We start from the raw sequence: 230,686 nt of genomic DNA on the forward strand, positions 1-230,686 counted from the left end.
CTTCTTTAGATGTAACTCTAATGTTTTCATGCTCTTCCAAGTCATCGAATGTCGCAGCCAATAATTTATCAAGTTTCCCCACTTTGACAGCAGGTCTTGTATCGACGCTCTTGAAATGCTTACGACTGATTCTGTTTTCCGTATCAAAACTGAAAATATAGTTCGTTGCAATATGATAGATTATATCGCTGGGTGCAAGCCCATACAGTTGCTTCTATGTGCTTTAATCGCTCATCGTTATCAGGTATCTTCTCTTTCATTACCGGGTTGTTGAACAGGCGTTTTACCAATTCTGTAATGTAAAGTCCGGACTTCATGAATAAATCAATAAAGGTCTTGTCGGGATCTTCAAATACATGCGGGTCTTCATCTTCGAGTTTCTGCACCATCATTATCTTTACAACCTGTTTTGGCGTGAATATCTGGTTGGTCTCCTGCGGCGGTATATAATTGAAGACATCCTCCTCATGGGATTCATCAAAATAATCCGCGAGTCTCTCGCGTATATTTAGGAATTCCCGTATCGCCTCATCGAAAACTATTTTGTTGAACAATCCCCCGCTATAATATTTACAGTTTTTCTCCTAGTGATATGGGTTTTGGCATCGGAACGCGGCCTGCATATATAGAGCCGGGCTGGAGACATTGCTCAGCATCATTACAGCTGTCCATTCGGGTATAGTCACGCCGGTGGTAAGCTGCCCAACGCTGATTGTTAATTGTGTACTCATTTTCGGCAATGGCCTTCCGCACACACAACAACAATCATGCAGAAGATAGCACTCATGATAGGCGCACCAAAAGCAACAAACCGCGCCGGATAGCGCGGTTTGTTGTATTGTCTCAATTTGGGCGCATTCATATTTGCGAAATTTATCTTACATTATCTTAAACACATCGCTCTTTGAGTCTTCCAATCAATGTCCTCCCATATTAGTTTTTCTTGTCAAGAACATCTGAATATCTGCCCAGTTCCTACTATTGATGACTTGATATAGATTGTAATTGTTTGATGTGACAAGAACGTGTCATTATGTAAGGTAATACTGGAGGCAAATATTTGGTAGGGGGAGTAAGGACATGGCTCATGAAGTGGAATCGATGTTCTATGTAAGGGAGGTCCCCTGGCACGGATTAGGGATCAATGTGGAGGTAGCCCCAGATAGCGCTGCCGCATTGAAGCTTTCGGGATTAGATTGGAACGTGCTGCGGAAGCCGGTGCAAGTCAATGGTAAAGACGTTGAAGATTATTTTGCTAATGTCCGCGATTTTGACGATAAGGTTCTGGGCATTGTGGGCAAAGACTACCGTATTGTTCAGAACCGGGAGGCCTTCGCTTTTACCGATATGCTGCTGGGCCAGGAAGGTATCCGCTATGAATCAGCCGGAAGCTTAAAGGGCGGCAAAAGGATTTGGATGCTGGCCCGAATGGATAGCCGGGAAATCCTGGGCGATGAAGTCGTTCCGTACCTGCTCTTTACAAACGGCCATGATGGCCGCCACGCGGTTAGGGTAGCTGTCACTCCGATAAGGGTGGTCTGCCAGAATACCCTCAATCTTGCTCTGCGAAAAGCTGAACGGTCTTGGGCTACGATTCATATCGGGCGGCTGGAAGATAAGCTGCAGGAAGCGTCTCGTACTCTTCGGCTCACAACACGGTATGTTTCTGAACTCGGCCAGGCCGCCGAGATGCTGCTTAAAACCAGGGTGAATGATGAGCGACTTGAGGAGTTGATCGAGATGGTATTACCCCTGCCTAAAGACGGCCGGCGTCATAATAGGGTGTATGAGCTGCGGCAGGAATTGCTTACCCGTTATCATAATGCACCCGACCTGGAACGGTTTCGGGGAACCGGCTGGGGATTTGTAAGCGCGGTCAGCGACCTGGTAGGACACAGCAATCCAAAACGTGAAACGCCCACTTTCAAAGAGAATAGGTTTTCCAGGGTAACCGGAGGAAGTGCTGAACTAGATCGGGCGGTTAGACTTCTGGCGGGATAGATTTAGAATGCGCTCATCCCGAGCGCATTCTAAAATACTCTGGTTACATTTTCGCTGTCACCCTGCAGGGAAGGTTTTTTAGGTTGGGAGTGCCGAATTCCCGTCCTAATTTGGCTATAGAGGTCAGGTTGTTAAAGTTGGATTTCTGCCAATCATACTGTGTATCGGGGCTGCCTTCCGGGAACCACCATCCCACAGCGGCACAGACCACCCCGGGCTGGACCCGGTCGGTAACATCAGCATGCTGCACAATCTGACCGTAAGGAGTTGATATTATAACTTCATCTCCGGCAGTTATACCGTACGCTGCAGCCGTTTCCGGATTTATCTCGACCATTGGCAGCGGGCTTTTTTGGCGTAATTTCTCCACCCAGCGGTATGAGGAAAGGAGATTATGGGGGTCTTTGGCGCTTATCAACAACAGCGGATAAGCAGTACACTCATCCTCGGGCAGCCCGGTGTAATCCGGCAGGGCTTTGACTTTGAACTTATCTGCCCGACTAAGCTTTAACTCCACTTTCGTGGTTGGTGTTTTAAATCCTTTCTGCTCATGCAGTTTGAAGCGGTCCGGGCCTTTGAGGTAGCCAAGTTCGCAAAACTCAGCGAAACTCAAACCAGACGGTTTCAACACATCTTCCAGGAATTCTTCATAGTTTTCATGCCAGAGTTCAGGCGGTGAAACGCGTTTGCCCAGTTCATTGAGGATTTTCATGTCCGGCCAGCAACCTTCGGGAGGGTCCACCACCTTAGGACGGGCAAAGATCATACCGTGCCCGAGGCCGTAATGGCCGATGTCATTGATTTCATATTGGTGGGCTACGGGTAGCACAATATCTGCCATGGCAGCGGTGGGGGTCATAAACAGGTCGGCTATGGCAATAAACTCCAGCCGGTTAAGAGCTGCATAGGTGGTCTGGCTGTCCGCCCAGATAAGCAGGGGATTAGTGCACATGCCATAGTACCCCTTAACCGGATAAGGGTTCTCAGTTAATATCGCCTGTCGGAAGTAGGCCGGTGGAACCGTCATCATACGGGGGATGGTGCCATGATGGGCTCCGATCATCGTCTTGGCTTTGTCGGGAATTAGATCAGCGCGAACGAATTGACCTAGTCCCATGATTTTGGGGTCATGGGCATTTATATTGCCTCCCGGGACCTCCAGATTGCCGGTGATGGCCATAAGGCAGGCCAGAGCCCGGGCAGAATCAAATACATGAAGATCGTGTTCGATTGCATTGCCCCATTGCAGGGCGGCCGGCTTGCTGCCAGCATAGAGGCGAGCCCCCTCCTTGATGAAATCAGCCTTAATGCCAGTGATAGCTTCTACCACCTCAGGGGTAAAGCGCTGCACATGGCTGCACAGATCTTCAAAACCAAAGGTGTAATTTTCCACAAAATCACCATCGTAGAGCAACTCAGTGATAATCACATGAATGAACCCCAAGGCCAGAGCGGCGTCAGTCCCCGGCTTAAGCTGCAGGTGTAAATCAGCCCGATCAGCCAGTCTGGTGCGGCGCGGATCGACCACTATCAGTTTGGCGCCGTTCTTGAGTTGCTGCAAGGTCAAGTTGGAAATCTGGCCTTCTTCATTGGTTTCTAAGACATTGCTGCCCCAGGCCATTATCAGGTTGGTGGGGTTGTGCAGGTCGGCCACCGGATAGAAGCCGCAGGTGTGCATACCGCTCACTTCGCGGGGGGCATGGCATACGTCCTGAGAAGCGACCACATTGGGGGAGTCAAACAAGTTGGCCAGGCGGATCAGGACGAAATGCTCCAATCCTTTGGGCATGCCTACCCCAAAGCCCACCGCGCGGGCTCCCCAGCGCTCTTTAATATCCAGCAAATTACCGGCGATCTCCTCTAAAGCCTCATCCCAGGTGATCTGCTGCCATCGGCCCGCGCCGCGTTGTCCAGCCCTTTTTAAAGGGTGGCCTAACCGGTCGGGATGGTTGAGCCGGTCAGCTGAAACGCGGCCTTTGTAACAGGTATAGCCTTTATTAAGATAACCGTCCAAATCACCTTTAATCTGAACAATGCGGTTGTCTTTCACCCCCACCTGCAGGGTGCAACCACCATGGTCCATCCGCCCGCAGTGAGTCCTGATCCATTTTATATCTGCCATGAAACCAGCTCCTCTAAATCTTCAATTATTTAGCACAACGCAATTCTTTGTTTTTCCCCCGATAACCCTAAGATGTTTCGCTAACTTAAGTTTGGTGTACTAAGCAAAATGCTACCGCAAATCAACCCATCTTAAAAGGTAATAACTGGTATGTTTAGTTACTGTTCCATTCTACCCGCCTAACCGATAGGTGACAAATCACGCAAATGTAGCGTCTCACTGCCTATCCGGGCATTAAAGCGGGTATTTCCCCTCATCTATGGCAGTCTACTAAATGATGTCGGATAAGCATCTTTATTAGACGCTGCCATTTGATGGCAACGCCTATTTCCAATACTCTCTAATTAATGACCCAGCCATCATAATCCAAGGAATTTTCTTTAATATGGCATAAATCCGTGAAGTCCGCAGCTTGCTAAAACGGGGCTGGCTGGAATGTCCTTATAGGCCTGGGAAAAAACTTGCACATAAGGAGACTGATCACGAAGCGGGAAATATACAACCATTACCGGTCGTGCCAATAAATACAGCGGAAATCGCGGTTCCAGCAGAGTTCTGGTGGAGGGCTCATACTGGCGTTATCGAAATGCAAAGCCTTGACCTCAATGTGCTGAAGCTTAAAATATTCCATAGCCGCATCAATATGGCTAGTTGGTAAACCGCCTGCTGAGGCGCGACGAAATCTGCAGATTCGGTTAGGTCTGCGGTTCTTTTTGATCAATCGATATATTTGCTGTTAAATAAGTCGAGCAGCTTTTAGGCAGCATTGGGTATTATGTGGATATGGGAAGGAGGCCGGTCATTGTTAAAGGAATTAAATCAGGTCATGGATTATATTGAAGCTCATTTGACCGATGATCTATCTCTGGAAGTAATTGCTGAATATGCCGGGGTTTCTGATTATCATTTTAGAAAGATATTTTTCTATCTTTCCGGGTTTACGCTCAGTGAGTATATCAAAGGCAGAAAACTAGCGGAAGCCAATAAGGATCTATTGAATGGAGAAAAGGTAACCGAGGTCGCTTTCAAATATGGTTATCAGTCAATAGACGGCTTTACCAGGGCATTTAAAAAATGGAGCGGGTTTTTGCCCTCAGATGCAACCAAAAAAGGCCTGAGCAAATCGTTTCCCAGGCTATGGTTCGCAATAACCGTTAAAGGAGGAGTTTCCATGGAATTTAGAATTGAAGACAAACCAGCTTTTAATCTGGTGGGTGTGAGCAAACGAGTTCCTATGCAGTTTGAAGGTGTTAACCAGGAGATTGTAAAGCTTGCCGAAAGCATAACCGCTGAACAAAGAGCAGCGATGCATGCCCTGCAAAATATGGAGCCTTATGAAGTTGTCAATGCCTCTTATGATGCTGACGCCAATTTCTTAAAAGAAGAAGGGGGTCTAACCCACCTGATCGGTGTTTTGACCACTGAAAATCAGGTCAGCGAGCTATTGGAAAAAGTGCCGGTCAAAGCCTGTACTTGGGCCATATTCCCCAATGAAGGACCATTTCCTTCCACTTTACAAAATACCATGGCCAGAATATATGCGGAATGGCTTCCTGCTTCCGATTACGAAGTAATCAATCTCCCCACCTTTTCATTTACTAAAATGAATGAAGATAAGAATAATTACGCTTATAGCGAGGTTTGGATTCCGGTGCAGAAGAAATAAACCAAAAAACAGCAGGGGGTTATTTTCCCCCTGCCTCTCCGCTGGCTGGCACCTGAGTATGAGCTGTTCCCAATGACTTCTTTCCGTCAGGTCGTTTGATGCTGAGGTTAAATCCCAGGGCCACAATGGAGAACACCAACAGCATTATAAAGGTTGAGGTGAAAGAGCCGGTTTTAGTCACAAATGAACCCGCCAGAGTGGCCACAAAGGATGTCGGAATCAAAAAGGTGTTAACAATACTGAAATTCAGGGGGAAGTTCTTGCTTCCGTAGAAGGAACTGATAACCACCGATGCGGTGGTAGGCACACATCCATAAGAAAAGCCGCAGAGGCACAGTCCGACTATCACCAATGGCACACTGCTGTAGAGGACCGCGGCCAGGGTCACTGCCGGGGCAGCAATAGTGATACCATTGGCGATCAACATGGTAGTGCGCCGCCCTAAGGAATCGAATAATGCTCCTGCCATGATCCGGCCCAGGCCATTGCAGACCGCCAGTACCCCTACCAGAGTTGTTGCCAGAGCTGCCGCTGCCCCAACTGACATGGATATGTCCCTGGCAGCGCTGATGACGGTGGTGCCAATAGCCGCAGTAAGAATGGAATAGAAATAGAATCTCCAGAATGTGGCGCCACTGGTCATTTCTGCGGCGGTATAATCCTGGGGTTTAAGGTCTTGGCCTTTAATAGATTTGTTTGTTGCTGCCTTAGGCAGCGGCAGATCAGCGGGAGCGAATTTGATAATCATGCCAGCGGTCACGAGAATGGCACCGATGGCAACAGCCAGCACCACGTAGGTGTTTCTCCAGCCAATCGATTCTATCAGGCTGCTGGCTATAGTGCCTAATAGCAGGGTGCTGGCACCGAATCCCATCATGAGTGCTCCGGAGCAGGTACCGGCTTTATCTGGGAACCAGGACATGGTTCCTGAAATAATGGCATTATAGGCCATTCCAACCCCGCATCCGGTCAATACACCGTAGCTCAGATAAAGGTCTGTGGTGCTGGCACCGCTCATGCGTGAAGTGAGAAAAAAGCCAAGAAAAGTCAGAATTCCACCAATGATGACCGGCACCTTCACACTAAATCTTTTGGTTACAACACCCGTGAGAATACCGCCCACACAGAAAAAACACATCATGATGGTGAAATTTAGGGCCAGGGCAGCCGGGGTCCAGTGGAATTCGGCGGCCAGAGGAGCTTTCAATATCGACCAGGCGTAGATAATTCCGGCAAATAACATAGTGATCACACCGACCACTAAATAAATCCATCTATTTACTGTTTTTGTTGCATCCAATTTCTTTCCCCCCGATTTGCAATCCTTAGTGAAGAGTGCTGCTTATTAAAAAAACCCCGAACCTGATTTGTCTATGTTTATCTCCACCTCCGCTAACAGCCCAATTATTAGCTGACCGTTAAACTCAGGTCCCCTGTGCTACTGCCCTCAGCACCTATAATATATCGATCAAGCCTTATATCGAGGATTGATAAATAGACATATATTGGGCACTCGAAACCTATGATCACATCCGGCTAAACCTTAAAGGCTCTATGGTATTTGATGTATCTTCTTTATATCTCAACACAGTTTCTATCCTACCAGCCCATATCTGAGCTGACAAGATGTATAACCTCTTCGCATCACAGATTTGCAGGAATCCCACCAATATGGGACGGCGATCTTAAGGTGGCCTTAGCTGCAACCCTACTTATAAAGGGATGTTTGGGGAATACCGCTTTTCACCCGATCCGCCTTTATCAACAAGCCACAGTGATGCACCATGCTCGCAGCGGGAGCTTCTCCAGTATAATTTGTACTGCAAGAACTTAACATATAAGGTCAAAAAAGCATGTTCTGGATTCAGCAGCAATTCCAGAAGCATGCTTTCAAGTAATTGATTTAGTTAGTCTGGCTACACTCCAAGAAAGCGCACCGCATAGTGCTCAAGCCGGTGGCAAGTACCGCATGGAGGCGTGCAGATTTCAAGCATGATTCCTGTACCAGGGCTTGACTCCTGTTTATTGTATCAAGGCCAATTTTCTTTCTGCATCATCTATAGATCGATCATGGGCAAACCGCAGGCGGTGAAGTACTCTTTTGCCAGTGTGAGTCCGTTCATATTTCCCAAGTTCCAGGGAATGGCCATCGCCTCTGATAAAAGGGCCGGCCTGATTTTAAGCCGGCATGGAGGGAAAATATTGATATTAAAAAATCGGCCCGGCCCGGGGAGGGTGGGGGGATTATCCTGTCCCGGGCCCGTTGCCAATGAGAGATAGGGACTTAATATGCATTAATATTGCAATATGTGTACCAATTTTAGCGAATTGGGAGAATGTCCGTGTAAACTTGAGGTTGCATAGACGGAAAGAAGTAGGCTGGGACGGTTACTCAGGACATCCTTTGCCCAGGTATTTTGAAATTAATAACTATGGATTGGACCGGGCCATGACATTAAGATCTACCCTTTTGCCTTCCACCATGTATATCACCATTTCACCTACATTAGTAGCGTGGTCTGCTATCCTCTCCAGGTGCCCGGCAGTGAGCAGCAAGGCGGTTGCCTGAGGAATATGGCCTTGATCACGCATCATATATCCCAAGAGTTCAGTGAAAACTTCATTGTATAGATACTCCACTTGCTTTTCCATGTTCACCAGGCTCATAGCCAAGTCAGAGTTACCATCTATAAAGGCTTTCATAGCGGTCATTACCATGTCCTGGGCAATTCCCGCCATCCTGGGTATATCGATGAGCGGCTTCATATAGGGCTGCTCATAAAGCTGAATGGCGATCTTGGCGATATCCTCAGCATGATCCCCCATGCGTTCCAGGTCCACGATGATGCGCAAGGCGGTGCCGATAAAGCGCAGGTCCTTGGCCATGGGTTGTTTTAGAGCAATCAAGTAGAGGCATTTCTTTTCTATATCTAATTCCTTTTGATCTATAATGTCGTCCCTGGAAATGACTTCCTGGGCTAATTCCAGGTTCTTTTCGGTCAAGGCGCGGTTGGCTAAGAGGATCTGCTCTTGCAAGAGGAGCCCCATCTTCAATATGTCTTCCTTCAATGACTGCAACTGGTTTTCCAATGATTCAATGGCCAAACGAATTACCTCCTCCATATATCTAATATATAATCATCAACCGAATCTGCCGGTGATATAATCTTCTGTCTGTCGGTTGGCCGGGTTGACGAACAGCTCACTGGTGGTGTTGAATTCGATCAAGGCGCCGCTCAAAAAAAATCCGGTATAATCTGAAACCCGGGCGGCTTGCTGCATATTGTGGGTGACGATTACAATGGTGTAGTTCTTCTTGAGCTCGCTAATCAATTCCTCCAGTTTGGCAGTTGATATGGGATCTAAGGCCGACGCAGGTTCGTCCATGAGAATGACCTCGGGGTCGACCGCCAGCACCCGGGCTATTACCAGGCGCTGTTGCTGCCCTCCTGACATGCGATTGGCGGGTGAATTCAATCGGCTGCCCATTTCATCCCAAAGATTGGCGGCCTTGAGGCTCTTTTCCACAATCTCATCCAAATGGCTGCGGTTCTTAATACCGTGTATTCTCGGTCCATAAGCCACGTTGTCATATATTGACATAGGAAATACGGAAGGCTTTTGAAAAACCATCCCTACTCGTTTCCTCAATCCGACCACATCAACCTCTTTGTCATAGATGGGGACTTCATCGAGATACACCTGACCTTTGATGGTAGTCCCTTCCACCAGATCATTCATTCGGTTTAGGGTGCGCAAGAATGTGGATTTTCCGCAGCCACTGGGTCCGATCAAGGCGGTAACGCGGTTGGCCGCAATGTTCATATCTATACCGCGCAGAGCCTGGTATTGCTGATAGAAAACTGCCAGGCCTTCACTTCTCATTTTCATTTTTTTAGGCTCCATCATGCTCCTCCTTCAGCGCACCGCCTGTGAAAATCTCTTTAAGCTTAGATTGGCCAGGTAATTGATAATCACGATGAGAATAACCAACAACAATGCAGTTCCAAAAGCCCTCTCGGCGGAGATACCTTCCATGGCCATCAGGTATAGATGCACTGCCATGGTGCGGGCCGGATCACTGGGGGCTATAGGCATTCCCAGGGAACTGCCCGCAGTGAGAATGATGGCCGCTGTTTCTCCTACCGCTCTGCCGATGGATAAGATAATCCCGGTTACGATTCCCGGCAAGGCCGATGGCAAAATCACCCTGCTCACCGTCTGCCAGCGGCTGGCCCCCAGAGCCAGGCTGTTTTCCCGGTACTCATGGGCAACCGCCAGAATGGCTTCCTGGGCGGTGCGGGTGATTGTTGGCAAAATCATGATCGCCAAGGTCAGGCTCCCCGACAGGATCGACCATCCCAGGTCCAGGAAGACCACGAAAAATACAAAACCGAACAGGCCGAAAACTATTGAAGGTATCCCGGCTAGAGTTTCAGCGATCAGGTTGACCAGTCTGCCAAATCGGCTCTGGCTATGGGCATATTCCTGTAAATAAATGGCGCTGCCCACCCCTACCGGCACGGCTATCAACAAAGACATCAAGGTCAAATATACCGTGCTGACAATGGTGGTGGAAATACCCCCGGCCCGCCCCGCTCTGCTGGGCGGCTGTAAAATAAAATCCAGGCTGATAGCAGATATGCCCTTTACGGCAATATAAGCTATGATGCTGGCTAAGATTAGGACTATAAACAGACCTGCCGACCAGAAGGCCGCCGTTATCATACGATCATACCATTTATTTTTTGCCATTTATTCCACCTGCCTTAGCGACTCGATTGACTACCAGATTTAAAGCCACTATAAATACAAACAGTACCATGCCGGTAGAGAATAGGGCCCCTTGATGATCTCCACTGGCATACCCCATTTCCAAAACAATGTTGCTGGTCATGGTTCTGACCGGAGCCAGTATACTATTCGGGGCAACGGGCGCATTCCCTGTCACCATTACCACTGCCATAGTTTCCCCTATGGCCCGGCCCATCCCTAAGACTATAGCTGTAATAATCCCAGAACGGGCTGCCGGTATGATTACCCGGGCTATGGTCTGGTGATGGGAAGCACCCAGGGCCAGTGAGCCCTCAGCATATTCTTTTGGTACCGCCAGTATGGCATCACGGGAGATATTAATAACCGTCGGCAAAATCATAACCCCCAGAACTATGGCCCCGGCTAAAACGCTGAGTCCGTTCCCGCCCAGATGCTGGCGTATAAATGGAACCACTACCAGCAGACCCACGAAGCCATATACCACTGAGGGTATTCCCGCCAGCAACTCCACCAGACTGCCCAACATCCTGCCTATGTGGCCTGGGGCGATTTCCGCCATAAATACCGCAGTCGCTATTCCTAATGGCACTGCCCATACCATGGCCGACACGGTCACCGCTATTGAACCCAAGACCATGGCACCTATCCCAAAAATGCCTCTGGTAGGCCGCCAATCGGTATCGAAAATAAAATCCTGCCAGCCCACCTGCAGGAATACTGGCAGCCCTTTGCTGAAAATAAAAATGGTGATAACAGCAATTACCATAACGAATAGGCCAGCGCTGAAGGCCAGAGTCTTTTCGATAAAGCTTTCTTTATGGGACCGTCTTTTTTTTGCTGGACCCCTTTTCATGTTTTCTCCCTTACTCGCCCCGGTGCCAGCTCTGGCACCGGGGATGATCGCCATTCCACCTGATGTTGGGAATAAAATGCTTTCTCTCATCTTATTACTTCACGCTGACGGCACCCTCTTCGACTATCAGCTGTTGACCCTCAGGGCTTAATATGAAATCGATGAATGCTTTGCTGAGTCCAGTCGGTTCGCCTTTGGTAACATAGATGAAGGGCCGCTGCAGTTTATAACTGCCATTTTTGACGTTGGCCTCGGTAGCTTCAGTCCCATCTATGGGCAGTGCTTTAACCTCCTGGTTGAGGCTGGATAAGGATACATATCCTATGGCATTCTTGTCACCAGCCACGGTAGTTCTGACCGCACCGGTAGAGTTTTGCACAATAGCTGTCTTGATAGTATCCTTCTTATTCATGACTAAAGTGGTGAAGGCCTCTCTGGTGCCGGATCCATCTTCACGGGAGACCACGGTGATGGGGCCATCGGGTCCGCCCAACTGATTCCAGTTCTTGATGTTGCCCAGGTAGATATTCATCACATCCTCAGTTTTGACTGAGGCGATCGGGTTGCTGGGGTGAACTACTACTGCGATACCATCCAGGGCGATGGTGGTATCAACCACACCCTTACTCTTTTCTTCACTGCTTACAGTCCGTGAAACTGCCCCTATCTGGGCGGTTCCTGACACGGCAGCCTCGACCCCTACACTAGAACCTCCGCCTTGGACATTAATCTGCGTTCCCTTATGAGCGGCCATGAACTCCTCGGCTAAGACCTCACTGAAAGGCTGCACTGAGGTTGATCCCGCCACGGTCAGAGAACCGCTTAGAGCGGCACCATCCTTGGGGGCGGCACTGGGGTCTGTCTGGCCGCAGCCGGCCATCAGCAATACCGCTGAAAGTAACATTCCTACCATGAGAATACTACTGTGCTTTCTAACCGTGTATAAATCCATGCTTGCTTTCCTCCTTATCAATCACTGTTAAGTATTCATCACCTATAGAATAGGCGTTCAATGTAAAGGATAATCGCAAGCTGTTTTGCAATTGGGTAAATCCTATGTAAATTTTGTGTAAATGTGGGTTGGTATTATTGAGGCGGATCGGTTTGATTATTTGAAGAAGGTGACCGAAAAAGTAGAGCCGATACCCAAGGTACTGTCTGCACTCACCTGTGCCTTTAATACTTCCGCCAGGTGTTTGACAATGGCCAAGCCCAAGCCGGTGCCCCCGGTTTTGCGGGAGCGAGCCTTATCCACCCGATAAAAGCGTTCAAAAATCCGTGGTAATTCGGATACCGGTATACCTGGGCCATGATCTTTAACCCTGACAATGGCCCGGTCAGGTTGATCTTCCAGTTTAACTTCGATGCTGCTTCCCTGGTGGCTATATTTGATGGCATTGTCCAAAAGGTTGGTTATAATCTGCTCGATAGACTCAGCGTCACTACATATCTCAACAGCTCTTGGCAGTTCAGGATAGTGAATACTCACACCTTTTTGCCCCGCTAAAATAGCCATCCTGCTTACCGTTGTGGCTATAATATGATTGAGATCAATCTTCTGCAGATTGAGGTTTACCGTGTCTGCCTCCAACCTGGACAAGGTCAATAATTCATTTATTAAAGTGCTCAGACGCTGAGCTTCATCGTAAATTATGCGCGAGAATTCAGCCACATTGGCAGGATTCCGGCCTTCCTCATCCCATAGCGTTTCGGCAAATCCGCTGATGGTGGCTACCGGGGTTTTCAGTTCATGGGATACATTGGCCACGAAATCCCGGCGCACCTGTTCCAGGCGCTTCATTTCAGATATATCATTGAAGACCAGCAGGATATCTTGACTGGTCTCGCCCTCGTATATCACCGGTACCACATTGACTTCCACGGTACGATCTCCACGGGTGTGAAGGACGATGCTCTGCTTATTCTGCTTTCGACTCTGCCTAACCTCATCAACCATCTGCAGAATTTCAAAAGCAGTGAGGGTCTCAGTATAATTGCGGCCAATAGAATCAGCCTCTAACCCCAGAAGCAAGACTGCAGCAGGGTTGGCATATATTAAGCGACCCTCCCGCCCGATCAACAGGATACCGTTTACTGTGTTGCTGAGAATCGCCTCCAGGCGATCTTTGACCTCTGAGATCTGTTGCAGGTTCTGTTCTATATGCTGCCCCATGTCGTTAAAGCTAGCGGCTAGTATTCCCAGTTCATCTTCGCTATGCATAGAAATGCGCCGATTATAATTACCCCTTGCCATTTCCTGTACGGCCGAAGTTATCTCCCGGATAGGCCGGGAAAAATAAGGGATAAGCACGAAACTCAATAAGAATGCCAAGCAGCCACATCCTAAGGCCACCATCAAAATCCCCATAAGTGCGTGGTCATAGATGGTCTGCAAATCAGACAACGGCATTGCCATGCGTACCACGCCGCTACTCTCCTGGTTTGAGAAAGGCACCGCCACATAGAGCATATCCATCTTAAGGGTATCACTGTAGCGGATCTCCACCCCGGTTTTGCCTTGCAGGGCGGCGTAGACTTCGGGACGGGTGCTGTGGTTATCCAATTGTTGGGGAGATACCTCAGAATCGCCCCATACCATCCCTTGAGAGTTGATTATCGTCACTCGGGTGGAAGCGTCCCGGGCAGCGCTCACACATATATCCTGATAGCTGCGCACCAAGCCGTTATCCTGTGTGCGGTACCAGCACATGTCAGCCACCAGATAGGCTTCTTTGACCAATCTGGCTTCAAGGCTTTGCAGATAATAATTCTTGAACTGGTAATAACCCAGTGCTGTCAATAAGCCCAAAAAGATGAGAATGGTAAGCAGGAAAGCGGTAAATAATTTATAGTGATAACTCTTATTCATTCCCGTCTTCCTCAAACTTGTAGCCCACTCCGCGTACGGTTTTGATCAATGCGGGCTGACTGCTGTCGGCTTCAATCTTGTCGCGCAGTTTGCTGACGTGAACATCCAGAACCCGTGTGGAAACTCCTGCCGGTGAATCCCATAAAACTTGCAGCAGGTAGTCCCGCTTCATCACCTTGCCCCGGTTTCTGAGTAATAGTGAGAACAGTTCGTATTCCTTCAATGTCAGCTGCAAAAGCTGACCATGGCGGTAAATCTCGTATTGTTGAGGCCTGATTTCAAAGCTGCCGACCTTGACACAGTCTGATAGCGATTGAGCTTCCGCTTTTATGCCTTTGCGGCGCAAAACCGCCTTGACTCGGGCTGTCAATTCCCTCACGCTAAAGGGTTTGGTTACATAATCGTCAGCCCCAAGCTCCAATCCCAGAACCCGATCAATTTCTTCATCCCTGGCCGTAAGCATTATTATCGGTATTGGTAAGCCAGCAGCGCGCATTTCCCGACAGATCTCCAGCCCGTCTTTACCGGGCAGCATCAAATCAAGGATAATAAGGTCAGGCTGCTCGTGATAGATAAGTTGGCAGGCATGCAGTCCATCGTAAGCGTATACAGTTTCAAAGCCAGCTTTGTTCAAATTGTATGTAATTAGCCTGACCAGGCTGTCTTCATCATCAACCACTAAGATTTTACCTGACAAAGTTCTGCTCCAATTTGTTTAGTTTTCTACTCCTGTCCGCACTCTGAGGAGTCGCCCTTCAAGGTGTCCAATCCATGAGGCAAGACCGGCAGAACGGCTTCCAGGGATTCCCTCACCCCTTTGACACTTCCGGGCATATTGATTATCAAAGTCTTGCCCCTAATGCCAGCCACACCGCGGCTGAGCATGGCTTTGGGTGTCTTCTCCATGCCGATGGCGCGGATAGCTTCAGAAATGCCGGGAACTGGTTTCTCGATCACTTCCATAGTGGCTTCAGGAGTCACATCGCGGGGGGCAAACCCGGTTCCTCCAGAAGTCAAGACCAAATCCAGCCTCATCTCATCACACAACATTTGCAAACGCTCTCCAATAATAGTTTTTTCGTCGGGGATCATAGCATAATATTCCACTGAGAACTGATTTCCCAGCATGGTCTCGATCTGTTTGCCGCTTTTGTCTTCGCGTTCTCCCCGGCTGCCTTTGTCACTCATTATCAGAATGCCGGTCTTATAGATCATATCGATTCCACCTCGCCTTTATCAATAGCATACCGCTCTTACGCGTTTCTGACTATCTGTCCGCATCTTGCGCCGCTCTAATTCAGAAGCTTGCATCATAGAGGACCATCCAGTGGTCGATGGCCTTGCACTTATCGTAGTTATGAGGGCGGTGCTGACGTTCCTCCCAGCTTACATCTCCACTACGTTTTTACCGCTGTTCTTGGGTTACCCGGAATATTATAGTGCATTCCAGGCCTAAAAGTAATCCAGAGCCGCTCAGTAACCACCTCCGCTCTGATACCTCTTAGGCCGGTTGTCCTGGCCCACCTGCCATCATATGAAGCTTTTACGGTTTATCAAGATAACCTTTACAATGACTGCTTATTCTCAATCTCAGTGACACATTCGTTTTTGATTTTGCCGACCAGAAATTGCAAGGCCTCGATAACATGGGGCCTGATATCGCCACCAATCAGAACATACATTATGTCGTCGCCGACCTCAAGATGGCCTTCATTAAGCCATACCTTTACGAAGAAGATACCTTCCATGGCATAGGTTTCAGCAATCACCACCTCAACCTGGGCTGCATCGTAGGTAAATTCCATTCCCAATACAACGGAACCATCATCCATTCCTTGGCGCACCTGGGCTTTGGGCGTCTCCCGCACCACCCCGTTATGGACTAAAAACATTCCCGCCTGGGCTGCCTTGGGATGCGCTTTGGCTTCTTTCAACCATTCATCAACAGATGGTCTTGCCTTTTTGCTGTTTTGATTCACCATGCTTAACACTCCTCCCAGAAAAAAGCTCCCCGGAGAGTTCCGGGGAGCTTGCAGTAGTTCGGCTTACCAGCTATTTCTGCGCGGTGCCGGTTTGTAGCAGTCTCTGCAATAAACCGGTCTGTCTCCGCTGGGCTTGAACGGTAAGGTAGTGTCTTTGCCGCAGGTGGCGCATACTGCAGCGTACATCTGGCGGTCTGACTGACCATATCCGCCGCCACGGTTTCCACCCATCTGGGACTTGCGGGCAGCACGACATTCGGGACACCGGCCGGGCTCATTGGTGAACCCTTTCTGTGCGTAGAATTCCTGCTCGGAAGCAGTGAAGTCAAAATCACGACCACAATCCTTACAGTTCAGAGTTTTGTCAGAATACATTAAAAAAAACCTCCTTGATTTGTTGCCCTACCAAGGGAAGCGCCTATCATCTGTTACTCCCCTAAGTTGAAGCAATCGAGAAGGTTCGTTCATCCGCATGGGTATAGGGCTAAAATCAGTTTAACTGATTATTCCAAGATAATCAAATACTTGTCGTATATTATTTTTACAAATTATTTAATAATTATTCAAAAATCCTTATGACAGTTTTATACACCATGCTATCTCGGTAACAACTCGGTGTAATTATGAATACATTAACGGTAGAACTGGCAGATTCATGTTTTATTCCAAAAAAGTGTATACAAATCCAATCTTTAAGTTAGGAGGTAATATTAGTGGCTGAATTCAAAACGCCGCGTCATGCTATCCCCTGTTCCGCTGATCCTGAATACACCCAATCGGTTAAAGATCATGAAGATTTCTGCTGCCCTCCAGAACCGAGGCCTAATCCAAAGCCCCAGCGGCACCATAAAAATAAGATCAAGTTTGCTTGCGGGAATGGCTCCGGCCTGTCTCTGCCAGTGTTTGGCGGGGTATTATTATCTGCAACACCAGGTGCACCGTGCAGTTTCCCGTCCCTGATAGCAGGCAGCGTAAGTCTGGATACGTCTAAATTGGTTGATCCAACTGTAAAGATCGACTTTTCCAGTATTGTAAATTTTATCATCGACATTAGTGCTTACCAAGCAGGGGTTTTGATTTCCATCGATTTCCACCTTATCAAAATCTGCGATGGCAACAAAGTGCCACTCGGTACCTGGACTTATCATAAGTCGATCAACGCGGGCGGAGGTCTTCCAGGGGTGCAGTCGAACGGTGGCTTCGGGATTGAAGTCGATTTTAGGGAGCCTTTTAATTTCTCGTGGTGTGAATGTCAAGAATGCCCGGGCTGCTGCACTTATGTAGTCGAGATCAGCAATGTGAATTCATTTGGTATCGCCTCGGCCTCACTGACCAATGTCAGCATCAGCGCCCTGGCTGTAGGTTAAGCTCCCCGCCTATTTCCTAGAATTTAATTAATATTGGGAGGTAGATACAATTATGTCCAAATTTAAAGTCTCACATGAAAAAGACCATCATGATAAACACCCGGTCAAACAAGAAGTAGTACTCTCCTGTGGCACCGGCTCTGGAGTGGCCTTACCCTCCAATTCGGGTGTACCTGTATTGATTGGCGCCCCTCAGTCCGAACTGGTAGTGGGAATCGTTACCCTGGATACCAGGGATATGGAAAAACCATCCGTGAAAATTGACTTCTCCAGTGTGGTCAATTTTTTGGCTGAAGTCAACCTGGGCGGGGTCTTTATTTCTCTTCTGTTCACCCTCAAAAAGATTTGCGATGGCGATAAAATCCCGCTCGGCACCTGGACTTATCAAAAGGCAGTGTCTTTTGGATTCATACAAGGGGCTGTAGAGGATGGCGTACAAGTGAACACCCAGGTCAATGGCGGCGTTGAGATTGATTTCCGCGAAAGCTTTGGGTTCACCTGGTGCGAATGCCAGGACTGCCCGGACTGCTGCACCTATATTGTAGAGGTGGCCGATTTCCAAACCTATAACGTGCAATGTGCCTCCATTACCAATGTCAGCCTCAGTGCACTGGCGGTAAGTTGTTAAATTTTGCTTTTAAAGGAGGTAAAGAAATTGCCCAAAGTTAAGAAACCCTATTATGCAGAGCCTCTTCAGCCTGACCCGGACTATTCCCATATCAAACCAGATGATGATGCTGAGGACCACAAGAAAAAGATTAAGCTGGCCTGCGGCAATGCCTCCGGTCTGAGTTTGCCGGTCAGCGGAATTCCCATCTGGCAGGTTGCCGGCATCGGCCCGCCCAGACTGACAGCCGGAACTGTCACTTTGGACACCTCCAATATGGTTGACCCGGCCGTTAAAATAGATTTTTCTGGAATAATCAACTTTTTGATCAATCAACAGCAGTATGCCAACAGCGGCCTCTTATTGTCTGTCGACTTCCAATTGAGCAAAGTCTGCGCTGGTGACAGAATCCCCTTAGCTACCTGGAATTATCAGAAATCGGTCCACCTGGATAATTATGTCCCTGCTACGGCCCCCGCATTAGCTATCGGCTATGGTCTGCAGGTCGATTTCCGCGAATCGTTTAATTTTTCATGGTGTGAGCGCCAGACCTGCCCTGCTTGCTGCACTTATGTGGTGGAGATAGTCAATGTAAATTCCAACCAGATCGAGTCAGCGTCGATCACCAATACTAATATCACTGCAATGGCGGTAGGATGCTGATGTTTTCCATAATGTTACCGTAAGTAATAAAAGCCTCCTAAAAGGGGGCTTTTATAATGCCATTATGTCATCTGCGGGCGGAGCAGAGCCCCGCCCCTACTGCGGCGGGCGGAGCAGAGCCCCGCCCCTACTTTTTCACTACTGCATCCAAAAGATTTAAGGCCACCTGCAGGACAAACCACTTGGAGGCAGCATCATCGGGCTCATGTGGGGAGGTTACCAAACCGTTTTGGGCAGCTCTATCCATGATATTGAGTTTCCATTGCTCCACTACTGGATTCTCCACCGGTCTATCCACAAAATCGTTTAATCCATCAACTATCGACCGGGCCAGGCGAGCCTGACCTTCACTGCTCTTTAAAATAACCTCCTGTGCCGGGTTGCTGATGAAGCCGCATTCACAAAGAACAGCCGGCATCATGGTCTCCCGGGTCATGTGCAGGTTCTGTACCCTGACTCCACCGTCTGGCCACCCGGTGGTTTGAACCATCCGGGCTTGAACCTTTTCCGCTAACTGCTCAGCCTCTCCGCCCGAGGCCTGCACAAATGTACTTATATAATTGGGCCTGGGATTATTAGAAGAATTACAGTGTATACTTATGACATAATCGACTTTGGCACCATTGAGCAGGTTGGATCTGGTCATCAGGCTTTTTGAACTGTCATCAGTGCGGGTCATAACGGTCTCGATTCCCATCCGCTTGAGGAGAAATTCAACCCGCTGAGCTATGGCCAAGTTAACATCTTTCTCCCGGGTTCCGTACGCACCCATTGCACCTGGGTCTTCACCACCGTGACCGGGATCAATCCCTATTTTCATTATTATCCTCCCTCCTATGCTAGATTCCGTCACTACTAGCATATTCAGGAGCCCTCCTTGACGAACCCAGGCACTAAAATAAAGTTGCTGCAACGGCTGAGGTTTCAGCTGATAATAGGTTTCTACAATCCCCTCACAGCTTAAATATACCGAGAAAAAGCCAAGACAGCGGCTCAATCTCCAGATGAAGCTACAGCTCGAATTATCCGCCAATAAAGCCGGGGCCTGCAGCTATTTTTCCCTTCAGCCGCGATCCGTCCGGAAACCCGTATTTTAATGCCCCCGATGGGCAGCGATCGATAGCCTTGATTATCTTCTGCGGGGCATCACCGTCTATGTTGACCCAGGGGCGGCGAGCCGGGTTAAAGACGGTTCCCAGAGTATGGAAACAATTGGTATCATGGGTGCACATGGCCGGATCCCAGTAAATGACGATATCTTCATTCTGGTAGGTCCTGGGGTAATCTTCGGCTGCCTTATGAGAGCCGTAATGGGGATTGATTTGTATTTGGTAATGCAGGTCGGTCTGCGCCTGGCCCAATTCCCCCTGCAGGGCTGCGGCAAAACTCCGGCCCAGGGCGCGGGCGGCCTCCAATTGCTCCGGGGTAGGCTTAAGACGCACCCTTAACCCTGGCAGGAGGTGCATACGCAGCATACGCAAGCGGGATTCGACATGAGGAACCCCTTCCCCACTCCAGCCGTAGGAGCCAAAAGCAGCGGCGATCATCCCCCCGTGAGTCACCGGGGAAAGGTGGGCCAAAAGCTGCCAAACCGGTAGAACGGCATCCTTATTCAATGTGGGGGTGCCAATCAAAAGCCCCTGGGCACCCTCCAATTCAGCAACCACCTCTTCAGGGGCCTTTTCCACCAGGTCGAACCATTTAACGGTTAGGTCACCTTGCTCCAGTATTCCTGCTGCAATGCTCTCACCCAGCATTTTGGTGTACCCGTAGGCACTGGCATAAGCGATCACCACTTTTTTATGCAAAGCTGTAGGTGGAACCGCCCATTGGCGGTAAAGTTCGATATATTGACGAGGATTGAACCTCAATACAGGTCCGTGCCCGGGACAGATGATGTCAATGTCGACACGCTGCAAACGGTCCATGGCCCTTTCCACATAGCTGCGGAACGGCGCCATGATGCCCTGATAATAGTATTTAAAAGCTGGTAATAATAAGTCAGCCTTAATCTCGTCATTGAAGAGTTTATCAGCGGTGAAATGGCTGCCAAAGCAATCCCCGCTGAACAGTATCTTGTCCTCTCTCAGGTAGGTGAATATATTATCCGGCCAGTGCAAGAGCAGGGCGCTTAGGAAAGTCAGGGTTTTACCCCCCAGATCGATTCTAAAGCCCTTGTGAATGGCCTGGCAGTCGAAAGGCCGGGCACAGATTTCACTCAGAAACTCCAGAGCGGTGCCACTAGCTACCACAGTCAAATGGGGCATTACATCCAACAGTCTCTCCACGGCGCCGGAATGGTCAGGTTCGGTATGGTTGATAATCAGGTATTTAATCTGTTCAAGGTCAACGACTTCACGCAGCGAACTGAGGTATTCATCGAAAAATGGTTCTTTCACAGTATCAATTAAGGCGGCTGACTTGTCACCCTTGACCAGATAAGCGTTATATGTAGTACCTACATCGGTGGTCATAACTATATCGAAATGCCTCAGCTCCGGATCCTTTACCCCCAGCCAGAACACGCCTTCGGTGATCGGTATGGCCATATTTATCCCCCACTTTCCAGGTTGATGGTGCTGTATTAATTATACCGTAACTGGATTGTCGTCTAAGCACTCCCTATAAAAAATTAGAAGGCCTGCCAGCGCTATAACTGGAAGGCCTCCCTGCAGGTGATTACCCATTGATGTCAAAATGTACGACTGATTTTGCAGCTGGTTTAGTACGTCAGCATCCGTTCCGCTTACACAATTTTGTTGCTGCGGTGCCAGATGCCCATATCATTGGCCTGTTTGACCAAGTCATCCCTGAACTGCGGATGGGCGATATTGATGAGTGCTTCCGCCCGCTCATAGGTGGATTTGCCCTGCAGATTGACAATTCCGTATTCAGTGACCACATAGGTGACGATAGTGCGCGGCACGGTGACGATGGCCCCGGTGGGCAGAGTGGGAACCACTCGGGAGATGAGTTCGCCGTCTTTTCCAGTAACCGTGGAACTGAGGCAAATGAAGCCTTTGCCGCCTTTAGATTTGAAAGAGCCCATAATGAAGTCTAGCTGCCCTCCGGTCCCAGTTATATGCCTGATGCCGGAGGATTCGGAACAGACCTGCCCATACAGGTCAATCTCGATAGCGTTGTTGATAGCCATAACATTGTCGTTTTGACCGATGACCCAGGGGTTGTTGGTGTAGTCCACCGGATACATGGCGCATTCAGCGTTGTTATCCAAGAAGTCATACAGTTTGTTAGTTCCCATAGCAAAGGTGAAGACCATCTTTTCCCGGTCAATTTGTTTGCGCTTGCCGGTTATGCGTCCCGCCTGATGCATGTCGACATAGGAGTCAACCAGCATTTCAGTGTGCACTCCCAGATCCTTGATGTCCGATTCGGCTATCAATGAGCCGATAGCATTAGGCATGGCCCCAATGCCCAGCTGTATGCAGCCTCCGTCAGGGATCTCGTTAACAATGATCTCGGCCACTTTGTTATCCACATCAGTTACAGGAATGGTAGGAAGTTGTATCAAGGGCCGATGGTCACCTTCGACAATGTAATCCACTTTAGAGATGTGGATGGTTTCGTAATGGCCTCCAAAAGTGCGGGGAACCGCATTGCACACCTCTACAATGATTTTCTTAGCCACCCGGGTGGTTGCCGAAGTTATGGAATGGGAGGTGCCCAGACTGAAATAGCCGAATTTATCCATGGGGCCTACTTTGATCATGGCTACATCAACGTCAACATAGCCGCGTTTGTACCATTCCGGGGTGTAATGATAGGTCAGGGGGGTATAGTAGCACAATCCTTTATCGTGCAATTTGCGGCTGGCCCCGCTGAAATGCAGGTCGGTGAAGGTGAAGTGTTCCATTGTCGGGTCCACCTGTGCGATCTGCGCCGGGAATGGACATACCACGGTGCTCACCTTGACATCGAACAATTCGTCTTTACGCTTGGCCAGGGCGGCATCCAGCACATGAGAATTCATCATAAATTCTCCATACTGAACCTTGTCTCCAGATTTGACAACTTTAACAGCTTCATCTGCGCTAACCAGTTTCCGTTGATATTCCTCCGCAAAACTCATGTAAGTCTCCTCCTCCTCTTCTTTTTGTTGGGCTGATTAGAACGGGGCGGGTGTCTGGCACCTCAAATGCCCCGCTACAAACATTATCCTCTTAAGAGATCACCGGCAATAACCAGTCTCTGCACCTCGCCGGTACCTTCATAAATTTGGAATATCTTGGCGTCACGCATCAGTTTTTCCACCGGGTATTCACGAGTATAGCCATATCCGCCAAACACCTGCACAGCTTCTATGGCGTTCAGCATGGCGGCATCTCCGGCAAAAGCCTTGGCTAGAGAAGCCGCCTTACTGAAACGGGGCACATCCATATCCTGCAAAGAAGAGGCCTCGTAGTAAAGCAAACGTGAGGCTTGCACGCGCATAGCCATGTCAGCCAGCTTGAACTGAATGGCCTGGAAACTAGAAATAGGTTTGCCAAACTGAGTGCGCAGCTTTGAATAAGCCAGCGACTCGTCCAAGCAGCGCTGGGCCACCCCCGTAGCCATGGCGGCGATACTGGCCCGGGATATATCCAAGGTCTTCATAATAATATAGAAGCCCTGGCCTTCTTTACCGATTAGATTCTTGGCCGGTACTTTGACATCCTCAAAAATCACCTCCGTGGTGTTGGAGGTCCTGATGCCCAGTTTGTCTTCTACCTTGCCTACCGTGATGCCTGGGGTATTGCGATCCACCATGAAACAGCACATGCCTTTGGTACCCATTTTCTTGTCCAGTGTGGCCAGTACTGTGTACATCCCTGCGGTGCCACCGTTGCTGATGAATTGCTTGGAGCCGTTCAGTATGTACTCATCACCAACCTTGGTGCATCGGGTGGAGATTCCAGCCGCATCTGAACCTGCGCCAGGCTCGGTTAAACAGAAGGCCCCCAGTTCTCCGTCTACTATACGCCCAAACCACTCCTTCTTCTGTTCTTCATTGGCGGCCACATGAATGGGGTCGGTGGCCAATAGGGAGCTGGCTACCATGATGGTGCCAACACCGGCATCTCCCCAACAGATTTCTTCAGCTACTATATTCTGAGTAACATGGTCGAGTCCCGGGCCACCGTATTCAGCAGGTACGCCTATAGCCATAAACCCCAATTCCTGCATTTTGTCAAGACAATCTTGGGGATATATGTGGTTATGATCCCATTCACTGGCGAAAGGTGCGATCTCATTGGCTGAGAAATCGTGCGCCATGCGTTTCATCATCTCTTGCTCTTCAGTTAATCTAAAATCCACTTTTCTACCTCCTTAATGCTGCCGACCCGGTTTATGGGCACGGCCGACCGATTACAACTAGATCTCGCGGCTCCATAGTGAACACATGGCCGGGCCGCCTCCCACGCACAGAGAAGCTCCGCCCAGGGTAGCGCCCATCTTCTCCATCTGGTAATACAGGCTGACAACGATGCGCAGCGCAGTACACCCTACCGGATGTCCCAGGGCAATTCCGGAGCCGTTGAGGTTGCATTTATTCATATCCAGCTCTAAGCCGAAGTCTTCCTTGAGCATGCGTCCAACTCCCAAAAACTGTGCGGCGAAGGCCTCATTGATTTCCCAGTAGTCAATATCTTCGAATTTAAGACCAGCCTGTTGCAAGCAGCGGGGAATGGCCAGAGCCGGGCCCAATCCCATGACTTCCGGGGCCACACCGGCATGGCAGACATTGATCAGTTTCATCAACGGTTTAATCCCCAATTCCATGGCTCTGTCTTTGGACATGAGCACTACCGCGGCGGCGGCATCATTTATGCCCGAGGCATTAGCAGCGGTAACCACCCCGCCCTTTTTGAAGGCCGGCGGCAGCTTGGCCATCTTTTCCAGGCTGGCATCAGGTATCATATGCTCGTCAGTGGCGTAGAATGTGCTGCCTTTTTTGGTTTTAATCTCGAAGGGAACGATTTCTCGTTCAAAGGTACCGTCATCCCTGGCCCGAGTAGCCCGCTGATGGCTCATCAAGGCCAGTTGATCACACTCTTCGCGGGTGATGCCATATTTCTCAGCAACATTCTCGGCGCTAATACCCATGTGCCCGGGTATCATGCTGTCAAACAAACCGTCATGGATCATAACATCTTCTAATTTACCTGGACCCATGCGGTATCCCATACGCCCTTTCAACGCCATATAAGGGGCGTTGGTCATGCTCTCCGCCCCGATGACCAGGGCTGCATCATTGGACCCTACCTGTATGTTACGGGCCGCTACCTCCAGGGCGCGCATCCCCGAAGCACAGTTCTGGTTCACATTGACAGCAGTGCTGTCAAAGGGCAGACCAATGCCCATAGCCACCTGGCGTGCCGGCAATGAGCCCTGCCCGTGTGGATAGACCTGCCCCATGCATAATTCTTTGACCAGGGATATATCAATGCCAGACCTCTCAATAGCTGCTTTACCGGCGGCGATGGCCAGTTCTTTGGCCTGCACATCTTTCAAGCTGCCCATAAACGCACCTATAGCAGTCCTGCATGCACTTACCAATACGATTTCCTGCAAATTACAAACCTCCTCAATTATACATTCAGTAGGCCTTCCCCTCAATCATCTGTTCTTAAACTGTGGTTTGCGTTTTTCCACAAAAGCCCCCAGACCTTCGTTCTTATCCTCAGTTGCACAGCACATCCCGAACATGTCGGATTCGATACTCATGGCGGTATCAATATCCACCTGCATGCCTTTGCCGATGGCGAATTTAGCGTATCCTACTGCCAGTGGGGCTTTAGCAGCGATCCGGCTGGCCATCTTTTTGGCTTGATCCATCAATTCCTCGGCCGGATAGACATGGTTTACCAGCCCGATACGGTAGGCTTCATCTGCTTTAATGTTGTCAGCGGTATAAGTTAACTCTTTAGCCCGGCCTTCCCCGACCAGTCGGGGCAGCCGCTGCGTGCCGCCGAATCCTGGGATTATGCCCAACCCCACCTCAGGTTGCCCGAACAGAGCGTTTTCTGCAGCCAGACGAATATCGCAGGCCATGGCCAGCTCACACCCGCCTCCCAGGGCGAAGCCATTGATCGCTGCGATCACCGGCTTTTCCATGAGTTCCAGTTTGCGAAAAACCTTTTCCCCCATATCGGAAAAATATCTTCCTTCCGCAGGGGAAAGAGGCAGCATGAAATTGATGTCGGCACCTGCTACGAACGCTTTCTCGCCTGCACCAGTAATTATCAGCACCTTAGCTTCAGGGTCACGGCTGACCTCGTCCACCGCCTGGGAGATCTCTTCCAGTGTCTGAGCATTGAGGGCGTTCAGGTATTTGGGCCGGTTGATATACAAAATGGCGATGTCCTTCTCCCTCTCTAAGATCAGGTTTTCAAATGACACGATTATCCCCCCTTATCACTCACCCAAGCCGAGGCTATTTTTTGCTGTAATCATAGAAGCCTTTGCCGGTCTTCATCCCCAGCCAGCCAGCGCGCACCATTTGTTTCAGGGGCGCAGCGGGACGGTATTTCTGATCACCGGTCTCCGCGTGCAGTGTCTCCAACACCGCCAGGGCGATATCTGCACCTACCAGGTCGCTCAGGGTCAAAGGACCCATAGGCCAACCGGCGCCTAGTTTCATAGCGGTGTCAATATCCTCGGCGCTGGCCAGGCCTTCATTTAGGATGAAGGCTGCTTCATTTATGCTTGGCACCAGAATACGGTTGACCACAAATCCTGGCCCTTCCTTGACTAGAACCGGGGTCTTGCCTATAGCCTTGGATAATTCCATTACGATATCGATGGTTTCCTGGGAGGTCTGGGCGGCGGGAATCACTTCTATCAGTTTCATCACATTGGCAGGATTGAAAAAGTGCATACCGATAACCTTGGCGGAGCGTTTGGTTATCGCAGCGATTTCGGTAATGGAAAGTGATGAAGTATTGGTGGCTATAATGATGTCGGGCTTGAGGATGGCGTCCAGGCGAGTGTAGACATCCTTTTTGATCTCCATTTTTTCAAAAACGCATTCTATAATAAAATCTGCTTCAGCAAGCTTTTCAAATTCACCGCTGGGCTCGATCTTGGCAGTAATAGCTTCAGCAGTGCCGGCCGGCACCTTGCCCTTTTCTTCCTGTTTGGCCAGGCTCTTGCCGATGGCCTTGATAGCCCGATCACAGTATTCTGGATAAATGTCAAACAGTATCACTTCTTTCCCTGCAGCAGCCAGAGCCCAGGCAATGCCTTGTCCCATCGTGCCAGCACCCATTACCGCGATTTTGTTTAATTCCATTTATTTCTTCCTCCTTGCATAAATCGTTGTTAATCTTTCTACAGATTGCGTTTTGCGTTAAAGCCCTTTTATCACCTCCTAATAATGAACTGGGTCTGTATTGGGACCTATTCAATAATCGTGCCAGACACCGGGCAATCTGCCCAAAGGCCTATATTACGGGTTCCTTTAGTGTTACCGGTGGCTTCCCGCCTCGATATCAAGGGCGCCAGTAAGCCGTATCTCACCTATTCCGAATGGCCTTTTCAATATTTCTCGGGCAACACCTGGAAAGGTCAGCATTTGCAGGTTCATCCCAATTTGAGAGGATGTCTCTTAAAAGAGGAGACCGGATGCAAAAAGGGGATCTGAGCCAGCCCGAGCTACCCCGGACTGGCTCAAACTCGGTTAGGTGTAGGGAATATGGGCTGCCACTTTAATAATTAAAAGACTCACTGGGAATATCCACAACTGAAGTATCTTCACTGGCCAATAACTCAGCGATCAGCCATACATTGGGAACAACATTGAGCAGATAATACCGGGCCGCTTCCACTTTGCCTTGATAAAAGGCCCGATCATAATGATCAGCTGGCAATTCCCCGAGACGCTTTTGGGCCAGGCAAGCCTGGTCAAGAATAAGATAGGCCCCGTATAGCTGGGCAGTAGCTGTAAGAATTCGCCGGGCATACACTGCAACCAGATTCATTTGCTGATTGCTGGCAAGCTTCAGCAATATTTTCTGCATCTGTCGGTAAGCAGTTAATGCCTTTTCTAGATTGGCGAATTCCCGGGTAAATTGCCCCTCATTTCGCGGGGCGGAGCAGAATTCTGCAATATTTTCAATAAAGGCCGTAAAAACGCTGCCTTTCTTCATAGTCATCTTGCGCCCCACCAAGTCTAGAGCCTGAATGTAATTGGTTCCCTCCCAGATGGAATAGATCTTGATGTCGCGGGCGATCTGCGCCACCGGGTATTCCTCGCAATAGCCGTAGCCGCCATAGGCCTGTATGGCTTCTCCACACAGCCACCAGCCTTCATCACTGGGGTAGGCCTTGCATAATGGGGTGGTCACTTCAATCAGATCATTGGCCTTCTCACGCCGGGCAGGATCGGGGTCATGGGCGCGCACGTCAAAGGCGAAATAGGTCTTATAAAGCATGGCGCGCATCACCTCAACATGGGCTTTGCCCATCAACAAGGTACGTTTGATGTCTTCATGCTTCATAATGGGTACCCGGCCGGATTTGGGGTCGGTCAGTAAGCGCCCCTGAATACGCTCGCGGCAATAATCGCGGGCGTTATAAAAGGCGTTAGCGATGCAGGACAAGGCCAGGTGCCCGGTCTCCATGCGAGCCATATTCATCATCTGAAACATCATGGCCATGCCCTGCCCCTTGCCTTCGTTTTCCAGGGGATTGACTCCTAAGAGCCAGCCCCGGCATGCGTCATTCTCTCCGAAACTGAGGGCGGCGGTAACCGAACCGGCCTGTCCCAATTTGTGCTCCACCCCGGTAGTCTGTACGTCATTGCCAGAAAAACTGCCATCATCATTAACCCAGTACTTGGGTACGACAAACAAAGATATGCCTGCAGTTCCGGGTCGGGCGCCTTCTACTCGGGCCAGATAGAGATGAATAATATTCTCGGTGAAATCATTGTCCCCGCCGGTTATGAATATCTTCTGCCCTTTTATCTTGAAAATCTCCGGGGTTTCGGTGGGATAAGCCCGAGACAGGATATCGCCCACATCAGAGCCTGCGCTGGGTTCAGTTAAGCACATGGTTCCCGACCAGGTTCCGTCCATCAGTTTGGGTAAAAACATATCTTTTAACCGACGGCTGCCAAAACTCTGGATCAAGCCGGCCGCGCCGCTGGTGAGGATGATGTACGGCCCAAAGGTAGGATTTGCTGCATTAAACATTTCCCAAACCATGGCATGCAAGATATGGGGCATAACCATAGCATCTTCAGATTCGTCAATATTGCTGGTACCCCAGCCTTCTCCCTGCAGTTTGGCAAATAGAGGCCCGAAGCTGGGCGGGGTTTTGACCTGACCGTTTTCAAACCGCACCGGGTTTTTCTCGCCATCAGTATTTGTAGGTTCTATGACTTCTTTGCACATTTTCAGAATCGGTGCTAAAAAGGTCTTGACCTCATCTTTGGAATAATAGGCCGCAAATCTTGGATAATTGAATATCTGCTCGGTAGGCAGCCATTCCTGTAGAATGAATTCAAAGTCACGGGTATTTTGATAAGCAAAATTAGCTGACATTTTGAAATTCCCTCCGTTCCCAGGCTGCTATTCTCGATCAAGAACAGCAATCCAGTATAAAAAGCCGAGCCGGGTGGCGGCAGCTTGCACAACCGCCACCCGTATACCAAAAAAGAGGAGAGGTATATGGTTAAGGGTTAATTGGGTAATCTGGTAATCACAGGCCTTGCCATTTATATATCCCTGGTCCACAGCGAGGCCATGGCCGGGCCGCCACCCACGCACAGGGAAGCTCCCCCAACGGTGAGGCTCAATCTTTCCATTTCATAATAAAGGCTGACAATTATCCTGAGCGCGGTGCATCCCACCGGATGTCCCAGGGCGATTCCAGAGCCGTTGTGGTTGGTCTTTTCTAGATCGATCTTCAATCCAAAATCCTCCTGAATCATACGCTCAACCCCGATGAACTGTGCCGCGAAGGCTTCATTGATTTCCCAGTACTCCACGTCGTCATACGCCATTTCCGCCTGTTTAAGGCATTTGGGTATGGCTACCGCGGGACCCAGCCCCATGACCTTGGCTTCCACCCCTTCGGTGCAGACGTTGATCAACTTCATCAATGGTTTGATACCCAGCTCTTCAGCCTTCTGTTTGGTCATGAAAATAGCTGCCGCCGATCCGTCATTAATACCGGAGGCATTGGCTGCAGTCACCACCCCATCTTTTTTAAACGCCGGGGGCAGCTTGCTCATGGTCTCCAAACTGGCTCCGTTAATAGGATGCTCGTCATTTTCGAAGCTGATACTGCCTTTTTTGGTCTTGATATTTACAGGAACAATTTCCCTCTTAAAACGCCCTTCGGCTATGGCCTGCGCAGCCCGCTTGTGGCTTAAGACCGCCAGTTCATCACATTCAGCCCTGGTAATGCCGTATTTTTCGGCCACAATCTCTGCGGTCAGGCCCATATGGCCACCTGCTAAAGCGCATATCAAGCCATCTGATAACATGGCATCCTGGGCTTTGCTATCCCCCATGCGAAATCCGCTGCGCCCCTGTTGCAGAATATAGGGGATGTTGCTCATACTCTCTGTGCCTACTACCAGAGCGATTTCGGTCTTGCCCAGGGCCAGGCTGTATGCCGCCACCTCTACAGCCCTCATGCCTGAGGCGCAATTCTGACTGAGCATGGTCGATCCGGAACGAGGGTCCATACCTATAGCCATAGCCACCTGCCGGGGAGGCAGGGAACCATTGCCGTGATGCAGGCACATCCCCATTACTATTTCGTCGATCATTTTAGAGTCGAGGCCGGCCCGCCTGATGGCTTCAGTCGCAGTGATCACCGATAACTCGTTGGCTCTGACCGATTTTAGTGATCCCAGGAAGTCTCCAATGGGGGTGCGGCAGGCGCTGACCATTACAATTTCATTGATTGCTGACATGCATTTTCCTCCTCCTAATCCTTTTCAGATCAATAGAGCAATAAGCATGCCAAAGAAACCCGATAGGGGACAATTCCCGGAATAACGGGCTTTATAAGCTGAGAAAACATGTTTGGCCGCGACTTAAGAACCGCTATTTTATCCTATTCTGGGAAAGGGTAAAACATTGAGGCATTGATCGCTTAATGCGATATTCGGTGTTTTGGGGATTTGAGGGGCAAGGAGGTAGTCTTCCAAAACAGGAGAAACTTGGCGCACCATTTTATCTGGAATCATTTCTTCAGTAGGTCGCCTTACTTTTATATCGATGTGGTGATAGATCAGTCATCGGTTAAGTCCGTATTTATCAAGTTTGCGGTATAGGGCTGAGCTGTGAATGCCCAGGATCTTGGCGGTTTTGGATCGATTGCCGCCGGTTTTATTCAGGGTGCGGGCAATGATCTCTTTTTCTATCATTTCCACAGTTTGGGTAAGCCCCTGTTCCAATTGCTGCGGAATGACAAATGGAACAGCATCTCGCGGGGATAGAGAAGGAAAATGTGCAGGTTCTAAACGGTTGCAGGTCTCCATGCTGGCCAAATTTACGGCCCGCTCCAGCAAATTTTCCAATTCGCGTACATTTCCCGGCCAGGAATAACCCTGCAGGAGTTGCAATGCTTGAACAGAGATATCGGCAACATTAGTCTCCAAATTGCGGTTTATACGATTGAGCAGATCGTCTACCAGCATAGGCAGATCCCCGAGGCGCTTGCGCAAGGGAGGTATCCGCAGCCTTACCACATTCAAACGATAATAAAGGTCCTCACGAAACTCACGCCTGGCCACCAACTCCTCCAGATCACGATTGGTGGCCGCTATAATGCGGGCATTGATCGCAATCGGAGTGGTGCCGCCCACCCTTTCTACCACCCTTTCCTGCAAAACCGAAAGCAATTTGGTCTGCATGGTAAGGGGCATATCACCGATTTCGTCTAAAAACAGTGTGCCCCCTTTAGCCAACTCAAACTTTCCAGGCTTGCCGCCTTTCTTAGCCCCGGTGAAAGCACCTTCCTCATAACCAAAAAGTTCGGATTCCAAAAGGTTTTCTGGCAGAGCGGCGCAATTTATGCGAATAAACGGCCCAAAGGAACGGCTGCTGGCATCATGGATGGACTGGGCGAACATTTCCTTGCCGGTACCGCTTTCACCGGTGATCAATAGAGTGGATGAAGTAGCTGCGAATTGGCGGGCCATGTCTTTGGTCAATGAGAATTCGGCACTGTCACCGACCAGGTCGGCAAACTGCCAGCGGGTGCGGTACATCGACCAAACCTCGTTCTTATAAATGTTCAATTCCTTTTCGATCTGCTCCAGCTTGCGGCTCATGATCTTAGCCCCGGACATATCCAAAGCCACACTATGTCCTATAGCCCCGATTATCTCACCGTTTCTCACAATAGGCTGGCGGTTGACTACCATCTCACGGCCATTAACGGCCCAGTAGTCCGCCTGATAAACTTTGCCGGTTTTCAAGACTTCCGGTAGTTTAGACTGGGGAGTGATCTCCAGGATGTGCTTGCCTATTACGTCGGAGCGCTTTTTTCCCAGGGTATCGAGATAAGTTTGGTTCATGAAGGTTATCGTGGCGTTCTTATCAACGATCACATACGCCAGGTAGGGGCTCTCGATCAATCCGTTGATAACCGTCACAAATCGTTGTTCGCTTTCTTCCAACATATTCATCAATATCTGAGCACCGGACATGTCCAGAACGAAATAGTGAGCGATGGCGCCAGTTATTTCTCCATCCATTCTGATAGGCATGCGGGTAACCAGGGTTTCCTGGCCATTGATATGCCAGAGTTTGGCATTATCGATGCGCCCGGTGCGGAGCACCTCCGGCAGCTCTGAATTAGGGATGATATCCAGGATATAGTGGTTTAGAGCGGCTTCTTTGGGTAAATCGCCGAGCAATTTCAGGAAAGGGGAATTGATGCGGGTTATAAGGCCATCCTTATCCACCATCACGAACCCGATATGAGGGTTTTCAAAGAGTGTATCCAGGATTACAGAAAATTCATGTTCGGTCTGTTGGAGGCGTTTCATTATGGCCTGGGCCCCGGACATATCGAGGAACAGGCTGCGGGATAAGGCCCCTACCACCTCTCCCTTGTGTACAATGGGCAGAGCAGTAACAATAGTCTCCTGGCCGTTTATGGAACATATGTCGGCGCTTACCACCCGTCCGGTTTTTAAAACCCTCGGCAACTGACATTCAGGGATGACATCCAGAATATATCTTCCCAGTACATCTTCTTTACGTAGTTGCAGAACATCTAGCAAAGTCTGGTTGATGTTTCTGATAAAGCCCGCTTTATCCACGATCACATAGAACATGTACCAGCTTTCAATAAGCCCGTTCAATACCTCGGCAATCTCTTCAAAGTCTAAGGGCCATTCTGACAAGCCTAGATCACCTCCACGCAATACTTACCATAATATTGTGTCTTTCAACCTTAAGCCAGGCAGTATACCTGTTGCGAAATGTGTTATCCGATGCTTTAGAGGGCTTAATAGATGATTAGTCTAATTATAACTGAACGAGCCGGTAATTGATCGAAAACTCTTCGCTTGTGAAAATTATACTATAGTGGAAAATTGTTGTACCATGTTGTCTATAGCATGTGATTGCGGTACATTTCTTCCTGAAATATTGCAGCCGTATCCCACCAGCCGTAAGCGCGTTCCAAGGTTTTGAAGCCTTCGATCTCCAGGGTCCGGGTATATACTATGGCGCCTCCCAGACTCTGATAAAAGCGCTGGTAGGGATTATCATGCAAGGCCCACACCATCAAAGAGTGTATCCCCATTTCCATCAAACGATTTCGGGCTGCAGCCACCAGGCGGGTGCCGATGCCTTTGCGCTGGAAGGCTTTTAGAACATATATTACATACAGTTCCCCTTTGAAGGGCAGATTGCCTACCCGTTCCGGGCCGAAGGCCGAAAATCCAACTATCCTACCATTTTCGGTTTCGGCTACCACTATGCCCTTGTCAGGAGAACTGATAACTTCTCTAGCATAACGGACCCGGTCAGGAACCGTCACCAGAGCGAGCTGATGCGGAGGCAGGATCCCATGATAGGTGCTGTTCCAGGTATCCACATTGACTCGGGCAATTCCAGCCGCATCAGACAGTTTTGCTTCTCTGATTAACACAACAACCTCCTGCTGGCTTATTTACAATATAATATTATAACACCGGTGGTTTTAGGTAATTAAATGCCTGCCCCAAAACCGGAATACGCAAAACGATGGCGCCTTCCGGGCACAATTCCTGACAGCAGTAACAGCGAATGCAGCAGTCATAATTATAGACGGGCGGAACCTGGCGATCATTCTCGGAGTCCTCCTGCTGCCACTGCAGGGCTTTGGGGGACACCGGACAGACCTGCACACAAATCCCGCAACGAATGCAGGAGTTCTCTTGGATTTCGGGTCTTTCTACCACCGCATTACGCAGGCGGTGGTTAGCCATCTGCATGATTCTGCGGGCATGGGCCAGCTCGAAGTCGGCTGCCACCAATGGGGTCATAGCATCTCCCAGGAGGGTGATGCCCTGTTTATCCATGACTCCCAGACCCAACTTTTGGCCGGTGCGGATCATCTCCACAGTCTCCGGCACCACGCCCACCATCCTGGCCGCAGTAGCATCGATTGCGACCGGATCAGTGCTTAACAGTAACGCTCCGATCTTTCGTGGCTTGCCGTTACGGGGCCCATTGCCTTCCATGGCCATGATAGCATCCATTACAAACAGGCGTGGTGCTACCAACCGGGTCAGGTCCACCAGCATGGTTACGAATTGTGTCATTTCGGTGAGTTTGGCATGGTATTCCCCTTTGAGAAGACCGGGAATGCAGCCGAATTGGTTTTTTATGGCGCCGGTCAGGGTGGTGAGGGCATGCGCTTTCAGCTTAGGAAGGCTGATTATGCCCTGGCTGTGTGCAGCAGCCTGAGCGATGACAAAAGATTTGTGCTGAACTCCTGCCTCAAAGATGAGGCGCTCACCTACCTCAAAATTTCCAGTTTCGATGCCCATTTTATCAGCGACCATGGCCAATCCTGATTTTTTGGCGGCCCTGGCCATTTCGCCAATACCCGGAGAGTCTCCGTAGGTGAGCTGGGCTCCCTGCCTTTGGAAGGCCTGGGCAACTGCCGCGAACACCGCCGGATGAGTAGTGACACATCGTTCGGGAGGGTCAGCCGCCAGCAGATTGGGTTTCAAGAGGATTCTCTCCCCGGGGCGGGCAAATTGTTCCACCCCGCCCAACAAATCCAGGCCTCGGTTTACGGCAGCCTGCACCTTATCGCCCTGATAATCATCACAGCGTATTATCGCTACTGTCGACATATCTTCTCCTCTGTAGATCGGTCTTGGCACTATTACACCATTATAATTCTTTAAGTCTCCTTTGGGTACTCGATAATTTTTCGGCCAAAACCTGACTTTCAGGCTAACGAAATTCCGTTAGAAAGCCATCCGCATAAATTGCAGATGGCCTGGTTGGATTATTTTACCCGGTTGATAGCATAAAAGTATAACTTAGGCTGCTATAGCCTATTAAGACTCACCTCCAGAATTCTGCCCGGAACCTTGAGCGCCCTGTTGACCGGAGCCTTGCTGATCCTGCCCCGAACCCTGGCCGTTTCGCCCGCCGCTCTTCCCGCCGTTTTTCTGTGTGAGCTGCTTCCTTAAATCCTCCAGGTTCTGTATGGCAATTTCAGCTTTGATCATCACCAACTGTCTCTGTTGCAGCTCCACCGCACGCTTGACATCGTTAAGTGAGTATTCAGTCTTGGTAAAGGTTTCACGGTTCTGGCCTTCATCCTTCATCTTTAACATTTCCCAATGGGGGATTAAGGTATCGGCATGTTGTTTAGCCGCTTCCCATTGGGATGTGTTGGCCAGGGCAGCGATTGTCATGACCTCGTACTTCACCCGGTAATAAGGCGGAGGCAGTTTGGATTTAAGCGCAGAGGCCATATCCCCGTAGTGACGGTAAAGCTCAATAGCCTCCAGAAGGCTGCTTTGGGCCTTTTTATCACTTATGCTCATGGTCAAGTCTTCCATGGTTTTTTCGAATCGATCTCTTACTTCAGGGGCTAATCCGGCTTTAATAGCTTCCGGTTCCAGGCTGTTCCACTGTTGATTGATCTTGCGTATACTCTCTTGCTCTTGGGCCCACCCAGCAGTGCCTTGCTGCTGGCCTGGCAGCTGTTGGCCTTGCTGCTGCTGGCCCTGCTGCTGCTGCCCTTGCTGTTGTTGACTTTGCTGCTGCTGGCCTTGCTGTTGTTGACCTTGCTGCTGCTGGCCTTGCTGCTGTTGGCCTTGCTGCTGGCCCTGCTGTTGTTGACCTTGCTGCTGCTGGCCTTGCTGCTGGCCCTGCTGTTGCTGGCCCTGCTGTTGCTGGCCCTGCCGCTGTCCGGATTCAGATCCGCCCTGTTCCTGGGTCGGCATTTCAATAAAGTTGGTCTTGTTGCCTAATGCCATAATCAGAGCATCCGTTTCTTTTACTATATTGGTGAAACTTTCCGGTTCCTTAGACTCACTCTGTGTGTTCTGACCCTGGCCTTGAGGCTTTTGTTCCGGTTCATTTTTAGAGCATCCGCTCAATGTAGTGAGTAATACCAACAGCAGGAGCATAACTGTGTTTTTATGACAACGGTATGCCTTCATAAGTTCACCTCATCATAAAGGACTACATAATACATGTGGATACAGATTTAGATTATCCAGAACGTGCGCCTATCATTCCCGACCTCAATTGTTGGTCAGGCGCATGCCAAAAAAAAAGAGGAAAGTTTCCTCTCCTCTGCGGATCAGGCACGCTGATCCATATCCTTTCGTCAATCCACCGCTGTATTAACCTCATGGGTCAGGCTATTTCATAGCGGTGGACCAAGCTTTTTAAGAGACTACAGCCCAAGGCTGCTGCTGCAGGCCTTATGTAATACCTGCAACCTTAATTGGCTTGTGCCATCTGGTTCATGCTCTCTATCTTGCGACATATCTTTTTGATGGTGCGGGGATATATTACCAGATTCCCCGTTTTGTACTGTTTGATATAGTCTACCAGTTGATGGCGGCCAAGAATCGGGACTTCTAATTTTTTCTTCTGATTCTGCCGTAAGGTGATACGATCGCAGGATAGGACGATGATACCCTGGGTGGGTAGATTCTTAACTCCTACTACCTTCATAAGAAATCCGCGCAGTCGGTATTCATGTGAATCAACCTGGCCTATCGGATTGGTAATCATTTTTGAATATCCACTCTTCTTGTGAAGAATCCAGTTGTCTTTGCTGTCAATGTCGATAATTCCGCCCCGTTCACCGCCATAATTCTTGGTTTCAATGTGAAATATACCATTGGGGCCGACAACTACTGTGTCATATTCATTGGTGTGCTCCGGATCAGGACCCAGTCTGATATTATGATAAACCTTATATCTCGATTTTGGGCTTTCCAGGCTGCCCAAAACTGCGCGAACCTTGTGTTCGCCTCTGTCTCCGCTGGCCATGATCTGCTTCTTGATCTGGTTCTTCTTGTCGCGGTAGCGAACCGCATAAAAGAAGTAGATAGCAGCGATCAAGACCACCACGATCGGAGACAAAATTATAAAAATATTCACTTTTCTCTCCTTTCCTCATTTATTCCTGGAAACTATATCACTATTAATTATATACATATCCTGGCATAATGGCAAATGCTGCTCCCATTAATATCTTGACAATGCTCGATTATATTGTTCAAGGGCTGTAATTAGTTCGGTTGAAATATAGGCATAATCAAGGTATAATACTCAAGTACAATCTAATCGGCGGATGTGGCGGAATTGGCAGACGCACCAGACTTAGGATCTGGCGGGTAACACCGTGGGGGTTCGAGTCCCTTCATCCGCACCATGCAAGACAAAAAGGAGGAAACCCTCCTTTTCCTGCATTATTAGGGACAATGGCCGCAACCCCGGTTTTGTCCCACCCCTCTAATAATCTTCTTCTTAGATATGTGCAGGTGGTTATGAGAAGAAATTACACTTCAAAAATCATGCTATATTGCACTGTATACACTGTACATTGACGCTGAAATGCCGCTATGCTAAGATTAATTGAGTCAAAATCAATTGAATAATATCTTATCCAGAGCGGCCGAGGGACAGGCCCAATGACGCCCGGCAACCAGCCAAGATTTATGGCAATGGTGCTAACTCCTGCAGATTAAGTGTCTGGCAGATAAGCGTGAGAACAGCCATCTTACCTCTTTGCATTGGACAAAGAGGTCTTTGTTTGTTGAGGAGGATTCTTTTTGATCGAAATCAAGCACCTAACCAAGATATATCATACTGCTAACCAAGATATACTGGCTTTAGATGATGTCAGTTTATCTGTTAACCGGGGGGAAATTTTCGGTATTATCGGCCTCAGCGGAGCCGGCAAAAGCACCTTGATCAGGTGCATAAATATGCTGGAAAAACCCAGCCAGGGTTCCATCATAGTCGATGGTCAGGATGTCACCGCTTTAAAACAGCGGGAACTACGGGCAGCCCGGCAAAAGATTGGCATCATATTTCAGCAGTTTAATCTGCTCTCCTCCCGAACGGTATTCGACAACATCATGTTCCCCCTGGAGATAGCGGCTGTTCCCGGCAAAGAGGCTCGTGATAGGGTTAATCAACTCTTGGAGATGGTGGGCCTGACCGATAAGGCCCGGGTTTATCCGGAACAGCTCAGCGGTGGCCAGAAACAGCGGGTCGGCATTGCCCGGGCTCTGGCCAATGATCCCAAAGTCCTTTTATCCGATGAAGCTACCTCAGCTCTGGACCCGGAAACCACTCGCTCCATTTTGAAACTGCTCAAAGACATTAATAGGCAGCTCAATCTCACCATCCTGCTCATCACTCATGATATGAACGTCATTAAGCAGATTTGCGATCGGGTAGCCGTGATTAATAACTCCAAGATAGAAGAAGTAGGCGATGTATTATCGATTTTTACCAATCCGCAGACTCCAACCTCGCAGAGCTTTATCAAGGCCATTATAAACAAAGGCGACTCCGAAGAATATATGCAGGACTTATTGAAAGAGCACCGCGGCAAATTCTCCAAACTGATCAGGGTATCGTTCATCGGCGCTTCAGCAGGTGATCCCATTATCTCCTCGATGATAAAAAAGTTCGATGTGGACGCCAATATTCTGCACGGAAATATCGATCGGGTTAAGGATGTGCCTTTTGGCCACTTGACTTTGGAGTTGATCGGATCTCAACAAGGAATTATTGAATCCATGGAGTATCTCAAAAATAGTGGCTTGGATATTGAGGTGATATAAATGATTATATTAGCGAATACGGTATTGAACTCTTTTTGGGTAGAAAACTCCTGGATTATGGAAGAACTGCTCACCGCCACCTGGGAAACCCTATATATGGTATTTATTTCTACGGCCTTAAGCTACCTGTTCGGCCTGCCCCTGGGGGTTATTCTGGTGACCACAGAAGCGGGGCATGTGCTGGAGAATAAATGGGTCAACCGGGTCCTGGGCGTGATCGTCAATGCCACCCGTTCCATACCCTTTATCATTTTCTTGATCCTGGTAATTCCTCTTACCCGCTTGATAGTAGGAACTCCCATCGGCACGGTGGCATCGATGGTGCCTTTGACCTTAGCGGCCATACCTTTTGTAGCCCGGATGGTAGAGACTTCTCTGAAGGAGATTCATTGGGGATTGATAGAAGCAGCAGTATCCATGGGGGCCAATGCCTGGCAGGTCATCACCAAGGTGTTGCTCCCCGAAGCCACGCCCTCGATTATCCTGGGAGTGGCTATCACCACCATTAGCCTGGTAGGTTATTCGGCAATGGCTGGTATAGTGGGAGGAGGTGGATTGGGAACTCTGGCCTATTACCAAGGCTATCAGCGTTATGAGAGTTTAGTAATGTGGGCTACGGTTATAGTGCTTATTCTATTTGTTCAGTGTATTCAAATCCTGGGTGACAAAATGGCAGCCAAAACGATTAACAAGAGGAGGTAAACAGACCGTATGAAAAGAATACTTATACTGGCAGTCTGCCTTACATTGCTGCTTTCCAGCGTAGTGGGATGCAGCCAGCAGCCTGCGGCTGAAGGTGACAAAAACGCAGCTCCGCAAATGACCAAATTGGTGGTGGGGGCAACCGCCAAACCTCACGCTGAAATTTTGGAAGTGGTCAAACCCTTGCTGGCCAAAGAGAATGTTGACCTGGAAATTAAGGTGTTTACTGATTATGTATTGCTCAATCCGTCCCTTAAAGACGGACAAATCGATGCCAACTTCTTTCAGCATATCCCCTATTTAGATGATTACAATGCTAAAAACAAAGCTGATCTGGTCTGGACCGTTAAAGTACATAATGAACCCATGGGGGTATACTCCAAGAGGATTAAAAGCCTGGATGAACTGCCCGATGGCGCCAAGGTGGGTATCCCTAACGATGCTACCAATGGCGGCCGGGCCTTGATGGTCCTCGACCAGGCCAAAGTCATAAAGCTTAAAGAAGGGGTCGGGGTTACCGCAACTGAGAAGGACATAGTAGAAAATCCTAAAAATATCGAAATAACCCAGATGGATGCGGCTATGTTGCCCAGAACCCTGGAAGACGCCAGTATCTGCGTCATCAATAGCAACTATGCCCTGGAGGCCAAGCTGAATCCAACCACCGACGCCATTTTCTCCGAGCCTAAGGATTCACCTTTTGCCAATGTACTGGCGGTAAGACCAGCCGATAAGGATAAAGAAGCTATCGTTAAACTGGGTAAAGCCCTGCAGTCCCCGGAAGTGAAGAAGTTCCTGGAGGACAACTACGCAGGCAGTTGTGTACCTTCATTTTAGGCTTGATCGAAAAGCTCATAAATAACAAAACTGCCGGACTAATAAAAGCCGGCAGTATTTTTTATCTATGCAGCATAGGCCGCTGTGCCATTGTTGTATCATATGCGTGTCAAGCGGCTCATGTTGAGACAGCTATGATACACACCTTAAACCTCTCGCTTTTCTCCCCCAATATTATTCCTTTTAAAAGAATGCCGTTCTTTCGCACTATAGCATATGTGCTAACATTTTTTTCACAAGCAATACTGAAGTGGCACGCATATTGCTAATTTGATATGCAAGCAGGCCACACGACACGGAAGAAAACGCAGTTGCTACTATTGTTGGAACAAAGTGAACATCCAGTCAGGAAAGAGGTGTTGGTCGATGAAAGCAACGAGTACCCAGTCCGGGGCAGCAGTCCTTAAAACGTATCCTGACAAAGTCGGTACCGGCAGGGAGCCAGTCACCAATAAGAAGGCTTTCGGCACCTTAATCAAAATTGAACAATGTCCACGAAATGTCAGCCATGTTTATGCTCTAGGTGTGAGACTGCAGAACTACATTGTAGACCGCTATCTGGAATTGGCAGCCACGCAACAGTGCATGGGAGCGAGTTGTGAAGCTCTGGCGGGTCAGCGGCTCGAGAGCAAAAAGCAGATCGAATCCATGGCCAATCACCACCTCAATCAGTTGTTGACTTACTTTTACGATAACGGCGGACCAGTAATAGAGGACCCCGTATCAGAACAGGAAGCCCGTTTGATATTGCCCTTTTTCAGCCGTATAATGACCAATTTTGAAAAGCACCTTCATTCCATATTGATAAAAGCGGTAGCACAAAAGATTTCTTCCGACCAGTTACAAGCTTCTATTAACGGTATGTTGGTTTCAACTTACAGCGCTATCAGCGACCTTTATCAAAACCAGGATATGCAAAGCGCTTTTATGGATTTGTCAGAATTAAGCAGATAATCACACTAACAGTAATTGGAGCGGAGGTTTTTATCTCCCTACAGAGAAAGCGAGGGATTAGATATGTTAACCAAGAAAGAAGTAATCATGAGATATATTGCCTGCGTCATCTTGTTCTTCCTTTCCGGTAGTGAAATTGTCACTGGATGGGCAGGCACTATGTGCGGAGTGCTTGGTACCATTGAATTGGCTACGGCTTTGTTGCATTATTCGCCACTGATTGAAGCCTTTACCATGCTGCGTCCGGCTAAAACCAAGCAAATCACCTTTACCGCAGATCTGAGTGTACCAGTACATCGGGTACCATAACTATCACAACCCTCTCTATGCTATAGCATCCAAAACGGGCGGCTCCCCTCAGCCGTCCGTTTTGGCGCGGATATGCATCGGCCGTTCCCTTAGCTCCTTCAATAAAATCCTTCAATAAAATCATAGTTATTCCTACAGACGCTACAGTTTCGACTCCCTTATGCGGTATATGCAGCCCGGGCGAAATAGAAAGACCAGCAATTGCATTTGACTGCCTGCTGGCCTTCCTATTTTGTGTAGTTGTACAAGAGAGGTAATCCTCCTTTGTTTTGTCACCCTGGCCCCAGGCTTAGCATTGCCTGTCAACCAATGCGCCTGCTTCTGATTGCTAACAGTGCTCTTGACAGCAATGTCAGTCAAGCTTCCTGTTCACCTCTATGAGGTTTGCCCGATACTCCTGCACCTTTAAGGAATCTACCAGAATCAACCGGATGCACCTCGCCTACATTGCAGTCATCTATCGGCACTTGCCTTTCCACGAACTACATTGTAACCTTCGGTGAGGAGAACTCTCTGGGCCTAATTTCACAATGCTCTCAGAACCTCCAGGGCGTTCCCAGGCTACAACTTCCTGGTGCTTTTATAATAAAGCAGCCAACTACACCAAGTCAATAAAATCGGGCTGTTGTGAATGCTTTCTTTTTCTTAATCCACCGGCCGGGGTTTTTGCCATTCTATTAGTAACTCGGGTCTTTGACAGTTGAATAGTAGAAAAAGGTTAGAGAAGCCCGAAAAGGGCTAATTTTTTTGTCAATTGTTACACTTTTGTGTTGAGTACTTTTGAGTAATGTGTCATAATATAGGGGATGGGAGGTGTTTTCTATGCGGCTAAAAATTTCTAGGTCAAAAAATGCTGCTTCGCTTTATGTCATAAAGTCCACCTATGTCAATGGCGTTCATTCTTCCAAGATTGTTGAAAAGCTTGGTACATATGATGAACTTAAGAAAAAATTGGGCGGGCAAGACCCGATCGAGTGGGCCAAGGAGTATATTGCCAAACTTAACGAGGAGGAAAAGCTTAACAAACGCGATGTCCTAGTTAAGTATTCCCCGATCAAGACTATTGATAAAGGCCAGCAGCGCTTATTCAACGGCGGATACCTCTTTTTGCAGAAGATATATCACGAACTGAAGCTTGATAAAATGTGCAGAGCTATCTCTAAGAAGTACAAGTTTTCTTACGACCTGGACTCCATCCTATCCAGACTTATCTACGCCAGGATTATCTACCCTTCCTCTAAGCTTTCTACATTCCAACTTTCCTCAAGGTTCATAGAACAGCCATCGTTTGATCTCCACCAAATCTACCGTGCGTTGGAGATAATTGCCAAAGAGGCTGACTCTATCCAGGCGTCTCTTTATTCCAACAGCCTGGCTGTGTCAGAGCGGAACACGCGGGTGCTGTACTATGACTGCACCAATTACTTCTTCGAAATTGAGCAGGAGTCAGGCATCAAGCAATACGGCTACTCCAAAGAGCACCGCCCTAACCCCATTGTCCAGATGGGGCTTTTCATGGATGGGGATGGGGTGCCTTTAGCCGTATATATTGGCAAAGGCAATACTAACGAGCAACTGACGCTAAAACCGCTGGAGAAGAAAATACTGTCTGACTTTAACTGCTCCAAGTTCATCGTCTGCACCGATGCAGGGCTCGCTTCCAATAGTAACCGTCAATTCAACAACCAGGGCGAGCGAGCTTTCATCACTACGCAGTCGGTCAAGAAGCTGAAGAAACACCTAAGAGAATGGGCATTAAGCCCTGAGGGCTGGCGCCTCCCGGGCGATACCTCCGTATACAGTCTGGACAAGCTTGATGAAAACAAAGACATGGAAAAGACTTTTTACAAGGAGCGTTGGATTGTGGAGGATGGGCTGGAGCAGAAGCTTATTGTGTCTTTTTCGCTCAAGTACCAAGATTATCAACGCAAGGTCAGGAACGCCCAAATTGAGCGTGCTCGCAAAGTCCTTAACACGAATTTGGGGAAACTTACGAAGGTGAACCAAAACGACTACAAACGTTTTATCAAGAAAACCAGCATTACCCCTGAGGGTGAGGTTGCCAGCAAGGCGGTATATGAAATCGATAACTCTGTCATCCAGAAAGAGGAGGCTTTTGATGGTTTCTACGCGGTTTGCACTAACCTTGACGGCGACGCCGCTGCTATCCTTGCGGTAAATAGGAGGCGCTGGCAGATTGAGGAGTGCTTCAGGATCATGAAAAGCGAGTTTAAGGCTAGACCGGTATACCTTAGCCGCGATGACAGGATAATGGCGCATTTTATTATATGTTTTATCGCGCTGGTGATCTACCGACTCTTGAAGAAGACGTTAGGTGAGCAATACACCTGCAGTGAGATCGTTCAGGGGCTGCGTGACATGAATTTCTATGAGGTCAAAGGGGAGGGTTTCGTCCCCACCTATATGAGAACGGACTTCACGGATAATCTTCATGATGTGTTTGGCTTCCGTACTGGGTTGTGAACATCCTTCAGTGTAAATGGAATAATCATCCTAAAATTTGACCATAATATTATTGCAGCATAAATCGGGCAACGCTGAGGAGCGACCCAACGCTCGCTGTGGCTTATACGGTGAGACGGCGGGCAATGAGTCTGCCGTTTTCTGCTTCACCGGTAAGCCCTGAGCGGGTAAACCTCGGGAGTTTGAGGGCAGAGCCCTCAAGGCCTTATGCCACTAACCTGTCTGCAAAGAATATCATAATCTGGCTGTACGCCATTGCCCAGTCCCTTGATGGCTGCGTCCACTTCTTCGTGATTTCCTTAGTCGAAAGAAATACCACTTTCCGGATTGAGTCATCTGTGGGGAAGATGGATTTTGTCTTCGTAAATTTCCGCACCATCCTGTGGTACGCTTCCACTGCATTTGTCGTATAAATCAAATGCCGGATCTGTTCAGGATAATTGAAAAACGTGGTGAGTTCTGCCCAATTAGCATCCCAGGACCGCAAAATGGAGGGATACTTCCTATCCCATTTTTCCCGGAATTCTTCCTTGGCATACTCTGCGTCGTCTAAATTTACTGCACCGTAGATTTTTTTAAGGTCAGCGCAAATTGCTTTTCGATCCTTATACTGCACAAATTTAGTGGAATTGCGAATCTGATGGACTATGCAAAGCTGTTGCTTTGTCCTTGGGAAAACCGCATTTATGGCTTCGCCAAGTCCTCTCAGGTTATCATGACAGGCGATAAAAATGTCTTGCACGCCGCGCTTTTTCAGGTCGGAACAGATGGATGCGTAAAAGCTTGCGCTTTCATTCTCGCTGATCCAGATGCCCAGGATGTCTTTTTGGCCGCTCATATCAATGCCTAGCACTGAGTAGACGCATTTGTTGATGATCTGACTGTCCTTGCGGCTTTTGAATACGATCCCGTCAAAGTAGATGATCGGGTAAATCGACTCCAGCGGCCGATTCTGCCACTCGTTCACTTCCGGGAGGATTTTATCTGTTATCTTAGAAATCAAAGCCTGCGATATTTCTGCCCCGTAAATCTCCCGTAGATTATCTTCAATGTCGCGCTGGCTCATTCCTTTTGAATACATCGCCATGATTTTATGTTCGATTTCATCCGTCCGTGTCTGCCTCTTTTCGAGGATTTTAGGCTCAAATTCTCCGTTGCGGTCACGGGGCACGGCAATTTCACTCTCGCCGTAATCGCTGATGATGGTCTTTCGGTTATACCCATTGCGGGAATTACCAGTGTTGTTTCCTTCGGTGCTGTGCTTTTCGTATCCCAAATGATTTTCCATTTCGGCTTCCAGCATCTGCTCAATTGTTCCCGCAAAAAGGCGTTTTAGCTTCGACTGAATGTCACCCGTGCTTTGGCAGTCCTGCATTAATAGGCTCACTAATTCCATTTCCTTGTCCGTAAGAATGTTTTTTGACTGTCTCATTTTAATAACCTCCATTTTGTTTTATATGGAGATTATTGCCATTTACACAGGTTCTTAATCAGCCTCCCGTACTGACTACCAGATTCTCCCCATGCGACAGATGAAAAAAATTTTCAAAGCTACTAAGTCTTAGACAAATAGTACTCACTTTTTACTAACACGTGAAAAGCTCGCAACCCCCTTGTTTTAGGAGTTTACGAGCTTTTTTCTCTTCACTAAGTGTCAAAGACGGGATTAAAGCAGCCAACTACACCAAGTCAATAAAATCGGGCTGTTGTGAATGCTTTCTTTTTCTTAATCCACCGGCCGGGGTTTTTGCCATTCTATTAGTAACTCATCCTTCAACTGGCGCAAGGCCGCTTCAATGAGGCCTCTAATCTCAGCCTCGCTTATGGTGAAGCCATACCGGTTGATCTGTTCAGTTAGCCAGGTGGCTGCCTGCTTATATTTATCTTCTCCGTGCAAGTCCTTGTAGGCTTGTTCCACAAACCGCACTGCTATTAAAGCTAGTTCTTTTTTGCTGCTGATTGCCCGGTCGATCTGTTCCATTTTCTGCAAGCCCATATATCGCCTGATAACTTCCACCGCCATGACAGCTATAACCGGTATGACCAGGGCCAGGAAATTATAAGCCAGATCAATAAGCACTGTATCCATATGATTCACTCCTTCCGCTAGGATGCTTCAGCCACCCAACATGGTTCCTGTTTTATAAGCATTTTTCCCGCCGCGCATAGGCCACCAGTTCATCCAATTTGGTCTCCTGCCGGGTCAGTGTTACCTCTATCATAGTTTCCAGGCGATTCAGGGCGGCGGTATTATTCTCAATGACCTCTGTCACTGCGGCTACGGTTTTGATCATCTCTGCTTTATCGCCTTTTTTTGACCACATGCTGATCACCTGTGAGAACAGGTAAATCAGGCCTGCTACCGCGAAAAAGGCGATACCGTACTCTGCTATTGACTCACCCGGCATGTCTGCCACCACCTTTCTAATACCCAGCATCATGTTTCTTAGATAGGTTATTCCTGGTTTACCTTAAAGGTGCCAATAAAAACCAGCGCGATTAGTCAATAGCATCAGCAGCATTTCAGGCACTGTGACCATGGATACCGATCCCAGAGGAGGTGGCGGGAGATATACAGGATTCAATTTGATGCCGAAGAGACCCAGGTGGTCAAACAGGCCACCGCAGTTAATTGGTCTGCGGACCTATGCATATCGATGATGCGGCGTCCAGTTTCCACCTCATGGTCGGTGATGATGAAACCTACATTGTCCTGGCCAATCTTGTACTGCAACGTCTGAGGTGCCACCTTTCGGAAAGATACTGTATACCCCTGGAAAGCGCCCGGTTAACGGCAGCTGAAATGGCGGATAACAGTATTGAGCAGGTACGGAGTTTACCGCATATAAAAAACCCGGTCCGATATGGACCGGGCAATGCCATTTTTGATATATGAGACAGGCACTCAAACCAATTGGCTGAATTTAACGTCGCGATCTCAGCTCAGAGAATATATCCGGCAGTTCAATGCCCTGCTCCACCAGGAGGACCATCAGATGGTAGATGAGATCGGCACTTTCGTAAACCAGTTCAGGTTTTTCACGGTTCTTGGCGGCAATAATAACTTCGGCGCTTTCCTCGCCGACCTTTTTCAGTATTTTATCCAACCCCTGGTTGAACAGGTAACTGGTATAGGAGTTTTCTGGTCGAGTTTTCTGGCGTTCGCGAATCACATCCATCAGTTCAAACAACACACCGGGACCTTCCTTATCTGGTCGCAGCCATTCCTCCGGCTCGAAACGCATTGGTGCGACCTGCTGACCGTCCAGATCACGGTAGAAACAGCTATAATGGCCGGTATGACACGCAGCCCCGATCTGTCGTACCTTTATCAACAGACAATCCTGGTCACAGTCGAGGAGAATCTCTTCCACCTCCTGCACGTGCCCGGAAGTCTCGCCTTTCATCCACAAGCGTTGTCGGCTGCGGGAGAAAAACCAGGTTTTGCCGGTGTCTATGGTCTTCTGCAGGGCAGTCTCATTCATATAGGCCACCATTAAGACCTGACCGCTGCTGGCATCCTGTATTACAGCCGGCACCAGGCCGCCCTGTTTGGCGAAATCAATATTCTCAATCATTGCGTACTGCCACTCCTTTGTTTCTCAGGTATTGTTTGGCCTCACGGATGGTATATTCACGATAATGGAAAATAGAGGCACATAAGACGGCATCAGCATGGCCAATCTGCACTGCATCATATAAATGGTCAAGGTTTCCCGCTCCTCCCGAGGCTATCACCGGTATTCCAGCCTGATCGCTGATGGCGGCGGTCAATTCCAGGTCGTAACCGTCTTTGGTGCCATCTTTGTCCATACTGGTCAGAAGGATCTCTCCTGCGCCCAGCGATTCCACTTGACTGGCCCATTCCAGAGCGTCTATCCCGGTAGATACCTTGCCGCCGTTAATAAATACCTCCCAACCCTGTGCATCCTTACGGCGGCGCGCATCTATGGCCACCACTATGCACTGACTACCAAAATGGCGCGCCGCGTCGGTAATCAGGCCGGGGTCGCGTACCGCTGCAGAGTTCACCGAAACTTTATCCGCCCCTGCAGACAGCAAACTGCGGATATCGTCGATAGTGCCGATGCCCCCGCCCACGGCAAAGGGAATAAATACCTCCCGGGCGGTGTTGCGCACCACTTCAATCATGGTCTTGCGCTGTTCATGCGAAGCGCTGATATCCAGAAAGACCAATTCGTCGGCACCCTCCCGGTCATAATAAGCGGCTAATTCCACCGGGTCGCCAGCATCGCGCAAATCCACAAAATTAATGCCCTTTACCACTCGGCCTTGATGAACATCCAAGCAGGGAATAATCCTTTTTGCCAGCATTTTCGATCCCTCTCTATTCGTTAGCAGCAGCCAGGGCCTGAATAAGGTCCAGTTTGCCGTCATATAATGCCTTACCTACTATAGCCCCTGAAAGCCCTGAATTGCTCAAGGCTTTTAAGGCCCGGATATCCTCCAGGCTGGAAACCCCTCCCGAAGCTATGATGTTCAGTCCGGTCTGTTGCAGCATGGTAGAAATGGCCTTCAAGTTCGGTCCCTGCAGCCTGCCGTCGCGGCTGATATCAGTATATACCGCCGTGCGGATGCCCAATTCATACATCCGTTGCCCGAACTCTACTGCCTCCAGGTCAGATACCTCGACCCATCCCTGCACCGCAACCTTGCCATCACGGGCGTCGACACCCAGCACAATGCGCTCCGCACCGAAACGCTGCAGCAGTCTCTGCACAAATCCTGGACTATGCACCGCTTTGGTCCCAATGATCACCCGTGCTGCTCCCAGGTTCAAGGTATATTCCACATCCTCTTCGCTGCGCAATCCGCCCCCCACCTGAATAGGTATCTGAACCGCTGCAGCTATGGCCTTAATAGCCTGACGGTTTTTGGGGGTGCCGCCAAAAGCCCCGTCCAGATCCACTATGTGCAGAAATCGGGCTCCAGCAGCTTCAAAACCCTGCGCAATCAGTTGCGGATCACTGGAATAAACGGTTTTTTGATCGGCCCGCCCTTCAATCAGGCGCACACAACAGCCATCTTTCAGATCGATGGCCGGATAAAGCATCATAACTGTCTACCTCCCCGGTTTAATGGAAACAGGGCCCGGTGCCGCCTCCAGTTCTGTACGGCCATAATGCACAGATTTTACATGCAAGCGAAATTGTTCAAGACCTTTAAGCCCATATCCCCAGATTTCTCGGGATGGAACTGAGCAGCGAACAGGTTTTCCCGCTCGTATGCACACACGAAATCATAACCATAGTTGCATCTAGCTCCGACCCATTTCTCATCCTCGATATTGACATGATAGGAATGCACAAAATAAAAGTAGCTGGAATCTGGCACCCCCGAAAACAGCCGGCTCTTTTCCGCAGGATGGATTTCATTCCATCCCATGTGGGGAACTTTGAACTCCGGCGGTAACTGAAAACGGGTGACCCGGCCGGGAACCAGGCTTAAGCCCCGGTGTAGGCCGTTTTCTTCGCTCTCATCGCAAAGCAGCTGCATTCCCAGGCAGATGCCCAACAGCGGTATGCCCCGGAATACTGTTTCTTTGATCGCATCGTCCAGCCCTTTTTGGTAAAGATTTTTCATGGCCTCGGCAAAGCTGCCCACCCCAGGCAGTATTATTTTACAAGCCTGGCCCACCTTGTCAGGATCGCTGCTGATCTCACAGCTGTGTCCCAATTTATACAGGGCATTCTGAACACTGCCCAAATTGCCCATACCATAATCGATTATTAATATCAAATTCGCATCCCCTATGACATAAAGAAGTAGATCACAGTTTGCCTTTGGTCGACCAAACCCCCTCAATACGGGGCTCGCGGGCAATGGCAACCTTGAAAGCCCGGGCAAAGGCCTTGAAAACCGCCTCAATTATATGATGGCTGTTTTTTCCGCGCAGCTGGTCGATATGTATATTCATGCCAGCCTGATTGGCGATGGCCCGGAAGAATTCGGCCACGTTTTCCGTGGCGAAGTTCCCGATCTGATCACGTTCCAGGCTGACCTTGTAAACCAGGCAGGCCCGGCCGGACAGGTCCAGAACTACGCGCACCAGGGCTTCATCCATGGGAACGGTCGCTTCCCCGTAGCGGTTTATGCCCTGTTTGTCTCCTACTGCCTGATTGATGGCTTGGCCCAGACAGATACCTATATCCTCCACGGAGTGGTGATCATCCACTTCCAAATCTCCTCTGGCCGCGACTTTCAGGTTGCATAAGCTGTGCACCGCGAACAGGGTGAGCATATGGCTGAAGAAGGGTATCTCTGTATCTATCTGATGCTTGCCGGTGCCATCCAATTCCAATTGCAGCAAAATCTCAGTTTCATTGGTTTTCCTCAATACTTCAGCGTTTCGCATGGTGTCCATCTAGCCATCACTGCCTTTCCTGAGCCGCACCGAGTTGGCATGCGCGGTCAAACCCTCAACAGTAGCCAATTTGATTATGTGGTCGGCATCTTCCTCGATCCCCTGACGGGAATAGTAGATGATGCTGGATGTCTTGGTAAAGGTATCGACTGTGACCGGTGAGTAGAAGCGTGCCGTCCCCCCGGTGGGAAGTATATGATTCGGGCCGGCGAAATAATCGCCTACTGGTTCAGGGGTATATTGACCCATGAATATGGCCCCCGCATTATGAATTTTGCTTAAAAGATCGAAAGGGGCCTCCACCATCAGCTCCAGGTGTTCAGGGGCGATCAGGTTGGCTACTTTACAGGCTTCCTCGATATTGCTGGTTATGACAAAAGCTCCGTTCTTCTCTAATGCTGCAAGGATCATATGGTGGCGCGAAAGGCTTGCCACCTGCCGTCTCAGTTCCGCCTCGACGCGGTCCAGCAAGGTGGCGTCGGGGGTCACCAGTATACTCCTGGCGAGCACATCATGTTCCGCCTGCGACATCAGGTCTGCAGCTATATAAGCTGGATCAGCATTATGGTCAGCTATTATCAAAATCTCACTCGGCCCGGCTAGCATATCTATATTCACATCCCCATAGACCATCTTTTTGGCCAGGGTAACATAGATATTTCCGGGGCCGCTGATGAGGTCGACTTTTTTTATTCTGGCAGTCCCCCAGGCCAGGGCAAATACCGCCTGGGCCCCCCCCACTTTATAGACTTCCTCCAGGCCCAGTTCATACGCTGCCACCAAGGTGTAGGGATTCATCTTGCCCCGACGGTCGGGAGGGCTGACCATGGCGATCTGCGGCACTCCTGCCACCTGTGCGGGAATGGCATTCATTAGCACTGAAGAGGGATAAGCAGCCGTCCCGCCCGGCACATATATGCCCACACGTTCCAGGGGACGGTGCAGTTGTCCCAGAATAACGCCGCGTTCATCCGGTTCCATCCAAGAGTTTCTTAACTGGCGGTTGTGAAAAGCGGTGATATTTTCAATGGCATTACGAATAGCATAGATGTATTCGTCGTCTACCGCTTCGTAGGCTTCGTCAAATTCAGCCTCGGTCACCAGCAGGTTGGATTCATCTACGGGACCGTCAAACCTGCAGGTATACTCAAATACCGCCTCGTCACCACGGGCCTTGATCTGTTGGCCGATGGCCCGGACCTGTTCTTCATAGGTCTGCAGGTTCTCCGCGCCGGCAGCCGCCAGGCCTTGCAGAGCTTCATCCTCGGCTTTGATCCTCTTGATATTCATTTACTGTTACCGCCTTTCGCTAGAGATTGCAGCCTTTCTATAAGCGGCTGGATGCGTTCATGCTTGGTCCGGTAGCTGACCCGGTTGCAAATCAGACGAGTGGTGGAATCCATTATCTTGACCAATTCCACCAGATTGTTCTCACGCAGGGTACGCCCTGTGGAGACGATATCGACGATCATATCCGACAATCCCATCAATGGCGCTAATTCGATATTACCATGCAATTCTATGATTTCCACCTGCAGCCCCTGGTCGCGGAAAAAGCGCTCCGCTGTCACCGGGAATTTAGTTGCCACCCGTTTGTAATTCAGGTCGGCAAGTCTGAAGTTTTCCATTTCTTCCGGCACTGCCACCACAAAGCGGCAGTAGCCATACTGCAGGTCGACCATTTCAAAAATATCCTTACCCTGCTCCACTATCACGTCCTTGCCGACTATACCCAGGTCTGCCGCCCCCTGTTCCACATAGGTGGGCACATCGGTGGGACGGCACATGATATATTTTATCATGGGCTGTTCATAATCGAACACCATGCTGCGACTGTCCTCTGTAACACCCTCGCAAGGCAGCCCAGCCCTCTCAAAAAGCTCCATGGTGGGCTTTAATAAGGTTCCTTTGGATAAAGCTATAGTCAGGTATTGCTGTTCCATCTTGTTCCCCCTGTCGTCTGTGGAACGGTTCGCCACTTAGTCGTCGAGATATTCCAGGCTCCAGTTATCCCTGGACTCGACTACTGCCTGCAGTTCTTCGCGGCTGCGCCCCAGTACATCCATCTCCGCCACCAGACCAGCCTGTCGCAGTTCTTGGCAGTGTTTTAGCACCTCGTCCATATTGTTCCCCCCGACCAGGCAATGGTGGGGTTCAGCTTCACGGCATTTTAAAACCAGGGCCAGGCGATCGATGCCTACTGCAAAACCGGTGGCCGGGCAGGAGAAACCGAATTGTTCCATCAGTCGGTCATAGCGGCCGCCGCCTAGAAGTCCATAGCCCAGGTCAGGAGAGTAGCCCTCAAATACAAGGCCAGTATAATAATCCAGACGGCGCAACACGCCCAGGTCGATCATGATTTCATCCAAGACACCATATTGACCCAGAGCCGCGTAGGCCTGCAACAGTTCTTCCACTGCAGCAGATGCCGCCCGGTTCTTTTCTATATAGGGGATGCGTTTTATTACCTCCAGGCCGCCGTGAAGTATGGGCAGACTGGCGATGGTTTCTTTGAGGCCATCGTCTATGCGCATAGTACTGAGGACCCGGTTCAGTTCTACCAGGTCTTTGCTCTCCACCAGGGCACGGATTTGTTCCCGTTCTGGACCGGATAAGGCCTTGTCATCCAATAGCGCGTTGAATATACCGATTTGATTGATGCTGATTTTGAATTTGCTCAGTCCCAGCTCGCGCAACAGACGCACGGCTATGTTGATGATCTCGGCATCAGCCCAGGGCCCGGGAGCCCCCAACAATTCCAGCCCGGCCTGCCAGTACTCGCGGTACTGGGCTAGATGCGGCTGGACATGACGAAAAACGTTGCTAATGTAGAAGAGCCGCTGGGGCATCTCATCGCGCAAATGGGTTGAGGCCAGCCTGGCGATGGAAACCGTCACCTCGGGACGGAGTGAAAGTATGCCCCCTTCACGGTCCAAAAAGAGGAACAGTTCCCCGCGGATATTCTTACCGGCTCCGCTCTCGATAACCTCCAGGAACTCAAAAGTGGGGGTGATCACCTCTTGATAGCCATAACTGTTGAACAAGCGGGCCGCTTTACGTTCGATATTGCGTTTTACCTTGACCTCCTCAGGCAGCATATCCCGCAAGCCCTTGGGTACTTCTCTTTTCTTCATGGTCTTCTCCTTACCGCTTTACAATAACTTAGCATCATTTATCATCAGTTCAAATTGGCAGCCCAGGTACTCTGCAGCCCTTCTGCTCATCATCATCTTGGTGAGAAAGATTTCAAAATATTCCACCACCGAAGTGACTTCGATGTCAATAGTGATCTTCAGGCTAATCAGCCTTTTCTTTGCGTCCACCTCCAGATGTGAATCAGTAACCGCATAATTGACCCGGTCGCGGGGGGTGAAGGCGGCAAAATCCCTTTTTCTGACGCGAGTCCGTTTTACATCGGATTTATCCGCTAATATCAAGGCGGCCGCGACATTGTTGACGCTTTTCCCTTCGGCACGTTCTTCATGGTTGCCTATGGCACCCATTATGATGGCGATTTCTTCTGGGTCCATGCCCATATCCAAGAGGATGCGAAAAGACATCAAGGCCCCTGACATGCCGTGGCCGTAACGGTTGATCAGATTGCCAATATCATGCAGATACCCGGCTATGGCGGCTAATTCCGCCTCGCGCTCTGGAAAACCCAGTTTGCTCAGGATGTCCCGACTCAGCTGTGAGACCAGCTCAGCGTGGCTGATATTGTGCTCAATAGCGCCGATGGTGCCTATATAGTCGTTGCCGATCAGCATATAGGTCTGTACGGCTGGATTGTTTTGGATGTCTTGCAGAGTGATCAATTCTAAGCTAGCCTCCCCATTCTTTCTTGAGCTTCTCGGCTTGGACGGCAGCCCGGGTGCCAGGGGGGATACTGTTCAGCACTTCCAGGGCTTGTTGACTTTGGCCATCCTGGTTGAGCTGTTGGGCTTGCTGCAGCAATTGGGCCGCATAAGACTCCTTCTCCACCAGGGCAATACGCTCGTTCATATCCTGAGTTTTTCCTAATGCTTCCAGATCACGATAACGCTCAATGGCTTCCTGGTAACGCCCCTGGCCCAGTAACTCGCTGCCTTCCATAACAATGCGGCGCACCTCTATGCGCTGCGGCAGGGAGTACAAAAGGTACAGATAAGCAGCGCCGATCACCAGCAGCAGGGCCGCTGAAATCACATAGGGCACAGAATAACGGCGCTGTTTGACCAGATACCCTAAAACGAATATAAAAGGTACACCCAGCATGAAGGTGACCTTGAGGAATTCACGGGTAGGCAGAAAAAACAGCATAGCCACTACTATAAGCAATACCGCCCAACGCAGGGCGATCTGCTTTGACCAGTTCAATAATTAGTCCTCCCTTACGAGAGCTTTACGCCCGATATCCTTGCGGTAATGCATGTTTTCAAAACTGATTTTAGCGGCTTCCCTATACACCTTATCAATGGCTTCACGGATGGTGGCGCCGGTTTTGACCACATTCAAAACCCGCCCTCCATTGGTCACTATCTGGCCTGATTTTTTGGCGGTGCCCGCATGAAACACCAAGGTGTCATGATCCACCGCATCCAAACCTGTGATGGGAAAGCCCTTTTGATAGCTTTCCGGGTAGCCTCCCGAAGCCAGCACCAGGCACACACAGCTGCCTGGCTTAAGACCCATCTCAACGCCCTTGATATCTCCGCGGGCTGAAGCCTCTAGGACTGGCAGCAAATCTCCTTCCAACATAGGCATGATAGCCTGAGTTTCGGGGTCCCCAAAGCGGCAGTTGAATTCCAGCACTTTAGGTCCGTCAGCAGTGATCATCAACCCCGCGTATAAAACCCCCTGATAGGGACATCCCTCAGCCTGCATGGCATAAATGACCGGTTCAATTATCTTATTCAGAACCTCCTGGTGAAGCTCCGCAGTAAAAACCGGGGGATTCACATAAGCACCCATTCCGCCGGTATTGGGACCCTGGTCATTATCAAACACCTGTTTGTGGTCCTGAGCGGCAATCAGCGGCAAATAATTTTGCCCGTCGCTGATGGCAAAAAAGCTGACTTCTTCGCCCTCCAGGAATTCCTCTATTACCACCTGGTCACCGGCGCCCCCGAATTGACGTTCTTGCATCATACTAATCAAGGCCGTCCTAGCCTCAGCTTCGGTTGAGGCAATAATCACACCTTTGCCGGCGGCCAGGCCATCAGCTTTGATGACCACCCGGCGCCCGTTGCTAACAAATCCCAGGGCAAACTCCAGGGCTGGGTCAAAGCTCTCAAAGGTCTCATAAGCAGCGGTAGGAATGTTGTACTTGTGCAAAAGGTTTTTGGCAAACACTTTGCTGCCTTCCAGTCTGGCAGCCATAGAGGTAGGACCGAATATTTGCAGGTCATGGTCGTGGAATAACTCTACGATGCCTGCCATCAAGGGTACTTCGGGACCTACCACAGTGAGATCGATTTTTTGGCTCCAGGCAAAATAAAGAATCTCACTGAGATCGTCAACCTCAATATCCTCACATTGGGCCAACCCGGCCATGCCGGGGTTGCCTGGGGCGGCATAAATCTTTTCCACCTCGGGACTTTGGGCTAGTTTCCATACCAGGGCATGTTCTCTGCCGCCCTGACCGATCACCAGTATCTTCTTACCCATTCTTACCCCCCTCATACGCGGTCTTATACAGACGGTCCTCGATAATAGTCCGAATTTAAACTGACACTGTTACCATCTCTGCCAGAAATGGTACAGATTAATAGATACCATTAATCTTTCTGGGGTTAATAAGTATTAGTGCTTAAAATGCCGCACCCCGGTGAAAACCATAGCAATTCCATGCTTATTGCATTCGGCGATGCTCTCTTCATCACGGATGGAACCGCCCGGTTGTATGATAGCTTTGACGCCTGCAGCTGCAGCAACTTCCACTGAATCTTTAAAGGGGAAGTAAGCATCGGAGGCCATAACCGACTGATCCGCTTTATCCCCGGCCATTTCTACGGCGATGCGGGTCGAACCGACCCGATTCATCTGCCCGGCTCCTACCCCCACGGCTTGACCGGCTTTGGCCAGAACGATGGCATTGGACTTGACATGTTTGCACACCTTCCAGGCGAACAGCAGGTCTTCAATCTGTTCCGGGCTGGGTTGAGCCGTCGTTACAACCTGCAGATCGCTGGCCTTGATATGATCCTGGTCTGATTGCTGAACTATGAATCCCCCATCTACGCTCTTCACCTGCCAGGACGCGGGAGGGTTTATTTCCAGGCGCAATATGCGCAGATTCTTCTTTTTGCGCAGGATTTCCAAAGCCGACTCATCGTATTGCGGCGCGATTATGACCTCCATAAAAAGTGACGCTGCCTTCTGCGCAGTCTCCTGGTCAACCCGTCCATTGAAGGCCACTATGCCTCCGTAGGCGGAAACCGGGTCAGCAGCCAGAGCCCGTTCATAAGCTTCGGCCAACGTGCCCCCTAGAGCGGTGCCGCAGGGGTTGTTATGTTTTATAATCACACAGGCTGGCTTTTCAAATTCGCGCACCAGATCCCAGGCTGCCTGAGTATCGATGATATTATTATACGATAGTTCTTTGCCGTTCAGCTGCTGGGCATCAGGCAGCCCTGCCGCTGATGGCAGCACATCCTTATAAAAGGCAGCCCGCTGATGGGGGTTTTCCCCATAACGCAACGAATACACCTTTTCACCGGCATTAACATAGATGTCAGCCAGATCGCTCCCGGTCTTTCTGGCTAAATACGCACTTATCATGGCGTCGTAGCTAGCGGTGTGGCGGAAGGCTTCCAGTGCCAGGTTCAAGCGGGTTGTCTCATCCACCTCGCCGCTCTGGAGTTGCTGCAAGATCAGCGGATACATTTCAGGGTTGGTCACGATCAGTACATGGCGGTAGTTCTTAGCAGCCGCCCTGACCATGCTAGGCCCGCCTATATCAATATTCTCGATGGCTTCTTCCAGGCTCACTCCAGGTTTGCTCACCGTGGCCTTAAAGGGATATAAGTTTACCGCTACCAGGTCGATAGGTGTTATCTGGTTTTGCTCCAACTCAGCCAGATGCTGCGGATTGCGCATAGCCAGAATGCCACCATGTATTTTGGGATGCAAGGTCTTCACGCGCCCATCTAAAATCTCTGGGAAACCAGTCACTTCAGCCACCTTGGTGACTGTCACGCCCGATTCCTGCAGAGCATTATAAGTACCGCCGGTGCTGATGATCTCATAGCCCAAATCGCTTAGGCCCCGAGCGAATGCAATCAGACCGCTTTTGTCGGATACGCTTATCAAAGCCCTTTTGGTCATAACATTACCTCCTTTAGGAAATCAACCTATTATTATCAACTTGCTTATACCACTGATTTTATACTCTAGCCGAGTTCAAGTCTCTGTCTCAACGTATGAATACGCGCCGCCCCTCAAGGTAGACCCGTCCTTCCGCAATCAACTGCAAAGAGCGCCAGTAGATTTTGTGTTCTTCCACCAATATCCTGGTGGCCAGGCTGTCTTCATCATCGTCTTGATATACCGGTACCACCGCTTGCATAATTATGGGACCGGTGTCCATGCCAGTATCGACCAGGTGCACAGTGCAGCCGCTGTATTTCACCCCATACTCAACCGCCTGGCCCTGGGCGTTTAAGCCCATAAAAGAAGGCAACAAGGCCGGGTGAATGTTTACCACCCGATCCTTAAAGGCACTCAGCATTACGCTTCCCAGTATGCGCATGTATCCAGCCAGAACCACCAGGTTGACCGATTCAGCCTGCAGCAGCTCAACCAGGTGTTGTTCATACTTGCTTTTACTTTCAAAATCACGTGGGTTGACAAAGTAGTTTTTGACATTACGTACTGCAGCCTTTTGTAAGACTGCTGCGTCACGGTTGTCACTTATCACCAGAGCCATGCTGGCGTTCAAATCCTGGCGGATGATGGCAGCCATTATGGCATCGAAATTACTTCCCCGCCCCGAAGCCAGTAGACCCAGACGCAATTTGCCGGCTTCCATCAAGCGCTTCATAAAAGCTTGACTCCTTCCCACTCGTCGCTCACCTTCCCGATCACCAGAGGTCTTTCCCCCTGTTGGTCCAGAACCTGCATGGTCAGATCAACATCGGCGGCGTCCACAACCAGAACAAAACCAATTCCCATATTGAAGGTGCGATACATCTCGTCTTTATCCACTCCGCCATAAGCAGCGATCAAATCGAATATTACCGGGACAGAAACAGCACTGCTGTCGATTATCGCACCCAGGTTCGATGGCAAGACCCGGGCGAAGTTTTCCACTATTCCTCCTCCGGTGATGTGGGCCATGCCATGCACATCTACCTGTGACAACAGATGCAGCACCGGTTTTACATAAATACGAGTAGGTGTCAAAAGGATTTCCCCCAGTGGCCGGTCCAGATCCCCAGGCTTTGCCGACAGGTCCAGGGCGGCGTGTTCCAGCAAGACTTTGCGGGCTAGAGAAAACCCGTTGGAATGCAGCCCTGATGAAGGCAAGCCGATGAGCACATCTCCGGCGGCAATCTTGCTGCCCTGGAGCAGTCTAGGTCTATCTGCTACTCCTACCGCAAACCCGGCCAGGTCATATTCGTCTTCACCATAAAAGCCGGGCATCTCTGCAGTCTCGCCACCTATTAGAGCGCACCCCGCTTGTACGCACCCCAGGCTTACGCCTTTGACCAGCATTTCAATAACTTCGGGCTTCAACTTGCCTACTCCGATATAATCCAGGAAGAACAGCGGCTCAGCACCGTGCACTAGGATATCGTTGACACACATGGCGACCAAATCTATTCCTACTGTATCATGTATATCCATCAACTGGGCTATCTTTAATTTGGTTCCAACCCCATCGGTGCCTGACACCAAGACCGGTTCACGGTATTTGGAGGTGTCCAGGGCGAAAAAGCCTGCAAAGGCGCCGATGTCATTTATAACCTCGGGTCGTCTGGTCATTCCCACCCATTTTTTTATCATTTCCACCGAAGTGCTGGCGGCATCGATATCTACTCCAGCCTGCTTGTAATCTAAGCCCGGCTTTTTCATGGTTTTCTCCCCCATTCATAATTTCGATCATTTATCCGCAGGCTGAACCGGGATCGAATCCCTCTACTGCAATCGGATAATCTCCGTTGAAACATGCCGCGCAAAAGCTGCCCGACCCTCCTGCCATGGCGGCGAACATGCCTTCCGTACTGAGATAGTGCAGGCTGTCGGCGCCGATAAAATTCTGTATCTGTTCCACCTTCATGACGCTGGCGATCAATTCCTCACGCCGTGAAGTATCTATGCCGTAAAAGCAAGAATAACGTGTCGGGGGCGAGGCCACTGCCATATGCACCTCTGTCGCTCCGGCGTCACGCAGCATCTGCACGATCTGTCGGCTGGTGGTGCCTCTTACAATAGAGTCGTCAACCATGATCACCCGCTTATCCTTGACTATCTCTTGCACCGCGTTAAGTTTGATGCGTACGCTGATCTCACGCAGGGCCTGCGTGGGTTGAATAAAGGTTCGTCCCACATAACGATTTTTTATGAGCCCTTCATGGAAGGGCAGCCTGGCCTCTTCCGCGTAGCCTAAGGCTGCTGAGGTGCCGGAATCAGGCACCGATATCACCATGTCAGCTGCCACGCCGCACTCTCGGGCCAGCTGACATCCCATAGCCCGCCGCGCATGGTAAACGTTGATATTGTCGATAGTACTGTCCGGGCGTGCGAAGTAGATGTATTCGAATATGCATAAGGCCTTACGCGATGATGGCGTATGCTGTACAGAGCGCAGCCCCTGGCTATCGATGGCCACTATCTCCCCGGGTTCAATATCCCGGATCAAGGTAGCGCCAATAGTATCGAAAGCCACCGATTCCGATGCCAGGACATAATTACCGTTCAGTTCTCCCAAACATAACGGCCTGATGCCCATGGGATCGCGGGCCCCCAGGAGGCGGTCATCAGTGGCTATCACCAGGGCGTAACCGCCCTTGAGATCGATCATGCATTTGGCCAGGGCCTGTTCTATGGGGTCATGGGAATAGCGTGCCAGGAGGTTGGCTATGATTTCGGTATCAGTGGTGGTTTGAAAAACCGAGCCGTAGGTAGCCAACTGCTGGCGCAGCACCTGGGCATTGACCAGATTGCCGTTATATGTCAAGCCTACCATACCCTGCAGATAATGAAAAACCATAGGCTGACTATTGACCACATTGCTGGCCCCGCTGGTTGAATAGCGTACATGACCAACCGCTATATGCCCGCTCAAAGCATTGATGTGCTCGTCCTTAATGACCTCTGGCACCAATCCCATGCCTTTATGCAAATGGATCTGGCGGCCGTTGGCGACTGCCAGGCCAGCGCTCTCCTGCCCGCGGTGCTGCAGGCCATATAGGCCGTAAAAGGCTGTGCGGGCGGCATCAGTAGCGTTTTCCGGACAGTTCAGAAATATCCCGAAAACCCCGCACTCATCATGGAAATGATCTTTAAACTCATATGGCATGCTATGGAATCCTCCCAACTGCAGGCGGCCTGTTCAATCCGACAACCAGCCAGTTATCACCTATGCTAAACTGCAACTGGGATCCTTCGTCCTTTCCCAGAGGAGTTCTCTCGCTATTCTTAGTTTTGTCTCTTCGGGATAAATTAGTCCAGTCCGCAACGTTTGAATATATAATCCACGTTCTTGAAGTATATCGACATATCGAAGACTGCTTCTATCTCCTCGAGACTCATGATATTCATGATCTTCTGATCCTTGAGGACCAGTTCTTTAAAGCTGCAGCGTTCAGTCCAGCTCTTCATGGCATGGCCCTGCACCAACAGGTAGGCGGTTTCCCGCAGCATACCCTTATCGATTAAATGCAGCATCAATTCCTGGGAGAATATCAAACCCCCAGTCAGGTTGATGTTGCGGGTCATGTTGTCTTCATATACTACCAGGCCTTGGATAACACCAGTCAGTTTTTCCAACATATAATCCAACAGAATGCAACTGTCCGGTATAATGATTCTTTCCACTGAAGAGTGAGTCAGATCACGCTCATGCCACAAGGCTACGTTTTCCATAGCAGCCAAGGCATTGCCGCGCAGAACTCGAGACAATCCCGCCACCCTTTCACTCATCATGGGATTCCGTTTGTGAGGCATGGCTGAAGAGCCCTTCTGCCCTTTGCGAAATGGCTCTTCCACCTCCAGTATCTCGGTTCGTTGCAGATTTCTGATCTCGGTGGCTATCTTCTCCACAGAAGCCCCTATTACCGCCAGGATGTTCATAAAATGGGCGTGGCGGTCGCGCTGGATTACCTGTGTGGATACCGGGCAAGGCTTTAAACCCACGGCTGCGCAGACATATTCCTCCACCTGCGGGTCTATGTGGGCAAAATTGCCCATAGCACCTGAAATAGCCCCGTAGGCGATATCCTCTTCGGCCTGCTCCAACCTGGCTGCGGCTCGCCCCAAGTCGGAGTACCACAGAGCCATTTTCAGGCCAAAGGTGCTGGGTTCTCCATGCACTCCATGACTGCGTCCCATGTTCAAAGTATATTTGTATTTGACCGCCTGACTGGCTATCACCTGCCGCAGCCCCACCAGTTTGGTCCTGATGATAGCTGCCGCATCTCGCATCTGCATGGCTAGTCCGGTATCGAGAATATCTGAGGAGGTCATGCCAAGATGTATATATTTAGAGGGTTCGCCCACATGTTCAGCCACATTGGTGAGAAAGGCGATAACGTCATGATGGACTTCAGCTTCGATCTGCTCGATGCGCGCGGGATCATAAGCGGCTCTGGCTTTAATGGCCGCAAGCGCCTCAGCCGGGATATTGCCCAGTCTGGCCTGGGCCTCACAGGCAGCGATCTCGATCTTCAGCCAATTCTGCAGTTTGTTTTCCTGTGACCAGATGCGGCCCATTTCAGGAAGGGTATAGCGATCAATCATCTATTATATCTCCTCAGCCTTCAAGGTAGGCTTTAATTCCCAGCTGGTTGAGCTTACGGTCTTTGTTGAGTACTGCCTTCGCCATCTCACGGCGGTAGTCCTGCAGGGCCTGGCGCAATGCGGCGTTTTCCATAGCCAGCATCTGTACCGCCAATAAAGCCGCATTGGCACTGCCGTTGATGGCCACGGTAGCCACTGGAATGCCCCGAGGCATCTGCACGATAGCATAGAGGGCATCAACCCCTGCCAAAGCACCACTCTGGATCGGCACCCCAATAACCGGCAGAAGAGTTGAGGCCGCAATAACACCGGGCAGATGGGCAGCACCACCGGCTCCGGCGATTATGACTTCCAGGCCTCGATCGATGGCGGAATTAGCATAACGGAAGGTTTCCTCAGGCAAACGGTGCGCCGAGCAAATGGTGATTTCATAATCAACCCCGAACTGACTAAGGATCTCGGCTGCATCTTTCATGATTGCCAGATCAGAATCACTGCCCATAATTATTCCTACTTTAGGCATTAAAAAGCCTCCTTTTCTGACAGCTTATACAAAAAATAGAATACCCAGACGAACCGTTTCGTAACCGAAACCTGTCCGCCTGGGCTTTTATCCCTATACGGTGTAGTGCCTTTAGCACCTGTACCACTCGGACCTGTCCATCCCTTTATGATGCGGAACCCTAGGCACACTTTCGCATTTTTTCGCCATATTTTATTACAATTTGATATTAGCAGAGCTGGTTAATAGTGTCAACCAACCCTTCCACTGGTTGGCTGCAATTTTAACAGGCAGACTCAGGCTGTAAAATCGCGGTTCACTTCTAACAAACGCTCCTTCAACTCCTGGATCTGCTGCTGCAGGAAAAAGGCTTCAGCTCCAATCTCTTGACTGCTTTGTAGACGCAAAGCTTCGAAGTCGACTTCCTGTTCGATATCATTTAGTTGACTGACCAGACTATTCACCAGTTCCTTGATCAGGTCGTTCATATAAGCCCCTCTATTCTGCGGTTGATCAAACGCCATCTTATTGGTAGATTATTGCCTCTCAGGTTAAGGGGTTATACTAATGGAGCCGGATTATTTTCAGGCAGAGTATGTGGTTGTGGTCATTCCCAACCGGAGGCTGACATGGTTATGGTACTCTATGATAAACGCTTGAAGCAGACCTTGAACGCAGACTTTGATAATTGCCCTGACTTCAGCAGGAATACTCGGGGGGTTAGGTTGAACTATAACCTTGGGAGTATCCATTAAATAGCATCCCGCTCTGTGGGAACAGATAATCTTGATAATGCGCTCAACTAGAGGAGAATACACAGTGAATGCTGCTCTTTTGCTATTGTTTCCGTTGGTTACGGTATTTCTGACAGAAATACTCAGTCGTGGCGGTCTGAACCATATGCAAGTGTGGATAACTGAACATCATACCCAGTTCATCGTCAGCTATGCAATTGCATTTGGGCTGATTAATATCTTTTATATACTGCCACGAAGATTCTATGGTGCGGTTGGCGTCGTTATCACAGCCTTATTATCTGTAGCCGCTTTTATCAGCCGTCAGAAGCTTCTTTTCAGAGGAGAACCCCTGCTGCCCTGGGACTTCATAATCAGCAAAGAAGCATTGAATATCACCAAAAGCGCTTCCTTATTGGAGCTGATGCCAGCTGGATTATGGTTGGGGATAAGTCTGCTGGCGGTGGTTGTCATCGCTGGGTTCCTGTTGTTGCCCAGAGAAAATTATCGTTTTGTTGATAAAGTCTCAACAGCTTTGCTCAGCTTGTTACTATTCGTAACCATAATTCAGTCTGCAACAACGGGAAAAGCATTTTCACTGAATGTAATCGATTGGAACCAGACAGCCCACTATGAAGAAAATGGTTTAATACTTGGCACTATACTTAATGCAAAGTGCCTCGGTCTTCAAGAGCCGGTATGCTATCAAGCAGAGACTATCGAGAGTATTTTAACGCAGTGCGCTCCTGCCTATAGTGTGGATCCAGACTTTACTCCCAATATTATTATTGTCATGAGTGAAGCATTTTGGGATCCCACAGTGCTTCAGGGCGTGGAATTCAGTGAAGATCCGCTGCCCTATTTTCATTCCCTCAAGCAAAAGCATAGCAACGGTGTAATGCTTGTTCCAGTTTATGGAGGAGGCACCGCCAATACTGAATTTGAAATCCTGACCGGATTCTCCACCCGTTTCCTTCCCCAGGGGATCGTTCCTTATGTTCAGTTTGTAAACAAACCGCTGGAAGCTCTGCCCGCAATTCTGACACGGCAGGGATACGAAGCTACTGCAATTCACACCTACAATGATTGGTTTTATCGTCGCAACATCGTATATCGGAATCTGGGCTTTGACAGATATATAAGTAAAAACTCCTTTAACAATCCCGAATATAGCGGTTACTATATTCGGGATACCGAGCTATCTCAAAAAATACTTCAGGTTTTGCGCTGTACTTCCAAACCCGATTTTGTTTTTGCCGTGTCCATGCAGGCCCACGGCCCATATTCCAATGAAGAAAACCCTGAAGCAGTCATAAAAGTGGAAGGCAGGTTGAGGAACGCAGAAACCCGAAATATTCTCGAGAACTACACTAATATCATTCATGACGTTGATAAGTCTTTAAAACTGTTGATAGAAGAACTAAAACTCATTGATGAGCCTACCGTAGTGGTATTCTTGGGAGATCACTTACCAATGCTGGGAAATGAATTTGATGTTTATAGAGAGGCTGGTTACTTTGAAAATGAGGATAGTTATGCAGATTATCTGAACAAATACAGTGTCCCGATTTTAATTTGGGACAACTTCTCCACTGCCAGAGAGGACTTAAGATTGTCTTCCAACTTCCTGGGTTCTTACATATTGGCCCATACCATGAAAACAGGCAGCCCTTTGACTGATTTCGTGTGGACTTTACAGAACAAAGGCTGTAGTGTGATTGCAGCTCCTCAATATTTCTATCATGAGAGGATTAATGAAGAGGAGTTGACCCAATATGCACTGCTGCAATATGATTTCCTGGCGGGCAACGAATATGCCTATCTTTTCAATCCGTTTTACCGGCCCGGGGAAAACCTTCGTTTTGCTTTGGATCGTGGCCCAGTTGTTATAGACCAGGCATTATGGCCGGGGGATAATATGATTGAGGTAATAGGTATGGAATACTCCCATAATCATAAAGTATATGTCAATGACATCCCAGTTGACACCGATTTTGTCAATGACACCGTACTCAAAGCCACTCTTCCGGTCTCAGAATTGGATGATTTGGAAACCATCGCTGTTCAGGTTAAATTGATCGATAATATGAACAACATTATAGCCGAATCGAACCCATATTATATCTAGGTGCATCACCTTTTGTCTAGATACTTCTGGATACTCATGACATTGCCAAGTGGTTTTCGCCCCCTTAATGCACTTAACGAACCATCTCTTGTAAAGATTCCTTATTGGCCGAGGCATAGGTCAGCAGGCCGCCTTTATCGCGGCCGTCATACGGATAAGTGGCATAGCTCATCTCCAGAATACCGAAGGGATAGTCACCCCGGTGCTGGTTAAGGGTTTCGATCATCTTGCGCATGATTACTCTGGTTCCTGACTGATCCGAAAAGGGGCATAGAACCACCAATCGGTTTTCAGCCCCGATGAGTATATCGGTTTCCCTAAATAGCGGGCGCAAAGCATCGTAACAAAGATTCATCATTTCCTGAGGATCATACTGAGAATTACGGCTGGCCTCATCAGCGTCCAGAGAGAGCTGAATAATGGAAAAAGGGTAATTGCCTCGCCTGGCCCGGGCGATTTCGAAGTTTATAAGCCGATTCATGTCCAATTGGATGGTGTCAGGATATTGAGGCTCGGATGGCACTGGAAAAAGGCTTAAGAGCCGCTTGACGCGCTGGCATAAAGCTTCTTCCTGAAGCGGTTTTAAATAATAGTCATCAATATCTTGCTTAAACAAACGCATCACATCTTCAGAGCGCGGCGAGGCGGAAATCACCATGATGGGGATGCGGTATTGAGTTGCCCTTCGACGTATCTCCTGAATTATCGGGACCACCCGTTCGTCACCCAGACTATGGTCCAAAATATATAAGGACTGTTTTTCGACTTTAACCGCCATGTGGTGCAAATCTCTCCAGGACGCCACACAAATCAGCTGATATCCCCGGTTTTTCAAAGCCTCACCAACCAACAGCCGGCTGGCTGAAGAGGGACTGACAACAATTATGTTCAACATCTGACCCACCTCATCGTATGCTACTTCAATTATCGAGAGTTAAGCAGCAAACATTTATGATCAATTGGGAATTTCGACTCTTGCTATCAACAGGACTGAATTTTTGTATTTAATTGCTGCAGCCTTGCCATACTGTTCCAATAGGAGGAATAATCTGTATATAGCGGTGTAAACCATGTTAAAATGTATTCAACTGGTAAGCAAATTAAAATAAAGGAAGGTGATTAGTAATGTGGCAGGAGTTTAAGGATTTCGCCATGAAGGGAAATGTCCTCGACCTGGCGGTGGCGGTGATTATCGGAGGTGCTTTTGGCAAAATTGTAACCTCACTGGTCAATGACCTGATCATGCCACTGGTTGGTCTGGTGATGGGCGGCCTGAATTTTTCCGAGCTGCACCTACAGATGGGCAGCGCAGTGGTAAAATATGGAGCTTTTATTCAAAGTGTAGTGGACTTCCTGATCATCGCCTTCAGCATATTCTTGATTGTAAAAGCTGCCAACAGCCGCAAGAAAAAGGAAGCTCCGGCTCCCGAAGAAGCCCCTGTGCCCAGTGATGAAGTGCTGCTTTTGGCAGAAATCCGTGATCTCCTGAAATCCCGATAAGTTCTTAAGTGAGTTCAGTAACAGGTTGAGCGAACCTCGTAATTATGTTCAGGGCATTTCTTTTTAGCCTATTAGTTTTATGCGCTGGTTTGCCACACTTGAATCTGGATAGATTAGATCCCCGGCATACAATCCGCTTATATGGAAAAACTAAATCATGTACATTTCAAAAGGAGGTAGGCCGGATGAATCGAATCATTATCAGTGCCGCGATATCACATATCCGAAATGCCAGAGAGGAGATTGAAAAGCTGCCCAATCACCGCATGGACGCACAGACCAGGACAGAGATCAATCAGGTTTGTCAGTCCCTGGAAGACACCATCAGCCGCTGCCAGGACCTGTTCAGCCCTTCTCATATGCAGGATTAATCGTTTCAGCCCTGCAGTTGGAGCATTCGCTTCAGCTGCTTTTTTCTGTCTGGGTATACCTACACATTATGCCCCCCTTGTTGATCCGGGGCCTTACCGTCAAAAGCACTGGTCTGCCAGAAAAAATGATGTGGTCAGGATTCTGGCCACATCATCAACCTCGGCAACTATATAAAACGCTATTTACCATATTTAAAAACGATTTTTATCCCTGACTTGACTGTAGGGGAAGGTTTTACCACACTAACAGCGGGAATATCTGTCGTATTAACTTCCTCTACCACCGGCAATTCATCTTGTACGGAGAGGATTTCCAGAGCCGGTTCTCCCTCCAGCAGCCCGACCGCATAAACAGTATATCCTCTGCCACTTCTGAAGAGTAAATTGTCCCGGGCCACAATAAGGTCACTATTAACGCTGGGTCTCAGCTGTACGCTATAAGTATCCGGGGATATACTGGAATAATCAGTAACCTCTTTATATGCTACATCGGCAATCACCCTGCTGTCGTTCAGAAATAGATCCAGTTCAGGTGAGTCTGGAGAAAGGTTCGCTAACCGCACCCTCGCTTCATTAGGCCCGATATCTGCAAATGGCAGTAAAACTTGCAGTAATTGGGCATCTGTTATTTGTCCTATTAAAGCCAAGGTTATGGCTTCGCTGGGGGGGAAATCCACTTGCATGTCTAGAATGGGATCGGTTCTGTCACCAGCAGGAAAGACCTGTATTCTGTTGCTGCCTGGTCCTATGGGTATATATCGGCTCACATTTTTATAGGCCAGGTTTCCTTCCAGCAATTCCTCATTAACAAAAACATCGACATCACCAGCGCCGGGCAGGGCATGCAAGGCCCTCACGAATGAGTTTATGGTGGGAATATGAATCACATCCTTTTAATTTGTTTGTTAAAAGGTATTCACAAAGGGCTGCAAACTTGCTTCAATGATCAAAAATATCAATTCCAAAGAAAAGGACGGGGACGGTAACCGTCCCCTCTGTGCCAATGTGCCTTGCTTTTAATCTATTCCCACTCAATAGTCCCGGGAGGTTTGGAGGTGATGTCATAGGCCACCCGGTTAATGCCCTGCACCTCATTGACTATACGGCGGGACATGGTATCCAGGAGCTCATAGGGCAGCCGGGCCCACTCCGCGGTCATGGCGTCATCACTGACCACAGCGCGTATGATGATGGGATGGGCATAGGTGCGTTCATCGCCCATTACGCCTACACTGCGCACCGGCGGCAGGACTGCAAAAGCCTGCCATATCTCCCGGTCCAGGCCAGCCTTGCTGATCTCTTCGCGAACTATGGCATCAGCCTCTTTCAACATGGTCAGTTTGTCCTCAGTGATTTCCTCTAAGACCCTTACGCCCAATCCTGGCCCTGGAAAAGGCTGGCGCCACAGAATATGGCTGGGAATACCCAACTCTTCTCCTAAAAGGCGCACCTCATCTTTGAATAGGGGGCGCAACGGTTCCAGCAGTTCGAAGTCCATATCTTCAGGTAGTCCCCCTACATTGTGATGGCTCTTGATGGTATCAGCGATGTGGGTACCGCTCTCAATGACGTCGGGATAAATGGTGCCCTGCACCAGGTATTGTATATCACCCAGTTTGGCCTTTTCTTCTTCAAAAACCCTTATGAACTCCTCGCCGATGATTTTGCGCTTCCTCTCAGGTTCGGTAACCCCGGACAGTCTTCTTAAGAACCTCTCCCGGGCATCAGCGAAAATCAAGTTCATGTGCATCTGGCCTTTGAAGGTGTTTATAACTTGTTCAGGCTCATCTTTGCGCAGCAGTCCGTTGTCCACGAAAACACATACCAGTTGGTCCCCCACCGCCCGATGTACCAGGACTGCCGCCACGGAGGAATCAACCCCGCCGCTCAAAGCGCATAACACCTTTTTGGAACCCACTTTGGCCTTGATATCGGCCACACTCTCGGCGATGAAGTCGCTCAATTTCCAATCCCCTTTTAAGCCGCACACTTCGTAAAGGAAATTACGCAGTATATCCAATCCATATGCGGTGTGCTTGACCTCAGGATGAAACTGCACTCCATACAGTTTTTTATCCTTATGACACATAGCTGCTATCGGACAGTTGGAAGTTGCGGCGGTTTGCACAAATCCCTGCGGGAGTACATGTACTGCATCACCGTGGCTCATCCACACCTGCATGTCCTGCGGCACACCGGAAAACAACAGGTCATCTCGAGTCACTGTCAATTGAGCGCGGCCATATTCGCGGTGTTTCCCGCCCTTGACCACTCCCTCCAGGGCATGGGCCAACAGCTGCATACCGTAGCATATTCCCAAAACCGGAATATTCATCTCAAAAATACGATGGTCACAGGCCGGGGCATTTTCCACATGAACACTAGCAGGTCCACCGGTGAGGATTATCCCTTGCGGGTTCTTCTCCACCACTTCCTCATAACTGATGTCATAAGGAAATATCTCACAATAAACCGACAGCTCACGCACCCGGCGAGCTATGAGCTGACTGTATTGCCCGCCGAAATCCAATACCAGAACCATTTCTCTTTCCATTATTGCACCCCTATTTCTCGTATACCCAGGGCTTCAATATGCAAACCGCCGGGTAGTAACGGTAACGTTCAGCATAATCCAGTCCATAGCCTACCACGAAGTGGTCCTCTACAGCATAACCCAGATAATCCGGGGTCACCGGCCCCTTGCGCCTTGAAGGCTTATCCAGGAAGCAGCACAGTTTGACACTTAAGGCACCTCGCTTTAATAGCAACTCTCTTATATACCCCAGGGTAAGTCCGGTATCTATAATGTCCTCAACCACCAGCACGTGCTTACCCTCTACAGAAGAATCCAAGTCTTTTAAAATGCGCACCTCACCGGAGGATTGACTGGAAGCGCCGTAACTGGAAACACTCATAAAATCGAGCTGCAGGTTGACCCCTTCTATCTTTCTTATCAGATCGGCCATAAATATGAAAGCACCCTTTAAAATCCCCAGAACCAGCAGGTCTTTACCAGCATAGTCTGCCGCGATCTGCCTGCCTAATTCGGCCACCCGAACCTCAATCTGGGCCTGGCTGTATAGTATCTCGACCTCATTTAAATTCATGCCTGTCCCCCCCTTATGAAAGGATTATAGCAATTTTATCGATATCGGTGCAATTTTGTAATCAGCGGCCAGCAAAAGATCTGCCAGAATCAGCCCCTAAAAAAAAGAGGGGCATGCGCCCCTCAGTTGGACTTTGTAGGTTAGCTGCCGGTTGGCGGCTTAATTTCGATCTCACCGTTGTGGTCATAAAAATGGACTTGTAACTGCAAACTGGTATCAGCATTCTGTTGATTCTTAGCGGTAAGAGTCGCTTTTCTGATTAAATCCTGTTTGTAATCAACCCAGAACTGGTAGTCGAATTCCTTCCACATGGTTTCTAAAAGCTGACTTTCAACCGTGGGTTGACATTTGACCACCAGGCATTCCGCACCATCGATCTCTTCGAAACCGATCTTCTGTACTTCGCCGATGGACTTCAGTCTGAAGTTGGAAAGGGGATTAAGTTCCGATACCAGCAACTCCTCGCAATTGTTGGTGTCGCTGTCGATCACCAGCCATTTATTGGCAAAGGAATCGTAATTGTAGATGGTACGATTGAAATAATAGATGTCTACCGGTGTGTTTACCATCTCCCCCTTTATATGAGTATTTCCGTCGGCCTTTTCGCCGTCGACCTGACTTATCACCTCCTCATTCTCATTAACTGTAAAACCTGACTTCAAATTGAAGCGGTAGGTGTTTAAATTGGCCATATTATCACAGCCCGTCTGCAGTTCCTGTGACGGCACCAGTTTACTTTTTACATAGCGATCATGTATGGTTTTCGCGGACAGCGCCCCTGCGGCGCTGATGATGAGTAGGATCGAGAGCAGGATGATCCAGAAGCGCTTGATATACCTCACCCCATTTTCTTAAAGCCTGTGATGAAGGCCTCACCAAACATAAGTAATATATTGTATTAAGCTGGAGTGGCATATATTACAGTCGGCGGCTTTTTCCTGACTATCCGCTTTATCCGGCAATCCTGGTTCACCATGCAACTGGAAACATCTTCTTGCATTTTTTATACTGCATAAAGCCCTTTTATGAAACGCCGCTATCTGCTATAATTTGCACGGTGATTATAAGCCAAAGGGGGCTAATGAGTGTTTAAGAATTACGCAGAGGTAATTAGTTACTGCCAGGAAAACGACATAAAGATGATCGACTTCAAAATGATCGACCTGAATGGACGGTGGCGGCATCTGGGAATACCCACCGCTCGGTTCACCCCCGATACCTTAGTGCATGGGATCGGATTCGACGGTTCCAATTACGGGTTCGCTCCAGTAGAAAATAGCGATATGGTCTTTATTCCCGACATCTCCACAGCAGTGTTTGACCCTTTCACCGAGGTGCACACACTGAGCATGATCGGAGATGTTTTTGTTATAGCCCAGCCGGACAACTACCGCTTTGACCAGGATCCCCGCGCCATAGCCTACAAAGCCGAGGAATTCATGGCTTCAACCGGTATTGCCGATGAAATGCGTATTGGTCCGGAATTTGAATTTTTCGTTTTTGACAACGTCACCTATGAGTGCAACCCCCAGCGGGTTGGATTCAGCATAGATGCCGAACAGGCTATATGGAACAGCGGCGATCAGGAGTATGAGAACCTGGGCTACAAAGTTCCCCACAAAGGGGGGTATCACATCACTCCTCCACAGGATGTGCTCTATGACTTAAGGGCGCGCATGTGCCTGTTGATGGAAGCTAATAACATCCCAGTGAAATACCATCACCATGAGGTAGCCGGTCCCGGTCAGATCGAAATAGAAGTAGAATTCGGCGGCATGCGGGAAATGGCCGACAAGACCATGCTGGCCAAATATTTGATCAAAAACCTGGCCTTCCAGGAAGGCAAAACGGCCACCTTCATGCCCAAGCCGCTATTCGGTGAGGCAGGCAGCGGACTGCATGTGCACATGCATTTGTTCAAAAACGGCAAGCCCATTTTCTACGATAAAAAGGGCTATTCAGGATTAAGCCAGGAAGCCCTGTATTTCATCGGCGGTCTGCTCAAACACGCTCCGGCAGTGTTGGCCTTGACCAATCCCAGCACCAACTCTTATAAGCGTCTGGTGCCCGGTTACGAAGCCCCGGTGAGCATCTGTTTCGCCACTTCTAACCGCAGCGCGGTCATCCGCATTCCGGCATATGCCAAAACCCCTGAAAGCAAGCGTTTTGAATTCCGTTCCTCTGACGCCACCTGCAATCCCTATTTGGCCTACTCAGCCATTCTGATGGCAGGCATCGACGGCATCAGGAAAAAGATCGACCCCATCAAGGAAGGCTTTGGGCCTTATGATATGAACCTCTACAATTTGTCAATAGAAGAACAGGCCAAAATCAAGGGCTTACCCAGAAGCCTCGACGAAGCCCTGGATGCCCTGGAACAAGATCATGCCTTTTTACTGGAAGGCGGGGTTTTCCCCCAACGTCTGCTCAATATTTGGATCGACAACAAACGCAAAGAGGCCCGTCGAGTCAATGACATCCCCCATCCGCTGGAATTCGAGCTTTATTACGACCTGTAGGGAGAACCCGAATGGGCAAACATAATGTCATTTAAGGGAGGGATAAACCCTCCCTCTCCTTTTGTTTTCTATGACGCCAGAATAAATTGGAAAAAGTTTTGCTAGTTTACCTGGGATACGAATATAATTAAGCAAATGCTAGAAAGGGGATATATAAATGCCGATAAGGTCAGAATATATCAATGATGTGGCTGATTTTCTCAAACAGCTTCCCCTGGGGGCTTTTTTGACGGTCAAGTCGGGCAACAAGATAAATACCATGACTATTGGCTGGGGATCCATCGGATTTATCTGGAGACGGCCGATGATGATGGTGATGGTCAGATACTCCCGCTTTACCCATGAGTTGATAAAAGATGCCACCGATTTTTCGGTCAGTGTTCCGCTAGATGGTCATCTCAAGAAAACCTTGGCCGAAGTAGGCAGCAAGTCGGGGCGGGACCTCAATAAGTTTGACGCCTTTGAAATCACCCCAGAAGCGGCCAGAAGCATCAACAGCCCGGTAATTGCCGACTGTGGCCTGATCTACGAGTGTCGTATTCTATATAAACAACCTATGGAACCGGGGATTTTGGATGAGGTCTTGGAAGACAAATGGTACCACGATAAGGACTATCATGTGCTTTACTATGGTGAAATCGTAGCCAATTACAAAAACCGGGGTTGATCGGCAGAGTATAATCAACCTGTATATACCTAGACATGCCATGATCACCTCAAAACAATACGCCAATCGCAGAATGTGAAGCCAGGGCCGGTAAAGCCCTGGCTGTTTTAATGGGTAAGAACAGGCTCAAGGACAGGACTTACTCTTCCTGATTAATTCCTGGTTCAGGGATGGCTCAGATTTTTATCAGGTCTTTGTGCAGGAATACATTGCCGGGAAGGTTTTCGTTACCAGCCCGTCCTCCAATCCAGAAGTACACCATAGCACTGTCGGTTCTAACCTGCACCTCGAAGTAGTTAAAATTGGTTATAAATTCTATATCATTCTGGGACTTGGGTGCTACGGTGAAGGTCTCATCAAGCAGGACTGTCTTGGGTACAGGGTCCAGGTCATAAATAATAACCCGGACTTGGTGCTCCCTCTGACCGTTATTTAAGGCCAGCACGCGCACATTATCACTGCCTTCGCTGACACTCACGGGGCCGGTAGTATAGCGGTTGTCTAGTATTGCCATGCTCTCTCCTCCTTGTTTGGATTCTATTTATTTGTATGCTCACGGAGTATGCGTGGTTATCTTTTTAGCCACCAAATAAAAAACTGCCGTTGATGCGGCAGCTTAATCTAATCTGATACCAGCTTGCTGGCTGCTAATCTTCACCCAGCCGTCAAACAGCCGGTATAACCGGTGCGCTTTCTGTAGGGTCGGCATCCCGATCAGGCTCGGGGGCTGATTCCACAGGTGGTTGAGGAGTGGTATCACCCGGGTTTTTATTGGGATCAGTCGGGTCTTCCTGGTCAGAATCGTTTTCCTCCCCATCCTCGGTTTTTGTACCCGGTTCAACTTCATCGGGTTCTGGTTCGTCATTATCCTGGGTATCCTGCGTCTCTCCATCCTGCTCCGTGGTTTCTTCTTCTGCCGGGTCAATCACCTCAGGCTGGCCGGCTTGTTCAAGTTCCTCTAATGCCTCCGGGGTTTTCTCCACTGGAGGGGCTTCCCCTTCAGCCGGTTTAACTTTGGGCAATTGCGCCACCCAATTGGGAGGGTCTTTAATAACCTCAAAGGTCTCCCCGGCAAAGAGGGCGGTTATGATGCGTGGAGTGATTTTTTCATCGGCATGCCAGTAACTTGCCCCGGATGAGGCCTCCGTATATGAATAGCCCGGCAGCGTCTGGGTGATCACATTGCCGGAATGGAATTTCTGAGCTAGACTGGCCAGAGCAGTTACTTCCTTAGCAGGCAGGTTGGTTTTTACCTGTGCCATCAATTGAGGTACTAATTCCGGCAGCTTGAAGATATTCTTGGTGGTGAACATCTCGGCGACCAGCGCTTTGATGAATTTCTGCTGCCTTGCGGTACGGCCAATATCTGCTGTAGGCCCACCCCGGTACCTCACATAGCGCAGAGCATCGGCTCCATTGAGCACCTGCGGCCCTTTGCTCAGATTGATATTCAGGGTTGGGTTGGGGTCATAGTGACGCATATCGGTCTCAACATTGATATGAACGCCGCCCAATTCATCAATTATCTTAGAAAACCCCTGGAAATTAGTCAGTACATAATAATCCACCGGCGTGTTAAGCAGATTACCCACAGCTTTACAAGCAGCTTCTGGTCCTTTGAGGGCATTGACACTGTTGATCTTGTCGTAGCGGCCTTTGCTAATCTCGATGCGGGTATCTCGTGGAATCCATAACAAAACCGCTTTGTTGCTCTGCTTGTCGATACTGGCCAGGATCATAGTGTCGCTTCTGGCATTGGTCTGTGGCGACCTGGCATCGATACCCATAAAGAGGATATTCACCTGCCCACCACCCAGCCATCCGATTTCGGGCACATGGCTGAGCACTCCCAATTTTCCTCCCAACAGCGAACCGATGACGAAAAAGGCCAAATATACCCCTACCAGAACTGCTGCCAGGCTTATTCTATGCCGATTGATCTTTTTCATGATTCCTATGTACGCCTCTTTTCGGGACTAATCTCCAAGTCCTCAGAACCCGGACTTCAACAAAGTAAACCTCTGTTCAGCTCCCTAGGTCTATCTGCCTCTCAGTTGGTGGCGACCCTTCAGGCCATAAAGCCGCTTCAACGAACGAGAGCAGCTCAGTGATCCCCTGCCCGGTCAGCGCGGAGATCCGCGGTACAGACCCATGCCAGTCTATGTCGCTGGTCTTGTCTATTTTGTTGAACACCATATAGACCTGCTCCGGGCTGGCGCCCAACTGTTCCAAAACCTGATTGACAACCTCCACCTTATCAAGGTATGCTTCATCGGAAACATCGATGACATGTAAAATAATGTTCGCTGCAATGGCCTCTTCCAGGGTGGAACGGAAAGCGGCGATTAGATGCGGAGGCAAGTCCTGGACGAACCCTACCGTATCACTGATCAAGGCCTCGTGTCCACCGGAAAATTTGATCTTGCGGGTGGTGGTATCAAGCGTCTGAAATAGGCGCTGATCGGCTTCGGCCTGATTCTGCCCGCTGCTGTGGGCTTTCTGGCAGAGTGCGTTAAACAGACTGGACTTACCGGCGTTGGTGTAACCGACTAAAGATATGGTCTTCAAGCCCCGCCGCAGGCGCTGTTTGCGGTGCAAATCACGGGTATTCTCTAGTTTAGCTAACTGGCGTTTTATATCGTTGATGCGCCGCCTAAGGTAGCGGCGGTCCAATTCCAGTTTCTGTTCGCCAAGGCCCCTGGTCCCGATGCCGGCGCCGGTGCGGCTGAGCAACTGGCCTTTGCCTACCAGGCGGGGCAGCTGGTATTCCAGAGCCGCTAGTTCTACTTGTAATTTGCCTTCCAGGGAATGGGCCCGGGTAGTGAATATATCCAGAATCAGCATAGTGCGGTCAATGACCTTAATCGGGAGTTGTTCTTCCAGAGAACGCAGTTGGCCGGGGGATAGTTCCCGGTCGAAAATCACCAAATCGGCATGGCTTTCTTCCACCAGATACAGCAACTCGGTAATCTTGCCCTTTCCAATGTAGGTGCGATGATCGGGTCTCTCCCGGACCTGCACCAGGGTTGCTGTTACCATGCCCCCAGCCGCTTCAGCCAGAGCAGCCAATTCTTTCATATAGCTGTCAAAATCCTCCATGTTGCTGCGGCTGCTTCTTATCCCCACCAGAACTACCCTCTGGATTGGCTCGATTTCCTTAACTATTAGCTTCGCCTCCGATATTATAAAGCTCTTCCAAAGTCTCCTGGGCGTCTGTCCAATCCTGATAAGATGCCAGGAGTTCACTCTGGGTTATTTCGAGTTCATCAATGTACCGCGCCGCTTCGGCCTGGTTCTGATAAATCTCTGGATCAGCCAGGATCGCAGACAGTTCCTGTTGACGCTGTTCCAGGTTTTCTATAGCCTCTTCCAGCGATTGTAGGCGGCGCTCTAATCTTCGTTTATCGCGCTCATATTCTTTTTGTTGTATACGAAATTGCTGTTGTGAGCTTACATCTGCAGCCACACCCAGGTCTGTTTTAGGTCCTGGTGCCAATATCTTCTCCCGATAGTAACTATAATTGCCGGGATAGTCAACCAGTGTTGCTGTATCGAATACCAGGGTGCGGCAGGCCACCTGATCAATGAAATAGCGGTCATGGCTGACCACCACAATAGTTCCCTCATATGCTGCCAGCATTTCCTCCAGGGCTTCCCGTCCAGAAATATCGAGGTGATTGGTGGGCTCGTCCAAAAGCAACAGATTGGCGCCGGAACATATCAGTTTTAATATTGCCAGGCGGCTCTTTTCTCCCCCACTCAACTTTCCTACTTTCTGATCCACGGTGTCGCCGTAAAAGTGCATCATCGCCAGCATGTTGCGCGATTGCTGCACATTGAGCCGGCACTCATAGATCATCTCTTCCAGCAAGGTGTGCTCCGGATTCAAGTCCTCCTGCCCCTGCGAAAAATAGCCCGCCTTCACCCCGCTGCCCAGTTTCACCGTGCCCGCATCTGCCGGGACCTGGGAAGTGATGATTTTCAACAGGGTGGTTTTTCCACAGCCGTTAGGGCCTAACAAGGCCACTCTCTCCCCACGCCTGATGAGCAGATTGAGCCCGCTGAAGAGCGCCCGGTCATCATAACTTTTACTGACCTCATGTAATTCAATCACTATTTCGCCGCTGTTGTGGCTGGTTTTTAGGGTCCAGCCTCTTGGTCCGGGTTCTTGCCCCGGCTTCGCTACGCGTTCCAGGCGGCTGAGCTGCGACTGCCGCCCTCGGGCTTGGCGAGCCTTGATGCCGCTTCGATAGCGTTCAATATACGCCTCGGTCTGGCGGATGTGCTCTTGTTGCTTTTCATAAGCCTTGAGTTGCGCCTGGTCTTGGGCCGCAGACTTGATCACATAATCAGAATAATTGCCATCGAAACTGCGCAGCTGATGTTGGCGCAGTTCGAATATACGCTTTACCACTCGGTCCAGAAATCGCCGGTCATGGGACACCACCAAGACCGTGCCGGAATAGTCCTCCAGGTAATCCTCCAACCATTCCACCGCTTTTATGTCCAGATGGTTGGTGGGCTCATCTAAGAGCAATATGCTTGGCCTGCCCGCAAGCAGCCGGGCCATATCCAGCCTGGTCTTCTGGCCCCCGCTGAGAGAGCCTAGACGCAGTTCGTACTGGCAAGGGTCAATGCCCAGCCCGGCCAGGATGCGCCTGGCCATGGTCTCACAGGCATAGCCGTTACGGTCGTGGTATTCATCCTGCAAAAGGCTGTATTTCTTGAGCAAGAGGTCCACATCACCACTGCCCGAACTCAATTCCTGCTCCAGTTGGGCCAGACGCTGGCGGATGTCCAGCAGGTCGCTAAAGCTGCCCATCATGGCTTCCCATAAGGTCTCCTCAGGGTCGCGTTGGGGAAGTTGCTCCAAAAGGCCCAGCCCCTGATGCTTACCAAGAGTAACAGAGCCTCGCTCTGCTTCCAGCTGTCCGCTCAGGCATTTTAACAGGGTAGTCTTGCCGCTGCCATTTACACCCACCAGGCCTGCTTTATCGCCTTCCTGCAGAATCATATTGATATTGTCCAGTATAAGGCGTCCCCCCAGGGATTTGCTTATCCCCGCCGCCTGTAAAACTATCATAAAATCACCTGACCATTTTTTCCTATACAAATATAACATGATAAAGTCACCGGGTCATCTTCTGCCAACCGGCTTTTATCATTGGTTAAACCTGAAGGGGAGAGAACATAATAATCCCAATAGACCTATGGAGGTGGGATTATGCAGTCTTGGCATGGATTTGTAGGGGGCTGGTGGCAAAAAGAGATTGAGGTGCGGGATTTTATTCAGAAGAACTACCGACCTTACCAGGGCGATGCTTCCTTTTTGGAGGGTCCCAGCGAGAGGACCCGCACATTGTGGAGCCACTGCCAGCGCTTGACCCGGGAGGAATACCAGCGCGGCGGGGTCTTTGACATAGACGTCCAGACCCCCATTACTATTAACAGTCATAAACCAGGCTACATCGACCGCGAGGCGGAGGTGATAGTGGGCCTGCAGACCGACCAGGCTCTAAAAAGGGCTATTCAGGTGTATGGAGGACTGCGGACCAGCATCAAGGCTTGTGAAGCCTATGGATATCATTTCAATCCGGAGATGTCGGATTTTTTTACCCATTATCTACGCACCCATAATGAAGGAGTGTTTTCCGCCTACACCTCCCAAATGCGTCTGGCCAGAAAGGTGGGCATTATTACCGGTCTTCCAGATGCTTATGGGCGCGGCCGTATTATTGGCGACTACCGCCGAGTGCCGCTCTATGGTGTAGAGCGCTTGATCGCCGCCAAGCAACACGATCTGCGCCGTTTAAGCAATGCCCTGGATATTGGCAGTATTGGCAGACGCGAAGAATTGTTTGACCAGATTCAAGCCCTTAAGGAAATGCAAGCCATGGCCTACGATTATGGTTATGATATTTCAGGTCCTGCGGGAACTGCCCAGGAAGCAGTGCAATGGCTATACTTTGCCTATCTGGCTGCGGTCAAGGAACAGAATGGTGCCGCAATGAGCCTGGGACGCATTTCCACCTTCCTGGATATCTACCTGCAACGTGACCTGGAACGGGGGCTGATTGACGAGCAACTAGCCCAGGAGTTGATCGACCAGTTGGTTATCAAACTGCGCCTGATACGCCATTTGCGTACCCCCGAATACAATCAGCTGTTTGCCGGGGACCCCAACTGGATTACCGAAGCCCTGGGGGGCTGTGATGTAAACGGACGCCCGCTGGTTACCCGCACCAGTTACCGCATGCTGCAGACCTTATACAACCTGGGTCCCAGCCCGGAACCGAACCTGACCATACTGTGGTCGCACCTCTTGCCCCGCCCTTTTCTGGAATTCTGTGCTCAAGTCTCTATAGACACCAGCGCCCTGCAGTATGAGAATGACGACCTGATGCGGCCCCTCTATGGCGACGATTATGGCATCGCTTGCTGCGTTTCGGCCATGGCTATGGGTAAACAGACTCAGTTTTTCGGGGCTCGCTGTAATCTGGCCAAACTGCTGCTCTACGCCATCAACGGCGGCCGGGATGAGCTGAGTGGAGAACAGGTGGGAGTGGAGATGGAGGTCTACCCCGGAGAGATACTGGTATTCGATGAGGTGATGCGGCGCTTTACGATACAGATGCAATGGCTGGCAGAATTATATGTGCAGACCATGAACACCATTCATTACATGCATGACCGCTATTCCTACGAACGGGTGCAGATGGCCCTGCACGACAGCCGGGTGCACTATTTCATGTCCTTTGGCATTGCCGGCCTATCAGTAGTAGCTGACTCCCTCAGCGCTATACGCCATGCCCGGGTAAGGCCTGTAAGAGGCCCTTCGGGTCTCATCATAGATTTTGTGATTGAAGGTGATTATCCGAAGTTCGGGAACGATGACGACCGGGTTGACAGTATTGCTGTCGATGTGGTCAGAAATTTTACCGGGTATCTGAAACAATACCCCACTTACCGCCAGGCTGAACACACCCTTTCCATACTCACCATCACCTCCAATGTCATGTATGGAAAACATACCGGTTCCACTCCTGATGGGCGGAAAAAAGGAGAGCCATTGGCCCCAGGGGCCAACCCGCTGCACGGGCGGGAGGAACGCGGTGCCGTGGCAGCATGCAATTCAGTGGCAAAACTGCCCTATGAAGACGCCAGAGACGGTATATCCTTCACCTTTTCCATAGTACCTTCGGCTCTGGGGCGCGTCGGCCAGGAACAAATCAACAACCTTTTGGCACTTTTACAGGGTTACTTTGGCCAAGGAGGGCATCACATGAATGTTAATGTAGTGCGGGTGGAGACCCTCAAGGAGGCCATGGATCATCCAGAACGGTATCCCGACCTTACCATCCGCGTCTCCGGGTATGCGGTACATTTTATAAAACTGACCCGCGAACAGCAGGAAGAGATCATCACTCGAACCTTTTACGGACGTATGTAAAGATCCAGGTTACTTTTGAGGAGAGCTATTATGCGTGGCCGTATTCATTCCATAGATTCCTTTTCCACCCTGGACGGTCCGGGCATTCGCATGGTGGTCTTCCTGCAGGGCTGTAATCTGCGCTGTAAATACTGTCAAAACCCGGATACCTGGGATGCCCATTCCCAACCGGCTCTGTCCTGTTCAGTCGAGGAAGTGATGACCTTGCTGCGCAGGGGTATGGGTTATTACGCAGCCTCTGGCGGGGGCTTGACCTTTTCCGGGGGAGAACCCCTTCTGCAGCACTGCTTTGTGCGGGAAATGTTCCAGCGCTGTCATCACGAAGGAATCCACACCGCCCTGGATACCTCCCTTTATGTGCCTCCTGACCGGGTAAAGGATGTGCTTCCCTTCACTGACCTGTTCCTGGCGGACATCAAGCATATCGACAGCAGACAAAGCCAATTATTGACCGGACAGCATAATACTCTGAACCTTTCCAACCTCCGGGCTGTCGACGCCGCCGGCGCAAACCTATGGATCCGCTATGTAGTAGTTCCAGGCTACACCGATGCTGCCGAGGATATAAAGGCCCTGGCCAATTTCCTGGCCACCCTCAACAACCTGAGCAGGATTGAGCTGCTGGCCTATCATACCCTGGGAGTACACAAATGGGAACTCTTGAACCTGAAATATCATTTGGAATCGGTGCAGCCTCCTGAGCTTGAGGAAATGGTGCGCCTGCAGGAGATGGTGGCGGCCATTACTGGCAAACCGGTTTTCGTCTCTTAACAAATCTGGCTAAAATGCTGAATGGCTCACCAAATAATAGCGCGTCAATACGGTTAGGTACATCTAATGAGCATCCTTACGGTTTTGGCTTCAAATAGGTATTATTTAACCGTTTTCTTCGCAGGCTATGGTTGAAAGGAGGTATGGGGATGGCTAAAAAGGGCAAATCGGATAAAACCATCGATCAAGGCAACTTCACCTCATCCCACGGTGAAAACGTAATGCCGTCTGATAATAAGAAAGCATCCAAGAAATCAAAAAAATCCTAACCGGGGACGGAGTTGTTGACAACATTTTGTCAGGGGGACAGAGTTGTTGACAACATTTGGCGCTGAGACTCGTTGTTACTGAGACGGTTGTTATTAACAAGAGAAGAGATTAAAGGGCAATGCAGCCGGGCCAAAGGGTCTGGCTGTTTTTTACCTTTAACCCGGGATCTGCTATGGAAAGGAACCCTTGTATATTGCGGATCAGACCTTTATAATATGAATGGTGCAGCAAGGCTCAGGCACATTATCATCTGGGGGCGTGGCTCAGCTGGGAGAGCACCTCGTTCGCAACGAGGGGGTCAGGGGTTCGAATCCCCTCGTCTCCACCAAAATGATAAGTAAAACGGGGTTGTTGATATTAATCAACAACCCCATTTAACTCGTCCGGCTTAATGTGCGGTCATGGCCGGGCCTATCGCGCTTTCAGTCGCAAAAGTGCTGTCAGTACAAATCTACGACGGGGTAAAAGTGGTCTCAATAATCATTAAAAAATCGTATTGGCTGACCTAGATGGGTTTGTAACTATCGGACTCTTCCCAGGATTTTACTGTACTCCTGTTTATCAACGGATTTTTGTTTGCAGGTGCTGCAATAATAATCAGGATTATTATCGGTGAGTCTTCGGATCTTTTTATGTTCTTCTACACAATACTTGCAGTACAGTTCAGTCGGACCCATCTCAGGATCGTAATACGCAAAACCTCGATATATCTGTAAGCCGTTGGCAGCGGCTACGTCCAGATCCGCTAGTTTCAATTGGTCTATTTCCATTTTTAGGTTCTTATTTTTGTATACCAACAAGCTTATAGCAAGCAGTGACAACAATAAAACTAGAGCTAGGTTATAACTGCTAACTTTCAAACCGATTAAATATAGCTTAACGGGTGGAATCAGTATTAAAAGCAATCCAATTATTGGTAGTATTACTTTGGAATCCCAAACAGGAAGCCATATACGTTCCCTAATGAACTCTTTCATAATGATCACCTCATAAACCTGGTTCACTTCCTACCTTTAACTGCTCGCAACTGTTACCAGTATATGGACTTATTTCCTTTTATTATTTTAATACGAAGTTATATTCTTGCCAATTTCCATCTAACATTTTTAGCGAAAAAGCCAAATACTGGTAGTATTTGTACTGACTCATTACAGGCCGTAGTTCTTTATCATGCTTATGAGTTTGGCTTTCACCATCTTTTCACCTATCAGTTCCCTGAAGCGCATTGATTTGGTTCTGCCCTGGGCTGCGCAGTTTTTCCATTTCTTCCGCTGTTTTTAATTGACTCTCCAGGAGGTCGGTGTAGAAATTTTCGAACCTGGCCAACTTGGTGATAGCCTCTCCGATTCTCTGGACTACTGTTCCCAAGAAAAATTGGGAAACCCACCTCATGCCCTCTCATCATCATGATCAAACAGCCAGCGGTGTCTCCATTCTTTACCTTATTTTGTATACAATTGTGAGTAAATGGACTTATAATATTATGGTAAAATACTTTTAGGTTAACAGTTGAAAGGGAGGTAGAACTATGAAACGAATGGGTAAGCTCTTATTGGTTTTGTGTCTGGTTGTTTCATTAATGGCGATGGGCCTGACGGGGTGTACACAAACTAAAAGCCCTGCTGACCAGCCAGCTGCCGAAAAGAAATTCATTAACATTGCGACGGGCGGCACCGCTGGAACTTACTATCCCCTGGGTGGAGCTATGGCGGAAATTCTTAACCAGAATATCCCTGGTGTGAATGCTACCGCACAATCTACCGGTGCGTCTGCTGCCAATATAAATATGCTGGCCGGCGGTAGTGTTGACCTGGCTTTGGTGCAAAATGATGTAGCCTATTACGCGATTAACGGAATCGAATTGTTTAAAGATAAGAAGGTGGAAGGCCTGCAGGCAATTTCCACGTTGTATCCGGAAACCTGCCAGATTATTGCTTTGACCAAGTCAGGCATCAAAAGCGTAGCCGATTTTAAGGGCAAGAAGATAGCAGTTGGAGCTGCTGGCAGCGGCGTTGAAGCCAATACCCGCCAGATTTTGGCTGCTCATGGTCTTACATATGACGACATCAATGCTCAGTATTTATCCTTCGCCGAAGCGGCCAATGGGTTGAAAGATGGCAACATTGATGCTGCTTTTGTAACTGCAGGTCATCCCACTGCTGCCATTCAGGACCTTGCCGCCCAGCATGAAATCACCTTGATCCCCATATCCGATGAAATCGCCGACAAATTAATTGCTCAATATCCTTACTATACTAAAGTTACTATCCCGGCCGACACCTATTCCAGCCAGAAGGCAGATACTCAGGCATTGGCCGTTAAAGCTATGTTGATCGTCTCTAGCAAAATGGACGAAGAAACTGCATATAACATTACCAAGTCGATTTATTCGAATTTGGATAAACTGGCAGCCACTCATACGGTCGGTAAGCTGATAACTGTCGAATCGGCTAGTGATGGCCTGTCAATACCTGTTCATCCGGGTGCAGCCAAATTCTTTAATGAAAAAAAATAGGTAGTTGATATCTGTTGAGTCCTTTTACCAAATCCCGGAGAAATGCGCTGATATGGATTATGATACTGGGTTTGGGAGCGGGCCTGTTCTGGCCCCTCCCCACACTGGTTATACGCCAACCTGATTCCGACCATCAGTTGCTGATCCCACTGCTGCAGAATAAAGGATTTTCCCTCTATTTTCTACACTCGGTACAGAAAACCCCGGTGCGGGAAAACTACATTCTTGCACCGGGGAATAAACTGCGCCTGATATCTACTGACTATCAGTCATACGGCGTAGGTTTGCCTTTTCTGCCCGAGGAGGGAGTCTTGATAAACGATGATGGGATATTCCGATTGACAGGAATAAATCGTCTATATGACAAGATCGATATGGGGTTTATGCCCCTGGCTGATCATGCCTTGCTTTATGGAAGTAAGCGTTATGAGTTCGACCGATACTTTGATGAGGGTTCCCTGCTACAGATAACCGTAAAGGGTTATTCCCCTTTTTTATTGCTATGGCGGATGCTTGAAGGAGGAAGAGTGTGAAAGAACAGGAACACCGTCCCGAACATCATAGTGTAAACCTTAAAGAGTTTATGGCTCAGTATGATCGTGAGTCAGATTATGTGCGCTATAAAGGAGTTAGTAGATGGGTGGTGGCTGTCATTGCCATCTGCTTTTCCCTTTTTCAGCTTTACACCGCCACTTTTGGTGTCTTTGATGCGCATATTCAACGGGCGGTGCACCTATCATTCGCGATGGCCCTGGTCTTTCTCCTTTTTCCATTACGAAAATCCTGGTCCGGCGATGGTATTCACCCGGTGGACGCTGTCATAGCCCTTATTGCGGTAGCCATGCCTTTATATGTGGTCATCTTTTACAAAGATTTGGTGATGAGGGCCGCTTTATCCACGCCTCTGGATACCTTGATAGGGGCTATCGGGGTCTTGCTGGTGCTTGAAGCCGCCCGCAGAGTGGTGGGTTGGCCTATTGTGATCGTAGCTCTGGTGTTTCTCGCCTATGCCTTTGCAGGGCCAAATATTCCGGGTGCTTTCGCCCACCGCGGGGTTTCATTAACAATGCTGGTAGGCCACCTATACTACACCACCGAAGGGGTTTTTGGCATTCCCCTGGGGGTTTCAGCTACCTTCATTTTTTTGTTTATCCTATTCGGTGCGTATTTAGAGAAATCAGGTCTGGGAAAGCTGTTCATCGATCTGGCCAACTCAATTGCCGGTTGGGCTTCAGGTGGCCCGGCCAAAGTAGCAGTGATATCCAGTGGTCTGATGGGCACCATCTCGGGTAGCTCAGTAGCCAATGTAGCTGGCACCGGCAGCTTCACCATCCCTATGATGAAAAAACTCGGCTATCGGCCCGAATTCGCCGGCGCGGTCGAAGCCGCAGCTTCAACCGGTGGCCAGTTAATGCCTCCTATAATGGGTGCGGCTGCTTTTTTGATGGCAGAGTTTGTAGGCGTTCCCTATATAAGTGTTGCCAAAGCAGCTGCTATCCCCGCGTTGCTTTATTTTACCGGCGTCATGCTGTGCGTGCATCTGGAAGCTAAAAAGACGGGCTTAAGGGGCCTATCTGTTGAGGAGCTCCCCAAAGTAGGCGCTATACTGAAAGAAAAAGGCCACTTAATGCTGCCCTTAATAGTTATCATATATTTGCTGGTTTCCGGCTACACTCCTATGCGAGCGGCGCTATGGGCAATTGTATTGACCGTGCTAGCTTCCCTCTTGCGCTCTTCCACCCGCATGTCGCTTAAGGATATTGTCAAAGGACTGGAAGACGGTGCCAGGTCAGCTCTGGGGGTGATTATCGCCTGTGCCACTGCCGGCATTATTATCGGTGTAGTGACCAAGACCGGACTGGGGCTCAAACTGGGTTCGGTGCTCATTCAACTGGCCGGAGGCAAACTGCTCCCCACTATGATGTTCACCATGATAACATCAATAATCCTGGGTATGGGAGTACCGACCACCGCCAATTATGTCATAACCTCAACCATAGCAGCCCCAACCATCATTCAATTAGGGGTTCCGGTATTGGCAGCGCATATGTTTGTCTTTTATTTCGGTATCATCGCAGATGTGACGCCCCCGGTCGCATTGGCCGCTTTCGCGGGATCAGGAATAGCCAACAGTGATCCGTTGAAAACCGGGGTGCAGGCATCCAAACTCGCCATAGCTGCATTCCTGATTCCTTACATCTTTGTACTTTCACCTGCTTTGCTGATGATCAATACCACGGTGGCGCAGGTACTACTTATTATTACTACTTCCACGATTGGAATGATCGGTGTGGCCGCAGCCGTTTCCAACTATTTTATGATTAAAACCAGCTGGCTGGAACGCCTCTTATTTCTTATAGGAGGCCTTATGATGATAGACCCCAATCACCTGACCGATTTGTTGGGTGTAGGCATATTGGCAACCGCCATCATAATCCAGTTCATCCGCAAGCGGTCGTCGACCCCATCAGAGCGTGATGGCTATGAGCAGGATACGGCCTAGTAATATTTTGTAAGCAGGAAAAGTTGTGGTAGGCCCAATCATCAGCTTTTTATCCCATAGTGAGGGTTTTATCAGCAGGGTGGCTGTATGCCATCGATCGAATCTCATGCCATTGCTATAGACCATAAGTCTTAATCATGCTTATGAGGTTGGCCTTCACCATCTTTTCACCCATCAGTTCCCTGAAGCGCACTGATTTGGTTTTTCCTTGGCCGCGCAGTTTTTCCATTTCTTCCGGTATTTTTATTTGACTCTCCAGAAGCTCGGTGTAGAAATTTTCAAACCTGGCCAACCTGGTGATAGCCTCGCCGAAATATCCGTTGATGCCATGCTGAATGTTGGTATCATCCACAACATAAGACCCATCATCTATTACTCTGGTCAACCTATCCAAATCATTTCACCCCCTATTTATCAACCGTTAGACTCCACAAGCCATCTAAAACTCAATTTCATCCAGGAATTTACCCACCTCTTAGGGGTATCTGGCTTTATCCTTCTTTTCCTGACTTCCGGTCTTTTTTACAGCTGGGATTAAAGACTCTAGTGCCCTGGCGGTTTCCAATTCTGTCCCCCCGGTAAACTTGAATCTGTGCGAGAAGGTCATGCCAACCGCATAATACTTTATTATAGCACAGCGGTTTTTCCCGGTTCTCTTGAGCCTGAGTGATCATGAAGTGTTTTTCCCGGTTATGGGTGTCAAATATAAAGTGAACTCAATACCTATATTCCAGGGGAACAACAAATCAAGGGGGGTTTATGTTGGATACCATTGCTTTTTTTCAACTGGCTACCGGGGCATGCTGGTCATTAACATATTTGCTCATCATATACCGGGGGTTTCAGGATAAATCCTATGGAATGCCCATGGCAGCCCTATGCGCCAATCTATCCTGGGAGTTTATCTTCTCCTTTGTATATCCCCACGGAGGATTGCAGGGCACCATTGATAAGGTATGGCTGGCTCTTGATGCGGTCATTTTAATTCAATACATCTTATATGGAAAAGGTGAATTCACCCGAAGACTGCCAATCAAGTACTTTTATCCTGTTCTTTTGCTGACTTTATGCCTTTGCACAGCCATAATAATGGCTTCTGTGCCCGAATTCAGCGACCCCCAGGGCAAATATGCGGCATTCTCCCAGAACCTGATGATGTCGGTGTTATTTATATCCATGCTGCTCAGTCGTGGCAACAGCCGGGGGCAGTCTTGCGGTATCGCTTTCTTCAAGATGATCGGCAGTCTTATTTCCGCAGTGGGCTTTTATATGTATTTCCGCTCCGACCTCATAACCATAATCACTGCAGCCACGCTGCTGTTCGACCTGATTTATCTGGTTATGATAACCCGGCAGCGGAGGGTAGAGGTATGCTTCAAACCCAGTATAAATACTCCAGGTTAAAGTTGATGAATTGTGAGCTGACGATTTGCCATTGTTAAAGGGGGCCATTGGAGAATAATCCATGCCCCTTTTCAATGCTATCGAACTAGTCATGCAATAATGCCCGAATATTTAGGCGAAAGAAGCCAATGAATTGTGTGATCATTTTAATCGGTTTATTATACTTTATATATTTTGAAAAATAATGTTGCCGGCTTCCTCCAGTTTGCTGCTGGAAAAAGGGTACTGGTCGATATTCTTAGTCGGAAATACCTTCATTAGGAGTTCTTTGAGCAGCTTAATGGCCTGCCGAGCGTCCTCGTGGTTTACTGACCTCATTCCGTGGTTGTTTATGGTATAATTGCGCTTTTTAGCCAAGCTGTTTAATTTATCTTCCAGCCCGGGGGATAATCTTTTTTTCCCGAATTTATGTTCGTATAATTCAGCAATTTCATATAGATTTAGGTTTCCACGGTTCCGTTTGAGTGCTCTAAAAACCCAATCGACACCCCTTTGATCCTCCAGCTTCCTATTTGGCTGGATTTTCAGCTCTTCTCTGGCTATATAGTACCAGCACCCTTCATAAATCCTTTTAAAACGGCTCAAACACTCTATGTATTGACCCATTTCGAAACGGCGGCAGGCATTATGATACAAATCGCAAAGGTTCTCAAAACCTTCTTTATCGTCAAACTGAATGATTTGCTCTACAATTACCCGTTGTTCCTTCACTATCGCCAACAAGGCAATTATGCGCAATCTTTGCAAGTTTTTTTCCACTTTATATAGCGATTCCAACGCCCGTTCATGTTGATAGAGATCTATATAATGATACGCGGAGAGAAGGTCGCTGTATATTTCAGCCAGTTTGGAGCGTTCCAATTTGCGTGTACTTAAAGCTATATTAGTCATTTCATCGGCGGCGCTGGAGAAATAGTACTTAGAGTAGAATATCTTGCTCCGATTAATCTGGTTCTCCTCCTCGATAAATTGAACATCGATTTCTCGAACTCGCTCCTGACCGGCTTGTACATAATGGGGGTCACGAGCCTGGTAAAGGCGGGCATTTATACGCTGACTGCTCACCAGGAGCAAAAAGGAAGCCTGGATTTGTGGGGTCGCCGAAGAAATCCCTATGTAATAGTCGGGCTGTGATTGGCTGTAATAGTTTTTAATCTCATTGATTTTAGGAATTAACTGGGTCAATATGTCATGATGATCGGTAGGGTCGCTTAGATCTAAAGGCACTTTTCTCACCGCTATCTTAGGCAGCATTTTTTTGAGCTCAGCCTCTATGGCGTCGCAACGGTCTTCAGTATAACTAAGTTGGTCGTTGAGTTGTTTGCGTGTCGGGAACATTATAAGGATATCTGGCTTTATCTCCTGGGCGACAGTAAGTAATGGACCCAATGAGCTTTCTTGGGTGTTCGGGTCAATAGCAAACGCATCACGGTTGCCAACCCCACTGAGCATAATCTTCATTGTAACCTCCCCCTTTGCCAACCGTAACATTTAAATAATCACAACTTCTTCTTCCTCAACCAGTTCTACAGTTCCCCAGGCCTTAATATCAGCGTTACTGGTAAGTTTGTATACCCTAATCTGATCCTCAGCACTTATTAGTGAAGGTATCCCTTTGACCAGCTTTTCATATTTAGCTGCGGTTAGGATGCACTCAAAGGCGGACTTTTGCACCCGCACTCCAAAACCCTTTAAGTATTTAGCAAATGCACCCCGACGGCGGTTGTCAACAATATCATAGATTACTACCACCAAGTATTTTCGCCTCTCTTCTGCAATGAATTCATCGAAAATAAAAATTCGAGTGCTCTTCTCCATCACCTTATCACCACCGGTTGATAAATAGAGGGATCTCCATCCTCAATGGCGCGGGCTAACCGCTGACATTGCATTTCTATTCCTCTGCGAAAGCTCACGGGGTAATCAACATAGTTAATATACTGGGAACGGGTGCGTACCTTTTTTTCGTATTCAGCTATAAAGGTCTTTGAAGCGCTCGCGTTCAAGTACACCCCACCCTCTGGTTGAACCTTTTCAAAATCAGTGCGCTTGATTATCCCCTTACTGGTAACGTACAATGCCAATGAATCAGCTAGAACCGCACGCCACTCTTCCATTAAATCTGAACACAATGCTGGATGACCTTTGCGAATACTATGTAAATAACTAGCATAAGGGCTTAGACCACGGTTGACTGCTGCTGTGTAAACATCGTACATCAACAGGGTATATGCGAAGCTTAAGAGCGAATTAAAGGGGTCCCGGGGAGGTTGCCTGCTTCGGCCGTTAAAGGCAAATTCTTGATCAACCAAAAGGCCCAGGGCTTGATAATAATTACGAGCGGCCAGACCTTCATGCCCCATAAGTACATTTATACTCGTATCCTGTTCTATGATCGGCAGGAGCCTTGAAATTGCCTCGATATTGCTTTGCACCGGTGCTGCCTGCCTATTGCGCTGATAGCGCCGCAAAATGGTAATCTGATTCTTAACTTTTGCCAGTACAATCTTCTTAGATAATTCTAAACAGAAAGTCTCATCCTCACCACAAGCAAACTGTCTTCGCTGCCGGTGAATATCCACACCACGAGTGGATTCAAGTCGACCAAAGAATTTACCCTTGCTTGATAACCAGGTAAGATTGATATCTCTTTCTAAGAATTGCCTGACGCTGCTAGTGCTCAGGGTGGCGTCACCGAAAATAACAATATTTTCTACTCCTTCAATTGGCAACGTCCGCTTGATGTTCTCTTTCTCACTCTCTATTACAACACAGTTATTCTGTACGCCGATTTTAGCTCCCCTTTCATAAACATAAATGAAACTCATAAAACCCCTCCTTTTATTAAGAGCTCCGTCCCCGTAAAGGGGTCTTTATCTGTCAATGGGCCAGAATGTCCCAGGAAGCACTGGCTAAAAAACTGTTTCCGTCCCCGTGAAGGGGTCTTTATCTGTCAATATGTTTTACCCTCATTTGTCACTGATTTTGGACAGCAACGGGTTTCCGTCCCCGTAAAGGGGTCTTTATCTGTCAATTTTGGATTGACAAGTCCCTTACGGGCTAGTTTCCGGATTCTTTCCGTCCCCGTAAAGGGGTCTTTATCTGTCAATGCTACCGAAACTGTGGCCCTGTCTGGATTCCACTTCCGTTTCCGTCCCCGTAAAGGGGTCTTTATCTGTCAATCTAGGATGCACTAAACCTAACCTGAAACGCATTTAAAGTTTCCGTCCCCGTAAAGGGGTCTTTATCTGTCAATGGATGTCGTCCTTAGTGCTACGCATGTTTCGAAGATCCCGTTTCCACACCCGTAAAGGGGTCTTTATCTGTCAATAGGATATAAAAATGGCATTAACAACACTAAAGAAGTACGTTTCCGTCCCCGTAAAGGGGTCTTTATCTGTCAATCCGGTGAACGAAGTTCTGGATGCCATCCAGGACTGGAAGGTTTCCGTCCCCGTAAAGGGGTCTTTATCTGTCAATTAGATGTGAAGTGTGCTATACAACGGGATTTAAGGATGGTTTCCGTCCCCGTAAAGGGGTCTTTATCTGTCAATACGCCGTTTTCACGGTGATGCCAAACCTAAGTTCTGGTTTCCGTCCCCGTAAAGGGGTCTTTATCTGTCAATTTGCCTACATGGCAGCAGGAGTGGTGGTGTTGACAGTTTCCGTCCCCGTAAAGGGGTCTTTATCTGTCAATATGCCACAAAGGTCCTGGAACAGAGAAGGCAGGAAACAGGTTTCCGTCCCCGTAAAGGGGTCTTTATCTGTCAATGGTTTGTGGGAATGCCATTGAGGCATATACCATGACCGTTTCCGTCCCCGTAAAGGGGTCTTTATCTGTCAATAATCACGCCGCTCGCCAAGTGTGCGACTTGAGCCTTAGAGCGTTTCCGTCCCCGTAAAGGGGTCTTTATCTGTCAATAGACTGCGGCAAAGAGTTTAAGGGAGAAGATTGTTTTACTTTCCGTCCCCGTAAAGGGGTCTTTATCTGTCAATGGGTTAGCCTAATGACGATACACCGCCTCGAGAACAGCTTTCCGTCCCCGTAAAGGGGTCTTTATCTGTCAATTCGGATCATAAACCCCTCAGTTATGCCCCGGAAGAATTGCTTTCCGTCCCCGTAAAGGGGTCTTTATCTGTCAATTATTTGTTTTACCTTTTATTATTGGATTTTCCATTGACTTTCCGTCCCCGTAAAGGGGTCTTTATCTGTCAATAATTGGAGATGAGATTCACAAAGCGGCAGGTCATTGATTTCTTTCCGTCCCCGTAAAGGGGTCTTTATCTGTCAATATGACAGAGTCCACACGATAGTTTTTCAGGACGGGTCCTTTCCGTCCCCGTAAAGGGGTCTTTATCTGTCAATTATGGAAGCCCTGCCACATTATATAACTGCACGGAAAACTTTCCGTCCCCGTAAAGGGGTCTTTATCTGTCAATCTGTTATTGGAACTATCATGTTCCAAGTGGATTGCCTTTCCGTCCCCGTAAAGGGGTCTTTATCTGTCAATAGGAATAGACTACTGAGAAATGTTTTACAGCTTGCACTTTCCGTCCCCGTAAAGGGGTCTTTATCTGTCAATGCGACGAACCAAATCCGAATAACTGCCTTTGCGGCTTTCCGTCCCCGTAAAGGGGTCTTTATCTGTCAATACCATGAGAAATTTGGATATAGATTTTTTTTAAGCTTTCCGTCCCCGTAAAGGGGTCTTTATCTGTCAATTGATTTTGACGCATGTGGGACCGGATATCAGGGCATCTTTCCGTCCCCGTAAAGGGGTCTTTATCTGTCAATACAAGTGCGGGACGGTGTACGACCCGATAGAAACTTTCCGTCCCCGTAAAGGGGTCTTTATCTGTCAATACAATTATTACATTCAATGCCTGCATTACCTTTTGGCTTTCCGTCCCCGTAAAGGGGTCTTTATCTGTCAATTGGTATCCGCTCGGAGTATATCAGCCGCATAGAGCGGAACTTTCCGTCCCCGTAAAGGGGTCTTTATCTGTCAATGCGCAGGTAGAAGCGGTCATGCAGGAGCGGTACTGCCTTTCCGTCCCCGTAAAGGGGTCTTTATCTGTCAATCTTTCCGGGCATTGGCTCAGTGCCCGGGCGGGAGGATTCTTTCCGTCCCCGTAAAGGGGTCTTTATCTGTCAATTAGATGTCCACCATCGCACATATGCAAACAGAGGCCGGCTTTCCGTCCCCGTAAAGGGGTCTTTATCTGTCAATAGATTTACGAAAAAACAGATCATTGATTTGGCAAAACTTTCCGTCCCCGTAAAGGGGTCTTTATCTGTCAATCCTGCCAGCTGAAAGCCGCAATATGCTTGGGCTCAAAAATGGTTCTGCGGCGCTCGCCACGAAATTTCCAGTTACTTACATTGAAGCCCTGTGAACTCATCAAGCCGAATGGGTTTTTATCGTTTTTCTCCATTATGCTCTAATTACCTCCACGCGGCGCTAAAATCAAGCTTGTTGGTCGGGCAAGCGCGGCTGAATCTGCCTGACAATTACTCCACCCATACCCAGGGCTGTCTTAATGCCCACGCCGCTGTATTCGGCAAAAGAAAGTAGAGCCCCAGCCAGTCTGGCCAGCTGCTCAGGACCGTTGATCACCAGGGTTATACGGCCCATATATCCCGTTATCTTGGTGTTTTCCAGATAGTATACAGCAGTACGCAGAGAGTAACGAACTATACGCAAGTGAGCGGCCACCTGCTCCATGGCTTGGGGATCATCCAACGTAACATCCTGCATAAACGCGCTATAGCGCTTACTTAAGCTGTTGATAATAAGCCCCGGGGTGGGGAACAACACATAGCTGCCATCCTGTTTATGAGTACAGGGGGTCAGGAATTCGATTTCGTAACGGCGGCATGGGACATCTGCTGTGAAATGCCTGGCAAAAAACTCCGGCACGCTCAGACTGCTGCGATTAACGCTGACGACTTCAAGGGTCAGCCCCTTTTGCTCCAGCTGAATGCTGTCTAGCGGCATGATGGACCTCACTATGTGACCGGCTATCAACCCATCCCATAACCCAATGGTCCAGGTGAGCTGTTGTTCAGATTCAGAAGTCACAAATTGGGAAAAGGGCCGCAACTGACCCTGGTGAAGCAAGTCCGCTACTCCATCCGGCAGGGCTTTGAACAGAAAACCATGAAAAAGCGACCCCCAATTGTAATTGGCTTTGTTTTCCCCACTATATCTGCACTGTAAAACAATCTTTTGTAGCATGATTTCTCCCCTTATGCCTCATCAAATCACTGCCATAACAACTCGCATCTGCCCATAGGGTAATACTCCTCCCTGAATACCGTGGTCTTTAATGTGTGCGGCGATACTTTGTAGCGGTTGACATCACTATTGTGGTTGTGTCCCGGGAAATGCTTGACCATTATCTTGCTTACTATGCGCAAGGCCCGCTCCCTGTCAGGGAACAGGTTGTAGGTTACGGTTTTGGAAACATAGCCTGCTCCGCCACCCAGGATAACATCCACTCCTTGCCGGGCTGCTGTGTCCGCATCCTCTGGCAATTCCGCAAAGTACTGCTCAAACCTGGCGTAATGCTGTTCGGCGAAATAATGCAAGGCTTTTTCGATTGTGTCGGCATCCATCCCTACCTGGGCCAGCATCGGCAAATCCAGGGTCATTTCCAGACAGGCCTGGCTACTGGGCATCAAGCATTCCCTGAATATCGGTATGGGACTTACGGTTCCATCAGGCTTACGGTCGTATTTACCGACCAGTGTCAGGTTATCATAGCTCAGGGGCCTACTGTCACTGATGCGTATGGCCTGCATGAGATCATTGACGGCATTGTTGATTTGTTGCCCCTGCCGGTCTCTTCTGTTAAGGCGATAGAAAATCCTCCGCTCCAGTCTGTCGCTTTCCCGGGACAGGTACCTGCGCGGTGCTACCGCACTATCGGCCTTTTCAACCATGCTCCGGTCACGTTCCCAATCGCCTTGCTGCAATAACCAGGCAGCTAAAGCGGTGCGGATGGCGCCTTTCAGGCTGGAACCGGGGATGTAGGGCTTTCCTTCCGGGTCTTTGACAAAGATCAAGACTTCACGGAAGTTGCCGGCCCGTACGGCTTCACCCGCATCGATGCTATACTGCACAAAATGACAATAATCATCCGCAGTTACCCGTCGGTCTGCCAAAAAGGCCTGAAGATCATTAAGCCGGGGGTTGGCCAAGAAGTTTTCATAGGCCGACAGCAGGGAACGTTTTTTCAAAAAGGATACCAGACGGGGCAGATCAGGAAAATGAATCTGCCGATTTTGGACGTCAAATATGTACTCTTTTTTATTGAGTCGCTCACCCGAGCCGATAAATACCGGCGATAAGGCGCGCAATACAAGGCTTACCCTTTCCAGGTGGCCGTATTTCATAAATTCACCCCCACAAATAGAGTGCTGCTGTTGCGGTAAATGGGATGACTGCCGTTATCAGACAAGTCGTGCATCTTCCCCCGAAAACGCCTGCGCAGGCAGGAGCCTGGCCCCAGCATGTAAATGGTTTTTTTCTTTAATTGCCCGCTGGCATATCCTTCAGAGTGGATAAAGCCTCCCCGCCTAATCAGGGTAAACCAGCTGTCCTGAAGGGTCTCCTCCAGTTCAGCTTCAATGGGCAAACCCGTTCCCAGCATCATTTGATATTCAGCCTCGCGGTCATTGAGCAATTCCATCATCAGGGCGGGAACGCTGTCCTGCTTAAGCTCGAATTTGCCCCATCCTGAGGTTTTCTTTCCGCCAATGCCGGAGAGGCCCAGGCTGTTCAGGGCCGAAGTCAGGGTTTTCAGGGCATTTTCATCTTCATAGCCAACTACTATATATAAACCGCATCCTGGGGCAAATCTCCACGAAGCCACGTGGTAAGGCAGAGGAGGGTCATTGCCTTTTATAGCCACCCTGGTGCTGGTGGAAAGCTGGCCGAAATCGTATTTGAGTTTTTCCATCTCTATAGCCGGCTGGTTAAGATTGTCCAGGTAACTCCGAAACTGCGACAGGGGAATAAAATCCAGGCTTTTCAGAGCTTTTTTTAGCCCTGCATCGCCTTCGCGCTTTTTATGGCCTGTAAACAGGATTGGTTTGGGGAGAAACAGTTCCTCAGCGGAGAATGGCAGAGCATTGGAAATAACCAAACTACCGTTGGAAAAGCTTTCTACCAACTGTGTCATCCGCCGGTCATGGGCAGTTTCACAGCACAAAGCTGAAAATATGGTGTCGGCATGAATTGTCATCTGGCCATCATCCAAAGAGGCTCCTCCGGAATCCCGGCCTATATGCAAAGCAGTGGTGAAGTTAAGCCTGTAAAGAGAATACTCCATATTCCTCCACTTCCTTTAACATATTCTGCAGCAAATCCAGTTCTAACGGACAGGAACCATCTTTGAGCAGCACTTCAAAGTTGGTGAAGCCAACCCGGCCATAGCCCCGCGAGCCGTGTCCGCCCAAATAGTCCATGGACAATAGTTTTAAGCCCTGGGCGATATTAGTAAAATCCTCTATAATGTCATCGGCCTCTTCCATATCGTAAACCATGTTGACGGCAAACACTGAGCCTCTTACCACCCGCTCTATCTGGCGCGGATTGGCAACCCCAGTCAGCCTCACGATGGTGTTCTCGAACTTAACCTCGGTAAGCCCGCCCCGGTTCTTCATAGCAGCGGCATTAATCAGGAAAGAATCGGCAAACTGCAAGCGGGCTGCCTTGGGATTCTCCCTTCGTCCCTTGTCACCAGCCGAACCGAACAACCGTTTCAACACTGGCGGATCATTAGCGCATTCCTGGGTTATGTAATGGTTTTTGAAAGACTTGGCGAGCAGGGTGCGCATTTTCCCCTTGAGGCTGGAGCCAGGCAGCATGGGTTCTCCGGTCAAAGCGTCCCGTATCACCGGGCTGTCCACAGCACCTATTGATGAAAAAGCGGAAGAACCACCGATATGCATACCGGTAAGAACAGTCATATGGCATTTGATCCATAGTTTACCGTACATCTATAAATACCCCCTTAAGATTCTTTGCCACCGTAGAAACGATGGTAGGCTACCAACGCTTCCATATAGCGGGCAAAATCTATGAATTTTTTCCGGCTGTCGCCAATGTCACTCAGTAGTTCCAGTAATCCTGCCTTTTTCACAAAGGGCTTGACCACCTTCGGCTCACGGCCGCATTCGTAAGCCAACCGCACTTTTAGGTATTCTATTCTGCTTTGTATCTGTTCATCTAAAACATCTTCCGGTTCGGCCCGGACATCGTTGTAGATCTCACTGACCATGGACAGGATATTCCTTATCTTGCTGGTGGTGAAGTTCTGGAAATCACGCCCCATCTGGTTCTTTAAATCCTTTATGACCTGTTCCGCTTGGTCAGCGTAGTTTTTCTGCAGCACAAACTTATCAACAGCCTGTGCCGCTGTGTTCTGGGTTTGTTGCTTTGTAGAAGACTTGAACCCTGCTTTCTCGAAAGCGCTTTTAATATCGTTAGGCATGTCGGTTTACCTCCTTTTCGCGATTGTAATATGAATACAATATGATGGCGGTTATTAATTGTCTCCGGTCTTCTTCTAATAAAGCCCAGTTGTAAATGCTCTGAGTGAAGGCGGCATATTTTTGCTTCACCTCAGGTTTGGCATTCTTGTCCGGTTCATGCCGGGCTAACAGATAGGCCAGCCGTGCAATGTTGATTCCGGATTGGTGTGATTGGCGCAGCAGCTCCAGGATGTTATACAGGAAACTGTTGCCATAGGCATCACTTCCGCTGAACAAGTAATCTATCAGGGCATACTTTTCACCCATAACCCGGTTTTCAAATGTATCCCAATCATAGGTATGATAGGCCTTTAACTGCAGTTCAGCCTTGTCCCTCTGGAACTCTATATCAAAGTCAGGGTGGGGCTGCTTTGGCATCCATTCCATACCCAGCAGCGAAATGGAATTTTTGACCCCGCCGGCATACTGATTGGCTTTGGCCTGGGCTTCTAGTTGGGCGGTTTCAGCCGCCATCCGGGCAATGGGGTAACCGGGCTCGAATATGGCCATACCGGCTGACAGGGTCAGGGAATTTCCGGTATATCGCGCAAAGGCTCGGCGGATATCAATAGCTGCGGAGAGGACTTGGTTCCAAGCCCCGACCAGGAAAAGGTCATCCCCGCCGGAGTAAACCACCACAATGTGGCGTTTCCCTGGTGAGGCTAACCGGCCAGGCTCACCAGGGGCCAGGATGCCATTAAGATAGTATTTGTAAAATATGGATAAACTGCGTGAAAGTGTGGCAGTACGGGACAAGGTCAGGTAACGGTATTTATTTTCAGCCTCATTTTCCCTGATGAAGCCGCTGACAAAAGCAGTACCCAGGTCGTCGACATCAGCACGGAGCACCCCAATCCTCTCTATACCGTGTGAGGCATCAGCCAGTTCTTCAAAGGTCTGCAAATCACCCTCTGGACTTGTAGTGGCATAATCCCCCAGCCATATCTTGGCAGCCAAAGAGAAACCGGTGTGAAAAGTGTTTTTGCTGTATATGCGCACTACCCTTTCCGGGCTCCCCTTCAACATCTGTTTGACTTCATCAGCCGTGCGAGCATAGAAGAAGTGCTTTTCCCCCTGCCCGGAGAAAAGCGGCAAAGCTACCCCGCCCAGTTCCTGATTGGCGACCACAAACACCGCATCGGGTTTAATAAGCATGCGGGATATATCCTCAAAGGCTGCGCAGGCCTGGCAGATAACACCCCCATTCCGTTCCACCAGTTGGCTGGATACACCACAGACCCGGCATTCACGCCCTGCTTTGTCCGGGAAATTGTGGTTTAATTCCATGATTTCACTAGCGGTATAACGGCGTAATTTGCCTGCCGAGATTTGCGAAGATACACTGCGGAAAATGTTCAGATAATCTTCCGGGTCTCCAGTCTTGCTCATAAGTTCATTGGCGGAGCATTCCTGCATTCCATAAGCAACAAACAGCCTGGTTCCATAGAGCTTGAGCAAATTTTTGTTCAGGTTTCTTATTACTGCTGCTGCCCTTTCCCGGGCTTCAACAGTGTTTGGCAGCAGTATGTAGGCATGACCGCCGCCAGTATAGATAAGATTGGTGCGGTAAAGGGTGCAGCTCGATAGAATCTCGTCTGCCAGGTTTTCTAACAGCAATTCCAGATAGAATGACCTTGACCGAAGTCCCTTTAAGGCGCCCTTGGATGAAATGGTGTAGATGAAGGGCTGCACCCCGGAAATATCGCAAGAGAACAGGCAAAAGGCCTTCTCCTGATAAAAGCCGTGACGCTTTTCAAAAAGTTCAAGACGATAATCATCTCGACCCAGACTGGTCATATATAACACTATACATGCCGCCAGGGCGGCTGTAATTTTGGAGTGGTCAAAAAGCGAAATATCAGATACCTCTCCTAAATTGGTGGAAGAAGGCACATAGGACAAGTAAGCTTCTGTTAATTCCAGCAAAGAATTAACATATTCCCCTTTGTATTCAACAGCTCTCAGTCCCTCTGCCAAACCGAAAATTATCTTATTGTAATATGAAGCTAAATCGTGTTTTTCGAAATCTGAAGGGTAGTTTATCTTCTCATCAAGAGTGGTCAAAGCATGGACAGCTTTTGCGTTGGAATCGTTCAAGAGGTTGTATATTGACTCCAGAGGTCTGTTCTTATCAAATCCCCCGAGAGCCTCTCCTTCTATATCCCTGCGGTCAACGCCTGAAGCGATGTTGTCGGCCAAATATACAATGTATGCCAGGCTACCTTTTTCAATTTGGGCCTTTTCAATGTCCTGGTGATGATGATAGCGGATGCTGTTCAGAATGGCCGGATTATCAATATACTCCTTCACCCAGTCATGGCCGGATATGCTGTGGGCGCGGCCATCCACATTTGCTCCCCTATGCAGGACTTTGCCAATATCATGCAAAAGGCCGGCCATCGTTACACTTTTGACTTTTTCATACAAATACTCTCCCCCCTAATTAACATTTCGCCCTTTCCTATATATTCCGTGTTATACCAACATTTTCCTCCCGTTAACGATAGAATCTTACATAATTGACATGCTTTTTGATTATTAATCATCTGCAAGACATTACCGTGTCACTTAACAAATCCTCATGGATTTTTGCCACGAAAAGCGACAACGGGCTTGGCCCGTTGTCTGTCCTTTCTTATTCAATTGGGGAGTTTAGCGCTCTTCACCCAGGAAGCATACAGCCAGGAGTTAGGTCAGGGCATAGACATAATAGCAATGCACATACTACAGGTGTCGATTTGGTCTAAAGGAGGTATTGAATTGGACGAGAGAAGAGTTATTGCTTCAGCCATAGTACACATAAAAGACGCCAAGAGCGGAATCGCAGGGATTGCGCAAGAAGACTTAACCTCGGAAGCAAAGCAAGCTCTCAATATAGCTTACCAATCACTGGACCAATGCCTCAAACACTGCCAGGCCATCTTCGGCCCGGCTACTGTGGAGGCGGAACGAAGGTTGTAGGAATTCAGCAGGGTTGTTTGCCAACCCATTCTGGTGATCGGGCCGAGCATGAGAGCATCTATACAATACTTCTGGAGGTGAAGCAGCTTGAATGACAAAGCAGTACAATCGGTAATGGACCATGTTGATCAAGCCATCAGGGAAATCAAGAAACTGCCCCGGAGCGGGATGAGCAACAAATCCCTGGCTGAAATGGATATGGCCTGTGAATTGCTCAATGACTGTCTAATTCAGTGCAGAAAAGCATTACAAACGTGAAGTAGAGGGCCAGGTGGATGGCGATTCGGCACGTCTGCCTCTAGCGAGTATGAAATGGCGGTCAGGGGTGGTTTTTAGAGCATTTGGCAATGTCTAAAACCATCCCGCCGGCCACTCATTATCATAAAGAGGTTTAGAAATCTCGGGCTAGATTTTCGGCCTCTTTCATAGCGTTTGCCATAATCGCCTCCACATCCTGACCTATGACGTCGAGGTTGTTGGCGGCAATGGTTTTATAATCGGATATTCCCAGGAACCCCAGAATGGTCCTCAAATATCGGTCCGCCATTTCGAAGGAAGCCATAGGCTCCCTGCCATAATCCCCTCCCCGGGTGGTGACGTTTACCGCTTTCTTTCCGGTGCACAACCCTACCGGTCCCCTGGCAGTGTACTCAAATGTAATCCCGGCTACACTTATATAATCGATATACGCCTTGAGGATAGCTGGAACCCCCAGATTCCAAAGCGGTTCGGCGAATACATATTTGTCTGCCTCCTTAAACTGAAAAGCATATTTCAGTATGGGATGGCTGCGGTCTTCACACTCCTTGCCGTGCATCTCCATAATCTCCGGGGTCAGAAAACCAATCCCTTCGTGATATAGATCCAAAGTAACCACTTCATCCTGGGGGTGGGTTTCACGATAAACATTGATAAACCGGTCTGAAATGCGGTAGGTCCTGGATTTGTCTGCTGGCTTGGCATTGGCTTTAATGTATAGAAGTCTGCTCAATTTATCCCTTCTTTCTGCTGAAATAAATTCTATTGATTATGATTCGCCTCTTGCGTTACGATCATTCCACATCTATTAGTGAGAATCCAAGGCTGCTGTTTTGACTTCAACCCGGCTACGCTGCTTTGCCAGGTGGTATAATGGAAAAAACCGGTCGAGGTACACTGCATTGAAGTCAGAGCACCCATCTTCCCCATCATTAAGGGATTATACTTTTTTCGAAAGCACCACCAGCATCTGCCCGCAATGTATGAACACCGTTGCCGCCAAGGTGGTTGTTCGTAACGGGCAGGTGTTTCTCCTGAAATACTGTGCTCATCATGGCGAGCAATGGGAGTTGCTGGAGGAGAGCGCTGAATATCATCTGCGCAAGAGGCTCTACGATAAGCCAGGTACTAAAATGAAGGTTCACACCACAGTCAGCCGGGGCTGCCCTTTCGACTGCGGAATCTGCCCGCAGCACGATCAGCACGCCTGCATCGGCTTAATAGAGATTACCAATAGCTGTGACCTGCGCTGCCCGTTATGTTATGCCGGGGCTGGCGAGGGTGAACATTTGACCTTGACTACCATCGAGCGGATGATGGATTTCTTTTTGGATTCTGAGGGCGGCCAGGCCGAAATCCTGCAGATCAGCGGGGGTGAGCCCACCCTGCACCCGCAGATTATTGATATTATCCGTCTGGCTAAATCCAAACCATTTAAATACGTGATGCTCAATACCAATGGTCTGCGCCTGGCAGAGGATAAGGCTTTCGTGGAGGCGTTGCAGGAATTCAGGGGCGGCTTCGAGGTTTATCTGCAATTCGACGGCTTTAAAGAACAGACTTATCTCCAACTAAGGGGGCGTAATCTGCTGGAATGTAAGCGGCAAGCTCTGGAAAATCTGGCTTTTGCCAAGATACCCTCAACCCTGGTCTCAACCGTCAGTGGAGGGATAAATGAGGAGGAAGTCGGCAAGATATTCTTGTTTGGCCTTAAGCAGCCGTATGTGCGGGGGATTAATTTTCAGCCGGAGGGTTTTTTCGGACGCATCCCGGATATAGGCAAGAGGAAGCGGGTGACCCTCTCCGGGGTCTTGCAGCGACTGGAACAGCAGAGCAGCGGCATGTTGAAAATTAGTGATTTCATCCCCCTGCCCTGCAACGTAGAGCGCGTAGCCATCACCTTCCTGTACCGTTCCCAGCAGGGCGGCTTTCTTCCCATCACCCGCGATGCCCGCATCCAGGACTATCTGCACCTGATCGACAACACCTTCGCCTTCACCATTGAAGACGCGCTTAAGAATGCCGGCCGGAGTATTACGGATATCAAAGCCAGCCTGGATTGCTGCAAATTCATCAGCGATTTTCGTCACATCATACCTTTCAATTTTTTCGCCAAATCCAAACAGAGAAAGATGGAATACATTGATGAAAATACCTTTCGTTTAAGTGTGACCTCTTTTATCGACAGATACGATTTTGATATAAAATCAATGCAGAAAGAATGCGTCCATGTGATCACCCCGGATTTACGCAAAATACCTTTTTCTGCCTATAATATGATACATAGGGGTGACAAAACATGAGGGGGTTTCCGCCGGAATTTTCTCTGGAGCTAGTCATATCCCTGGTGATTTGTTTATGTGTGGTGTTGATATTTACAGCGGTGATTGTTGATTTTGCGCTTTTCTCCAGGCGTGAAAGAGTGCGCCGGGAAAAGCGCTCCTTAGTGGACACAGCCACTATGACGCTTTTTTTCCTCTTTTTCTATGCCATCCTGCAGAGCGGGAAGGGTTACCTCCCGACAGCACCCGGCTGGGGCAAAATGGCCTTCATGATTATAGGAACCTTGCTGGTAGTTGTCGGCTGTCTGGTCAATCTGGCCGGGCGGCGTAACCTGGGGGGCAACTGGGCCAATCATATCAAGATCTACGAAGATCACTGCCTGGTGACCAGCGGGATGTATAAACTGGTCAGGCACCCCTTGTACGCTTCTATTATAATGATGTTTTACGGCGCCTCTGTGGCTTATGTCAATGTTCTAGCTCTGGCTGCGGTGACGCTCATATTCGTTCCCTTTATGATTTACCGGGCCCGGCAGGAGGAGGCCCTGCTGCGCGAACAATTCCCGGATTACCGACAATACCAGTTACGGACCGGTATGTTTTTTCCTAAATTCGGAAAAAGGAGGATAAATCATGAAAGAATACCACCCGGTTGAGGTCCCCTCGGCTGCGTTTGCCTTCTGTAAATACAGCCTGGCTTTGCTGCTGTGGGCGGCCTGGATCCTGCACATCAAAGAACTGGTGGGTGTGGTTTTGCTGATCTTGCTTCTATCGGCCTGGTTGGGAGTAGAGCGAGCCCCTCTGGTTCTGCTGTACAGCCATACTATCAACCGCCTCCTACCTTCAAAACTGGAGCTGTTAGATGGAAACGCGGTGCGCTTCGCACATCTGGCTGGTTCATTCCTAAATGCGACTGCTCTGATATCTCTCTATTTTATCAATCCACAGGTGGGATGGGCTATAACCGGGCTGACCGCCATTCTAAAAACCTCAGGGGCGCTGGGATTCTGCGGAGGAATAAAACTGTATGAATGTCTGAACAGCCCCAACGGGAAATGTTGCCGCTTTGGCAGGCAATTGAAAAACCTGCAGTGTGACCCGCGGTCCGGCAAAGGGGGCAATACACTATAGGCAGCGATTGGGGAATTAGGCCGGTGTTGTTCCAAATCAACGGTTTCCCGGTTGATACTTACCCAGTTATGATAATGGTGGCACTTTTAACCGGGATACTGCTCTACCGGCATCAGCTCCGGCAAGACCGGATACAGGGCTGGGAAGCGTTTTATATCGCAGTATTGGCCTTATCAGGAGGCATACTGGGAGCAAAACTGCCTATAATCATCATGCACTGGCAGGAGCTCAACTCTGCTCCTCTGTCCTGGGCCACGATCTTGTCAGGACGCACCATAGTTGGAGGACTACTAGGCGGTTTTGCAGCCACCTGGGGCGGCAAGAAACTATTAGGCATTGAGGGGCGTCTGGGCAATCAAATTGCCATTCCTGTGGCGGTCGGCATGGCAGTGGGCAGAATCGGCTGTTTTCTGCGGGGCTGCTGTTATGGAGAGGCCACCACACTACCCTGGGGAGTGGATTTCGGAGATCATATAAGGCGGCATCCTACTCAGGTCTATGAGATAGTTTTCGATATCATCCTGGCTGGTTTCTTAATTTGGAAGAAACGGTACGGGGTGGTACAGACGGGTGAATTGTTCAGGATCTTCCTAAACAGCTACCTGAGCTTTCGTTTTATGCTGGAGTTTATCCGGGTAGAACCGCTGGGCGCACTGGGTCTGACCGCTTTTCAATGGCTGTGCCTGGTGTCCTTGCTGTATATGAATCGAAGTTTTATCTGGCAGCTTATTAATTGGAGGAGGAGCAAATCATATGAACTATGAGAACAACCCCGGAGATGATGATAAGCTTAAAGGCGCCCGTAATGGGACGCCTCCGGATGCCGATCAGAGCAACCCGGAAGAGCCTGGCCCCAACTCGGAAGGGACAGAGATTCCAAATTCGAACGGGACAGAGACTGGAGATTATTCCTCTGCAGACGCACCACCCCGACGCAAGACTGCTGTGGAGGTAGCGTCCGGCCTGGGTATAGCTGCGCTGGTATACGCCCTCTTGTGGGCGGCTTTCGCTTCACAGGTGGGCATCATCATTGTTGTGCTCAGCCTGGCCCTCTTGGGAGGAGGCGTGGTATGGAGCGTTAAGCTGATGAGGAGCGGCCGCACCGCCATGGGGGTGACCATGCTGGCGGCTTTTGCCCTCCCGCTCTTGGCCCTTTTGACCGTAGGCGCCTGCGTCTTGCTGTTTATACCTTTTTCGGGCTAGGATATACTCTACCATGACCTACTGCTTATGAACTGAGAGCCGCGTAATACCTGATGGGTCTTGACTTCGGTGATACCGTCCCTGGTAAGCCGTATGCTGGGCAGATGAGTCGATGACAGAAATCTCAGGGTATAGAAAGGTTCATGGTGGGGATAGCCAGCTGCTACCAACACCCGTTCTATCTGCTCACTGGCCTCGATAACATGGGGCATAGAGCCGGGGTTCATGCTGCCTCCCAGAGGCAAGGCGAGTTCTGCAGCAATATTCCCCTTCTGGACGACTACTATGCCTCCGCCCAGCTCATGTATGCGCCGCAACGCTAACCGCATAGCGTCGGTATCCTGCCCCACAACTACCAGATCTGATGATGCGGTATTGGAAGCGGCGATACCATCCAGTTCCCTGGCAAATCTAAAGATGATACCATGAGTGACTGACCGATAATCGCGGCTGATCAAGGTTGCGTAACAGAGACCCTGACCTTTTTCAACGTGCAATTTTCCGTTTGCGGGTCTGATCTCCTGGCCCAGCTTATAATTGCGCTGCCTGGTGATAACCGGGTCAATCAACTCCATTACCGGGAAAATGGCTTCCCCGCTGAACAAAGGCTGCAACGGCACGTCCTCCATACACACCGAAGGTTTTGACAAGGGTTTAACCCCCAGTCCATTCCAGTCCAGATGCACCAGGGGGTATTGCCTGTCTACATTCAAGCCTTTCCTTTCCACCACCAGTTTGCCATCTGCCCAGACCATTGTCGGAGTCGGCTCATTCAGGCTGTTTAACACCAGTATATCTGCAATCCGTCCGGGAGCTAAACCGCCGATTTCATTATCCAGCCCCAGGTAAACCGCAGGGTTTCTGGTCACCAGTTGATAGGCAGTGATGGGATTAACCCCCTGCTCCAGGGCAATCTTGATCAAGCGGTCAGTGAAGCCATGCTTCAAAAAGGAAGGCTTGGGAGCATCAGTAGTCATCATTATTCTTTCCCAGGCCAGATGCTTGTGTTTCAGCAGTCCTTTCAATAAGTCAACCAGGTCCGGACGAAGCGACGAATTGCGCAAGGTGGCGTACATCCCCATACGCAAACGCAAGAGGACATCATCTGCATTGATCGATTCGTGGCAAGCCGTCACCCCCGCTGCTGCCAGGGGATTAAGGGTTCTGAGCGAGGCCCCGGGAGCGTGACCTTCGGCTCTTTTCCCCAAAGATAAGGCCTCCAAGAGCCATTCTTGCATGTTCTTATGGCCTGTGATCAAGGATGGCCAGTCTGTAAGTTCCCCTACCTGCACAAATCCTCCATGCCTAATCAACTGGCTCACTGCTTCCCTGGTAAAGCGCGCTGAATGCTCGGGGCTGAAAGTCTGCGGATCCAAACGGGCGCTCCACAACATTTTATGGGGATGATGCTCAAGGATGTTCTCCACCATGGATATAATCTTATCGGGGGACATAAGGTTCATGAACAGGAGGTCGTCATTGACTGAACAGGTGGTCCCCCGGCTCAACACCTCATCAGCAAAGGCCAGCGGATGGTGCATGGTGAAGGGATGGGCGTGTGGTTCTATGTAGCCCGGCACCAGTACCCGGCCTTCAAGGTCGATCACTGTGGTGGATGCTCCCTGCATCGCGTCGGATGGGCCAATATATGCGATCCTCTGCCCTTTTATAGCCAGATTGGCTTCCAGCAGCTCACCGTTGTATACATCCAGGATGTATCCCCCGGTGAAATAATAGTCCGCCGGTTCCAGTCCTCTAGAGACCGCAATGACGCTTCTCATTATATCGATATTCCAAGGTCTCAGTCTTCCTCTGGTCATTTAAGTTTTGCCCCCCCGGTCTTCGCAAAGAAAGCTGCGTCGTTTTAGGTATCAGCTTCAAACTATTGCTCATTTTACCATATTTGACCGCCATAGGACCGCTGACTGCTGGCGGCACGGGTAAAGGTGCACTGTTATACAGGAGGCAATGATTATGATGCTATAGATTCAGAGCGTTTGTAAAGTGCCCCGCGGATATCTGGGGCTGACTTTATAATTCATTTAAGATGTTAAAGATTTGGCTAATTCGTTATGCGAAAACGGCCTGCAAGCAGGACGGCCTTGATTGATACGGTCTTGTCCATGCTGCAGGCCGATTAAGAGTGATCGGTGCGTATAGGATAGGGTTCTATTTACTGTTTATTCAAAGATACGGGCTTCGACCGCATTGGAACATTGTTCAGCAGCGTGCAAAATATTGAAAGCTGGTCCTTCTACAACCTCACCGGTGTAACTGAACCTGGAGCCATGGCATGGACAGTCCCAGGTCCTTTCGGCATCGTTCCAGTTAAGCTCGCAGCCCAAATGTGTGCAGGTAATATCAACAATATGCAGCTCACCTTTATCATCGCGGAAAGCGCCATACTTTTCTCCGTTTATTTGAATAGCCTTGCCTTCCCCATTGGAAAGCTCAACACCTTCAGGGAGCCGGGCAATTTTCCCTGCCACCAGGTTCCTGGCCACATTAAGGTTCAGCCCCACAAAGGTTTTCACCGAGGTCAGGTTAAACCTGGAGGGATTGTAAACCGGCGCCCAGGGACTATCCCCTCTGACTATCAAATCGTTTAAAACCATGGCAGATGCGGTTCCGTTGGAAATGCCCCACTTATCAAACCCGGTTGCAACGTATATATTGGCGCTTTTAGGGGTGAGATGGCCTACATAAGGAATGCCATCCAGGGTTTGATAATCCTGAGTCGACCAGCGGTAGAGCACATCTTTAACCTCAAAGTTTTCGTGCGCAAAATCTAAGAGGTTTTCATAATGGGTGTTAAGATTGGTTCCCTCCCCGGTAGGATGGCTTTCCCCGGCTATCAGGATCAGTTCCCCGTCTTCATATGGTTGGGAGCGAAGTGAACGGGAGGGGCTTTCCGCGCTGATAAACATTCCTTCCGGGAAGGCCTCCTGGGCCTTTATGGCGATTATATAAGCGCGCTGCGGGTCCAGTTTGCTAAAGTACATACCCCCTCCATCGAAAAAGGGGAAGTGTGAAGCAATTATGATTTTATCTGCCGTGACCTTTTGGCCCTGGCGGGTGAGTACTGCCAGGGGATTCTCATCAATTCCCACTGCAGTGGTTTTTTCCAGAATGTAACTGCCCTGGTCTGGAATCTGTCGGGCCAGACTTTGCAGATATTTCAGAGGATGGAATTGGGCTTGATTATCAAACCTCAGCGCCGCCCGTACAGAAAAAGGCAAGGGGCTGTTGTCCATATAGCTGGCCTTAATACCCAGACTGCAGGCCGCCTGGGCCTCGTCCTCCAGATCTTTTAAATACTGTTCAGATTGGGTGAATACATAAGCTGGACGCCAGGAAAAATCGCAATCAATATTGTTTTCGGCAGCAGTGCTGGCAATCAAGTGAATGGCGCTCTCATTGGCATCGGCGTATTGCTGGGCCAGTTCCTGCCCCACCTGTTGTTTCAGCCTGGCGTATATCAAGTGATGCTGTGAGGTTATTTTGGCAGTAGTATGTCCGGTCGTTCCTTGCAGAATTCGATCCGCTTCAATGATTGCCACCTTTACGCCTTGTTTTTTCAACAGGTACGCAGCGGTAATGCCAACGATACCACCGCCGACTATGGCCACATCCACCTTTAGATCTTGTTGTATTTCCGGATAACCAGTGGACGGAGTAGAAGTCATCCAGAACGAGCTTGGTCTATCTTCCATAACAAATTACCTCTTACTGATTTTTTAATGCTATTAGCTTGCTTCAATTGGGGGCGTTTATACCCACGATTATGCTTATATGCAGGTACAATGGAGTACGGAAGCGCGGGAACGTTTTTTTCTTCAACCCCAAGGAAGCAAGACTTCCATGAACCGTCAGTTTAAAAACGTGCATAAAGATTCTATAATAATGTGTTTGGATGCTGTCTCCCAAGCCGGATGATATGTGTAGGCGGTCGTGCGTAGATCAATTCTTTACTGGTGGCATACCCCGGAAGCAAACCCGGTTGCAGAACCCAGGGCAAGAATTCAGCCTGATGATATTTCTACCAGCCAAGAATTGTAGAATTGGCCTGCAGAAAAAACCAGAAGCCACCCCCCCAGGAGTGGCCTCTTGAGTATTCTTGCATACGTTTATTGGGCGGGCTGATCAGGCATCTCAGCGGCCATTTCCGCCATAACCTCTGCCATAGACCTGGCATCGCTAACATCAGGCACTTCAAACTCCACGCCATAGTCGTAAAGCTGGTAATCGGCCTGCTGTTTAATGTTCATTTGCATCGACATGGCTTCGGTACCGGCCTCTTCATTGGCGGGCACATCCAATGTCATATCCATGTTCATATCCATATCCATGGAGATGGCAAGATAGGTTTCATAGTCGAAAACCATGCTATAGCTGATATCAGCTTTGAGGCTCTTCATCATCTGATTTATCATTGCCGTGATCTCGGTGCCATTAGCTGCTGCACCGCCAGTTGTGAACAACCCGGTGTTTTCTAATATGTCGTTGAGGTATTCGCCCAAAGATTCTTCATCCATGGCAACGCCAATAACTCCATAGTTTTTGCCGTCAATCACCTTATCTTCCTCATAGGCTATGACTGCGCCGAACTCTTTCATCTGCATGATTGATTGAACCGGATCCTGACTGCCATACTGCTCCATCAACTGGTTAAGATCCAGGCCTTCCATTTCCATCTTCACCCAGCCATCGTAACCAGGCATGGTCATGAACATACCTTCATCATTCATAACCACTTCGCTCTTGAGGGCCTCGGGGGGAATGGCTTCATCTGTTCCAGTTAGGTTTTCCACTTTCATTTCAGTAGTAACATAGGCCAGCAAAGGTTTTTCCTGAATAGAGCCTGAAACCTGTCCGGACATATCAATGTTTTGGGTCTGCCCGTCAGCAGTCATTTGCATTTGCATAGTAGTGTCAGCCTTCATCTTATACCTGCCCTGGCTGGTCATGGCCTGGGTTATTTTGCTAAGGGTCTGCTCAGCGGTCAGGCCATTTTTCAGAACCGGAGAGGTGACGGTAATTTCATAGGTGCTGGCATCCCATCCCACTTTGGCCCCTAGGTTTTCCAGCACGAAGCGCAACGGAACCACAACTTGTTCTTGGTCTGTCTGGGCTGCAAAAGGCATAACCGCCGCCTGGCCATTTACCAGCGCTTGACGGCTTCCCAATTGCATGGATATAACCTGGTCATTCATGGTGATAGCTATGTTATCACCATCCACCTTAGTCGTAACCGGCATCGCCTGTTCAACGAAACTTAAAGGCACCACTGTATTGCCCTCATAAACCGCAAAATATCCGTCATAAACCTGTCCATTCGCTTTAATCACGAACGTCGACGAAGCTGCCGCCGGGGCTACTGCCATAGCCAACAATAGTACTGTCAGAATCAAAACCAATGTCTTTCGCATCACAAAACCTCCTTTTGTCTAAACACCTTCTAAGCACAAAAAAACAATCTATTAGTTATGACGTTTATCTTCTAGATTTCTTTCCGTTTTTCCCCCTAAGATTTTAGGTTTTTATGGTCAACAGCCATTGGGCGAAAAAGACAAAGGGGCAAAGGGGATGATTTACTGTCCCCTTTGCCCTTTTGTCTATGCTAATACAACACCTGTATCGCGATTTCAGCAAATTGTGATAGCGGCTGAGGATAGATGCCGATGATCAGAGTCCCAACCAGACATACCAAAAGCGCCACACGGGCCATGGCTGGCACCGGCACGGACTGTTCGCTGCTCTTGCCGATATACATGAGCCTTGAAACATTGAGGTAGTAATATACTGAAACCATGCTCATAATGAGCCCTATGAAGGCCAGCCACAGGTAACCTGACTGTATGGCTCCTGAAAACAGGTAGAACTTACCGGCAAACCCGGCCATAGGAGGTATGCCTGCCAGGGAGAGCATGCAAATGGTCATGATCGCAGCCAGCATCGGGGCTCGTTTGGCCAGACCGCTGAAAGCGTCAAAATCTGAGCTGCCGCTCTGCGTCTCCACCAGGGTGGCTACTGCAAAAGCTCCTATATTAGAGAACACATAAAGCATGGCATAGAACAACACTCCCTTGAATCCATAGACATTGGAAGCTGCCAGCCCAACCAGGATATACCCGGCCTGGGCTATGCTGGAATAAGCTAACAGTCTCTTGACGTTTCTCTGCGCCAGCGCAATAAGATTTCCCGTTATGATTGTCACCGCAGCCAGTATGGCCAGGAGCATGGTCCAGTTATAATGTGCCGCCGGCAGGGCTGTCACCAGAATGCGCAGTAAGGCTGCAAAAGCGGCTGCTTTGGAACCAACCGCCAGGTAAGCCGTCACCGGGGTCGGTGCTCCCTGGTAAATGTCCGGAGCCCACATATGGAACGGCACCAATGCTATCTTGAAGGCGAAGCCCGCGATCAACAGGATTATGCCTGCGATCAATACTGGCTGGGTCACAACCTGAGCTTGCAACGTCTGGTAAACCACAGCAAATACGGTGGATCCGCTGGAAGCGTATATCAAGCTTATGCCAAAGAGCATTACTGCCGATGACAAGGCTCCCAGAATGAGGTATTTTAACCCCGCTTCGGCGGAGCGCCCGTCATCCAAGAGATAAGCGCTGAGGATATAGAAGCTGATAGTCATCAATTCCATTCCGACATAAAGGGTTATCAAATCCCCCGAGGAGGCCATTATTATCATCCCCAAGGTGGCGAACAGCATTAGGCTGTACCATTCACTCTGCCGTTCGCTAAAAAGATGCAGGTAATTGCCCGCCATGGCAAAGATTATTAAGGCGGCGCTTAAGAATAGCACCCGGAAAAAGTGGCTGTAGGCGTCAATTCCATAAACACCTTGAAAAAACTCGGCCTCATATCCAAACTGCCAAAAGACTACCACAAGTATGCCCAGCGTTCCGATCATAGCCACCGCTCCGGTAACCTTTTTACCTCTCTGGGGCAGAATCAAGCCCAGGGCCAGGACTACAATCCCCAGGACCGTCAACAACATTTCCGGGGCCAGCAATAAATAACCCATTATAAGCTCCCTCCCACCTGTATGAGATTGGTTGAGGCCAGAAGTTGTCCCATTCCTCCGTTGATAAGATCCATAACGGTGAAGGGCAGGACCCCTCCAATGATAATAGCCAACCCCAACACGATCAGAGGCACCATCTCTACCCCGCGCAAATCCTGAAGGTGATCCCATTCAGCTTTACGCGGACCGAACAATACATCACCCAGGGTGCGCAGAATATATACAGCGGTGAGCACTATGCCTGATACCGCAATCACTGTCAATACCCGGTACTCATTAAACGCTCCCACAAATATGGTGAACTCGCCCACAAAATTAACCAGCCCGGGAAGGCCTAAAGAAGCTAGCCCGGCCAGCATCAAACCGAAAGCCAATCGGGGCATCTGATGGGCCAAGCCGCCGAAATCAGCTACATTGCGAGTATGGCTCTTATGGTACAGATTACCGATCATGGCAAAGAACAGTGCAGACATAACTCCATGGGCGAACATCATCATCACCGCACCGTTTAAGCTGATTAAATTCAAGGCGGCGATTCCTATCAAGACATAACCCATATGACTGACTGAGGAATATCCCACGATGTATTTCAGGTCCTTTTGATTCAAGGTCACGAAAGCCGCATACACCACATTGGCGATAGCCAAAACCGCTATTACCGGGGCCACGAGCTTCGCCCCGGCTGGCAATATGAAGATACCAATGCGAATCAAGCCATAGCCTCCGATTTTCTTTAACACCCCGGCATGTATCATGCTGACTGCGGTAGGGGCTCCGGCATAACCATCCGGTGACCAGGCGTGGAACGGAAACATGGACAACAGAGTGCCAAAGCCCAGGGCCATCAACACGAAAACCAGGACCTGGAACTCCACCGGATACTGCACAGTTGCCAGGGTGGCGATATCCATGCTGGGGTAGCCCAGCATAGCCTGAGCTTTCACGAATAAAGCGATCAGACCGACCAGCAGAAAGGCGCTGCCGATCAATAGATAAATAGTCAGCTTCATGCCGGCGTATTCCTTAGTCACCCGTTTGGAAGACCCGAAAACGATTACCAGAATATAAATCGGCACTACTACCACTTCATAGAACAGGAAGAATATGAACAAGTCGGTAGCCAAAAAAGTACCCATGACTCCGGCGATCAACAGCAGCAACAGGCTGAAAAACTCCTGCACCCTCTCTTCAGTGTGCCAGCTGGCATAAACCGCACTGAAACCGATCAGGTTGGTCAACAGCAATAGCGGAATACTGATACCGTCAACCCCCAGTGCAAAGTTCACCCCCAGGTCACCCACCCAGGGCACTGACTCCACAAATTGCATCCCCTTGACGCTATGATCGTAACCGAAGAAGACCACCAGCGACAGGATCAGACTGATAAAAGTGCTTATGGCAGCGATGTATCTGATCAGCTTTTCGTTATTCCGGGGGGTCAACATTATCAGGACCGCTCCCAGCAGAGGGGCCATGAGGGTTACGGTTAGAATATGAAATGATTGCATAACTGCCACCTCCTAAGCCAACACCGTATAGTATACGGCCAATACAGCGCCCACTAGAATTACCAACACACCGCCGAACAGGTAGAGCGCATAGGTCTGTACCTGGCCATTCTCGGTATAGCTGAGCTGTTTTCCTGACCAGCCAGTAAAATAAGCCAACCCATTGACCAGTCCATTGACGATCTTCAGGTCCACCCACTCCAGAACCCTGGCGCTGCCATCGATAAACACCGCCACCAGCCGGGCATATAACTCATCAATATAGTACTTGTGATACAAAATCTCGTAAACAGATGCAAACCTCTGTTTCAGTTCCAGATGGGAAATGACCTCTTTCTGGTATATCAGCCAGGCCAAGAATATCCCGCCTGCAGCTAAGAGCGATGAGACCACCATTATAGCGATATTCATTTCATGGTGCGCTGCTCCCGGCGCATTGATATATTTTCCGAATACATTCCCCAACAACGGGGAGCCTACAAATCCGGCCACAACAGACAAGAGCGCCAGTATTAACAACGGCCAGGTCATCACTGGCGGCGACTCATGGGCATGGCTTCCTTTGGTACCAGAGCCGAAAAAGGCCACGAAGATGAGCCTGAACATATAGAAAGCGGTCATAAATGCTACCAGTGAACCTAAACCATACAAGAACAGGTGGCCGCGGGAAAACGCCCCCAAAAGGATCTCATCCTTGCTCCAGAAGCCTGACAAAGGCGGAATCCCTGCCAGAGCCAGGGCTCCGATCACAAAAGTCCAAGTGGTTACAGGCATCTTTGCTGACAAACGTCCCATCTTCCAGATATCCTGCTCACCGTGCATAGCATGGATAACGCTGCCAGCTCCCAAAAACAACAGGCTTTTAAAAAAGGCATGGGTCATGAGATGGAACATCCCCGCAGTCATGGCCCCGATACCCATGGCCATTACCATATAGCCCAACTGGCTAAGCGTCGAATAAGCCAGGATGCGTTTGATATCGATCTGCACCAGGGCAATAGAAGCTGCAAACAAAGCCGTGAATCCGCCTACCACGGCGATTAAATACATAGCCTGAGGCACCGCACTGAATATAAAGAAGGCCCGGGCTAAAAGATATACACCGGCTGCCACCATGGTGGCGGCATGGATCAGAGCGCTCACCGGAGTAGGGCCCTCCATGGCATCCGGCAGCCAGACATGCAGCGGGAATTGGGCTGATTTGCCGACCGGGCCTGCAAACAGCAGCAGAGCGATGGGCAGTAATACTGCCAGGTTATGATAATCCGTCAGGCGCATGGCCAGATGCTGATAGTCCAGATTGCCGAACAATACCGCCAGAGCGAGGATGCCTAAAAGGAACCCGAAGTCCCCCACCCGGTTGGTTATGAACGCCTTTTTGGCTGCTTCTTTGGCAGAATCGCGCCCAAACCAGAAGCCTATCAAGAGGTAGGAGCACAGGCCCACCAGTTCCCAAAATACGAATACCTGGCCGAAGTTGCTGGATAAAACCAGACCCAGCATGGAACCGGCAAAGATGCTGTGGTAGGCGAAATAGCTGGATAATCCAGGGTCACCTTCCATGTATCCCAAAGAATAGATCTGCACCAGCAAGGCTACTATGGTAACCACTAAGAGCATTACTGCACTTAAGGGATCTATTAAAATACCCATATCCACTCGCAGTCCGGGCATCTCCAACCAGCGCACCGCTGCCGTAAAAACCTGGCCGGGTGCGGCAGTGAATACCTGTATGGCAATCAGTATCGACCAAAGAGTAGATAAGGCCATGGCCAGGATGGAGGTATATGCCGCAGCCTTAGGCCAGCGATGCAAGAACAGGCCGATGGCTGCAAAAGCCGCAAACGGCAGTGCTACTATTATCCATGAACCTGAAAAAAGGTCAAACATTACTTACCTCACCCCTCACCATTTCATAAGATTGAAATCATTCAGATTTGTTGAGCTGGCATGCCGGTAAATGGATAGGATTAATGCCAATCCTACCGCAACCTCAGCTGCAGCTACGACGATGACAAATATGGCAAACAACTGCCCGATAGCTTGATCAGGCCGGATAAAGTGATTGACCGCCACAAAATTGATGTTGGCCGCGTTCAGCATTAACTCCACCGACATCAAGACCGCTATGGCATTGCGCTTGGATAAAACCCCATAAATACCGATGCCAAATAAGCAAGTGCCGAGTATCAAATAATGATTAAGACCGATCATGATTGCTTAGCTCCTCTCGCCAGTATAATGGCGCCCACTACCGACACCAGCAGCAGTACCGCAGCCGCTTCAAAGGCAATCACATAATTGCCCATGAACAACTGGGCCAGCATGCCTACTGCGTCTTCAACCGTCTTGCCCTTTATCTGTGGAAGTTCACTGAACCATATAGCCAGAGACAGAGACAAGGTTAAGAGCGCTGCAATGTAGGCCCCGGCCAGATGTGTTCCCAGACTTGTGTTGAAGAGATTGGTCCGCGCCGGTTCACTGTGCATAACCAGCATAATGGCGAATATGATCAAAACTGATATTGCTCCGGCATAGACCAGTATCTGCACCAAACCCAGGAATCCTGCTCCCAGGTTGAAGAACAATGCCGCCACACCCAGGAAAGTCAGGATCAATGCCAGGGCACTGTGCACTATATTGCGGCTTAGCACCATCCCCAGAGCGGAGAGCAGAGTGAACCCCGCGACAGCCACAAACACAAGGTCATTGATGATCATGCCGCTCATTGTTTTCCCTCCTCGGACTTGGCTTTATCACGTTTTTCCTTGGCTACAAAAGCTGTGGCCACCTTACGGGCCTTATCCTTATCATCAATCATTAGTGCCGCCATTTTATCCTGCTTCTTTTCGTCTCCTTGCAAGATGATCAGGAGCAGGCTGGCATCTTCCTCAGAATCCACGAATTTAGCCAACACCTTACTATTGCCTTTGGATATGGCCCCCTTCATAGCTTGAACCTGCTTGAGGCGCTTAGCTTCAGCTTCAGTGTCAACTTGATCTGCCAGGGCTTCAGGGGGTATGATTACAGCTTCAGATTCCCCGTCTGCAACCGGTGTGCCAGGCGCTGGGGTGTATATCCTTTTTATGGCGCCGCGCTCAGCGGTGGACAGTTCGAAATGGTGCGTAAAATAAAGGGTATTGGTAGGACAGGCTTCCACGCACAAGTTGCAGAACATACAATACTGCAAGTCTATGGTATAGCTGACCAGTTGTTTCTTCTTAGACCCGGGCATGGCTGCACTTTCTAAGCTGAGCACATTGTTGGGGCAGGCCTTGATGCACATTCCGCATACTATACAGTCTTTGGGATCAAATTCCAGACAGCCGCGGTAGCGCTCCTGCAAATAAGGCATTACCTCAGGGTACTGTACGGTTATATTCTTTTCTTTGCCATGCTTAAAGGTGATCCCCAGGCCTTTCAGTAATCCCTTGCCGATCATCAAATCACCATCCCATCCAGCGGAATAATTCTATCCCGGCACCGGTCACCAGAATATTGGCCAGACTGACCGGGATAAGCACTTTCCAGCTAAAAGACAATAAATGATCCATGCGGATGCGGGGAAAAGTCCACTTCGTCCACATAAATACCAGCATTATCAAATAGGTTTTTATTATTATCCACAACCATGAGGGCAGCCAAGGACCATGCCCGCCGCCTAAGAAAAGCGTGGCTGCCAGGACTGAAACCGCCACCAGATTGGTATACTCCGCCAGGAAGAACAAAGCCCAGCGCATCCCGGTGTATTCGGTATAAGCACCTGCAGTAAGTTCCTGTTCAGCCTCCGGCATGTCGAAAGGCCCGCGGTTCAACTCCGCAGTAGCTGCGATGAAATAGATTATAAAGGCTACCGGTTGCAAAATAATAAACCACACCCGGTTCTGTGCCGTCACGATGTCTGTCAGATTCAATGAACCTGCAATCATCACCACCCCTAAGAGTGAAAAAACCAGGGGGATCTCGTAGCTGATCATCTGCGCCACTGAGCGCATCGCTCCCAGCAGCGACCATTTGTTATTCGACCCCCAGCCTGCCATCAGCAAACATATAGTTGACAAGGAAGCTAGAGAAATAAAATAAAACAACCCTACATTAAGGTCGACCACCGCCATATTATTGCCCAAGGGCAGGACAGCATAGAGCATGACCGACACTATGATAAAGAACATGGGTGCAGTTTTAAAAATCAGCTTGTCCGCCCGAGCAGGAACGATGTCTTCTTTCGTAAGCAGTTTCAAAGTATCGGCGATGGTCTGAAAGGCTCCAAAAGGCCCCAGCCGGTTAGGTCCAATACGCTCCTGTATAAATCCCGATACTTTCCTCTCCATCCATACCAGAACGATAGTGTTGACAGTAATTATTAAGACTATTATCGTCCATTGCAGTATGGTGATGATCAGGTCGGCCCAAGGCTGCGCCAGGCCCATTCCGACCATCCAGGAGGTGAGAAATTCTTCAATATTGATAAAAATTGTCTCCATTTACTTTAACTCTCCTCTTTAACGGTTAACGGTCGGATTCACCCAGAACCGGATCCAAGGTGGCGATATTAGTTATGATGTCCTGCAGTTTGCCGCCACGTGATACCAGAGGCAATGCCATCAGGTTTACGAAAGATGGGGCCCGTACATGGACCCGATGGGGTTTGTCAGTGCCATTGCTGACGATATGGTATCCCAGTTCACCCTTGGAGGACTCTATACGGTGGTATACCTCCCGGCCGGCCTGAGGCTTGATTATCCGAGGTACTTTGGCCTGGTAATCCCCTGTGGGCATATCCCGCAAGGCCTGGGCAATTATACGCCCTGATTGTTCGATTTCTTTAATCCTTACGATATATCTGTCCCAGGAATCACCGGACCCTCCTACCGGGATATCAAATTCGAAACGGTCATAAATACCGTAAGGATCTTCACGGCGTATATCATAAGCTACCCCGCAAGCCCGCAGGTTGGGCCCGGTTACTCCGTAGGCAATGGCTTCATCAGCAGACAACACCCCTACCCCTTGGCAGCGCGCCTGCAGAATCTCGTTGCCACTGAGCAAGCCGTGATATTCCGAAACCATGGCTGGCAAATCCTTTAAGAAGCTCTCTACCGCCGGGTAGAAACTATCGGGAAGGTCATGGCTGACTCCGCCGATACGCATATATGATGCGATCAGACGCTGCCCGCTGCTCATCTCAAACATATCCAGGATACGCTCCCGATCCCGGTAGCAGTAGATCATCCCGGTAGTGGCGCCCAGATCGATGGCCAAACTGCCAGCAAATATCAGGTGGGAGGCGATACGGGACAACTCCGCAACGATGACCCTGATATACTCAGCCCGCTCTGGAACAGTTATCCCCAGCAATTTTTCCACTGCCTGCACATAGCCCAGAGTGGGCAGATGAGAAGCCAGATAGTCAAGACGCGAAGTATACGGAACGAACTGCGCATAGGTGCGGCTTTCAGCTATCTTTTCCACCGAACGATGCACATAGCCGAGATGTACGATCACATCTAGCACGTCTTCCCCATCCATAATGGTTTCCGCCCTCAGTCCCCCATGTGCGCTAGGGTGCTGGGGGCCAATATTGATAGTGTACGGTTCGGTTTTGATCATTGTCCGGCCTCCTTTCCGAAATCCTTGCGCAGGGGATGACCGACAAAATCATCCGGCAGCAGTATGCGAACCAGATTGGGGTGACCGCTGAAACTGATTCCCATCAAATCATAGGCCTCCCGCTCCTGCCAATCAGCGCTGGGAAAAACTGAGATCAGGGATGGGACCTGAGGCATGTCACGAGGCACTCGTACCTTGACAGCAATTTTCCTGCCATTGTCGGGAATAGCATAAAGGTGGTAGACCAGTTCAAATACATGTTCATAATCGACTGCACTCAGATTAGCCAGGTAATTCATGCCCCATTCATTGAGGAGGCCTTGCATAACCGCAACAAGCCGGGCTGCGTTGACTTTTAGATAGACAAAATACTCATCCTGGCTGATCTCCTCGATGTCGGCTGATCCCTGCAGAGCTGCTAAAAACTCCGCAAGCGGTTCAGCAGCGAGGGAATTATCATGTGGTGCCATTTAATACTCACCCCGCTCCACTTTCTTTTTTAGTTCCAGGAGGCCATGGAACAAAGCCTCGGGCCGCGGAGGACAGCCAGGCACATACATGTCCACCTTGAAAAGGGCTTCAGCCCCGGGGAGGATGCTGTAACCATCCCTGAAGGGACCGCCGCTGGTGGCACAGTTACCCATAGCTAGAACCCATTTGGGAGACGGCATCTGCTCATAAACCCTTTTTACCACCGGGGCCATCTTAAGGGTTATAGGCCCGGCTACTATCAACAGGTCGGCCTGACGGGGAGAAGCTCGAAACACTTCGTACCCGTAACGGGCGATATCAAAACGGGCCGCACCTGAGGCCATCATTTCTATCGGACAGCAATTGCATCCGTAGGATAACGGCCAGAATGACCGTGCCCGGCCCCAATTCCATATTTTTTCCAGAGTTGTTACAATAATATTGTGTTTCTCCATCTGCTCAATATCGGAAGCCATATCAGCTGATCCGTTCTTTAATACCACTTCAAAGCACCTTCTTTCCAGGCATACCATAGACCCACTACCAGGATGGCAATGAAGATGATCATCTCCACAAAGGCAAACAGCCCAAGGCTTTGGAATTTTGCCGCCCACGGATAAAGAAAGATAGTCTCCACGTCAAAGGCCAGAAATACCAGAGCATAAATGAAGTAGTTGATCTTAAAGCGCATTTGGCTCGGTCCCTGTGTATCGACTCCACACTCATAGGGGAGCAACTTCTCCTCACTTGGTTCGGGCTTGGCCCTGAACAGCCAAGCGGCTATCATGGCCGCAATCGGGAAAACCAGAGTTAAGATCAGGAAAACACCGATGGTGGCGTGTTCTGACATTGTATTCAATCCTCCTCACCTGACGATCTGCCCAGCTATACTATTAAGACCCTAAACCAGCTGGCCTTTATAAAACCAGCTGATCCTTATTAGTATGGGCAATAGTTAACCGATTCTTAACATCCCAGGCTATGTTGTTGCCTCAATCAGCAAATAAGTGCAATTATGCATAGATTTTTATCCTAGATAATACCTCAACAGAGGCTAACGCTTGTAAAAATAGAAATAGATCCCGAGTAGGTGACAATGATCTTGCTCAGCTACTGGTACCTGGAGTATATAATGCAAACTTAGTGCCAAATTCCGCGAACGCCAATCTTAGCCTGGTCCGAATTAATGCCTGCCCCTAAGTCTAAATTTGACCCCATACCCGCAAAATCGGGATAATATGCGATAGCCTGTACAACGGCTAAGGTGAAAAAATGTTCATCCCATGACAATTGGGGTCATATTTTACACATCTGCCACAGTATAATTTTACCTGCAAGCGTCACTTTACTGAGTAATATTTGTACACTAATTGTACACTTTTGCACACCTCTGAGACACCGCCATGTCTTCAATAAGTCTCGCGAATCACCGTACGCCAGGGCTGGAAACTGAACCGGGGCTTCATCGAACAGATAGTAGTTCTGGGTAGGACAGGGTAGTTCGAAAAAGGTGGGAGAAAAATCACGGGCTGCTTTTATGCAGCCCATTTAGCATATTCAGACAGTACCGGCGAACCGTAAACTATCGGTGAGTTAGGAATGCTTTTCCACTACCCCATATTGGCCATTCTACCATCCCCGCTGCGCGTACTGGTCCTGGAGTTTATCGATTTCCAGTCCCACCATGGCTTCACCCAGGCCTGCCGACACCTCAGCCAACACCACCGGATCATTGTAATAAGCCGTGGCCCTGACTATGGCCTGCGCCCTCCGGGCGGGATCCTCTGATTTAAAGATGCCCGAGCCGACGAATACGCCGTCACAGCCCAACTGCATCATCAAGGCTGCATCTGCGGGAGTGGCAATTCCTCCGGCGGCGAAGTTGACCACCGGCAGTTTTTTGTTTTCGGCCACATATTCCACCAGCTCGAATGGAGACCCAGTCTCTTTAGCAAAGGTCATGCGTTCCTCGCTGGGAAGCATTTGCACGGTTCTGATTTCAGCCATAATCTGGCGCATATGCCGCACTGCCTCCACCACATTACCAGTTCCGGCTTCGCCTTTGGTACGAATCATGGATGCACCTTCACCGATGCGCCGCAGGGCTTCGCCCAAATTTCTGGCTCCGCATACAAACGGAATTTTAAAGCTGCGCTTATCGATGTGAAACATATCATCAGCCGGAGTTAATACTTCACTTTCATCTATATAGTCGATGCCAAGGGCCTCCAATATCTGCGCCTCTACAAAATGTCCTATCCTGACCTTAGCCATAACTGGAATACTAACCGCCGCTTTGATCTGCTTTATCATAGTCGGGTCTGACATACGGGCCACACCACCCTGTTTGCGGATATCGGCAGGGACTCTTTCCAAAGCCATGACCGCTACCGCCCCTGCGTTCTCAGCGATCAGGGCCTGCTCAACATTGGTCACATCCATGATGACCCCGCCTTTTAACACCTGGGCCAGGTTCTTGTTGAAATTATGACTTACCTCCATTTTGGCGCCTCCCTTGTATGCTCTGAATAATTTTGTTAAGCTTAATGTACCGATACAATTTATTGACTTTCCATGACAGTATTTGCCGTAATGTAATACATTATTGCACACACCCCATTTGGTGTCAACGAGGTGGCCCATAGTATGCAGGATACATATGTATCGATACATTTACAACGAATTCATCCACTGCCCCTCTACCAGCAGCTTTATCAGCAGCTTAAAGAAGCTATACAGTCAGGGCGCTTGGCCAGCGGGAGCAAAATGTGCCCCATCCGCCGTCTGGCCGAACACCTGGGGGTGAATACGGTTACGGTGGTTCAGGCATATCGTGCCCTGGAGCGTGACGGTCTGGTGTCTTCGCAGGTGGGCAGGGGAACCTTCGTATGTGCACCCACTGAAATTACGGGCGCCTCTTCCTGGCCGGACAGCACAGTGCAGAGAATGGAGATACAGGCAGACAGCTGGCAGGTTCCGGTGTCTCCACAGGCCATCAATTTTGCTACTCTGACCCCGGCGGCAGAATTATTCCCCGTAGATGATTTTCAATCCATTATCAACCAGGTATTGGACCGGGACCGTGGTCAGGCCTTTGGTTATCAGGAAAGCCAGGGCTATTACCCCCTGCGCTGCAGTGTGGCTGAATACCTGGCCCAAAGGGGCATCATCTGTGATGCCGAGAGTATACAGGTGATCTCTGGGGCGCAACAGGGCATAGACATTATTGCCCGTTCGCTGCTCTCTGGCGGAGACCGGGTAATGACCGAAAGCCCCACTTATACCGGAGCCCTGGCTTCCTTCCGTGCCCTGGGCGCCCACGTTATCGCGGTTCCTCTTCAGTCTGACGGCATCGATATTGATGCTCTGAAGCATCGATTAAAGCTACACCAACCCAAATTGTTGTACGTTATGACCAATTATCAAAACCCGACCGGCATCTGTTACAGCGTGGCCAAGCAGCAAGCCCTCCTGGAAATATGCCGACAAGAAGGGGTGGTGTTGATAGAAGACGATTCTTTCACCGAATTGGCTTATGACGGCTCCGAGCGGCGGGCCATTAAGGAATGGGATGAAGACAACCGGGTGATTTATATAAAGAGCTTCTCCAAAATACTCATGCCTGGTTTGCGGTTGGCTTTTATGCTGGCCCCACAACATTTACAGCTACGCTTGATGGCTGCCAAGCACATCGCAGATATATCCACTTCCGGTTTGTTGCAGCGCGCTTTTGACCTGTATCTGCGCCAGAGGTTGTGGAAAGGCCATTTGGAATATATGCAAAAATGCTACCGCGATCGCTACCAACAGACCATTCGGGCTATGCAGATCAGCTTTCCTCCTCAGGCTGACTTCTCCGCTCCAGGGGGAGGACTCTGTATCTGGGTAAAAGGCCATCCCGAGCTATCCACTGACCGGCTTTATCAATCCTGCCTGGCAAATGGCGTGGTGATCGCTCCAGGAAGCCATTTTTTCCCTGACAAACGCGACAGCAACTTCTTCCGGCTCAGTTTTGCGGCCCTGTCGGAGGATACTATAAGCCAGGGCATTCCCATAATAGCGCGGCAATTGCAGCTGCTGGATAATTCCAGCCCTAAGACTCGCAGGCGATTCAGCCCCTTGCTGTAAGCAAAGCGCAGGTTAAGCTCGAAGATTAACATCGCTGCTTGTGCAGGAATACAATACGATATAAAGCCTGAAACGAGTAGGATGATGTGTAATGAGCAACAAAAAAGTCTTTGAAAATGTCAGCCGTAAGCGTTTTGCTGCCATGAAGGCTATTATGCATCGCCGGGTAAGTGCTTACGCCCGGCAAAACGGCTATGAAATCCAACGCTGGGTGGTTCCCGAGGCTGCAGAATCAGTGTGGCATATCACCCTGGCCAGCAAGAAAGGTCACAAGCCGAAACTGGATTTCGTGGCCCGAGTCAAACACGATTCTGCCGCCAATCGCCTTTCCCTGATACTGATACGGAAACCCTGGTTTATCACCCCGGATAAGGCACTGGCTCAGGTCAATAGCGTTTACAGAGCTACACGTTACTAATTTTCGTTAAGGTCTTCACTCATGATAACTGGGATGCCCTTCAGGTACTATCCCCCAGGAAGAGCCGTCCGCACTGCGGCAGATCACCTTATAAATGCCCGCATTGAGGATTATCCTTTTGCATAAAAAGCAGGGCTCTGCATCCAGCACGGCCCCGCTTTTCACATCATACCCGGCCAGGTATAGAGTCGCTCCCAATGCCTTCCCGCGGCCTGCGTTGATAATAGCATTCATCTCCGCATGCACACTGCGACAAAGCTCATAGCGTTCCCCCCTGGGGATGTTCCTGACTTCACGCTCGCAGACTCCCAGATCACAGCAATTAGGGAGTCCCCGCGCCGCGCCGCTGTAGCCAGTGGCCACAATGGCATCATCTTTCACCATCACCGCCCCGTAATTCCTGCGCAGGCAGGTTCCCCGCGAGGCCACATCAAGAGCGATATTGAGATAATAATCGGTCTTTCCTGGTCTGGGCTTCATTTCAACCCCCCCTGTCCAGCTATGCAATTACTCTTTACCAGCTTAATATAGACCGATATCGGCCTGAAATCCTCCTCCCGTGCCTCAGTAAGACCCATTACCGGTCATAAATACCCCGATCCCATGTATGTCAAGACGTCAAAACATCTACCCCGGTTTCAGTGACCCTTACAGTATGCTCCCATTGTGCGGATAATGATCCGTCCGCAGTCACGGCGGTCCAGCCGTCCCCAAGCACCCGGCAGTGGTAATTACCCGCATTGATCATCGGTTCGATGGTAAAAACCATATTGGGGACCAAAACCATACCCCGGTTGCGGCTGCCATAATGGGGGACAAAAGGGTCTTCGTGGAAGGCCACTCCGATGCCGTGACCACCATAATCGCGAACTACTGAATATCCGAACTTTTTAGCATGCTGTTCGATTGCATAGGCGATATCCCCGGTGCGGTTCCAGGGCTTTACCTGTTCGATGCCCAGCTCCAGACATTGTTTAGCTACCTCCACCAGTTGCCGGGCTTCTGGCGAAGGCTCACCAACTAAGTACATCCGGCTGATGTCACCATAAAAACCATCCACTATAGAGGTTACATCGACATTTATGATGTCGCCATCTTTTAATACATGATGCTGTGGAATACCGTGGCAAACAACTTCATTGATCGAAGTGCAGCAGCTCTTGGGAAAGCCCTTATAATTCAAAGGCGCTGGAACCGCCCCGGCAGATACAGTTTGATCATGTACGAACTGATCGATCTCCTCGGTCAGCACTCCGGGTTTAATCAATGGCCCAACCCGGTCCAGAATGGCCTTGCTGATTTGCCCGGCTCTGCGGATGCCCTCGATCTGCTCCTCAGTTTTTATAATACTCGCATCTGGTACCGGGATGCCGCGTGCTTTCAACTCTAACAGCTTCTGTTCTTGCTCCATATGACATTTTTTATATTTCCTACCACTGCCACACCAGCAGGGGTCATTTCTATTTATACGACGGAATAACATAGCATCACCTCATAATCAAGCTTTCCAGCCTCCATCCAGGGCTAGAACGCTCCCATTTACAAAAGAATTCTGCGGAGACAGCAAAAACAGACAGGCTCGGGCCACATCTTCCGGCTGTCCCCACCGACCTGTTGGCAACAGAGAAAGCAGGTCTTCCATTTCTCCTTCATCGAGGTCGGCTCTCAACATATCAGTAAGCACAGGCCCGGGTGCAATTGCGTTGACGGTGACGCCCGAAGGCCCCACCTCGCCGGCCAGGGATTTGCTCAACGCGATCAGCCCGCCCTTGGAAGCTGCATAAGCACCTTCACATGAACCTCCGCAAATCCCCTGCATCGAAGCAATATTGACGATACGGCCAAAACGCTTCTTGATCATAGATGGCAAGGCACGCCGTGAACAGAGGAATGGTCCGGTCAGGTTGACCCCTATCAGCCGTTCCCAGTCATCATCACCGGTATCGGTTAACAGTCCTTTAAAAGCCACCCCGGCATTATTCACCAAAAGATCGACCGCGCCCAGATGCCTTTCTATATAGTTGAACATATTGTCCACCTGAAAGGCATCACTGACATCGGCCTGTACTATTAAGCATCGTCCCCCCCGGTCAGTCAACTGATCAGCCAGATTTGCCGCAGCCTGTTCGGAACGATAATAGTTTAGGGCCACATCGGCGCCCGCACCACTGGCGGCCATCGCAATGGCCCTCCCTATGCCCCTGGAAGCGCCGGTCACCAAACAAACCAGGCCGTCGAGGGGGTTAGTCCTTTTTGTCATGATAGTCCCTGCCTCTACCAAGCAACTCAAAAATTTTACTTACTGTTCCTGCGTTTCATTCAAAAGCCTTTTAATTTGATTGACATCAAGGCCGCCGGCCATACGTGGCTGGCCATTGATAGCGATGATGGGGAAAATGTATCCCATCTGCACCACCCGGGATATCAATGGGAATGAATTCAAATCCCGGTTGGTAGTATCAATATAATCGACCTCGACCTTCTCGCCATAAAGCTGCAGCATTTCTTCTTTTAGTTTTTCAACTGATTCCGCAACGGTTGATCCACAACCGCCCTCGAGTGAACAACCCGAGGAGCAGCTTCAACCCGACTGGACAATGCCATCATAAATCTCAATCTTAACCACATCTTCGCTCAAATTACGACCTCCCTGAATGTGAAGAAACTTCCTTTTGTACCACTAACATATATTATACCGATACCTGGAGCTCTTAACCACCACATTGGAGGGGGCCTTCATTAGGAGGAATGCAATTAACAAGCCCTGGCCTCACAAATTTTGTCCATATTTTCTCTGCTCTCTACATATATATAGCAATAAAACCATGATACAAGTCCCTGGAGAGTGAAGCATATTGACAAAACCCGATATCTCCAATAAAATAAAATCACTTATGTATAGAATATACACCCATTGAATACAATTAATAGGTTAGCCAAACATATTCACTGTTTTAGTATAGTGTAAACGTGAGACCCGGTTTGGGGTATGATTACAGGTTAAGATTTGAAGCTTCCTCCAACTGAATCCTCGATTTCAGGAAGGAAAGGCAGAGGAGATCGCAGAAAAACCGGAAATGCTGTATTCGTCGAAGCTACTAACAGCAATAATCATAGCCTAGATAAACTATTAATTGCCCAACCTCAACTACCTGTCATGGATAATACCTATCCCGTGGCGTCCTCAACAGAGACAGAAAGAGGAGAAAACAAACGCCACAGTCGATCTACCAACCTCTAACCCGGTGACACTGTTTTGGGCTTTTAGGGGAAACCATTTTGCTCCGGAGAGCCCATTGGATTTCTGAATAAGGAGGTGAACTGAGCCTAACGGAATCCTGAAATTTTAAGAAGAGGAAAAAGGAGGAGTTTAGATGTCAGGTAATTCATCTTGGGCAAATCCTGCCCCTGCAGGATTGGTAGCACTAGCAGTTGCATGTTTTACGTTTTATGCGGTTTTAACGGGCAAGGTAGCCGGGACCGCAGCACCTTTATTGGGATGCTGGATTATCGGTGGCTTCGTAGTGCAGTTGGTAGTGGGATTAATTGAATTGATGGAAGGCGCCGTTACTGGTGGTAATATCTTCCTGTTCTTCTCAGCATTCTTTATGCTGGTCGGCGGTCTGGAATTCTTTGTAAAGACTTACTCTGCAAAGCTGACTGGGATTGCACCAGACGCCCGTATAGACGGCTGGGCCTGGATGGCTCTATGGTTCGTGCTATGGCTATGGACCCCATCCTATTTTAAAGCTCCCCTGGTCATGACCATCCTGGTATTGGCATTAGACGTCGCAGTACCGCTAGTATCTCTGACTGACGGCCAGTGGCTGGACAAAGCTACGTATGCTCCCATCGCTGGTATCTTCCTGCTGATTTCGGGTATCTGCGGCATTTACATGAGTGCAGCGATTGTGCTTAATACAGAGTTTAAGAAAGTAGTACTGCCGGTCGGCAGTCCCATAATCAAACCCGTAGCAGCTAAGATCGAACAGTAATCGATTTTAGGCTGTTATTCCATTCTTCAGGGGATGGAATTGAGCCCCTAAGGTCTCATAAGATTATCGGGGTACTCGAGTAAAACGATGGTTTTAAATAGGTGGGCAGATTCGCCCACCTACTTTTTATGCTTTGATCATGGCAAGATGCCCGGTATCTACCCGACCCCGGCAGTGCTGTTAAGTGCGGGCTATCTCCCGTACGGCCTCGATCACCGTGTGGATATCACTGACCGAGGTGAAGCAACCCGGGCTGATTCGGCATGCTCCAATAGCGGCAGTCCCAATAGTCTTATGAGCCAGGGGAGCGCAATGCATTCCGGAACGGGATATAATACCATATTCCTGGTCCAGCCTCAAGCTCACCTCTCCGCAATCCATGCCACCGATATTGAACGAGACTACCGCTGTCATCCGTTGGCTGTCGCCCGGGCCATATAAGGTCAGGCCGGATATGTTCCGCAATTCTCGGCACAAAATATCTGTAAGTTCCTGTTCATGACGGCGGATGTTATCTATTCCGGTCGCCAAAATAAATTCTACCCCAGCAGCCAACCCTGCTATACCAGGCGTGTTAGGAGTGCCTGATTCCAAACGATCCGGCATGGTCGCAGGTTGCTCCAAGAGCTCCGAAGCAGAGCCTGTGCCTCCCTCTCGGAGCAGGCGCAGCTCCAACCTGGGGTCAACATAGATACCTCCCGTGCCCTGAGGACCTAAAAGGCCTTTGTGCCCCGTAAAGGTCAGAATATCAATATGAGCAGCTTCTACGTCGATGGGCAGAACCCCTGCAGTCTGGGCGCTGTCCACCATAAATGTCAGGTCGTGACGTCTGGCAATCAGCCCCACCTCTTCGATGGGCAGAATAGTGCCGGTCAGATTAGAGGCATGCAGCATACAGATCATACGAGTATTGGCCTTGATAGCTGGCACGATATGGTCCGGGTTCAAAGAACCATCGGCCCTACACGGAATCGCGGTCCACTCCACTCCCAGCCGGGAGAGGGCATGTAAAGGCCTGGCCACCGCGTTGTGCTCCATGCTAGTGGTGATGATGTGGTCGCCGGGCCTTAATATTCCCTTGAGGCCAATATTGATGGCATCGGTAATATTAGCCGTAAAAGCGATCTGCGCCGCATCTTTGACATTAAAAAGGCGGGCCAGCAGTTCACGACATTCCAGCAAAATTGCGCCCGCTCTAAGTGTAGCCTGGTGACTGCCCCGTCCCGGACTACCTCCGAGGTTGCGGTTAAAATGGTCAACCGCCTGGTATACCGCTTCCGGTTTAGGAAAGCTGGTGGCGGCGTTGTCCATGTATATCAATTAATGGCCTTCTCCCTTCATTAAATGGTGAGATTTCGTGGCGTGCTAGTCAATATCTCCATAGCGTTATACATGTTGGTGATCGTTCCAACCGCCAGTTTATCCTTTTTATTGTAGAAATCCAAACAAGTCCCGCAGCTGAGCAAGGATACTCCCAAATCTTGCAAAGCCTGCAACTGATCTAATACCGGGGAACCTGCCACAGTAAGCAAGACCCCACGATTCATGAATACAACATATTTGATGTTGGCGGTCTCATTGAGGGTGTAAAGAAAGCTTTTCATCAACACCTGACCGAGTTCAGGGTCACCATCTCCAAAGAGATCACTCTTCACCAGTATGGACACCTCAGTTGGCCGGTTCTCCTGCCCCGAATCACTTGCAGGGGAAACAAGCGGATCTGGTGCAGCCTGTTTTTGCATAGTTATCTGGAAAAACCCTTCCTGTGGTTCTACGGTAACATCATAACCTTGACTTATGCCCAGTTTGCTGACATTCTCCCGGGCCGCCAGATTATCTACAATTATTACCAGCCGCTCCTCACCCTGGTCAATGCTTTTTTTGGTGAGTATTACCGGCTCCGGACAGTTTAAGCCCCTGGCATCGATATTGAATGACAACGATCTCATCCTTTCAGCGTTATAGTCCTAATATACCACATCTTTAATTATACATCATATAAAAATTGGTTATGCAACACAAAGAAATTGTCCCCCATAAACGCAAAGGGGACATTTTCCCGTATCCCAATTATTGAAGAATGAGGATGGGTTTATGGCAAATCTGGGACAGCAGAACCACCTCCAGAATGATGGCATAGGCCGAAATATGCCGGGCATAAGATATAATAAGCTTGCAGCACTAAAGAGGATTGGGGACATTTGGAGTGATTCAACGCGTTTTCCGAATTTGATCTGTCATAGGAGTGGAGAAGCATTATGGGATTTGAATTTCTGCCAGCAATGGGGATAGTGGCCTTGTGCTATCTGTTGGGGAGCATTCCCAGCGCTTATCTTCTGGGCAAAGCATTTTTTGAATTAGATATCCGAGAACACGGTTCAGGCAACATGGGAACCATGAATACCCGTCTAATTATGGGTTGGCTGCCAGCTCTGGCTGTATTGCTGGCCGATTGCGGCAAAGGGGCTCTAGCCGCCTGGCTGGCTCAATATCTGGGTGCCGATGCCCTATTGGGCGCGGCTGCTGCAGTAGTCGGGCATATCTGGCCGGTATGGCTCAAATTTTCCGGAGGCAAAGGGTTGGCCACCACCCTGGGGGGCCTGTTATGGGCCATGCAGCCCACTGCCATAGCAGTTTTTATCATCGCCTGGTTGTTGACCTATGTTTTATGGCGGCAAGGAGATCCGTCTTCAATAGCGGGTGGCATCGCCATGGTAGTCTATGCTCTCAATATGGGTCCATTACTGTACATAACTGCCATCGGTGCAATTATTGCCGGCAAGCATTACCTCAGTTATCGCCACGCCCATCGCTAAGCAGCCCGTCTCTAGCCAAGACAGCTATCCATATCATCTGTGTATATCACCTGTGTATGATAAAGGCATAGTAGAAATCAAACCCGGAGCTTCAACCTCTCTATGCACTGCTGCAGCCACAGCTTGATGGGCTGGTAGTCGCGTTGTATTCCCCGTCCCAAATAATCGGCTTCAGAGAGCAACAGCAGCTCGCTGATATCAACTCTGCCTAAAAGCCTTCGTATCGCCTTATCACTGATCTTATCTCTCTGTTTGAACAGCAGTACTGGCTGCATGTGCTCTCTAACCAATTGTTGCACCGCTTCTATCAATTTCTGGGGAGCATGGAGTTCTCGAAGAAACCCTGTTGCCAATTTACTGCCGGTCACATCATGCCCATAAGAGGTCACCTTGCCCTTATGATAACCAGTAGTCACTGGTTTGCCGATGTCATGCAGCAGTGCTGCCAACATCAAGGCCTGGGGGTTTTGAGACAGATGCACTCGTCGCCGACACTGGTCGACCACTAACAGGGTATGCTGAAAAACATCACCTTCCGGGTGATGGCTCTTCTCCTGCTCACACCCCAACAGCGCATGGAGCAGAGGGTGAACCTCCCGCAGGATACCGGTTTCCTGCAAGCATAGTATCCCTCGGGAAGGCTCAGGCGCTTTGAGCAGGTATCGACTCAGCTGATACAAAACCTGCTTACGATCCAGTTTTCTGAAATAACCTGATGGCAGGCTATTAACCGGTAAACCTTCTATGGGAATAGAAAAGCGCCCGGCCATTAAAACCAGACGGTATGCATGCATGGGATCTGCTTGCAAGCACTCCGGTCGGGCCAGTATCTGTTTTAAAATGCTACCTCTAATCATGCTTAGACTAGCCCCCGCGCGTAAACTGAAATCACTGGTACTTGTCGATGAATCCCTGTATAGCCCCAAAATAACGAGGGATATCACGGAAGATAATATCATTGTGGGAGGCCCCCGGTACAGTAAGCATATGCTTATCACCCTTGTTCAAGGTATCATGTATCAACTTGCCTTCACCCCAGGGAACCAGCGTGTCCCGGTCGCCGTGGATTACCAAAGCCGGTACTCGTATCTCTGCGATCATTGCCAGGCATTCCTCCTCAATACCCTTTAGCATGGAATTGGGGGCCATTATGCCCAGGTGGGTAATCAGGCGGGTAACACTTGCAAAACCGCTCTCAATTATGAATCCCTTCAATTCTTCAGGGTATCGGTGAGCCAGATGAAGTGCGGCGATACTCCCCATCGAGCGTCCCATGACCCAGTCGAATGATCGATTATAACGCTTTAAGACTTCTTGTTGGACCGCCTGCCATACCTTTTCTGCATCACTTACCAGGCTGTTGACAGTGGGCTGGCCCTGACTCAAACCATAACCACGATAATCAGCCACTGCCAGATTGATGCGGCTGAGCTGGTAAAACGAGGCTATTTCATCATAGTCAGCGGCTATCTCACCATTGCCATGAAAATACAGCATCCAGGGCCATTCAGGATCAGCCAGATAGAAACGGCACGACACTCTGATATTAGCCTCTACATTTATAAAAACATCATAGCTGCCAGGAGGCCCACCGGCATTATCAGGTCGGGGATAAAACAGATACTGCAGCAACTGAGGCTGGTCCACATAAGTATAATCTGGCATAGCATTCTCCTTTTCCTGTTTTAATACAACAATAGCATCTACTTAAGACACTGAGAGTCGCAGTTCGGGCCAAAAAATCTGAATTGTCCGGTATTGTACAGGCTCCGATTAAGGCCGCTTAAACCTGATAAAAACCTCTGTCAGAAGGTGCAACATGGAGTATAATACTTAAAGCGCGCTATTCGATAATAGGGGTGGTTATATTAATGAAAATATTAGTATTTGGCCTGGGAGCCCTGGGAACAGTATATTCATGTTTGTTGAAAAAGGCCGGACATCAAGTCAGCGGTATCGACTTACCTGCAGTAGCATCTCACATAGAAAAGCAAGGTGTACAGGTCACAGGCATCTGGGGGGAGCACCACGCCTTCCTGGACCAAACTGTAGACTCCTTGAACCGGCTAAAGGACACCGACTTTGACCTGGTTATTATAACCGTTAAGGCTTATCAGACCGCGGCGGTTTCCCGTCTGTTGAAGGCCTTAATTAAGGATAACACCTATGTGTTCCTGGCGCAAAACGGCTATGGCAATTATGAACAGGCGGTGGAATTCATACCACCTCAGCAACTCATTTTGGGCCGCATTATTTTTGGTGCAGTGACCATAAACCCGGGCTCATCAGAGGTAACCGTCATCGCCGATGATGTTCTATTGGGACATCCCCGCCAACTCATCGCCGCTGCCACCCTGCAAGCATGGGCTGACGTTTTTCGCCAGGCGGGCATACCTACCCGTTATTCCCCTGACATAATGCCATATGTATGGGCCAAGATAATATATAACTCTGCTTTAAATCCTTTGGGAGCTATACTGGAAGTGCCTTATGGCCGGCTGGCAGAAATGGAATGGAGCCGGGAGTTGATGGATGCCATCATTAATGAAATTTTCGAGGTCTTGAAAGCACAGCGACAACCTACCCCGTGGGAAAATGCCGTTCTATACCGAAAGGATTTTTATGGTCAGATGGTACCCTCTACTGCAGCTCACCGGGCTTCTATGCTGCAGGACATACAGGCTGGAAGGAAAACCGAAATAGATGCCTTGAATGGTGCGGTAGTAGAATTGGGTCAGCAACTGGGGGTAAATACCCCGGTCAACCGGGTTATAACCTCGCTTATAAAATGCAAACAGTCGCTGGGAATGGATGGTATTAATTGATCGGTCTATGAAGAAGCAAGGGGGGCAATACTATTAACATTACCATTCAGAAATATCAAGTCTATTAGTGAATTGAGACCCCTGCGGGGTCTCATGTTTTACTGGTTACAATTCAATTCACGTATTTTCGCAATGGAAATATCGATTCCAGTTCATTCAAGGGCACATGAACCATATTCTCCTGGCCGATAACCGCCAGGATAACCATTTCCTCGCCGCTATATTCTTCACTGTATACCCCCAGAACACAGACAGTCATAACCACCCCATCGAGATATACAGTAAACAGGTCACCTTTATTCACTATGCTCACCCCACAGTAAACCATCCACCATAACCTGGCGGATTCTGGAACGGAATTCCAGGGGATGCCCATCGAAAATGGCCAGATCAGCGCGCTTGCCGACGGTAATCGTTCCCAGCCGATCAGCAACCCCGATTATTGATGCGGCTTGTGATGTGACAGCCTGCAAAGCCTGTTCTTCGTCAAGGCCCTCCCTGGCCGCTAGGGCCGCACATACCCTGAGCTGTTCAATAGGCACCACCGGGTGGTCGGTTATCAGGCAAAATTTCACTCCCAGTTCGGCCAGACGAAGAGCATTTTTGAAAGATACTGCCTTCATTTCCACTTTAGCCCGGTTGACCAGGAGTGGCCCCAGGCAGACCGGCACCTGATGCCGCTTCAACTCTTCAGCTACCATGAATGCTTCAGTGCCATGCTGTATAATCAGGTTGAAGTCATATTCGTCTTTAATACGCAATGCCGTGAGGATGTCATCGGCACGATGCACATGCAGCAGTAGAGGCTGTTCTTTTCTCAATACCCGCATCATCGGTTCCCACTTAAATTGCTCGGCGGATGAAAGTGCAGCTTTTTTCTTCATAGCCCGGGACGCAACGTAAAAAGCCTCCCGCAGCAGACTTGCACTCGCCATTCTAGTAACCGGAGTCTTCTTGAGTTCGGAATAAACCCGCTTGGGATTCTCTCCCAGGGCGGCTTTGACCCCCCAGGGATTGCGGTCGATCATCTGCGTGGCTTGCGGGGCCAGGTGCTTCAAGAGAACCGCCTGGCCACCGATGATATTGGCGCTGCCAGGCATGCACAGTGATCGCGTCACCCCACCCCGCAAAGCATCATTAAACCCCAGGTCATAATAATTGACCCCATCAGCAGCCATCAATTGTGGAGTTACCGGTTCATGGACCTCATTTACATCGTCACCTTCGATTCGGTATATCTCTTCCTCCAATCCGAGATGGGTATGAGCGTCAATCAGACCCGGAGTGATATAGCTTCCTCGGGCATCGATTACAGTGCACCCCGGCGGTATCTCCACTTCACTTCCCACACTATGGATAATCGGACCATCAACTACTACTGTGCCTTGCAAAGCCCCACTGCCATCCATCGTTAGGAGGGTTCCACCTGTGATCGCTATCATGAAAGGACTCCTTCCCTACTTCATATAATATGTGTGCAAAGTCGCCTCGGTTCGCCTAAAGATCTAGCATAATCTACCTGCCCAATTATGCCGGGGTTAATTTCGGCTAACGGCCAGACAATTCCGCAACGGCCACTAATTCTCTAAACAGGGCTTGTGAGCATTTATCCTCCAAGTCCTCAGGGTGCCATTGCACCCCCAATACAAATCCTGCAGTGTTGATTTCTATGGCTTCTATAGTGCCATCCAGGCTGGTGGCACTAACCTTGAAGCCCGGTGCCAGCCTGGCAACCGCCTGGTGGTGGAAGCTGTTCACCCCGGCCTGGCAGGTCATATAGATCTGTCCCAGCCGACTGGTCGTTTCAATAAATATATCATGAAACAGCTGGGTGCGCGGCGCATTTTGTTGGTGGTTCATCCCGGTCTGCAAATCCTGGCACAAGCTTCCCCCGGCAGCTACGTTTATTACTTGTATCCCCCGGCAGATGCCCAGGATAGGTTTTCCTGCCGCCAGGGCTAGATTCGTCAGGGTGATTTCAAAATAATCCCTGACTGGACTTACATATCCTAAAGCGGGTGAAGGCGGCTCTCCCCAATAGCTCGGATCCACATCCCCCCCACCCGTCAAGAGAAGGCCCTGGCAAAATTCCAGGCATGTCTCGGCCTGGCCGGGCTCTCGTGTCGGCGGCAGAACCACCGGGATACCACCGGCCCGGATTATTGCATCCAGATACTGTCGGCGCAATGTAAGCAAACCATTTTCTACACCGACGTCGCAGGTCAGACCAATAACTGGTTTCATACATACTCCTCCCGCTGTGATTATGTTTCTATCGTTCTTACAGACTATGCACCTTTACTGACAAAAAAAGCAGGTCCCAAAGACCCGCTTTCATTATTCTTATGTAGTTTGGATTATGTATCAGATGTCAGTCAAACCTATGCTCACACCCAAGGCCTGGTCCACTCTGTGCATTACCTCCTCGGTCAAGACCGAGATACGTTGCTTGAGGCGGCTTTTATCTACAGTCCTAATTTGTTCCGCCAGAATCACCGAGTCCCTTTCCAGGCCGAATTCCTCACTTTTTAATTCAACATGGGTGGGCAACTTGGCCTTATTTATCTGCGAAGTTATAGCCAGAACAATGGTGGTCGGGCTGTACTGATTGCCTATGTCATTCTGCACCACCAGGACCGGCCGAATCCCGCCTTGTTCCGAGCCTACCACCGGGTTTAGCTGAGCGTAGTAGATTTCGCCCCTTTTTATCATGGAAGCCCTCACTCCATTAATTTTTCTATGCAGTTTGCCAAGGCCTCTTCTTCTCCTATATTTTCGCACGCAATGCTCAAATTTATCTGTGCCATTTCCAGGTAACCTTTTTTCATCTGCTCCCTAGCCAGGATCCGCCTGCGTTCTCCCAGATAAAAGCGGATCGCTTCGCGTACGATTTCACTGCGATTTTTGCTCTCGGTCATGGTCACTGAGTCCATCTCAAACAGCAGGGCTTCAGGCACCGTAATAATAATTCTCTTCGAGGCGGGCAAAACGAACACCTCCGGCTAAAGTCAATCCCGATACTATATTATAGGGTCAGGCTTGGCTCAATCGCAAATCCAATAATTGCCCATTACTGCTTGTATGTGCGGGGCACTCTCGAGGTTATGGTGGTAACAATCTCATAATTGATAGTTCCTATTATATTAGCCAGGTCATCAGCAGTGATGCCTGTTTCGGGCCTGCCAAACAGAATAACTTCATCCCCGACTTTGATATGCGCTCCTTTGGGCAGGGCAAACATACACTGATCCATACAGACATTGCCGATCAAAGGGGTTCTGATTCCCTTGATCATTGCATAGGCCTGGTTGGATAATAGTCGGTTGTATCCATCCGCATAGCCGATAGGCACCGTGGCCACATCAGTATCTTCGCTGCAGCAGAAGGTGCGCCCGTAGCTCACTGACTCCCCGCAGGCCAATGTCTTAACGAAACTAACCTTGCTCTTCAGTGTCATGGCCGGAATAATATCCAGGTTTAAATTCTTCATGGACTGAGAGGGATAAAGCCCATAAATCATAATGCCAGCACGCACCATATCGAAGTGAGCCTCAGGAAAGCTCACTATAGCAGCGCTGTTGGCACAGTGTTTGATCGGGATGTGAAGTCCCCGGTTCTCCAGTTGGCAATTGAAGTCCTCAAAGCGGTGAATCTGTTCCAGGGTATAGGTCCGATCCAGACTATCTGACTCTGCAAAGTGAGTCATCAAACCCTCTGGTTTAATTCCGGGTAAATTAGAGGCTTGCACAACTTTATCCACACCATGACTGCCTATTGGGAAACCCAATCGCCCCATGCCGGTATCGACCTTGAAATGGACCAGGGCCTCCTTGCCGAGGCACTGTGCAGCCTGGGACAGGTCTCGAGCGTAAGAGGTCTCATATACTACAGTTCTAATGCCGTGTTCGATCACCTGCTGCGCGAATTCACCGGGCACATAACCCAATACCAGAATAGGCAGTTTGAGACCGGCCTCAACCAGAGGCATAGCTTCATCCAGAGTAGCTACACCCAGAAAATCCACTCCCTTATCCACACACAGTGCTGCTGTCTCCAGCATGCCGTGGCCGTAGGCATTGGCTTTTATCACCGCCATCATTCGGGTGGTTGGTTTAAGGTATTTCTGCACGGTGGTTATATTATGTTCTATAGCGGAGAGGTCTATCTCCGCCCAGGTTGGCCTTCTATTGTCCATGTTGGCTTACCAGGACTTTCAATACATCATTGCGGGTAATTATCCCTACCAGTTTGTGGTTGCGCACCACCGGCACACGGTTGATGCGCTTATCCTGCATGATTTTTACCACATCGGAGACCGGAGTATCCTCATCCACGGTAATTACTTTGGTGGTCATGGCATCTTTAACTTTAGTGGCAGTATACTTTTTTACCTCATTATTAAATCTTATGGGGTTTTCCAGAAAGATAATACTGTCAAACAAGGTTAAATAAAAAGGAACCCGTAATTCCTTGGCTCGTATCATTAAGTCTTTTTCAGTGATGATGCCCACTACATGATTTCTGTCATCTACAACAGGAATGCCGCTGATCTTATTATCCAGCATCAGATGGGTGACGCTCTCCACCTTGTCGTCCGGCTTAGCCGCATGGACCTCCCGGGTCATAATGTCTTTTGCCAGCATAATTTTTCCTCCTGTTATTATACATCTATATTTAGTGTGGGTCGTTTTACCTGGTATTAATGATTGACAGCCAATATTCCTTTAATCAAAAGCTGCTTTTTTCAAATGCCATAAGTATATCAGGCAGCGCAGCAATCAGGTCTCCAGCCACCAGGCCCCGCTGTCCTTTATGCTCGGCCACCTGGTCTCCGCAACGGGCATGAAGATAGACCCCTGCTACAGCAGCCTCGGTAGCCTTTAGGCCTTGGGCGATAAGTCCGGTAATGATCCCGCACAGAACATCTCCGCTTCCAGCTGTTGCCATACCCGGGTTGCCGATAATGTTGACAAACAGGTTGCCCGCCGGGTCAGCTACTACTGTCTTATTGCCCTTCAAAACCAGGGTTACACCCCATTCCAGAGCATATTGACGGGCTATCGCCAATCTATGGGATTGGATTTCGGCTATACTCTTTCCAGTCAGACGGGCCATTTCCCCTGGATGCGGAGTAAGCACTATCGGGACCTGACGCTGCTTGAATACTTCGGTGTTCCCAGCCAGGGCGTTTAGGCCATCGGCATCTATCACCAAAGGAATGCCGGAATGCTGCAGAATGTGCTGCAACACCGCCGCGGCCTCAGAGTGATCAGACATGCCAGGCCCTATAGCGCCTACCGACACAGTGTTCATGAGATTATCCAGAATCGCCAGAGCCTCTAAACCGACTACAGCCTGACCGGTTTCCGGAAGGGGAGAAGTCATGACTTCAGTCATGACCCCATCCACGACTGGCACCAGGGACTCTGGCAGCGCAGCGGTAACCAGCCCGGCCCCGCAGCGCAAAGCGGCATATGAAGCCATCACCACTGCCCCGGTCAGGCCTACCGAACCTCCGACTAAAAGGGCGTGTCCGAAAGTGCCTTTATGGGACTCAGCCGGCCTGCGCTTGATAAGCGGCCCTACCATATCGGCAGTAATAAGGTTGGTCTGGAGACGGCTGTCCTCCAATAATTTATAAGGGATAGATATATCCGCAATGCTGAGTGTGCCCACATAGTCTTTGCCGGGTTCCAATACCAGGCCTATTTTAGGCAGTGCGAAACTGATCGTATGGGTCGCTTTGATGGCAGCACCATGCACCAGGCCAGTGTCAGCATCCACCCCCGAGGGGATGTCCACCGCCACTACCGGCTTATTACACCAATTGACCATGTCTACCAGTCGGGCTTCGTACTCACTCAGGCTGCCTTTAAACCCGATTCCATAAAGAGCGTCCACAATCAGATCACTATTCAACAGACAGAGCAAGAGACTGTCCAGGTCTTCTTCCTTTTGCAGTAGAGAGAACTGTCCCCCCATATTCTTAAAGATCTCATAGTTGGTCCTGGAATCAGGCGGAAGCACTTCAGGTGGGGACAGGGCAAAGACAAAAACGTGGGCTTTGGCGTTTAGCAGATGTCTGGCTATCACCAGACCATCACCGCCATTATTCCCCCGGCCCACCAGAATTACCACGGTTTTGCCTGCTGTGACGCCCAATATCTCCTCGATCACTTCGACACAGCGGATGCCGGCGTTTTCCATCAATACTATGCCTGCAATCCCATATTCTTTAATGGCATTATGGTCGATCGCTTTCATCTCGCGGGAGTTTACTAGTTTCATGCCTTCATCCTTTCGTACACACTACTGCTGCCACCGCCTGTTGGTCTGAATGGGAAAGGCTTATGCTGGGGTCGGCCAATCGGGCCTGCAACTGGGCCAGTCGGGCCTGACCATGCAAATAAAGCTTAGGCATGCCATTTAGGTTCATGCAGACTTCAATATCCTGCCAGGGGCACGAGGCCAGAGCCGGATGGAGTTTACGCACTGCCTCTTTAGCGGCAAAACGGACTGCCAGAGATGGATAGGGATTTTTCTTGCCCAAACAGTAATCCCGCTCTGCCGCGGTATAAACCCGGGTTAAGAAACGGGGTGTTCTTTGAACAGCCAGTTTAACCCTGTCAATATCAATTATATCTATCCCAATTAACATTATATACCCCCATTTTCAGCGTTAATGCCCATTACACAGAAAGCCCCGAAATCCCAAGGGATCTCAGGGCTGCAAAAATAATCCTTCACCTTTAATTCACGGCGAAATCATACAGCTCCGTTCTTTCGCCCTCATTTAATATTTTATCCATATCCAGGAGAATTAAAAGCCGTTTCTCCAATTTGCCCACACCGGTGATATAGTCAGAAGCAATGGCGCCCATTACTGCCGGGGGCGGTTCAATACAATCCACCGGCAGACGCAAAACCTCGCTGACCTCATCTACAATTATGCCAACCGTTTTTCCGCCTACTTCCACCACTACACTGCGGCTCTCCGCTGTTAAGTCAGATGTCCCCATGTTAAAACGCCTTTTCAGGTCTATGATAGGTATCACCTTACCGCGCAGGTTGATTATACCTTCAATAAAATCAGGCGTTTGCGGCAGTCGGGTAGGTTGTGTCATGGGGATGATTTCCTGCACTGAGGTCACGCCTACCCCGTATTCGCAAGTCGAATCCTGTTGTTTGAGTTTAAACACCACCAGTTGGATTTCGTCGGCCATTTTTTGTCTCCTCCATTATCGAAATCACTTCATCCTCTATGGTATTTATTCGGTTAAACCCCCTGATTAGATTAGTGTTTTTCGTGGCCTGGCCCAATTTGTTTTAGAAAGCCAAAATTGCATCGTTTGAAACTGCTGTGTATTTCATGCCTGTTTAGCGGTCGTTCATGTTTGTTTTGCGGCAATTCATACCCGGCAAAAATTGGTTTTGTAAAGAAGAAACACTCAATTTAGGCTTTGCAGCAGGATAATGTTGCTTTTTGTGGTAAATTGATTATGGGTTGGTTTTTAATTATGCTATGAAAGAGGGAGCTATATGATTTCCATCTCCTGGTATTTAACGTTAACTGTTGGCATTCCCGAGTCCCTACTGATGGTCCTGGTGGGATTTCAATTGTACAACCTAAAGGTTAAAATTGAACATGCCGTCGTGATCGCTTCTGTTAGCGCAATAATATCCTATTATGTTAGACAATTACCCGTTGTCTTTGGAGTACATTCTCTCATTGGAATAGTTGTGTTGATTTCGCTTTGCTGGCTTTTTACCAGACTTCCATTATATAAAGTGATTTGGTCAGTTTTGACCGGGTTTGCGGTGTTGGCAGTAACGCAATCAATTCTGATACCGTTAATTCTATGGCTAACATCAATCGACTATGAGCTAATAAAAAATGATGTACTGATTAATTCCTTACTGTTTCTAATTCAAGCCCTAATTGTTGGTGCAGCCTTGGTTTATTGCAAAGTCCGAAAGATATATATTTTCGATTTGAGTGATGGAGATCAAAATGCCAACCAACAAGCCAATAATAGCAATTTCGACGATATTACTTGAAACTGCATTCATTGCTATCATCATTCTAGCAATAGTCTTTTTCCCTGACATTGAAGGGCTAAAAAATCTCTTGCCTATTGCTAGCTTGGTGATAATGTTATTAAGCGGATTTGTCGTAATATCGATCCGGCAAATAGATGAATACAGCCGAAAGCTGGTTGAAAGCCAGTTGTTGCGAGAACATCTCCATAACATCGAAGACCTGATAAACAGTCTGAACAGCCAGCGGCATGAGCACACCAGACATATTCAAACCCTGCAGGCTATGTTGTATCTGGATGAGGTGGACCAGGCCCGCCACTATCTGGATGGGGTGACCGAGCAGTATTGGGAAACTCAGGATCTGGTCTACGTTGGCAATCCGGCCCTGACCGCCCTGGTTAATTCGAAGCGCAAGCTGGCTGAGACCAAGAATATCCATTTTGATTTCGCTGTAAAATGTGAGGTCAATGAGATGGGTATTCCGCCCTGGGATCTGTGCAGTATAATCGGCAACCTGATTGATAATGCCCTGGATGCTACCCTCAGAGGACAGCCTCCGCGCCGCGTATCATTGGAGTTAAAGTATGAGGAATCACAGTACGTGATCTATGTTTACAATAGTGGGGCTAAAATACCCAAGCAACAAGAAAACCTCATGTTTACCCCCGGTTTTTCCACCAGCGGTTCCGCTGGTCGCGGCTTTGGCCTCTATATCGTGAAACGGCTGGTCAATAAATACGGCGGCAGTATCCGCATAGTTACCCAGCCAAAGACTACTTTCATAATTAATTTGCCTGACCGCAGGAGGATGCATGAACAAGTGGCTTTCATCGAAAATAGCGTCTGACATCGGCCGCCATTTGGGCAGCAGTTCAGATGAGGTCGAAGTGTATGCTTATGGCTTGGAGAATTTTCTGAACAATATGCTGGAATTACTGTTGTTATTCGTGTTCGCGTCGCTTCTGGGTCTATTGATCCCGGCTTTCCTGGTATTGATCGCATATGGACTGATAAGAGTCCCTGGAGGAGGCGCTCATCTCAAGACCTTCCCCCGCTGTCTGACTTGCAGTCTTTTGTTGATGTTGGGCCTGGCTAAACTGAGCCAGATGCTCCCTTTAAGATTCGAGTGGGCGATGGTTGCTATCATTGTGCTGGCTGCAGGCGGACTGAGCATCATCAGAGCCTGGGTGCCGGCTGGAACGGAGAAAAAACAGGTTACAGCAGTTCATGAAATCAGACAACAAAAACAGATAACCTCACTAACCTTGTTGCTCAATGTTCTGATAGCCGTAATTTTACTTTACTGCGGTTATAACAGTCTGGCCAATGCCGTACTACTGGGTTGGCTATGCGGTCTGTTGGTTATAACCCCCTGGGGATATAAACTATTTCATACTCTTGATCACGGTATGGATATCATGGAAGGGAGGTGTGCAATGTGAAAGGCAAATTCATGTCCAAAGCTTATTCAAGCCTGGCTTCCTTCGCTGTGATGCTGGCGGTGTTCAGCGCGATTAAGCCTATGTGCTGGCTACTCGTATATGAACCAGACATCCCCCAAAGCCTTAAGAAGTAGGAACTGAACATGTTTAAAGTCTTAATCCTAGAAGATGAAAACTATACTTTACGATTTCTCGAGAAGCTGATTGCAGAGCATGTCAAGGTTGAGCAGGTGATGGGAACCTCCAACAGTCAGGAAGCAATTCGTTTGGCCGGTGATTTTATGCCAGACCTGGCGTTTTTGGATATAGAACTGTCTCCTGAAGACCACCTGAACGGTATCGATGTCGCCCGGGCCATTAATACCGTCAGTCCGCGCACTGAATTCATCTTTGTGACCGGTTACGCCAAATACGCAGTAGATTCATTCACTGTACATCCTTATGATTATCTGCTGAAACCGATCAAACGTGACAAAGTAATGCAGGTTATTTCCAGCCTCGACACCGAACGCGAAGCTGTCAGTCTACAGAAAAGTCCCACTGACCGCCTGGTCTTAAAATCGGCGGATAGCATTGTGTTCATTAATATTGATGATATATTTTTTATTGAAAAGCAGGGTAAGAAAGCCTTCATCCACTCGCTCAGCGGGGTAAATGAGAGCAACTGCATTTTCAATGAATTGGAGTCATTGTTGGGGCCTAATTTCCTGCGGGTGCACAAATCATATGTGGTCAATATGAATAAGGTGAGCCAGATCAAAGATGCCGGCAATCAGTCCTATACCGTGCATTTTGATGGTTATAGCGGCATGGCTATTATGAGCCGCAACCGTTTTCGGGTGCATATTGATAAGTTTACGCCATCTTTTTAGAATACGATCAGCCTTTTAGCGTCGGCTATTTTCTCAGTAATAGCGAACATATTGCTCACTGTACCGACTCTAAGCTTATCCAGTAATTGATAATAACTCAAACAGGTGTGGCTGGATACTATTTCCACGCCACATTCCTGCATGTGCTGTAAGTAGCTTAATACTTCTGATCCTTCTGTGGTAAGAAACACACCGCTGTTAATAAAGATCACCGTTTTTAAAAATCCTTCCAGCCGCATAAGGGAATAGACAAAACTGGTCATCAACTGTCCTCCCCAATGGTCTTCGCCTTTTCCCAGGGAAGTGCTGCTGATAACCAGAACGGTTTGACCGTATTCCGCCGATGCTATGCGCAGAGCTTCTTCGGCAGCCTCCTGTTTATGGATGCTGATATGGAATTGGCCCTGTTTTTCCACTACCCGGGCCTTGAAATTCATTCCAGCGATGAGCTGGGTGATTTCTTCTTTGGCGCCTAGGTCGTCTACTATAGCCAGAACCTCGTCGCATTTCCTATCAGACAAGGCTGCGCTGGTAAGAAGCCAGGTCTCAGGTAATGAAAGCCCGCGAGCATCCACGGTTTTTTTCACAGCCAGTGCTCCTTTTGGTTATTTTTGTTCATTTTAGATTATTGTATCATACCTCGGGTAATATTGGGCATATCCAGGCCGACCTAACTCTTGGCCGCTTTTATCAGTCCCATCATGCGATAAGTGGCTTCATCCATTTCTCCACTAGGGTCTAGACCATGCCAGGCCTGATAGTACTTGACCGCCAACACCGTCATATTCCCATAACGTCCATCGGCACCACAAAACTCTACTCCCAATTCTTTTAAGCGGGCCTGCACATATACTACCGCCTGCCCCGAGGATCCTTTCTTCATTTTTACTGGCTTCATTTCCTGAGGAACCATAGTACCATTGTTGACGATCTTCACCCGACAACCGGCGGGGACCAGCGGATAAAGCTTCTCAACATCGCGATTAAACATACGGATGCAGCCATGGGAGGCATAGGTCCCAATCGAACCGGGCTTATTGGTGCCGTGTATGCCGTATATACCCCATGGTACATTGAGGCCCATCCAGCGTGTCCCAAATCCGCTGCCCCAGTTGAGAGACTTGTGCACTACCCGCCATTCCCCAATCGGGGAGGGCGTGGAAGCTTTGCCTACCGCAACCGGGTATTTACACAGCACTTCCTTATCCTTATATAGTGTAAGGGTGCGGGTCTTGACATCAATTACGATTAACATCTTGTCCTCTTTGTTTTTTACAGCAGTTATGCAGGAGGCATCAGGTTCCTGAGGCATTAATGTGATCCATTCATCTTCATTGATGATACCGTCGTTGGGCAAACCATGAGCCACCTGAAATAGCCTCACGGTGCTGCTGGTAAAAGCATCATAAACCCCGCTCGGTTCAATATCATAACCGATCTCTTTCAGGCGCGCCTGAACCATCCATACCGCCTGTCCCTGGAGGTTTGGTTCGGTCAAATACAGGGTGGGAAAATCAGTACGGTCAATCAGGCTAGGCGGGGGATCAGGGGTGGAATTAATCGTCTGGGCAGGGGTAACCGCTGGCATCAAAACCGCAATACAAAGCACTGTAAGCACGAGTATAGCCGTCCATCGATGTTTGCGCAATGACCGCAACCTCCAATTCCTTATTTCTATAAAAAAACCAGGGGGATGCCCTGGTCGTAGACTACTCTTTTTATATATGTGCCAGACCAGCCGGCAATATGCTTGGAAAATAAAGTGAAGCTCATTTGATTGGATAGCTCTGCCCAAATTTGTCAAGGTGTACGAATTCATTCAGGGATTTCCGCGGCGGCGCCTTGCTCTCCCGGGCAGCGTAGCCCAGAGGAATGATAACCACTGATTTAATGTCCTCAGGTAAGCCCAACACGGCATCGACCTTCTCATGATCGAAACGGCCAATATATACGGTCCCCAAACCCTGATTATGAGCCGCCAGGCAGAAGTTCTGGCAGGCTAGGGCGCAGTCGAACATCGACCAATCACCCTTGATGGTTGCGTAGGTCCCGTTTTTGGTTCCGGCTATCCCCTGGCGAGAACAGAATACCATTACCGCGGCTGCTTCTGTGATTGCCTGACTGGCTCGATTGGCATTGGTGGCATCCACCAGTTGTTGCCTGATGTCCGGGTCTTTAACCACCACCACCTCCCAGGTCTGGGTATTGGCCCAGGATGGTGCCCATCTCACTGCTTCAAGGAGTTCATGTATGATCTCCTCCGATACCTTGTCAGCAGTAAAATGGCGAATACTGCGCCTGGTAAGGATACACTCCATAGTCTCCAATTTTCAAGCCCCCTTTATATTTATACATGAGTGGTAGCGGCTACCCGACCTAATAACTCTTCAGCGGTGAAGACCGGTTCCTGACAGGAAAAGCCCTCACAGATATACCCAGTCACCCGGTCATCCACTTTTTGCATATCTTTGGTGAACGGGATCAACTCCTCTAGCAGGCTATCCTGGCTGGTCTTCAATGCCAGAGTAGTATCGGGTGCAAATACCTGATCCAGGACAGAAACCATTTCCCGGACGGTCTTTTCGTGGTGATCACCGGTAATGATCACATCTTTTCCAGCATAATGCCGTGACATAAGGGCCAGCAGGAAATAGGTATGGGCCCAGGGATGCTGACTTATCTGATCGGGAAAAGCCTTCAATATCTTATCCCCCTTCTCTAGGATGTCGGCATCTCCGGTTAGTTGGCCCAGCCATAACAGGTTTCGCGCTGCCAGTGAATTCGGCGCAGGGATGGCGCCGTCGTAGACCTCGTGCGGATTGACCAGGAGTTCCTCTCCATCCCTGCCGTAATACAGCACTGCACCCCGGGACTGATCCCAAAACAGCTCTATCATTTCTGCATTGACCTGAAGGGCTTTTTGCAGATAAGCAGATTCCATAGTACTGCGATGCATCTCCAGAAGCCCCCATACTAGAGCAGCGTAATCCTCGGCAAGAGCCGGATGGGCAGCCTGCTCTTCCCGGTATCTCAGCATATAGCGGTCTTTAACCCGCATATTATCTTCGATAAATGACAAGGCTCTCCGTGCTGCTTCAATATAAGACGGCTCACCCAGCACTCGCCCGCCCAAAGCCAGGGCGGCAATCATAAACCCATTCCAGGACAGCAGGATTTTATCATCTTTGAAAGGAGCGATCCTTTTGGCACGGTGATCAAAAAGCTTGCGCCGGGCAGGTTCCAGTTGGCGGCGCTGCTCACGACTAAGCTCGGTATCCAGGAGGTTGGGTATGCTTTTACCCTCAAAATTGCCTTGCCGTGTTATGCCATACGCTCTACAGAATTCCATGCCTTGAGTCTCTCCTAACACCTCCAATATCTCCGCCATGGACCAAACGTAGAATTTACCTTCCACGCCTTCAGAATCGGCGTCCTCGGCGGAATAGAATCCGCCTGCGCTGGAAGTCATATCGCGGAGCACATAAGTGAATATCTCGCGGGCAATATCGGCGTAGAATTCGTTTCCGGTAGCCTGATAAGTCTCCACCCAGGCCACCGCTAACAAAGCATTATCATAAAGCATCTTTTCAAAATGGGGAACCAGCCAGGCACGGTCAGTGCTGTAGCGGGAGAAGCCATAACCGATGTGGTCATATATGCCGCCCTTGTACATGGCTTGCAGGGTTTTTTCCACCATTTCCAGAGCCAGGTCTTCCTGATGGTAATACCAATAACGCAGAAGAAAATACAGGTTATGCGGACTGGGGAACTTGGGGGCACTGCCAAACCCGCCGTAAACCGAATCAAAAGTATGAGTAAAATACTGGAAGGCCTTATCGAAGACATCGGGGCTGATTTCCCTACTCTGCCCGTCGCCTGATTCATTGCCCTTTTTCAGCCATTCCTGGATGCGTTCCCCCATATCGCGGCAGGCCTGTGGATCGTTTTGCCACATCCTGGCTATCTGTGGCAAAAGGCTCATCATGCCGGTAAGGCCCTGGCGATCCCGCTTGGGCAAATAAGTCCCAGCAAAGAAGGGCTTTTTATCAGGAGTCATAATAATTGTGAGAGGCCAACCCCCATGTCCGGTCATGCCCTGACAAACATTCATATACACGGTATCGATGTCCGGTCGCTCTTCACGATCGACCTTGATGCTAACGAAATGTTGATTAAGGATCCGGGCTACCTCGTCATCTTCGAAAGATTCCCTTTCCATCACATGGCACCAGTGACAGGTGGAGTAGCCTATACTTAAGAAAACCGGCTTGTTTTCCCTCTCAGCTCGCTTAAACGCTTCCTGCCCCCAGGGATACCATATCACCGGATTGTAGGCATGCTGAAGAAGGTATGGACTCTTCTCATTTATTAGCCTATTAGGTATCTTTGTACTTTGGGTACTTGACAACGAACCACCTCCTTTGCGCAAGTTTTTTGTTATTTTTCCTTTATTCCCAGGGCATCACTATTCTAGTTTGGTTATATTCACATCGTCTCTTTATTGGCGTTTGGCAATTAGATCCCGGTCATTTCAGGCTCTCTGACCAGTTTGGATTCAACTATGGTGGTGCCTTTCATGATGGTATCTTTAATCGGGCAGGCCTTGACTGCATAATCGACTATCTTGCGAACTTTATCCGGGTTGTCGGGGGAATCCACTCTGACCTGATAACGGATCTGCTGAAAACCAGGCCTAATACCTGAGCTGGAACTGCTCATCCCTTGGGGATCATAGTCACCCTCAATAAAAATGCGAATGTCATCGATGGTTATACGCCGTTTTTCAGCCAGGCCACTTATAAATACGATTATGCATCCTCCCAGAGATGCCAGGAATACTTCCATCGGAGAGGCTGACCGGTCTTCACTCTGACTGGTGATACCCTTGCCCATTTCCACGATGGTTTGCCCTGCTCTGCGGGCTACTGATTTGACCCCAACATGGTCCCAGTCTACAGTCAGTTGAATGGTGTTCATGAATAAAACCCCTTTTCATTGCGAAATTAGATGAGATTATAATCGATTTTTACCGCCAGCGGGCGGCATTAATCCCTCAGATAGTGAGGCAGCAACAGTATCAGCAAGAAACAGATCTCCAATCATCCTACCAGCATCAATATACCGCAAATATACTTTCCTGAATCGGAAACAAAACCGAAATTCCGAGTCGGTCCAACCAGGCCGAATCCTGCTCATATATTGCCTATCCATGTAACAGAGGAAGTGAAAGCACTGATGATATCCAGGCCCGCTGACTCCATACATATTGTTCCCAGAGCCAGAAACATCATGTACAAAAAGAAGACTGTAGGACGTTGATAGGCAGATCATCACTGCCAATTCTCCCGGCAAAGCGCTGCGGCAGGAACGTTTAAGGATGGATCAATTTTTATTTCTATGGAAGCGCTGTGCTTGAATAAGATAACGCCAGGGGTTCATATTGCCGCCGGTTGATCCGGCACATCCGCCTACAAACATCATCAAAACAAGAGTCCCGGCGGCCAGAGACGCTTAGATATCGAAGCCAGCAGTGGCAAATCCGGCGGTAGTCAACGAGGAAACCACCTCAAGGGCAGCTGCAAAAGCCTTTCCTCCCTGTTTAATAACCTCTGAGGTTTCGATATTCATAGCCTCCGGGTTGTGCCCGCTCGGAAGGATATACTCAAAAGCTTATCTTAATTGAACCTCATTCACAATCTAATATAAAGCAGAATTTTACAGAGCTTGTCTACCTGCCAGGGGATTTCAGTATAAAATCGTTGTCAGTGGCCTGTTTGCAAACAGAAGGGGCAGCAACAATCGCCCCCCTTTTTAAGGTTGAATCTTGTGGGCATTAATCTAAAAAGAGGCAAAAGGAGGAGCTCAAATGCTCCTCCTGAGGTTTTTCAAAATGGTCGGGATGACAGGATTCGAACCTGCGGCCTTCTGGTCCCGAACCAGACGCGCTACCAAGCTGCGCTACATCCCGTAATACTATTGCGGCGCCCAAATCAGCAAAATCCTGGCGCAAACAATATTGTACCTCATAGCCGACAGATATTCAAGAAAAACCATTGTACCCGACCACAAAACATTTTTCAGACCCAGCTCCCGGTTAATCAAGCCGGTGCTTATAGATCAAATAATCATCACAAATCCCTCTCAAAATTTGAGAGGGATTTCCATCGTGCTTACGGGTAATATTACCTGATACGTCTACGTCAGATCATCTTGAAGGAGAATAATTGTCGATTTGCGGTTGATAGCCATATTGACGCTGAATATCTACGATCTCCGCCGACCAGGAGCGCACCCGCTGCTTCATATCGGCATCTTGGACCTGATCGACGACCAACACCATATCGTCACCGATCTCAATGGCGATGTTATATTCACCACGGTCGGTGTCGCCGCTGACTATCAGGCCTTCATATTCTTCTTTGGACCAGGAGCCTTTTTCCAGAAAGCTATTCCGGTTCATAATCATGCCTTTATTGATCTGCATATAAAAACCTCCTTTTTCAGATGTTCTTTAGATATCTTCTCCAGGAGGTATGGATTCTATGTAATTGAGCCGTTCCTGCTCAACAAGCCTTCTTTGGCTGCTTTTTTCATTCTTTTGATGGCCCATTCGCGTTTCAAAGCACTGTTTTTATCGGGATGTTGTTCTGCATAAACCAGCTTTACCGGCCTTCTCCCCCGGGTGTATTTGCTGGCCTTACCCTCTTGGTGTTCTTCCAGGCGCCTAGTCAGGTCTACTGTATATCCCGTATACAGACTGTTGTCACTGCATCTTAAAATATACACGAAAGGCATATTCCACCCCATTAAGAGGGGACAGCGTGCAACTGGCTGTCCCCGGAAAACCATTTCTTGTTGGCTTACGGCTAAAAGCGGTGATGGGAAACTTTTAGGGGCAGTTGAAACTTATGAGTGATGGTATTGGCAATCTGTTCAATATCCGCCATGGTCACATCAATGACGATGCATTTCAGTTTGGAATAAATCTGGTAGGCATTGTCCAGTTCTTCGGCTACCAGCTCATCAAGTGCTTCCAACTCTATAGGCTTATCGAAGCTGCGCATTCTCTCCCGACGCAGTTCAGATAGGGTCTCCAGGTCAATGGTCAAGCCGACCATCGGCTTTACGCCTTTCAAGTCCATTATCTCTTGGGGTATCTCAGTATCCTTGACTATCGGGTAGTTTGCTACCTTGATCCCAACATTGGCTAGGTGCATGGCCAGGGGGGTCTTAGAAGTCCTGGGCATTCCCAGTATAATTAAATCGGCCTCGTTTACTGTTTCCAGATTCTGCCCATTGTCATGTTCGATGGTGTATTCAATGGCTTTCATGCGATTGAAATAGGAATCATCCATTTTGTGAGTAAGTCCTGTTATGTAGGCGGGCTTCAATCCGGTTTTGGCCTCCACAACCGCAAATAACGGTGCCATAACATTAATGGCGGTTACCCCTTTCTGCTTGGCTAAATCATCGAGATAGCATGACAGATCAGGCTTAACAATGGTATAAATAACGATTGCATCTTCTTGCATAGCTCTATCGATAATTTGGTCAACCTGTTCCTTTTTAGTTACCCTGGAGAAGCGTGTAATGCTTCGGTCTACTTCAAATTGGAGCACAGAAGCTACTGCGATTTTTTCAGCAGTTTCCCCGACCGAGTCGGATACGGCAAAAATATGAAGTTTTACCATGTGAACGCCCCCTTTGCTGCTGATTTGTTAAGATCATCTGTTATAACTATATTCTATAATTGCTGCTGTAACTCCTCTTTCCTTAGGGCTTTTTCTACAGCTTTGAGATCTAACTCCATATCTCCAGAATGCCGTTGTCTTTACCGTTCTGCTCCTTTACGGTACGATTGTCGGTACTGAGTAGGTTGCATATTTCCCTAATATCTGCGCAAACCGATTTGCCGTTGGTGAAGGGAGCTTCAACAAAAAAGGCTTCTTTGTTATTGACCAGGTAGCGACGGTCGCCCATCTTTATCTTGATGGATTTCCCCCCGGCAGGATCGAAGCTAAATAGACCGTAGCCATACAAGCGGTCAAACCCGGAAGAGCCAAGATCTATAGCCTGATAGTCAATAATATTACGCACCGTTTGCGCATCAGGATTGCTTCCAAAACGCTGCTTCCAGCGCGAACAGATCAATGCCACCGCACCGGCAATGTGGGGCGAGGCCATGGAGGTGCCGGATAACTTGATATATCGGTTGTCAGTATAGGTGGAATAGGTTTCTACCCCTGGGGCCACGACGTTGATCTTATGGTTGGAATTACTGAAATTGGCAATACCGGTCGTCAGGTCGATAGCCCCGACCGCGATGGTTTCAGGATAATAGGCCGGATAGGAAACCTCGTCGGTATTGGGATCTCCATCCCCGGAATTTCCGGCTGCGCATACTACTGTTATGCCTTGCTGGACCGCTTTGACTATCTCGGCATGCATGGTGGAGTTGGGTAATGGTCCCCCCAGGCTCATGTTGATAACGTCAACCTGTTCCCCATCTGGTCCGCGCCAGTTCCGGGCCCAGGCAATACCACGGTTGATATCTCCGATGGTTCCGCTGCCATCTCCATCCAAGACCTTGATCGCCAGCATTTTGCATTCTGGTGCCACTCCCAGCAATTTGCCGTTAGCTCCAATGGTTCCAGCTACATGAGTTCCATGGCCATTGTCGTCCATATAGTCCTTTACTCCTTGCACCGTAGAGACTCCGCCTATCACATTCGCAGCCAAATCGGGATGACGATAATCCACACCGGTATCGATAACCGCCACCACGGCGCCTTTGCCTCTAGTGCTGGCCCACATCTTGCGTGTAGCCATAAGGGCTACTCCCGGAGGGGTAAACCCCTGTTCCGGCAGTTCCATACTGTTGATAATCACTTGTTTTACAGGCACTATATACTTAATAGAGCATCCCTCCCATGCTCTATACTAAGCAGCCAGGGGTGAGATGTTTCCAACCGGAAGCAACTAAATATACATAAATCAGACCTTTGTTAAATAAATAACAAATATAATAGGAACACTTTAGTGAATCATGCTATTATATTAGTAGACATAGAGTTAGGGTGGGTGATCTCTATGAGTCCCGGTGCTACTGTAGTTGTGGTCATCGTGGCCGTATGCCTTGGACTGAGTATCGTAGCCGCAGTAGTTGGTGTATTCTTATTCCAGGGTTTTAAATGGTGGGATAAATTCTAGCCTCCATTGAGCATAGCAAATTAACGCAACCCCCCAAGGTGGCATGACAATGCCACTGTTTCTGTTTTTAGGCCCAAATAGTCCCATCGGCGTCCACCCGCACAAGCCCGTGAGAACATTTGTTCCCAGGGGCTTTTTATGCTATGCTAAATATTAAGCAAACTCAGAGGTAACTATTATGAAAACCGGAACTGCCGATCTGCCCCTTCACGGCGGCCAGTGCCCAGCCTGGTTGTTCACGCATATGAAGCAGCTATGCCAGGCCATCGTGGAAGTGATAATAGAAGAATTTGGCGTCGCTGAGGTGCTCAAACGGCTGTCTGATCCTTACTGGTTTCAGGCCCTGGGCTGTGTAGTCGGTTTTGATTGGCACTCTTCAGGGGTCACCACCACAGTGTGTGGTGCTCTGAAAGAGGGTTTGCATAATATCGGTCCGCAAGCAGGACTATTCTGTGCCGGGGGCAAGGGACGCACTGCGCGCCGTACTCCTGATGAGATCCGTAGTCTGGCAGACCGATATCCTGTCGCGTTCGACGCCGAACTTCTGGTCTATGCCAGCAAAATGGCAGCTAAAGTAGATAGTGCCGCAGTGCAGGATGGCTTTCAGATCTACCATCACTTTTTTGTGTTTGACCAGGTCGGCACTTGGGCGGTAATACAACAGGGCATGAACGATTCGGTCAAGGGAGCACGGCGCTATCACTGGTTAAGTACAGAAATGGCTTGCTTTACTGAAGAACCCCAGGCAGCGGTATGCAGCGACAACTTGGTGCCAACCTTGAATCTGGTGTCACAAACAAATCAGTCCCTGAACCGGCTCTGTGCCGACCTCAGTTGCCAACCCCCGGAACAGCTGATTAGGGAATTCCAAACCATCACCCGTCTGTCCCGCCACATAACCTTACCCGCCCAGCATGGCATCCCAGCTACTACTTATCTCAATAAGGCCTTGCGGGCAGCCTATGAAGAACAGCCCGGGGATTTCGAACAACTCCTCCAGGTACCGGGGGTGGGTGCTTCCACGTTGCGCGCACTCTGCCTGGTAGCCGAAGTGGCCTATGGGAGCAGGCCCAGTTACACCGACCCGGTACGGTATGCTTTTGCCCATGGAGGTAAGGATGGCATCCCCTTCCCGGTAAATCAGGATGACATCGCTAATTCCTACCGGACCCTGCGCCGGGCTGTACAAAAGGCTAGACAGGGCCGATCCGATCAGCTTCGCGCTCTGCGCCGCCTGGCTGCCTGGCACAGCGAGATGATTAAGGCCAGGGCTACCCCGTCTTCCATTAGCAATGATCAGACAATTCCCACAAACAACTCGCAATCTCCTCGATTCAAAGGGCAGGAAATGCCTTATTGCCAGCCCAGTCTGTTCTGAGCCTATTCTTATCTGATAGCAGATGAAATCTGAGGTAGTGAGGCTGTAAGTCCAAAAACGTTTTTTTGGATCCCTTCATTAATGGTCAAAATGGTTTTATCTGAGCCGAATGGTTTATTATTATGCCAGTTTACATTAAAATAATGTCTATGGTGTCTTATTTTGTCACAAATGGGACCCACTCATAGAGAGGAGACATTTAGTATGACAGCAGCATCCGAACAGCATCAGGTTCTGGTCGTCGCCTCTGGTAAAGGCGGGGTAGGCAAGACTACCACCGTGGCCAACGTCAGCTGCGCCCTGGCCAGGATGGGGCACCGAGTGGCGGTGGTCGATCTAGATATCGGCTTGAAAAAGCTCGATTTGATCATGGGTTTGGAGAATAGAGTTATTTACGATATTGTTCAGGTTATTGAAGGGGAGTGCAGTTTAAAGCAGGCCCTGGTAAAAGACAAACGTTTTCCCGGTCTATACATGCTTCCGGCGGCGCAGACCCGTAATAAAGATGACATCTCCCCCGAACAGGTCAAAGGGGTCTGTTCACAGCTCAGGGAAGAGTTTGAATACGTGCTGGTAGATTGCCCGGCAGGGATTGAGCAGGGCTTCCGCAATGCCATCGCTGCAGCCGACCGCGCTATCGTGGTGACCAACCCCGAGGTCTCGGCGGTCCGTGATGCCGACCGGATCATCGGTATGTTGGAATCCCATGGTTTTAAGGAGATCCAACTGATAGTCAACCGGGTGCAATGGGATATGGTGAGAAACGGGGACATGCTAAGCATTGAGGATGTTGCCGAACACCTTTATATTGATCTTATCGGAGTAATCCCCGAAGACCAGCATGTGGTGGTATCAACTAATAAGGGAGAGCCGATAGTATTAGATGAAAGATCTCTGGCTGGAGCGGCTTTTGAAAATGTGGCCCGGCGTATAAAAGGTGAAGAAGTTCCTCTGCTCCCCCCGCCAGAGCCGTCTTTATGGGTAAGGATCAAGAACTTCGGCCGCGGCCTGTTTGCCGGCCACTAAGGAGGTAGGGTTATGATAGGTATTTTCGACAGGCTATTTAACCGTTCCAGTTCCTCCAGCCGTGCCCAGGCCAATCAGCGCCTGCAAGTGGTCCTGGCTAAGGATCGCTGCGCTGCTTCGACGGAGACGCTGCATATGATCAGCCAGGACGTTGCCCGGGTAGTGCGCAAACATTTGGAAATTTCCGGGGAACCGCAGATCCGCCTGCTGCGCCAGGGACGCCAGACTGTAATCGATATTAACATCACCGTCAAAGCGAGGTAGCGCAGTGGAGCCATTGACCATCAAGGGGTTAAATCATGCCCTGATTGTGATATTTAACAAGGACTATGGCTATGAACAGTATCGCCATAGCCTGATCAAGCGCCTGGAATCCAACCCCAAATTGTTCTGGGGATCACCGGTGATGTTCAAAGGGCCTGGGTTAAGAGAACTCGCCTATAATGACCTGCTTGAGCTGCAGAGGATCTGCTTAGAGCATGGCATGATATTGGATAATATGCATCCCACAGCTACCGCACCGGTGCCAAGGGATGTATTCCTGCGCCGCCATGTGCGTAGCGGTCAGTGTGTAAATGCCGACGGCTCAGTATTGGTATGGGGCGACGTACATGAGGGCGCCGAAATCCATGCCGGGCAGGATATTGTAATCCTGGGAAAACTGGCAGGCCTGGCCCATGCCGGATGCTATGGCAACCCCGCCGGTATAATCTTTACCCTGGAGATGGCCTCACGCCACATCCGCATCGCGCGGATGAATCTGGCAATCGATGATCTCAGCGGTTCTGGCATACCTACGGTAGCCTTTATAGAAGATGGCCTGATCAAGACCAGGAGCTACCGCACCAAGGAACCTATCGAACTGATGTTTAAGCCTAACGGTTGAGTTCCAAGCCAGAAACCCAGCGCTTCACCGTCTTTCTAGTCTCCGCCAGCATCTGCTCGCGTTCCTGATCAGACACGCTCGGCACCGCATAGAGGTTGATATGCTGGCAGGAGCCGAATCCACAGGTGCCCAAAATGCCATTAAGGGTGATCTTTAACACATCCAACATGCCATATTTCTCAGCCTGGGCCTGGTCAGCGCCAGAAGTAGTAATTACCAGGGCTTGCTTCTCGGTCAGCAAACCCACCAAACCTTGAGAAGTGACTTTATAAGCAAACCCTGCGCTGAATACGCGATCAAAATACCCTTTTAGAATTGCCGGGAAATTCATCCACCATATAGGAGCTATGAACACCAAATGGTCAGCCCAGGCTATATCGTCCTGCTCTACCTGAATGTCATGAGGTATTTCCCCCCGCCGAAAAGCTTTGAAATCCTCTTCTCCCAGACAGGGATCGAAATTCATGCCGTAGAGATCCTTTATTTTTACCTGTGAGCCCAGCTTTTCCATTTCCTCCTGTACCACCTCGGCCAGAGCAGCGTTAAAACTAATGGGGTTGGGATGGGCATAGATAATGACCGTATTCATAGTCCTACCTCCTTTATATCTCATCCTCTGAATATTCCAATATAAAAATTATAATAAGCCGATAACAAATCAATCACTCCCGCACGACCAAAATACCCTTACAGGTCCAATTTAGCTACGGGTTGGTTGAGCGAATGGGTTGGAGCCAACTAATCAGGCAAATATACAAAGCAGCCGGGTTTCACCCCGGCTGCTCTAATCTGAAACTGAGTCTTTACATCATGGGAGGCATTCCGCCGCCACCGCCCATGCCCATGCCCATGCCTTTATCCTCTATGGGCTTTTCGGTAATGACTGCTTCGGTAGTCAACACCATGCTGGCGATGCTGGCCGCATTCTGCAGGGCCGAACGGGTGACCTTGGCAGGGTCAATGATCCCGGCCTTGATCATGTTTTCGTATTCACCGGTCAAAGCATTGTAGCCGATGCCGATTTCAGAGGTGCGTACCTTTTCAACAACCACTGAGCCCTCTTTGCCAGCGTTATTGGCAATCTGCCGCAGCGGTTCTTCCAGAGCTTTCTTAACCAGGTTGATGCCGGTCATCTCATCGCCTTCAGCTTCCAGGGCATCGATAACCCCGATGATGTTAATCAGCGCAGCGCCGCCGCCGGAGACAATGCCTTCTTCAACGGCCGCCTTGGTAGCAGCCAGAGCGTCTTCAATGCGATGTTTCCTCTCTTTCAGCTCGGTCTCAGTAGCAGCACCGACCTGAATCACTGCAACGCCACCGGACAGTTTGGCCATGCGTTCCTGCAGTTTCTCTTTGTCATATTCGGATTCGGTTTCTTCAACCTGTTTCTTGATCACTGCAATACGTCCCTTAACGTCATCTTCGGAACCCGCGCCGTCGACTATGATGGTCTCATTACGGTTTACTACTACCTGGCGGGCTCTTCCCAGCATATCGATGGTAACGTTCTCCATCTTAACGCCGATATCTTCCGATACCACCTGCCCATTGGTCAGGATAGCAATATCCTCCAGCATGGCTTTCCTTCTGTCGCCGAATGCCGGTGCCTTAACGGCCACACAGTTGAAGGTGCCGCGCAGTTTATTCACTACCAGAGTGGGCAGGGCTTCTCCATCGACATCCTCAGCGATGATGAGCATGGGTTTGCCGGTTTGTACCACTTTTTCCAGAACAGGCAGAATCTCATTAATAGAGGAGATTTTCTTGTCGCTGATCAGAATATAGGGATCTTCCAGGACCGCTTCCATCTTTTCGGTGTTGGTTACCATATAAGGTGAGATATAGCCACGGTCAAAGCTCATACCCTCTACTACTTCCAGAGTAGTGCCTACTGACTGGGATTCTTCTACGGTTATGACCCCATCCCGGCCCACTTTGTCCATAGCGTCAGCTATTAGTGCCCCGATTTCGGCGTCATCTGCTGAAATGGCGGCAACTTGAGCGATAGCCTCTTTGGAATCCACTATGCGGCTGATGTTTTTGATTTCTTCGACACCGGCTTTAACAGCCTTCTCAATTCCGTGTCTCATGATCATGGGATTGGCCCCGGCGGCAACATTTTTTAGCCCCTCTTTAATCATGGCCTGAGCCAACACGGTGGCAGTGGTGGTTCCGTCACCGGCTATGTCGTTGGTGCGGATGGCCACTTCTTTGACCAGCTGGCAGCCCAGGTTTTCCCAGGGATCTTCCAGGTCAATGTCTCTGGCTATGGTTACACCGTCGTTGGTGATGGTGGGAGAGCCAAATTTGCGGTCCAGTACTACGTTGCGGCCTTTGGGGCCCAGGGTTACTTTTACAGCATTGGCCAGGGTATCTACTCCTCTTTCCAATGCTCTGCGGGCGTCTTCACTGAATTTAATCTCTTTGGAAGCCATCTATGTATCCTCCTTTTATTAATTCCGTTCTATGGTGTTTTGTTAGGCTAATTTGGCTAAAACATCCCTTTCAGACAGGATTAACAGTTCTTCGCCATCCACCTTGATGTCGGTACCCGCGTATTTGGCATAGATGACCTTGTCGCCCACGGCCACATACATCGGGATCCTCTCGCCCTTGTCGTTTAGGGCACCGGGACCTACTGCCAGGACCTCGCCCACTTGCGGCTTGTCCTTTGCAGTATCGGGAACATACAGACCGCTTTTAGTTTTCTCTTCGGTGTTCTCCACTACTTTTACTACCAGTTTGTCAGCCAATGGTTGAATGTTCAAAGGTATACCCCCTTATAAAATGTTACGTTGAGGTGTTATTAGCACTCATCATTTGCGAGTGCTAACATCTATTAATAATATTAGGCAAGACCAACCAAGTATTCAAACAGAAAACTCGGTTGATTCTGCCCGATATTACTAATTAGTATTATGTTGCGAAGATTTTCTTTTTATACCTTTGAATAACATTAAATTTCACTTTTACATTATCCGCAATGACGTCTAGCGACAAACTGCGCAAATAAAAACGGCCATTATCAAAAAGGCCGTTATCCGGTTGCTGTTTTCCGTATCTCAATCTATCTCAGGGCGCCTGACGTGCCCGCTTTTGCCCCCGCTTTTCTCCAAAAGACGAACGCCAGTAATCTCCATCCAACGGTCTACTGCTTTGCACATATCGTAAATGGTCAGAGCGGCAGTCGCCGCCGCAGTGATGGCCTCCATTTCCACGCCGGTTTTACCAGTGGAAGTGACCACAGTCTCTATGATCAGTTCGCCAGCCTCTTGATCGAAAGCATATTCAACATCCACCGCGGCTATCATCAGAGGGTGGCACATGGGAATCAGGTGCGGGGTTTGTTTAGCTCCCATTACGGCAGCTACCTGTGCCACAGCCAGCACATCCCCCTTGGTAATGGCCCCTTGTCTGATAGCCTCCAGGGTTGCAGGCTTCATCCTGACTACCGCCGCGGCCCGGGCCTGGCGAATGGTATCCGCTTTGCCGCTGACATCTACCATGCGAGCCCGGCCGGCCGAATTAAGGTGGGTGAATTCCACTTTTATCCCCCTATTTGATACATCTTGCGATTATTGTTGGCGCCCCAGCCGCCATTCATGTAATGCCGTTCAGGTTTACGGATGATAGCCTGGGCTATCATTTGGGCCAATTCGGCCCGGTTTATGCCTTGCAACAAAACCGATTTGAGATCGGTTTCATGATGATCGTAAAGGCAGGTCCTGAGCTTGCCTTCCGCAGTCAGCCGGATGCGATTGCATTTGGCACAAAAATGGTTGCTTAATGGACTGATAAAACCGATTCCGCCCTGGCCACCTTCGAGACTGAACTGCTCAGCCGGACCATTGCCCACCTGCGCGGTATGAAGCAGATTATACTGCTTAGTAATGATGGATTTTACTTCCCGTATGCTGATGACCTTGCTCTGATCCCAAAACAGCAGATCTCCAACCGGCATAAACTCAATAAAGCGGATCTGCAGCGGAAACTTATATGCCAACTCGGCGAAATCCAGAATCTCGTCATCGTTGAACCCTTTGATTATCACCACATTTACCTTGACCGGATGCATACCGATCTCCATAGCGGCCAATATGCCCTTCCATGCATCCTGCAGTGATCCTCCTCGGGTTATGAAACTGTATTTCTCCTGCACAAGGCTATCCAGACTGAAGTTTACACGCTTCAGGCCTCCTGCGTGCAAAGCTCTGGCCATCCTGGCAAAGAGAGTACCATTGGTAGTCAAGGTAACTTCTTCAATGCCCTTTACCGCGGCTAAGCACTCCACCAAGGCGGTAATCTTAGTCCTCACCAGAGGTTCCCCCCCGGTAAGCCTGATTTTACTTATGCCAAGGTCGCTAACCGCCTCCGCAATAGCAATTATATCCTCAAATGACAGAATTTTGGAGTGTTCCAGTTTTTTAATTCCCGATTCAGGCATGCAGTAACGACAACGCAGATTGCAGCGGTCGGTTACCGACATGCGTATATAACTTATACTACGTCCATAGTTGTCAAGCAACTAAGACCCCCCTCCCCGGGCTAGTCTTATTTCTACCCTAGAAACATCCTAATTCACAGGCTGATATCTTTATTCCGACCAGATCGCACAGAGTACCCATACGCGACAACTCGATCTGCATTTCTTTGGCAAATTCTCTAGCTTCGGCACAGCTGATGCGCTTGCCTGGGAACTTGTCCAATAATACTTGGGCGATCTCTTCGTCTCTCATTCCCTTTCCCTCCCTATTTATATTGCCGCACCACCCCAGACCAAGCAGGAAGGTATATCACCTTCATGCCTGGAATGGCCATCTGTAGATACGGCTTGGTGATTTCTATTATACACTGCACAACTTATTTCTACAAATGAGGCTAGCTTTCGTCAAATACCACAGGAAACCAGCCACTTTCAGGCTGACCCGGATCCAGCCGGGGTGTCATATCAAGATTATGGTCCCGTTAAGTCTTAATTTATTAATCAACTTATGAAAGTATCGCGTCTTTTGGTATAATTTATATATATTTCTATATAAACTTGGTACTATTGTTATACGAAAATATAATAAGGTGTTCCTTAAATACCACCAAGGAAAAAGGCAAACCCATCGAAAGATGGCGACGCAAAGCTATAGGGGCTAAAACGTGCGTATCGTAAAGCCAGCCAGTTGCCGGTACAGGTTATCCGCTCTTCCACCTATCCGGTCAATGGCCGGATAGTTTGCTGAGAAAGGGGCGTTTAACCTTATGAAGCGGAATGGCAGCATAGTATTGGCCTTATCTATTGGTTGTTTCCTGTGGCTGTCTTTAATCACACCTATAGCAGCAGAAGCCGCCTATAGCATAGGCTTCAGCAATCGCTTTATCGACATAAGTTCTCCTCAACAGAGCAACCTGGATTGTTCAGGCACTATCACCGTGACCGGGTCGAGCTGTTTGCCCGCGGTATGGTTTTGCACCCGGGGTCCATCCCAGGAATTGGCAGCCTACAAAGCCGAAGTTGAAAATGGACATTTCAGCATAGATATCCCGTTGCGCTTCGGAGAGGGCCAATACACTATCTGGGCTGGGGATAACGGCACCCGTTTCGATGGCTCCATCCGCTTTTTGGTCACCAACATCAACTGCGCCGACAATCGTTTTTCTTCAGCCTCAAATTACATTAATAGCGATGATGAACGTATCGCCGCGCTGGCAGAAGAACTCAATCTGGTCCAGCTGGGGGATCGCGAAAAGGTACAGGTCATTCATGACTGGATTGCTGCCAACATCGAATATGATTGTGCAGCTTATTTCGAACATCGTGTCGAACTGAATTCAGCTACCGCCGTTCTGGAACAGCGCAAGGGGTTATGCCGGGATTTCTCGTTCCTTTTCGCAGCCTTGAGCAGACACTGCGGAGTGCCCTGCAAAGTGGTATACGGACAGGTCTGTGATGGCAATAACGACCAAAGCCGGCTGCATGCCTGGAATGAAGTGCTGATCGATGATGAATGGGAATGCGTCGATGTGACTTGGGATGCCGGTTATATTACCGGCAGCAGGTTTGTTCAGTCTCCGTCCAGCAAATATCTTACCCCGGACAGAACCTTCTTCGCCAGGTCCCATTCCCCTACCTTGGTAACAGCCCATTAGGCCTGCGGTCCACCAGAAAATGCATGATTGCAGCGTAAAAATAATCTCCGCTGTTGTATCATGCCATCGTGCAAAAGCTAAACCGGGCGTATGTCTGCCCCCAGCAAATACGCCAAGGCTTCGATGCGGTTGCGCACCTTTAATTTTCTAAAGGAATTGCGCAGATGGGTTTTAACAGTTGATTCCGAAATACACATGGCAGCTGCTATTTCCTGGTTAGATAAGCTTTTGCCTAGAAATGAAAGCACCTCACGCTCTCGTGGGGTTAAATTCTGAATGTTGCCTGTTTCGTTAGCAGTCAGCTGCTGTCGCGATGTTATGGTCGTATTTATGCGGGGCAAGCAGAGGATACCGGCCACTACAATGAGGTCCACCGCGTTGACAATCTGCCGGGGAAGCATGCGCAGCGGCAGACAACCCCTGACACCGCTTTTAACCAGATCTGCCATGCTAAAACTATTGGGGTTTTCTACTATCATGATCGGCAATTGGTAGGGACAATGTCTTTTAAGCTGCATCACCGCAGGCAGCAGATCTGCATCATCTAATCTTAGAATGACCACATCTGGCTGCATACCGGTAGCGGCATCAAGCAAATCGCTGTAATCGACCTGCCCGACTACTTGAAAACTGTGACTTTGTTGGAATGCCACCGCCAGGGTTTGATTATACAGCATCGAACTGCTACACAGCAATACTCTGAACTGGCTCATCCACATATCCTCATTCAGTATTAATCCTGGTTCAATTAATATGCTATATTCTAACCGATTGCCTAATATCTGGCAATAAATGTAGTCATAACGGCTGACATGACAGACTTATCCTGACCTTTAGGATGAATGGCAGTCACCTGCAGGCTTGCACGGGATTGCAGCAAATGCTGCAACAAATGCCTGGTATGTTGTATATCGTTTATACTGTGGATCATCTATAGAGCCTGGTAGCAGATGGATTATTGGATAGGTGCCAATTTAAAAATAGGCTTCGTCTATCATCAATTCGGAACGTTCGGTCATTATCCAATCAACCGGAAAGTCAGCTTGGTGTGGGTTGCAGGAGGGGATCACCTGAAATTCATAACACACTCCGCAGAGAAAGGCATTTTTCCTGAGCTGAGGCAAGAAACGATCATAATACCCCTTACCGTACCCGATGCGGTAACCCTGATAATCAAATGCCAAACCCGGCACCAGGACCACATCGATCTGCTGTGGGTCCCAAACCGGGCCCGAAGGTTCCAATATACCAAAAGCGCTCTTTTTCAGGGCACCAGGACCGGTGTACTGTACAGCCTGGATGTGTCTTCCTTCGACCCGGGGCAAAAGCAAGATGCGGTCCGGTCGGGTGAAGTGCTCCAACACCAAGCCGATGTCAACCTCATTGTCTATGCTCATGTACCCCATTATTACGCGTGCTTCACGCAAAGGTTTTAACTGCAGCAGCCTTTTTGCTATCTGCAGACTGCAGGTCTGCACCTCACTGGAGGGCATTCCATCACGGAGTTGCCTTATTTCTTTTCGGATCTGTTCTTTATCTATATCTGCCTGAGGATGATGGTTTATCATCATAACCGATTCCTGTTTCTAGGCACATACACAGCACTTCCACACTGTTTAAAGCGCCAGTAGTAGAGAGCTAGCCCCACTGCCAGCAATCCCAATGTGTATATCTGCCCCAGAGTGAACGGGCCGACATAATAAACACTAAAGCGGAAGAATTCGATTATAAAGCGGTAAACCCCATAACCTAAAAGGTAGGCTAGAAACACCTGCCCATTGTAGCGGCGACGATCATACAGCCACAGCAGGTAGGCAAATAAAAGCAGGTTCATGGCTGAACTAAATAATTGGGTGGGATAGCGATAGAAATTATCTATATATGGAAACACCATGCCCAGGGGACTCTGAGTTATATTGCCATAACAGCAGCCCCGCAGGAAACAACCGATGCGCACCAGAGCGTACCCTAGTGCCAGGTAAGGACTGAACATATCGGCAATTCTCCAAAATGAATGATTTTTCTTCCATATATATAATGCGAAGACTGCCAGCCCACCGATAAAGGCTCCATACCAGATCATACCTTCGATGCCGCTGGGACCGATTTTAAATAGCACCAGGGGGTTGGCGATAAAAGCCTGCCGATCATAGATAATAAAATGAGCCAGTCGAGCCCCTATCAATCCTCCCAAGACAGACAGGATAACCAGGTCAAAGACCATGTTGTCGTCGTAACCCTCGCGCCGGGCTATCCGGCTGATGCCCCATATGGCTGACAACACCGCCACAGCCAGCATAGCTCCCCAGGAGTAAACCGTAAACGAACCTATTGTAAAGAGTTCCGGATGCAAAACTCAATTCCCCTCCTATAGTTATCCACAACCACTTTTCGAGCTGATTGGAAAGATTTTTGATTAACCTTGATTATAACAGATATACCGCAATTTTAGCCGTCTATATCTTCCATTTATCAACAGACTTATCCACAATATCCACAGGGATTTTTCACAGGGACAATAGGCCGGGGTAGGCATTGAGGTCCAGTCCCGCAAAGTCTCGTCTCATATACTGAACATAAGCCCGGCCCGCGATCATGGCAGCATTATCGGTGCATAAGGACAGTGAAGGATAAAAGACCTGCATACCTTGAACTTGCGCCTTCTCTGCTATAGTGCTCCTCAACAAGGAATTGGCTGCCACTCCCCCAGCCAATAGCACAGTTTTCACCTGAAATTTTTTTGCCGCGTGCAGCGTCTTTTCCGCCAAAACCTCAACCAAGGCGGCTTGAAATTCAGCAGCCATGTTATTCACATCGGCCTCACCGCTTTTCTCTAGTTTCCGCCACAGGTTCATAACTGCCGTCTTCAGACCGCTGAAGCTAAATTCGAAGTCATCCCGATCGAGAAAGATGCGGGGCAATTTGTATAAACCCGGTTGGCCTTGGAGGGCTGCTTTCTCCACCGAAGGACCTCCCGGGTAGGCCAGGCCGAGGAAACGGGCTACTTTGTCGAAGGCTTCTCCGGCAGCATCATCGCGGGTCTCACCAATAAGGTGATATTCATGATGAGAAGGCATATAGAGCAGACTGGTATGCCCCCCGGAAACCACCAAACAGACACAAGGAAATGCTATTCCGGGGTTTTCCAAAAAATTGGCATATATATGGCCATGAAGGTGGTTCACGGCGATTATGGGTTTGCCTAAAGCGTAAGCTAGAGATTTGGCAAAGCTCAAACCCACTAACAGGGCTCCAATCAATCCCGGCCGGTGAGTAACCGCTACCGCATCAATGTCCTGGTAGGTAAGCGCGGCCCGCGCAAAGGCTTCCTGGGTTACTGCGGTTATGGTTTCGATATGTTTGCGCGAAGCCACCTCAGGTACTACCCCGCCGAACTTCTGGTGCAGGCTTATCTGTGACTGCACTATATTGGAGAGGATCTCTTGGCCATTCTTTACGATGGCCGCAGCGGTTTCATCGCAGGAGGTTTCGATCCCGAGTATGTTGATGTCATTCATATGTAATCCCTCAGTTTATCTGCCTCATCATGACGACAGCATCCTCATTGTTGTCAGAGTAATATGCCGGCCGCCTTCCGGCAGGCTTAAAGCCCTGCCCGCTGTATAGTTTGCGGGCGGCATCATTGGAAACCCTTACCTCTAAATAGATCCGGCTGGCCCGCTTTTGCCGGGCTGCCTCCACCAGGGCCTGCAACACCCTGGTTCCCATACCCTTCCTGCGATGTTGCGGCGCAACCGCTACGTTGGTTATGTGCGCTTCATCAGCAACTACCCAGATACCACCATAGGCTGCCACGTCTCCTTCGCAGTCAGCCACCATATAGGTAGCATATTGGTTGCTGAGCTCATTTTCATAGGATTGTCGCGACCAAGGCAAGCTGAAAGATTCCAATTCTATCTGCATGATCTCGTCCAGGTCACGCCCGGTCATCTTGCGTATCATATACTCCTGGATCACAATTATGATACTCCTTTTTGCAGTCGATATTCAGCTTCAGACAAGCGCAAGTATATCGGCTTGACAGTCAAGCTGTTATCCAATTGGCCTTTATCCAGGGCCTCCCAGGCCAGACTGGCCAGGGCTGCGGCCCGGGGCAGCATAACATGGGGGCTGACCGGTATTAGGTATTGGCCCAGGATGTCCGTAAAATAATCATGGTAAGAGGTTGCACCGTCTCCCAGCAGGATTACCTGCTCGCGCCCAGTCGCCCCGATCAGATCCAGTATTTCACGGCCAGCTTGCTGTGGGGGACAAGCCTTCATAGGCAACAGCATTCGCGGGAAGCGGTCTTGCACATCATAGCATGAGAAATAGACTTCTTCACGGCGGGCATCAAGCATGGCGGCAACCAGGGCCGGGCTCCTCACTACATTATGTGCCAATACGTCTAGTGTGGATATGGCTGCGATAGGCAAACCTGTGGCCAGGCTCAGTCCTTTCACCGTAGCCATGCCAATGCGCAGGCCAGTAAATGAACCTGGGCCCGTAGTTACTGCCAGGGCTGCGATCTGCGACCAGTCACACTGGCTGTCCTTCATTACCCGGTCAATTTTGGGCAGCAGGATTTCGGAGTGGTTGCGCTTGAAGTTAACAAACTCTTCACAGACCACCCGGTCCCGTCCCGCCAGGGCCACGCCTGCCACCTGAGTAGCGCTGTCAACAGCCAGTATCAACAATCTGTTCCAACTCCTTTATTTTGCGGCGGCCTTCTTCTCCTCCGGCCTCTATTTGAACCAGCCTTTCCCGGTCATAATCTTCCTCGGCCAGGCTGATATATATGTGCATCGCCTCCCCGGGAAGAACACCCGAGCCGACTTCCGGCCATTCAATCAAACACAGCTCCTTCTGCAGGTAATCCTCCATCCCCAGGTCAATTAAATCTGCACCTTCCAAGCGGTAGAAATCGAAATGATGTATGGGCTCCTGGGCCTGGTAAATATTCATCAGGGTAAAGGTAGGGCTGGTCACCCGTCCCTGGTAACCTTTGCCCCTGGCAATACCTCGTACCAGGGTGGTCTTGCCCGCCCCCAGAACACCATGCAGGCACACCACGTCCTGTTTGTTCAAAATTCGGGCCAGTGTTTCGCCCAGTTTATTCATATCCTCTTCCGTCCTTATAATCAGTTCCAAATCGGTCACCTCAAAAATATTGCCATCTATCTGGGAGCTAACTCCTGGTAGGCCTGACGTAAAGCCTTAAAGTCCTCCCAGACGGGGCGTTTATAAGCCGCATTGCGCAGCAGGGCGGCGGGATGATAGGTAGCGATGATGCTCCTGCCCTGGCGAGTAAACCAGGTTCCACGAATCCTGGTTATCCTGGCCCCGGGGTCAATTATGGCCTGGCTGGCCGTTGATCCCAGACAGACTATAATGGCCGGGTCAATAATCCGAATCTGTGCCTCCAGATAATTGCGGCACTGCTTAACTTCATCAGGATTGGGCAGCCGGTTGCCTGGAGGTCTGCATTTTACAATATTGGCTATGTAGACCTCACTGCGATGTAAATCTACCGCAGCCAGGATTTTGTCCAGCAATTTTCCCGCCCGTCCCACAAAGGGCAGGCCCTGTTGGTCCTCGTCTTGGCCCGGACCCTCACCCACCAGCAAAAGGCGGGCATGAGGATCGCCTGCACCGAATACTACCTGCTGGCATCCCTCCCGCAAACGGCATCGGCTGCAGCTTAGGGCGATGTTTTTTAATTCATCCAGCGTTCTTACATGGGGATAACTGTGATCGCTATCAACTCCGGGCAGAAAAGCCTGGTTTGGCAATGCCGCCTGCGGGGATGCTTTACGAATCTCTGCCCTATCCGGCAAATCAAACAATCCCGGTTGCTCTGTTGACATTTTCCCCTCTCCCCTCGGCTTCTAATCCATATTTCCATGTAATTGCCATTAATATTATAATATATAAGGCCTACCCCGACCAGAGCGCTAAACCATGAGGGCCAGGCTACACTCAGTGTGCCTGGCCCTCGGTTATACTATGACGTTCTGTTTACTGACTAATGGCGTAAAACCTGATAAAGGTCGTCGAATCCATTGCCGATGCGCCAGAATGCGATACCGCCCAGGCGGTTATTGGTGGCCTGGTTCAGCTTTTCGGCCAGACTGGCCTCGTTCTCCATCCAAATGGTATGCTTTTTACCGTTTTCATCGGTATACGTATAATAGGGACTCATGCTGGCGGTGTCGAAGCCTCCCTCTACGCGGTATTTGCGCTTGATTTCCTCCAGCCGGGGCCTGGTAACTGTCACTGCTCGACTCCCAGCGGCCCAGTTATATCCATAGGTGGGCAGGCCCAAAAGGATTTTTTCCCGGGGTATAGTGGAAATCATGTAGGCAGTCACGTCCTTGACCCACCATAACGGTGCCACTGGTCCCGGTGCACTGTCGGCATAGGAATGATCATAGGCCATAACCACCACCCGGTCGGCAATTTTCCCGATCTCTCTGTACTGGTAAGCCACCGGCCAATTCTCCTTGCCGGTGCGGGCGAATACCGCCACTGAAAGCATCTTGTTCTCTCCTAATGCAGCCTTAAGTTCGCGCAGGAATTGAGTGAAATAGGCTGCGTCGGTGCTGGGAATGAATTCAAAGTCGATGTTCACCCCATCATATTTGTCCGCTGCTACCTTATCGTTCAGCTGCTTGATCAGATTGCGGCGGGCAGCTGGATCGCAAAGCAAGCTGTGCAAAGCCTCCTTGTCCATTAAGGCCACTCCCAGATGGGCCTGTATACCCCGCTCTCGGCAATATTGCATGACTTTTTGGTATTGATCCTGGTATTCATAAATCAAATCTCCCCGGCTGTCGGTAATGAACCAGCGCAGAGCTATATCGGTAAATAGATCCGCATTGGCGGAGAATTCATCCCAGGGGGTGTAATAGTAATAAGCAAACACTTCGGGATGGTAGCTGAAGGAGATATTGACCTGCTGTTTGCTGCTGTCCCAGCTCACCGTGGCGCCAAGATTCTCAGCCAGAAAGCGCAAGGGGACATAAGTTCGGTCCTTATATATGAGCGGGGCCGTATCCAGCTGCCTTGCCACCCCATCGACTTTAGCCTCTTTCCTGCCGATAACAAGTTCCAGGTAGCGTCCGCGACAATCCATGGCGACTTTGCGCTGAAGGCCGTCCCAGTATACGGTGCCCTGCAAAGCCGGATCCTCTACCACAAAACGCACCGGCACCATGGTCCGCCCCCCCAACAGTATAGCCCCAGGTTGAAAATGCCGCAGTTGCCCTTCAATACATATCGAGGGGCTGATATCGGCTGATACCGGCAGAATAGATGGGGTAAACATCAACATGGCTATCATTAACACAATAACTGCTTTTTGGCCCCGCATCTCACTAACCTCCAATACAGGCAGATGTTATTTGTTTAGACGAGATTCTGCCAGTACTGGTTCCTGTTGCCTCGCAGCATATAAAATTCCACCTGGATTAGCCGGTAATTACGATTTACCAAACCTCTCGGTCCATTGTGGGCACAGACTGGGAGGACGCAGGATTGGGCTTTTTTTCCCTGACCATCCAAAACTATTTAAAAACAAAAAAACGCTGCCTGTCTCAAAAGCCAGGCAACGTTTCTGTTTCTGTTTGATCGTAGTTTAGCGCAAAACGTTTCCGGCGATGACCATTCTCTGCGCTTCCGAGGTGCCTTCGTAGATCTCGGTGATTTTGGCATCTCTCATCAGGCGCTCCACCTTCTGTCCCTTCACATAACCATACCCCCCGTAGACCTGAACCGCTTTAATGGTATGGCGCATGGAGCACTCGGCCGCAAATAATTTGGCCATGGCGGCTTCTTTACTGAATGATTTACCTTGGTCTTTAAGACAACTGGCATTATAGGTCAGATAACGGGCCGCAGCCACTTCGGTTACCATATCGGCTATCCACCATTGCACAGCTTGATTCTTGCTGATGGGTTTGTTGAATTGGATACGCTGTTTGGAATATTTTATGGATTCGTCCAAAGCTGCCTGAGTTATGCCGACAGCCTGCGCAGCTATACCGATGCGGCCATGGTCAAAACTGTTCATGGCGATCTTAAGGCCATCGCCGATCTTGCCGACCAGGTTATCTTTGGGGATGCGGCAATCTTTGAAGATGATTTCTGAAGTCTGTGAGGCTCTCAAGCCCATCTTGGCAAAATGGGCTCCTACGCGCATACCGGGAGTACCCTTGGGAACGATGAAGCAGGTCATAGCCCGGCCGCCCTCTTCTTTTTCGACCCAGGCAAAAGTAATATATGTATCCGCCACCGGGCCATTCGAGCAGAAGGTTTTGGTGCCATTGATGACCCACTCATCCCCATCCAAAACCGCGGTTGAGGTAGCCGCACCGACATCGGTTCCAGCCCCCGGTTCAGTCAGGGCAAATGCCCCCAGGTGTTCTCCTTTGGCCAATGGAGTCAAGTATTTCTGTTTTTGATCTTCGCTGCCGAACAGGTACAGCGGCATGCAAACCAAGCCAGTATGTACAGACATGGTAAAACCTGTGGCAGCACAGCAATAAGACAGTTCTTCCACCGCTATGGCATAGGTCAGATAATCTGTGCCTGCGCCGCCATACTCCTGGGGTATGGGCATACCCATCCATCCGCCCTCGCCCAGTTTTTGAATGACCTCGGCGGGGAAGCGGCTGTTCTCGTCGATCTCTACCGCTATCGGGTCAACATAGGTTCTGCCAAACTCTCGCATGTTCTCTCTAACCAGTACTTGCTCTTCGGTTAATTGGAAATCCATTACACTCACTCCTTTTAACGTATACTTCCACCTGAATTTGTGAACACAGGCGGACGTTCCCCCTCTAGTAACTGCATTGTATTAAACAGGCAAATGCTTTGTCAATCATTTATTTGTATGCAAAGTAATGCCCCATAATGTCATCATCAGGTGGCAGGCGAATCTTGTAAATTAAAGTGTGATCTCTGCTGTGTGCCGGGTAGGTATATTGTCGGAATAGGCAAGGTTGCTATGATACGTGGTTCAGTTCTTCCAGCAGTTTTTTAAGTAAAGCCGATTCCTGAGGATTGAGTTTTTGCAAAGCCTTTTGGTTGGCACTTTCAATAGCGGCATTGACCGGTTCTTTTAGAGCCCGGCCCTTTTCCGTCAGCATCACCCGGACCGCACGACGATCCTTAGAGTCGGGCTGCCGGTTGATCAAAGACTTATTCTCCATACGGTCCAGTATTCCAGTGACGGTTGATCCGTCCAGATAAAGCCGTTCGGAGAGCTGTTTGGCAGTCTGACCATCTCTATCCCAGAGGCACTTTAAGACCGCATATTGGCCAGGGGTAACCCCATAAGGGGCCAATTCGGCCTTAAAAAGCTGTTGCACAGCGTTCTGAGCTTTGGTCAGCACGAAGTTCACGCATTGTTCTAATTCCATTAGAAAACTCCTTATCTCTATATCTCTATATAGTACAAATTATAACATACTGACAGACAATTCAGTTCGACATTGTCAGCCCTAACCTGGCCGGCTGCAAACAGGCCTGAAAACCGGCATCATTTGTCCTCCAAAGGTCTGCAATGTCATCTCCACCGGCATATCGACAGCTGCCTCTTGCAGGCCGCAGTCCACGATCCGAGATGCCATGCGCACACCTTCGTCCAGGGTGATCAGGGCATAAATATAGGGTACTTCCCCATCTCCTCCCAGACTACTGACCCGAATCACGCTGTAACTGTATATCCGCCCTTTGCCCTGGCTCCGGTGCCATTCCCAGTGCTGGCTCCAGCAGCCCGGGCAATGACTGCGCGGATAAAAAATATAGCGTTGGCACTCAGGGCAGTATTGCAGCCATAATTCACCTTTATTGAGATGCTCGAAATAGAACTGGGTGGGATTACACATATTCCGTCCTCCCTAATATTAGACTGCTTTCAGTGCTCATCACGCCGCCGTTGCCATTCACAAATGCCAGATGATTGCGGGCCACCTGCCGCTCCCCGGCCTCTCCCCGCAACTGACGCACCGCTTCTATAACATGGGACATACCTCCGGCAAATGAAGCCTGCCCCATAGACAGCTGCCCGCCGTGCGTATTGCAGGGTCTATCCCCCTGATAGCTGAGGTCATGTTGGGTTACGAATATACCTCCTTCACCCTTGGCACAGAAACCGGCATCCTCCAAGGTTATTAAAACCGTTATGGGATAGCAATCATACAGGGACAATAGATCAATATCCGCCGGCTCGCAGCCCGCCATGCCAAATGCCCTATGCGCTGATTCTTTTACCGGGCTGGTGGTGATCTCTTCCGCATATACTATGGAATTATGACTAAAGGCCTCTCCCCAGCCAAGGATACTGACACTATCATGCAGACTTGCGCCGCGCTCATTGCTCACTACCACTGCAGCCGCGCCGCTGCAGGGGCGGACTATTTCCAGCAGGTGTAAGGGGTCAGTGATCAGCGGTGATTGTAAAACCTGGTCGACGGTCAAAGGGGCCTGGTTGAATAAGGCCAGGGGATTAAGCAGCGCACTCTTGCGCTGATCGACGGCCACCTTGGCCATCTGTTCGGGGGTAGTACCATAGAGGTGCATATGGCGATGGGCTATCAGGGCATAACCGGTATTGAAGCCCAGAGGTTGATAAGGCAATTCGAAATCGATTTCCGCCTGTGACATCACTGATTTTTTACCCTGCAAGGTGTTGAATACCTGACTGTCCCAAACCCCGCCGCTAAGGCAAAGGCAGTTTTTTACCAGGCCGGCTTTTACCAGCAATGCAGCTCTGGACACTGCACCCACCGCACTGGCTCCGCCCAGTTCCACCATATTTAGCAGTGACGGCCTGATCTGCAAATACTCGCATACCTGGGCTGGCCACATGAAAGCGCTGTCTTCGCTGGGCGGGGTGACTAGCAGTCCGTCGATTTGGGTGTTGTGCAGGCCGGCATCGGCAATGGCCAGTCTGGCCGCCTCTGCCAGTAAGGCCAAAGTCTTTTGCCCGGCAGGATCCTTGATGGGTGCCAGTTCTGAAATACCGGTGATCATTGCATATTTGCGTTTCATTCCATGCCTCCTCTCGGTCCTCATGATTTTGGATGAGGAATGGCTGTACAAAGCAGGCCACTACCATAGCCATCCTTTACTCACAGGCTTTAATAAGCCTGCATAATCATAGTGAAATATCAAAAAGGGCGGAAATATCCGCCCTAGTGCCAAGTTTACCATAACTGCAATTCATGGCATTATTCCTGAGAATTGTCTAACTGCGCCTTTATCTCGTCAATCTGCTGATAAAGGGCATCGATCTTCTGGCAGATTTCCATCAAGTCTGCCTCAGCATTAACATTGCTGCGATAAGCGGTATACAGCTTATCGCCCAGCTCGGTTTTAAGCTGGGTGATGTCCCGCTCCAGGTTGGAGATGTTTAGTTTCAGCTTGCCGCTCTCTATTAGTTTCCCGGACTTTTGAGCCAGTTTGTTGGCCTGTTCCTCTAATTTTTCTTTGCTAAATTTGAACATATTACTCCTCCTCAACAGAATGTAGATAATTCCATTTTATATTGCTGCCATAGTTCTGACAACGTGTAAAACCGCTGCACCCCAGGGTCTGGGCCTGCATGGCCGCCAGACTTCAGACCCTTCTCCTAACTCAGTTTATGGATGAATATGCCGCTTCTGAGCTTGGGTTCAAACCAGGTCGACTTGGGAGGCATTATCTGCCCGGCGTCAGCAATGGCCATCAAATCATCAATGGATGTGGGATACATAGCAAAGGCGACCTTCATATCACTGCCAACCCTCTCTTCAAGTTCTCCCAGGCCTCTGGCCCCGCCCACAAAATCAATGCGCTTATCGGTACGGGGGTTGTTTATACCCAATACCGGTCCCAAGAGGTTGTTCTGCAGTATGGAGACATCCAGCCGGGCTACTGGGTCAGTGGCGTCATAGCTGCCGGGCCGTGCTTTGAGAATATACCATACCCCCTCCAAAAACATGCCGTATGTCTTGGGCTCTTGCGGCTGATAAGGCCCAACCTGGGGATTAACTTGTACTTCAAAATCTTTTTCCAGAAGGGTTAGAAATCCTTCAGGGGTGAGATTATTGAGATCACGGACCAGGCGGTTATAATCCATTATATACAGATCCTTGTCGGGAAAAACCACCGCCAGAAAGTAATTGTACTCTTCTGTGCCGGTATACTGCGGGTTCTCAGCCCGGCGCTGCATCCCCACCTGCACTGCTGAAGCGGACCGGTGGTGCCCATCAGCGATGTATAAAGCACTAACGGAAGAGAATAGCCCTTGTAAGCGCTCAATGACACCACTGTCGTCTATTATCCATACGGTGTGGGCGATGCCGTCCTCAGAAATGAAATCATATAAGGGCTGGTGCTGGCTGGCCCAATTGTCGATAAGAGAGGCGATCTCCTCCTGGTGGCGATAGGTGATAAAGATCGGTCCAGTCTGGGCATCGCACCTATCAACATGGCGGATGCGGTCCTGCTCCTTATCAGCCCGAGTCAGTTCATGCTTTTTGATGGTATCACTCATATAGTCATCTATGGACAGGCACGCCACCAGTCCAGTCTGGGTGCGGTGTGCGAGCTTTTGGCGGTAAATGTACAAACACGGTTCCTGGTCCTGAATAAAAACCCCCTCCGCCGTCATTCTATCCAGGTTGTTCCTGGCTTGGGCGTACACCCGATCATCATATATGTCTGTACCGATATCCAAATCGATTTCGGCCTTATCTATATGCAGAAATGAATAGGGATTACCTCGTACCATATCCCGAGCTTCATCACTGCTCATCACATCGTAGGGCAAGGCCGCCACCTTATCCACCAACGAGGGGATAGGACGGAGCGCTCTGAACGGTCTGATAACTGCCATGTTGATCCTCCTTTGAAAATTGATCAGGCCTGAAGTTTCAAGATATCCTGAATATGCCCTAAGAGCTCTCCGATATCCTCTACAGTGTGATCCCCCATGTGAGCGATGCGGAAGGTCTTGTCTTTCATTTTGCCGTAGCCGTTGGAAATCTGGAATCCACGTTCACCCAATTTTCGGTTCAGATCTGCCACATCTATATTACGAGTATTGGTAATAGCGGTTACGGTATTGGACAGATAGCGTTCATCAGCAAACAGGGCGAAGTACTTCCTGGCCCAGGCCCTGACTATTTCAGCCATCTGCCAGTGTCTGTCAAAGCGCGCCTCAAGGCCTTCGGTCATTATGCGCTCCAACTGATAATCCAGCGCATACATATGGCTCAGCGATGGAGTTGAGGGGTATTGGTAATCTTTATCACGAATATATTCATACAGCTGCAACAGGTCCAGGTAGTAGCCACGGAAGGGGACCTGGGCAGCTCTATCAATGGCTTTGCGAGAAAATGTGCAGATAGCCATTCCCGGGGGCAGACCCAGGGATTTTTGTGTAGAGGTGATGCAAATATCGACTCCCAATTGGTCTACATTTATGGGGGTGCCTCCAGTGGAACTCACCGTATCCATACAATAAACTACCTCAGGGTATTGGCAGGCCACTGTAGCAATCTCTTCTACCGGATTCATCACTCCGGTAGAAGTTTCATTATGGGTAATGGTCATCAAGTCATAATTACCCGTGGCCAAGACTTGTTCGATCATCTCTCGGGTATTGGCCTGACCCCACTCCACCTCGAAAAGATCAGCGGGGATGTTATTATTGACTGCCATCTCGTACCAGCGCTTGCCAAAGGCCCCCATGGAAAATATGGCTGCCCTTTGTGCGGTGCAGGATCTTAGCGCTCCCTCCATAAGGCCGCTGCCAGAACTGGTAGATAGTAAAATCTCATGCTGAGTGGACCATAGAATTTTCATCTTGTCGCTAATGCGGCGCTGTAAGGCTGAAGCCTCTTTGCTGCGATGCCCGATCATGGGGCTGGCCATTTTCTGCAGCACCTCTGATCGCACCTCGACCGGTCCCGGGATGAACAACCTTTTATACATTTTCTATAGCCTCCTAGACAATCATCTTAACGGTCTTTTACCATTCTACTTATTTCCAGGTTATTTCTCAATATGGCTTTAATTTACCCTATTTTACCTGGGTAAATGCCGGCTACCGGTAACAGCTGATAAAACACCATGGGCTTCAGCAATAAAAGCATAACACAAGCGGAGAATAATTGTATGATATACTATTAAAAGGCCAATCCCGGCTGGCTGTTTTTTGGGGCTTTATTTCCATCGCGCCGGTAGGAGCAAGCCATGGTCGCAGCAACAGTTAGCAATATGGAATAATTAAGGATAATGCATCACTATGTGGGACTCTATCGTCAGCCTTCTAGAACAATACGGTATCTGGGGTCTGCTTATTACCGCTTTTGCTGAATCATCGTTTCTGCCCCTGGCACCGGATTTTTTTCTCATACCTTTGGGGCTGGCCATGCCGCGCTGGGCACTGGCTTTGGCTTTGATCACAACCACGGCCTCTATCTGCGGATCAGCCTTCGGCTATTACCTGGGTTCACGCATCGGACGTCCCTTGCTAAAAAAACTGGTGTCGCGCCGCAGCCTGGCACGAATCAAGATAATCTTCAACCGCTATGGAGGCTGGGCTATTCTGGTAGCAGCCCTTATTCCGCTGCCTTTTAAGCTTTTCACCATATCGGCAGGCGCATTCTCAATGCGCTTTTCCACCTTCCTGATCACAGCTTTGATCGGTCGAGGCATCAGGTTTTTCGGGGAGGCTCTGTTATTGATGTATTACGGTCCCAAAGCACTGACTCTCTTGCAATCAGACTTGTCTGACATCAGCCTTATCCTGGTCATAATAGCCATCGCTCTGATTCTGCTCTACTATTTCTGGCGCAGTCGTAAACCCCGCCTCAAAAAACAAGCCCTGGTTTAATTGATTAGCTTACCTGCGCGCCGAAATAACCTCTGCTGCTCAATGCGCTGCCCCATGTACAGGGCAGCGTTTTGGCCCCTAACCACTTCGGGGTTGATTAAGGTCAGGCTGGACATGTAGTATCATAATTAAGATAGCAATCCTTCCCATCAATCCGCTTGTTCTTATAAATGGAGTATTTTAATGGAATGGCTGGAATACTTATACCATATCGCAACCACATATATAGATGCCTGGGGTTACTGGGGACTGATCATCGGGATGGCGTTGGAGAGTGCCTGCATTCCCATCCCATCTGAAATAATCCTGCCCTACGGAGGATACATGGTATCGCGGGGCTTATTGGGATACTGGCCCGCTGTTCTGGCGGGCACCTTGGGCGGCGCCATCGGTTCCAGCCTGGCCTACTGGGTAGGATCAGTTGGGGGGCGCCCTTTCGTTCTGAAGTATGGCCGCTACATCCTGGTCACTCCCCGTGATATGCAGATCGCTGACCGCTGGTTCACCCGTTATGGGCATCTGGTGGTGTTCTGGGCCCGGCTCTTGCCGGTGGTCAGAACCTTTATATCGCTGCCGGCGGGCATTTCCCGTATGAATTTCAAACGATTTTTGATGTACACCATCCTGGGTTCGATCCCATGGAGCATATTATTCGTTTATCTAGGGGTTAAATTGGGACAGAATTGGGATCAGGTACGCAAGCTATTTGAAGAGTTTGACATTATTATACTCTCTGCATTGGTGGCATTGGTTGCGATCTACATCGCCACCAAGATACGCCACAGTCGTTCTGGCCCTGCTTGATCGCGCTGGTGGTTATTGACGCAGTCTTTTGGCACGGTCGATACGCATCGGTGGGTACAGCTTATAACCGGTTAAGCTGATAATAAAATAATGAGGTGATTTATTATGGATAATAAACCTTCCCCAGGGTTGTGGCATGACATTCTGCGCAGCTTCCGTCATCCCCGAGAAGCTTTCAGCAGCTACAGTCACTTTGCTGGCGCCCTTTTGTCTATCATAGCCCTGATCGCTCTGCTTCTACAGCTTCCCCAAGGCAGCGGACCTGGCGCTTACATATCGCTGGCGGTTTTTGCAGCCAGCATGTTTTTGCTCTACACCACCAGTGGCTTTTATCACCTGGTGGTTTCATCCCAAAGGGTGATAGAAGTGCTGCGCCGTCTGGACCATATTATGATATATATGCTCATTGCCGGCACCTGTACTCCGGTATGTGTGATTTTCCTCTCCGGAGGGTGGCGCTGGGGAATGCTTACCGTCATATGGTCACTGGCCGCGGCTGGATTGGTTTTCAAACTGCTGTGGCTTTCCGCGCCCCGCTGGCTATCCACCCTGAGCTATGTGCTGATGGGTTGGGTGGTGGCAGTGGCGATTCTGCCGCTCTCCAGGTCGCTGGCTGCTTCCGGCCTGGTCTGGCTGATCATGGGCGGTTTGTTATACAGCATCGGAGCTTTGTTGTACGCTACCCGCTTCCCTCGGTTAAGGTTTCGCGGGTTCGGTTTTCATGAGATATTCCACTTATTTGTATTGGCTGGCAGTGGCAGCCATTTTTGGATGTTCTTCAGCTCCATTTAAGCTGATATCAGGCTCATAATCGGCTCTTCACCGGTACCCCTATCTCACTCTTAAATTCCGCCAGGTCAATTCCTGGTTTAGGTTCCAAGTGAAGATATAACCCGACGGCACGTTGCTGTAATTGAAATCGGGCAGAATTTTGTATTTAAGGCATAGCAATAAGCAAGCAAAAAGATCGGCTCCATGATACCCCCAATGCTGGGTATTTGAAATGAGATATAATTATTATTATCCAGTAAATTTGCTCATTGATAGAGGTGATACATTGTTTGGTAAACGAAGCAAGCATGATATCAAAAAAGCCTGGCAAGACTTTCAGAATAATAAACCGGTGGGAATTGGTCATGTCCGTGAGGTAATTCTTGATTCATGGGAACGCAGCCGGCAGTATGGCGTAAATGCCTTACATCAGAATAAACAGTTATGCTCTCCAGAAGAACTAATAAATAGACAAGCTAAAAACATAATCTTATTGAATGCTGCACATGATTACTTGGAACATCTCTATTCCAAAATTCTTAATAGCCAGGGAGTCGTGGTTTTGTCTGACGCAGAAGGCACTATTATTTTTGCTCTGGGCGACGAAAAAACCATGCGGAAAACTACGGCACCTGAACCTGGTCACGATTGCAGTGAAGCAACCATGGGGACTAACGGAGTAGGGACCTGCTTGGCATTAGAAAGGCCTATCCAAATATGGGCTGCTGAGCATTATTATCAGGGCAACCATATATGGTATTGTTCCTCAGCCCCCATTTTTGATCCGGCCGGAAATATGCTCGGATGTTTAAACGTTACTGGTACTTCGGAAAGCGTGCATGCTCATACCTTAGGCATGGTACTGGGTATGGCCAATGCCATTGAAAGACAAATTAAAATTAACCAAATTACAGAAGAAAACCAAAAAGTTATTCGGAAGCAAGAAATAATCCTGAATTTGATCACAGATGGGGTTTTAATAGTTGATCCAACCGGTAAAATCACCGAGATAAATCAACATGCCCTGCAAATGTTTGGCATGGCTAAAAAAGAGATTGTAAATCAGCCAATAAGCAAGCTTATCCCTTCTGGATTGGACATTGATGATATTTTTATCAAGCACCGAATGCTTAAGAATAAGGAAATTGACTTTGCGTTACATGATAAAGATTTGTCCTGTTCCGTTTCTACGGCTATTAGTAGGAACGAAAAAGGACTGCTTGAAAATTTAATCTTAACCTTTACTCCCAGCAAGAATATCCATGCCTTGGTCAACCAAGTGACAGGTTCCTGGGCCAGATACACTTTCGAACAAATGATAGGTCACTCATCAGCTTTTCAGGAGGCCATCCGTCAGGGTAAGCTGGCAGCCTTGGCCAATTCCAACGTCCTAATTACCGGAGAAAGCGGGACGGGGAAGGAACTAATGTCCCAGGCTATTCACAACGCCAGTAACCGCTTTCATAAGCCTTTCATAATTATAAATTGTGGTGCTTTGCCACGTGGATTAATAGTTAGTGAATTATTTGGCTATGAAGGAGGATCTTTTACCGGTTCCAAGAAGGACGGTAATCCAGGCAAGTTTGAACTCGCAGACGGAGGCACCATTTTCCTGGATGAAATAGGCGAATTACCATTGGATGTCCAGGCTACTTTACTCCGGATTATACAACACAAGGTAGTAAACCGGATTGGCAGCAGCAAACCCAAACCGATCGATGTCCGGATTATTGCCGCCACCAATAAGAATCTAGCGGAGGAGGTTCTAAACAAAACCTTCCGCCAAGATCTCTTTTACCGCTTAAATGTTCTGGCAATCAATATGCCTAGCCTTAGAGAGCGTAAGGAAGATATTGAAATCTTGATAAACAGTACGATGGATAGAATAAAGAAACAAACTAACAAATCCTCTCTGACCATTGAGAGCCAGACCATGGTTTTACTAAAAAATCATGAATGGCCTGGTAATATCCGCGAACTGGAAAACGTTTTGGAAAGGGCGGCCAACATATGCGAGGATTCTGTTATCAGGTGCAGCGATTTGCCAAATTACATTACCGAGAAGGGTTTTAAAGCAGTGCCAGACATTAATATTATTGAACAAACCGAAATGACTTTAATCATGGATACGCTGCGGGAGACCCACGGAAATATTAGGCGAACCGCTGAAAAACTGGGTATTGCCCGCAATACGGTTTACCGCAAAATGAAAAGATATAACATTGCTAGGAATATCGGAGAACAGTAATACAAGCAGAAGGTGTAACAAAATGGAGCATGTCCAATGGGACATGCTCCATTTTGTTACACCTTCTTATAGTTTCCTACTCTGCCATAAACCATAATATCCCATTAGATTCACGCTCTATTCGTTAGCACTTACCTGGCATAGATTTTGCTTAAATGCATTAGTAACCATATCGAGATATATATCCGATATTGTGAAAATTATAATTATGGGGGGAAAATCTATGTCGAACGAGTTTCAGGGGAAAGTCGCTATCGTATCCGGGGGGGGGATCCGGAATCGGTGCTGAAACGGCTAAAATTCTTGCTGCCGGGGGCATCGAGTCGTTCTGTCCGACATAAGTCTACCATTGGTCATGGAGGCTGTGGCGGCTGAGATCTTGAAGGCGGGGGGCAAGGCGGCGGCATTTAGGGAAAGCTGATGTGGAAAAGCCTGAGGATGCTGAAGCTACCGTCGAATTCGCCAAAAAAACATATGGCGGCCTACATCTGGCATTTAATAATGCCGGCATAGTAGGTGCTGAGAAACATGTCGACGGACTCACGCCTGAAGAGTGGAACAGTGTCATTAACATCAATTTAAATGGGGTATTCTATGCCATGCACTACCAAATCCCAGCAATTCTAGCGTCGGGCGGTGGTGCAATCGTAAACACCTCATCGATCGCTGGTTTTATTGGGATCGAGAATCTGAGCCACTATTGTGCCTCTAAGCATGGAGTCGCCGGTCTCACCAAAGCAGCTTCGATTGAATTCGGCTGCAAAGGTATCCGTATCAACTCGCTGCACCCGGGTTATATCTTGACCCCGCTCATCGCTCAGTGGACGGACACAGAATTGAAAGACACTCTGATTGGGCTGCATCCATGCGGGCGACTAGGTGAACCTAAGGAAATCGCCGAAGTTGCTTGCTTCCTACTTTCGGACAAGGCTTCGTTCATGAGCGGTTCTCAGGTCGTTGTTGATGGTGGATTCCTTACCGTTTAAGTGGAACATTATTCCCAGGGATCTTCACATTACTATCAAAATCAATATTTAGAGCCGTTTGGCACCGCCCCTACAGAGGCGGTGCCAATGGTGAATTAGATTCATATTGATCTAATATAAAGCACAAGAGATGGCCTAATAGGGGGTAGACTTCTTATAGAATGAGAGTGTATTTATTTAGATCTTATCAATCATTTTAACAAGATATATGATTCCAATCATATATATCCTCAGGATTCATGTTCAAGCCAAAAGGCCTTTCTACCCAGAAAGGCCTTTTGGCTTTCTGACATCAACAGCGAACGTTTCCTACTTGGTTGTTCAGGGTTGGGATGCTCCCAATGCCCAGAGAGCAAAGAAAAACCTGTGAGAGTTTTAGCTTTGGCTTACCCTCACAGGTTTTGATTTAACCATTCTGCCCGCATCAATACCGCTATGGAACCATTATTCCACCGTCACGCTTTTGGCCAGATTCCTGGGCTTGTCAACATCCAAGCCCCGCATCACGGCCATATAATAGGCGAATATCTGCAGCGGTATTACCCCGATGATAGGTGCTAAAATGGGGTTAATATCAGGCAACAGAATCTGTTCGTCACATTCCTGGCAGGCCTCCTGCAAGTTATTCTTACAGATAGCTACGACTATTGCTCCCCGGGCTTTGACCTCTTTGATGTTGGACATGGACTTTTCCACCAGGTTATCCTGAGTGATCAAGGCTAAGACCGGAACCCCATCATCTATGAGGGCCAGGGGGCCGTGTTTCAATTCACCAGCCGCATAGGCTTCAGCATGGATGTAGGAGATCTCTTTCAATTTCAAAGCACCTTCCATGGCTACTGCGTAGTCAAAGCCGCGCCCCAGGAAAAAGGTGCTCTGCACGCTGGCATACTTGTAGGCCAGGGCTTTGATTTTCCCCTCTTCAGCTAACACCTGTTCCGCCAGAGTATCAGTATAAAGCAGGTCGCTGTATATGTGCTGCAGTTCCGGGGTGCTCATCGTACCCCTCACATCAGCCAGATATATGGCCAGAAGATACATTACCACCAACTGAGTGGTGTAAGCTTTGGTGGAAGCCACCGCGATCTCTGGCCCGGCGTGAGTGTATATCACCTGATCGGCCTCACGGGCTATGGCGCTCCCTACCACGTTAGTGACCGCCAGGACCTTAATGCCTTGACGCCTGGCTTCCTGCAAAGCCGCCTTGGTGTCAGCTGTCTCCCCCGACTGGCTTATCACGATCATTAAATCATTAGGTTGCCATAACACCTCGCGATAACGAAATTCGGAGGCAATGTCAGTTTCCACCGGCACCCGGGCCAGTTTCTCTATAGCTACCCGTCCTACTAAACCGGCATGATATGCTGTGCCGCAAGCCACTATGAAAATCCTGCCCAGGTTTTTAAACACCTCATCCAGGCCTAGATAAGAGAAATCAACCCGCCCGTTGAGGGAAGTGCCCCTTAGGGTGGCGCGTATCGCTTCTGGCTGCTCATGGATCTCCTTGAGCATGAAATGCTCATATCCGCCTTTTTCGGCAGAGATAGGATCCCAGGTCACAGTAAATACCTCTTTGTCAACCGGATCACCTATCAAATCAGTTATAACTACCTCGTCTGCCTTGACTACAGCAAACTCGTTGTCTTCCAGAATATACACCTGTGTAGTCCGTCCCAGAATAGCAGGGATGTCGGAGGCCACATAGTTCTCACCTTCACCCAGCCCGATGATCAATGGACTGTCTTTCTTGGCCACCACGATCTTATCAGGTTCATCTTGATGAATCACCGCCAGAGCGAAAGAGCCGTGAATGACCGCCAGGGTCTGGCGCACTGCCGCTTCAAGTGAATGGTGATAATATTTTTCCACCAGGTGAGCGACCACTTCGGTATCGGTTTCCGATACGAAATCATGGCCCTCCAGTATCAGTTGTTTCCTTAAGGAAGCATAGTTCTCGATAATGCCGTTATGCACCACCGCAACACGCCCGCTGCAGTCGTTGTGAGGGTGTGCATTGCGGTCGCTGGGAACCCCATGGGTAGCCCAGCGGGTGTGCCCGATACCCAAAACGCTGGCGGGAAAATCCTGTAGACAGTCGACCAACTCTGCCAGGCGCCCTTTACGTTTAAGCACCTCCAGGTGGTCGACTGCTCCGTTGCGGTAAACCACGATCCCAGCCGAATCATAACCTCGGTATTCCAGTCGGCTCAATCCCTCTATAATTACCGGCACAGCATCAGACTGGCCGATATAACCCATAATTCCACACATATATAATTTCGAACCTCCGTCAGATATAAATTCAATTTAGAGAACGCCATAAAACAGGCCGGGAACGTGGTTCCCGACTCTTCCAATATGGGCTTCCACATGAAGGCCCTTTGTCGCAGGCATTGCTGCCTGTTTTACTGGCCTCCTGACGGTGGTGGGCACCGGGGCATCCGCCGAACGATTCGATAAACCTCCTCGTCAACCCGCAGTATAAAACAAAGCGGGTCCAGGCGCTGACTTTATTGTTTGGCTACCTCTTCCACTGCTTTCTTGATATCATTGATCACTTCCTTTAACAGATAATGGTCCGGCCTGAGCCATAAGCCTGACCAGCGGTTCAGTTCCTGAAGGTCTCAACACCAGTTTGCCCCATTCCCCAACCTGGTTTCAGCATCGGCCAGAGCGGCTTGCACCAGATCATGGCTTAGCACCGCTTCCTTATTCTCGATGCGCATTGACCAGTAATTGAGGATATTTCTCCATTTCCGGCCCAGTTCAGACAGACTCAAACCAGTCCGTTGCATCACCTCCACCAGTTTGATTGAAGTCAACAGACCGTCTCCGGTGTTGGCATACTGTTTGAAAATAATGTGCCCCGACTGCTCGCCACCTAGCAGAGCTCCGGTTTCCACCATTTTTTCCAACACATAGCGATCCCCCACCTTGCAGCTGTCGACCCTCACATTCTCCCTCCGCAGAGCGATCTCAAAGCCGATATTGCTCATTACCGTAGCCACCACTGAGGCAGGCTTAAGAAGCTTCTGGCGGCGCATATCCAGAGCGCAGATCAGCATAATATGATCGCCGTCAAGTTCATTGCCCTTTTCATCTATGGCAATGCAGCGGTCAGCATCACCATCATATGCGATGCCTAAATCGGCGTGGTAATGCAGCACCGCCTTTTTCAACGGCTCGGTATGGGTGGAACCGCAACGGTCATTGATATTGATGCCATTCGGCTTGTCGCCAATGCTTATGACCCGTGCGCCCAGGCGCTGCCACAACTCTGGAGCTACATGGTAAGCCGCCCCGTTGGCACAGTCTAGAACCACTGTCATGCCCTGTAGATCCATGTTCCCGACGCAGCAGGAGCAAAGATGCTGCAAATAACTCTGGTTGGCGGCTTCCACACTGTAAACCCGGCCTACATCAGGTCCCTGCGGCCTGCTCAAGCCTTCGGTACCGTGTTGCACCAACTCCTCAATCTTATGTTCTATCTCATCGGGTAGTTTATATCCTGCCGGGCCGAAGAATTTGATGCCATTATCTTCAACCGGGTTGTGTGATGCAGAAATCACTATACCGCAATTGGCCTGATATTTTTCTGTCAAATAGGCCACCGCCGGAGTAGGGACTATTCCTGCGGTCAAGACGTCCGCACCGGTGGAACATATTCCCGCTAAAAGGGCGGATTCAAGCATATCCCCGGATATGCGGGTATCTTTACCTACTAAAATTCGCGGCCTTCCCGCAGGATTCTGCTGCGCCAGTATATAGCTGCCCGCCCGCCCCAGTTTAAAGGCCAGCTCGGCTGTTAAATCCAAATTGGCGATGCCTCTGACTCCATCTGTACCGAATAAACTCCCCACGGTTGTAATCCTCCTGCATGAACGTCGTGTTGATTGCTAGAGCATAACCTTATTATACTTTTTTGTCAATACGCTTTAGCAGCTCTAGTCTTGCAGATTGCGGGCCGGGCATAGCGATTGATGCTGCAAGAGATGCGCCTGCTCAGGAGGACTGTACCTGGCAATGATGGTTTCCGCAGCCTTAAGTCCATCCACTGCCGAGCTGATAATACCTCCAGCATAACCAGCGCCCTCCCCGACAGGGTACAAATTGTCAATATCCACCGAATGCATGGCACCATTCCGAAGTATACGCAGTGGCGCTGAGGTGCGGGTCTCCACTGCCGTCAATACCGCCCGGGGGTGTATAAAACCGGGCATTTTCTTATTCCAGGACAACATAGCCTTGGTCAGGCTGCTGCACCAGGAAGGAGGCAAAAGCTGCCACAGATCGCTGGGAGTTACCCCAGGCCGATAGGTGGCTATGGAACCCTGCAGGGTATTACTGGGCTGCCTGGAAATGAAGTCAGTCATCATTTGCGCCGGTGCCTTATAGCTCCCCTGACCCATACGATAAGCCCGATTCTCCAGTTGCTCTTGAAGATACATCCCCCCCAGGGCAGTGTGATCCCAGTCTCCCGGGTTGACTGTCACTACCAGGGCAGCATTAGCTATGCCCGAGTCACGACCGCTATAACTCATGCCGTTGGTAACCACCTGCTCTGCTGCTGAGGCCGAAGCCACTACCAAACCTCCCGGACACATGCAGAAGGTATACACCCCACGTTGATTTTGCTCATCCTGAAAGGTCAGCTGATAATCAGCCGAGCCCAGACGGGGATGCCCCGCATATTTTCCATACTGGGTAGAATCCACCCAGGCCTGGGGGTGCTCGGTACGCAGCCCTATGGCAAAAGACTTGGGGGTGATTGATACCCCGCGTTGATGGAGCAGCCGGTAAGTATCCCTGGCGCTGTTGCCTACCGCCAACACCAGCAGAGAACAGTCCACCTCCAGGCAGTTATTTATTATTATGCTTTCAATACATGCATTGTTAATTAAAATGTCTGTGAGCTTGGCATCGAAGTATATCTCTCCGCCAAGATTTAGTATCTCCCGGCGGATGCCTTTGACTACATTCCTGATGCCATCAGTGCCGACATGGGGCTTTTTCTCATAGCGAATGGCAGGTGACGCTCCATGGGCAACAAAGACATCCAGGACCTGACCTACCCTCCGGTCCCAGCGCGGGTAGTCAGTTTACCGTCTGAGAACGTACCCGCCCACCCTCGCCGAACTGAGTATTGCTGCGTTGATCCAGAATCCCTTCGCCAGAATCTTTTAACCCGATCAACCCGGCGATCAACATCTCCTCCCTGTTCAATCAATATAGGCCGATAGCCATGGTAAGCCAGGAGCCGGGCAGCAAACAAGCCTGCCGGACCGCCGCCCACGATAATTGGGGGAGTGCGCAGAGAGGCTTCACCCGGGACAGGAACCCATGGCACCAATTCCTCCAGTGGAGCAACCTGAGGATTATTTTCAATCACCACATCTTCAGGCAGTTCCACCCCCAGGGTGACATTGAAGTGCACCTCCTGGCGGCGGGCGTCCACAGCCTCGCGGAGCACCCAGACCCGACCCAGGTGATGGGCCAATAATTTCAAAACCCTGGCTGCGGCAACCCTAAGATCGCTTTCCTGATAATCCAGGGGCACTTTGACATTTTTTATTCTGATCCTCATGACTGTTCCTCAGTGCTGCTTCTTACGGTGACATTCACTATAACCCGGGCAGGAAACACAGTGATCCCCTGCGGAACCGTAAGCTCTATTTCCTGTTGGAAAGATTGGCTCTTTTCAGTCAGATCTACCATCTCCGTTGGGATAAAAGCCAGGTTATCGACTACGCTGCTTTTTCCCATAACCTTTACTGCAGCCGGTTGAGCTGACAGCTCGATCACCTCAAAACCGGGTGCTATGATACCCCCGGTGACCACCGTAACCGGCAGCTCTTTGGCGGTCTGTCGGGGGGCCACCACCGCGTGTATGCTGGCCTGGCGCGGCATAAGCTCGAAACTGCCACCTACCGACTTGCCATTAACATCCCGGGCTGACAGATTCACCATTTGGGAGGTTATATCCGCAGTCTGGCTTAAATCTATCTCTGCTACCACATGATCGATATTTCTGATAACGGCTTCCTCCCCCCTGACCAGGCATTTGTCAGGATTGACCATGATATCTAACAATTCATAGTCTGAAGGAGGGTTGCGGGTAACACGATGAGTTATGTTGAAAACACGTTCCTGCTGGCCGGCCAGAAGAACCTGCACCGTTCGTGGCTGAGGTCTGGTCAGAATGGCTCCGGTCCCCGGTTCCACCTGCACCGCAACATCATAGACCCCGGCTTCATAGCCATTGAGATCGACATAGGCCTTCACTGCGGCATTCTTTCATTATCCCCCACAGCTTGATGGTAACCTGCTCCGGCCCTTTAGCGTTCAAACCGGCAGGTACATTGCCGATACTCCAGGGCACCACGGCCCTGGTTCTGGCCGGTAGCGGCCCTGCCCTGATTTACCACGTAAGCCCACAGCAGTATGGACATAATTACGGAGATTATTTTAAGTCCTGTCTTTTTCGGTTTATTTCCTGGTTCATATTGCCCGAACCACCTCCTGCGGAAACTTTCACTAACTGGGCTTCTGTATGAACTCAGGTTCAATGCCTGCCTGGGTGATTCTCATCTGGGAAAGTAGTCAGCTGTCCTTCCGGGCCAACGATATCTGGCCGGTTTCTTCCGAGACTATCACCGCCAGAGCATCGGAAATTTCGCTGATCCCCAAGCCGGCGCGATGCCGGGTGCCCAATCTCAGGCTGAGGTTGGGATTATCGCTTAAAGGCAGGAAACACGCAGCCCGCTGCAGTCGTCCTCCGGCTATCACCGCAGCTCCGTCGTGGAGTGGGGAATTAGGCCAGAATACATTTACTAACAGGCTGCTGCTGACCACCGCATCCAACAACACCCCGCTGGCGGCATGTTCCCCAATGCCAGTCTCCCGGGTGAGTATCATCAGCGCACCCATACGGTTACGTGACAACAGGCCGGCGGCACTGCTGACTTCAGCCAGCACGTTGTGCATGGCTTCTGGGTCCCACTGCAGATGGTGCCCAGAAAAGAAACTGCCCCGCCCGATTTGTTCCAGCAAACGGCGCAGTTCGGGCTGGAAAACAATCGGCAGGGTAATGGCAAATACTATCCACAACTTTTCCACTAACCAGGTTATCATAGCCAAGTTCAAGTAGCTGGCCAATACGGAAAACACCAGGAGCAGCAATAGTCCCCGCAGGAGCTGTTCTGCCCTGGTTCCGCTGATCAGGCCCAAAATGCGGTATATCAGATAAGCCACGATGGAGATATCCACCAGGCTTAAAAGCAGGTTCCACGGGCTGGCAAGCAGGCCAGACAGGAAGTTGAAATCCAAATCCCTATCCTCCGATTTGTGATTAAACCACTTCTATTATAAGTATTCCCCTGCTCCTTGCCAAATCAAGCCAGCCGCTCTGCTGACTTTAAAAAATGAAAAACCGCCAGGACTCCGTCTTCAACACTGATTTCGCCACATTCATCGGCTAGAGTATTAGATACCGTATAGGGATTCTTCTTTTCTAAGACTACATTTTCCAAAGGGTACTCGAAGCCTTTTTCGCACACCCCCAGAGCTTTTTCACTGAGTGGCAGCACAGATACCACATCGCCTTTTTGGCCGGTTATTATGATGCGACGCGCCGTCAGATAGACGATGCAATCCGGAGAGAAATGGGTCACCTGTTTGCCCATGATGGCCATTTCAATGCCGCTGTACAGATTGCTCAAGGTATGGTCCAGTCTCTTGCCCAGGGTACCCAGGAATAAAACCTCATCGGCCTCCAGTTCTTCAGCCAGGGATAAGGCCAATTGTGTATCGGTGAAGTCTTTGCGCCGTGGGTATTTCTTCACCACTGCCCGCTGGGCTTCAAAGTATTCCTTTACCTCCGGCCTGATGGAATCCATATCACCGACGATATATGCTGGCATAAGGCCTAATTCATAAGCATAATTGGCCCCCCCGTCGGCACATATGATAATATCGCCTGCTGATATAACGCGGCGGTATTCCCTTAAAGGACCGTACTCGCCATTGGCGAGAACCACGCATTTCATCACTAATCACCTATTCTTCTAATATTTGTGCCTAAATTATCCATATTGTCTTATATTATATTATATCGACAGGTTTTGTGAGGACTTAAAGCTAAATACGCCATATTAATAATAATTTAGCGACGACTCGGCAGCTTTATTCTATTTAAGCAAATTGACAAGGAAAAACAGTATCATTATAATTCATATTAGTGCAAATGGAGCAAAGGAGGCGAATCCAGTGGCCTACGTCATTAATGATGATTGTATTTCATGCGGGGTATGTGTAGATGAATGCCCGGTAGAGGCAATAAGTGAAGGGGACGACAAATACGTGATTGACCCTGATCTGTGCACCGATTGCGGATCTTGTGCCGATATATGCCCAGTTGATGCACCACAGCCGGAAGAAGGCTAATAAAGGCATCATTAAAAAACCCGTTCGCGGGTTTTTTCGCTTTTTCTGTCAAGATATTACTTTATTCCGGGGAAACCCTGTTGACGTAAGGCCTCAAATAGCAGTATTGCGGCGCTGTTGGCCAGATTTAAAGATCTTCCCAGATCGCGCATAGGTATGCGAATGGTGTATTCACGGTATTCTTCCAACAAATCCTGGGGCAGTCCCTGAGTTTCACGACCCAAAACGAAAAAATCGTCATGACGATACAATATCTCGGTATACCTTTGCCCCGCCTTGGTAGTAGCCAAATAGAAATTACATTCCTTATAGGCCGCCCTTACCTCTGCGAAGTTATTCCATACCTTGACCTCCACCTGGTCCCAGTAATCCAGCCCCGCCCTTTTTAAATAACGGTCCTCAAGAGAGAATCCCAGCGGTTTAACCAGATGCAGAACTGTACCAGTCAAAGCACAGGTTCGGGCAATGTTGCCGGTATTCTGCGGTATTTCCGGTTCTATCAATAATATGTGCATAAGCCCTCCAAAAAACTAAAATGCAAACTGAAAATATTATAACCCTTTGTTTCCCAGTAATAGCAACCCAGCAGTCGGAAAAACTAACGAAAAAAGGTGGGATTTCATTGCCCAGATCGAAATCGTATAAAACTCTGGCTGTAATAATGGTCTTTGGCCTCTTAATGGCTCTGGGAGGCTGTCAGCAAGCTGCCAAAAAGCCGGAACAACCGGGGCAGTTGGCCCCAGAAGTGCAGAAATACAATGCTGAACCAACCATAAGCCTGTATCGTAGTGATTCCGGCAAGGTTGACAACCTGAAGCTGGAACAATACGTTAAAGGTGTGGTAGCCGGTGAGATAGGGCCCAAGTTTCCCATGGAAACCTTAAAGGCGCAGGCTATCATCGCCCGCACCATGACTTTGACTCTCTTAGAGTATGAGAATGGAACCCGCGGCAAACACAACACCGATGCCAGCGATGATCATACCGAGTTCCAGGCGTATAACGAAAAAGCTATCAATGATAATATCTCCAAGGCCGTCGAGGAAACCCGGGGCCAGGTTATGACCATCAATGGCAAGTTCGTTTATGCGCTGTTCCACTCGGCTTCTAACGGTAAGACCGCCAGTATTGAAGAAGGCTTTCCCAAACTGGCCGACGCCGCCCCTTATCTGGTTCCAGTTGCTACAGACGGGATAAGCAAAGCACCTGAAAAATACAAAGCCTGGACAGTGCGTGTGCCGCGCAGCACGGTTAAAAAGATTATGGGTCCAGCAGCCGGCAACCTGAACGATATCAGCATTGCCCAAACCGGCCCTTCCGGGCGGGTAACCACGATTAAAGCCGGTGAAGCCACTATCAGCGCCGTTGAGTTAAGAGAAAAAATCGGTTTTGACAAGTTGTACTCTACCCAAATCAGCAGTATCAAACCCCAGGGTAATTATATAGTCTTCACCGGTTCCGGCTGGGGCCACGGGGTGGGCATGGATCAATGGGGAGCCAATCTTATGGCTGAGCAGGGCAAGACCGCCCGCGAAATCGTGGAGCATTATTATCCACAGGCGCAGATTACACAGCTCTATCAGTAAATAGCGCCAGCCCAGTGTTATCGGTTGGACTGTATTTTTAGACTAACGCTCCTGCAGCTTCTGACTTTATGGTCAAATAAGCGGCGATATACATTTACAGCCGGTGGCAACCTTTGTTTTGTGGTTCCCAAATAGGCATAAATGCAGATTTCCAGCCCTGGGTATGGCCTATATCCAGGGTGTCAGGGGGAAGAGGGTTATTGACAACACCATAACCCTCTCCCCCCGACATATTTTACCGATTGTTAACAATCCCGTGTTTAATCCACCCCGCTCAGCACAATCGACCATTTGGTAGTAACCGTATCAATTTCATCCCAATCCTCATAGGCCAGCGGCGTATACCGCATACGATTGTCCTCACTCTCCATGCTTATTCCTCAGCCGCTTAAATACATCATCTCCATCCAGAAGGGGTAGGCCTCCTCAACCTGGCGTTCAGCGGCACCGAGCTTCCGATAGATTTCCAAAAGCCCCATTTGCTTGTCGCGGGTATCCATGCTCATCACAACAAGGTGGCCGGTATGGTTTTTGGTGATAAAAACCGGTTCATTTTTTTGGCAGCACAGTTCGGAAATATTTACGGTGTCACACAAGTCAGCCATTGGTCGAATCGTTGGCATAACAACCAGCTCTTTCCCACCTGTAGAAAAGCAGAATTATAGGTAACAGTTCAAGCATAGTTATGACTGATCTTGACACAATTTAGTGTCGTTACGCGGCTTGTTGCCCCAGCTGATCCATTTATTTTGAAGAGCGGGTAAACCTGGCAAGCTTAAGTGGTCAGTATGGTTTGATTACACAGCCAAATTCTAAGATATTGATAGATTTTGACAACTCGCTGCGCATACCCTAGGATATTTACTGGAATGGCTTCTCAAATGAAATGGATGTGAATGATGTGACAAACCGTTCTGCCAAGCCGCCGGTGGATGCAAGGAAAAAACCTTTTGGAAAGGATTCTGAAAATGGTTTAAGCAAGACCCCTCTCATCGTGGCTCTCATGCTGGCTATGTTTTTAGCGGCGATTGAGGGGACCATTGTAACGCTGGCTATTCCCACCATGGTGAAGGATTTGCAGGGTTTTGAGCTTATCAGCCTGGTTTTTTCAGCATATTTGTTAACGTCCGCCATAGCTACCCCCATTTACGGAAAACTGTCAGACCTATATGGAAGGAAAAATATGCTTTCCATCGGCATCATGATATTTCTGCTGGGAAGCTTTTTATGCGGGTTGGCCCAGAGTATGTATGCCCTGATTGCATTCCGGGCCCTGCAGGGGCTGGGAGCCGGCGCCATATTTACCGTGACATATACCATTATCGGAGATGTATTTACCCTGGAGGAACGGGCCAGAGTCCAGGGAAGCCTGAGTATGGTTTGGGGGATCGCCAGCCTGGCCGGTCCATTCCTGGGAGGAATCATCATCGATTTACTCTCCTGGCACTGGATCTTCTTTATTAATCTTCCCTTTGGCTTCTTATCGGTTATATTGCTGCAAAGTGCTTTACGAGAAACCTTTGAGAAGAAAAAACATGTTATCGACTTTGCCGGCGCCATTATTCTGTCGGCAGCCATGATAGTATTCTTAAATATCTTTTTATCAACGGAAAACACGCCTGCCGATCGGTCTCTTTTGAATGTCACATCCGCAGTGATTACGATTATACTATTAGGCCTTTTTTTAAAAATTGAAAGCCAAGCGCCGGAGCCCATCATGCCTTTGGACATATTTACCAAAACCAACATCCTGGTCAATTTATCGTCTTTTTTAATTGCCGCAGTGTTGATCGGCTTAAATGTTTATATGCCTATATATTTACAGAATATACTGGGTTTTACAGCGACTATATCCGGATTGGCCATGCTTCCTATGTCGCTTTCCTGGCTTATTGCCTCGATTCTGGCAGGAAAAATGATGGTGAAATACGGAGGGAAAGCAGTGGTATTAGTATCCAACGCCATTTTGCTCGTTAGCACATTGTTACTACCTGCGTTGGGCATTGATTCTTCATTATCACTGGTGCTAATAATCGTTTTTATAAGCGGTATTGCCTTTGGCGGAGCGCTTACTACTCTTACCATCATTATTCAGGATTCGGTAGATTATAGTAAAAGGGGGGCTGCCATTGCGGTGACTTCATTGGTCCGGACGATGGGGCAAACTATAGGGATCAGCGTATTCGGCAGCATTTTAAATCTATGTATAACGAAATACTTTGTTCAGTCTGGTATCAAAGGAGTAGACCCGAGTAATTTATATAACGCCCCGATCGCTATTGAGCAAATCAGGCTTTCTCTAAATATTTCGATGCATGTCCTATTCCTTATATTCATCTTACTATCCGGCCTCTCTTTAGCTTTATCAATAGTAATGCCAAAAATAAAAGGGAGTTGATAGTCCAGAGCTGGACTGCTGTGTCCCCTCTGAAGGTATAGTCGGAGCGGTGGTTGTTGGACGAAACGTTGGTATATTTGAATTACTCTACGAACGAATTGAAAGCTTTGCCCTGGACGGTCAGCTCAAAGCGCTCCCTGCAGCTCTATCCGCGGGGAGCGCTATTTATTAATAAAACCCGATGAATCCATGAAAGGCTTTAAGGGGATGTCGCAGTAATCCTGGGCCTTAAGAAAATGTTCCAAGAGCGGGTCAGCGCAATATTGATCAAAAAGTTCCAGAAAAAGTCGGTCCATACTGCTTATTGCTCCGCCTGGGGGCTCCAAAATTCCGTTCTGCCGGGCGTATACATGGGTTGCCGCCATGCCCGTACTGCTTAAAAGATAGATCAATTGTTCTGTGCTGCCCTGCATAGGGGCGCACAGATAAAAACGGCAGATCAGCGACCGTACCGGGTAAATTGAACATAGCTTTTCCTTAAGGAACACACAGGGATTGGGAAGCATGCGCAGGAGACCAATGTTTCTCTTTTCAGGCTGAAAATAGGTATCAACAAGCTCTGCAGGACTGAAGTTCAGATGAGCCGCCATCTTCTTAAAGGCGATTATATCAGGTATCACATAGGCGGTATCACAACAGTTGTGAGTACAAGCCCGGCAAGACTGATCACTATTGGAAGCATACTGCTTGGTAAATGCAGTTTGGTCACAGAGCGGCTGCCAGGCATCCAGGAGTTCCTGCAGATCGGCTTGAGGATCGATATGCAGCCCTATGCCCTGATCTTTTGCGGTATCACCATAATAAGCCTTTACCTTGGGCACATCGATCTCCCTTTACTCAAGTATTGCTGGGATGTTAATGCTGTTCGGCCAGTTCTTTGATGGCCTGGCGGGCCAATTGATCGCAGCGCTCATTCCAAACGTCTCCGCTATGTCCTGCCACTTTGGCAAAAGACACCCGGTTGAGCTTCATTAACTGCACCAACCTCAGCCACAAATCCTGATTGGCTACCGCTTCTTTCTTGCTATTTTTCCAGCCATTAGTCTGCCATTTTTCCAGCCAACCCTGGTTTACAGCATTTACCACATAGGCACTGTCTGAATGGATGACCACTTCCCAACCTGTCACTTTAAGCGCCATCAAAGCCTGCAGAACAGCGGTGAGTTCCATGCGCTGATTGGTGGTTTCCAGTTCCCCGCCTGACAATTCCTTGATCCGGTCCGCATGCATCAAAACCGCTCCCCAGCCTCCCGGGCCGGGATTGCCGGAACAGGCCCCATCGGTATAGATAGTGATCATTTTCTTCATGGTTTTAGGCCTGCTTCGTGGCGAGGATTGGGAGCAACTTGTTCAATGGCTTTGGCTAGGGCTACCAGCACTGCGATATAGGTATTCTGATCCAGGCTATCGGCCCGGGCCAGGACTTCCCCTTTGGTGCTGGTGACATAGCGCGGCTTAAGGCTGTTGAGGGCTACCGCCGCTATGTCAGCACGGCATTTGAAACAGGTGCAGATGCCATGATTCTCCTCCAGGACTTTGGCCATCAAGTCCCACACCGTTTTTTCTATTACATTGATCACCCGGTAATCCATTAGTTGCTCACCCCTTTTGCGGATAGTCACACCCTATGTTGGGCGGTTCACAACACCGGCTTAAGCCTCCTGGATCTTTCTGCTGGTCTCTTCCGACTGCTTGACATATGATTTCACATCTTTATCCAGAATAGCTTCATTATCTTTCTGTCTTTCTTTGTTGATGCTGCGGGCCCGATCTTTCAAAGCCTTGTTATCCGTTGTATAAAAACCGGGGCCTTTAAAGGCTATCCCGATATCACGGCTTACCAGCCTCTCCACCTCTCCGTTGCAAGTGGGACAGACTGTCAAAGTCTGCTCCGAAACCTTTTGCAGCTTTTCAAATACCCCACACCGCTGGCAGCGGTATTCATATAACGGCATAGCTTCAACCCTCTCTCTTAACTAGTCTAAATCTGTATTTTAAGCATCACCAACAATGCCATGATGCCGTTCCAAACCCCATGGGCGGTTATCGGTACCAGTATGCTTCCGGTCTTTTCATAGAGATAGCACAGGATGGCCCCGCCAATAGCCAGGGGTAATGCCCGCCACAAGTCCCAATGAGCCAGCCCAAAAACCAGCCCGGCCAGGATGAATCCCCAGCTTTTTCCCACCATCCCACGCAGGAAGGGGTAAATCATAGCTCGATAAAATATTTCTTCCGAAACCGGGGCCAGAACCACACCCATTAAAAATAATAACATAAAATCAGGGCCGTGACCTGCATTGCGCAACATGGTCTCAAATAGCTGTGGAGCAATGTCCGGATGCAGCCTGTTCAGAGGCCAGCTCAAAGCCAGCATCAATATCAGCAATCCCACCCCGGCCCCACAGCCGTAAACCAGCATCACTGGGGCTGAAACCTTTCGCAGTCCCAATTCTCCCCAGGAGGCCTGTTTGGTTACTACTGTAAACACAATAACCAGAGCTATTGTCATCAAAAACTGTACTACAGCCACCAGCGCGAACTGCAGCAACGGCCTGCCTTGCACCCACCCGGAATGCATGCTGTACAAGCCTACCAGATTGGTGATCACAAAGACCCCCAAATAAACCAGGACGATTTCTGTTAGACCCCACCGAGTACGGTTATTGCCCGACTCCAGAACCATCACTCCTTATTTCCCACAACTATGGCTTCTCAGATCGCCTTTTAACTGCCACTGATGTAATTTATAAACTGCTGCGCGGTTCTTCCTGAAGGACCGTGTTTGATGCGTTCCCACTCCAGTGCTTGCCTTCTCAATACTTCGGGTTCGATTTCCAATTCCTGTCGCTGCGCCAGGCCTTTCACAATAGCCAGATATTCCTCCCGGTTGGGGGTGGAAAAAGTCAAAGTAATTCCGAATCGGTCTGCCAGTGAGATTTTCTCCTGCTGTGTATCATAGACATGGATTTCCTCGTCAAGATAGGAACGGTCCTGAAAATGTTCTTTGATCAGGTGGCGGCGGTTGGAAGTGGCATATACCAGTATATTACTGCTTTGACTGTTGAAGCTCCCTTCCAGAATAGCCTTTAGGCCTTTATACTCAGTCTCGTAATCTTCAAATGACAGGTCATCGATAAAGAGGATAAAGCGAAGCCGGTAATTACAAAGCATCTCCGCCAGCAAATGCAGGCTCTTGAGACTGTCACGTTGCACTTCTACCAAGCGTAGCGGCTTATCATGATATTGATGCAATAGTGCTTTGATCATGGTCGATTTTCCAGTTCCGCTGCTGCCATAGAGCAGGACATGGTTGGCAGGAAGACCTTTCAGAAATTTTTCCGTATTGCGGCACAGCTCGCTTTTTTGATAATCGTAACCCACCAGATCCTGAAGCCGGGGTTGATGCGGATGGCTGATGCCTTGTAGCCCGGAGTGGGCATCCCACCTCAAAGCCCTGAAGCGGGTCATGATCCCGCGCGAGTTAGCCTGATAATGAGCTATTAACCGATCTATCTCGCCGGGCCAATCCACTGCTTCTTGAAGAGGGTTGTCAACCCCGGTCAGCCCGTGGCATCCCAGTTGTTTCAACTTAAGATGATGTTCTGCTGGCGGGGCCAATTCGGTGAAATCGGCACAAGCAACCTTCTGAAGCAGTTCTAAATCACGGGCAGCCAAATTTCTGAGACCATTTTCCACTGTTCCATGGGTTTCGGCAGTCCGACTGAAAACATTGTCATCCTCCAGTATCAGTCTCTGCAGATGACAAGACAGGCATTTTCCGGTTTGGAGCAATGCATAGCAGAAATGATGGTACCTGGAGGTGCTCTCCACATAGTCGCAATCCTGGCTCTGCAGCCAGGCATCCATTGCGGTCAGTACAGGATCTTTTAATAAATTGCGATATATAGCCAGGCTGGCTAAATACAATCGATATTGAGTATACACCTGTTTCCTCCAGTTTGGGTCAGGTCAACCAGAGCAGTGTCAACAGCACAATCAACGAATGCGTAAAGAATCCCAGGGCACTGATGCGCTCCAACTTCCAATTAAAAATATTCGTAGAACTGATGCGGCCCGCCAAAAAGTGGCGTATATTAATCGAGATCACTAGCAGGTGCCAAGTCTCGATAATTATTATCATAACTGTCAGGGCCAAGGTAACCGGGTTGGTAAGGGTGATAAACACTAGCCCGAAATATATTACCTCGATCAACACCGAAGCCCATAACAACTTCCACAGGGTAGTCGGCCTGCTTTCCTGTAACCAGTTCTGCAGGGCGTTCAATAGGTTAAGTTCAAATTCCTGAGGGCTGCCCTGGATGATCTTAACAAAATAAATGCTGTAGGTAGTCAGCAGTACCGCAGCCATCAAGCCTAATAGAATTGTCACCACGCCACACCTTTCAACGATATGTCTCAATATATCATAACCGGGCTGTCAATCAAGAGGATTTATACTAATGTTGCGGTTGGCAGAAAAACTTTGGACATCATTAATCGGGAACAGGCTCCGACATGCACGGAGCCTGCTGCTACAAATGATATATGAGCGACCATGCATCTCGCTTTTTGAACCGGAATAATACACTGCCACTTCACAGCTCCGACAAAATCACTCGGCTCCCCAGGCAAGCCAAAGCCATCGCAGTATGCCCAAAAAGCCCTTCCGTAGGGAAAGGGCTTAAAGCATCATCTAATCGTTCGGTATTTTTATGTTGCCCGTGCCACGCGCTGGCGGCTGCGCAGTGCAGAGACCGCCTGCTCCAGACCATCCAACGTCAATTCCTGCATCGGGAAAACCTCGTTGATCTTCTTGATGGTGTATGATCCCTCCACCCACTCCCAGTATTTACGGGGAATCGGGTTAAGCCAGACCGAATACTCGTACTGATGGCGCAGATCTCGCAGCCATTCTATACCCGCACGATCGTTGTAAAGATCCCAATCGATAATGCCTCCCTGGCGCAGCAGCTCAGACGGCGCCATGCTGGCATCACCGACAATTATTACCCGGTAGTCCCCGCTCAGGTTGTTGAGAATATGCGAGGTGCTGGTATAATCATTAACGCGGCATTCCGGGGTATGATACAACCAATCATATATGCAGTTGTGAAAGTAATATACTTTCAAATCCTTAAAATGGCTGGAACGATGCACCGCGCTAAAAAGCTGATTGCACAACCTGCTGTAAGAGATCATGGAACCTCCCGCATCCATCAGCAGCAGCACCTTGATGCTGTTTTCACGGGGTCGCTCCCAGACCAGCTCCAAACGGCCTGCATTCTGGCAGGTCTTGTCGATAGTGGCGTCCACATCCAATTCGGTTTTGGCCCCCTCCAGCCGGGAGGTAAACTGGCGCAATTTGCGCAGAGCTACCTGGAACTGTCTTACCCCCAGAGTCTCATCCGAACGGAACTCCTGAAAGCGCCGCATTCCCGCCACCTTGACTGCAGAGAAGTTATTGCTCTGCCCGCCAATCCTGATACCTCCGGGATGATAGCCCGAATGTCCAAAAGGAGACGTGCCTCCGGTTCCAATCCAGTAGTTTCCGCCGTGATGCTGTTCCTGTTGTTCCTTGAGACGTTCTTCCAACATGCGTTTAAGTTCATCCAAATCCAGCTGCTGGTGGTTGCGCCGCATCTCTTCGCTGATCTCCCGAGCCGGCAAGGCTTTATTGAGCCATTCCCAGATCTTATCAGGAAGGCCTTCAGGCGTTTCCACCCCCTCAAAGAAGCGGGCAAACGCCAGATCAAAACGGTCATAATGCGCTTCACTCTTCACCAGCACCGCCCGGCACAGGAAGTAGAATCCGGTCAGGCTAGACCCGCTTAAGCCCGCCTCAAGAGCTTCCAGCAAGGCATCCCATTCATTCATTGACACCGGCAAGCCCTGGTTTTTTAATTCATAATAAAAACGGGTAAACATTATTTGACCCCTCTTATCCAAATTAGCGGTATGCTCTTAACGGTAACGGCTCATGGCATTGCGGGATTGTGATTTTCCGGCCAGTTGCTGCAAGATCAAATCCAGATCCTCATTTTTCTTTAGCAGCACCCCCAAAAAGGGAAGTTCCTTTTTGATACGGTTGGGAGAGATGCCTCCTATTACCAAAGCCTGCAGCCAATCGATCAATTCGCTGGTACTCGGTCTTTTTTGTATATTGTGCAGACTGCGCAGCATGTAGAATGAGTCCATTGCCTGTTCTAAGAGCTTCCTCTCCAGGTTGGGATGGTGCACTGCGAGGATTTTCTCCATGGCTTCCGCATTGGGAAATTCAATATAATGAAAAATGCAACGGCGCAGAAAAGCGTCAGGGAGTTCCTTTTCGGCGTTGCTGGTTATTATTACGATGGGACGGTGCTTGGTTCTGATGGTCTCTTTAGTTTCAGGAATATAGAAACTCATCTGATCGAGTTCCCACAACAGGTCATTGGGAAATTCCAAATCGGCCTTGTCGATCTCATCAATCAAGAGCACTACCGGTGATGGAGCCAGAAAGGCTTCACCCAGTTTCCCCATCTTTATGTAGCGCTTAATATCAGAGACGTCTTGATCGCCGAATTGGCTGTCATAGAGGCGCTGTACGGTATCGTACACATAAAGGCCTTCCTGGGCTTTGGTTGTCGATTTGATGTTCCAGATTATGAGTTCCATACCCAGGGATTCGGCAATGCTCTGCGCCAGCATGGTTTTGCCAGTGCCTGGTTCACCTTTTATCAGTAGCGGTTTCTGTAAAGCTATAGCGATATTTACACTGTTTCTTAATTCATCAGATACTATGTAGCCGGATGAACCGTTATAAGTGCCGTTCGGCCTCTTCATGAAATAATGCCCCCATTTTGTAAAATATTTCACTAAGTAATGATAGCAGACTGCAGCAGTGTAGTCAATGAGCCTGACCACCTCATAACCGGGCTGCAGCCTTTCCTGCGACAAAGCCGGTGGAGAAGGCGGCCTGCAGGTTGAAACCCCCGGTATACCCATCAATATCCAGGATTTCCCCGCAAAAATAGAGGTTCTCTACCAGTCTGGATTGCATCGTACGTGGATCAACCTGTAAGACATCCACCCCTCCCCGGGTGATGATGGCCTCTTTGATAGGCCGGGTAGAGGTAATGGTCAGAGGAAGGTTTTTGAGCAGCTGCAGAAGACTTAAACGCTCTGTTCTGGTAAGCTGATGGACTGGCTTATGGGGGTCTATCTCTGATAAGTCAATTATAACTGGAATTAACAGCCGGGGCAGTAAATCATCCAGGGCATTCTTGAACTGCTTGCGCGAATACAGGTTGAAATCCCGCTGCAGGCGTTCATCCAGTTTATCCGGGGATAAGGCCGGCTTTAGATCAATTATGAGTCTGACCAGCTGTCCCTTTTCCAACCGTCGGGCGATATCACTGCTCATAGTGAGAATTATGGGGCCGGAAACCCCAAAATGGGTAAAAAGCATCTCTCCACATTCCTGATTAATGATGTCGCCATTTGCTTCATAAGCCGTGGCCTGTACATTTTTTAAGCTCAAGCCCTGACATTGCCTCACCCAAGTCTCGGCAGTCTGCAGAGGCACCAGGCCAGGGCGAGGCGATATGATGTTATGACCGGCCTGGGCGGCCCATCGGTAACCATCCCCGGTCGATCCGGTTCCCGGATAGGAGAGGCCGCCGGTGGCCACGATGAAAGCATCTGCTGCCATCATGCCATGGTCGGTATTTACCGCAGTGATCCTAGCATCCCTCATCAACAGGTCTTTGACCTGACAAGGCTTGATCACCTCCACCCTGTAGTGGTGCATAGCTTCTTGCAGGACTTGTACCACATCCCCAGCCCGGTCAGAAGCCGGGAACACCCGCTGTCCTCGCTCTACCTTGGTCTTTACACCCCGCTCCTCCAAGAAGTCGATCAGATCGAGGTTGTTGAATTGATGCAAGGCGCTGAAGAGAAAACGCCCATTAACCGGATATTGAGCTATAAAATCCCGGATGGGACGAGCATTGGTAATATTACAGCGTCCCTTTCCAGTGATGCTCAATTTCTTGCCCAGCGTAGGTTTCTTCTCTAACAGTTTGGGCTTGGCGCCCTCCGCAGCGGCGCTGATTGCCGCCATCATACCAGCCGGTCCCCCGCCGATCACCACTACCGTTTTCATTGCCAACCTCCCGTCGCAAGCTTAAAGACAACATCAATAAATCTAGCTAAGCTGCTGTTCCGGTGCAAATAAAATTTTTCAATCAGGTCCAATAGTGTTACAATCAACTAAATGATTTTCAGGAGGTGCCCATTTTGAACCATCCCCAAGCGCACAAGCCAGGTGTGCCGAAATTATTGCCTGTACTTATTGTAGCAATTTTGGCGGGAATGTATTATTTCGCAGGTTATGTAGATATATCCACCCCGGAAAGAACTGTGCAGAGTTTTTATAAGGCCTATTTCGATAAGGATTATGAGACTGTGGCAGACCATCTCAGTGTCTTCTGGGCAGCCAATATACTGCCTCAATACCAGAATCTGAGTCCTGCTGAACTGCTGGAGAAACGGGATGCAATCGTCACAGAGACCGGGACAGCACTAAGGAATATGGAAGAGAATCAGCCGCCCCAACCAGGCCTGTCGATAGAAGTATTGAAGGAATACTCCAAAACAGGAGAATACAGCGCCTTGATTATATACCAGGTCATGGAGCAGGAACAGCCGATACAAAAGGAAGTGGCTTTCCTCATTAAAGAGGCTGCAGGATATAAGATAATCAGTTTTTCACCTATCGAAGACTCTGACCTGGAGTCGATCAATGAATACAACCTGGATCAATTGGATGCCAGTTTTAAAATACTGCTGGGTGTGCACTAGCAGTATCCCTGATTTGAGGGGACGGCGATCCCAAGAACCGTCCTGATTCATCCCGGCACGTCGCTTGGCTCCAGCCAGCGCCGTGCCGATTATCCCTGTTCTAGCTGAAGGTCAGACCCGGAAGAATGAAATACCTTGGCATGGGGCGGGACCTGTATGCCTGTAGCGAATACACATCCACTGTTTACAACCGCGCCGGAGGAGATCCACACCCGCTCTCCCAATACGCAGTCGCTTCCCAAAAGGGCATCCTCAATACGGCTATCCCGGCCGACAACGACACCGCCCCACAGAACCGAGTTGGATATTACAGCCCCTTCCTTTATCACACAACTGTCTCCCACCACATTGGTGCCGTGCCAGTGCACCCCGTCCGCTATAGACACGTTGTCACCCAGCAAGACCCTGGCTCCATTGGGCATAATCTTGAGTTCACCGGGAGTGGCAACATCCACCCTGCCGGTGAGCGCATCCACCTGAGCTTCCCGGTAGCTATTGATGCTTCCAATATCACACCAGTATTTGGTAACCGGCATGCCAAAGAAGGGAGCCTTGATTTTAACCAGGTGCGGGAATAGTTGTTTGCCGAAATCATAAAAATGGCTAGCTGGTATATATTTGAAAATCTCCGGTTCAAATATATAGATGCCCGTGTTGGCCAGGTTAGAGCATGCCTCCTCGGGACGTGGCTTTTCCTGAAAACGTTGGATGCGCTGTGCATCATCAATTACTACTATGCCGAACTGTTCCACTTCTGCCACCGGCTTCAGGGCAATGGTAGCCAGGGCTCCGTTTTTCTTATGGAATTCCATCATCTGCTGCAATTCGATGTCGGTCAAGGCATCACCGCTTACTACTGCAAAGGGCTCATCCAGGAACCATTCGCAATTCTTTACCCCGCCGGCCGTACCCAGTAATTCGCTTTCCGGTGAATACTGCAGGTTTACTCCCCATTCCCGGCCGTCTTCAAAATAATCACGGATCACTTTAGGATGATAGTGAAGATTACAGATCAGCGAGTCAAAGTCCTGGCCTTTTAGCCAGCGCAGAATATTATCCATTAAAGGCCGATTGGCTACCGGTATCATTGGCTTGGGAACATGCATGGTGAGGGGCATTAATCTGGACCCAACACCTGCTGCCATTATCATCGCCTTCACACCAACACCCCCTGATGGTTGTAGATTTACAATGTTAACTATACCACTAGGCCTAAAACCTGCAATTCATGGGAGGGTGGGACGGGTCAACAGGAAGACCGTCTTTTGGCTTAGAACCTTTTCCCCCTTTTAATCACAAGCTGTGTTGTTTCAGGAGCATGTAGTTGATACTGTCTGCCAAAGCCTGGAATGACGCCTCGATTATGTTTTCCGATACCCCTACGGTGCTCCATTTGTCAGTTCCATCCGTGGTTTCGATAAGCACTCGGACTCTGGCTGCGGTAGCCTCACTGCCGTCTAAAACCCGTACCTTGTAATCGGTCAGGCGCATATTATTTATGGCTGGGTATACCTCGTTCAAGGCCTTGCGCATGGCATTATCCAGTGCATTTACCGGTCCATCCCCATCTGCTGCGGTATGATAGACCTGCTGGCCCACCTCGATTTTGACCATGGCCTCAGAGGTGGTGGGTTCTATCTCGCTCTTTTCCAGGATGATTTTAAGGTTTTTCAGCTGGAAATATTCCTCAAACTGGCTGAAGGCCTTGCGCAATATAAGTTCCAGGGAAGCTTCCGCCCCCTCATACTGAAAGCCCTGATTTTCCAGTTCTTTGATCTGCTTTATCACCTTGCGGGTCTCACTGTCATAGGCATTCACATCTATGTTAAATTCTCTGGCTTTATATAACAGATTGGACAGCCCGGATAGTTCCGAAACCAGCACTCGGCGGTGGTTGCCCACATCCTCCGGGTTGACGTGTTCATAGGTCAGAGTGTCTTTCAGCATGGCGCTTACGTGTATGCCCCCTTTGTGGGCGAAAGCCCCATGGCCAACATAAGGCTGATGGTTGTGATGGGGCATATTGGCAATCTCGCTGATATAGCGGGAGACCTCGGTCAGCCTTTTCAACCTTCCTGCTGGCAGTGTACATAGTCCCATTTTTAATTCCAGATTTGGTATTGCCGTACAAAGGTCTACATTTCCGCAGCGTTCCCCGTACCCGTTGACCGTCCCCTGCACATGAGTGGCTCCCATCCTGACTGCCATCAAAGTATTGGCCACGGCCAATCCGGAGTCATTATGCACATGAATCCCCAGGGGGGTGTGGAAGTTTCTTCTGACGTCTTCAACGATGGCAGCCGTTTCCCAGGGCATAGTGCCTCCATTGGTATCACACAGCACCAGGCATATCGCCCCTGCCTGAGCGGCCTTTTCCAGAACCTGCAGGGCATAATCGCGATTGTTTTTATAACCGTCGAAAAAGTGCTCAGCATCGAATATTACTTCCAGTCCCTGACTGGTGAGGTAGCTGACGCTGTCTTTAACCATATTGAGGTTCTCGGCCAGACTGGTTTCAAGGGCTTTGACGACGTGGAAATCCCAGGTCTTGCCGAATATGGTGGCGGTCTTGACCCCGGATTCCAGTACTGCGTTGATATTGTTGTCCATGCTGACCGTCACGCCCGGTTTGCGGGTGGCACTGAAAGCGGTTACCTTTGAGGTGCTGAGATCAATCTCCCCAAGCCGGTGGAAGAATTCCATATCTTTGGGATTGCTTCCCGGCCAGCCGCCTTCGATATAGGCAATACCCAGATAATCCAATTTGGCAGCGATCTTCAGCTTGTCATCTACGGTCAGGGACATCCCTTCCCCCTGGGCGCCATCCCTTAAGGTGGTATCATAAACGGCTATCTGCATTCTATCCCCAATTTCAAAATCCTCCTGTTTTTATGACATACTCAATCGACGGTCTGGATGCGTTCAGCGACCAGGTCTCCCATGGTAATAGTATCCACTGGCTTAATTCCGGCATCCCCCACACTAGCCTGCACCAGGTCAGGAGTGCGGTATCCGTCTTCCAGAACACTGCGCACTGCAGTTTCTACCAACTGGGCTTCCTGGTTCAGCCCGAAAGAGTGCCGCAGCATCATCGCGGCCGAAAGTATGGTGGCCAGCGGGTTAGCCTTATTCTGTCCGGCTATATCCGGTGCGCTGCCGTGGGAAGGCTCATAGAGGCCGACCTGGCCGCCTATGGAGGCACTGGGGAGCATCCCGATGGAACCGGTCAACATGGATGCCTCATCAGTAAGTATGTCGCCGAACATATTCTCGGTGACGATCACATCAAACTGTCGGGGGTAGCGGATCAACTGCATGGAACAGTTATCCACATACATATGGGTAGTTTCAACATCAGGATACTCAAGGGCTAAATCACTTACCACCTCTCGCCACAGGCGAGATGATTCCAGGACATTGGCTTTATCCACCGAGCACAATCGTCTGCGGCGCTGGCGGGCGGCCTGGTAGGCAAACCTGACAATGCGTTCTATCTCGTAAGTCGAATAGGTGAGTATGTCAGTAGCTTGCTGTCCACCATCTGGGGTTTTTTCGCGTTTTTTTTCTCCGAAATACAGCCCTCCAGTCAACTCCCGGATTACCAGAATATCCACTCCACTGATGACTTCTTCCTTCAAAGTAGATGCCTGCAATAAACCGGGGAAGAGAATGCAAGGCCTCAGATTGGCGAACAGGGCCAGTTCTTTACGCAAAGGCAACAAAGCCCCGATCTCGGGGCGCAGTTCCACCGGCAGTTGATCCCATTTTGGTCCTCCGATGGCACCTAAAAGCACTGCATCGGAACGCTTGCACAAGGCCAGGGTTTCAGCTGGCAGGGGATGACCGAACGAATCATATGCAACCCCTCCTACCAAAGCTTCCGTATACTCAAATTGGTGTCCACAGCGGGCGGCAACGGCCTGCAGAGACTTGACCGCCTGGGGCACGATTTCAACTCCGATACCATCCCCGGGCAAAACGGCTATTTTATACATGACAGATCCTTTCCTTTCCGAGTGACCATGATCGATCTACATCCACTAGCTCAACACTTGTCTCTTACGTAGTTTATCAGGCCGCCTTTAGCCATGATCTCCTGCATAAAGGCCGGAAAAGGCTGGGCTAGATAGGAAATGCCGGTTCTCAGATTGGTAATTCTGCCACGTTCCAGATCAACTTCGATCTGGTCGCCTTCCTCCATGCCGTCGATAGCCTCCTCGCACTCCAGAATAGGAAGCCCTATATTGATACTGTTGCGATAAAAGATGCGGGCAAAAGAACGTGCCACCACACATGATACCCCGGCCCCCTTTATGGCGATCGGGGCATGTTCGCGTGAACTGCCGCATCCGAAATTCTTGTCCGCTACGATGATATCACCAGGCTTCACCCGGGACGGGAAGGTGGGATCAGCATCTTCCATGCAGTGTTTGGCTAGTTCTTCAGGATCGAAGGTATTAAGGTATCTGGCCGGGATTATGGCATCGGTGTCTACATCAGCACCGAATTTATATATCTTGCCTGTGTATTTCATTGCTAACACCTCTTTATGCTAATTTCTGCGGGGAGATACGGTTACACCTGCCAGGGCGGGGTGATCTCCCCGGTAATAGCGCTAGCGGCTGCAACTGCAGGGCTGGCCAGGTAAACCTCGCTCTGCGGGTGTCCCATTCGGCCTACGAAATTGCGATTAGTTGTAGCCAGAGCGCGTTCCCCTTTGGCCAGAATGCCCATGTGCCCTCCCAGGCAGGGTCCGCAGGTGGGTGTGCTGACAATTGCTCCAGCTTCAATGAAGGTTTCAATATAACCCCGGCGCATTGCCTCCAGCAGGATCTGCTGAGTACCCGGGAATACGATTACCCGCATCTCCGGGTGTACCTTTTTGCCTTTTAAAACACTCGCCGCAATCTGCAGGTCTTCTAAGCGCCCGTTAGTGCATGACCCGATTACCACCTGGTCCAATTTAACTCCCTGAGCTTCACTCACCCGCCTGGTGTTTTCGGGTAAGTGGGGGAAAGCCACTACCGGTTCCAGCGTGGATACATCATATTCTCTCACTTCATGGTAGGCCGCGTCTGGGTCCGACTGATAGAAGCGGTACGGCCGTCGGGCGCGTTTTTTGACATAGGCCTCGGTAATGTCATCAGGAGCAATGATGCCGTTCTTGCCGCCTGCTTCGATGGCCATGTTGGCCATGGTGAAGCGGTTGTCCATAGACAATGCGGTGATGGCCTCACCGGTGAATTCCATGGCCATATAACGTGCCCCATCCACCCCGATGTCCCCGATGGTGTGCAATATCAAGTCCTTGCCTCCCACCCAGGCGGGCAGCTTACCGTAATAAACCATTTTTATAGTTTCGGGGACTTTGAACCAGGCCTCCCCGGTAGCCATGGCAGCAGCCATATCGGTCGATCCTACTCCGGTAGCAAATGCTCCTAATGCACCATAGGTACAGGTGTGGGAATCCGCTCCGATTATTACATCACCGGGCAAGACCAGACCTTGCTCAGGCAGAAGGCAGTGTTCGATGCCCATCTGCCCGATTTCAAAATAATTCTTGATACCCTTGGAGCGGGCAAACTCACGCATCAGTCTGCATTGTTCAGCTGACTTGATATCTTTGTTGGGAGCGAAGTGGTCTGGCACCAAAACGACCTTGTCACGGTCATACACCTCTTCTTGCCCCAGTTTTTCGAATTCAGAAATGGCGACCGGTGCAGTCACATCATTGCCCAGTACTATATCCACCTTGCAGTTGATCAATTCACCAGGCTCTACCGACTTTTTCCCGGCATGGTCAGCCAGTATCTTCTGGGTTATGGTCATTCCCATGTACACCTTACTCCTTTCGTGGGAGGTCATATAATTTATTCTCTTTGCTGTAGTTCATAATAATGCTTGTTAATGGCGTTTACATATGATTTGACACTGGCCTCGATGATATCGGTGCTCAAGCCTCGCCCGGCATATACCTTACCGCCGATTTGAATGCGGCTTACCACTTCTCCCAGGGCATCTTTGCCTCCGCCTACCGCACTGAGCTTGTAATCCAGCATCTTGCCGTACAGATCGGTGATCCTATCCACTGCCCGGCAGGCGGCCTCAACCGGACCGTCCCCGGTGGCTGCGGCATCGAAAACCTTACCTTCGATTTTCAAACGCACTGTGGCGGTAGGCAGCACCGTACTGCCGCTGACGACATGCAAGTAATCCAGGCTGAAGCGTTCTGGAATAGCATAAATTTTATCCTTGACCAGGGCTTCCAAATCATCGTTGGTGACCTGTTTCTTTTTATCGGCAATCGTCTTGAATCCGGCAAAAGCCTTTTCCAGTTCATCATCATTGAGTATGTAGCCCAGCGATTCCATGTGCTCCTTGAAAGCGTGGCGGCCCGAATGTTTTCCCAGAACCAGCTGGCTCTGGCTGACCCCGATAAGTTCCGGGCTCATAATTTCATAAGTGGTTCTCTCCTTGAGCATGCCATCCTGGTGGATGCCGGATTCATGGGCAAAGGCATTTTTACCTACGATAGCCTTATTGGGCTGCACCTGCATGCCGGTAAGGCTGCTCACCAGACGGCTGGTGCGATAGATTTCAGCATGATTTATGGCAGTGGTCTTTTTCAGCAGGTCATAACGGGTGTACAAAGCCATGATGATCTCTTCCAGAGCAGCATTCCCAGCCCGCTCTCCGATCCCGTTCACAGCACACTCCACCTGCCGGGCGCCGTTCATTATCCCCGCCATAGAGTTGGCTACTGCCAATCCCAGGTCATCGTGGCAGTGAACACTTATAATGGCCTGGTCCACATTTTTTACCCTGCTCATGAGCGTTTTGATGAAAAGGCCAAATTCATCAGGGATACCGTAACCCACCGTATCGGGCAGGTTAACTACCGTAGCACCCGCGGCGATCACACTTTCAGTAACCCGGGCCAAGAACTCCAAGTCCGAGCGGGAAGCATCTTCAGCCGAGAATTCTACGTCATGGCAGAAGCGTTTGGCATACTTGACGGCCTCTACGGCCTGAACCAGAACCTCTTCGCGGGATTTCTTCAGTTTATATTTCAAATGGATCGGTGACGTAGCTAAAAACGTATGTATGCGGGGGGTTTCGGCGTCTTTAATGGCTTCCCAGGTTCTATCGATATCTTCCCGATTGGCACGGCATAATCCGGCGATTACCGGACCTTTGACCGCTCGGGCGATAGCTTGAACAGCGGCGAAATCACCCTGTGATGCTATCGGAAACCCCGCTTCGATAATATCGACCCCCAGGCGGGCCAATTGATGTGCGATATCAAGTTTTTCCTCTACATTCAAACTTACTCCCGGGGACTGTTCCCCATCCCTGAGGGTAGTGTCAAACAGATAGATTCGGTCAGTGGCAGACATCCTGCACCCCCTATAAAATCATTGTCTTCAGAGTGCTTATTTAGTTTCTTTGAGCCAGGGCATCATAGCCCGCAATTTCTCCCCGACCTGTTCAATGAGGTGTTCGCGGTTACGACTTTTTAGGGCATTGAATTGTGGTCTCCCTACCTGATTCTCCAACAGCCAGTTTTTGGCGAAACGCCCTTCTTGAATATCGGTCAAAGCCTCTTGCATTGCCTGGCGTACTTCCGGTCCGATCACATCCGGCCCTTTAGTATAATCGCCCCATTCTGCGGTGTCGCTTATGGAGTAGCGCATATAACTCATACCGCCCTCATACATCAGGTCAACGATCAGTTTCAGCTCATGCATGCACTCGAAGTAGGCTATTTCAGGCTGGTAACCGGCTTCGACCAGGGTCTCAAAACCGGTCTTCACCAGTTGGGTCACCCCGCCGCAAAGCACGCATTGTTCACCGAACAAGTCAGTCTCGGTCTCTTCTTTGAAGCTGGTCTCGATAACCCCTGCCCGGGTGCATCCTATACCACAGGCATAAGCCAGGGCCAGATCTCTGGCCTTTCCGCTATAATCCTGTTGAACCGCTATTAAACCTGGTACTCCGGCTCCTTTGGTGTACATCCTTCTAACCAGATGGCCCGGGCTTTTGGGAGCCACCATGAAAACATCTATAAATGCGGGAGGGACGATCTGGCCAAAATGAATATTAAAACCATGGGAAAACCCCAGGGCATTGCCTTCTGTCAGATAAGGCTGGATCTCTTCGCGGTACACTCTGGCCTGAGTTTCATCGGGCAGCAAAATCTGAATTATATCGGCTGCCTTGGCCGCTTCGGATACGGTCAAGGGTTGAATACCGGCGGCAATTACCTTGTTCCATTCCTCTTCAGTAAAAACATCGAAGGGCTTCCGTAAACCTACCACCACATTGACTCCACTCTCGTGCAGGTTCTGTGCCTGGGCATGGCCCTGAGAACCGAAACCCATAACAGCTACGGTTTTCCCTTTGAGCAGATCCAGGTTGGCATCAGCATCATAAAACATTCTGGCCATTTAACTTCCTCCTTATTATTGTTGTTTTCGCGGCCGCTGTCGCGGCGGTCTATGTCTGCTAGCAGCATAACCCAAATACCTTTTTTTATCCCCGGCAACCACGCAGCATGGCGATTTTGCCGGTTCGCACCAACTCGGCGATGCCGAATGGCCTTAGGGCTTCTTCAATGGCATCAATCTTGCCGGAATCCCCCGTCACTTCGATAATTAAATTGTTTTTACCGATATCCACGATACGGGCGCGGAATATCTCTACGATTTGCATGACCTCAGTGCGCACGCTGGTATCGGCCTTGACCTTGATAAGCACCAGTTCACGTTCCACGGTTCGCTCATGGGTGACGTCAACGATTTTAATCACATTGACCAGTTTATAGAGTTGCTTGGTAACCTGCTCAATGATCTGGTCATCGCCTTGCACCACAATAGTCATCCGCGAGATGCTCGGATTTTCCGTAGCCCCAACGGTAAGACTGTCTATATTGAACCCCCTTCTGCGGAACATAGTAGCCACACGGGTCAGGACTCCAGGCTGGTTGTCAACTGTTACCGCCAGAGTGTGTTTCATTACTCGTCACCCCCCATCATATTTAGCAGCGGTTCTCCTGGGGCCACCATCGGAAATACATCGGCCTCCCGCTCCACTACGAAATCGATGAATACCGGGCGGTCATCCACTTTCATAGCTTCACGCAAAGCATCTTTGACCTGGTCAGTCTCAGTCACTCGCAAGCCGACCGCTCCATAAGCCTCAGCCACTTTCACAAAGTCCGGCTGCAGACTGATGTCGGTATTGGAATAGCGGCCTTTATAGAACAGCCCTTGCCATTGCCGTACCATACCCAGATACTGATTATTGAGAATGCATACAATTACCGGGACTTTATACTGCATGGCAGTACCTAACTCCTGAATGTTCATCTGAATACTACCGTCTCCGGCGATGTCGATAACAGTCTTGTCGGGGCAGGCTATTTTGGCGCCAATGGCTGCCGGGAAACCGTAACCCATGGTCCCCAGTCCCCCAGAAGTAATAAATGACCTGGGGTTTTTAAATTTGTAGTATTGCGCCGTCCACATCTGATGCTGGCCCACTTCGGTAGTGATGATAGCATCGCCCTGGGTCAGGTCATAAATGCTTTCAATAACATGCTGGGGCATTATGCGCCCCTCTATAGAGGCTGGATAGCGCAGGGGGTACTCCAGTTTCCAGCGGTCTATAGCCTGGTGCCATTCAGACATTTCTTCCACCACTTCCAGACGCTGGTTGATGGCATGCAAGACCTCTTTCACCTGGCCTACAATAGGTATGTCCACTGCCACATTTTTGCCTATCTCGGCAGCATCGATATCGATATGAATGATCTTGGCATGGGGAGCAAAAGCTTCGATCTTACCGGTCACCCGATCGTCAAAGCGCACCCCCACGGCGATCAACAGGTCAGATTCAGACACCGCATAGTTGGCGTATCTAGTGCCGTGCATACCCAGCATGCCCAGGGACAGGTAATTGTTGCCGGGAAAGGCTCCCATACCCATCAGAGTGGTAGTCACTGGAATTTTGCGCTTTTCCGCCAATTCTCGTAGTTCCTCCGCAGCATCCGAGATAATGACCCCGCCACCTGCATAGATTACCGGGCGCTGGGCTTGTTTGATCAATTCCGCCGCGTTTATCACCTGTCCGGCATTAAACCCTTTCATGACCCGGTAGCTTTGAATATAGGCCTCGGAATCGTCAGGGGTGTAGTCTATAAATTTGTCCATGATGTCTTTAGGCAGGTCGACCACAACTGGACCCGGTCGATTGGTCCTGGCGATGTAAAAGGCTTCTTTTACTACCCTTTCCACATCTTCGGTGCGCTCCACCAAATAGTTATGTTTAGTTATAGGCAGGGTTATGCCAGTTATGTCAGCCTCTTGAAAAGCATCCCGGCCTATCAGGTGTGAGGCTACCTGCCCGGTAAAGAAGACTACCGGTATCGAGTCCATATTCGCAGTGGCGATCCCGGTCACTAGATTGGTGGCACCAGGGCCAGAGGTGGCGATACAGACCCCGGTTTTTCCGGTAGCTCGTGCATACCCGTCGGCAGCATGAGCCGCGCCCTGTTCATGACGGGTCAGTATGTGCCTCACATCAGAATCGTACAGAACATCATAAATAGGCAGAACCACCCCTCCGGGATAACCGAAGATAGTGTCAACGCCCTGTTTTTTCAAACTGTTGATAAGGATTTCTGCGCCTTTACAGTTCATAAACTCACCTCCAATAATTCTCCCACATCCCTGTTAACCTGAGGGTACATAAATTCTAATAAGTTCCGCATTTATACAACAAAGGCGGGCTCGTGGCCCGCCTTTATAATACGCTTGCCATATGGGGTCATTCCCTGAATATGGCTCCTGTACTGGCTGATTGCACCAACTGAGCATACCGTTTCATATATCCTTTTTTTATTCGGGGTTCCGGCTCTATCCATAGAGCTCTCCTCTGTTCGATAATATCATCATCTACCAAGAGTTGTAGTCGGCACCCAGGTATATCGATTTCTATTAGATCACCTTCTTCAACCAGGCCAATCAAGCCCCCTGAAGCCGCTTCGGGGGATACGTGCCCAATGGATGCTCCCCGGGTAGCCCCCGAAAATCGCCCATCGGTAATTAATGCCACCTCCTTATCCAAACCCATACCGGCAATGGCTGAGGTTGGAGTCAGCATTTCCCTCATACCCGGTCCGCCTTTGGGACCTTCATACCTGATAACGATCACGTCTCCAGGTAAAATAGCCTGATTGAGAATAGCCTGCACCGCTTCTTCCTCACAGTTAAATACCCTGGCTGGTCCTTTATGCTGCATCATTTCCTCGGCTACAGCACTCTTTTTGACAACCGCTCCTTCAGGCGCCAGGTTGCCAAATAACATAGCCAGCCCGCCACTTATGCTGTAAGGTTGATCTATAGGCCGGATCACATCATAGTCGCGAACTACGGTGCTTTTGATGTTTTCTCCAACCACTTTTCCAGTTACGGTTAAAGCTTCTTTGTTGATCAAACCCTTTTTATCCAGCTCCTTGAACAAAGCCTGAATACCCCCCGCATGGTAGAGGTCTTCCATGTGATGATGTCCAGCCGGGCTAAGTCGGCAGAGATTAGGGGTTGACGCACTGATTTCATTGAAAAGACTTAAGTCTATCGTTACTCCCGCTTCATGGGCAATGGCCATCAAATGCAATACTGAATTGGTGGAACAACCGATTGCCATATCCAGACGCATGGCATTCAAAAAGGCAGCTTCATTCATAACATCGCTGGGCTTGATATCTTTCTCTACCAGGGTCATTATTTGCATGCCGGCAGTTTTGGCCAGGCGGATACGTTCGGAATAAACCGCGGGGATAGAGCCATTTCCAGGCAAGCCCATACCCAGGGCTTCAGTCAGACAGTTCATAGAATTGGCGGTAAACATACCAGCGCAGGAACCACATGTCGGGCAGGCGTTTTCTTCCAGCAGGGTCAGCTCCTCAGCAGTCATGTTTCCGGCCGCCGCAGCTCCCACACCTTCGAACACCTGTGTGAGGGTGAGCCCTCTTTGTCCTGACTTACCTGCCAGCATGGGACCACCGCTTACAAAGATGGACGGCAGGTTGAGACGCGCAGCTGCCATCAGCATACCCGGCACTACCTTGTCGCAGTTGGGTATAAATACCAATCCATCGAAGGCATGAGCTGTAGCCATTATCTCTACCGCATCGGCGATAAGTTCACGGCTGCCCAAAGAATATTTCATGCCCAGGTGATTCATGGCGATGCCATCGCATACTGCGATGGTTTGAAATTCCAACGGTGTTCCTCCGGCAATCCGCACCCCTGCCTTGACTGCTTCCCCGATTTTATCGAGGTTTATATGACCGGGTACGATTTCATTGTGCGAGTTGACTACACCGATCAAAGGGCGTCTAGTCTCTTCATCGGTCAGGCCGATGGCCCTGAATAAAGATCGATGGGGAGCCTTTTCCAGCCCCAATTTGGTTGTGTCGCTTTTCAACCGCTTCACCTTCCTTAGTTCAAGAAACCGTTCGCTCTGCCTCTTAAGGCTATAAAAGAATACAAAAATCCTCTCGCCCCGGTCAGGGACGAGAGGATTTTCCCGCGGTACCACCCTGTTTGTCGCCTATGCGACCACTTACAGCGCGTGCCATCAAGCACGCTGTCTTGTTAACGGACTTTTGCGTCCGGCTGCACCTACTCGGCCAGGCCTTTCAGAGAGCTACTCCGGGAAGATCACCACCAAAAATATTGATACTGGCTTTCAGCTTATATCCAGTTTCTCTGTCATCAAGTGATTTCAGGTGTCAAGCCCCATCATCGTGCTGAATATTTCAATATCTAGTATTTATCAAGTATATTGAATCATAGCGGCGTTTGTCAATAGTTTGCAGGGCACATTAAGGTTCATTTCTGCTCTATTTTACGAATATATTCTTTCAATATGATGTTATTAGGCTTGCCGTTCAGAAAGCGGCGGCTTTCCTTGCGCTTGATCTTCTTATACAAGGCCCACAGGAGACGGTTGCCTTCCTCTGTCTGACAGGCTTCAAAAGGGCTCATGCCCTGCAAGGGACTGAGCCGGGAATGGACCCATTTGTTCAGATAAAGCTCTTTGAGAATAGCCGGCAATTCCGGGCAGTTCTTTTTGAGGTCGGCAGTTAACACATCAAAGATTCCATCTTCCCGGATTTCCATGCCATCGAACTCCAGGCATCCGAGCATATTGGCCTCAAATTGGTGTCTCACCCGGGTCATGTCGCTGTCCCCGAAAGTGGATAGCGCTACCCAATTTGCTCCCAAGATGAACTCAGCCTCAAACGCCGGCCCGTGACTGGAAGGCTCAACCTGGTAATACACCTGGTAGTCATTACCTTGAAAACAATACTCTCGGGCTAAAGACTGCAGACGTTCCACTACCCGCAGCCGGTTCTTTATGAAATAACGGGCACTAATCAGGCGCATGCCATCTTCGCAAATGGCCTCGTTGCCCTGTTCCAACAAAACATCTTCAAAGCTTATGTATTGACCACTCAAATAGCGGAATGCGGTCAGGACGTTGACCTGGTAGTCTTTTATCAGCAGCACACAGTTGCCCTGCTCTTCTTCCAGGACATCATGCAAGTCATAGATATTATTTTCATCCCGGCAAATAACCACGAATTCATCCCCATTCACCACCAGATCCGCCATTACTCCGGTCATAAAAGATACCCCGCTGTTGAAGTCCTCCTCCTGATAGGTAAGACGCATGTGCATGCCATAAGGTATCTCTTTTACTTCTCTGACCCCCTCCAGGTCATCGAGCCTACCAAAGAGTAGTTCCAGGTCGACAATCTCGTACACCCGACAATAGGCCGGGTCGCAAAAAGGATTGTATTCCGTGCTGCAGCAGCTGCGGTGATTCTCCTGGAATGATTCCACCAACCAGGTATCGCGATTCTTTACCAGCCGGACCAGGTATTCACGATAATAGAACTCGCCCTCTTCTATGACGATAGAATAAGCATAGACCTGTGCCCGCTCTGTGGTGGACTGCACCTTGCGGGCTCCTCCCTCGATAAATATGGCTGTGGAATTCAGAACCTCAACCAGGTCAAAATCATTTCTCACCTTGAATGTAGCCGGGTTGAGCAAAGACTGAATATAGCTAAAATCCTGGTATTTGTAGGCATGAAATATGCTGTTGACCAACTGCCGGGGGGTCAGTTTTACTGAAAGCTGGCGGATCAGGGCTCTCTCCTGATCAAAAGACAACCGATTTGGCCTTTCCAGGTATTTCCTATACAGGAAACGGCCTAGTGCAGGGCGGCTCATATTACGCAGGTTATGCTGGTAGGCCTGCGCAATTAAAAAACAAGCCTCGTCAAAGCGGATTTCAACCATATCCTGCAGGACCCTGCGGTCCCTTTCATATTGCGTCTTAAGCATATTCTCCATCAAGAAAAAACTGTGGATGCCATCGCTGTTAAAGGTGAGATAGAAGCATTCAACATGCAGGCTTTTGCGGTCGGTATTCCAGGCCACGTCCAAAGTTACCCGGCCGGTGTGCCTGCTGCAGGAAGCATAAGCCCGGTAGAATGTACCCTGGAAGGGCTCTATTACTGATTTGGCCATGCCCGCCAGCTGCAACTTCTCCAGGACGCGGTTGCAGTGCTGTTCATACTCCCCGCCATACTCGAGCTTGATCAATTCCGCGAATTCTATTACCGCCTCTTCACGGAAAGAAGATAACCCGTCTATTATCAAGGGTCGGGCCTCATGAGGGACCTCCTCAAACAGGTCCAGCATGAAAAGCCGGCCTTCATTGCTTCCGGCCAGGTGGCGAAGATCAGATACTATGTCCTTTAGGTAACTGAGTGGCAATCCTTTGCGAGTCTTCATACAGCTTCCTTTGCTACTGATAATGTAATTGTAATTTACCATGTCACGCTTAGTAAGGCAAACCGTCAAAAGTAGGCAGTAAGGCGGCAGATTTCCACATATCTCTGCTCAATCGGCCTTATTCTGGTACATTATGTTAATTATTTCTGAATGCAAGCAGGAACAATGACATATATAAAGAAATAATGGGAATAATGACATTCTTTGCTGATCGGGTGGTATTTTGAGAAGGGTAAGAATAAAACATCTCAAACCAAATATGGTAGTGGCCCGTTCGGTCTACTACGGTGACGCCCATGTTCTGGCTCAGGCAGGTATGGTGTTGACTCATGATGCCATCAAGCGCCTGGACGAATTGGGAGTCGCTTCGGTATATATCCGCGAGCAATATATCCCCGAAATGGTTGAGCCAGAGGATGTGATACCCGAAAAGGTCCGGGCTGAGACTATAAAGATGGTCAAGGCTAGTTTTGGCAATCTTCAGAATCATCTCAAACTGGATATCAAACGGGTTTTTAACAAAGTCAACAGCATAATCGATGAGCTTCTGACCAATGACGATATCCTGGTACAACTAACTGACATCAGGACCTTCGATGACTATCTTTTCGCTCACTCGGTCAATGTTTGCGTATTGTCGATAATGACTGGCATTACTGTCCATTTCGACCGGATTAAGCTTAATGAACTGGGAGTAGGAGCCTTGTTGCATGACATTGGCAAGACCAAAGTGAATCCTGACATCCTAAACAAACCCGATGATCTAAACCGGCAAGAGTTCGACGAGGTTAAGCGTCATACCAACTATGGTTTTGAAATTCTCCGGAATTACCCCGATATTTCACTTTTGTCAGCCCATATAGCTTTTCAACATCATGAACGCTGGGATGGTCAGGGTTATCCCCGGGGCTTGAGGGGAGAAGATATACATGAATACGCTCGCATAGTGGCTGTCGCTGATGTCTACGACGCACTCCTGGCCGACCGCCCTTACCGACCGTCCTACACAGTAAACCAAGCCCTGACTATTTTGGAACGCATGTCCGGCGTTTACCTGGATCCTAATCTGGTGACCGCACTGGTTTCTAACATAGCTATTTATCCGGTGGGAAGCCTGGTGGAGATAAGCACCGGCTATATAGGAATGGTCATGGAAGTCAACAAAGCTGTACCAACCCGTCCGGTGATCCGGGTGATAGTGGATAACCTGGGCCGACGTCTCACCCGAACTCACATGATCGATTTGTCGCAGTTTGACACCATCTTGATCATTAAGGCCTTAAACGGTGAGGATATCGACAAATTGAACCTGCGCGAATACGTATTAGTTTAACCCCCTCTTTTTCCAACTGCTAAACCGCATATTTGTATATCTTTCCCGGCAAGCTAACAAAAAGCCGGAGGTGGTTTGATGCTGGAAAAAATTATTGCCCTGATTCTAATTTTATTTTTCGGCGGCACCCTGTTATTCTTGCTGGTAAAAAAAGTTATACCCACCTTGATTAACAAATGAGGCCATACATATCCTGATATAAACCACTTGCATATGCTTAAACTACTCTAAAGGAGGGAAAGCATATGACCAGATACCGTACTACAGACGGAAAAGAAGACCTGAAACAAAAGTTCCACTGGTTCGGGGCTATGGCCATCCCCTTGGCTTTTGTCAATGGCTTGTTTTTTGGCGGTTATGCCTTGCGCAAGATCAGACAATACTGGGAAGGCGGTCCTATGGACTAATTGCTGGTTTTATTTTAACTCCGTAACATCTGGTTCATCTTTTTGCGGGATGAACCATTTTTTTATCTATTAGCTTATTATCGTTTGCGCTTCAGCAGACGCAGGATTGCTTGCAGTGCATCCCCGGTATGATCAGCCTCTATTTTAACCAATGCAGCATGATCCAGGTGAGTCGGCCCCTGGTTTATTATGATCAGATCTTGACTCAGCGTACTAAATGCCTTCACGAAACCGGCTAAAGGGTATACCGTCAATGAAGACCCAATGACCACTAAAGTGCGAGCACCCATGATCAGATCCTGGGCATCGGCAAAATCCTTAATAGGTTCGCCAAAGAGAATAACATCAGGCTTTAAGACAGCCTGACACAAATCGCAGGTAGGCACAACCGCGCCCTGTTGTTTTACCTGGGCCGAACTGTATCCCTCTCCACAGTCGCGGTTGGTGCAAACATATCGCTCACTGTTGCCGTGAATTGCTACCACCCGTCGGTTTCCAGCCCTTTCATGCAGACCGTCGATATTCTGGGTAACAATCCCCCGAATAAAGCCCTCCCGTTCCATGTCCGCGAGAACGTAGTGTGCAAGGCTCGGCTCAACTGGAGGAAAGACAAAATACTGATTATAAAAGTCATAGAACAGTCTGGGGTTATCACGAAAAGTGTCAATGTTGATGATATCCATCACTCGGTCTTCACCCAGCTGACGATAAATCCCATTTTTGCCCCGGAAATCCGGTATACCCGCCTCGGTGCTGATGCCTGCCCCGGTAACCACTACGGTGTTGGGTGAATTGGCCAGGCAGCGCACTACCTGATCGATCTTTTTATCATATTTCACAAATTCCAGACCCCTTATTTATAAACAGATTAGCCTTTTATTTCTACAATACGCTCAGCAATTCCTTGTCACCTGGTGAAATGGTGATTTTCCGCAATCAGCTGCAAATACCGCGAACCAGTAAGCAATCTGGGCAAGCCGGCCAACTCCTTTCCCAAAACCCAACAATGATGATAGCAGCAGGCTCCATCCGTCCTTGGACTCAAAACCTGGGTAGTTATAGCATTGACTCAGGGCCTCAGCCCATACTTGGAAGGAGGTGATTTCTATGGCCTTAGTGGTAACGCCCATTGCCAGTGATCTGCTTCTGATACTGGACGCCGGGCTGGATGAATACGGTCAGCAGATGACCAGGCGGCGGCAATACGGCGATCTAAAGACCTCGGCCACCGACCAGGATGTGTTCGATGTGGCGGAAGGCCTCATCAGTCTGCAAGAGGCCGCCTGTCTGGCGGTACAACGTGTAAACACTGTGGAATTGACAGAGGAAGTTTAACCTGATAACGAGTCTGATGGAGAGGAGGGATGGACATGGGTGTAGAACGCACCATAGAGCTGGGGTTTAATACCAGCCTGAATAAAACCCATACCGTACGGGTAACCGGAGCCAGGTCAGACGCAACCGCACAAGAGATCTCAGCAGTTATGGATACTTTGGTGGCCAGGGATGTCTTCGCCGGTAATAATGGCTCACTAAGCAGTAAAAAAAGCGCTCGCCTGGTGACCAGACAGATCGATGACTTTGATATAACCTAAGCGCAGGGGCTGATTTTCAGCCCCTTTTTCTATTTCCACCTGTCCTGATATCCAGAGCAAATGGATTATAACTGATGCCTAAGTCAAAGGCCTCTGACCCCTCAATCCTCTTCAGCCAACCCACCAGGGCATAGGTAAAAGGAGTGGCCAGGACTTCATAAGCCACCTTCCAGGAATACTGAACAGCCACCATTCCCAAAAATATCGGTGTGGAGTATATGCCATAAAAGGCTGCCATCATAAATATAGTGGTATCCAAGGCCTGGCCTACCAGGGTAGAGCCAATGGTCCGGGTCCACAGCCAACGCCCCCTGGTATACACCTTCAACCGCGAAAGTATGACCGAGTTAGAAAATTCACCGACCAGATAGGCCAACAATGAAGCCGCCACCAACCGCGGGGTAAAACCGAGAACAGTCAAATAGGCTTGCTCTTGGTCCCAGAAGCCGGGCCCGGGCAGCTTTACGACCGCTATGAAAAATATGGCCATAAAGAGGTTAGCGCCAAACCCCAGCCAAATGGTGAGACGTGCTCGTTTAAAACCGTATACTTCGGTTAGCACATCCCCAAAAATATAGGTTATGGGGAATAGGAAGAGATCCGCAGTTAAGACCATATCTCCCAGCTGAACCAGTCGCCCGGCAACAATATTGGTAATCAAGAGGCAGGTTATAAACAAACAGGTGATTAATAGGAACATAACTGAAACTGGTGCGTATCGCGAATGCACTTGAGAATTGTCCTCCTTGTTTTTTTAGGCGGGTAGGCTGCGACCGCCGTGTCCATTCTAGCATATTTTCGTATCCCTGTTTAATTAATCAGTGCAGGTGCTGCGCGATACTGCCGCATCCTGAAAAGAGTGTATAAAGCTATATTTGGCGAGCGGGATATTTTGGTTTATTGCCAATAGTAGTAAAATAAGATTAGTATTGCCTGTCTAAAACTATTGAAAGGAGGGTAGGAGAACAACTTTGATGTTTGTGGGGACTTAAGAAAAGGGTGAAAGTTGAGTGAGAGATTCATATGTAGAATGTGCCAGTTGTGAGGTATTTGGATTCTGCACTCAGACTGAGTACGAATGCCAAGCCTACTACGCAGGTTTCGGCTGGGAACAGATAAAAGAACCCCCCAGCTGCACAACCTGCTCCGTCAGTATGTGTAGCCAGACTGCCCAGGAGTGCCATGCCTATAAAGATATGAACGGCGTTGGCCAGGTGGTTTTTGGCGATGCTGACGATCAGCAAAACCAGTTCCACAAACTACCTGCCAACCTGGGTTTGATGAACTGGTTCACAGGCGTTATAGAAAGGATCAGTATCGGCGATGTTATGGCCTTAGTAACCATTCGCTGCGGTGATCAGCGTTTGACATCCATGCTTTCATTGCAAAAGTTTAACGAGATGCAGTGCAAGATCGGAGACACCATCTCGGTTGCTATCAAGGCGGTTAATGTTGTCCTGATGCGCTAATTATATATGCCCCCTAGAACATGTCTAGGGGGCATATTTCCAGTCTACCAAACCGATTTTTACACCTTGTTTTTTATGTACCTGTTCCAACGTAAAATTGCTATTAAATAATCAAAACCGGTATTTTTGAAAGGCGAATAACTTTATCTGTCACACAAGATGCAATCAAAGGTAGCGTTTCCTGGATTCTGTTTAAGCGTCGGCGTTCCATGATTATTAAATCATAACCACCTTTTTGGGCTTCTTTTAATATGGAATCGGCGGGATCTCCGGCTAAGAGCAATGTCTTAACCTCGATACCCTTACTTTTTAATTTTTCTTCATAACATTTTAATAACATCTGGGCTTTCTGTTTTAAAATCCTTTCTTTGTCATTTGCATTTCGTTTTGAGTAATCAACCTTATAGTAATTCCAGATAGCAATGACGCATATATCACCTAGAATGTTTCTTGCAACCATCTGCTCTATCTTGTGAATCACGCGTTCAGTCGCATCGGAATTATTAACAGCCACTAAAGCCCTATTAAAGCACCTCTCCTCCATGGCCTATACCCTCTTTCACTCCCTCTATATTGTTATTCTATGCAAGTAAAGCTAGAACAGGAACATATAATAGATATCATGTTATTACGCGCTTAGGCAACCCTATAAACAAAATTTCACTGCAAAATTATCCCCGAATTTAGTATTTGCCGCTGAAATATGCTCAATAAAAGAAAGGACAATTGACTACAAATCTCAACCGTCCCTTATTAACACGAGCTATATAGATAGTATTATTTAGTTAGAAGTAACAGTTAGAAGTAACTCATTCGCCGCAAAGGTTATTTAACTACCAAGACCGGTATCCGGGAGAGGCGGACGACCTTATCTGATACGCTGGAGGATACTATTTCTTGAAATTTGCTTAAGTGCCTGCTTCCCATAATTATCAGGTCGTAGTCATCTTTTTGGCTTTCCTCTAAAATAGTATCGGCAGGTTCTCCAGCTAACAGCAATGTTTTTACATCAATACCCTTACTCTTCAGTTGCTCTTGATAAAAGTTTAACAAAGCCAGAGCTTTTTCTTTTAGCATTTTTTCTTTGTCGGAAGCATGTAATTTCGAGTAATCAATATTATAGTAGTTCCACATCGATATGATGCATATTTCGCCCAAAGCGTCTTTGTCGGCCATTCTCTTTACCTGCTCAATCACCCGTTCAGATAAATCAGAATTGTTGACCGCCACTAAAACCTTGTTAAAACATTTATCATCCAAGTTTTACACCCGCTTTCATATCTAATTATACTGTCCAGAACAGGATTATATAATACATTCCCATTGTTATCAGACCTAAAGGCACGCCCCACAGTGCCCATTCCTTACTGCTAATCTTTAATTTAGAAGCAGATATGATATTGGGAATGTTGCCCGGAATAAGCATTCCGCCACTGAATAATAAACCCATGATTATTGCCTTTACCTGTTCATCAGACATCTGTCTGCTGATTTCCGCTGCAGTTAGAGTGGCGTTGTCCAGGACGGCTGAAACCATATTAACCCAATACAGTAATTGTGGAGTTAGTCCGAGTACATATTTATCGATGAGAGGATAAAAACCCTCGCCCAAGAAAACCAGAGCCATCACAAATAGATAAACTTTTAAAGCCCGAATAATAATGGTTCTGATATTATCCGGTTCAAGTATCACGTCATCATCATCAATGTCCATCCCGTTGTTATTGCCGTTTTTGTGTCCACAGTATAGTAAATAAACCGATCCTAGTATACCGAAACCAATGATAGCCGGAATCACGTAAATGCTCAATAGATGGAATAAATAAAAAAATCCTTCATCTAACTTTGAAATCGCGATTGTCGCTAGCGGCTCACCGATAGGGGTTAAAGCAGCACCTGTCCCAATCGAAAAACAGGATAGGATGCACACTACAATTTTTTGCTTTCTCTTGATAGGCAACAGGTAAATTATCTCTACAAGAATAATTGAAGCTACAATGGCGGTAATTATGCTGGACAAAAGTCCTAGAACAATAATGATTACCGCTACCAATACGGAAATATTTACTTTTGTCAGGATTTTGTTAATGAAGTTTTGAAAGGGCTTATTCAGCACAAAAAAACCGGCCCCCGCTACTAACACCGCCAAAGTGATCATAAGCGGTTCTTCCAGTGCCTTAAGCACCAATTCATAACTCATAATTCCAGAAATAATACTGGCTGCCACACCCATGACAAACAGAAAAGGTTCTAAATTTTCTTCCACCCTCTTACTGATGAAGGGAATAACCAAAACCATAAGCAATACGATAAATAATCCTGTTATGACCATTGCAAAATCTCCCCTCAAGCATACCCCCAATAATTACCCTATACACTGCTTATCTTAAGTTTTCAGATCGATACTTGGTATTGTAAAAGCCTGTCCCTCCCTTCATAACCATAAATCCTAACCGTCCCTACTTGACATTTACAACTTGGTAGCCTTATAAACGCCAGACCGGTTCAAACCCTTGAGTTCTACCGCCAGTCCGGATATCATCAAGTAAACTTCGTCGGCCCATGATGCCATTATCTGATTGGCACGCCCCATAATATCACGATAATCCCGGGACAATACATCGGCGGGTACAATACCCCAACCGACCTCATTGGTAACCACAAGTACCTGAGCCTCTGAGCGGCGCGCGATTTCGGCTAAACTCTCCACCCGCCGCAGGATTTCCTGATGAGACCACCCGGCTGAGCTTAACAGCCAATTAGTCACTAGCAAGGTGAGGCAGTCCAACAAGAATATTCGCCCCGGTCCATCGTATCGTTGTATAGCCCTTCCCGGATCCTCGGCTTCTTCAAGGGTGATCCAGTCATCAGGACGCCGCAAGCGATGGTGTTCCACTCTCTCCAGCATTTCCTGGTCCTGAGGGACCAGGGTGGCAATAAAAACGACTGTCTTAGTTGAATTTCTAGCCCATTGTTCGGCAAAGTAGCTCTTGCCACTGCGCGCTGCTCCGGTAATCATAATCAGGCCTTTATGACTGGACAAATGGCAAATCTCCTTCCAAAACAGCCACAGCTTGTAATGGATCCTCAACCACATGTACCCCGCTTTGAAGCAGCTTATTGTATATGATGGAAGCCTCACCGCCGGTGTAATCCCGCTCCTCTATTTCGCCTGAGTCGATCACGATCACCGGGGCACCCTGTTCAGCCATTTCCAGTACAGCTCTCAGATTCAGCAAATTGCCGCTGCCAAAAGGTATCGGGGCTAGAATAATAAAATCAGCTTTCTGCATGGCTAAACGGTTAAGCTGGTCCTCCTCCAGGCCGATCTCACTAAATGGGGCTGCTTCAACAACCTTGAAGCCATGGCTTTTGGCTTCCTGCCAATCAGAATCACCGATATTGATGACCCCAGCCGTGACCTCCCAGCGGCGCTCTTTCAAGCAATGGAACAGCAGCCCGCAACAACCGCCTCCCCCTACTACATGAACCCGGTAATGGGTATTTTGAGGCCGATGGTTAAAAGGCTGAATGAGCAGCATGGGCCGACTGCCGGGATGCCGCTGCTCGACCTTGACTTCACAACCATAGACCTCCCTTATGAGATCTTCGTTCAATACCTGAGCCGGGCTGCCTGCGGTAAATATACGGCCGTCTTTTAAAACCAGTAGATTGTCGCAGTATTGAGAGGCTAGATTAAGGTCATGCACAACCATCACCGCAGTCAATCCTTGCTGGTAACGCAGCCGGTTTAGCAGTTCCATGATCTCGATTTGGTAATTTAAATCTAAAAAAGAGGTAGGCTCATCCAGAAACATCACCTCTGGTTCCTGTGCTAAAGCTCGAGCGATCAGCACCCGCTGCTTTTCCCCGCCGCTCAATTCAGTCACCAAACGTTCTGCCAGTTGAAGGGTGTTGGTCTGTCGCAAGGCCTCCCGGACTATTTCCCGATCGCGCTGGCCTTCTCTCTGGAAGCGTTTTAAGTGTGGAATGCGGCCCATCATCACCACCGCTTCTACTGTAAAGGGGAAGTCCAATCCAGCCTCCTGGGGAACCACGGCCAGGTGCTGGGCCGCCTGCGATGGGCGCATCTCATAAATATCATCTTCTTGGAGCAGTATACGGCCACACCTCGGGGGGAGAACCCGGCTCATGGCTTTTAATAAGGTGGATTTGCCAGAACCATTAGGCCCTACAATGCCTAGCAGCTCCCCCTTGTTAACCTTTAGAGTGGCATCAGCCAGCACCGGGGTCGACCCGTACCCACAGGTTACTCCCATAACATCCAGGATCAATTGTCTCACTCCTCAGTTGTCACACTAAAATGTCTCTATCTGTCTAATCTGTCTATATCTATATCTATATCTATATATTGACTTCTATCTATATATTGACGTCTTGTGTCTGCGCAGCAGATAAATGAAGAATGGCCCGCCTATCAATGCGGTAACTACACCAACCGGCAGTTCTTCAGGTGCTATGATGGTGCGGGCAACTATATCAGCTCCCACCATAAAGATCGCGCCAGTCAATGCTACCATAGGCAGCAGCACCCTATGGTCTGGCCCGACGACCAGACGCACCACGTGTGGGATAATCAACCCCACAAACCCTATCAAACCAGAGACCGAAACCGAGGCCCCGATCAACAGGGCGGAAGCTATCAGCAACATTATTTTGACTCGCTCTACATCGATGCCCAAGTGTTGAGCCTGTTCCTCTCCGATCAACATGCCGTTTAATTCGCGGGTATATACAAAAGCGATTACTATTCCAATCAAAGCATAAGGCATGAACATCCCTATATACTCCCATCCCCGGCTGGAGAATCCCCCCAACAGCCAGAAGACCACCTGATGCATCTGATCTCCACTGTAGAACATAGCCAGCGACTGCAAGGCGGAGAGAAAGGAATTGACCGCTATGCCGGCCAGCAGCAAAGTCATCACCGGCACCCTACCCCCGGTGCGGGCTAGACTGTACACCAAAAAAATGGTCAATATCGCGCACACAAAAGCGAAGGCCGGAATGCTGTAACTATACTTCAATCCTGTGCTGCCTAAAAGCAGTATGGCGGCTACAGCACCCAAGGCAGAACCGGAAGAAACTCCGATCACATACGGGTCGGCCATGGGATTGCGAAATAACCCCTGGAAAATGGCCCCGGCCACCGATAAAGATATACCCACCATCGCTCCCAGTAATACCCGCGGGAAGCGTATGCTCCATATGATGATATCGTGAGACAGTGTCTGTCCCTGGTAGTTGATGCTGCTGCCGTTGAGATGTCCATTTATCAGGCTCAGCACTTCACCGGGCGGGATCCAGACCGCACCGATGCCGATGCCCAGAATGATCAACACGATCAACACCAGAGTTAGCAAACCCATTATTATGGAGACTGGCTTGTTGTTACGCTGCATCGCTACGTTTCCTATTTGAACAGTTCTGGATGGATCGCCCGGGCTACTTGTTCCAGGGCATCAACTGATCTGGGGGTGTAGCGATTGACCAGATTGGCTTCCAGGCCGACCACGTTCTTATTCTTGACAAAAGTCAGGTGCTGCCAGCCGGGCCGGTTCAATACCTGCTCGGTAGAGGGAGAC

General features: G+C 49.2%; 234 protein-coding genes, 3 tRNA genes, 1 CRISPR repeat array and 2 riboswitches (1 of these 240 cut by a window edge). Of the genes, 60 read left to right on the plus strand and 177 right to left on the minus strand.

Annotated elements, in window-relative coordinates; all coding sequences use genetic code 11:
* Nucleotides 1-143: 143 nt before the first annotated feature.
* Complete coding sequence (locus AC15IQ_RS00005) at nt 144-554, minus strand: hypothetical protein (protein WP_483176549.1); 411 nt, start codon at nt 552-554, stop codon at nt 144-146.
* A gap of 526 nt (nt 555-1,080) precedes the next feature.
* Here AC15IQ_RS00005 and AC15IQ_RS00010 point away from each other — a divergent pair.
* Nucleotides 1,081-2,001, plus strand: coding sequence for a DUF932 domain-containing protein (locus tag AC15IQ_RS00010; RefSeq protein ID WP_483176550.1), 921 nt, complete (start codon nt 1,081-1,083; stop codon nt 1,999-2,001).
* A 43-nt stretch (nt 2,002-2,044) separates the two neighbouring features.
* Here AC15IQ_RS00010 and AC15IQ_RS00015 read toward each other — a convergent pair whose 3' ends face one another.
* Complete coding sequence (locus AC15IQ_RS00015) at nt 2,045-4,123, minus strand: molybdopterin-containing oxidoreductase family protein (RefSeq protein ID WP_483176552.1); 2,079 nt, start codon at nt 4,121-4,123, stop codon at nt 2,045-2,047.
* Between the two features lie 802 nt (nt 4,124-4,925).
* Between AC15IQ_RS00015 and AC15IQ_RS00020 the strand changes: the two genes are divergently transcribed.
* Nucleotides 4,926-5,789 carry an AraC family transcriptional regulator gene (locus tag AC15IQ_RS00020; RefSeq protein WP_483176553.1) on the plus strand — a complete coding sequence of 288 codons (864 nt, stop codon included), beginning with the start codon at nt 4,926-4,928 and terminating at the stop codon, nt 5,787-5,789.
* 19 nt (nt 5,790-5,808) lie between these two features.
* Here AC15IQ_RS00020 and AC15IQ_RS00025 read toward each other — a convergent pair whose 3' ends face one another.
* The 11 genes from AC15IQ_RS00025 to AC15IQ_RS00075 all read right to left on the minus strand — a co-directional run bounded on the left by AC15IQ_RS00025 (nt 5,809) and on the right by AC15IQ_RS00075 (nt 16,644).
* Nucleotides 5,809-7,089, minus strand: a complete 1,281-nt coding sequence (locus tag AC15IQ_RS00025; protein ID WP_483176554.1) for an MFS transporter — start codon at nt 7,087-7,089, stop codon at nt 5,809-5,811.
* A 1,130-nt stretch (nt 7,090-8,219) separates the two neighbouring features.
* Nucleotides 8,220-8,894, minus strand: coding sequence for a phosphate signaling complex protein PhoU (phoU, locus tag AC15IQ_RS00030; RefSeq protein ID WP_483176555.1), 675 nt, complete (start codon nt 8,892-8,894; stop codon nt 8,220-8,222).
* Nucleotides 8,895-8,930: 36 nt separating this feature from the next.
* A complete protein-coding gene (gene pstB / locus AC15IQ_RS00035; protein ID WP_483176556.1) occupies nt 8,931-9,695 on the minus strand; it encodes a phosphate ABC transporter ATP-binding protein PstB in 765 nt (254 codons plus the stop codon).
* A 12-nt stretch (nt 9,696-9,707) separates the two neighbouring features.
* On the minus strand, nt 9,708-10,544 hold the full coding sequence (gene pstA, locus AC15IQ_RS00040; protein ID WP_483176558.1) for a phosphate ABC transporter permease PstA: 837 nt from the start codon (nt 10,542-10,544) through the stop codon (nt 9,708-9,710).
* On the minus strand, nt 10,531-11,418 hold the full coding sequence (gene pstC, locus AC15IQ_RS00045; RefSeq protein ID WP_483177707.1) for a phosphate ABC transporter permease subunit PstC: 888 nt from the start codon (nt 11,416-11,418) through the stop codon (nt 10,531-10,533). The genes pstA and pstC overlap by 14 nt, the downstream gene beginning before the upstream one ends.
* Nucleotides 11,419-11,512: 94 nt before the next feature.
* Nucleotides 11,513-12,370, minus strand: coding sequence for a phosphate ABC transporter substrate-binding protein (locus tag AC15IQ_RS00050; protein ID WP_483176559.1), 858 nt, complete (start codon nt 12,368-12,370; stop codon nt 11,513-11,515).
* A gap of 156 nt (nt 12,371-12,526) precedes the next feature.
* Nucleotides 12,527-14,287, minus strand: a complete 1,761-nt coding sequence (gene pnpS, locus AC15IQ_RS00055) for a two-component system histidine kinase PnpS (protein WP_483176560.1) — start codon at nt 14,285-14,287, stop codon at nt 12,527-12,529.
* Nucleotides 14,280-14,984 (minus strand): response regulator, encoded by a 705-nt coding sequence (locus tag AC15IQ_RS00060; protein WP_483176561.1) that lies wholly within the window; start codon nt 14,982-14,984, stop codon nt 14,280-14,282. The genes pnpS and AC15IQ_RS00060 overlap by 8 nt, the downstream gene beginning before the upstream one ends.
* A 26-nt stretch (nt 14,985-15,010) precedes the next feature.
* Nucleotides 15,011-15,499: a MogA/MoaB family molybdenum cofactor biosynthesis protein gene (locus AC15IQ_RS00065; RefSeq protein WP_483177708.1), complete on the minus strand. Its 489-nt coding sequence runs from the start codon at nt 15,497-15,499 to the stop codon at nt 15,011-15,013.
* A 353-nt stretch (nt 15,500-15,852) separates the two neighbouring features.
* Entirely contained in the window at nt 15,853-16,269 is a 417-nt protein-coding gene (locus AC15IQ_RS00070) for a molybdenum cofactor biosynthesis protein MoaE (protein WP_483176562.1), read from the minus strand.
* A 63-nt stretch (nt 16,270-16,332) separates the two neighbouring features.
* Nucleotides 16,333-16,644: a zinc-ribbon domain containing protein gene (locus tag AC15IQ_RS00075; protein ID WP_483176563.1), complete on the minus strand. Its 312-nt coding sequence runs from the start codon at nt 16,642-16,644 to the stop codon at nt 16,333-16,335.
* 338 nt (nt 16,645-16,982) lie between these two features.
* Between AC15IQ_RS00075 and AC15IQ_RS00080 the strand changes: the two genes are divergently transcribed.
* From AC15IQ_RS00080 to AC15IQ_RS00090, 3 genes are read left to right on the plus strand one after another with little or no spacing between them, the layout of a single operon-like run.
* Nucleotides 16,983-17,636 carry a DUF4489 domain-containing protein gene (locus tag AC15IQ_RS00080; RefSeq protein WP_483176564.1) on the plus strand — a complete coding sequence of 218 codons (654 nt, stop codon included), beginning with the start codon at nt 16,983-16,985 and terminating at the stop codon, nt 17,634-17,636.
* 52 nt (nt 17,637-17,688) lie between these two features.
* On the plus strand, nt 17,689-18,264 hold the full coding sequence (locus AC15IQ_RS00085) for a DUF4489 domain-containing protein (RefSeq protein WP_483176565.1): 576 nt from the start codon (nt 17,689-17,691) through the stop codon (nt 18,262-18,264).
* Nucleotides 18,265-18,291: 27 nt separating this feature from the next.
* Nucleotides 18,292-18,906: a DUF4489 domain-containing protein gene (locus AC15IQ_RS00090; protein WP_483176567.1), complete on the plus strand. Its 615-nt coding sequence runs from the start codon at nt 18,292-18,294 to the stop codon at nt 18,904-18,906.
* Between the two features lie 127 nt (nt 18,907-19,033).
* Here the strand turns inward: AC15IQ_RS00090 and AC15IQ_RS00095 are convergent, their stop codons facing one another.
* From AC15IQ_RS00095 to AC15IQ_RS00160, 14 genes are all read right to left on the minus strand, one after another.
* Nucleotides 19,034-19,726 carry an N-acetylmuramoyl-L-alanine amidase gene (locus AC15IQ_RS00095; protein ID WP_483176568.1) on the minus strand — a complete coding sequence of 231 codons (693 nt, stop codon included), beginning with the start codon at nt 19,724-19,726 and terminating at the stop codon, nt 19,034-19,036.
* A gap of 202 nt (nt 19,727-19,928) precedes the next feature.
* Complete coding sequence (locus AC15IQ_RS00100; protein WP_483176569.1) at nt 19,929-21,455, minus strand: oxygen-binding di-iron domain-containing protein; 1,527 nt, start codon at nt 21,453-21,455, stop codon at nt 19,929-19,931.
* 197 nt (nt 21,456-21,652) lie between these two features.
* Nucleotides 21,653-22,996, minus strand: a complete 1,344-nt coding sequence (locus AC15IQ_RS00105; RefSeq protein ID WP_483176570.1) for an acetyl-CoA hydrolase/transferase family protein — start codon at nt 22,994-22,996, stop codon at nt 21,653-21,655.
* 83 nt (nt 22,997-23,079) lie between these two features.
* Nucleotides 23,080-24,222 carry an acyl-CoA dehydrogenase family protein gene (locus AC15IQ_RS00110; protein WP_483176571.1) on the minus strand — a complete coding sequence of 381 codons (1,143 nt, stop codon included), beginning with the start codon at nt 24,220-24,222 and terminating at the stop codon, nt 23,080-23,082.
* A gap of 57 nt (nt 24,223-24,279) precedes the next feature.
* Nucleotides 24,280-25,479: a thiolase family protein gene (locus AC15IQ_RS00115; protein WP_483176572.1), complete on the minus strand. Its 1,200-nt coding sequence runs from the start codon at nt 25,477-25,479 to the stop codon at nt 24,280-24,282.
* A gap of 45 nt (nt 25,480-25,524) precedes the next feature.
* On the minus strand, nt 25,525-26,307 hold the full coding sequence (locus AC15IQ_RS00120; RefSeq protein WP_483176573.1) for a short-chain-enoyl-CoA hydratase: 783 nt from the start codon (nt 26,305-26,307) through the stop codon (nt 25,525-25,527).
* A gap of 34 nt (nt 26,308-26,341) precedes the next feature.
* Nucleotides 26,342-27,199 (minus strand): 3-hydroxyacyl-CoA dehydrogenase family protein, encoded by an 858-nt coding sequence (locus AC15IQ_RS00125; protein WP_483176574.1) that lies wholly within the window; start codon nt 27,197-27,199, stop codon nt 26,342-26,344.
* A 415-nt stretch (nt 27,200-27,614) separates the two neighbouring features.
* Complete coding sequence (locus tag AC15IQ_RS00130) at nt 27,615-29,453, minus strand: acyl-CoA dehydrogenase (RefSeq protein ID WP_483176575.1); 1,839 nt, start codon at nt 29,451-29,453, stop codon at nt 27,615-27,617.
* 173 nt (nt 29,454-29,626) lie between these two features.
* Nucleotides 29,627-30,835, minus strand: coding sequence for a thiolase family protein (locus AC15IQ_RS00135; protein ID WP_483176576.1), 1,209 nt, complete (start codon nt 30,833-30,835; stop codon nt 29,627-29,629).
* 324 nt (nt 30,836-31,159) lie between these two features.
* Nucleotides 31,160-33,280, minus strand: a complete 2,121-nt coding sequence (locus tag AC15IQ_RS00140) for a sigma 54-interacting transcriptional regulator (protein WP_483176577.1) — start codon at nt 33,278-33,280, stop codon at nt 31,160-31,162.
* Nucleotides 33,281-33,489: 209 nt separating this feature from the next.
* Nucleotides 33,490-34,032, minus strand: a complete 543-nt coding sequence (locus AC15IQ_RS00145) for a GNAT family N-acetyltransferase (RefSeq protein ID WP_483176578.1) — start codon at nt 34,030-34,032, stop codon at nt 33,490-33,492.
* Nucleotides 34,033-34,066: 34 nt separating this feature from the next.
* Nucleotides 34,067-35,227 carry a DUF362 domain-containing protein gene (locus AC15IQ_RS00150; RefSeq protein WP_483176579.1) on the minus strand — a complete coding sequence of 387 codons (1,161 nt, stop codon included), beginning with the start codon at nt 35,225-35,227 and terminating at the stop codon, nt 34,067-34,069.
* A 210-nt stretch (nt 35,228-35,437) separates the two neighbouring features.
* Nucleotides 35,438-36,553 (minus strand): hypothetical protein, encoded by a 1,116-nt coding sequence (locus AC15IQ_RS00155; RefSeq protein WP_483176581.1) that lies wholly within the window; start codon nt 36,551-36,553, stop codon nt 35,438-35,440.
* Nucleotides 36,554-36,839: 286 nt separating this feature from the next.
* Nucleotides 36,840-37,508, minus strand: a complete 669-nt coding sequence (locus AC15IQ_RS00160) for a nuclease-related domain-containing protein (protein ID WP_483176582.1) — start codon at nt 37,506-37,508, stop codon at nt 36,840-36,842.
* A 189-nt stretch (nt 37,509-37,697) separates the two neighbouring features.
* Here AC15IQ_RS00160 and AC15IQ_RS00165 point away from each other — a divergent pair.
* From AC15IQ_RS00165 to AC15IQ_RS00195, 7 genes are all read left to right on the plus strand, one after another.
* Nucleotides 37,698-37,782 (plus strand) — tRNA-Leu (locus AC15IQ_RS00165).
* A gap of 227 nt (nt 37,783-38,009) precedes the next feature.
* Nucleotides 38,010-38,116, plus strand: a riboswitch (SAM riboswitch).
* A gap of 66 nt (nt 38,117-38,182) precedes the next feature.
* A complete protein-coding gene (locus tag AC15IQ_RS00170; RefSeq protein ID WP_483176583.1) occupies nt 38,183-39,205 on the plus strand; it encodes a methionine ABC transporter ATP-binding protein in 1,023 nt (340 codons plus the stop codon).
* A complete protein-coding gene (locus tag AC15IQ_RS00175) occupies nt 39,206-39,907 on the plus strand; it encodes a methionine ABC transporter permease (RefSeq protein WP_483176584.1) in 702 nt (233 codons plus the stop codon).
* Between the two features lie 9 nt (nt 39,908-39,916).
* The gene (locus tag AC15IQ_RS00180; protein ID WP_483176585.1) at nt 39,917-40,744 is read left to right on the plus strand and encodes a MetQ/NlpA family ABC transporter substrate-binding protein; all 828 of its coding nucleotides are present in this window, start codon (nt 39,917-39,919) and stop codon (nt 40,742-40,744) included.
* Between the two features lie 366 nt (nt 40,745-41,110).
* Nucleotides 41,111-41,698 (plus strand): hypothetical protein, encoded by a 588-nt coding sequence (locus AC15IQ_RS00185; protein ID WP_483176586.1) that lies wholly within the window; start codon nt 41,111-41,113, stop codon nt 41,696-41,698.
* Nucleotides 41,699-41,761: 63 nt separating this feature from the next.
* A complete protein-coding gene (locus AC15IQ_RS00190; RefSeq protein ID WP_483176587.1) occupies nt 41,762-42,007 on the plus strand; it encodes a hypothetical protein in 246 nt (81 codons plus the stop codon).
* Nucleotides 42,008-42,829: 822 nt separating this feature from the next.
* The gene (locus tag AC15IQ_RS00195; protein ID WP_483176588.1) at nt 42,830-44,491 is read left to right on the plus strand and encodes an IS1634 family transposase; all 1,662 of its coding nucleotides are present in this window, start codon (nt 42,830-42,832) and stop codon (nt 44,489-44,491) included.
* A gap of 205 nt (nt 44,492-44,696) precedes the next feature.
* Here the strand turns inward: AC15IQ_RS00195 and AC15IQ_RS00200 are convergent, their stop codons facing one another.
* The 22 genes from AC15IQ_RS00200 to AC15IQ_RS00305 form a co-directional block, all read right to left on the minus strand.
* Complete coding sequence (locus AC15IQ_RS00200; protein WP_483177709.1) at nt 44,697-45,887, minus strand: IS256 family transposase; 1,191 nt, start codon at nt 45,885-45,887, stop codon at nt 44,697-44,699.
* A 330-nt stretch (nt 45,888-46,217) separates the two neighbouring features.
* Complete coding sequence (locus tag AC15IQ_RS00205; RefSeq protein WP_483176589.1) at nt 46,218-46,580, minus strand: phage holin; 363 nt, start codon at nt 46,578-46,580, stop codon at nt 46,218-46,220.
* 52 nt (nt 46,581-46,632) lie between these two features.
* A complete protein-coding gene (locus AC15IQ_RS00210) occupies nt 46,633-46,929 on the minus strand; it encodes a hypothetical protein (RefSeq protein ID WP_483176590.1) in 297 nt (98 codons plus the stop codon).
* A gap of 143 nt (nt 46,930-47,072) precedes the next feature.
* A complete protein-coding gene (locus AC15IQ_RS00215; protein ID WP_483176591.1) occupies nt 47,073-47,225 on the minus strand; it encodes a hypothetical protein in 153 nt (50 codons plus the stop codon).
* A gap of 190 nt (nt 47,226-47,415) precedes the next feature.
* Nucleotides 47,416-48,069: a bifunctional phosphoribosyl-AMP cyclohydrolase/phosphoribosyl-ATP diphosphatase HisIE gene (gene hisIE / locus AC15IQ_RS00220; RefSeq protein ID WP_483176592.1), complete on the minus strand. Its 654-nt coding sequence runs from the start codon at nt 48,067-48,069 to the stop codon at nt 47,416-47,418.
* Entirely contained in the window at nt 48,062-48,826 is a 765-nt protein-coding gene (hisF, locus tag AC15IQ_RS00225) for an imidazole glycerol phosphate synthase subunit HisF (RefSeq protein WP_483176593.1), read from the minus strand. Before hisF ends, hisIE begins: the two co-directional genes overlap by 8 nt.
* A gap of 13 nt (nt 48,827-48,839) precedes the next feature.
* Entirely contained in the window at nt 48,840-49,568 is a 729-nt protein-coding gene (gene hisA, locus AC15IQ_RS00230; RefSeq protein WP_483176594.1) for a 1-(5-phosphoribosyl)-5-[(5-phosphoribosylamino)methylideneamino]imidazole-4-carboxamide isomerase, read from the minus strand.
* A 77-nt stretch (nt 49,569-49,645) separates the two neighbouring features.
* Complete coding sequence (hisH, locus tag AC15IQ_RS00235) at nt 49,646-50,251, minus strand: imidazole glycerol phosphate synthase subunit HisH (RefSeq protein ID WP_483176595.1); 606 nt, start codon at nt 50,249-50,251, stop codon at nt 49,646-49,648.
* A gap of 31 nt (nt 50,252-50,282) precedes the next feature.
* Nucleotides 50,283-50,867, minus strand: a complete 585-nt coding sequence (hisB, locus tag AC15IQ_RS00240; protein WP_483176596.1) for an imidazoleglycerol-phosphate dehydratase HisB — start codon at nt 50,865-50,867, stop codon at nt 50,283-50,285.
* A gap of 9 nt (nt 50,868-50,876) precedes the next feature.
* Nucleotides 50,877-52,166: a histidinol dehydrogenase gene (gene hisD, locus AC15IQ_RS00245; RefSeq protein ID WP_483176597.1), complete on the minus strand. Its 1,290-nt coding sequence runs from the start codon at nt 52,164-52,166 to the stop codon at nt 50,877-50,879.
* Nucleotides 52,163-52,819: an ATP phosphoribosyltransferase gene (hisG, locus tag AC15IQ_RS00250; RefSeq protein ID WP_483176598.1), complete on the minus strand. Its 657-nt coding sequence runs from the start codon at nt 52,817-52,819 to the stop codon at nt 52,163-52,165. Before hisG ends, hisD begins: the two co-directional genes overlap by 4 nt.
* Nucleotides 52,820-52,855: 36 nt before the next feature.
* Nucleotides 52,856-54,010 (minus strand): ATP phosphoribosyltransferase regulatory subunit, encoded by a 1,155-nt coding sequence (hisZ, locus tag AC15IQ_RS00255; protein ID WP_483176599.1) that lies wholly within the window; start codon nt 54,008-54,010, stop codon nt 52,856-52,858.
* An 18-nt stretch (nt 54,011-54,028) separates the two neighbouring features.
* A complete protein-coding gene (locus tag AC15IQ_RS00260) occupies nt 54,029-54,691 on the minus strand; it encodes an HD domain-containing protein (protein ID WP_483176600.1) in 663 nt (220 codons plus the stop codon).
* A gap of 7 nt (nt 54,692-54,698) precedes the next feature.
* A complete protein-coding gene (locus tag AC15IQ_RS00265) occupies nt 54,699-55,232 on the minus strand; it encodes a hypothetical protein (RefSeq protein WP_483176601.1) in 534 nt (177 codons plus the stop codon).
* A gap of 3 nt (nt 55,233-55,235) precedes the next feature.
* Entirely contained in the window at nt 55,236-56,522 is a 1,287-nt protein-coding gene (purD, locus tag AC15IQ_RS00270) for a phosphoribosylamine--glycine ligase (RefSeq protein ID WP_483176602.1), read from the minus strand.
* Nucleotides 56,523-56,657: 135 nt separating this feature from the next.
* Nucleotides 56,658-58,181 carry a bifunctional phosphoribosylaminoimidazolecarboxamide formyltransferase/IMP cyclohydrolase gene (purH, locus tag AC15IQ_RS00275; protein ID WP_483176603.1) on the minus strand — a complete coding sequence of 508 codons (1,524 nt, stop codon included), beginning with the start codon at nt 58,179-58,181 and terminating at the stop codon, nt 56,658-56,660.
* 88 nt (nt 58,182-58,269) lie between these two features.
* A complete protein-coding gene (gene purN, locus AC15IQ_RS00280; RefSeq protein ID WP_483176604.1) occupies nt 58,270-58,896 on the minus strand; it encodes a phosphoribosylglycinamide formyltransferase in 627 nt (208 codons plus the stop codon).
* On the minus strand, nt 58,893-59,930 hold the full coding sequence (gene purM / locus AC15IQ_RS00285) for a phosphoribosylformylglycinamidine cyclo-ligase (protein ID WP_483176605.1): 1,038 nt from the start codon (nt 59,928-59,930) through the stop codon (nt 58,893-58,895). The genes purN and purM overlap by 4 nt, the downstream gene beginning before the upstream one ends.
* Before the next feature lie 31 nt (nt 59,931-59,961).
* Complete coding sequence (purF, locus tag AC15IQ_RS00290; protein ID WP_483176606.1) at nt 59,962-61,377, minus strand: amidophosphoribosyltransferase; 1,416 nt, start codon at nt 61,375-61,377, stop codon at nt 59,962-59,964.
* A gap of 143 nt (nt 61,378-61,520) precedes the next feature.
* Nucleotides 61,521-62,816 carry an adenylosuccinate lyase gene (gene purB, locus AC15IQ_RS00295; protein WP_483176607.1) on the minus strand — a complete coding sequence of 432 codons (1,296 nt, stop codon included), beginning with the start codon at nt 62,814-62,816 and terminating at the stop codon, nt 61,521-61,523.
* A gap of 13 nt (nt 62,817-62,829) precedes the next feature.
* The gene (gene purE / locus AC15IQ_RS00300) at nt 62,830-63,339 is read right to left on the minus strand and encodes a 5-(carboxyamino)imidazole ribonucleotide mutase (RefSeq protein WP_483176608.1); all 510 of its coding nucleotides are present in this window, start codon (nt 63,337-63,339) and stop codon (nt 62,830-62,832) included.
* 275 nt (nt 63,340-63,614) lie between these two features.
* Complete coding sequence (locus AC15IQ_RS00305; RefSeq protein WP_483176609.1) at nt 63,615-63,842, minus strand: hypothetical protein; 228 nt, start codon at nt 63,840-63,842, stop codon at nt 63,615-63,617.
* Nucleotides 63,843-64,137: 295 nt separating this feature from the next.
* Between AC15IQ_RS00305 and AC15IQ_RS00310 the strand changes: the two genes are divergently transcribed.
* Nucleotides 64,138-66,180 (plus strand): LTA synthase family protein, encoded by a 2,043-nt coding sequence (locus AC15IQ_RS00310; protein ID WP_483176610.1) that lies wholly within the window; start codon nt 64,138-64,140, stop codon nt 66,178-66,180.
* A 73-nt stretch (nt 66,181-66,253) separates the two neighbouring features.
* Here the strand turns inward: AC15IQ_RS00310 and AC15IQ_RS00315 are convergent, their stop codons facing one another.
* Nucleotides 66,254-67,075, minus strand: coding sequence for a response regulator (locus tag AC15IQ_RS00315; RefSeq protein ID WP_483176611.1), 822 nt, complete (start codon nt 67,073-67,075; stop codon nt 66,254-66,256).
* A gap of 230 nt (nt 67,076-67,305) precedes the next feature.
* On the opposite strand from AC15IQ_RS00315, the gene mscL reads away from it, so the two are divergent.
* Nucleotides 67,306-67,680 (plus strand): large conductance mechanosensitive channel protein MscL, encoded by a 375-nt coding sequence (gene mscL / locus AC15IQ_RS00320; RefSeq protein WP_483176612.1) that lies wholly within the window; start codon nt 67,306-67,308, stop codon nt 67,678-67,680.
* Between the two features lie 185 nt (nt 67,681-67,865).
* Nucleotides 67,866-68,051, plus strand: a complete 186-nt coding sequence (locus AC15IQ_RS00325; protein WP_483176613.1) for a hypothetical protein — start codon at nt 67,866-67,868, stop codon at nt 68,049-68,051.
* A gap of 179 nt (nt 68,052-68,230) precedes the next feature.
* Here AC15IQ_RS00325 and AC15IQ_RS00330 read toward each other — a convergent pair whose 3' ends face one another.
* The 4 genes from AC15IQ_RS00330 to AC15IQ_RS00345 form a co-directional block, all read right to left on the minus strand.
* A complete protein-coding gene (locus AC15IQ_RS00330) occupies nt 68,231-68,938 on the minus strand; it encodes a DUF4397 domain-containing protein (RefSeq protein WP_483176614.1) in 708 nt (235 codons plus the stop codon).
* A 134-nt stretch (nt 68,939-69,072) separates the two neighbouring features.
* Complete coding sequence (gene guaA, locus AC15IQ_RS00335; protein WP_483176615.1) at nt 69,073-70,605, minus strand: glutamine-hydrolyzing GMP synthase; 1,533 nt, start codon at nt 70,603-70,605, stop codon at nt 69,073-69,075.
* Between the two features lie 10 nt (nt 70,606-70,615).
* Nucleotides 70,616-71,158, minus strand: coding sequence for a hypoxanthine phosphoribosyltransferase (gene hpt / locus AC15IQ_RS00340; RefSeq protein WP_483176617.1), 543 nt, complete (start codon nt 71,156-71,158; stop codon nt 70,616-70,618).
* Between the two features lie 140 nt (nt 71,159-71,298).
* The gene (locus AC15IQ_RS00345; RefSeq protein WP_483176618.1) at nt 71,299-72,000 is read right to left on the minus strand and encodes a hypothetical protein; all 702 of its coding nucleotides are present in this window, start codon (nt 71,998-72,000) and stop codon (nt 71,299-71,301) included.
* Nucleotides 72,001-72,243: 243 nt separating this feature from the next.
* On the opposite strand from AC15IQ_RS00345, the gene glnA reads away from it, so the two are divergent.
* Together glnA and AC15IQ_RS00355 are read left to right on the plus strand one after the other, a co-directional pair.
* The gene (gene glnA, locus AC15IQ_RS00350; protein ID WP_483176619.1) at nt 72,244-73,677 is read left to right on the plus strand and encodes a type I glutamate--ammonia ligase; all 1,434 of its coding nucleotides are present in this window, start codon (nt 72,244-72,246) and stop codon (nt 73,675-73,677) included.
* Nucleotides 73,678-73,834: 157 nt separating this feature from the next.
* Nucleotides 73,835-74,344 carry a flavin reductase family protein gene (locus tag AC15IQ_RS00355; RefSeq protein ID WP_483176620.1) on the plus strand — a complete coding sequence of 170 codons (510 nt, stop codon included), beginning with the start codon at nt 73,835-73,837 and terminating at the stop codon, nt 74,342-74,344.
* A 175-nt stretch (nt 74,345-74,519) separates the two neighbouring features.
* On the opposite strand, the gene AC15IQ_RS00360 is transcribed toward AC15IQ_RS00355, so the two are convergent.
* From AC15IQ_RS00360 to AC15IQ_RS00375, 4 genes are all read right to left on the minus strand, one after another.
* Nucleotides 74,520-74,858, minus strand: a complete 339-nt coding sequence (locus AC15IQ_RS00360) for a hypothetical protein (RefSeq protein WP_483176621.1) — start codon at nt 74,856-74,858, stop codon at nt 74,520-74,522.
* 151 nt (nt 74,859-75,009) lie between these two features.
* Nucleotides 75,010-76,293 (minus strand): LCP family protein, encoded by a 1,284-nt coding sequence (locus tag AC15IQ_RS00365; protein WP_483176623.1) that lies wholly within the window; start codon nt 76,291-76,293, stop codon nt 75,010-75,012.
* Between the two features lie 76 nt (nt 76,294-76,369).
* Complete coding sequence (gene hflX / locus AC15IQ_RS00370; protein ID WP_483176624.1) at nt 76,370-77,470, minus strand: GTPase HflX; 1,101 nt, start codon at nt 77,468-77,470, stop codon at nt 76,370-76,372.
* A 31-nt stretch (nt 77,471-77,501) separates the two neighbouring features.
* Nucleotides 77,502-79,457, minus strand: a complete 1,956-nt coding sequence (locus AC15IQ_RS00375) for an ABC-F family ATP-binding cassette domain-containing protein (RefSeq protein ID WP_483176625.1) — start codon at nt 79,455-79,457, stop codon at nt 77,502-77,504.
* Nucleotides 79,458-79,568: 111 nt separating this feature from the next.
* Between AC15IQ_RS00375 and pflB the strand changes: the two genes are divergently transcribed.
* The 3 genes from pflB (at nt 79,569) to AC15IQ_RS00390 (ending at nt 83,163) form a co-directional block, all read left to right on the plus strand.
* Nucleotides 79,569-81,794 carry a formate C-acetyltransferase gene (pflB, locus tag AC15IQ_RS00380; RefSeq protein WP_483176627.1) on the plus strand — a complete coding sequence of 742 codons (2,226 nt, stop codon included), beginning with the start codon at nt 79,569-79,571 and terminating at the stop codon, nt 81,792-81,794.
* Nucleotides 81,795-81,824: 30 nt separating this feature from the next.
* Nucleotides 81,825-82,565 (plus strand): pyruvate formate-lyase-activating protein, encoded by a 741-nt coding sequence (gene pflA / locus AC15IQ_RS00385; protein ID WP_483176628.1) that lies wholly within the window; start codon nt 81,825-81,827, stop codon nt 82,563-82,565.
* Between the two features lie 522 nt (nt 82,566-83,087).
* Nucleotides 83,088-83,163 (plus strand) — tRNA-Ala (locus tag AC15IQ_RS00390).
* Nucleotides 83,164-83,356: 193 nt separating this feature from the next.
* On the opposite strand, the gene AC15IQ_RS00395 is transcribed toward AC15IQ_RS00390, so the two are convergent.
* Both AC15IQ_RS00395 and AC15IQ_RS00400 read right to left on the minus strand, forming a co-directional pair.
* On the minus strand, nt 83,357-83,605 hold the full coding sequence (locus AC15IQ_RS00395; RefSeq protein ID WP_483176630.1) for a hypothetical protein: 249 nt from the start codon (nt 83,603-83,605) through the stop codon (nt 83,357-83,359).
* Nucleotides 83,606-84,035: 430 nt separating this feature from the next.
* Nucleotides 84,036-84,227, minus strand: a complete 192-nt coding sequence (locus AC15IQ_RS00400; RefSeq protein WP_483176631.1) for a hypothetical protein — start codon at nt 84,225-84,227, stop codon at nt 84,036-84,038.
* Between the two features lie 136 nt (nt 84,228-84,363).
* Here AC15IQ_RS00400 and AC15IQ_RS00405 point away from each other — a divergent pair, with 136 nt between their 5' ends.
* The 3 genes from AC15IQ_RS00405 to AC15IQ_RS00415 are packed head-to-tail and all read left to right on the plus strand — an operon-like array spanning nt 84,364 to nt 87,853.
* Nucleotides 84,364-85,350, plus strand: a complete 987-nt coding sequence (locus tag AC15IQ_RS00405) for a TAXI family TRAP transporter solute-binding subunit (RefSeq protein ID WP_483176632.1) — start codon at nt 84,364-84,366, stop codon at nt 85,348-85,350.
* Nucleotides 85,351-85,409: 59 nt separating this feature from the next.
* Nucleotides 85,410-85,883 carry a DUF1850 domain-containing protein gene (locus AC15IQ_RS00410; protein ID WP_483176633.1) on the plus strand — a complete coding sequence of 158 codons (474 nt, stop codon included), beginning with the start codon at nt 85,410-85,412 and terminating at the stop codon, nt 85,881-85,883.
* Complete coding sequence (locus tag AC15IQ_RS00415; RefSeq protein WP_483176634.1) at nt 85,880-87,853, plus strand: TRAP transporter permease; 1,974 nt, start codon at nt 85,880-85,882, stop codon at nt 87,851-87,853. Before AC15IQ_RS00410 ends, AC15IQ_RS00415 begins: the two co-directional genes overlap by 4 nt.
* 115 nt (nt 87,854-87,968) lie before the next feature.
* Here the strand turns inward: AC15IQ_RS00415 and AC15IQ_RS00420 are convergent, their stop codons facing one another.
* The gene (locus AC15IQ_RS00420) at nt 87,969-88,247 is read right to left on the minus strand and encodes a hypothetical protein (protein ID WP_483176635.1); all 279 of its coding nucleotides are present in this window, start codon (nt 88,245-88,247) and stop codon (nt 87,969-87,971) included.
* A gap of 368 nt (nt 88,248-88,615) precedes the next feature.
* On the opposite strand from AC15IQ_RS00420, the gene AC15IQ_RS00425 reads away from it, so the two are divergent.
* Nucleotides 88,616-89,257 carry a transmembrane-type terpene cyclase gene (locus AC15IQ_RS00425; RefSeq protein WP_483176636.1) on the plus strand — a complete coding sequence of 214 codons (642 nt, stop codon included), beginning with the start codon at nt 88,616-88,618 and terminating at the stop codon, nt 89,255-89,257.
* 165 nt (nt 89,258-89,422) lie between these two features.
* On the opposite strand, the gene AC15IQ_RS00430 is transcribed toward AC15IQ_RS00425, so the two are convergent.
* From AC15IQ_RS00430 to cas10, 9 genes are all read right to left on the minus strand, one after another.
* Nucleotides 89,423-90,718 carry an RNA repair transcriptional activator RtcR family protein gene (locus tag AC15IQ_RS00430; protein ID WP_483176637.1) on the minus strand — a complete coding sequence of 432 codons (1,296 nt, stop codon included), beginning with the start codon at nt 90,716-90,718 and terminating at the stop codon, nt 89,423-89,425.
* A gap of 30 nt (nt 90,719-90,748) precedes the next feature.
* Entirely contained in the window at nt 90,749-91,075 is a 327-nt protein-coding gene (gene cas2, locus AC15IQ_RS00435) for a CRISPR-associated endonuclease Cas2 (RefSeq protein WP_483176638.1), read from the minus strand.
* On the minus strand, nt 91,075-92,085 hold the full coding sequence (gene cas1, locus AC15IQ_RS00440; protein ID WP_483176639.1) for a CRISPR-associated endonuclease Cas1: 1,011 nt from the start codon (nt 92,083-92,085) through the stop codon (nt 91,075-91,077). The genes cas2 and cas1 overlap by 1 nt, the downstream gene beginning before the upstream one ends.
* A gap of 21 nt (nt 92,086-92,106) precedes the next feature.
* Nucleotides 92,107-94,560: a CRISPR direct-repeat array (repeat unit 36 nt; unit sequence CTTTCCGTCCCCGTAAAGGGGTCTTTATCTGTCAAT).
* Nucleotides 94,561-94,725: 165 nt separating this feature from the next.
* On the minus strand, nt 94,726-95,496 hold the full coding sequence (cas6, locus tag AC15IQ_RS00445) for a CRISPR-associated endoribonuclease Cas6 (RefSeq protein ID WP_483176640.1): 771 nt from the start codon (nt 95,494-95,496) through the stop codon (nt 94,726-94,728).
* Between the two features lie 26 nt (nt 95,497-95,522).
* Entirely contained in the window at nt 95,523-96,656 is a 1,134-nt protein-coding gene (gene csm5 / locus AC15IQ_RS00450) for a type III-A CRISPR-associated RAMP protein Csm5 (RefSeq protein WP_483176641.1), read from the minus strand.
* Complete coding sequence (gene csm4, locus AC15IQ_RS00455; RefSeq protein WP_483176642.1) at nt 96,653-97,594, minus strand: type III-A CRISPR-associated RAMP protein Csm4; 942 nt, start codon at nt 97,592-97,594, stop codon at nt 96,653-96,655. The genes csm5 and csm4 overlap by 4 nt, the downstream gene beginning before the upstream one ends.
* Nucleotides 97,569-98,264 (minus strand): type III-A CRISPR-associated RAMP protein Csm3, encoded by a 696-nt coding sequence (csm3, locus tag AC15IQ_RS00460; protein WP_483176643.1) that lies wholly within the window; start codon nt 98,262-98,264, stop codon nt 97,569-97,571. The genes csm4 and csm3 overlap by 26 nt, the downstream gene beginning before the upstream one ends.
* Nucleotides 98,265-98,278: 14 nt before the next feature.
* Nucleotides 98,279-98,758: a type III-A CRISPR-associated protein Csm2 gene (gene csm2, locus AC15IQ_RS00465; RefSeq protein WP_483176644.1), complete on the minus strand. Its 480-nt coding sequence runs from the start codon at nt 98,756-98,758 to the stop codon at nt 98,279-98,281.
* Nucleotides 98,751-101,225, minus strand: coding sequence for a type III-A CRISPR-associated protein Cas10/Csm1 (cas10, locus tag AC15IQ_RS00470; RefSeq protein ID WP_483176645.1), 2,475 nt, complete (start codon nt 101,223-101,225; stop codon nt 98,751-98,753). The genes csm2 and cas10 overlap by 8 nt, the downstream gene beginning before the upstream one ends.
* A 333-nt stretch (nt 101,226-101,558) precedes the next feature.
* Between cas10 and AC15IQ_RS00475 the strand changes: the two genes are divergently transcribed.
* On the plus strand, nt 101,559-101,759 hold the full coding sequence (locus AC15IQ_RS00475) for a hypothetical protein (protein WP_483176646.1): 201 nt from the start codon (nt 101,559-101,561) through the stop codon (nt 101,757-101,759).
* Nucleotides 101,760-101,846: 87 nt separating this feature from the next.
* Nucleotides 101,847-102,017 carry a hypothetical protein gene (locus tag AC15IQ_RS00480; protein ID WP_483176647.1) on the plus strand — a complete coding sequence of 57 codons (171 nt, stop codon included), beginning with the start codon at nt 101,847-101,849 and terminating at the stop codon, nt 102,015-102,017.
* A 133-nt stretch (nt 102,018-102,150) separates the two neighbouring features.
* Here AC15IQ_RS00480 and AC15IQ_RS00485 read toward each other — a convergent pair whose 3' ends face one another.
* Nucleotides 102,151-102,750, minus strand: coding sequence for an FMN-dependent NADH-azoreductase (locus AC15IQ_RS00485; protein ID WP_483176648.1), 600 nt, complete (start codon nt 102,748-102,750; stop codon nt 102,151-102,153).
* A gap of 169 nt (nt 102,751-102,919) precedes the next feature.
* Between AC15IQ_RS00485 and AC15IQ_RS00490 the strand changes: the two genes are divergently transcribed.
* From AC15IQ_RS00490 to AC15IQ_RS00510, 5 genes are read left to right on the plus strand one after another with little or no spacing between them, the layout of a single operon-like run.
* Complete coding sequence (locus AC15IQ_RS00490) at nt 102,920-104,320, plus strand: radical SAM protein (RefSeq protein ID WP_483176649.1); 1,401 nt, start codon at nt 102,920-102,922, stop codon at nt 104,318-104,320.
* Nucleotides 104,317-104,955: a methyltransferase family protein gene (locus AC15IQ_RS00495; protein ID WP_483176650.1), complete on the plus strand. Its 639-nt coding sequence runs from the start codon at nt 104,317-104,319 to the stop codon at nt 104,953-104,955. The genes AC15IQ_RS00490 and AC15IQ_RS00495 overlap by 4 nt, the downstream gene beginning before the upstream one ends.
* The gene (locus tag AC15IQ_RS00500; protein WP_483176651.1) at nt 104,933-105,430 is read left to right on the plus strand and encodes a DUF4395 family protein; all 498 of its coding nucleotides are present in this window, start codon (nt 104,933-104,935) and stop codon (nt 105,428-105,430) included. The genes AC15IQ_RS00495 and AC15IQ_RS00500 overlap by 23 nt, the downstream gene beginning before the upstream one ends.
* A 23-nt stretch (nt 105,431-105,453) precedes the next feature.
* Nucleotides 105,454-106,194, plus strand: coding sequence for a prolipoprotein diacylglyceryl transferase (locus AC15IQ_RS00505; RefSeq protein WP_483176652.1), 741 nt, complete (start codon nt 105,454-105,456; stop codon nt 106,192-106,194).
* On the plus strand, nt 106,184-106,633 hold the full coding sequence (locus AC15IQ_RS00510; protein WP_483176653.1) for a hypothetical protein: 450 nt from the start codon (nt 106,184-106,186) through the stop codon (nt 106,631-106,633). Before AC15IQ_RS00505 ends, AC15IQ_RS00510 begins: the two co-directional genes overlap by 11 nt.
* A gap of 8 nt (nt 106,634-106,641) precedes the next feature.
* Here the strand turns inward: AC15IQ_RS00510 and AC15IQ_RS00515 are convergent, their stop codons facing one another.
* The 15 genes from AC15IQ_RS00515 to pdxS all read right to left on the minus strand — a co-directional run bounded on the left by AC15IQ_RS00515 (nt 106,642) and on the right by pdxS (nt 123,766).
* On the minus strand, nt 106,642-108,453 hold the full coding sequence (locus AC15IQ_RS00515) for an adenine deaminase C-terminal domain-containing protein (protein WP_483176654.1): 1,812 nt from the start codon (nt 108,451-108,453) through the stop codon (nt 106,642-106,644).
* A gap of 360 nt (nt 108,454-108,813) precedes the next feature.
* Entirely contained in the window at nt 108,814-110,346 is a 1,533-nt protein-coding gene (locus AC15IQ_RS00520; RefSeq protein ID WP_483176656.1) for an FAD-dependent oxidoreductase, read from the minus strand.
* 414 nt (nt 110,347-110,760) lie between these two features.
* Nucleotides 110,761-112,062, minus strand: a complete 1,302-nt coding sequence (locus AC15IQ_RS00525; RefSeq protein WP_483176657.1) for a DUF6612 family protein — start codon at nt 112,060-112,062, stop codon at nt 110,761-110,763.
* Nucleotides 112,063-112,253: 191 nt separating this feature from the next.
* The gene (locus AC15IQ_RS00530) at nt 112,254-113,675 is read right to left on the minus strand and encodes an NADH-quinone oxidoreductase subunit N (RefSeq protein WP_483176658.1); all 1,422 of its coding nucleotides are present in this window, start codon (nt 113,673-113,675) and stop codon (nt 112,254-112,256) included.
* Nucleotides 113,675-115,183 carry a complex I subunit 4 family protein gene (locus AC15IQ_RS00535; RefSeq protein ID WP_483176659.1) on the minus strand — a complete coding sequence of 503 codons (1,509 nt, stop codon included), beginning with the start codon at nt 115,181-115,183 and terminating at the stop codon, nt 113,675-113,677. The genes AC15IQ_RS00530 and AC15IQ_RS00535 overlap by 1 nt, the downstream gene beginning before the upstream one ends.
* A 12-nt stretch (nt 115,184-115,195) precedes the next feature.
* On the minus strand, nt 115,196-117,073 hold the full coding sequence (nuoL, locus tag AC15IQ_RS00540; RefSeq protein ID WP_483176660.1) for an NADH-quinone oxidoreductase subunit L: 1,878 nt from the start codon (nt 117,071-117,073) through the stop codon (nt 115,196-115,198).
* Between the two features lie 15 nt (nt 117,074-117,088).
* Nucleotides 117,089-117,397, minus strand: coding sequence for an NADH-quinone oxidoreductase subunit NuoK (gene nuoK / locus AC15IQ_RS00545; protein WP_483176661.1), 309 nt, complete (start codon nt 117,395-117,397; stop codon nt 117,089-117,091).
* Nucleotides 117,394-117,912, minus strand: coding sequence for an NADH-quinone oxidoreductase subunit J (locus tag AC15IQ_RS00550; RefSeq protein WP_483176662.1), 519 nt, complete (start codon nt 117,910-117,912; stop codon nt 117,394-117,396). The genes nuoK and AC15IQ_RS00550 overlap by 4 nt, the downstream gene beginning before the upstream one ends.
* A complete protein-coding gene (locus AC15IQ_RS00555) occupies nt 117,909-118,625 on the minus strand; it encodes a NuoI/complex I 23 kDa subunit family protein (RefSeq protein WP_483176663.1) in 717 nt (238 codons plus the stop codon). Before AC15IQ_RS00555 ends, AC15IQ_RS00550 begins: the two co-directional genes overlap by 4 nt.
* A gap of 4 nt (nt 118,626-118,629) precedes the next feature.
* Nucleotides 118,630-119,667 (minus strand): NADH-quinone oxidoreductase subunit NuoH, encoded by a 1,038-nt coding sequence (gene nuoH, locus AC15IQ_RS00560; RefSeq protein WP_483176664.1) that lies wholly within the window; start codon nt 119,665-119,667, stop codon nt 118,630-118,632.
* A 25-nt stretch (nt 119,668-119,692) separates the two neighbouring features.
* On the minus strand, nt 119,693-120,793 hold the full coding sequence (locus tag AC15IQ_RS00565) for an NADH-quinone oxidoreductase subunit D (protein WP_483176665.1): 1,101 nt from the start codon (nt 120,791-120,793) through the stop codon (nt 119,693-119,695).
* Entirely contained in the window at nt 120,790-121,263 is a 474-nt protein-coding gene (locus tag AC15IQ_RS00570; protein ID WP_483176666.1) for an NADH-quinone oxidoreductase subunit C, read from the minus strand. Before AC15IQ_RS00570 ends, AC15IQ_RS00565 begins: the two co-directional genes overlap by 4 nt.
* The gene (locus tag AC15IQ_RS00575) at nt 121,264-121,740 is read right to left on the minus strand and encodes an NADH-quinone oxidoreductase subunit B (protein ID WP_483177710.1); all 477 of its coding nucleotides are present in this window, start codon (nt 121,738-121,740) and stop codon (nt 121,264-121,266) included.
* 17 nt (nt 121,741-121,757) lie between these two features.
* A complete protein-coding gene (locus tag AC15IQ_RS00580; protein ID WP_483176667.1) occupies nt 121,758-122,114 on the minus strand; it encodes an NADH-quinone oxidoreductase subunit A in 357 nt (118 codons plus the stop codon).
* A 779-nt stretch (nt 122,115-122,893) separates the two neighbouring features.
* Nucleotides 122,894-123,766: a pyridoxal 5'-phosphate synthase lyase subunit PdxS gene (gene pdxS / locus AC15IQ_RS00585; RefSeq protein WP_483176669.1), complete on the minus strand. Its 873-nt coding sequence runs from the start codon at nt 123,764-123,766 to the stop codon at nt 122,894-122,896.
* A 144-nt stretch (nt 123,767-123,910) separates the two neighbouring features.
* Between pdxS and pdxR the strand changes: the two genes are divergently transcribed.
* Both pdxR and AC15IQ_RS00595 read left to right on the plus strand, forming a co-directional pair.
* The gene (pdxR, locus tag AC15IQ_RS00590) at nt 123,911-125,392 is read left to right on the plus strand and encodes a MocR-like pyridoxine biosynthesis transcription factor PdxR (protein ID WP_483176670.1); all 1,482 of its coding nucleotides are present in this window, start codon (nt 123,911-123,913) and stop codon (nt 125,390-125,392) included.
* Between the two features lie 91 nt (nt 125,393-125,483).
* Nucleotides 125,484-125,810: a hypothetical protein gene (locus AC15IQ_RS00595; RefSeq protein WP_483176671.1), complete on the plus strand. Its 327-nt coding sequence runs from the start codon at nt 125,484-125,486 to the stop codon at nt 125,808-125,810.
* A 15-nt stretch (nt 125,811-125,825) separates the two neighbouring features.
* Here the strand turns inward: AC15IQ_RS00595 and AC15IQ_RS00600 are convergent, their stop codons facing one another.
* The 4 genes from AC15IQ_RS00600 to AC15IQ_RS00615 all read right to left on the minus strand — a co-directional run bounded on the left by AC15IQ_RS00600 (nt 125,826) and on the right by AC15IQ_RS00615 (nt 128,313).
* The gene (locus AC15IQ_RS00600; RefSeq protein WP_483176672.1) at nt 125,826-126,290 is read right to left on the minus strand and encodes a deoxycytidylate deaminase; all 465 of its coding nucleotides are present in this window, start codon (nt 126,288-126,290) and stop codon (nt 125,826-125,828) included.
* Nucleotides 126,291-126,420: 130 nt separating this feature from the next.
* Nucleotides 126,421-127,293 carry a methionyl aminopeptidase gene (locus AC15IQ_RS00605; RefSeq protein ID WP_483176673.1) on the minus strand — a complete coding sequence of 291 codons (873 nt, stop codon included), beginning with the start codon at nt 127,291-127,293 and terminating at the stop codon, nt 126,421-126,423.
* A gap of 15 nt (nt 127,294-127,308) precedes the next feature.
* Nucleotides 127,309-128,070: an SDR family NAD(P)-dependent oxidoreductase gene (locus AC15IQ_RS00610; protein ID WP_483176674.1), complete on the minus strand. Its 762-nt coding sequence runs from the start codon at nt 128,068-128,070 to the stop codon at nt 127,309-127,311.
* A 39-nt stretch (nt 128,071-128,109) separates the two neighbouring features.
* The gene (locus AC15IQ_RS00615) at nt 128,110-128,313 is read right to left on the minus strand and encodes a hypothetical protein (RefSeq protein WP_483176675.1); all 204 of its coding nucleotides are present in this window, start codon (nt 128,311-128,313) and stop codon (nt 128,110-128,112) included.
* Between the two features lie 871 nt (nt 128,314-129,184).
* Here AC15IQ_RS00615 and AC15IQ_RS00620 point away from each other — a divergent pair.
* Entirely contained in the window at nt 129,185-129,805 is a 621-nt protein-coding gene (locus tag AC15IQ_RS00620; RefSeq protein WP_483176676.1) for an acetate uptake transporter family protein, read from the plus strand.
* A 180-nt stretch (nt 129,806-129,985) separates the two neighbouring features.
* Here AC15IQ_RS00620 and AC15IQ_RS00625 read toward each other — a convergent pair whose 3' ends face one another.
* The gene (locus AC15IQ_RS00625) at nt 129,986-131,116 is read right to left on the minus strand and encodes an aminotransferase class V-fold PLP-dependent enzyme (protein WP_483177711.1); all 1,131 of its coding nucleotides are present in this window, start codon (nt 131,114-131,116) and stop codon (nt 129,986-129,988) included.
* A gap of 29 nt (nt 131,117-131,145) precedes the next feature.
* Nucleotides 131,146-131,745 (minus strand): sulfurtransferase-like selenium metabolism protein YedF, encoded by a 600-nt coding sequence (yedF, locus tag AC15IQ_RS00630; RefSeq protein WP_483176677.1) that lies wholly within the window; start codon nt 131,743-131,745, stop codon nt 131,146-131,148.
* A gap of 318 nt (nt 131,746-132,063) precedes the next feature.
* Between yedF (AC15IQ_RS00630) and AC15IQ_RS00635 the strand changes: the two genes are divergently transcribed.
* Nucleotides 132,064-132,621 carry a glycerol-3-phosphate acyltransferase gene (locus tag AC15IQ_RS00635; RefSeq protein ID WP_483176679.1) on the plus strand — a complete coding sequence of 186 codons (558 nt, stop codon included), beginning with the start codon at nt 132,064-132,066 and terminating at the stop codon, nt 132,619-132,621.
* A gap of 77 nt (nt 132,622-132,698) precedes the next feature.
* On the opposite strand, the gene AC15IQ_RS00640 is transcribed toward AC15IQ_RS00635, so the two are convergent.
* Together AC15IQ_RS00640 and AC15IQ_RS00645 are read right to left on the minus strand one after the other, a co-directional pair.
* The gene (locus AC15IQ_RS00640; RefSeq protein ID WP_483176680.1) at nt 132,699-133,478 is read right to left on the minus strand and encodes an HD domain-containing protein; all 780 of its coding nucleotides are present in this window, start codon (nt 133,476-133,478) and stop codon (nt 132,699-132,701) included.
* A 31-nt stretch (nt 133,479-133,509) separates the two neighbouring features.
* Nucleotides 133,510-134,286 carry an alpha/beta hydrolase gene (locus AC15IQ_RS00645; protein ID WP_483176681.1) on the minus strand — a complete coding sequence of 259 codons (777 nt, stop codon included), beginning with the start codon at nt 134,284-134,286 and terminating at the stop codon, nt 133,510-133,512.
* A 206-nt stretch (nt 134,287-134,492) separates the two neighbouring features.
* On the opposite strand from AC15IQ_RS00645, the gene AC15IQ_RS00650 reads away from it, so the two are divergent.
* Nucleotides 134,493-135,446 carry a ketopantoate reductase family protein gene (locus AC15IQ_RS00650; RefSeq protein ID WP_483176682.1) on the plus strand — a complete coding sequence of 318 codons (954 nt, stop codon included), beginning with the start codon at nt 134,493-134,495 and terminating at the stop codon, nt 135,444-135,446.
* A 112-nt stretch (nt 135,447-135,558) separates the two neighbouring features.
* Here AC15IQ_RS00650 and AC15IQ_RS00655 read toward each other — a convergent pair whose 3' ends face one another.
* The 10 genes from AC15IQ_RS00655 to AC15IQ_RS00700 form a co-directional block, all read right to left on the minus strand.
* Entirely contained in the window at nt 135,559-135,750 is a 192-nt protein-coding gene (locus tag AC15IQ_RS00655) for a hypothetical protein (RefSeq protein ID WP_483176683.1), read from the minus strand.
* Complete coding sequence (locus AC15IQ_RS00660) at nt 135,743-136,888, minus strand: amidohydrolase (protein ID WP_483176684.1); 1,146 nt, start codon at nt 136,886-136,888, stop codon at nt 135,743-135,745. The genes AC15IQ_RS00655 and AC15IQ_RS00660 overlap by 8 nt, the downstream gene beginning before the upstream one ends.
* Nucleotides 136,889-136,994: 106 nt before the next feature.
* The gene (locus tag AC15IQ_RS00665) at nt 136,995-137,690 is read right to left on the minus strand and encodes a gamma-glutamyl-gamma-aminobutyrate hydrolase family protein (protein WP_483176685.1); all 696 of its coding nucleotides are present in this window, start codon (nt 137,688-137,690) and stop codon (nt 136,995-136,997) included.
* Nucleotides 137,691-137,810: 120 nt separating this feature from the next.
* On the minus strand, nt 137,811-138,158 hold the full coding sequence (locus AC15IQ_RS00670; protein WP_483176686.1) for a type II toxin-antitoxin system PemK/MazF family toxin: 348 nt from the start codon (nt 138,156-138,158) through the stop codon (nt 137,811-137,813).
* Between the two features lie 8 nt (nt 138,159-138,166).
* Nucleotides 138,167-138,442, minus strand: a complete 276-nt coding sequence (locus AC15IQ_RS00675; protein ID WP_483176688.1) for a CopG family ribbon-helix-helix protein — start codon at nt 138,440-138,442, stop codon at nt 138,167-138,169.
* Between the two features lie 74 nt (nt 138,443-138,516).
* The gene (alr, locus tag AC15IQ_RS00680; RefSeq protein ID WP_483176689.1) at nt 138,517-139,641 is read right to left on the minus strand and encodes an alanine racemase; all 1,125 of its coding nucleotides are present in this window, start codon (nt 139,639-139,641) and stop codon (nt 138,517-138,519) included.
* Entirely contained in the window at nt 139,631-140,089 is a 459-nt protein-coding gene (locus AC15IQ_RS00685) for a CBS domain-containing protein (protein WP_483176690.1), read from the minus strand. Before AC15IQ_RS00685 ends, alr begins: the two co-directional genes overlap by 11 nt.
* Nucleotides 140,090-140,174: 85 nt before the next feature.
* On the minus strand, nt 140,175-141,734 hold the full coding sequence (locus tag AC15IQ_RS00690) for an NAD(P)H-hydrate dehydratase (RefSeq protein ID WP_483176691.1): 1,560 nt from the start codon (nt 141,732-141,734) through the stop codon (nt 140,175-140,177).
* Between the two features lie 4 nt (nt 141,735-141,738).
* Complete coding sequence (locus tag AC15IQ_RS00695; protein ID WP_483176692.1) at nt 141,739-142,104, minus strand: holo-ACP synthase; 366 nt, start codon at nt 142,102-142,104, stop codon at nt 141,739-141,741.
* Nucleotides 142,105-142,195: 91 nt separating this feature from the next.
* Nucleotides 142,196-142,669 (minus strand): chemotaxis protein CheW, encoded by a 474-nt coding sequence (locus tag AC15IQ_RS00700; RefSeq protein WP_483176693.1) that lies wholly within the window; start codon nt 142,667-142,669, stop codon nt 142,196-142,198.
* A 316-nt stretch (nt 142,670-142,985) separates the two neighbouring features.
* On the opposite strand from AC15IQ_RS00700, the gene AC15IQ_RS00705 reads away from it, so the two are divergent.
* The 5 genes from AC15IQ_RS00705 to AC15IQ_RS00725 all read left to right on the plus strand — a co-directional run bounded on the left by AC15IQ_RS00705 (nt 142,986) and on the right by AC15IQ_RS00725 (nt 145,800).
* Nucleotides 142,986-143,504, plus strand: a complete 519-nt coding sequence (locus AC15IQ_RS00705; protein ID WP_483176694.1) for a hypothetical protein — start codon at nt 142,986-142,988, stop codon at nt 143,502-143,504.
* 94 nt (nt 143,505-143,598) lie between these two features.
* A complete protein-coding gene (locus AC15IQ_RS00710) occupies nt 143,599-144,333 on the plus strand; it encodes a sensor histidine kinase (RefSeq protein WP_483176695.1) in 735 nt (244 codons plus the stop codon).
* Nucleotides 144,299-144,928 carry an accessory gene regulator ArgB-like protein gene (locus AC15IQ_RS00715; protein ID WP_483176696.1) on the plus strand — a complete coding sequence of 210 codons (630 nt, stop codon included), beginning with the start codon at nt 144,299-144,301 and terminating at the stop codon, nt 144,926-144,928. Before AC15IQ_RS00710 ends, AC15IQ_RS00715 begins: the two co-directional genes overlap by 35 nt.
* On the plus strand, nt 144,925-145,062 hold the full coding sequence (locus AC15IQ_RS00720; RefSeq protein ID WP_483176697.1) for a cyclic lactone autoinducer peptide: 138 nt from the start codon (nt 144,925-144,927) through the stop codon (nt 145,060-145,062). The genes AC15IQ_RS00715 and AC15IQ_RS00720 overlap by 4 nt, the downstream gene beginning before the upstream one ends.
* Before the next feature lie 9 nt (nt 145,063-145,071).
* Nucleotides 145,072-145,800, plus strand: a complete 729-nt coding sequence (locus AC15IQ_RS00725) for a LytR/AlgR family response regulator transcription factor (RefSeq protein ID WP_483176698.1) — start codon at nt 145,072-145,074, stop codon at nt 145,798-145,800.
* On the opposite strand, the gene yedF (AC15IQ_RS00730) is transcribed toward AC15IQ_RS00725, so the two are convergent.
* The 10 genes from yedF (AC15IQ_RS00730) to AC15IQ_RS00775 all read right to left on the minus strand — a co-directional run bounded on the left by yedF (AC15IQ_RS00730) (nt 145,797) and on the right by AC15IQ_RS00775 (nt 154,704).
* Nucleotides 145,797-146,387, minus strand: a complete 591-nt coding sequence (yedF, locus tag AC15IQ_RS00730; RefSeq protein ID WP_483176699.1) for a sulfurtransferase-like selenium metabolism protein YedF — start codon at nt 146,385-146,387, stop codon at nt 145,797-145,799. The two genes, AC15IQ_RS00725 and yedF (AC15IQ_RS00730), sit on opposite strands and share 4 nt — an antisense overlap.
* An 83-nt stretch (nt 146,388-146,470) precedes the next feature.
* Entirely contained in the window at nt 146,471-147,448 is a 978-nt protein-coding gene (locus AC15IQ_RS00735) for a L,D-transpeptidase family protein (protein ID WP_483176700.1), read from the minus strand.
* A gap of 121 nt (nt 147,449-147,569) precedes the next feature.
* The gene (locus tag AC15IQ_RS00740; protein ID WP_483177712.1) at nt 147,570-148,118 is read right to left on the minus strand and encodes a nitroreductase family protein; all 549 of its coding nucleotides are present in this window, start codon (nt 148,116-148,118) and stop codon (nt 147,570-147,572) included.
* Between the two features lie 29 nt (nt 148,119-148,147).
* Nucleotides 148,148-150,208, minus strand: a complete 2,061-nt coding sequence (locus tag AC15IQ_RS00745; protein ID WP_483176701.1) for a thioredoxin domain-containing protein — start codon at nt 150,206-150,208, stop codon at nt 148,148-148,150.
* 107 nt (nt 150,209-150,315) lie between these two features.
* Complete coding sequence (locus AC15IQ_RS00750) at nt 150,316-150,777, minus strand: OsmC family protein (RefSeq protein WP_483176702.1); 462 nt, start codon at nt 150,775-150,777, stop codon at nt 150,316-150,318.
* Between the two features lie 914 nt (nt 150,778-151,691).
* Nucleotides 151,692-151,768: transfer RNA gene (locus AC15IQ_RS00755), tRNA-Pro, on the minus strand.
* 237 nt (nt 151,769-152,005) lie between these two features.
* Nucleotides 152,006-152,284, minus strand: coding sequence for a hypothetical protein (locus tag AC15IQ_RS00760; RefSeq protein WP_483176704.1), 279 nt, complete (start codon nt 152,282-152,284; stop codon nt 152,006-152,008).
* Between the two features lie 56 nt (nt 152,285-152,340).
* Complete coding sequence (locus AC15IQ_RS00765; protein ID WP_483176706.1) at nt 152,341-152,595, minus strand: GIY-YIG nuclease family protein; 255 nt, start codon at nt 152,593-152,595, stop codon at nt 152,341-152,343.
* 71 nt (nt 152,596-152,666) lie between these two features.
* Nucleotides 152,667-153,491, minus strand: coding sequence for a pyruvate, water dikinase regulatory protein (locus AC15IQ_RS00770; RefSeq protein ID WP_483176707.1), 825 nt, complete (start codon nt 153,489-153,491; stop codon nt 152,667-152,669).
* 109 nt (nt 153,492-153,600) lie between these two features.
* Nucleotides 153,601-154,704, minus strand: a complete 1,104-nt coding sequence (locus AC15IQ_RS00775; protein WP_483176708.1) for a S8 family peptidase — start codon at nt 154,702-154,704, stop codon at nt 153,601-153,603.
* 484 nt (nt 154,705-155,188) lie between these two features.
* On the opposite strand from AC15IQ_RS00775, the gene AC15IQ_RS00780 reads away from it, so the two are divergent.
* The 4 genes from AC15IQ_RS00780 (at nt 155,189) to AC15IQ_RS00795 (ending at nt 158,300) form a co-directional block, all read left to right on the plus strand.
* Nucleotides 155,189-156,388 (plus strand): DUF763 domain-containing protein, encoded by a 1,200-nt coding sequence (locus AC15IQ_RS00780; RefSeq protein ID WP_483176709.1) that lies wholly within the window; start codon nt 155,189-155,191, stop codon nt 156,386-156,388.
* A 204-nt stretch (nt 156,389-156,592) separates the two neighbouring features.
* The gene (gene minD / locus AC15IQ_RS00785; RefSeq protein WP_483176710.1) at nt 156,593-157,414 is read left to right on the plus strand and encodes a septum site-determining protein MinD; all 822 of its coding nucleotides are present in this window, start codon (nt 156,593-156,595) and stop codon (nt 157,412-157,414) included.
* A 12-nt stretch (nt 157,415-157,426) separates the two neighbouring features.
* Complete coding sequence (locus AC15IQ_RS00790) at nt 157,427-157,678, plus strand: cell division topological specificity factor MinE (protein ID WP_483176711.1); 252 nt, start codon at nt 157,427-157,429, stop codon at nt 157,676-157,678.
* Nucleotides 157,679-157,682: 4 nt separating this feature from the next.
* Nucleotides 157,683-158,300 carry a septum site-determining protein MinC gene (locus AC15IQ_RS00795; RefSeq protein ID WP_483176713.1) on the plus strand — a complete coding sequence of 206 codons (618 nt, stop codon included), beginning with the start codon at nt 157,683-157,685 and terminating at the stop codon, nt 158,298-158,300.
* Here the strand turns inward: AC15IQ_RS00795 and AC15IQ_RS00800 are convergent.
* The 6 genes from AC15IQ_RS00800 to AC15IQ_RS00825 form a co-directional block, all read right to left on the minus strand.
* Nucleotides 158,290-158,889: an NAD(P)H-dependent oxidoreductase gene (locus AC15IQ_RS00800; protein ID WP_483176714.1), complete on the minus strand. Its 600-nt coding sequence runs from the start codon at nt 158,887-158,889 to the stop codon at nt 158,290-158,292. The genes AC15IQ_RS00795 and AC15IQ_RS00800 overlap by 11 nt on opposite strands.
* A gap of 214 nt (nt 158,890-159,103) precedes the next feature.
* The gene (gene groL / locus AC15IQ_RS00805) at nt 159,104-160,735 is read right to left on the minus strand and encodes a chaperonin GroEL (protein ID WP_483176716.1); all 1,632 of its coding nucleotides are present in this window, start codon (nt 160,733-160,735) and stop codon (nt 159,104-159,106) included.
* Nucleotides 160,736-160,777: 42 nt separating this feature from the next.
* Nucleotides 160,778-161,068, minus strand: a complete 291-nt coding sequence (gene groES / locus AC15IQ_RS00810; RefSeq protein WP_483176717.1) for a co-chaperone GroES — start codon at nt 161,066-161,068, stop codon at nt 160,778-160,780.
* A gap of 294 nt (nt 161,069-161,362) precedes the next feature.
* On the minus strand, nt 161,363-161,806 hold the full coding sequence (gene moaC, locus AC15IQ_RS00815; RefSeq protein WP_483177713.1) for a cyclic pyranopterin monophosphate synthase MoaC: 444 nt from the start codon (nt 161,804-161,806) through the stop codon (nt 161,363-161,365).
* A 41-nt stretch (nt 161,807-161,847) separates the two neighbouring features.
* Nucleotides 161,848-162,825 (minus strand): GTP 3',8-cyclase MoaA, encoded by a 978-nt coding sequence (gene moaA / locus AC15IQ_RS00820; RefSeq protein ID WP_483176718.1) that lies wholly within the window; start codon nt 162,823-162,825, stop codon nt 161,848-161,850.
* A gap of 37 nt (nt 162,826-162,862) precedes the next feature.
* Nucleotides 162,863-163,036, minus strand: a complete 174-nt coding sequence (locus AC15IQ_RS00825; protein ID WP_483176719.1) for a hypothetical protein — start codon at nt 163,034-163,036, stop codon at nt 162,863-162,865.
* Between the two features lie 355 nt (nt 163,037-163,391).
* Nucleotides 163,392-163,479: riboswitch (cyclic di-GMP riboswitch) on the plus strand.
* A gap of 71 nt (nt 163,480-163,550) precedes the next feature.
* On the opposite strand from AC15IQ_RS00825, the gene AC15IQ_RS00830 reads away from it, so the two are divergent.
* A complete protein-coding gene (locus AC15IQ_RS00830; RefSeq protein ID WP_483176720.1) occupies nt 163,551-164,438 on the plus strand; it encodes a transglutaminase domain-containing protein in 888 nt (295 codons plus the stop codon).
* A gap of 77 nt (nt 164,439-164,515) precedes the next feature.
* Here the strand turns inward: AC15IQ_RS00830 and AC15IQ_RS00835 are convergent, their stop codons facing one another.
* From AC15IQ_RS00835 to AC15IQ_RS00910, 16 genes are all read right to left on the minus strand, one after another.
* On the minus strand, nt 164,516-165,151 hold the full coding sequence (locus AC15IQ_RS00835; protein ID WP_483176721.1) for a response regulator transcription factor: 636 nt from the start codon (nt 165,149-165,151) through the stop codon (nt 164,516-164,518).
* A gap of 261 nt (nt 165,152-165,412) precedes the next feature.
* Nucleotides 165,413-166,009 carry a 5-formyltetrahydrofolate cyclo-ligase gene (locus AC15IQ_RS00840; RefSeq protein WP_483176722.1) on the minus strand — a complete coding sequence of 199 codons (597 nt, stop codon included), beginning with the start codon at nt 166,007-166,009 and terminating at the stop codon, nt 165,413-165,415.
* Nucleotides 166,006-166,791 (minus strand): prolipoprotein diacylglyceryl transferase, encoded by a 786-nt coding sequence (gene lgt / locus AC15IQ_RS00845; RefSeq protein WP_483176723.1) that lies wholly within the window; start codon nt 166,789-166,791, stop codon nt 166,006-166,008. The genes AC15IQ_RS00840 and lgt overlap by 4 nt, the downstream gene beginning before the upstream one ends.
* A gap of 154 nt (nt 166,792-166,945) precedes the next feature.
* On the minus strand, nt 166,946-167,956 hold the full coding sequence (gene tsaD, locus AC15IQ_RS00850) for a tRNA (adenosine(37)-N6)-threonylcarbamoyltransferase complex transferase subunit TsaD (protein WP_483176724.1): 1,011 nt from the start codon (nt 167,954-167,956) through the stop codon (nt 166,946-166,948).
* Between the two features lie 10 nt (nt 167,957-167,966).
* A complete protein-coding gene (gene rimI / locus AC15IQ_RS00855; RefSeq protein WP_483176725.1) occupies nt 167,967-168,416 on the minus strand; it encodes a ribosomal protein S18-alanine N-acetyltransferase in 450 nt (149 codons plus the stop codon).
* A gap of 2 nt (nt 168,417-168,418) precedes the next feature.
* Nucleotides 168,419-169,135: a tRNA (adenosine(37)-N6)-threonylcarbamoyltransferase complex dimerization subunit type 1 TsaB gene (gene tsaB / locus AC15IQ_RS00860; protein WP_483176726.1), complete on the minus strand. Its 717-nt coding sequence runs from the start codon at nt 169,133-169,135 to the stop codon at nt 168,419-168,421.
* On the minus strand, nt 169,116-169,589 hold the full coding sequence (gene tsaE / locus AC15IQ_RS00865; RefSeq protein WP_483176727.1) for a tRNA (adenosine(37)-N6)-threonylcarbamoyltransferase complex ATPase subunit type 1 TsaE: 474 nt from the start codon (nt 169,587-169,589) through the stop codon (nt 169,116-169,118). Before tsaE ends, tsaB begins: the two co-directional genes overlap by 20 nt.
* A 26-nt stretch (nt 169,590-169,615) precedes the next feature.
* Complete coding sequence (locus tag AC15IQ_RS00870; protein ID WP_483176729.1) at nt 169,616-170,305, minus strand: uracil-DNA glycosylase; 690 nt, start codon at nt 170,303-170,305, stop codon at nt 169,616-169,618.
* A gap of 158 nt (nt 170,306-170,463) precedes the next feature.
* Complete coding sequence (locus AC15IQ_RS00875) at nt 170,464-171,810, minus strand: glycosyl hydrolase family 18 protein (RefSeq protein ID WP_483176731.1); 1,347 nt, start codon at nt 171,808-171,810, stop codon at nt 170,464-170,466.
* 264 nt (nt 171,811-172,074) lie between these two features.
* On the minus strand, nt 172,075-173,214 hold the full coding sequence (locus tag AC15IQ_RS00880; protein WP_483176733.1) for an acyl-CoA dehydrogenase: 1,140 nt from the start codon (nt 173,212-173,214) through the stop codon (nt 172,075-172,077).
* 229 nt (nt 173,215-173,443) lie between these two features.
* Nucleotides 173,444-173,860, minus strand: coding sequence for a MarR family winged helix-turn-helix transcriptional regulator (locus tag AC15IQ_RS00885; RefSeq protein WP_483176734.1), 417 nt, complete (start codon nt 173,858-173,860; stop codon nt 173,444-173,446).
* 81 nt (nt 173,861-173,941) lie between these two features.
* Entirely contained in the window at nt 173,942-174,328 is a 387-nt protein-coding gene (locus AC15IQ_RS00890; RefSeq protein WP_483176735.1) for a Zn-ribbon domain-containing OB-fold protein, read from the minus strand.
* The gene (locus AC15IQ_RS00895; RefSeq protein WP_483176736.1) at nt 174,321-175,493 is read right to left on the minus strand and encodes a thiolase family protein; all 1,173 of its coding nucleotides are present in this window, start codon (nt 175,491-175,493) and stop codon (nt 174,321-174,323) included. Before AC15IQ_RS00895 ends, AC15IQ_RS00890 begins: the two co-directional genes overlap by 8 nt.
* Before the next feature lie 179 nt (nt 175,494-175,672).
* On the minus strand, nt 175,673-175,948 hold the full coding sequence (locus tag AC15IQ_RS00900) for a hypothetical protein (protein ID WP_483176737.1): 276 nt from the start codon (nt 175,946-175,948) through the stop codon (nt 175,673-175,675).
* A 125-nt stretch (nt 175,949-176,073) separates the two neighbouring features.
* Complete coding sequence (locus AC15IQ_RS00905) at nt 176,074-177,321, minus strand: DUF1015 domain-containing protein (protein ID WP_483176738.1); 1,248 nt, start codon at nt 177,319-177,321, stop codon at nt 176,074-176,076.
* 23 nt (nt 177,322-177,344) lie between these two features.
* Complete coding sequence (locus AC15IQ_RS00910; RefSeq protein WP_483176739.1) at nt 177,345-178,421, minus strand: pyridoxal-phosphate-dependent aminotransferase family protein; 1,077 nt, start codon at nt 178,419-178,421, stop codon at nt 177,345-177,347.
* 313 nt (nt 178,422-178,734) lie between these two features.
* Between AC15IQ_RS00910 and AC15IQ_RS00915 the strand changes: the two genes are divergently transcribed.
* From AC15IQ_RS00915 to AC15IQ_RS00935, 5 genes are all read left to right on the plus strand, one after another.
* Nucleotides 178,735-179,325, plus strand: coding sequence for a YqaA family protein (locus AC15IQ_RS00915; RefSeq protein WP_483176740.1), 591 nt, complete (start codon nt 178,735-178,737; stop codon nt 179,323-179,325).
* A 183-nt stretch (nt 179,326-179,508) separates the two neighbouring features.
* Nucleotides 179,509-180,129 (plus strand): DedA family protein, encoded by a 621-nt coding sequence (locus AC15IQ_RS00920; RefSeq protein ID WP_483176741.1) that lies wholly within the window; start codon nt 179,509-179,511, stop codon nt 180,127-180,129.
* Between the two features lie 105 nt (nt 180,130-180,234).
* Nucleotides 180,235-180,921 carry a PAQR family membrane homeostasis protein TrhA gene (trhA, locus tag AC15IQ_RS00925; protein ID WP_483176742.1) on the plus strand — a complete coding sequence of 229 codons (687 nt, stop codon included), beginning with the start codon at nt 180,235-180,237 and terminating at the stop codon, nt 180,919-180,921.
* Nucleotides 180,922-181,132: 211 nt separating this feature from the next.
* Nucleotides 181,133-183,148: a sigma-54-dependent Fis family transcriptional regulator gene (locus AC15IQ_RS00930; RefSeq protein ID WP_483176743.1), complete on the plus strand. Its 2,016-nt coding sequence runs from the start codon at nt 181,133-181,135 to the stop codon at nt 183,146-183,148.
* 422 nt (nt 183,149-183,570) lie between these two features.
* Complete coding sequence (locus tag AC15IQ_RS00935) at nt 183,571-184,134, plus strand: SDR family NAD(P)-dependent oxidoreductase (RefSeq protein ID WP_483176744.1); 564 nt, start codon at nt 183,571-183,573, stop codon at nt 184,132-184,134.
* Between the two features lie 444 nt (nt 184,135-184,578).
* Here the strand turns inward: AC15IQ_RS00935 and glmS are convergent, their stop codons facing one another.
* The 8 genes from glmS to AC15IQ_RS00975 form a co-directional block, all read right to left on the minus strand.
* Nucleotides 184,579-186,405, minus strand: a complete 1,827-nt coding sequence (gene glmS / locus AC15IQ_RS00940; protein WP_483176745.1) for a glutamine--fructose-6-phosphate transaminase (isomerizing) — start codon at nt 186,403-186,405, stop codon at nt 184,579-184,581.
* A 276-nt stretch (nt 186,406-186,681) separates the two neighbouring features.
* Nucleotides 186,682-186,765 (minus strand): hypothetical protein, encoded by an 84-nt coding sequence (locus AC15IQ_RS00945; RefSeq protein ID WP_483177714.1) that lies wholly within the window; start codon nt 186,763-186,765, stop codon nt 186,682-186,684.
* The gene (glmM, locus tag AC15IQ_RS00950) at nt 186,759-187,994 is read right to left on the minus strand and encodes a phosphoglucosamine mutase (RefSeq protein WP_483176746.1); all 1,236 of its coding nucleotides are present in this window, start codon (nt 187,992-187,994) and stop codon (nt 186,759-186,761) included. Before glmM ends, AC15IQ_RS00945 begins: the two co-directional genes overlap by 7 nt.
* An 84-nt stretch (nt 187,995-188,078) precedes the next feature.
* Entirely contained in the window at nt 188,079-188,984 is a 906-nt protein-coding gene (locus tag AC15IQ_RS00955) for an NAD(P)/FAD-dependent oxidoreductase (RefSeq protein WP_483176747.1), read from the minus strand.
* A gap of 218 nt (nt 188,985-189,202) precedes the next feature.
* Nucleotides 189,203-189,718, minus strand: coding sequence for an NAD(P)-binding protein (locus AC15IQ_RS00960; RefSeq protein ID WP_483176748.1), 516 nt, complete (start codon nt 189,716-189,718; stop codon nt 189,203-189,205).
* Entirely contained in the window at nt 189,715-190,416 is a 702-nt protein-coding gene (locus AC15IQ_RS00965) for a CdaR family protein (RefSeq protein WP_483176750.1), read from the minus strand. The genes AC15IQ_RS00960 and AC15IQ_RS00965 overlap by 4 nt, the downstream gene beginning before the upstream one ends.
* A 318-nt stretch (nt 190,417-190,734) precedes the next feature.
* Complete coding sequence (gene cdaA / locus AC15IQ_RS00970; protein WP_483176751.1) at nt 190,735-191,460, minus strand: diadenylate cyclase CdaA; 726 nt, start codon at nt 191,458-191,460, stop codon at nt 190,735-190,737.
* Nucleotides 191,461-191,525: 65 nt separating this feature from the next.
* Complete coding sequence (locus AC15IQ_RS00975; protein WP_483176752.1) at nt 191,526-192,179, minus strand: thiamine diphosphokinase; 654 nt, start codon at nt 192,177-192,179, stop codon at nt 191,526-191,528.
* Nucleotides 192,180-192,399: 220 nt separating this feature from the next.
* Here AC15IQ_RS00975 and AC15IQ_RS00980 point away from each other — a divergent pair, with 220 nt between their 5' ends.
* Complete coding sequence (locus AC15IQ_RS00980; protein ID WP_483176753.1) at nt 192,400-192,576, plus strand: DUF362 domain-containing protein; 177 nt, start codon at nt 192,400-192,402, stop codon at nt 192,574-192,576.
* Nucleotides 192,577-192,632: 56 nt separating this feature from the next.
* On the opposite strand, the gene AC15IQ_RS00985 is transcribed toward AC15IQ_RS00980, so the two are convergent.
* Nucleotides 192,633-193,091 (minus strand): tRNA (cytidine(34)-2'-O)-methyltransferase, encoded by a 459-nt coding sequence (locus AC15IQ_RS00985; protein ID WP_483176754.1) that lies wholly within the window; start codon nt 193,089-193,091, stop codon nt 192,633-192,635.
* 107 nt (nt 193,092-193,198) lie between these two features.
* On the opposite strand from AC15IQ_RS00985, the gene AC15IQ_RS00990 reads away from it, so the two are divergent.
* Nucleotides 193,199-194,161 (plus strand): SpoIID/LytB domain-containing protein, encoded by a 963-nt coding sequence (locus AC15IQ_RS00990; protein WP_483176755.1) that lies wholly within the window; start codon nt 193,199-193,201, stop codon nt 194,159-194,161.
* A 380-nt stretch (nt 194,162-194,541) separates the two neighbouring features.
* On the opposite strand, the gene AC15IQ_RS00995 is transcribed toward AC15IQ_RS00990, so the two are convergent.
* Entirely contained in the window at nt 194,542-194,784 is a 243-nt protein-coding gene (locus AC15IQ_RS00995) for a prevent-host-death protein (protein WP_483176757.1), read from the minus strand.
* Between the two features lie 238 nt (nt 194,785-195,022).
* Nucleotides 195,023-195,295: a hypothetical protein gene (locus tag AC15IQ_RS01000; protein ID WP_483177766.1), complete on the minus strand. Its 273-nt coding sequence runs from the start codon at nt 195,293-195,295 to the stop codon at nt 195,023-195,025.
* Here AC15IQ_RS01000 and AC15IQ_RS01005 point away from each other — a divergent pair.
* Nucleotides 195,189-196,559 (plus strand): MDR family MFS transporter, encoded by a 1,371-nt coding sequence (locus AC15IQ_RS01005; protein ID WP_483177715.1) that lies wholly within the window; start codon nt 195,189-195,191, stop codon nt 196,557-196,559. The genes AC15IQ_RS01000 and AC15IQ_RS01005 overlap by 107 nt on opposite strands.
* A 161-nt stretch (nt 196,560-196,720) precedes the next feature.
* Here AC15IQ_RS01005 and AC15IQ_RS01010 read toward each other — a convergent pair whose 3' ends face one another.
* From AC15IQ_RS01010 to AC15IQ_RS01055, 10 genes are all read right to left on the minus strand, one after another.
* Nucleotides 196,721-197,380: a YkgJ family cysteine cluster protein gene (locus AC15IQ_RS01010; RefSeq protein ID WP_483176758.1), complete on the minus strand. Its 660-nt coding sequence runs from the start codon at nt 197,378-197,380 to the stop codon at nt 196,721-196,723.
* A gap of 34 nt (nt 197,381-197,414) precedes the next feature.
* Nucleotides 197,415-197,867 (minus strand): ribonuclease HI, encoded by a 453-nt coding sequence (gene rnhA, locus AC15IQ_RS01015; RefSeq protein WP_483176760.1) that lies wholly within the window; start codon nt 197,865-197,867, stop codon nt 197,415-197,417.
* Nucleotides 197,864-198,181 carry a late competence development ComFB family protein gene (locus AC15IQ_RS01020; RefSeq protein ID WP_483176762.1) on the minus strand — a complete coding sequence of 106 codons (318 nt, stop codon included), beginning with the start codon at nt 198,179-198,181 and terminating at the stop codon, nt 197,864-197,866. Before AC15IQ_RS01020 ends, rnhA begins: the two co-directional genes overlap by 4 nt.
* Before the next feature lie 30 nt (nt 198,182-198,211).
* Nucleotides 198,212-198,514, minus strand: coding sequence for an FmdB family zinc ribbon protein (locus AC15IQ_RS01025; RefSeq protein ID WP_483176763.1), 303 nt, complete (start codon nt 198,512-198,514; stop codon nt 198,212-198,214).
* Between the two features lie 26 nt (nt 198,515-198,540).
* Entirely contained in the window at nt 198,541-199,245 is a 705-nt protein-coding gene (locus AC15IQ_RS01030) for a CPBP family intramembrane glutamic endopeptidase (protein WP_483177716.1), read from the minus strand.
* A 41-nt stretch (nt 199,246-199,286) separates the two neighbouring features.
* Entirely contained in the window at nt 199,287-200,507 is a 1,221-nt protein-coding gene (locus tag AC15IQ_RS01035; RefSeq protein WP_483176764.1) for an ATP-binding protein, read from the minus strand.
* A gap of 19 nt (nt 200,508-200,526) precedes the next feature.
* On the minus strand, nt 200,527-200,955 hold the full coding sequence (locus AC15IQ_RS01040) for a hypothetical protein (RefSeq protein ID WP_483176765.1): 429 nt from the start codon (nt 200,953-200,955) through the stop codon (nt 200,527-200,529).
* 317 nt (nt 200,956-201,272) lie between these two features.
* On the minus strand, nt 201,273-202,487 hold the full coding sequence (locus AC15IQ_RS01045; RefSeq protein ID WP_483176766.1) for a vWA domain-containing protein: 1,215 nt from the start codon (nt 202,485-202,487) through the stop codon (nt 201,273-201,275).
* Nucleotides 202,488-202,523: 36 nt separating this feature from the next.
* The gene (locus AC15IQ_RS01050) at nt 202,524-203,384 is read right to left on the minus strand and encodes an AAA family ATPase (RefSeq protein WP_483176767.1); all 861 of its coding nucleotides are present in this window, start codon (nt 203,382-203,384) and stop codon (nt 202,524-202,526) included.
* Nucleotides 203,385-203,466: 82 nt separating this feature from the next.
* Nucleotides 203,467-204,705, minus strand: coding sequence for a BaiN/RdsA family NAD(P)/FAD-dependent oxidoreductase (locus AC15IQ_RS01055; protein ID WP_483176768.1), 1,239 nt, complete (start codon nt 204,703-204,705; stop codon nt 203,467-203,469).
* A 134-nt stretch (nt 204,706-204,839) separates the two neighbouring features.
* Here AC15IQ_RS01055 and AC15IQ_RS01060 point away from each other — a divergent pair, with 134 nt between their 5' ends.
* Entirely contained in the window at nt 204,840-205,403 is a 564-nt protein-coding gene (locus tag AC15IQ_RS01060; RefSeq protein ID WP_483176769.1) for a hypothetical protein, read from the plus strand.
* A gap of 89 nt (nt 205,404-205,492) precedes the next feature.
* Here the strand turns inward: AC15IQ_RS01060 and AC15IQ_RS01065 are convergent, their stop codons facing one another.
* The 11 genes from AC15IQ_RS01065 to AC15IQ_RS01115 form a co-directional block, all read right to left on the minus strand.
* Nucleotides 205,493-206,554 carry a nucleotidyltransferase family protein gene (locus tag AC15IQ_RS01065; RefSeq protein WP_483177717.1) on the minus strand — a complete coding sequence of 354 codons (1,062 nt, stop codon included), beginning with the start codon at nt 206,552-206,554 and terminating at the stop codon, nt 205,493-205,495.
* A gap of 142 nt (nt 206,555-206,696) precedes the next feature.
* Nucleotides 206,697-208,262 (minus strand): citramalate synthase, encoded by a 1,566-nt coding sequence (gene cimA, locus AC15IQ_RS01070; RefSeq protein ID WP_483176770.1) that lies wholly within the window; start codon nt 208,260-208,262, stop codon nt 206,697-206,699.
* Nucleotides 208,263-208,303: 41 nt separating this feature from the next.
* Nucleotides 208,304-209,398: a 3-isopropylmalate dehydrogenase gene (gene leuB, locus AC15IQ_RS01075; RefSeq protein ID WP_483176771.1), complete on the minus strand. Its 1,095-nt coding sequence runs from the start codon at nt 209,396-209,398 to the stop codon at nt 208,304-208,306.
* A 50-nt stretch (nt 209,399-209,448) separates the two neighbouring features.
* Nucleotides 209,449-209,937, minus strand: a complete 489-nt coding sequence (gene leuD, locus AC15IQ_RS01080; protein WP_483176772.1) for a 3-isopropylmalate dehydratase small subunit — start codon at nt 209,935-209,937, stop codon at nt 209,449-209,451.
* Nucleotides 209,938-209,978: 41 nt separating this feature from the next.
* Nucleotides 209,979-211,238, minus strand: coding sequence for a 3-isopropylmalate dehydratase large subunit (leuC, locus tag AC15IQ_RS01085; protein WP_483176773.1), 1,260 nt, complete (start codon nt 211,236-211,238; stop codon nt 209,979-209,981).
* 35 nt (nt 211,239-211,273) lie between these two features.
* Complete coding sequence (locus AC15IQ_RS01090) at nt 211,274-212,800, minus strand: 2-isopropylmalate synthase (RefSeq protein ID WP_483176774.1); 1,527 nt, start codon at nt 212,798-212,800, stop codon at nt 211,274-211,276.
* Nucleotides 212,801-212,836: 36 nt separating this feature from the next.
* Nucleotides 212,837-213,850, minus strand: a complete 1,014-nt coding sequence (ilvC, locus tag AC15IQ_RS01095; protein WP_483176775.1) for a ketol-acid reductoisomerase — start codon at nt 213,848-213,850, stop codon at nt 212,837-212,839.
* Nucleotides 213,851-213,935: 85 nt separating this feature from the next.
* The gene (ilvN, locus tag AC15IQ_RS01100) at nt 213,936-214,418 is read right to left on the minus strand and encodes an acetolactate synthase small subunit (RefSeq protein ID WP_483176776.1); all 483 of its coding nucleotides are present in this window, start codon (nt 214,416-214,418) and stop codon (nt 213,936-213,938) included.
* Nucleotides 214,418-216,103 carry a biosynthetic-type acetolactate synthase large subunit gene (ilvB, locus tag AC15IQ_RS01105; RefSeq protein WP_483176777.1) on the minus strand — a complete coding sequence of 562 codons (1,686 nt, stop codon included), beginning with the start codon at nt 216,101-216,103 and terminating at the stop codon, nt 214,418-214,420. The genes ilvN and ilvB overlap by 1 nt, the downstream gene beginning before the upstream one ends.
* Before the next feature lie 127 nt (nt 216,104-216,230).
* Nucleotides 216,231-217,892, minus strand: coding sequence for a dihydroxy-acid dehydratase (gene ilvD / locus AC15IQ_RS01110; RefSeq protein ID WP_483176778.1), 1,662 nt, complete (start codon nt 217,890-217,892; stop codon nt 216,231-216,233).
* A gap of 407 nt (nt 217,893-218,299) precedes the next feature.
* The gene (locus AC15IQ_RS01115) at nt 218,300-220,276 is read right to left on the minus strand and encodes a hypothetical protein (protein ID WP_483176780.1); all 1,977 of its coding nucleotides are present in this window, start codon (nt 220,274-220,276) and stop codon (nt 218,300-218,302) included.
* Between the two features lie 223 nt (nt 220,277-220,499).
* On the opposite strand from AC15IQ_RS01115, the gene AC15IQ_RS01120 reads away from it, so the two are divergent.
* Nucleotides 220,500-221,609 carry an HD-GYP domain-containing protein gene (locus tag AC15IQ_RS01120; RefSeq protein ID WP_483176782.1) on the plus strand — a complete coding sequence of 370 codons (1,110 nt, stop codon included), beginning with the start codon at nt 220,500-220,502 and terminating at the stop codon, nt 221,607-221,609.
* A gap of 245 nt (nt 221,610-221,854) precedes the next feature.
* Entirely contained in the window at nt 221,855-222,016 is a 162-nt protein-coding gene (locus tag AC15IQ_RS01125; RefSeq protein ID WP_481042721.1) for a hypothetical protein, read from the plus strand.
* 77 nt (nt 222,017-222,093) lie between these two features.
* On the opposite strand, the gene AC15IQ_RS01130 is transcribed toward AC15IQ_RS01125, so the two are convergent.
* Nucleotides 222,094-222,855 carry an SIR2 family NAD-dependent protein deacylase gene (locus tag AC15IQ_RS01130; protein WP_483176783.1) on the minus strand — a complete coding sequence of 254 codons (762 nt, stop codon included), beginning with the start codon at nt 222,853-222,855 and terminating at the stop codon, nt 222,094-222,096.
* A 268-nt stretch (nt 222,856-223,123) separates the two neighbouring features.
* On the opposite strand from AC15IQ_RS01130, the gene AC15IQ_RS01135 reads away from it, so the two are divergent.
* A complete protein-coding gene (locus AC15IQ_RS01135) occupies nt 223,124-223,351 on the plus strand; it encodes a DUF1659 domain-containing protein (protein WP_483176784.1) in 228 nt (75 codons plus the stop codon).
* Between the two features lie 35 nt (nt 223,352-223,386).
* Nucleotides 223,387-223,611: a DUF2922 domain-containing protein gene (locus AC15IQ_RS01140; RefSeq protein WP_483176785.1), complete on the plus strand. Its 225-nt coding sequence runs from the start codon at nt 223,387-223,389 to the stop codon at nt 223,609-223,611.
* A gap of 16 nt (nt 223,612-223,627) precedes the next feature.
* On the opposite strand, the gene AC15IQ_RS01145 is transcribed toward AC15IQ_RS01140, so the two are convergent.
* Nucleotides 223,628-224,341, minus strand: a complete 714-nt coding sequence (locus AC15IQ_RS01145; RefSeq protein WP_483176786.1) for a queuosine precursor transporter — start codon at nt 224,339-224,341, stop codon at nt 223,628-223,630.
* A gap of 280 nt (nt 224,342-224,621) precedes the next feature.
* On the opposite strand from AC15IQ_RS01145, the gene AC15IQ_RS01150 reads away from it, so the two are divergent.
* Nucleotides 224,622-225,080, plus strand: coding sequence for a TOBE domain-containing protein (locus AC15IQ_RS01150; protein WP_483176787.1), 459 nt, complete (start codon nt 224,622-224,624; stop codon nt 225,078-225,080).
* 103 nt (nt 225,081-225,183) lie between these two features.
* On the opposite strand, the gene AC15IQ_RS01155 is transcribed toward AC15IQ_RS01150, so the two are convergent.
* From AC15IQ_RS01155 to AC15IQ_RS01185, 7 genes are all read right to left on the minus strand, one after another.
* On the minus strand, nt 225,184-225,624 hold the full coding sequence (locus tag AC15IQ_RS01155) for a universal stress protein (protein WP_483176788.1): 441 nt from the start codon (nt 225,622-225,624) through the stop codon (nt 225,184-225,186).
* Between the two features lie 281 nt (nt 225,625-225,905).
* The gene (locus tag AC15IQ_RS01160; protein WP_483176789.1) at nt 225,906-226,340 is read right to left on the minus strand and encodes a universal stress protein; all 435 of its coding nucleotides are present in this window, start codon (nt 226,338-226,340) and stop codon (nt 225,906-225,908) included.
* A gap of 25 nt (nt 226,341-226,365) precedes the next feature.
* Nucleotides 226,366-227,412 (minus strand): DUF1646 family protein, encoded by a 1,047-nt coding sequence (locus tag AC15IQ_RS01165; RefSeq protein WP_483176790.1) that lies wholly within the window; start codon nt 227,410-227,412, stop codon nt 226,366-226,368.
* 138 nt (nt 227,413-227,550) lie between these two features.
* A complete protein-coding gene (gene cobU, locus AC15IQ_RS01170) occupies nt 227,551-228,123 on the minus strand; it encodes a bifunctional adenosylcobinamide kinase/adenosylcobinamide-phosphate guanylyltransferase (protein ID WP_483176792.1) in 573 nt (190 codons plus the stop codon).
* Entirely contained in the window at nt 228,110-229,375 is a 1,266-nt protein-coding gene (locus tag AC15IQ_RS01175; RefSeq protein WP_483176793.1) for a heme ABC transporter ATP-binding protein, read from the minus strand. Before AC15IQ_RS01175 ends, cobU begins: the two co-directional genes overlap by 14 nt.
* An 84-nt stretch (nt 229,376-229,459) precedes the next feature.
* Complete coding sequence (locus AC15IQ_RS01180; protein ID WP_483176794.1) at nt 229,460-230,503, minus strand: FecCD family ABC transporter permease; 1,044 nt, start codon at nt 230,501-230,503, stop codon at nt 229,460-229,462.
* A gap of 11 nt (nt 230,504-230,514) precedes the next feature.
* Nucleotides 230,515-230,686, minus strand: the end of a protein-coding gene (locus AC15IQ_RS01185; RefSeq protein WP_483176795.1) for an ABC transporter substrate-binding protein. It continues 653 nt past the right edge of the window; only the last 172 of its 825 coding nucleotides appear in the window; its start codon lies beyond the right edge, outside the window — the gene reads right to left on this strand; its stop codon occupies nt 230,515-230,517.

The sequence above is a fragment of the Syntrophomonas sp. DTU019 genome (assembly GCA_913757435.1).
Taxonomy (GTDB): Bacteria; Bacillota; Syntrophomonadia; order Syntrophomonadales; family Syntrophomonadaceae; genus DTU019.

Bases quoted from the DNA above. Each gene is read 5' to 3' on its own strand.
- AC15IQ_RS00665 (WP_483176685.1), bottom strand. From the start codon at position 137,690: ATGAAACCAGTTATTGGTCTGACCTGCGACGTCGGTGTAGAAAATGGT.
- AC15IQ_RS00710 (WP_483176695.1), top strand. From the start codon at position 143,599: ATGTTATTAAGCGGATTTGTCGTAATATCGATCCGGCAAATAGATGAA.
- csm4 (WP_483176642.1), bottom strand. From the start codon at position 97,594: ATGGAGTATTCTCTTTACAGGCTTAACTTCACCACTGCTTTGCATATA.
- AC15IQ_RS00325 (WP_483176613.1), top strand. From the start codon at position 67,866: ATGAATCGAATCATTATCAGTGCCGCGATATCACATATCCGAAATGCC.
- AC15IQ_RS00135 (WP_483176576.1), bottom strand. From the start codon at position 30,835: ATGTCAGCAATCAATGAAATTGTAATGGTCAGCGCCTGCCGCACCCCC.
- pstA (WP_483176558.1), bottom strand. From the start codon at position 10,544: ATGGCAAAAAATAAATGGTATGATCGTATGATAACGGCGGCCTTCTGG.
- AC15IQ_RS00800 (WP_483176714.1), bottom strand. From the start codon at position 158,889: ATGAATACGGTCATTATCTATGCCCATCCCAACCCCATTAGTTTTAAC.
- AC15IQ_RS00750 (WP_483176702.1), bottom strand. From the start codon at position 150,777: ATGAACACCATTCAACTGACTGTAGACTGGGACCATGTTGGGGTCAAA.
- AC15IQ_RS00430 (WP_483176637.1), bottom strand. From the start codon at position 90,718: ATGAAGATTATGCTCAGTGGGGTTGGCAACCGTGATGCGTTTGCTATT.
- AC15IQ_RS00725 (WP_483176698.1), top strand. From the start codon at position 145,072: ATGTTTAAAGTCTTAATCCTAGAAGATGAAAACTATACTTTACGATTT.
- hisG (WP_483176598.1), bottom strand. From the start codon at position 52,819: ATGGAACAGCAATACCTGACTATAGCTTTATCCAAAGGAACCTTATTA.
- AC15IQ_RS01115 (WP_483176780.1), bottom strand. From the start codon at position 220,276: ATGAAGACTCGCAAAGGATTGCCACTCAGTTACCTAAAGGACATAGTA.
- csm5 (WP_483176641.1), bottom strand. From the start codon at position 96,656: ATGAAATACGGCCACCTGGAAAGGGTAAGCCTTGTATTGCGCGCCTTA.
- AC15IQ_RS00910 (WP_483176739.1), bottom strand. From the start codon at position 178,421: ATGTATAAAAGGTTGTTCATCCCGGGACCGGTCGAGGTGCGATCAGAG.
- AC15IQ_RS00690 (WP_483176691.1), bottom strand. From the start codon at position 141,734: ATGAAACTAGTAAACTCCCGCGAGATGAAAGCGATCGACCATAATGCC.
- pstB (WP_483176556.1), bottom strand. From the start codon at position 9,695: ATGGAGCCTAAAAAAATGAAAATGAGAAGTGAAGGCCTGGCAGTTTTC.
- AC15IQ_RS01000 (WP_483177766.1), bottom strand. From the start codon at position 195,295: ATGGCGGACGTTAACAAATATGCTGAAAAAACCAGGCTGATAAGCTCA.
- AC15IQ_RS01125 (WP_481042721.1), top strand. From the start codon at position 221,855: ATGACCAGATACCGTACTACAGACGGAAAAGAAGACCTGAAACAAAAG.
- hpt (WP_483176617.1), bottom strand. From the start codon at position 71,158: ATGAATTTAAATGAGGTCGAGATACTATACAGCCAGGCCCAGATTGAG.
- ilvN (WP_483176776.1), bottom strand. From the start codon at position 214,418: ATGAAACACACTCTGGCGGTAACAGTTGACAACCAGCCTGGAGTCCTG.
- AC15IQ_RS01055 (WP_483176768.1), bottom strand. From the start codon at position 204,705: ATGAAAACGGTAGTGGTGATCGGCGGGGGACCGGCTGGTATGATGGCG.
- AC15IQ_RS00625 (WP_483177711.1), bottom strand. From the start codon at position 131,116: ATGGACAACGCCGCCACCAGCTTTCCTAAACCGGAAGCGGTATACCAG.
- csm3 (WP_483176643.1), bottom strand. From the start codon at position 98,264: ATGTACGGTAAACTATGGATCAAATGCCATATGACTGTTCTTACCGGT.
- AC15IQ_RS00555 (WP_483176663.1), bottom strand. From the start codon at position 118,625: ATGATCGGCAAGGGATTACTGAAAGGCCTGGGGATCACCTTTAAGCAT.
- AC15IQ_RS00400 (WP_483176631.1), bottom strand. From the start codon at position 84,227: ATGAGGTGGGTTTCCCAATTTTTCTTGGGAACAGTAGTCCAGAGAATC.
- moaC (WP_483177713.1), bottom strand. From the start codon at position 161,806: ATGGTAGATGTCAGCGGCAAAGCGGATACCATTCGCCAGGCCCGGGCC.
- AC15IQ_RS00355 (WP_483176620.1), top strand. From the start codon at position 73,835: ATGCCGATAAGGTCAGAATATATCAATGATGTGGCTGATTTTCTCAAA.
- AC15IQ_RS00085 (WP_483176565.1), top strand. From the start codon at position 17,689: ATGTCCAAATTTAAAGTCTCACATGAAAAAGACCATCATGATAAACAC.
- trhA (WP_483176742.1), top strand. From the start codon at position 180,235: ATGGATAATAAACCTTCCCCAGGGTTGTGGCATGACATTCTGCGCAGC.
- AC15IQ_RS00650 (WP_483176682.1), top strand. From the start codon at position 134,493: ATGAAAATATTAGTATTTGGCCTGGGAGCCCTGGGAACAGTATATTCA.
- AC15IQ_RS00125 (WP_483176574.1), bottom strand. From the start codon at position 27,199: ATGGAATTAAACAAAATCGCGGTAATGGGTGCTGGCACGATGGGACAA.
- AC15IQ_RS00155 (WP_483176581.1), bottom strand. From the start codon at position 36,553: ATGAAGGCATACCGTTGTCATAAAAACACAGTTATGCTCCTGCTGTTG.
- AC15IQ_RS00825 (WP_483176719.1), bottom strand. From the start codon at position 163,036: ATGAGAGACGAAGAGATCGCCCAAGTATTATTGGACAAGTTCCCAGGC.
- purF (WP_483176606.1), bottom strand. From the start codon at position 61,377: ATGCCATATGAGTTTAAAGATCATTTCCATGATGAGTGCGGGGTTTTC.
- purH (WP_483176603.1), bottom strand. From the start codon at position 58,181: ATGACCAAAAGGGCTTTGATAAGCGTATCCGACAAAAGCGGTCTGATT.
- ilvC (WP_483176775.1), bottom strand. From the start codon at position 213,850: ATGGCCAGAATGTTTTATGATGCTGATGCCAACCTGGATCTGCTCAAA.
- AC15IQ_RS00190 (WP_483176587.1), top strand. From the start codon at position 41,762: ATGTTAACCAAGAAAGAAGTAATCATGAGATATATTGCCTGCGTCATC.
- AC15IQ_RS00530 (WP_483176658.1), bottom strand. From the start codon at position 113,675: ATGGGTTATTTATTGCTGGCCCCGGAAATGTTGTTGACGGTCCTGGGG.
- AC15IQ_RS00515 (WP_483176654.1), bottom strand. From the start codon at position 108,453: ATGACCAGAGGAAGACTGAGACCTTGGAATATCGATATAATGAGAAGC.
- AC15IQ_RS00095 (WP_483176568.1), bottom strand. From the start codon at position 19,726: ATGAAAATAGGGATTGATCCCGGTCACGGTGGTGAAGACCCAGGTGCA.
- AC15IQ_RS00195 (WP_483176588.1), top strand. From the start codon at position 42,830: ATGCGGCTAAAAATTTCTAGGTCAAAAAATGCTGCTTCGCTTTATGTC.
- hisB (WP_483176596.1), bottom strand. From the start codon at position 50,867: ATGCGAAACGCTGAAGTATTGAGGAAAACCAATGAAACTGAGATTTTG.
- AC15IQ_RS00740 (WP_483177712.1), bottom strand. From the start codon at position 148,118: ATGGAGTGTATCCTTACCAGGCGCAGTATTCGCCATTTTACTGCTGAC.
- AC15IQ_RS00900 (WP_483176737.1), bottom strand. From the start codon at position 175,948: ATGTTCAAATTTAGCAAAGAAAAATTAGAGGAACAGGCCAACAAACTG.
- AC15IQ_RS00620 (WP_483176676.1), top strand. From the start codon at position 129,185: ATGTCAGGTAATTCATCTTGGGCAAATCCTGCCCCTGCAGGATTGGTA.
- AC15IQ_RS00615 (WP_483176675.1), bottom strand. From the start codon at position 128,313: ATGCTGCAGCTTTATGGCGAGAAGGTCGAGGTCGATTATATTGATACT.
- csm2 (WP_483176644.1), bottom strand. From the start codon at position 98,758: ATGCCTAACGATATTAAAAGCGCTTTCGAGAAAGCAGGGTTCAAGTCT.
- alr (WP_483176689.1), bottom strand. From the start codon at position 139,641: ATGGACAATAGAAGGCCAACCTGGGCGGAGATAGACCTCTCCGCTATA.
- AC15IQ_RS00640 (WP_483176680.1), bottom strand. From the start codon at position 133,478: ATGATTAGAGGTAGCATTTTAAAACAGATACTGGCCCGACCGGAGTGC.
- AC15IQ_RS00550 (WP_483176662.1), bottom strand. From the start codon at position 117,912: ATGAGCGGCATGATCATCAATGACCTTGTGTTTGTGGCTGTCGCGGGG.
- AC15IQ_RS00915 (WP_483176740.1), top strand. From the start codon at position 178,735: ATGTGGGACTCTATCGTCAGCCTTCTAGAACAATACGGTATCTGGGGT.
- AC15IQ_RS00100 (WP_483176569.1), bottom strand. From the start codon at position 21,455: ATGGCCATACCGATCACCGAAGGCGTGTTCTGGCTGGGGGTAAAGGAT.
- mscL (WP_483176612.1), top strand. From the start codon at position 67,306: ATGTGGCAGGAGTTTAAGGATTTCGCCATGAAGGGAAATGTCCTCGAC.
- AC15IQ_RS00790 (WP_483176711.1), top strand. From the start codon at position 157,427: ATGATAGGTATTTTCGACAGGCTATTTAACCGTTCCAGTTCCTCCAGC.
- purN (WP_483176604.1), bottom strand. From the start codon at position 58,896: ATGAAGCGCTTGATGGAAGCCGGCAAATTGCGTCTGGGTCTACTGGCT.
- AC15IQ_RS01045 (WP_483176766.1), bottom strand. From the start codon at position 202,487: ATGTTTACCCGTTTTTATTATGAATTAAAAAACCAGGGCTTGCCGGTG.
- pdxR (WP_483176670.1), top strand. From the start codon at position 123,911: ATGCAGGATACATATGTATCGATACATTTACAACGAATTCATCCACTG.
- AC15IQ_RS01180 (WP_483176794.1), bottom strand. From the start codon at position 230,503: ATGCAGCGTAACAACAAGCCAGTCTCCATAATAATGGGTTTGCTAACT.
- nuoH (WP_483176664.1), bottom strand. From the start codon at position 119,667: ATGGAGACAATTTTTATCAATATTGAAGAATTTCTCACCTCCTGGATG.
- cas1 (WP_483176639.1), bottom strand. From the start codon at position 92,085: ATGAGTTTCATTTATGTTTATGAAAGGGGAGCTAAAATCGGCGTACAG.
- cimA (WP_483176770.1), bottom strand. From the start codon at position 208,262: ATGCAGATAGCCGTTTATGATACCACCTTAAGGGATGGCGCCCAGGGG.
- AC15IQ_RS00360 (WP_483176621.1), bottom strand. From the start codon at position 74,858: ATGGCAATACTAGACAACCGCTATACTACCGGCCCCGTGAGTGTCAGC.
- AC15IQ_RS01030 (WP_483177716.1), bottom strand. From the start codon at position 199,245: ATGGTTCTGGAGTCGGGCAATAACCGTACTCGGTGGGGTCTAACAGAA.
- AC15IQ_RS01165 (WP_483176790.1), bottom strand. From the start codon at position 227,412: ATGGTCATAACAGGATTATTTATCGTATTGCTTATGGTTTTGGTTATT.
- AC15IQ_RS00840 (WP_483176722.1), bottom strand. From the start codon at position 166,009: ATGATGATAAACCATCATCCTCAGGCAGATATAGATAAAGAACAGATC.
- AC15IQ_RS01050 (WP_483176767.1), bottom strand. From the start codon at position 203,384: ATGAAGAGGCCGAACGGCACTTATAACGGTTCATCCGGCTACATAGTA.
- pstC (WP_483177707.1), bottom strand. From the start codon at position 11,418: ATGAAAAGGGGTCCAGCAAAAAAAAGACGGTCCCATAAAGAAAGCTTT.
- AC15IQ_RS00700 (WP_483176693.1), bottom strand. From the start codon at position 142,669: ATGGCCGACGAAATCCAACTGGTGGTGTTTAAACTCAAACAACAGGAT.
- AC15IQ_RS00200 (WP_483177709.1), bottom strand. From the start codon at position 45,887: ATGGAATTAGTGAGCCTATTAATGCAGGACTGCCAAAGCACGGGTGAC.
- AC15IQ_RS00960 (WP_483176748.1), bottom strand. From the start codon at position 189,718: ATGAGGATCAGAATAAAAAATGTCAAAGTGCCCCTGGATTATCAGGAA.
- AC15IQ_RS00500 (WP_483176651.1), top strand. From the start codon at position 104,933: ATGAAAGAATACCACCCGGTTGAGGTCCCCTCGGCTGCGTTTGCCTTC.
- AC15IQ_RS00495 (WP_483176650.1), top strand. From the start codon at position 104,317: ATGAGGGGGTTTCCGCCGGAATTTTCTCTGGAGCTAGTCATATCCCTG.
- AC15IQ_RS00930 (WP_483176743.1), top strand. From the start codon at position 181,133: ATGAGATATAATTATTATTATCCAGTAAATTTGCTCATTGATAGAGGT.
- AC15IQ_RS00645 (WP_483176681.1), bottom strand. From the start codon at position 134,286: ATGCCAGATTATACTTATGTGGACCAGCCTCAGTTGCTGCAGTATCTG.
- ilvB (WP_483176777.1), bottom strand. From the start codon at position 216,103: ATGAACTGTAAAGGCGCAGAAATCCTTATCAACAGTTTGAAAAAACAG.
- AC15IQ_RS01140 (WP_483176785.1), top strand. From the start codon at position 223,387: ATGGGTGTAGAACGCACCATAGAGCTGGGGTTTAATACCAGCCTGAAT.
- AC15IQ_RS01025 (WP_483176763.1), bottom strand. From the start codon at position 198,514: ATGCCGTTATATGAATACCGCTGCCAGCGGTGTGGGGTATTTGAAAAG.
- nuoL (WP_483176660.1), bottom strand. From the start codon at position 117,073: ATGTTTGACCTTTTTTCAGGTTCATGGATAATAGTAGCACTGCCGTTT.
- purE (WP_483176608.1), bottom strand. From the start codon at position 63,339: ATGCCTAAAGTAGGAATAATTATGGGCAGTGATTCTGATCTGGCAATC.
- hisA (WP_483176594.1), bottom strand. From the start codon at position 49,568: ATGATGCTTTATCCGGCCATCGATCTGAAAGATGGCTGTTGTGTGCGC.
- cas2 (WP_483176638.1), bottom strand. From the start codon at position 91,075: ATGGAGAAGAGCACTCGAATTTTTATTTTCGATGAATTCATTGCAGAA.
- AC15IQ_RS00830 (WP_483176720.1), top strand. From the start codon at position 163,551: ATGAAGCGGAATGGCAGCATAGTATTGGCCTTATCTATTGGTTGTTTC.
- purB (WP_483176607.1), bottom strand. From the start codon at position 62,816: ATGATTGATCGCTATACCCTTCCTGAAATGGGCCGCATCTGGTCACAG.
- AC15IQ_RS00520 (WP_483176656.1), bottom strand. From the start codon at position 110,346: ATGGAAGATAGACCAAGCTCGTTCTGGATGACTTCTACTCCGTCCACT.
- AC15IQ_RS00670 (WP_483176686.1), bottom strand. From the start codon at position 138,158: ATGATAAAAAGGGGCGAAATCTACTACGCTCAGCTAAACCCGGTGGTA.
- AC15IQ_RS00895 (WP_483176736.1), bottom strand. From the start codon at position 175,493: ATGAAACGCAAATATGCAATGATCACCGGTATTTCAGAACTGGCACCC.
- groL (WP_483176716.1), bottom strand. From the start codon at position 160,735: ATGGCTTCCAAAGAGATTAAATTCAGTGAAGACGCCCGCAGAGCATTG.
- AC15IQ_RS00210 (WP_483176590.1), bottom strand. From the start codon at position 46,929: ATGCTGGGTATTAGAAAGGTGGTGGCAGACATGCCGGGTGAGTCAATA.
- AC15IQ_RS00525 (WP_483176657.1), bottom strand. From the start codon at position 112,062: ATGCGAAAGACATTGGTTTTGATTCTGACAGTACTATTGTTGGCTATG.
- minD (WP_483176710.1), top strand. From the start codon at position 156,593: ATGACAGCAGCATCCGAACAGCATCAGGTTCTGGTCGTCGCCTCTGGT.
- AC15IQ_RS00185 (WP_483176586.1), top strand. From the start codon at position 41,111: ATGAAAGCAACGAGTACCCAGTCCGGGGCAGCAGTCCTTAAAACGTAT.
- AC15IQ_RS00995 (WP_483176757.1), bottom strand. From the start codon at position 194,784: ATGCCAACGATTCGACCAATGGCTGACTTGTGTGACACCGTAAATATT.
- cas6 (WP_483176640.1), bottom strand. From the start codon at position 95,496: ATGCTACAAAAGATTGTTTTACAGTGCAGATATAGTGGGGAAAACAAA.
- AC15IQ_RS00565 (WP_483176665.1), bottom strand. From the start codon at position 120,793: ATGATCAAAACCGAACCGTACACTATCAATATTGGCCCCCAGCACCCT.
- AC15IQ_RS00395 (WP_483176630.1), bottom strand. From the start codon at position 83,605: ATGGAAATAGACCAATTGAAACTAGCGGATCTGGACGTAGCCGCTGCC.
- AC15IQ_RS00600 (WP_483176672.1), bottom strand. From the start codon at position 126,290: ATGAAGCCCAGACCAGGAAAGACCGATTATTATCTCAATATCGCTCTT.
- AC15IQ_RS00410 (WP_483176633.1), top strand. From the start codon at position 85,410: ATGATACTGGGTTTGGGAGCGGGCCTGTTCTGGCCCCTCCCCACACTG.
- hisZ (WP_483176599.1), bottom strand. From the start codon at position 54,010: ATGAAGAAAAGAGAAGTACCCAAGGGCTTGCGGGATATGCTGCCTGAG.
- AC15IQ_RS00715 (WP_483176696.1), top strand. From the start codon at position 144,299: ATGAACAAGTGGCTTTCATCGAAAATAGCGTCTGACATCGGCCGCCAT.
- AC15IQ_RS00695 (WP_483176692.1), bottom strand. From the start codon at position 142,104: ATGTTAATTGGGATAGATATAATTGATATTGACAGGGTTAAACTGGCT.
- AC15IQ_RS00920 (WP_483176741.1), top strand. From the start codon at position 179,509: ATGGAATGGCTGGAATACTTATACCATATCGCAACCACATATATAGAT.
- nuoK (WP_483176661.1), bottom strand. From the start codon at position 117,397: ATGATCGGTCTTAATCATTATTTGATACTCGGCACTTGCTTATTTGGC.
- AC15IQ_RS00685 (WP_483176690.1), bottom strand. From the start codon at position 140,089: ATGCTGGCAAAAGACATTATGACCCGGGAGGTCCATGCGGCTAAGCCG.
- purD (WP_483176602.1), bottom strand. From the start codon at position 56,522: ATGGGTAAGAAGATACTGGTGATCGGTCAGGGCGGCAGAGAACATGCC.
- tsaD (WP_483176724.1), bottom strand. From the start codon at position 167,956: ATGAATGACATCAACATACTCGGGATCGAAACCTCCTGCGATGAAACC.
- AC15IQ_RS00905 (WP_483176738.1), bottom strand. From the start codon at position 177,321: ATGGCAGTTATCAGACCGTTCAGAGCGCTCCGTCCTATCCCCTCGTTG.
- glmS (WP_483176745.1), bottom strand. From the start codon at position 186,405: ATGTGTGGAATTATGGGTTATATCGGCCAGTCTGATGCTGTGCCGGTA.
- AC15IQ_RS00975 (WP_483176752.1), bottom strand. From the start codon at position 192,179: ATGAAATGCGTGGTTCTCGCCAATGGCGAGTACGGTCCTTTAAGGGAA.
- leuC (WP_483176773.1), bottom strand. From the start codon at position 211,238: ATGGGAATGACCATAACCCAGAAGATACTGGCTGACCATGCCGGGAAA.
- AC15IQ_RS00305 (WP_483176609.1), bottom strand. From the start codon at position 63,842: ATGGCGTTTGATCAACCGCAGAATAGAGGGGCTTATATGAACGACCTG.
- guaA (WP_483176615.1), bottom strand. From the start codon at position 70,605: ATGGAAAGAGAAATGGTTCTGGTATTGGATTTCGGCGGGCAATACAGT.
- AC15IQ_RS00405 (WP_483176632.1), top strand. From the start codon at position 84,364: ATGAAACGAATGGGTAAGCTCTTATTGGTTTTGTGTCTGGTTGTTTCA.
- AC15IQ_RS01065 (WP_483177717.1), bottom strand. From the start codon at position 206,554: ATGATAATGGCAGCAGGTGTTGGGTCCAGATTAATGCCCCTCACCATG.
- AC15IQ_RS00365 (WP_483176623.1), bottom strand. From the start codon at position 76,293: ATGAAAAAGATCAATCGGCATAGAATAAGCCTGGCAGCAGTTCTGGTA.
- AC15IQ_RS00760 (WP_483176704.1), bottom strand. From the start codon at position 152,284: ATGCAGATCAATAAAGGCATGATTATGAACCGGAATAGCTTTCTGGAA.
- AC15IQ_RS00660 (WP_483176684.1), bottom strand. From the start codon at position 136,888: ATGATAGCGATCACAGGTGGAACCCTCCTAACGATGGATGGCAGTGGG.
- AC15IQ_RS00070 (WP_483176562.1), bottom strand. From the start codon at position 16,269: ATGGTGAATCAAAACAGCAAAAAGGCAAGACCATCTGTTGATGAATGG.
- AC15IQ_RS00765 (WP_483176706.1), bottom strand. From the start codon at position 152,595: ATGCCTTTCGTGTATATTTTAAGATGCAGTGACAACAGTCTGTATACG.
- rnhA (WP_483176760.1), bottom strand. From the start codon at position 197,867: ATGAAGAAAATGATCACTATCTATACCGATGGGGCCTGTTCCGGCAAT.
- AC15IQ_RS00835 (WP_483176721.1), bottom strand. From the start codon at position 165,151: ATGAGCCAGTTCAGAGTATTGCTGTGTAGCAGTTCGATGCTGTATAAT.
- hisF (WP_483176593.1), bottom strand. From the start codon at position 48,826: ATGCTGGCAAAAAGGATTATTCCCTGCTTGGATGTTCATCAAGGCCGA.
- AC15IQ_RS00605 (WP_483176673.1), bottom strand. From the start codon at position 127,293: ATGTTATTCCGTCGTATAAATAGAAATGACCCCTGCTGGTGTGGCAGT.
- AC15IQ_RS00535 (WP_483176659.1), bottom strand. From the start codon at position 115,183: ATGCAATCATTTCATATTCTAACCGTAACCCTCATGGCCCCTCTGCTG.
- AC15IQ_RS00010 (WP_483176550.1), top strand. From the start codon at position 1,081: ATGGCTCATGAAGTGGAATCGATGTTCTATGTAAGGGAGGTCCCCTGG.
- AC15IQ_RS00885 (WP_483176734.1), bottom strand. From the start codon at position 173,860: ATGGAATTAGAACAATGCGTGAACTTCGTGCTGACCAAAGCTCAGAAC.
- AC15IQ_RS00510 (WP_483176653.1), top strand. From the start codon at position 106,184: ATGAACTATGAGAACAACCCCGGAGATGATGATAAGCTTAAAGGCGCC.
- pflA (WP_483176628.1), top strand. From the start codon at position 81,825: ATGCGTGGCCGTATTCATTCCATAGATTCCTTTTCCACCCTGGACGGT.
- AC15IQ_RS00150 (WP_483176579.1), bottom strand. From the start codon at position 35,227: ATGTCGACAGTAGCGATAATACGCTGTGATGATTATCAGGGCGATAAG.
- hisD (WP_483176597.1), bottom strand. From the start codon at position 52,166: ATGAATATCAAGAGGATCAAAGCCGAGGATGAAGCTCTGCAAGGCCTG.
- purM (WP_483176605.1), bottom strand. From the start codon at position 59,930: ATGAAAAAGCCGGGCTTAGATTACAAGCAGGCTGGAGTAGATATCGAT.
- AC15IQ_RS00875 (WP_483176731.1), bottom strand. From the start codon at position 171,810: ATGCGGGGCCAAAAAGCAGTTATTGTGTTAATGATAGCCATGTTGATG.
- leuD (WP_483176772.1), bottom strand. From the start codon at position 209,937: ATGAAATACACAGGCAAGATATATAAATTCGGTGCTGATGTAGACACC.
- AC15IQ_RS01090 (WP_483176774.1), bottom strand. From the start codon at position 212,800: ATGTCTGCCACTGACCGAATCTATCTGTTTGACACTACCCTCAGGGAT.
- AC15IQ_RS01135 (WP_483176784.1), top strand. From the start codon at position 223,124: ATGGCCTTAGTGGTAACGCCCATTGCCAGTGATCTGCTTCTGATACTG.
- AC15IQ_RS00985 (WP_483176754.1), bottom strand. From the start codon at position 193,091: ATGCACATATTATTGATAGAACCGGAAATACCGCAGAATACCGGCAAC.
- AC15IQ_RS00105 (WP_483176570.1), bottom strand. From the start codon at position 22,996: ATGAGTTTTGCGGAGGAATATCAACGGAAACTGGTTAGCGCAGATGAA.
- AC15IQ_RS00880 (WP_483176733.1), bottom strand. From the start codon at position 173,214: ATGGATTTCCAATTAACCGAAGAGCAAGTACTGGTTAGAGAGAACATG.
- AC15IQ_RS00015 (WP_483176552.1), bottom strand. From the start codon at position 4,123: ATGGCAGATATAAAATGGATCAGGACTCACTGCGGGCGGATGGACCAT.
- leuB (WP_483176771.1), bottom strand. From the start codon at position 209,398: ATGTATAAAATAGCCGTTTTGCCCGGGGATGGTATCGGAGTTGAAATC.
- AC15IQ_RS00890 (WP_483176735.1), bottom strand. From the start codon at position 174,328: ATGTGTAATCCCACCCAGTTCTATTTCGAGCATCTCAATAAAGGTGAA.
- pflB (WP_483176627.1), top strand. From the start codon at position 79,569: ATGCAGTCTTGGCATGGATTTGTAGGGGGCTGGTGGCAAAAAGAGATT.
- AC15IQ_RS00580 (WP_483176667.1), bottom strand. From the start codon at position 122,114: ATGTCAGAACACGCCACCATCGGTGTTTTCCTGATCTTAACTCTGGTT.
- AC15IQ_RS00780 (WP_483176709.1), top strand. From the start codon at position 155,189: ATGAAAACCGGAACTGCCGATCTGCCCCTTCACGGCGGCCAGTGCCCA.
- AC15IQ_RS00595 (WP_483176671.1), top strand. From the start codon at position 125,484: ATGAGCAACAAAAAAGTCTTTGAAAATGTCAGCCGTAAGCGTTTTGCT.
- AC15IQ_RS00575 (WP_483177710.1), bottom strand. From the start codon at position 121,740: ATGGCTTCCGATATTGAGCAGATGGAGAAACACAATATTATTGTAACA.
- AC15IQ_RS00610 (WP_483176674.1), bottom strand. From the start codon at position 128,070: ATGACAAAAAGGACTAACCCCCTCGACGGCCTGGTTTGTTTGGTGACC.
- AC15IQ_RS00635 (WP_483176679.1), top strand. From the start codon at position 132,064: ATGGGATTTGAATTTCTGCCAGCAATGGGGATAGTGGCCTTGTGCTAT.
- AC15IQ_RS00570 (WP_483176666.1), bottom strand. From the start codon at position 121,263: ATGGCACCACATGATAATTCCCTCGCTGCTGAACCGCTTGCGGAGTTT.
- AC15IQ_RS00315 (WP_483176611.1), bottom strand. From the start codon at position 67,075: ATGTTGAACATAATTGTTGTCAGTCCCTCTTCAGCCAGCCGGCTGTTG.
- AC15IQ_RS00175 (WP_483176584.1), top strand. From the start codon at position 39,206: ATGATTATATTAGCGAATACGGTATTGAACTCTTTTTGGGTAGAAAAC.
- AC15IQ_RS00050 (WP_483176559.1), bottom strand. From the start codon at position 12,370: ATGGATTTATACACGGTTAGAAAGCACAGTAGTATTCTCATGGTAGGA.
- hisIE (WP_483176592.1), bottom strand. From the start codon at position 48,069: ATGATTGAGAATATTGATTTCGCCAAACAGGGCGGCCTGGTGCCGGCT.
- AC15IQ_RS00705 (WP_483176694.1), top strand. From the start codon at position 142,986: ATGATTTCCATCTCCTGGTATTTAACGTTAACTGTTGGCATTCCCGAG.
- pnpS (WP_483176560.1), bottom strand. From the start codon at position 14,287: ATGAATAAGAGTTATCACTATAAATTATTTACCGCTTTCCTGCTTACC.
- AC15IQ_RS00770 (WP_483176707.1), bottom strand. From the start codon at position 153,491: ATGGTAAAACTTCATATTTTTGCCGTATCCGACTCGGTCGGGGAAACT.
- AC15IQ_RS00075 (WP_483176563.1), bottom strand. From the start codon at position 16,644: ATGTATTCTGACAAAACTCTGAACTGTAAGGATTGTGGTCGTGATTTT.
- AC15IQ_RS01155 (WP_483176788.1), bottom strand. From the start codon at position 225,624: ATGGAGGAGAGGTGCTTTAATAGGGCTTTAGTGGCTGTTAATAATTCC.
- AC15IQ_RS00180 (WP_483176585.1), top strand. From the start codon at position 39,917: ATGAAAAGAATACTTATACTGGCAGTCTGCCTTACATTGCTGCTTTCC.
- AC15IQ_RS00205 (WP_483176589.1), bottom strand. From the start codon at position 46,580: ATGGATACAGTGCTTATTGATCTGGCTTATAATTTCCTGGCCCTGGTC.
- pdxS (WP_483176669.1), bottom strand. From the start codon at position 123,766: ATGGAGGTAAGTCATAATTTCAACAAGAACCTGGCCCAGGTGTTAAAA.
- AC15IQ_RS00870 (WP_483176729.1), bottom strand. From the start codon at position 170,305: ATGTCAACAGAGCAACCGGGATTGTTTGATTTGCCGGATAGGGCAGAG.
- AC15IQ_RS00130 (WP_483176575.1), bottom strand. From the start codon at position 29,453: ATGTCAGCTAATTTTGCTTATCAAAATACCCGTGACTTTGAATTCATT.